148 protein-coding genes and 1 pseudogene are annotated in these 170259 nt (G+C 70.9%); 74 read left to right on the top strand and 75 right to left on the bottom strand.

Annotated features, from left to right (window positions below; genetic code table 11):
• The first annotated feature begins 291 nt into the window (after positions 1-291).
• The 5 genes from chvE to ABZV40_RS12680 all read left to right on the top strand — a co-directional run bounded on the left by chvE (position 292) and on the right by ABZV40_RS12680 (position 4308).
• Complete coding sequence (chvE, locus tag ABZV40_RS12660) at positions 292-1386, top strand: multiple monosaccharide ABC transporter substrate-binding protein (RefSeq protein WP_355439200.1); 1095 nt, start codon at positions 292-294, stop codon at positions 1384-1386.
• A 275-nt stretch (positions 1387-1661) separates the two neighbouring features.
• Positions 1662-2438 (top strand): hypothetical protein, encoded by a 777-nt coding sequence (locus ABZV40_RS12665; RefSeq protein ID WP_355439203.1) that lies wholly within the window; start codon positions 1662-1664, stop codon positions 2436-2438.
• The gene (locus ABZV40_RS12670) at positions 2428-2943 is read left to right on the top strand and encodes a hypothetical protein (RefSeq protein WP_355439206.1); all 516 of its coding nucleotides are present in this window, start codon (positions 2428-2430) and stop codon (positions 2941-2943) included. Before ABZV40_RS12665 ends, ABZV40_RS12670 begins: the two co-directional genes overlap by 11 nt.
• 73 nt (positions 2944-3016) lie before the next feature.
• On the top strand, positions 3017-3913 hold the full coding sequence (locus tag ABZV40_RS12675; RefSeq protein WP_355439209.1) for a fructosamine kinase family protein: 897 nt from the start codon (positions 3017-3019) through the stop codon (positions 3911-3913).
• An 11-nt stretch (positions 3914-3924) separates the two neighbouring features.
• A complete protein-coding gene (locus ABZV40_RS12680; RefSeq protein ID WP_355439212.1) occupies positions 3925-4308 on the top strand; it encodes a hypothetical protein in 384 nt (127 codons plus the stop codon).
• A 141-nt stretch (positions 4309-4449) separates the two neighbouring features.
• Here the strand turns inward: ABZV40_RS12680 and ABZV40_RS12685 are convergent, their stop codons facing one another.
• Together ABZV40_RS12685 and ABZV40_RS12690 are read right to left on the bottom strand one after the other, a co-directional pair.
• Positions 4450-5001 (bottom strand): hypothetical protein, encoded by a 552-nt coding sequence (locus ABZV40_RS12685; protein ID WP_355439215.1) that lies wholly within the window; start codon positions 4999-5001, stop codon positions 4450-4452.
• A 39-nt stretch (positions 5002-5040) separates the two neighbouring features.
• Positions 5041-6354, bottom strand: a complete 1314-nt coding sequence (locus ABZV40_RS12690) for an MATE family efflux transporter (RefSeq protein WP_355439218.1) — start codon at positions 6352-6354, stop codon at positions 5041-5043.
• Positions 6355-6956: 602 nt separating this feature from the next.
• On the opposite strand from ABZV40_RS12690, the gene ABZV40_RS12695 reads away from it, so the two are divergent.
• The 10 genes from ABZV40_RS12695 to ABZV40_RS12740 all read left to right on the top strand — a co-directional run bounded on the left by ABZV40_RS12695 (position 6957) and on the right by ABZV40_RS12740 (position 17010).
• Complete coding sequence (locus ABZV40_RS12695; protein WP_355439221.1) at positions 6957-7664, top strand: iron-containing redox enzyme family protein; 708 nt, start codon at positions 6957-6959, stop codon at positions 7662-7664.
• 86 nt (positions 7665-7750) lie between these two features.
• On the top strand, positions 7751-9004 hold the full coding sequence (locus ABZV40_RS12700) for an ATP-grasp domain-containing protein (protein WP_355439224.1): 1254 nt from the start codon (positions 7751-7753) through the stop codon (positions 9002-9004).
• Entirely contained in the window at positions 8997-10244 is a 1248-nt protein-coding gene (locus ABZV40_RS12705; protein WP_355439227.1) for an ATP-grasp domain-containing protein, read from the top strand. Before ABZV40_RS12700 ends, ABZV40_RS12705 begins: the two co-directional genes overlap by 8 nt.
• Positions 10241-10939 (top strand): guanitoxin biosynthesis heme-dependent pre-guanitoxin N-hydroxylase GntA, encoded by a 699-nt coding sequence (gene gntA, locus ABZV40_RS12710; RefSeq protein ID WP_355439230.1) that lies wholly within the window; start codon positions 10241-10243, stop codon positions 10937-10939. The genes ABZV40_RS12705 and gntA overlap by 4 nt, the downstream gene beginning before the upstream one ends.
• Positions 10936-11691: an SDR family NAD(P)-dependent oxidoreductase gene (locus ABZV40_RS12715; protein ID WP_355439233.1), complete on the top strand. Its 756-nt coding sequence runs from the start codon at positions 10936-10938 to the stop codon at positions 11689-11691. The genes gntA and ABZV40_RS12715 overlap by 4 nt, the downstream gene beginning before the upstream one ends.
• Positions 11688-12716: an amidinotransferase gene (locus ABZV40_RS12720; RefSeq protein WP_355439236.1), complete on the top strand. Its 1029-nt coding sequence runs from the start codon at positions 11688-11690 to the stop codon at positions 12714-12716. The genes ABZV40_RS12715 and ABZV40_RS12720 overlap by 4 nt, the downstream gene beginning before the upstream one ends.
• A gap of 129 nt (positions 12717-12845) precedes the next feature.
• Complete coding sequence (locus ABZV40_RS12725; RefSeq protein ID WP_355439239.1) at positions 12846-13634, top strand: GNAT family N-acetyltransferase; 789 nt, start codon at positions 12846-12848, stop codon at positions 13632-13634.
• Positions 13634-14416, top strand: coding sequence for an MOSC N-terminal beta barrel domain-containing protein (locus ABZV40_RS12730; RefSeq protein ID WP_355439242.1), 783 nt, complete (start codon positions 13634-13636; stop codon positions 14414-14416). The genes ABZV40_RS12725 and ABZV40_RS12730 overlap by 1 nt, the downstream gene beginning before the upstream one ends.
• Positions 14413-15753, top strand: a complete 1341-nt coding sequence (locus tag ABZV40_RS12735; RefSeq protein ID WP_355439245.1) for a hypothetical protein — start codon at positions 14413-14415, stop codon at positions 15751-15753. The genes ABZV40_RS12730 and ABZV40_RS12735 overlap by 4 nt, the downstream gene beginning before the upstream one ends.
• 21 nt (positions 15754-15774) lie before the next feature.
• Positions 15775-17010: an MFS transporter gene (locus ABZV40_RS12740; RefSeq protein ID WP_355439248.1), complete on the top strand. Its 1236-nt coding sequence runs from the start codon at positions 15775-15777 to the stop codon at positions 17008-17010.
• Between the two features lie 39 nt (positions 17011-17049).
• Here the strand turns inward: ABZV40_RS12740 and ABZV40_RS12745 are convergent, their stop codons facing one another.
• The 3 genes from ABZV40_RS12745 to ABZV40_RS12755 form a co-directional block, all read right to left on the bottom strand.
• The gene (locus ABZV40_RS12745) at positions 17050-18543 is read right to left on the bottom strand and encodes a PLP-dependent aminotransferase family protein (RefSeq protein ID WP_355439250.1); all 1494 of its coding nucleotides are present in this window, start codon (positions 18541-18543) and stop codon (positions 17050-17052) included.
• A gap of 201 nt (positions 18544-18744) precedes the next feature.
• A complete protein-coding gene (locus tag ABZV40_RS12750) occupies positions 18745-19617 on the bottom strand; it encodes an LLM class F420-dependent oxidoreductase (RefSeq protein ID WP_355439253.1) in 873 nt (290 codons plus the stop codon).
• Positions 19614-20984: a pyridoxal-dependent decarboxylase gene (locus ABZV40_RS12755; RefSeq protein WP_355439256.1), complete on the bottom strand. Its 1371-nt coding sequence runs from the start codon at positions 20982-20984 to the stop codon at positions 19614-19616. Before ABZV40_RS12755 ends, ABZV40_RS12750 begins: the two co-directional genes overlap by 4 nt.
• Before the next feature lie 60 nt (positions 20985-21044).
• On the opposite strand from ABZV40_RS12755, the gene ABZV40_RS12760 reads away from it, so the two are divergent.
• Complete coding sequence (locus ABZV40_RS12760; protein WP_355439259.1) at positions 21045-22379, top strand: PLP-dependent aminotransferase family protein; 1335 nt, start codon at positions 21045-21047, stop codon at positions 22377-22379.
• 1 nt (position 22380) lies between these two features.
• Here ABZV40_RS12760 and ABZV40_RS12765 read toward each other — a convergent pair whose 3' ends face one another.
• From ABZV40_RS12765 to ABZV40_RS12780, 4 genes are read right to left on the bottom strand one after another with little or no spacing between them, the layout of a single operon-like run.
• Positions 22381-23361 (bottom strand): NlpC/P60 family protein, encoded by a 981-nt coding sequence (locus ABZV40_RS12765; protein ID WP_355439262.1) that lies wholly within the window; start codon positions 23359-23361, stop codon positions 22381-22383.
• A gap of 32 nt (positions 23362-23393) precedes the next feature.
• Positions 23394-24080 carry a M23 family metallopeptidase gene (locus ABZV40_RS12770; protein ID WP_355439265.1) on the bottom strand — a complete coding sequence of 229 codons (687 nt, stop codon included), beginning with the start codon at positions 24078-24080 and terminating at the stop codon, positions 23394-23396.
• Between the two features lie 47 nt (positions 24081-24127).
• Positions 24128-25849: a HAMP domain-containing sensor histidine kinase gene (locus ABZV40_RS12775; protein WP_355439268.1), complete on the bottom strand. Its 1722-nt coding sequence runs from the start codon at positions 25847-25849 to the stop codon at positions 24128-24130.
• Complete coding sequence (locus tag ABZV40_RS12780) at positions 25839-26537, bottom strand: response regulator transcription factor (RefSeq protein WP_355439271.1); 699 nt, start codon at positions 26535-26537, stop codon at positions 25839-25841. Before ABZV40_RS12780 ends, ABZV40_RS12775 begins: the two co-directional genes overlap by 11 nt.
• Before the next feature lie 84 nt (positions 26538-26621).
• Here ABZV40_RS12780 and ABZV40_RS12785 point away from each other — a divergent pair, with 84 nt between their 5' ends.
• The 5 genes from ABZV40_RS12785 to ABZV40_RS12805 all read left to right on the top strand — a co-directional run bounded on the left by ABZV40_RS12785 (position 26622) and on the right by ABZV40_RS12805 (position 30726).
• Positions 26622-27182, top strand: a complete 561-nt coding sequence (locus ABZV40_RS12785; protein ID WP_355439274.1) for an RNA polymerase sigma factor — start codon at positions 26622-26624, stop codon at positions 27180-27182.
• A complete protein-coding gene (locus tag ABZV40_RS12790; RefSeq protein WP_355439277.1) occupies positions 27179-27958 on the top strand; it encodes a zf-HC2 domain-containing protein in 780 nt (259 codons plus the stop codon). The genes ABZV40_RS12785 and ABZV40_RS12790 overlap by 4 nt, the downstream gene beginning before the upstream one ends.
• A 91-nt stretch (positions 27959-28049) precedes the next feature.
• On the top strand, positions 28050-28808 hold the full coding sequence (locus ABZV40_RS12795) for an ABC transporter ATP-binding protein (RefSeq protein WP_355439280.1): 759 nt from the start codon (positions 28050-28052) through the stop codon (positions 28806-28808).
• Positions 28805-30154, top strand: a complete 1350-nt coding sequence (locus tag ABZV40_RS12800) for a hypothetical protein (RefSeq protein WP_355439283.1) — start codon at positions 28805-28807, stop codon at positions 30152-30154. The genes ABZV40_RS12795 and ABZV40_RS12800 overlap by 4 nt, the downstream gene beginning before the upstream one ends.
• Positions 30151-30726 (top strand): hypothetical protein, encoded by a 576-nt coding sequence (locus tag ABZV40_RS12805; protein WP_355439286.1) that lies wholly within the window; start codon positions 30151-30153, stop codon positions 30724-30726. The genes ABZV40_RS12800 and ABZV40_RS12805 overlap by 4 nt, the downstream gene beginning before the upstream one ends.
• Before the next feature lie 71 nt (positions 30727-30797).
• On the opposite strand, the gene ABZV40_RS12810 is transcribed toward ABZV40_RS12805, so the two are convergent.
• From ABZV40_RS12810 to ABZV40_RS12880, 15 genes are all read right to left on the bottom strand, one after another.
• The gene (locus ABZV40_RS12810; RefSeq protein ID WP_355439289.1) at positions 30798-31865 is read right to left on the bottom strand and encodes a hypothetical protein; all 1068 of its coding nucleotides are present in this window, start codon (positions 31863-31865) and stop codon (positions 30798-30800) included.
• 3 nt (positions 31866-31868) lie between these two features.
• Positions 31869-32516, bottom strand: coding sequence for a hypothetical protein (locus ABZV40_RS12815; RefSeq protein ID WP_355439292.1), 648 nt, complete (start codon positions 32514-32516; stop codon positions 31869-31871).
• 170 nt (positions 32517-32686) lie between these two features.
• Positions 32687-35155 (bottom strand): hypothetical protein, encoded by a 2469-nt coding sequence (locus ABZV40_RS12820; protein WP_355439295.1) that lies wholly within the window; start codon positions 35153-35155, stop codon positions 32687-32689.
• A gap of 1 nt (position 35156) precedes the next feature.
• Positions 35157-36701, bottom strand: coding sequence for an Hsp70 family protein (locus ABZV40_RS12825; RefSeq protein WP_355439298.1), 1545 nt, complete (start codon positions 36699-36701; stop codon positions 35157-35159).
• Positions 36688-38229 carry an SPFH domain-containing protein gene (locus ABZV40_RS12830; RefSeq protein ID WP_355439302.1) on the bottom strand — a complete coding sequence of 514 codons (1542 nt, stop codon included), beginning with the start codon at positions 38227-38229 and terminating at the stop codon, positions 36688-36690. The genes ABZV40_RS12825 and ABZV40_RS12830 overlap by 14 nt, the downstream gene beginning before the upstream one ends.
• Positions 38226-39800: a serine/threonine-protein kinase gene (locus ABZV40_RS12835; protein WP_355439306.1), complete on the bottom strand. Its 1575-nt coding sequence runs from the start codon at positions 39798-39800 to the stop codon at positions 38226-38228. Before ABZV40_RS12835 ends, ABZV40_RS12830 begins: the two co-directional genes overlap by 4 nt.
• A 100-nt stretch (positions 39801-39900) precedes the next feature.
• On the bottom strand, positions 39901-42720 hold the full coding sequence (locus ABZV40_RS12840) for an NACHT domain-containing protein (RefSeq protein ID WP_355439309.1): 2820 nt from the start codon (positions 42718-42720) through the stop codon (positions 39901-39903).
• Complete coding sequence (locus tag ABZV40_RS12845; RefSeq protein ID WP_355439312.1) at positions 42717-43298, bottom strand: hypothetical protein; 582 nt, start codon at positions 43296-43298, stop codon at positions 42717-42719. Before ABZV40_RS12845 ends, ABZV40_RS12840 begins: the two co-directional genes overlap by 4 nt.
• A complete protein-coding gene (locus ABZV40_RS12850; protein WP_355439315.1) occupies positions 43298-43786 on the bottom strand; it encodes a hypothetical protein in 489 nt (162 codons plus the stop codon). The genes ABZV40_RS12845 and ABZV40_RS12850 overlap by 1 nt, the downstream gene beginning before the upstream one ends.
• On the bottom strand, positions 43786-44949 hold the full coding sequence (locus ABZV40_RS12855; RefSeq protein WP_355439317.1) for a hypothetical protein: 1164 nt from the start codon (positions 44947-44949) through the stop codon (positions 43786-43788). Before ABZV40_RS12855 ends, ABZV40_RS12850 begins: the two co-directional genes overlap by 1 nt.
• Positions 44949-46871, bottom strand: a complete 1923-nt coding sequence (locus tag ABZV40_RS12860; protein ID WP_355439319.1) for a hypothetical protein — start codon at positions 46869-46871, stop codon at positions 44949-44951. Before ABZV40_RS12860 ends, ABZV40_RS12855 begins: the two co-directional genes overlap by 1 nt.
• Positions 46868-48607: a hypothetical protein gene (locus ABZV40_RS12865; RefSeq protein WP_355439322.1), complete on the bottom strand. Its 1740-nt coding sequence runs from the start codon at positions 48605-48607 to the stop codon at positions 46868-46870. Before ABZV40_RS12865 ends, ABZV40_RS12860 begins: the two co-directional genes overlap by 4 nt.
• A gap of 14 nt (positions 48608-48621) precedes the next feature.
• Entirely contained in the window at positions 48622-48909 is a 288-nt protein-coding gene (locus ABZV40_RS12870; protein WP_355439324.1) for a hypothetical protein, read from the bottom strand.
• Between the two features lie 4 nt (positions 48910-48913).
• On the bottom strand, positions 48914-51007 hold the full coding sequence (locus ABZV40_RS12875; protein ID WP_355439327.1) for a hypothetical protein: 2094 nt from the start codon (positions 51005-51007) through the stop codon (positions 48914-48916).
• Entirely contained in the window at positions 51004-54402 is a 3399-nt protein-coding gene (locus tag ABZV40_RS12880; protein WP_355439330.1) for a penicillin-binding transpeptidase domain-containing protein, read from the bottom strand. Before ABZV40_RS12880 ends, ABZV40_RS12875 begins: the two co-directional genes overlap by 4 nt.
• 614 nt (positions 54403-55016) lie before the next feature.
• Here ABZV40_RS12880 and ABZV40_RS12885 point away from each other — a divergent pair.
• The 3 genes from ABZV40_RS12885 (at position 55017) to ABZV40_RS12895 (ending at position 60023) form a co-directional block, all read left to right on the top strand.
• The gene (locus ABZV40_RS12885; protein WP_355439333.1) at positions 55017-57791 is read left to right on the top strand and encodes an AIR synthase-related protein; all 2775 of its coding nucleotides are present in this window, start codon (positions 55017-55019) and stop codon (positions 57789-57791) included.
• Positions 57788-58459: a phosphoribosylformylglycinamidine synthase subunit PurQ gene (locus tag ABZV40_RS12890; protein ID WP_355439336.1), complete on the top strand. Its 672-nt coding sequence runs from the start codon at positions 57788-57790 to the stop codon at positions 58457-58459. The genes ABZV40_RS12885 and ABZV40_RS12890 overlap by 4 nt, the downstream gene beginning before the upstream one ends.
• Before the next feature lie 190 nt (positions 58460-58649).
• On the top strand, positions 58650-60023 hold the full coding sequence (locus ABZV40_RS12895; protein ID WP_355439339.1) for a toll/interleukin-1 receptor domain-containing protein: 1374 nt from the start codon (positions 58650-58652) through the stop codon (positions 60021-60023).
• A gap of 3 nt (positions 60024-60026) precedes the next feature.
• On the opposite strand, the gene ABZV40_RS12900 is transcribed toward ABZV40_RS12895, so the two are convergent.
• The 6 genes from ABZV40_RS12900 to ABZV40_RS12925 form a co-directional block, all read right to left on the bottom strand.
• Entirely contained in the window at positions 60027-62660 is a 2634-nt protein-coding gene (locus tag ABZV40_RS12900) for a PKD domain-containing protein (RefSeq protein ID WP_355439342.1), read from the bottom strand.
• An 80-nt stretch (positions 62661-62740) separates the two neighbouring features.
• Positions 62741-64969, bottom strand: coding sequence for a DUF3488 and transglutaminase-like domain-containing protein (locus ABZV40_RS12905; protein WP_355439345.1), 2229 nt, complete (start codon positions 64967-64969; stop codon positions 62741-62743).
• Positions 64966-66093, bottom strand: a complete 1128-nt coding sequence (locus ABZV40_RS12910; RefSeq protein ID WP_355439348.1) for a DUF58 domain-containing protein — start codon at positions 66091-66093, stop codon at positions 64966-64968. The genes ABZV40_RS12905 and ABZV40_RS12910 overlap by 4 nt, the downstream gene beginning before the upstream one ends.
• Before the next feature lie 6 nt (positions 66094-66099).
• Entirely contained in the window at positions 66100-67056 is a 957-nt protein-coding gene (locus ABZV40_RS12915; protein ID WP_355439351.1) for a MoxR family ATPase, read from the bottom strand.
• A gap of 28 nt (positions 67057-67084) precedes the next feature.
• Positions 67085-68380, bottom strand: coding sequence for a helix-turn-helix domain-containing protein (locus ABZV40_RS12920; RefSeq protein ID WP_355439354.1), 1296 nt, complete (start codon positions 68378-68380; stop codon positions 67085-67087).
• Positions 68381-68683: 303 nt separating this feature from the next.
• A complete protein-coding gene (locus tag ABZV40_RS12925) occupies positions 68684-69583 on the bottom strand; it encodes a DUF6461 domain-containing protein (RefSeq protein WP_355439357.1) in 900 nt (299 codons plus the stop codon).
• Between the two features lie 528 nt (positions 69584-70111).
• On the opposite strand from ABZV40_RS12925, the gene ABZV40_RS12930 reads away from it, so the two are divergent.
• The 4 genes from ABZV40_RS12930 to ABZV40_RS12945 are packed head-to-tail and all read left to right on the top strand — an operon-like array spanning position 70112 to position 73868.
• Positions 70112-72466: a nitrate- and nitrite sensing domain-containing protein gene (locus ABZV40_RS12930; protein WP_355439360.1), complete on the top strand. Its 2355-nt coding sequence runs from the start codon at positions 70112-70114 to the stop codon at positions 72464-72466.
• Positions 72467-72497: 31 nt separating this feature from the next.
• Positions 72498-72932 carry a roadblock/LC7 domain-containing protein gene (locus tag ABZV40_RS12935; RefSeq protein ID WP_355439363.1) on the top strand — a complete coding sequence of 145 codons (435 nt, stop codon included), beginning with the start codon at positions 72498-72500 and terminating at the stop codon, positions 72930-72932.
• A complete protein-coding gene (locus ABZV40_RS12940; protein ID WP_355439366.1) occupies positions 72929-73303 on the top strand; it encodes a DUF742 domain-containing protein in 375 nt (124 codons plus the stop codon). Before ABZV40_RS12935 ends, ABZV40_RS12940 begins: the two co-directional genes overlap by 4 nt.
• On the top strand, positions 73284-73868 hold the full coding sequence (locus tag ABZV40_RS12945) for an ATP/GTP-binding protein (protein WP_355439369.1): 585 nt from the start codon (positions 73284-73286) through the stop codon (positions 73866-73868). The genes ABZV40_RS12940 and ABZV40_RS12945 overlap by 20 nt, the downstream gene beginning before the upstream one ends.
• Here ABZV40_RS12945 and ABZV40_RS12950 read toward each other — a convergent pair.
• Positions 73865-75265, bottom strand: coding sequence for a tryptophanase (locus ABZV40_RS12950; protein WP_355439372.1), 1401 nt, complete (start codon positions 75263-75265; stop codon positions 73865-73867). The two genes, ABZV40_RS12945 and ABZV40_RS12950, sit on opposite strands and share 4 nt — an antisense overlap.
• Before the next feature lie 13 nt (positions 75266-75278).
• Positions 75279-76388 carry a tryptophan dimethylallyltransferase family protein gene (locus ABZV40_RS12955; protein WP_355439375.1) on the bottom strand — a complete coding sequence of 370 codons (1110 nt, stop codon included), beginning with the start codon at positions 76386-76388 and terminating at the stop codon, positions 75279-75281.
• Between the two features lie 497 nt (positions 76389-76885).
• Here ABZV40_RS12955 and ABZV40_RS12960 point away from each other — a divergent pair, with 497 nt between their 5' ends.
• From ABZV40_RS12960 to ABZV40_RS12970, 3 genes are all read left to right on the top strand, one after another.
• Positions 76886-77800: a hypothetical protein gene (locus ABZV40_RS12960; RefSeq protein WP_355439378.1), complete on the top strand. Its 915-nt coding sequence runs from the start codon at positions 76886-76888 to the stop codon at positions 77798-77800.
• A gap of 200 nt (positions 77801-78000) precedes the next feature.
• On the top strand, positions 78001-79605 hold the full coding sequence (locus ABZV40_RS12965) for an ABC-F family ATP-binding cassette domain-containing protein (protein ID WP_355439383.1): 1605 nt from the start codon (positions 78001-78003) through the stop codon (positions 79603-79605).
• Positions 79606-79703: 98 nt separating this feature from the next.
• Positions 79704-81314 (top strand): ABC-F family ATP-binding cassette domain-containing protein, encoded by a 1611-nt coding sequence (locus tag ABZV40_RS12970; protein ID WP_355439386.1) that lies wholly within the window; start codon positions 79704-79706, stop codon positions 81312-81314.
• Positions 81315-81337: 23 nt separating this feature from the next.
• Here ABZV40_RS12970 and map read toward each other — a convergent pair whose 3' ends face one another.
• Positions 81338-82132, bottom strand: a complete 795-nt coding sequence (map, locus tag ABZV40_RS12975) for a type I methionyl aminopeptidase (protein WP_355439389.1) — start codon at positions 82130-82132, stop codon at positions 81338-81340.
• 126 nt (positions 82133-82258) lie between these two features.
• Here map and ABZV40_RS12980 point away from each other — a divergent pair, with 126 nt between their 5' ends.
• Both ABZV40_RS12980 and ABZV40_RS12985 read left to right on the top strand, forming a co-directional pair.
• Positions 82259-82813: an EF-hand domain-containing protein gene (locus ABZV40_RS12980; RefSeq protein ID WP_355439392.1), complete on the top strand. Its 555-nt coding sequence runs from the start codon at positions 82259-82261 to the stop codon at positions 82811-82813.
• A 65-nt stretch (positions 82814-82878) separates the two neighbouring features.
• A complete protein-coding gene (locus ABZV40_RS12985) occupies positions 82879-84324 on the top strand; it encodes a protein kinase (protein WP_355439395.1) in 1446 nt (481 codons plus the stop codon).
• Here the strand turns inward: ABZV40_RS12985 and ABZV40_RS12990 are convergent, their stop codons facing one another.
• A complete protein-coding gene (locus tag ABZV40_RS12990; protein ID WP_355439398.1) occupies positions 84325-84519 on the bottom strand; it encodes a ferredoxin in 195 nt (64 codons plus the stop codon).
• A gap of 2 nt (positions 84520-84521) precedes the next feature.
• Positions 84522-85724, bottom strand: a complete 1203-nt coding sequence (locus ABZV40_RS12995; RefSeq protein ID WP_355439400.1) for a cytochrome P450 — start codon at positions 85722-85724, stop codon at positions 84522-84524.
• Between the two features lie 116 nt (positions 85725-85840).
• Between ABZV40_RS12995 and ABZV40_RS13000 the strand changes: the two genes are divergently transcribed.
• A complete protein-coding gene (locus ABZV40_RS13000) occupies positions 85841-86440 on the top strand; it encodes a TetR family transcriptional regulator (protein ID WP_355439403.1) in 600 nt (199 codons plus the stop codon).
• Positions 86441-86449: 9 nt separating this feature from the next.
• On the opposite strand, the gene ABZV40_RS13005 is transcribed toward ABZV40_RS13000, so the two are convergent.
• From ABZV40_RS13005 to ABZV40_RS13050, 10 genes and pseudogenes are all read right to left on the bottom strand, one after another.
• Positions 86450-86779, bottom strand: a complete 330-nt coding sequence (locus ABZV40_RS13005; RefSeq protein ID WP_355439406.1) for a hypothetical protein — start codon at positions 86777-86779, stop codon at positions 86450-86452.
• 240 nt (positions 86780-87019) lie between these two features.
• Positions 87020-87376: an HNH endonuclease signature motif containing protein gene (locus ABZV40_RS13010; RefSeq protein ID WP_355439668.1), complete on the bottom strand. Its 357-nt coding sequence runs from the start codon at positions 87374-87376 to the stop codon at positions 87020-87022.
• Positions 87274-88218, bottom strand: a pseudogene (locus ABZV40_RS13015) (DUF222 domain-containing protein); the annotation flags it as partial. The gene ABZV40_RS13010 and the pseudogene ABZV40_RS13015, both read right to left, overlap by 103 nt.
• Positions 88219-88401: 183 nt before the next feature.
• Positions 88402-88854 (bottom strand): SRPBCC domain-containing protein, encoded by a 453-nt coding sequence (locus ABZV40_RS13020; RefSeq protein ID WP_355439409.1) that lies wholly within the window; start codon positions 88852-88854, stop codon positions 88402-88404.
• Positions 88851-89630 (bottom strand): SDR family oxidoreductase, encoded by a 780-nt coding sequence (locus ABZV40_RS13025; RefSeq protein ID WP_355439411.1) that lies wholly within the window; start codon positions 89628-89630, stop codon positions 88851-88853. Before ABZV40_RS13025 ends, ABZV40_RS13020 begins: the two co-directional genes overlap by 4 nt.
• Positions 89630-90778 (bottom strand): sulfotransferase, encoded by a 1149-nt coding sequence (locus ABZV40_RS13030; protein ID WP_355439414.1) that lies wholly within the window; start codon positions 90776-90778, stop codon positions 89630-89632. Before ABZV40_RS13030 ends, ABZV40_RS13025 begins: the two co-directional genes overlap by 1 nt.
• Positions 90775-91827 carry a DUF1214 domain-containing protein gene (locus tag ABZV40_RS13035; RefSeq protein ID WP_355439417.1) on the bottom strand — a complete coding sequence of 351 codons (1053 nt, stop codon included), beginning with the start codon at positions 91825-91827 and terminating at the stop codon, positions 90775-90777. The genes ABZV40_RS13030 and ABZV40_RS13035 overlap by 4 nt, the downstream gene beginning before the upstream one ends.
• Positions 91828-91886: 59 nt before the next feature.
• On the bottom strand, positions 91887-93674 hold the full coding sequence (gene cysC, locus ABZV40_RS13040) for an adenylyl-sulfate kinase (protein WP_355439420.1): 1788 nt from the start codon (positions 93672-93674) through the stop codon (positions 91887-91889).
• Positions 93674-94561: a sulfate adenylyltransferase subunit CysD gene (gene cysD / locus ABZV40_RS13045; protein ID WP_355439423.1), complete on the bottom strand. Its 888-nt coding sequence runs from the start codon at positions 94559-94561 to the stop codon at positions 93674-93676. The genes cysC and cysD overlap by 1 nt, the downstream gene beginning before the upstream one ends.
• A complete protein-coding gene (locus ABZV40_RS13050; protein ID WP_355439425.1) occupies positions 94558-95223 on the bottom strand; it encodes a 3'(2'),5'-bisphosphate nucleotidase CysQ in 666 nt (221 codons plus the stop codon). Before ABZV40_RS13050 ends, cysD begins: the two co-directional genes overlap by 4 nt.
• Before the next feature lie 75 nt (positions 95224-95298).
• Between ABZV40_RS13050 and ABZV40_RS13055 the strand changes: the two genes are divergently transcribed.
• A complete protein-coding gene (locus tag ABZV40_RS13055) occupies positions 95299-95913 on the top strand; it encodes a TetR/AcrR family transcriptional regulator (protein WP_355439428.1) in 615 nt (204 codons plus the stop codon).
• Here the strand turns inward: ABZV40_RS13055 and ABZV40_RS13060 are convergent.
• The 5 genes from ABZV40_RS13060 to ABZV40_RS13080 form a co-directional block, all read right to left on the bottom strand.
• Positions 95900-96538, bottom strand: a complete 639-nt coding sequence (locus tag ABZV40_RS13060) for a hypothetical protein (protein ID WP_355439430.1) — start codon at positions 96536-96538, stop codon at positions 95900-95902. The genes ABZV40_RS13055 and ABZV40_RS13060 overlap by 14 nt on opposite strands.
• Positions 96539-96605: 67 nt before the next feature.
• Entirely contained in the window at positions 96606-97148 is a 543-nt protein-coding gene (locus ABZV40_RS13065; protein WP_355439432.1) for a cysteine dioxygenase family protein, read from the bottom strand.
• A 23-nt stretch (positions 97149-97171) separates the two neighbouring features.
• Positions 97172-98167, bottom strand: a complete 996-nt coding sequence (locus ABZV40_RS13070) for a putative sulfate exporter family transporter (protein ID WP_355439435.1) — start codon at positions 98165-98167, stop codon at positions 97172-97174.
• A gap of 69 nt (positions 98168-98236) precedes the next feature.
• Positions 98237-99139: a LysR family transcriptional regulator gene (locus tag ABZV40_RS13075; protein ID WP_355439438.1), complete on the bottom strand. Its 903-nt coding sequence runs from the start codon at positions 99137-99139 to the stop codon at positions 98237-98239.
• A gap of 117 nt (positions 99140-99256) precedes the next feature.
• Complete coding sequence (locus tag ABZV40_RS13080) at positions 99257-100972, bottom strand: S8 family serine peptidase (protein WP_355439441.1); 1716 nt, start codon at positions 100970-100972, stop codon at positions 99257-99259.
• A 174-nt stretch (positions 100973-101146) separates the two neighbouring features.
• Between ABZV40_RS13080 and ABZV40_RS13085 the strand changes: the two genes are divergently transcribed.
• The 3 genes from ABZV40_RS13085 to ABZV40_RS13095 all read left to right on the top strand — a co-directional run bounded on the left by ABZV40_RS13085 (position 101147) and on the right by ABZV40_RS13095 (position 105758).
• Positions 101147-102436 carry an SEFIR domain-containing protein gene (locus tag ABZV40_RS13085; RefSeq protein ID WP_355439444.1) on the top strand — a complete coding sequence of 430 codons (1290 nt, stop codon included), beginning with the start codon at positions 101147-101149 and terminating at the stop codon, positions 102434-102436.
• Between the two features lie 109 nt (positions 102437-102545).
• Entirely contained in the window at positions 102546-104663 is a 2118-nt protein-coding gene (locus ABZV40_RS13090) for a tetratricopeptide repeat protein (RefSeq protein WP_355439446.1), read from the top strand.
• 126 nt (positions 104664-104789) lie between these two features.
• Positions 104790-105758 carry a hypothetical protein gene (locus tag ABZV40_RS13095; protein ID WP_355439449.1) on the top strand — a complete coding sequence of 323 codons (969 nt, stop codon included), beginning with the start codon at positions 104790-104792 and terminating at the stop codon, positions 105756-105758.
• Here ABZV40_RS13095 and ABZV40_RS13100 read toward each other — a convergent pair.
• The 6 genes from ABZV40_RS13100 to ABZV40_RS13125 all read right to left on the bottom strand — a co-directional run bounded on the left by ABZV40_RS13100 (position 105749) and on the right by ABZV40_RS13125 (position 116593).
• Positions 105749-107893, bottom strand: coding sequence for an ATP-binding cassette domain-containing protein (locus ABZV40_RS13100; protein WP_355439452.1), 2145 nt, complete (start codon positions 107891-107893; stop codon positions 105749-105751). The genes ABZV40_RS13095 and ABZV40_RS13100 overlap by 10 nt on opposite strands.
• 3 nt (positions 107894-107896) lie before the next feature.
• Positions 107897-109720 (bottom strand): protein kinase, encoded by a 1824-nt coding sequence (locus ABZV40_RS13105; RefSeq protein WP_355439455.1) that lies wholly within the window; start codon positions 109718-109720, stop codon positions 107897-107899.
• A gap of 15 nt (positions 109721-109735) precedes the next feature.
• Positions 109736-110002, bottom strand: coding sequence for a hypothetical protein (locus tag ABZV40_RS13110; RefSeq protein ID WP_355439458.1), 267 nt, complete (start codon positions 110000-110002; stop codon positions 109736-109738).
• Positions 110003-110076: 74 nt separating this feature from the next.
• Positions 110077-112242, bottom strand: coding sequence for a helix-turn-helix transcriptional regulator (locus ABZV40_RS13115; RefSeq protein ID WP_355439461.1), 2166 nt, complete (start codon positions 112240-112242; stop codon positions 110077-110079).
• A gap of 305 nt (positions 112243-112547) precedes the next feature.
• Positions 112548-115400, bottom strand: coding sequence for a toll/interleukin-1 receptor domain-containing protein (locus tag ABZV40_RS13120; protein ID WP_355439464.1), 2853 nt, complete (start codon positions 115398-115400; stop codon positions 112548-112550).
• A gap of 227 nt (positions 115401-115627) precedes the next feature.
• Positions 115628-116593, bottom strand: a complete 966-nt coding sequence (locus ABZV40_RS13125; RefSeq protein WP_355439467.1) for a helix-turn-helix transcriptional regulator — start codon at positions 116591-116593, stop codon at positions 115628-115630.
• Positions 116594-116697: 104 nt separating this feature from the next.
• Here ABZV40_RS13125 and ABZV40_RS13130 point away from each other — a divergent pair, with 104 nt between their 5' ends.
• Together ABZV40_RS13130 and ABZV40_RS13135 are read left to right on the top strand one after the other, a co-directional pair.
• The gene (locus ABZV40_RS13130; RefSeq protein WP_355439469.1) at positions 116698-116889 is read left to right on the top strand and encodes a hypothetical protein; all 192 of its coding nucleotides are present in this window, start codon (positions 116698-116700) and stop codon (positions 116887-116889) included.
• A gap of 6 nt (positions 116890-116895) precedes the next feature.
• On the top strand, positions 116896-117231 hold the full coding sequence (locus ABZV40_RS13135; protein ID WP_355439472.1) for a hypothetical protein: 336 nt from the start codon (positions 116896-116898) through the stop codon (positions 117229-117231).
• A gap of 65 nt (positions 117232-117296) precedes the next feature.
• Here ABZV40_RS13135 and ABZV40_RS13140 read toward each other — a convergent pair whose 3' ends face one another.
• From ABZV40_RS13140 to ABZV40_RS13155, 4 genes are all read right to left on the bottom strand, one after another.
• Positions 117297-117875, bottom strand: coding sequence for a TerD family protein (locus ABZV40_RS13140; protein WP_355439475.1), 579 nt, complete (start codon positions 117873-117875; stop codon positions 117297-117299).
• A 27-nt stretch (positions 117876-117902) separates the two neighbouring features.
• Positions 117903-118562 carry a tellurium resistance protein gene (locus tag ABZV40_RS13145; protein ID WP_355439478.1) on the bottom strand — a complete coding sequence of 220 codons (660 nt, stop codon included), beginning with the start codon at positions 118560-118562 and terminating at the stop codon, positions 117903-117905.
• A gap of 8 nt (positions 118563-118570) precedes the next feature.
• Positions 118571-119644, bottom strand: a complete 1074-nt coding sequence (locus ABZV40_RS13150; protein WP_355439481.1) for a DUF475 domain-containing protein — start codon at positions 119642-119644, stop codon at positions 118571-118573.
• An 86-nt stretch (positions 119645-119730) separates the two neighbouring features.
• Positions 119731-120309, bottom strand: a complete 579-nt coding sequence (locus ABZV40_RS13155) for a TerD family protein (RefSeq protein WP_355439484.1) — start codon at positions 120307-120309, stop codon at positions 119731-119733.
• Between the two features lie 990 nt (positions 120310-121299).
• Here ABZV40_RS13155 and ABZV40_RS13160 point away from each other — a divergent pair.
• Positions 121300-121662 carry a hypothetical protein gene (locus ABZV40_RS13160; protein ID WP_355439487.1) on the top strand — a complete coding sequence of 121 codons (363 nt, stop codon included), beginning with the start codon at positions 121300-121302 and terminating at the stop codon, positions 121660-121662.
• Between the two features lie 8 nt (positions 121663-121670).
• Here ABZV40_RS13160 and ABZV40_RS13165 read toward each other — a convergent pair whose 3' ends face one another.
• Together ABZV40_RS13165 and ABZV40_RS13170 are read right to left on the bottom strand one after the other, a co-directional pair.
• Positions 121671-122741, bottom strand: a complete 1071-nt coding sequence (locus ABZV40_RS13165) for an alpha/beta hydrolase family protein (RefSeq protein WP_355439490.1) — start codon at positions 122739-122741, stop codon at positions 121671-121673.
• Positions 122742-122769: 28 nt separating this feature from the next.
• On the bottom strand, positions 122770-124545 hold the full coding sequence (locus tag ABZV40_RS13170) for a BTAD domain-containing putative transcriptional regulator (RefSeq protein WP_355439493.1): 1776 nt from the start codon (positions 124543-124545) through the stop codon (positions 122770-122772).
• A gap of 149 nt (positions 124546-124694) precedes the next feature.
• On the opposite strand from ABZV40_RS13170, the gene ABZV40_RS13175 reads away from it, so the two are divergent.
• The 5 genes from ABZV40_RS13175 to ABZV40_RS13195 all read left to right on the top strand — a co-directional run bounded on the left by ABZV40_RS13175 (position 124695) and on the right by ABZV40_RS13195 (position 128214).
• Positions 124695-124901: a hypothetical protein gene (locus ABZV40_RS13175; protein ID WP_355439496.1), complete on the top strand. Its 207-nt coding sequence runs from the start codon at positions 124695-124697 to the stop codon at positions 124899-124901.
• A gap of 74 nt (positions 124902-124975) precedes the next feature.
• On the top strand, positions 124976-125482 hold the full coding sequence (locus tag ABZV40_RS13180; protein WP_355439499.1) for a hypothetical protein: 507 nt from the start codon (positions 124976-124978) through the stop codon (positions 125480-125482).
• Positions 125479-127305 (top strand): ABC transporter ATP-binding protein, encoded by a 1827-nt coding sequence (locus tag ABZV40_RS13185; RefSeq protein WP_355439502.1) that lies wholly within the window; start codon positions 125479-125481, stop codon positions 127303-127305. Before ABZV40_RS13180 ends, ABZV40_RS13185 begins: the two co-directional genes overlap by 4 nt.
• A complete protein-coding gene (locus ABZV40_RS13190) occupies positions 127302-127718 on the top strand; it encodes a S26 family signal peptidase (protein WP_355439505.1) in 417 nt (138 codons plus the stop codon). Before ABZV40_RS13185 ends, ABZV40_RS13190 begins: the two co-directional genes overlap by 4 nt.
• A gap of 4 nt (positions 127719-127722) precedes the next feature.
• A complete protein-coding gene (locus tag ABZV40_RS13195) occupies positions 127723-128214 on the top strand; it encodes a MauE/DoxX family redox-associated membrane protein (RefSeq protein ID WP_355439508.1) in 492 nt (163 codons plus the stop codon).
• 4 nt (positions 128215-128218) lie between these two features.
• On the opposite strand, the gene ABZV40_RS13200 is transcribed toward ABZV40_RS13195, so the two are convergent.
• From ABZV40_RS13200 to ABZV40_RS13215, 4 genes are all read right to left on the bottom strand, one after another.
• On the bottom strand, positions 128219-129520 hold the full coding sequence (locus ABZV40_RS13200) for a cytochrome P450 (RefSeq protein ID WP_355439511.1): 1302 nt from the start codon (positions 129518-129520) through the stop codon (positions 128219-128221).
• A 4-nt stretch (positions 129521-129524) separates the two neighbouring features.
• Positions 129525-129731, bottom strand: a complete 207-nt coding sequence (locus ABZV40_RS13205) for a hypothetical protein (protein ID WP_355439513.1) — start codon at positions 129729-129731, stop codon at positions 129525-129527.
• 149 nt (positions 129732-129880) lie between these two features.
• Entirely contained in the window at positions 129881-130477 is a 597-nt protein-coding gene (locus tag ABZV40_RS13210) for a phosphoribosylanthranilate isomerase (protein WP_355439516.1), read from the bottom strand.
• A 121-nt stretch (positions 130478-130598) separates the two neighbouring features.
• Positions 130599-131663 (bottom strand): acyltransferase, encoded by a 1065-nt coding sequence (locus ABZV40_RS13215; RefSeq protein WP_355439518.1) that lies wholly within the window; start codon positions 131661-131663, stop codon positions 130599-130601.
• Positions 131664-131759: 96 nt separating this feature from the next.
• Here ABZV40_RS13215 and ABZV40_RS13220 point away from each other — a divergent pair, with 96 nt between their 5' ends.
• Together ABZV40_RS13220 and ABZV40_RS13225 are read left to right on the top strand one after the other, a co-directional pair.
• On the top strand, positions 131760-133007 hold the full coding sequence (locus ABZV40_RS13220; RefSeq protein WP_355439521.1) for a glycosyltransferase 87 family protein: 1248 nt from the start codon (positions 131760-131762) through the stop codon (positions 133005-133007).
• Between the two features lie 168 nt (positions 133008-133175).
• Positions 133176-133733, top strand: a complete 558-nt coding sequence (locus ABZV40_RS13225; protein ID WP_355439524.1) for a TetR/AcrR family transcriptional regulator — start codon at positions 133176-133178, stop codon at positions 133731-133733.
• On the opposite strand, the gene ABZV40_RS13230 is transcribed toward ABZV40_RS13225, so the two are convergent.
• Positions 133687-137421, bottom strand: coding sequence for a beta-ketoacyl synthase N-terminal-like domain-containing protein (locus ABZV40_RS13230; protein WP_355439527.1), 3735 nt, complete (start codon positions 137419-137421; stop codon positions 133687-133689). The two genes, ABZV40_RS13225 and ABZV40_RS13230, sit on opposite strands and share 47 nt — an antisense overlap.
• 238 nt (positions 137422-137659) lie before the next feature.
• On the opposite strand from ABZV40_RS13230, the gene ABZV40_RS13235 reads away from it, so the two are divergent.
• The 11 genes from ABZV40_RS13235 to hemL all read left to right on the top strand — a co-directional run bounded on the left by ABZV40_RS13235 (position 137660) and on the right by hemL (position 149608).
• Entirely contained in the window at positions 137660-138241 is a 582-nt protein-coding gene (locus ABZV40_RS13235) for a LuxR C-terminal-related transcriptional regulator (protein ID WP_355439530.1), read from the top strand.
• A 13-nt stretch (positions 138242-138254) separates the two neighbouring features.
• A complete protein-coding gene (locus tag ABZV40_RS13240) occupies positions 138255-139166 on the top strand; it encodes a TIGR03619 family F420-dependent LLM class oxidoreductase (protein WP_355439533.1) in 912 nt (303 codons plus the stop codon).
• Positions 139166-140101, top strand: a complete 936-nt coding sequence (locus ABZV40_RS13245; protein ID WP_355439536.1) for a LysR family transcriptional regulator — start codon at positions 139166-139168, stop codon at positions 140099-140101. The genes ABZV40_RS13240 and ABZV40_RS13245 overlap by 1 nt, the downstream gene beginning before the upstream one ends.
• Before the next feature lie 98 nt (positions 140102-140199).
• Positions 140200-141135 (top strand): DMT family transporter, encoded by a 936-nt coding sequence (locus ABZV40_RS13250; RefSeq protein WP_355439539.1) that lies wholly within the window; start codon positions 140200-140202, stop codon positions 141133-141135.
• Between the two features lie 197 nt (positions 141136-141332).
• A complete protein-coding gene (locus ABZV40_RS13255; protein WP_355439542.1) occupies positions 141333-142043 on the top strand; it encodes a hypothetical protein in 711 nt (236 codons plus the stop codon).
• Positions 142040-143179 carry an FAD-dependent oxidoreductase gene (locus ABZV40_RS13260; RefSeq protein WP_355439545.1) on the top strand — a complete coding sequence of 380 codons (1140 nt, stop codon included), beginning with the start codon at positions 142040-142042 and terminating at the stop codon, positions 143177-143179. Before ABZV40_RS13255 ends, ABZV40_RS13260 begins: the two co-directional genes overlap by 4 nt.
• Positions 143176-143976 (top strand): aspartate/glutamate racemase family protein, encoded by an 801-nt coding sequence (locus ABZV40_RS13265; RefSeq protein WP_355439548.1) that lies wholly within the window; start codon positions 143176-143178, stop codon positions 143974-143976. The genes ABZV40_RS13260 and ABZV40_RS13265 overlap by 4 nt, the downstream gene beginning before the upstream one ends.
• Entirely contained in the window at positions 143976-144959 is a 984-nt protein-coding gene (gene hemB / locus ABZV40_RS13270; protein WP_355439551.1) for a porphobilinogen synthase, read from the top strand. The genes ABZV40_RS13265 and hemB overlap by 1 nt, the downstream gene beginning before the upstream one ends.
• A gap of 2 nt (positions 144960-144961) precedes the next feature.
• Entirely contained in the window at positions 144962-146245 is a 1284-nt protein-coding gene (gene hemA / locus ABZV40_RS13275) for a glutamyl-tRNA reductase (protein ID WP_355439554.1), read from the top strand.
• Entirely contained in the window at positions 146242-148284 is a 2043-nt protein-coding gene (locus tag ABZV40_RS13280; protein WP_355439557.1) for an acetate--CoA ligase family protein, read from the top strand. The genes hemA and ABZV40_RS13280 overlap by 4 nt, the downstream gene beginning before the upstream one ends.
• A 1-nt stretch (position 148285) precedes the next feature.
• Entirely contained in the window at positions 148286-149608 is a 1323-nt protein-coding gene (hemL, locus tag ABZV40_RS13285; protein ID WP_355439560.1) for a glutamate-1-semialdehyde 2,1-aminomutase, read from the top strand.
• A 58-nt stretch (positions 149609-149666) separates the two neighbouring features.
• Here hemL and ABZV40_RS13290 read toward each other — a convergent pair whose 3' ends face one another.
• The gene (locus tag ABZV40_RS13290; protein ID WP_355439563.1) at positions 149667-150083 is read right to left on the bottom strand and encodes an organic hydroperoxide resistance protein; all 417 of its coding nucleotides are present in this window, start codon (positions 150081-150083) and stop codon (positions 149667-149669) included.
• Between the two features lie 131 nt (positions 150084-150214).
• On the opposite strand from ABZV40_RS13290, the gene ABZV40_RS13295 reads away from it, so the two are divergent.
• Positions 150215-151321 carry a CaiB/BaiF CoA-transferase family protein gene (locus ABZV40_RS13295; RefSeq protein WP_355439566.1) on the top strand — a complete coding sequence of 369 codons (1107 nt, stop codon included), beginning with the start codon at positions 150215-150217 and terminating at the stop codon, positions 151319-151321.
• A complete protein-coding gene (locus tag ABZV40_RS13300) occupies positions 151288-152442 on the top strand; it encodes an MFS transporter (RefSeq protein WP_355439569.1) in 1155 nt (384 codons plus the stop codon). Before ABZV40_RS13295 ends, ABZV40_RS13300 begins: the two co-directional genes overlap by 34 nt.
• Here the strand turns inward: ABZV40_RS13300 and ABZV40_RS13305 are convergent.
• Positions 152429-153019: a DUF4360 domain-containing protein gene (locus tag ABZV40_RS13305; protein ID WP_355439572.1), complete on the bottom strand. Its 591-nt coding sequence runs from the start codon at positions 153017-153019 to the stop codon at positions 152429-152431. The genes ABZV40_RS13300 and ABZV40_RS13305 overlap by 14 nt on opposite strands.
• 91 nt (positions 153020-153110) lie before the next feature.
• Positions 153111-153935: a class II glutamine amidotransferase gene (locus ABZV40_RS13310; protein WP_355439575.1), complete on the bottom strand. Its 825-nt coding sequence runs from the start codon at positions 153933-153935 to the stop codon at positions 153111-153113.
• A gap of 98 nt (positions 153936-154033) precedes the next feature.
• On the opposite strand from ABZV40_RS13310, the gene ABZV40_RS13315 reads away from it, so the two are divergent.
• Positions 154034-154408, top strand: a complete 375-nt coding sequence (locus tag ABZV40_RS13315) for a hypothetical protein (RefSeq protein WP_355439578.1) — start codon at positions 154034-154036, stop codon at positions 154406-154408.
• Positions 154409-154521: 113 nt separating this feature from the next.
• Here the strand turns inward: ABZV40_RS13315 and ABZV40_RS13320 are convergent, their stop codons facing one another.
• Positions 154522-155079: an ester cyclase gene (locus ABZV40_RS13320; RefSeq protein ID WP_355439581.1), complete on the bottom strand. Its 558-nt coding sequence runs from the start codon at positions 155077-155079 to the stop codon at positions 154522-154524.
• Positions 155080-155155: 76 nt separating this feature from the next.
• On the opposite strand from ABZV40_RS13320, the gene ABZV40_RS13325 reads away from it, so the two are divergent.
• From ABZV40_RS13325 to ABZV40_RS13335, 3 genes are all read left to right on the top strand, one after another.
• Positions 155156-155794, top strand: coding sequence for a TetR family transcriptional regulator (locus tag ABZV40_RS13325; protein WP_355439584.1), 639 nt, complete (start codon positions 155156-155158; stop codon positions 155792-155794).
• 64 nt (positions 155795-155858) lie between these two features.
• The gene (gene bla / locus ABZV40_RS13330; RefSeq protein WP_355439587.1) at positions 155859-156740 is read left to right on the top strand and encodes a class A beta-lactamase; all 882 of its coding nucleotides are present in this window, start codon (positions 155859-155861) and stop codon (positions 156738-156740) included.
• 41 nt (positions 156741-156781) lie between these two features.
• Positions 156782-158833, top strand: a complete 2052-nt coding sequence (locus ABZV40_RS13335) for a hypothetical protein (RefSeq protein WP_355439590.1) — start codon at positions 156782-156784, stop codon at positions 158831-158833.
• Here ABZV40_RS13335 and ABZV40_RS13340 read toward each other — a convergent pair.
• Complete coding sequence (locus ABZV40_RS13340) at positions 158826-159230, bottom strand: hypothetical protein (RefSeq protein ID WP_355439592.1); 405 nt, start codon at positions 159228-159230, stop codon at positions 158826-158828. The two genes, ABZV40_RS13335 and ABZV40_RS13340, sit on opposite strands and share 8 nt — an antisense overlap.
• Positions 159231-159322: 92 nt before the next feature.
• Here ABZV40_RS13340 and ABZV40_RS13345 point away from each other — a divergent pair, with 92 nt between their 5' ends.
• On the top strand, positions 159323-161020 hold the full coding sequence (locus ABZV40_RS13345) for a cellulase family glycosylhydrolase (protein WP_355439595.1): 1698 nt from the start codon (positions 159323-159325) through the stop codon (positions 161018-161020).
• A gap of 1 nt (position 161021) precedes the next feature.
• The gene (locus ABZV40_RS13350) at positions 161022-161921 is read left to right on the top strand and encodes an NAD-dependent protein deacetylase (protein WP_355439597.1); all 900 of its coding nucleotides are present in this window, start codon (positions 161022-161024) and stop codon (positions 161919-161921) included.
• Between the two features lie 36 nt (positions 161922-161957).
• On the opposite strand, the gene ABZV40_RS13355 is transcribed toward ABZV40_RS13350, so the two are convergent.
• Positions 161958-162317 (bottom strand): RNA-binding S4 domain-containing protein, encoded by a 360-nt coding sequence (locus ABZV40_RS13355; RefSeq protein WP_355439600.1) that lies wholly within the window; start codon positions 162315-162317, stop codon positions 161958-161960.
• A 9-nt stretch (positions 162318-162326) separates the two neighbouring features.
• Here ABZV40_RS13355 and ABZV40_RS13360 point away from each other — a divergent pair, with 9 nt between their 5' ends.
• On the top strand, positions 162327-162881 hold the full coding sequence (locus ABZV40_RS13360) for a chorismate mutase (RefSeq protein WP_355439603.1): 555 nt from the start codon (positions 162327-162329) through the stop codon (positions 162879-162881).
• A 4-nt stretch (positions 162882-162885) separates the two neighbouring features.
• Here the strand turns inward: ABZV40_RS13360 and ABZV40_RS13365 are convergent, their stop codons facing one another.
• A complete protein-coding gene (locus ABZV40_RS13365) occupies positions 162886-163452 on the bottom strand; it encodes a helix-turn-helix domain-containing protein (protein ID WP_355439606.1) in 567 nt (188 codons plus the stop codon).
• Positions 163453-163536: 84 nt separating this feature from the next.
• Here ABZV40_RS13365 and ABZV40_RS13370 point away from each other — a divergent pair, with 84 nt between their 5' ends.
• Complete coding sequence (locus tag ABZV40_RS13370) at positions 163537-164493, top strand: NADP-dependent oxidoreductase (RefSeq protein WP_355439609.1); 957 nt, start codon at positions 163537-163539, stop codon at positions 164491-164493.
• Here the strand turns inward: ABZV40_RS13370 and ABZV40_RS13375 are convergent.
• A complete protein-coding gene (locus ABZV40_RS13375) occupies positions 164483-164815 on the bottom strand; it encodes an STAS domain-containing protein (protein WP_355439612.1) in 333 nt (110 codons plus the stop codon). The genes ABZV40_RS13370 and ABZV40_RS13375 overlap by 11 nt on opposite strands.
• 112 nt (positions 164816-164927) lie before the next feature.
• Between ABZV40_RS13375 and ABZV40_RS13380 the strand changes: the two genes are divergently transcribed.
• From ABZV40_RS13380 to ABZV40_RS13400, 5 genes are all read left to right on the top strand, one after another.
• A complete protein-coding gene (locus ABZV40_RS13380) occupies positions 164928-165980 on the top strand; it encodes a glycosyltransferase (RefSeq protein WP_355439615.1) in 1053 nt (350 codons plus the stop codon).
• A 121-nt stretch (positions 165981-166101) separates the two neighbouring features.
• Positions 166102-167799 carry a heme peroxidase family protein gene (locus tag ABZV40_RS13385; RefSeq protein ID WP_355439618.1) on the top strand — a complete coding sequence of 566 codons (1698 nt, stop codon included), beginning with the start codon at positions 166102-166104 and terminating at the stop codon, positions 167797-167799.
• Positions 167800-167857: 58 nt separating this feature from the next.
• Positions 167858-168337, top strand: a complete 480-nt coding sequence (locus ABZV40_RS13390; protein WP_355439621.1) for a hypothetical protein — start codon at positions 167858-167860, stop codon at positions 168335-168337.
• A gap of 58 nt (positions 168338-168395) precedes the next feature.
• Entirely contained in the window at positions 168396-169625 is a 1230-nt protein-coding gene (locus ABZV40_RS13395; RefSeq protein WP_355439623.1) for an MFS transporter, read from the top strand.
• A gap of 31 nt (positions 169626-169656) precedes the next feature.
• Complete coding sequence (locus tag ABZV40_RS13400; protein ID WP_355439626.1) at positions 169657-170160, top strand: hypothetical protein; 504 nt, start codon at positions 169657-169659, stop codon at positions 170158-170160.
• Positions 170161-170259 lie beyond the last annotated feature (99 nt).

The raw sequence follows: 170259 nt of genomic DNA on the forward strand, positions 1-170259 counted from the left end.
CCTTCATCCACCTGAGGTCGATGAAGGCGCCCTTCATCCACGACGCAAGTGCTCCTACCGGCCGGTGGCCGGCGGGGTGGTCGTCGTGCCGCGGCGCCGCGGGCGGGCCGTGCTGACCGCACCGGCGGCACTGGAGGAAGTGGCCTGAAAAGTTCTGCTTGATCAGCGTGACTTCGCTTGTTAACGTTCACAGCCGCTCGTGGCGCGGATCACAAGAAGACCGTGCTTTCGGCCCGCCCCGGGAACCGCGGCGGTCGTCAACATCGGTGTTGATCCGCTCTTGGAGCAGGCATGAGATTGTCGAGATCAGTGGTGCCCGTGGTCGTGCTGCTGGTTGCGGCGTGCGGTGCGCGCACGGCTGAGCCACAGGCGAGTTCCGCTGGTGGCGCGTTAGTGGGCGTGACGATGCCGACGACCTCGTCGGAGCGCTGGACCCACGACGGCGAGAACATCAAGCACGACCTGGAAGCGCAGGGATACCGGGTCGATCTGCAGTACGCGGAGAACGACGTCCCCGTCCAGGTGAAGCAGATCGAGGCTCAGATCTCCAAGGGCGCGAAGGTGCTGATCATCGCGTCGGTGGACGGCTCGGCGCTGACCCAGCCGCTGCAGCACGCCGCTGACGCCAGGATTCCGGTGATCGCCTACGACCGGCTGCTGCGCAACAGCCCGTACGTCGACTACTACGCGACCTTCGAGAACTTCCGGGTCGGCATCTACCAGGCCGAGTCGCTGCTGACCGGGCTGGGGCTGCGCACCGCCGACGGCAAGCCCGGTGCCGCGGCGGGTCCGTTCAACGTCGAGCTGTTCGCCGGCTCTCCGGACGACAACAACTCGACGTTCTTCTTCAACGGCGCCATGTCCGTGCTCAAGCCGTACATCGACAGCGGCGCTGTGGTGGTGCGCAGCGGTCAGGTGGACTTCCAGTCCGTGACGACCCTGCGGTGGGACGGCGAGACCGCCCGCAAGCGCATGGAGGAGCTCCTCGCCACGACCTACCGCCGTACCAAGGTGAACGGCGTGCTGTCGCCCTACGACGGGATCTCCCTCGGCATCCTCACCGCGCTGAAGAACAACGGCTACGGGCCTCCGTTCCCGATCGTGACCGGCCAGGACGCCGAGCTCGCCTCCGTGAAGTCCATCCTCGCCGGAGAGCAGTACTCGACGATCTACAAGGACACCCGCGAACTGGCCACCGCGACGGCGAGGATGGCCGACGCGGTGCTGAAGGGCCGGACGCCGCCGCAGGTGAACAACCTCAACGACTACAGCAACGGCGTCAAGGTCGTGCCGGCCTTCCTGCTGAACCCCGTGAGCGTGGACAAGGGCAACTACCACAAGGTCCTGGTGGAGTCCGGGTACTACACCGACGCCCAGCTCCGCTGACGTGTCGAATGTTCGACCAGGTGACGTCGAACGCGTGCGGACGCAATCACAGGGCGTTCTGTGAAGGACGCATCAGCATTCGATTGAACCATTTTGGTTGTTGACCTATCTGTTTTCGGCGATGACACTGCCTCTACCAGGGGAAACGTGGAGATCGTCACGAGCGGATACGGGTTTCGTCATTGTCCAGACCAACCGAGTTGAACATTCACAAGAGGTGCCCGGGGATTGTCCGGCGCTTCTGGTGGCGCACCGACCAGCGGTCGAGACTGGCGATGACGTCCGCCGGCGTCCTCATCGCGGTCGTCGCCACCGGGACGGCCGGCTTCGCCGGCGAGGTGCTGCCGCCCGAACACCCGAGTGCCGGGCCGGAAGCGGCCGTGCACCGCGGTGACTCCTTCGAGGCCGTGGTGCGAGCGGTGTCCGAGGTGGACTCCTTCGACGGTGTGGAGCCCGCCACCGGGCTCTTCTTCCGGGCCCACGTCGCGGGGCTGCTCAGCACCGGCTGCCGGCTGACGCAGTCGCGCGAGGCGGCGCAGAACCTCCTGCTCGGCAAGAACGTGCGGCTCGTGGTCCGCAAGGACGGCGTTTTCGACGGTGACCGGATGACGGTCGACGTGGTGCTGCCGGACGGCACGGACTACGCCCGCACCGTCGTGCACGACGGGTTGGCGCCCGCTGACCCGTCGGCCCGCGGTGATCTCGCCGTCGTCGACGCCGCGGCTCGCCGGGAACACCGAGGTCTGTGGGCGGTCAGCTGCGCCACCGCCGCGGCGACGTCGGCCACCGCCGCGACGACTTCCAACAGCTCCTCCTCACCGGTGCCGGCCACCACGACGACCGCCACGACCACCACGGATCCGGTCGTGCCGACATCGCCCTCGGTTCCGGTCACGACCAGCTCGCCACCTCCGGGCGACGGTTCCTGGATCGACGTTCTGCTGGGCCGGCCGTGTTTCGAGGAAGGCGCGCGGCGAACGTCCGCGAGCGGTGACGAGATGGTGTGCGAGCGCAACGGCCGGAACCGGTTGAGGTGGCGGCGTGTCCACTGAGGACCACGTCGACCTGTTCCGCGAGCAGGTCCCCGCCGCCGACCCGAAGCTCTGCCTCGCGGACGGCAGTCCACCTCGAGGCCTGACCGCCGAGGGCTGGGTGCGCACGACGGGATGGCTGCAGTTCGGTGACCAGCCGGTGAGCTCGGCGCTCATGGCGGCGTTGCTGGGGATGCTGGGGGCGATGGTCGGTGCGGTCTTGCTGCTCACCACGTTTCCAGTGGCCGCCGGTGTGCTGGTGGTCCTGGTTCCCGTGCTGTGCAGTGCCGTCTGGGGGACTGTGATCACCTGGGTGAGGCCCGCGTCCTCGGCCCGCAACATCGGCGCGAAACACGCGGAAGAGCTGGCGCCGGGCGACGTCGTCCGGCTGTACGGGTCGATCGGTCCGGTCGGTCAGGTCGTCGAGGTCACGTTCGAACTGGGCGTGCGCGTGGTTTTCCACGGCGGAGGACATCGCACCTGGGCTCGCCGTGAGGTGGTGCACGTCGCGGAGCTGCTCACGTGACCGTCTGCAAAGGACAGCCGGGGGCTGTGCGGTCGCTGTGGCTTGCCGCATCGGCGAAGTAGCCTGTGTTCTCGTGCGGACCTCCTCGTTGCTCCTGGACCGCCTGCACGCCGCGGGACTGCGCGATGTCACCGCCGTCGACCCGGTCGAGGGCGGCTTCGCGGCGCTCGCCGGTGTGGCGACCCGTCGTGGCGGGCCCGGGTTGTTCGTCAAGTCGTTCGCCGGCGTACCTGCGGACGAGGTGTTCGCCGCCGAGGCGGAAGGACTCGCGGCGCTGCGGGAGCGCGGCGGGCTCACCACGCCCGAGGTCGTGCTCGTGACCCGGGACCTGCTGGTGCTGTCGGTCCTGCGGGAACGGCCGGTGACGGAGGTCTTCTGGGAACAGCTCGCCCACGCGCTCGCACGGCTGCACACCACGACGGTGCACGACAGGTTCGGCTGGGAGCGCGACAACTGGCTCGGTCGTCGCCGGCAGGAGAACGCCTGGACCGCGGACGGGTACGAGTTCTTCGCCCGGCGCCGCCTGCTGCGGTGGCTGCCGGAGCCACGTGTCCGGGCGGCGCTGGACGAGGGTGACCGGCAGGCGCTGGAACGGTTGTGCGAGCGGCTGCCCGAGCTGCTGCCACCCCGGCCGGCCTGCCTGACGCACGGTGATCTGTGGTCGCACAACGTCCTCGCCACCGAGGGCGGTCTGCCCGCCGTGATCGACCCGGCGGTGTCCTTCACCTGGGCCGAGGTCGACCTGGCGCACCTGTGGTGCACTCCGCACCCGCCGGAGGCGAAGGGGTTCTTCGGCCTGTACGCGGAACTCACCGGCCTGGACGACGGCTGGCGGGCTCGGATGCCGTTGATCCAGCTGCGTCAGCACCTGGCCGTGATCGCCCAGTTCGACCACGACTGGGGCGCGGCGGAGGAGGTGCGGGCCGTTCTCCGGCCGTTCCGCCGCCGAGCGCGGTCGGCCGGCGGCTAACCTCTGCGGCTGTGCCGACTTCTCCCAACCGCCCGGGTCTGGCTTCCGCCCTGAGGTTCCTGACCGAGCTGGTCGCGTGGATCGCCACCCCGTGGGCGCTGTGGAGCGTCTCGCGGCCGCTGGCGATCGCCGCGGTGATCATCCTGATCGGACTGCCGACGGTGTTCGCCACGCCGGGGGACAAGCGGCAGGTGATCGTCGCCGTCCCAGGCCACGTCACGGTTGCGCTGGTGGTGCTGCAGATGGTCGCGGCGGTGGTGTCGTCGTGGTTCGCCTGGCACCCCGCGATCGCCGCGTGCGTCTCGCTGCTCGCGGCCGCCTCCGTCGTGACCGAGCTGCCGCGGTGGGCGTGGCTGGTATCAGTTCGCTCCGGCGACAGGACGCAGGAGGTATGACCGGAATGGAACGACGGTCGCGCTGGTCACCGGCGGCCAGACCGCGATCGCCGCGGTCGCGTCCCCGAAGACGACGCCGCGGGAGGTGGATGAAGGGCGCCTTCCTCCACCTGGTGTGGATGAAGGCGCCCTTCATCCACGTCACTGCCCGGCAGGTGAGGTTCCGGCGCCCCACAGGGCGATGATCTCGCTCGCCACCTCGGCGACGCCCTTGCCGTCGGTCGGCACGCGCACCACCCAGTCCGGCGTGTTCGTCTCCAGGTGGCGTGCGGCGGTGGCGCTGCGCGTCACGTGCGCCTCGTACTGGCTGCCCGTTTCACGCAGGCTCAGCCGCTGGTTCGCGATGTCGTCCGCGGCGGTCAGCAGAACCCCGGTCACGTCCACGTTCCCGCCCATCGCGTCGACGACCAGGTCGCGCTCCAGCACGCTCACGGTGTTGGTGTAGACGAGCCGCCGGTAGCCGAGCGCCGCGTAGTTCCCCCAGAGCGACGCCAAGTTCCTCCTGGTCATCTCCGTGCGGTTCGGGTCGTCGCGCGGTGCCGGGTGGGCCTGGTCGAGGAAGTCGCCCTCGATGTAGCAGTGGGAGACCTGCGCCTCCTGCAGCTGAGCCGAGATCTCCCAGGCGACGGTCGACTTGCCGACGCCGGACCGGCCGCCGATCAGCAGCACGGAGAACGGGTCGTCACGGTGCATTCAAACTCCTGCTTCGGTTGACTTGGTGTGTCGAGAATGTCAGTTCACGCGGTCGCTGGGAGCGCTTTCCCTGCGGAACGCGAGCCCCTGGCCCGTCGCCACGAGCAGGTTCGTGACCGCCAGCGCCACCCACAGGCCCGTCAGGCCCGCGTGCTCCGCGATCGGCACCGCTGCCAGGGCCAGTGCGCCGTAGCACGCGGCGAACACCACGAAGCTCGGCGTCGAGCGCTTCAGGCCGGTGAGGCCGAAGCCGAGGATCGCCTGCAGCCCGTCGCCGAGGACCACGAGCACCACCAGTACCAGCAAGGTGGTGACTGCGCTCGCCACCGCCGGGTCGGAGGTGAAGAGCGGCACCACGAACGGTCGGAACGCCATGATGACCGCACAGATCACCGTCAGGGTCGTCATCGCCGTCAGCAGGCCGGCGGAGATGCCGCGTCGCACGCCGCGCGGGTCGCCGCGGCTCGCACGGATGCTCACGATCGGCACGGACGCCTGCCCGATGGCCACCGCGGCGGTGAACATCAGGCTCACCAGCGAGGTCGCGATGTTGTGGACGGCGATGTCGGTTTCGCTCAGGCGTGCCGCCGCGAACGCGAGGACGCCGAGCACGCCGAACTTGACCAGGACCGTGCCGGCCATCGGGAGGCCCACCTCGGCGAGGCGCAGCAGCTGTCCGAAGTGGACTCGGGTGTCGATCGTCCCGGTGAGCCGGACGCCGAGGCGGCGGCGCAGCCCCAGCAGCGCGGTGGTGCTGCTGACGAGGTTCGAGATGAGCAACGCGATGCCCGCGCCGTTGAGGCCCAGGCCCGCCGCGGTGACCAGCAAGGGGGACAGCACCGCGGTGCACGCGGCGCCGGCCAGGCCGGCGTGCAGCACGACCCTGCTGTGTCCGAGGGCGACCAGGCCGGACGTCGCCATCGAGCCGAACCCGTTGATCAGCACACCTCCCGCCATCAGCAGGGGGAACGGGCCGAGCTGCGCGACGGCGGCGCCCGTGGCGTCGGCGAGCAGTGGTACGCAGGCCACGGCGGCAGCGCCCGGCACACCTGCGCACACCGCGAGCCAGGTGCCGTTGCGCACGACGCGCAGCACGCCGGCCGGGTCGGCCTTTTCGGCGGCGATGAACGGCATCACGCCGCGCACGGCACCGGAAACCGCGGCCATCGCCGGGAAGCAGACCGCCGCGGTGAGCCCGAACCCGGCCAGCGCGGCGGTGCCGAAGCGTCCCAGCGCCGCCGTGTTGACCAGCGCGCTCAACGACACCGCGATCATCGAGAGGTACAGCGGCAGGGCGACCTGGACGATCTCCCTGACGTCGGGCCAACGACCGGTGGCGGCATCGCTCGTCATGAGATCGATGATCTCGCAGGGTTCGGTCGGTCGGCCGTGCGCGGCAGCCGGCAGGTCTCGGCCACCGCGCCGGCGCCCTCGGCGGAGTGCGGCCTGGTTGCGTCTGGAGCCGTTCACCCACTCGGACGACACGGGCAACGCGGGAGGGTGCCGTTCTCGCGGGCGGCCGACCACTCGCCTTCGGTTTCCCGAAGTACCTCTCCAGGTCCGGTACCGCACCCGCGGTACCAGGCCCGGGTCGTATTCCAGCGAATTTCCGCTGACGCCCCCACCTGCACCTGTTCTGGCGGCCAGACCATTGCCTGGCCCATTCCTGGCAAATGGCTCGCGGGGTGTGGTAGAGGGCCTCCCCGCGCCCAGTTCCGCTAGGGGCCACGAGTCTCGGATTGGCTCTTTGCACCGCCTGTGTGCCGCATTATCGTCGGATCACGAGGGGCATTGAGACGACCTGGGAGGGGTTGTCACACCCACCCGCGCCGTGCGCGGGTCTTCGGGGGATTCGGTTTCGGCTGGACGCTGCGGTTGTTTCCGGCTGCGCTCTCCGAGGTGTGCACACCTCCCTCCTTGGGCTTGTTCACTGAACACAAACTAAGGAGAAACTCGTGTCAGCAGGAACGGAAAAGCTGGACCGCACGCGTCTGGAGAAGTTGGCTGCGGACCTCATGGAGGAGCAGTTCCAGCGGGTTCCGCAGATGCGTGAGTTCCACGCGGGCGAGTGGATCGACCGCGATTACTACATCCGCCACGTGATCGAGACGGTCCTGCGGATCCGCCTCAACAACGAGGTGGACACCTACGCGCTGTTCAAGGTCGGCTCGAAGGACGACACGCTCGCCGCCAACCTGGCCAAGTACCTGGCGGAGGAGTTCGGCCACGAGACCATGTTCACCCGCGACCTGAAGAAGTTCGGGCTGTCCGCGGAGGAGCTGGAGACCTACGACGTCTTCCCGACCACCAAGCAGCTCATGGGCTACCTGCGGCTGGCCGCCGACGACCGCGGCCCCGCGCCGACCACGGTGTGGGACTGGTTCGTGGAGTGGTACTCCGACCGGTACAACCAGATCATCACGAACAAGGCCACCGAGGTCTTCGGCAAGGAATTCACCCGCGGCAAGCAGGCGCACCTGGACTTCGACGAGTCGCACGACCACGACGAGCTGATGTTCCGCACGGTCTCGCGCGCGGTGGAATCGTTCGGCACGGCCGAGCAGGCGTATTCCGACCTGGTCACCTTCGTCAACCTGATCGGCGACTACTTCGCCGAGCTGTACAAGACGACGGTGGCCGACAAGGAGCTCTCCGCAGTCTGAGTCAGGTGCCCGGAGGTGGTTCGGCGTGCCAGGTGAGCCACCTCCACCGGGCCTGGTTTTCCCACAGCGCAGAAAGTTGAGTGTTCATGGCTGGTGTGCAGCCGGGTCAGGGCCGCCGAATTCTCGTGATCGAGCCCATGGGGGCGGGCCTGGGGCTCGTCCGGGTGGGGCGTGAGCTCGGGTTCGACATTGTCGTGGCCACGTTCAACGGCGACGACAGGGTCATTTCGGCGGACGATCTCGCCCTCGCCGAACTGGTGGTCCAGGTGGACACCAACGACGAGGCCGCGCTGACCGAGATCGCGGTGGACCTGCACGCGCGGCGTCCGTTCACGGCGATCCTGCCGGGGTTCGAGTTCTACGTGGACGTCGTCGCCCGGCTGGCGGACCGGCTCGGGCTGCCCGGCCTGCCCGCGGCGAGCGTGCTCGCGTTGCGGGACAAGGCGGTCATGCGCGAACGGGCGCAGGCCGCGGGACTGCGGGTGCCGCGCCACGTCCGGGCCACCAGCCGTGCCGAGCTGCTCGCGGCGGCGGAGGTGGTCGGGTTCCCCGCGGTGCTGAAGCCGACCGACTCGGCGGGCAGCGTGCACGTCAGCCGGGTGGACGGCACCGAGGAGCTGTTGCAGCGCTACGAGTTCATGACGTCCGATCCGCGCACCGACCTCGGTCGCAGACTGGACGGGAAGGTGCTGCTGGAGGAGCTGGTGGCCGGGCCGGAGGTCAGCGTCGAGGGGTACGTGACCGGCGACGAGGTGGTGATCGTCTCGGTCACGGCCAAGCTGCTCGGGCCCGAACCGTACTTCGTCGAGGTCGGCCACATCGTGCAGGCGGACCTGGACCCGGCGGTCCGCGCCGACGTCGAGTCCTATGTGGACGAACTGTGCCGGGCCCTGCGGCTCACCACGGGCCCGTTCCACTGCGAGCTGCGGCTGCGGCCGGACGGCCCGGTCCTGATCGAGATCGGCGCCCGGCTGCCCGGCGGCCACATCGCCGACCTGGTCGAGCTGGTCACCGGGGTGTCGCTGCCGCGGGTCATGCTCGCCGCCTACACCGGGCTCGACCTGGACCAGGTCGCGGCGCTGGGCACGCCGAAGGTCAAGTGCGCCGGGCTGCTCGGCTTCACGGCGACCGGGGAGCGGTTCAGCGGGGCGCACGGCCTCGACGAGCTCCGCGACTCGCCCGACGTGCTGGAGCTCCAGGTGTACGTGCGACCGGGCGACCCGCTGCCGCGGCCGGACGACTTCCGCGCCCGGCTCGGCCACGTGATCTTCCACGCCGACTCGTACGCGGCCGCTCTGGAGCGCTGGCGAGCGATCGAGAGAGAGGTGCGTTTTGTCTGAACGGCCGATCTACCTGGTGCTGAACAGGTTCGACGACGAGTTCGGCGAGTACCACCGGTTCACCGAAGGCCTGGACTGCGAGCTGGTGTACCTGACGTTGCCGGCCGGACTGGCCGTGCTCGACCAGGACGGTGCGCTGCAGACCGTCGTCGTGGAGAGCCTCGACCTCGACACGGTGCTGCCGATCGCCCGGGACCTGGTTCGGCGGCACGGCGAGTTCGCGGGCGTGGTCGGCATCTCCGAGCGGGACGTGCTCACCGCGGCCCGGCTGCGGATGGAGCTGGACACGCCGGGCTGGACACCGGAGTACGTCACCCGGTTCCTGGACAAGCCGCGGATGAAGGAACTGGTCGGCGGGGCGGGCCTGCGGGTGCCGAGGTACCTGTCGCTCGACCCGGACACCGACGCGCGGGCCGTGGTGGCGCGGCTCGGACTGCCGGTGGTGCTCAAACCGCGGGCCGGCGCGGCATCACGCGGTGTGTCGGTGCACCACGACGTCGCCGGGCTGGCCGCCGCGCTCGCCGAGGTGGACCCGTCCGGCCACGAGTGCGAGGAGTACGTCGAGGGACAGGTCCTGCACGCGGACGGTGTCCGGCGGCACGGGAAGTTCCACTACGTCAGCGTGTCCGAGTACATCGACACCTGTCTCGGCTTCACCGAAGGACGATCGCTGGGCTCGGTGCTGCTCGACGCGAGCGCCGAACGGGACCGGATCGCCGAGTTCGCCGGGCACTGCCTGGACGCGCTCGGTCAGGAGGACGGCGCTTTCCACCTGGAACTGTTCCGCACCGGCACCGGGGAGCTGGTCTTCCTGGAGGTCGGCATGCGGCCGGGCGGCGGCGAGATCGGGTTCATCCACCGCGACGTGCTCGGCATCGACCTGTTCGGCGAGGCGTTCCGCGCCGCGCTCGACCTGCCACCGCTGACCATGGCCGAGGAGTTCGCCGACCCGTCGGGCGGCGGCTTCGTGATGGTGCCCGAACGCGGGCCGCTGCCGAGCCGGGTGGTCTCGCGCAGCTCGATGGCCGGCGTGGTGCCCGAGGTGTACGCGGAGGTGCTGCCCGAGGTCGGGTCCGTCTTCGACGGCAAGGGCGGCTACTACCACATCGGTGGCCGGTTCCGGTTGCGCGGCAGGGGTTACGCGGACGTGCACCGGGCGGCGACCGAGATCATCGAGAACTACGAGCTGGTCGTGGTGCCCGAGGGGCCGGGCGCGGACCGGAGGAGGACTGGGGCATGACCGAACGGGGGGAGGACGCCGGCGCCGTACGCGTCGCGCTGGCGGAGAAGCTGACCGGGGACGAGTTCTCCTGCGTCGCCGGCAAGACCGCGTGGCTCAGAGGAACCGTGGTGCACCAGCACTTCGGTGAGATGAGCGCACCCGCGACGACCCGCGAGCTGCACGAGGCCGTCGTGGACTTCGTCGCCCACAAGGACGAGATCGACCCGCTGATGGCCACGTTCGCGGCGAGCTTCGCCGGGCCGTTCGGGCTCACCGAGCAGGAGTTCGAGACCGCGCTGTGGCAGCAGCTGCAGGACCTGCACGAGCTCGACGCCACCCGGTTCGGCTGGGACCCGGCGGTCGACTCCGACCCGGCGTCACCCCGGTTCGGGTTCAGCCTCGGCGGCCACGCGTTCTTCGTCGTCGGCCTGCACGCCAACGCGTCCAGGACCACCCGCCGGTTCCGCTACCCGACGATGGTGTTCAACTCGCACCTGCAGTTCGAACGGCTGCGGGAACGCGGTGCGTACACCCGGATCCAGTCCCAGGTGCAGGCGCGGGAGATGGCCCTGCAGGGCTCGCTGAACCCGAACCTGGCCGACTTCGGCGAGGCGTCCGAGGCCGCCCAGTACTCCGGCCGCGCGGTGGAGGACGACTGGACCTGCCCGTTCCACCCGAGGATCGCGGCCAACCTGTCCGGGGAGGCGCGGTGACCGGCTGGGTGGTGGTGACCGGGGCGTCGTCGGGCATCGGCCGGGCGATCGCCGAGGGGTTCCTCAAGGAGGGCAGGCGGGTCGTCGCCGTGGCACGGCGGGCGGACCGGTTGACCGAGCTGACCGACGTCCACGGCACGGATCAGCTGCGCGTCGAGGCGGTCGACGTGCGCGACGAGGACGCCGTGCACGGACTGCTCGCCGGTCTCGACGTCGACGTCCTGGTCAACAACGCGGGGCTGTCGCTCGGGCTCGGCCCGCTCTCCGACGGCGACCCCGGCGACTGGCGCACCATGATCGACACCAACATCGCGGGCGTGCTCGCCTGCACCAGGGCGGTGCTGCCGGGCATGCTGGCGGCCGGCTGCGGGCACATCGTCAACCTCGGCTCGCTCGCCGCCGAGCACGAGTACTTCGGCGGCAACGTCTACGCGGCGAGCAAGGCCTTCGTGCACCACCTGTCCGCGAACCTGCGCGTCGACGTCCAGGGCACCGGGATCAGGGTGACCTGCGTCGCGCCGGGCATGGTGCGCACCGAGTTCGCCCAGGTCCGGTTCAAGGGCGACGCCGAACGCGCCGACGCGCTGTACACCGGCATCCAGCCACTGTCCTCTGTGGACGTCGCGAACGCCGTGCTGTGGGCGTGCAACACCCCGCCCCACGTCAACATCAACTACGTCGAGCTGATGTCCGTCGACCAACCGTTCGGGCTGTCGCTGAGCCGCTCGAACACCAGAAGGGAATCGCCGTGAGCGCCGTCCGGTCCTACACCGACTTCGCGCAGTTGGAGGAGATCGTCGTCGGCAGCGCCGCGAACCTGCACGTGCCGCCGGTGGACATCTCGCAACGCCACTTCTTCGGACTGGAGCCCGACCACGTCGACGCGGCCGCGCCCGCCGACCTCGCCCGCGCGGTCGAAGAGGCCGACGAGGACCTGGCGACGCTGGGCCGGACGCTGGAGTCGTTCGGCGTCAAGGTGCGCAGGCCCGAGCCCGCCGACCACTCGCGCCCGCTGTCGCTGCTGGAGTGGCGGACCACAGCCGGGCACGCGCTGATGCCGAGGGACTGCCTGCTGGTGATCGGCGAGACGATCATCGAGGCGCCGATGCCGGTCCGGTCGCGCTACGCCGAGACGTTCCCGTTCCGGTCGTTGCTGCGCGAGTACTTCGAGAGCGGCGCGCTGTGGCTCGCCGCGCCGAAACCGCAGCTGCCCGACAGCACCTACCGGTTCACGCCCGAGGGTGCCGTGCTGGACGAGCTGGAGCCGCTGTTCGACGCCGCCAACATGATCCGCTGCGGGCGGGACGTGTTCGTCAACATCAGCAACACCGCGAACCGCATCGGCGCGCGCTGGCTCGCGCGGGTGCTGGGCCCCGAGTTCCGGGTGCACGAGATCTCGATCTGCGACGACCACGTCGGCACGACGATCCACCTGCTCAAGCCCGGCGTGCTGCTGGCCAACGCGGGCAGGCTCAGCCCCGACGACATCCCGGCGCCGTTGCAGGGCTGGAAGACCCTGTGGTTCGACGAGCCGGAGGACGACGGCTTCGCGCTGGACTGGGCGCGCGCGTCCACGTGGATCGGCATGAACATCCTGTCGGTCAACGAGGAGACCGTGATCGTGCCGGACAGGCAGACCGGTCTCGCGCGGCTGCTGGAGAAGGAGGGCTTCACGGTCGTGCCCGTGCCGTACCGCCACGGCCGCACCTTCGGCGGCGGTTTCCACTGCTGCAGCCTCGACGTGCGGCGCCACGGCGGGCTCGAGTCCTACCTCTGAAGCTCCTGATGCCCGCGCGTTCGCCGTCGATGAAGGGCGCCTTGCTCCACCTGAGGTGGATGAAGGAGCCCTTCATCGAGCACCGGGCACGGCGCGCACCGGGGCGAACTTTGACTAGGGGGAACGGCAGTGAAGGAAAGAGTGGACGTGATCCTCACCCGCACAGGGGGAGGTGAGATCATCGACGCGACGTTCCGCCGCGCCCGCTCGTCGGACGTGGGGGCGATGCACGAGCTGTCCAAGCCGTTCGTCGCCGCGGGCCAGCTGATCGAGCGGGACATCGAGCTCTTCGACGCCTCCGTCGAGGACTTCCACGTCGTGGAGATAGACCACGAGATCGCCGGTTGCGCGGGCATCCGCCGGTTCGGCGGCCTCGCCGAGATCTTCAACGTGGCGGTGGGCGAACGGTGGCAGGGCCTCGGCCTCGGCCGGTTCCTGCTGGCCAGCATGCTGATCGTGCTGGCGGAGGAGGGGTTTTCCGACGCGCTCGTGTTCACCAGGACCACCAGGGACTGGTTCGCGCGGCACGGTTTCGCCGTGCTGGACGCCTCCGCGCTGCCGGCCGAGCGGATCGCCATGATCGACCCCGAGCGCGAGTCGGTGCCCATGACGCGGCCGACCGTGCGCGGGGAGGACGGTGTGGACGTGGTGCCGCAGCTGGCCGGCCTGCGGGTGAAGTTCGCCGCGTCCGGGGTCGAGCTGGACTGGGACGGGCGGATCGACTCGCTGCTGCCGTTCGCGGAGAAGAACGGCATCGAGGTGGACTCGCTGTGCTGGGGCGGGGTGTGCGGCACCTGCAGCACCAAGCTGACCTGCGGCACGGTGAGCTACCACCTGCAGCCCGAAGTCACGCCACCGAACGGTGAGGTGCTGCTGTGCATCGCCCGGCCGGTGACCGACCTGGTGCTGGACCTGTGATGGCGGGCGTCGTGGTGACCGGGTTGTGGCGGTACCCGGTGAAGTCCGTAGGCGGGGAACAGGTCGAGCGGCTGCGCTTCACGGCCGACGGCGTGCAGGGCGACCGGGCGTTCGCCATCGCCACGCGGACCGGCGGCCGCGTGCTCACCGCGCGCCGGTCGCCGGAGCTGCTGGAGGCCACCGCGCGCCGGCTCGGCGACGCGGTGGAGCTGACGTTGCCCGACGGCAGCACGGTGCACAGCGACGACCCGGAGAGCGCCGACCGGCTCAGCGACTGGCTGCACCTCGACGTCGAGCTGCGCCGCCCGTCCGGGCAGGCCGTGCAGGTCGAGGAGTACCTCACGGAGTCGGCCAAGCTCGCCTCGTTCGAGCTGCCGCAGTGGGGGTTCGTCGACGAGTCGCCGGTGCACGTGCTCAGCGAGGACCTGCTGGCACAGGGCCGTGAGTGGCATCCGGACGGCGTGTGGGACGTGCGCCGGTTCCGCCCGAACGTGGTGCTGTCCGCGGGCGAGCTGCCGCAGCGGGGCCCGATCGCGGCCGGACGGGTGCTGCTGGACGTGACCGGGCCGTGCCGCCGCTGCGTGATGATCTCGATGGCGCAGCGGGGACTGGCCAAGGACCGGGAGCTCCTGCGGGCCGTGGTGACGCGGTCGGACAAGACGTTCGGCGTCTACGCGAACGTGTTGCGCACCGGTGTGGTGTGCACCGGAGACCAGGTGGCCACCCCCGAGGCCGAGCCGGGGTTCGTGGCCGTGTCCAGAGGAGAACGGGGGATCCGATGAACGAGGTCACGAGGAAGTACAACGAGTCGTGCCGCGCACCCGGTGGCGGGCTCTCGCGCGTCGTCCGGCGAGTCGAGCGCGACCCGTCGCTGCGGCACGGCGGCCACCGCTGCACGCTGAGCAGGCCGCTGTTCGTCGACTCCGCCGAGATCGCCGGCTTCGGCGCCGACCTGCGCCGGATGCTGGAGCTGCTGACGTCGCTGCCGGAACGAGTCTTCGACGGGGACCTGGACCGGTTCTGCGCCGCGCTGGGCGTCGAACCGAGCCGCGCCGCGCTGATGAGCCGGTTCGGCGGCCGCCCGCCGCAGTTCGTCGGACGGGCCGACGTGCACCGCGACGAGCAGGGCTACAAGATCCTCGAGTTCGGCATCGGCAGCGAGCTCGGCGGGTGGATCTTCGCGGGCGACCTGCCCCGCGCGATGCTGGAGGCCGACGAGTTCGCCGCGTTCGCGGCGGCCAACCGGCTGGACTTCGTGGACACCGGCCAGGAGCTGGCCGCCGCGCTGCGCGAGGCCTCCGGGGTGGCCGAGCCGGTCGTGGCGCTGGTCGAGGCGAGCGGCGCGCTGTCGACGTGGGGCGACACGTGGTTGCTGATGCAGCAGGGCATGCAGAAGCTCGGCGTCGACTTCCACGTCGGCGAGCTGCGCGACATCACCGAGCGCAACGGCCGGATCATGCTCGGGCAGGTGCCGGTGGACGTCGTCTACCGGGTGTTCGAGGCCGCCGACGTCTGCCACGAGGCGGAGGAGATCGCGCGGGTGGAGCTGATCGCCAAGGCCCACGAGGACGGCCGGGTGGTGCTGTGGACTCCGATGGAGGCCAACCTCTACGGTGAGAAAGGTTGCCTCGCACTGCTTTCCGACCCGAGCTGGGGTGGCGCGTTCACCGCGGAGGAGCGCGCGCTGATCGACCGGATGCTGCCGTGGACCAGGTCGCTGAACCGCGGGTCCACTGTGGACGTTCAGCGGCTCGTCGAGGAGTGCCGCAACCGCCGCGAGGAGCTCATCCTGAAGCCGAACTCCATGTACGGCGGCATCGGCGTGGTCGCGGGCTGGGAGGCGACGCCCGACCAGTGGTGGACCGCGCTGCGGCACGGCGTGGCCAACGGTGCCATCGTGCAGGAGCGGGTGACGGCCGTGCCCGACGTGGTGGTCAACCCGGAGACGGGGGAGGAGGAGCGCTGGCGGACGTTGTGGGGGCCGTTCTACACACCTCGCGGCTATGCGGGCGCACGGTGCTGGATGGTCCGTGAGGACGGCCCGGCGGTCATCGGCCTCGCGCAGGGCAAGGAGGTGCTCGCGGCCGGCGTTTTCCACTGCGACAACTCGACTTCCTGACATTCACAGAGGCGGCGTCACGTGACCGATTCCCCACCGGAGACGACCGAACGCCCGCGGCGCGCGGGCGTGGGCCGGGACTTCTCCTTCCAGATCTCCGCAAGCCTGTTCTCGACGCTCGGTGACGGGGCGCTGCTCGCGGCGCTGCCGCTGCTGGCCAAGTCGCTCACGTCGGACGCCCGGCTGATCGCCTGGGTGTCGGCCGCGGCGACGTTGCCGTGGCTGGTGCTGTCGGTGCTCGGCGGTGCGATCGCCGACCGGTTCGACCGCAGGCGCCTCATGATGGGCGCCCAGGTGGCGCAGGCACTCCTGGTCGGTGTGGTGGCCGTGCTCGCCACCCTGCACCTGACCGAGATCTGGATGCTGTACCTGCTCGCGTTCGGGCTCTGCTGCGCGGAGATCCTCTTCACCAACTCCAGCCAGGCGCTGGTGCCGAGCATCGTGCCGCACGAGAAGCTGGAGACCGCGAACGGACGCCTGGTCGCCACGGTCTCGGTGTCGAAGGAGTTCGCCGGTCCGCCGCTGGGCGCCGCGCTGTTCACCTTCGCGATGCCGTTGCCGTTCTGGCTCAACGTGATCACGTTCTCGCTGTCGGTCCTGCTGCTCTCCCGCATCCGGGCCAGGCCCGCGGCGGCGGTGCGGACCGAGCGGTCCTCGTTGTTCGGTGACGTCGTCGACGGCCTGCGGTGGCTGGGCAGGCACCGGTTGCCGCTCACCCTCACGGTGGTGGCCGGGGCCGGCAACTTCTGCGAGACGATGGCGTTGTCCACGCTGGTGCTGTTCGCCCACGACGTGCTGCACGTCGGCGACCGCGGGTACGGCGTCCTGCTGGCCGCCATGGCCATCGGCGGCATCGTCGGCAGCCTCGTCGCCGGCCGGGTGGTCGACCGGTTCGGCGGGCTGCGGGTCGCGGTCGCGGTGCAGATCGTCGGTCCGCTCGTGTGGCTGTCCATCGGGCTGTTCGGCCGGGACGCGATCACGGTCGTGGTGCTGTTCAGCGTGTTCTCGGTCGCGCTGGCGATGTGGAACGTGGTGTCGTACTCCACCCGGCAGCGGGTCGTGCCGGGCGAACTGCTCGGCCGGGTCAGCGGGGCCGGCCGGATGGCGTCCTACGGCGGGCTGCCGCTCGGCGCGCTGGCAGGCGGGTTCCTCGCGCAGCAGTACGGGCTGATCGCGCCGTGGATCGTCGGTGCCCTGCTGAACATGGTGGTGGTCGCGTTCGCGGTGCCGACCCTGATCCGGCACTGGGAGCGGTGACGCGGCCGCCGCGCCGCGTCACCGTCCCCGTGGTGTGACTCAGAGGAACCCGTGCCCGCTGGTCATGGCCAGGCTGCGGTCCGCGGACCGGCGGGGCACGGGTGCCTGGTGGTCCGGGCGCCGGGCGTCGTGGTCGTTCATCACCTGGTCGAACGCGGCCGCCAGCCGCACGACACCTTCGCGCGCGGTCGCCTCGTCGTGCACGAACGGCAGCCGCAGGTAGTTGTCCAGCGTGCTGTCGGCACCGAAGCGCGAGCCGGGCAGCAGCCGCACGCCGTGCTCGGGAGCCACCAGCGCGAGCCGTGAGCTGACTCGGGCGCCGAGGTCGATCCACAGGCTGAGCCCGCCGTCGGGCAGGCGGAACGACCACCGCGGCAGCAGCCTGCGCACCGCGTCGGCGAGGACGTCCCTGCCCTGGCGCAGCGACCTCCTGCGTTCGCGCAGCACGTCCGCGTACGACTCCAGCAGCCGGCAGGCGATGATCTGCGGCACGATCGAGTTGCCCGCGTCGGCGGCCGCGCGCAGCGTGACCAGGCGGGAGATCAACGGCGCGGGCGCGCGCACCCAGCCGAGCCGCAGCCCGGCCCAGACGATCTTGCTGAAGGAACCGATCATGATCACGTGCGGGGACCGGTGGGTGGTGGTCGGGCGCAGCGGACTGTCCTCGTCCAGTGCCAGATCGGACAGCGTCTCGTCGAACACGACGTGGCCGCCGGCCTTCTCGGTGCTCGCGATGACGCGGTTTCTGGTCTCCTCCGGCATGACCAGCCCGGTGGGGTTGTGGAAATCCGCCATGAAATAGCTCAATGCGGGCTTGCGCCGGCTGATGGTTGTTTGTATGAGGTCCGTGTGCCAGTCCGACCCGTCCAGCCCTATCATCAGCGTCTGCCGATTCAGACTGCGCACCGCGTCGACGGCATTCGGATAGGTGGGGCTCTCCATCAGCACCTGGTCGCGTTCTTTGGTGAGCAGCCTGATCAGCAGGCCCCAGGCGTGTTGTGCCCCGGCGGTGACCATGACCTCGCTCGGGCTGGTCGGCAGGCCGAGCGAGGTGTAGCGGTCGGCCAGCAGCCGGCGGAGCTGGGAGATGCCCTGCAGGTCGTAGCCGGCGTCCTCGACGTTGCCGCCGATGTCGTCGTGCAGTGACTGGGTCGCGTCGAAGAAGGACGTCGACGCCTGCGGCGAGGCGATCGTGAAGTCGATGGCGTCGCGGTCCTGGCCCGCCGGTATCCACGACGCGATCCGGTTGGACTGCTGGTGGTCCGCGGGGATGGTGATGAAGCTGCCGTTGCCGCGCAGGCTCTGCAGGTAGCCCTGCTCGCGCAACAGCCGGTACGCCGCGGTCACGGTGTTGCGGCTGATGCCGAGCTGCGGGGCGAGGCTGCGTTCCGCCGGCAGCCGGCTGCCCAGCGGCAGCCGGCCGTCCATTATCAGCGTCCGGAACGCGTTGGCGAGGTCGAGATATGCCGGACCCTGGGATTGCCAGCGTCCGAGCATTCTGTCCAAATGGCTCGCATTCAGAGAGTAGGTCATGGTGACGAGATCTCCCCAGTGTGAGTGCGTTGCGGGCGCATGAGATCAGTTGCGCCTCCCCCCTTGTCGGCCACGCTACCCAGTTTTCGGCTCGATGGCCGCTCTATATGTCCGTTGTTGGACTCCCGGGCCCCCTGAAATTTCCTCGCGACTCGAAATGGTCGTATTCGGACGGATCTGTCGTTCGGTCGATTGCGAAGTTCAACTGATGATTGCTGCGGCCAGTCGGCGGTATTCGGCGACCGGCAGCTCGCGACGGTCCTGGTCGGGCGCGTCGGTGGCCTCGGTGAGCACCTGCAGCGCGACGTGGTCGGCGCCTGCCTGGTGGTGTTCGGCGACCCGCCGCAGCACGGCGTCCTCGTCACCCCAGGCGACCACCGCGTCGACCAGCCGGTCGCTGCCGCCGCCGGCCAGGTCGGCGTCGGTGAAGCCCAGCCGGCGCAGGTTGGCCGCGTACCCGCGCTTGCCGAGGTAGAAGCCGAGCGCCTGCCGGGCGGTGCTCCTGGCACGGGCCGGATCGGTCTCCAGCACGACCTTGAGCTCCGGCGCGAGCAGCGGTCCCGCGCCGAGCACGGCCCTGGCCTGACGCGTGTGCTCGGCGGTGATCAGGAACGGGTGCGCGCCCGCGCTGCGCTGTGCGGCGAGGCGCAGCATGCGCGGCCCGTTCGCGGCGAGCACCCGGCCGGACGGCGGCACGCCCGCGGCGTCGAGCCGGTCGAAGTACTCGATCATCCGGCGGTAGGGCGAGAGCTCCCACTGCGACGCCTCGCGCGGTCCGTTGCCCAGCCCCAGCAGCAGCCGGTCCGGGTGGCGTGCGGTGATCTTCGCGTACGCGTCGGCGACCGCGTCCGCCGGATGCACCCAGATGTTCACGATCCCGGTCGCGACCGGGATGCGCGCGGAGTGGTCGAGCACGGCCGCCGCGGTGTCCAAGATGGACGGTCCGTTGCCCAGCCAGAGGGCGCCGAACCCGAGCGCGTCCAGCTCGGCCGCGGTGTCCGGCAGCCGGTCGCCCTCGCGCGTCCACAGCCACAACGGGGCCCAGAGCCCCACCCGGCCCAGCGGCACGGTCACGTCAGCACCTTCCTGACCGCGGCGAACACCCGGTCCACGTCGGCGTCGGTCGTGCGCCAGTTGCTGAACGCGGCGCGGATCGCCGGGCCGCCCTCGTGCACGGTCGGGGTCAGGAACGCCTCGCCGGTCTCGGCGATGGCGCGCACGACCCGCAACGTGTCACCGGGCACGGTGAAGCAGACCACGTTGAGCCGCACCGGTTCGAAGACCCGCACCCCCTGCAGTGTGGCCAGCTTGCCGGCGAGCGCGCGCGCCGAGGCGATGTTGCGGGTCACGATGTCCCGGTGTCCCTCGACGCCGTACGCGGTGAGCGAGAACCAGGCCGCCAGCGCCCGCAGCCGGCGCGAGTTGTCCGGCGTCAGGTGCAGGAAGTCGGGCTCGCCCTCCGGCACGCCGAGGTAGGCGGCCGAGTTCTGGAACACGGCCACCTGCAGGTCGCGCCGCCGGCTGAACTGCACCGCGGCGTCGTACGGGACGTTGAGCCACTTGTGCAGGTCTACACACACCGAGTCGGCTTCGGCTATCCCGTCCACCAGGTGGGCGTGGCCGGGCGACAGCGCGGCGAACCCGCCGAACGCGGCGTCGACGTGCAGCCAGAACGGGAACTCCGCGCGCATTGCCGCGATGGCCCGCAGGTCGTCGAAGTCGGTGGTGTTCACCGTGCCGGCGTTGGCGACCACGATGGCCGGCCGCCCCTGCTGCTCCTCCAGCGCCGCGCGCAGCGCCCCGAGGTCGACGGCTTCGCGGCCCGGTTGCGCCGGCAGCCGGCGCAACCGGTCGCGGCCCGCGCCCAGCATGGACAGCGCCTTGGGGATGCTGGCGTGCGGAGTGCAGCTCAGCACCTCGAAGTCGCCCAGCGCGGCCACCCCGGACTGCCCGACGCGCACCCCTCGTTGCTCGCCGAGCCATTCCCGCGCGATGGCGAGACCGGTGAAGTTCGAAGCGGTCGCACCGGCGACGAAGGCACCGGTGTGCTCGGGGCTCAGCCCGAGCAGCTCGCGCAGCCAGCCGACGGTCTCCCGTTCGAGGGCGACCGCCGACGTGTCCGCGCCCGAGGTGTTGTTCTGGTCGAACACCCCGGTGAGCCAGTCGCCGGCGAGCGCGGCGGGCGTCGTCCCTCCCGTGACGAAGCCGAGGTAGCGGGGACCGGCGCTGCCGGAGAACCCCGGTTCCCAGCGCTGGGCGAACTTCTCCAGCGCTCCGGCCAGGCCGGCGCCGCCGCCCGGCAGCGGGTCGGGTGCCGGGAACGGCGGATGGGGCGCGACCGGGCGGTCGCCGAGGCCTGCCAGCACCTGTTCTGCGAGTCCTCGGGTGTTCTCCAGCAGCTCGGGCAGCGCTGCCAGGTCGTGAGCGAGTCGTGGATGCACAGTTCGGACGCTAGCTCGCGGACCCGTGCGGGTCCTGGTCCAATCAGGTAAAACTGGACCATGTCCTTTCACTCCGCGCTGGGGGAGTGGCGACTGCGCAGCCGCCCCCTGGCCGAGTCGTTCGCCTCCGCGGTGCGGGACGCGGTGCTGTCCGGCCGCATCCCCGTGGGCAGCGCCATGCCCTCCGAACGCGCGATCGCCAGCGACCTGGCGCTGAGCCGGGGCACCGTGGTCGCCGGGCTCATGCTGCTGCGCGAGACCGGGTGGGTGCACACCCGGCACGGCAGCGGCAGCGTCGTGCGCCTGCCGTCGCACATGACCGCGCGCACCGCGCCGTGGTCGCTCGACCACGGCGGTGACGTCGAGATCGACCTGACCCGCTCGGTGACGTCCGCGCCGCACGAGGCCTACGTCGCCGCGTCCCGCCGGGCCGTCGAACGGCTGCCGGGCCTGCTGGTCGACGCCGGGACCGCCGACGCGGGCCTGCCGAGGCTGCGCGAGCTGATCGCCGACCGGTACACGAGCGAGGGACTGCCGACCACGCCGGACCAGGTCCTGGTCACCACGGGCGCGATGGCGTCGCTGATCCTGCTCGCCGAGCGGCTGCACGACCGGGGCAGACCGGTCGTGGTGGAGAGCCCGACGTTCCCCGGCGCCCTGGCCGCGCTGCACCGCCACCGGTCGCGCCTGGTGTCGCTGCCGGTCAGCGAAACGGGCTGGGACAACGCCGAACACGTGCTGCGCACCAGCGGTGCCGACCTCGCCTACCTCACCCCCGACTTCCACAACCCGACGGGCATGGTGATGTCCGACGAGCAACGCGCCGAGATCGCGCAGGCCGCGGACCGCCACCAGGTGACCGTCGTGGTGGACGAGACGCTGCGCGACCTCGACCTGCGCACGCCGCCGTCGCCCGCCCGGCACCTGAGCGGCCGGGGGATGGTGACCATCGCCTCGACCAGCAAGGTGATCTGGAGCGGGCTGCGGGTCGGCTGGCTGCGCGCCGCTCCGCGCCTGGTGCGCGAGCTGCTGCTCAACCCGTTGCACGCGACCATGTACCCGCCGCCGCTGGAACAGCTGATCGCCGTGGAGCTTCTGTCCGATTTGGACGGTGTGCTGGCCGGGCGCCGCGCCCAGCTGCGCGCCCAGCGCGACCACCTGACGGCGTTGCTCGCGGAGCGGGGCTGGACGTTCGACGTGCCGCCGGGCGGGCTCACGCTGTGGGCGCGGCCGCCGGGCGAGACGGGGCCGGTGGTCGCGAACCGGGCGCGGTCGCGGGGCGTGGCGGTGAGTCCCGGGCCGCAGTTCGCCGTCGACCGGACGCTGGCGGACTACGTGCGGCTGCCGTTCACGGCGCCGCCGGAGGTGCTCACCAAGGCGGTGGAGCGGCTGTGACTCAGTCCGCGATGCGGCGGATCACGCTGATCGGCCCGATCGAGTCGATGTCGGCGATCTTCACCGGCACGCCCTCGGTGGAGGCGTGGACGGCACGCACGTTGTCCACCGCCATCGCCACGTGGGACTGACTGGCGTAGTACACGATGATGTCGCCCGGCTCGACCTCGGCGCGGGACACGGCACGACCGGCCTTCGCCTGGTCGTAGCTGGTGCGGCCGATCCGCACGTTCGCGTGGAGGTACGCGGCCTGGATCAACGACGAGCAGTCCCACGAGTCCGGGCCGTTGGAGCCGTAGACGTACGGTTTGTTGCGCTGGGCCAGCGCGAACTCCAGCGCCTTGCCGGCGGTTCCGGGCGGGACGAGGATCGTCGACAGGTCGCCGGCGTTCTTCAGGCTGCTCTTCGTGGCGGCGCTCAGCGAGTTGTACCGGGCGCGGGCCTCGTCCAGCTGCTTCTGCAGGTCGGCGCCCTTCCGGCCGATCTCGGCCAGCAGGGCCTTCGACGCCTCCGCCGCCTCGTCGGCAGTCCTGGTGGCGGTGTCCGCGGCCGTGACGGCGTCGTCGAGCTTCTTCAGGGTTTCCGCGTTGTCGGTGGCGAGGACGTTGATGGCGGACATGCGGTTGAGGAAGTCCTGCTGCGAGTCGCTCACGAGCAGTGCGGAGAGCTGGTTGAACCGCGCGCCCTGGAACGTGGCCTCGGTGAGGAGATCCACCTGGCCGCGCAGGGACTCCTCGGCCCGCCTGGCGGCGGCGAGGTCACCTTTCGCCCTGTCCAGCTGGGTCTGCTTGGCCGTGAGGTCTTCCCGGGCCTTCAACTCGTCCTGGTTGAGCCGGGAGGCCTTCTCGGACAGCTCGTCGTACTTCGCGAGCGCGTCCGCGGCGGAAGGCTGTGCGGCGACCGGGGTTGCGGGCAGTGCGGCGGCCACGACCGCCGCCAGCAGTGCTCCGCGCACGGTGCTGCGTGAGGAATGCGACACCACGTCGCTGTTCTCCTTGTTGTCGTCGGGGATGGTCAGACGGTGACGCCGCGCTCGTTGAGCCAGGGCAACGGGTTGATCTTCTGGCCGGCCGGGTTCCAGACCTCGAAGTGCAGGTGCGGCCCGGTGGACTGACCGCGGTTGCCCATCCGGGCGATCTGCTCGCCCGCCTTGACCCGCTGGCCCGCGCGGACGCTGTAGGTGTCGACGTGGCCGTAGACGGTGATGGTGCCGTCGGCGTGCTCCACGCAAACCCAGTAACCGAAACCGGAGGCCGGCCCCGCCTCCTTCACGACACCGTCGGCGACGGAGTAGATCGGGGTGCCGATGGGGCCCGCGATGTCGATGCCGAGGTGCACGGCGTTCCAGCGGGCGCCGTAGCCGGAGGTGAACTCCCCGGCGGCGGGGCGGACGAACCTCGGGCGGCGCTTCTCGGCCTCCTGAGCCTCGCGCTGGGTGGTGAGCTGCTGGCTGCGCAGGAGTTTGGCGGCTTCCGCAGGGCCCGCGGCGGTCGTCCTGGAGACCGTGAGGATCTGCGGGACGGACACCGTGTCCCCGCCCTGGCCGGTGAACGCGGCGGCACCGTGCGCGAGCTGGACTTCCTCGCCGCCCTTCTGGCTCGTGGCGGCCGCGGCGAAAGCGCCTGCCGCGACGGCGGCGAGGACGACGCGTCCGCGCAGCGCCGACGGTGGCGGGGGCAGACGGTGGAGCGGGGTGCGCATGCCCGCCAAGATTCGGGCATCGTGTTAAGAACCCGAGTAGATGGTGTTCAGGTTTCTTCGCGGGCCAGCCGGATCGTGAACGTCGTGCCCTTGCCCACCTCGCTCGTCGCGGTGATCGTTCCCCGGTGCGCCTGGACGTAGTGCTTGGCGATCGCCAGGCCGAGGCCACGTCCGCCGGTGGCGCGGGTGCGGGAGCGGTCGGCCCGCCAGAACCGGTCGAACACGTGCGGCAGGTCCTCCGCCGCGATGCCGTGCCCGGTGTCGGAGACGGCGAGCACGACCTCGCCGCCCTGGACCCGGCCGCTGACCACGACCTGTCCGTCCGCCGGGGTGTGCTGCACGGCGTTGACCACGAGGTTGCGCACCGCCTGCCGCAGCCGCACCGGGTCCGCGACCACCCGCAGCTCCTGCCCGGCCGGCACGTCGAGGACGACCTGGTGGGCGGCGGCGACACCGGCCAGCAGGTCCGCGGCGTCCACGGGTTGCGGGCGCAGGGCCAGCTCACCCGCGTCGGCGGCGGCCAGCTCCTGCAGGTCCGCCACGAGCTGTTGCAGCACCAGGGTTTCCTGCTCCAGCAACGCCAGCAGGTCGGCGTCCAGCTCCGCGACACCCTCCTGCGCCGCCACCACCCAGCCGCGCATCGTGCTCAACGGCGTGCGCAGCTCGTGCGACAAATCGTTGACCATGTTCCTGCGCAACGTTTCCGCCCGCGCGAGGTGCTCGGACATGTCGTTGAACGCCGCCGCGACCTCGGCGATCTCCCACCGTGCCGCGACTTCCGCGCGTGCCGACAGGTCACCCGCGCGCATCCTCCTGGCCGCGTCGGTGAGCACGGTCAGCGGCCGCAGGACACGCCCCGCCAGCAGGAAGCTCACGGCGATCGCCAGCACCAGCACCAGGGCCGCGGCCAGCGCGATCTGCGCGACCCCGGCGGCGGGCAGGCCCACCACGGTCTGCCGCACCACCGGTTCGCCGACGAACAGGAACGCCGCCGGTGCCACGTACGACGCGAGAAACGCCCGCCGGGTGGAGTCCAGGCACTTCTCGTGCACCGCCGTGGCCGGGCCCGGCAACAGCCGCAGTGCGCCGTCCGCGCCGCGGAACACCGGGCGGAACGGCACCCCGCTGTCGAGGTGGCACTTCAGCAGGCGATCGTTGAGCTGCTGGAGCGCGCCTTTCTCGGCGTCGGTCTTCCGGCTCCACGCCGTGCACTCCCACACGGAGGGCCACGAGTACGAACGTCCCGCCGCGGTCGTCCTGATCTCCGCCGCGACCCCGTGGCCACGCGCGCAGGCGAGATCTTCCTCCGCCCCCGCCCGCGACGCCCGCTGTTCGTCCGCGCTGAGCTGGAACGGGCCGAGCGCGCGCGGGTCGATGCGGTCCGCCGGGCTGTCCTTCCTCAGGTCCAGGTCCACGTTGAGCGGATCGACCACGGCGGACGGCTGCCCGGCCAGCCTCGGGTCGTCGGCGTCGAACGTGCCGCCGATCAGCGTCCGATCCGTCGTGGTGAGCCGGAGGCGCAGGCCGGTCTCGCGGCTGAGGCCCTCCAGCAACGGCGCGACACCCGACCAGTTCGGGTGGCCGGCCCCGTACCCGAGCACGACGTCGTAGACGCGGGCCAGCCCCGCCTGCTCGCGTCCCTGCTCGGCCCGCAACGTCTCGGTCGTGCGCTGTGCCGACAGCCACGCCGTCGCCGCGATCGAGCACGCCGACACCAGCACCGTGCCCGCCAGCAGGAGGAACAGCAACCGGCGGGGCCTACCGGCCACGGTCGTCCGCGATCTTGTAGCCGATCCCGTAGACGGTGACCAGGTACGCCGGTTCGGCCGGATCGGCCTCGATCTTGCGCCGCAGGTTGCGCACGTGCACGTCGATCGTCCGCTCGGTGATGAACCCGTCCAGCCCGTACGCGCGTTCCAGCAGCTGCGCCCGGCTGAACGCCCGCCCCGGCTCGGCGGCCAGCACCGCGAGGATGCGGAACTCGGCCGGCGTGCAGGCGACCAGCCGGCCGGCGACCCGCACCTCGTGCCGCATCGGCTCCAGCTCCAGGTCACCGACCCGCAGCACCCGCCGCGACGCCGTGCCGTGCGCCCCGGAACGCCGCAACAACGCCCGTACCCGCGCCATCAGCTCACGGGGGTCGTAGGGCTTGGCGAGGTAGTCGTCCGCGCCGAGGTCGAACCCCAGCAGCTTGTCGTCCGCCTCCGCCCGCGCGCTGATCACCAGCACCGGCAGGTCGGCGTCCCCGGCCCGCACCGCCCGGCACACGTCCCACCCGTCCACCCCGGGCAGCATCAGGTCCAGCACCAGCAGGTCCGGGCGGCGGCCCCTGATCTCGTCGAGCGCTTTGCGCCCGTCGTCGACCAGCAGGAACGAGTGGTTCTCCCTGGCCAGAAAGCGCCCGATCAGCTCCGCCTGCCTCGGTTCGTCTTCCGCCACAAGGACATAGGCGCACATGGCGGCCATGATGCCAGGGCCGTTCTGTGTTGCAGGTCACATGATTGGGAGAACCTGGGCCGCGATCCCGGCGTCTTGCGGAGTGTGAGAGCTGTCCGGGGTGAGCCCGCCGAGCTCGACGAGGAACACCTCGTGCGTCGTGTCGCGCGGGGTGACCGCCGTGCGTTCGAGGAGCTCTACCGCCGCACCTCGCCGTGGCTCACGGTGCGGTTGCGCCGGCGGTGCTCCGACGACCAGATCGTCGCCGAGGTGCTGCAGGAGACCTACCTGGCGGTGTGGCGGGCCGCCGGCGCGTTCGCCGGTACCGCCACCGGTGGAAGCGCCGTCGGCTGGCTGTGGACCATCGCGGCCAGACGTCTCGTCGACGCGTTCCGCCGCCGCGCGCACCACGCCCAGCCGCCGGCCGCCGCCGCGCCCGCGCACACCGCACCGGCCGCCGACGAGCCGGTGCTGGACGGGGTGGTCGGGGACGAGGTCGGCGACGCGTTGCGCCGGCTGGCCCCCGAGCTGCGGCAGGTGTTGCTGGCGATGGTGCTCGACGGGCTTTCGGTGCGGGAGACCGCGGTGCTGCTCGGGGTGCCGGAGGGCACGGTCAAGACGCGCGCCCGGCGGGCGCGGATCGCGATGAGGGAGGCCCTGGCATGACCGCGCACCACCCGAGCGAACAGCTGCTGCGCCACTATGAGCGTGGCGACGACCTGGCGGCAGACCAGCTGTGGGCCGTCGAGTCGCACCTGGAGAACTGCGCCCCGTGCCGCGGACGGCTCGCGCCGGACCCGCTCGCCACGGCGGTGTGGGCCGAGCTCGCGCCGATCATCGACCGCGCCCGTCAGCTGCCGCGCACGCACGCGTGGTGGCGGTGGGTGCACGGGTGGGTCTCGCCGGTGGCCGGGCCGTGGCTCGCGATGATCCTGCTCGTGACCGCCGCGGCCGTGGCGCTGGACCGGCTCGGGTCGGTGGCGGGCGGGCGGGTGTCGCTGGTGCTGCTGATCGCGCCGGTGTTGCCGGTGCTCGGGGTGGCCGCGTCGTGGGGGCCGGCGCTCGACCCGGTGCACGAGCTCACCGTGGGCACGCCGCGGGCGGGGCTGGGGCTCGTGTTCCGCCGCACCGCGTCCGTGCTCGCGGTGGTGGTGCCGGCGCTCACGGCCGCGAGCTCGCTGACCGGGCTCGGGCTCTCGCGGTGGTTGTTGCCCTGCCTGGCGTTCACGGCCGGAACGCTCGCTCTCGGCGCGCTGGTGGGTGTCACCCGTGCCGCGATCGCGTTCGTCGCGGCCTGGGTCCTGGCGATCATCGTCCCGACGGTCGCGTTCGGCCGCACGTCCGTGGTGCTGGCGGTGACGCCCTTGTGGGCGGGCGTGTTGCTGCTGGGGATCGCGGTGATCACCTTGCGCCGGAAGGCTTTCACGCGTCTGGGGACGTGAGGTGTGGGCAAGGTCACGGTGATTCGAGAACCTCGGCAGCGCCTTCGCCGTCTAGCCGGTTGTACGTGCGGATGACTTGAGGGAGAACGGGATGCACGCGATCACAGCGGAGAACCTCGTGGTCCGGGTGGGCGGCAGACGCGGCCGCAACGCCGTCGACGGGCTGGACCTGCGCCTCGGTCAGGGCGTGCACGGCCTGCTCGGCCCCAACGGCGCGGGCAAGACGACGCTGATCCGAACCTTGGCGACGGTGCGCAAACCCAGCTCGGGAACGCTGTCGCTGCTCGGCACCGCGGTGAACGACAGCCTGCGGCCGGTGCGCAGGCGGCTGGGGTACCTGCCGCAGCACTTCGGCTACTACAAGCGGTTCAAGGTGCGGGAGTTCGTCGAGTACCTGGCGTGGTTGAAGGAGATGCCGGCGGCCGGGATCCCCGGCGCCGTCGACCGGGCGCTGGAGCGGGTCGGGCTGACCGACCGCGCCGAGGACCGCATGAAGTCGTTGTCCGGCGGCATGATCCGGCGGGTGGGCATCGCGCAGGCCATCGTCAACGAGCCGGAGATCCTGCTGCTGGACGAACCGACCGTGGGCCTGGATCCCGCGCAACGGCTGCGGTTCCGCGAACTGGTCGTCGAACTCGGGCGGCGGTCCTGCGTGCTGATCTCGACGCACCTGGTCGAGGACGTCGCGGCGGCGTGCACGGACGTGGTGCTCGTGTCGGAGGGATCTCTGGTGTTCCAGGGAACTCCGGCGGATCTGGCCACGGCGGGCACCGACGGGCACGTCGGCGACAGCCCGATCGAACGCGGCTACTCGGCGCTCATCAGCCAGAACGCGGGAGGGGCGTGGTGACCGGGCTGCGCATCGAACTGCGGCGCTCGGCCGCGCTCTGGGCCGGGGTGCTGTTCCTGGTCTCGGGCACCGGAATGCTGTGGCTGACCAGCTCCGGCGGCACGAGGTGGAGGGACAACTCGACGTCGGCGGTGCTCGAGCTCCGCGTGCCCCTGGCGTACGTGTGGGCGCTGGTGGTCGGACTGGCGGTGCTGCAGGGCATGCGGGACAGCCGGGCTCACGTGACCGAGCTGTTCTCCTCGGCTCCGCGTCCCGGCCGGGTCAGGCTGGGCGTTCTCGCGTCGGCCGTGGCGGGTGTCGTCGCGGTGGCCGCGGCTCTGCTGTGCGCGGGTCTCGTCGCGCTGGTCGCCGGCGGCGGCGGGTTCGTCTCCGCCGGGTTCGTGCCGCTCATGGCGACCGTGGTGCTCGCGTTCGGGTCGAGCGTCCTGTTCGGACTCGCGATCGGACGGCTGCTGCCGCACCCGCTCACCGTGCCGGTGGCGCTGGTGGCGGCGTTCACGGCCGCGGCCACGGCCGGACAGGCACTGCAGGCGAGCTCCCCGGACGACGAGATCTCCCGCCTGGCCCTGCTCACACCCGCCTTCGACCCGCCCAGCTCCGACCTCGTGACCACCTCGACGTCTGTCGACATAGGACAAATGGTGTGGTTCACCGGCCTTGGGGTGACGGCGTTCCTCCTGCTGGTGGCGCGGACCAACCGCGGACGGCTGGTGGCGCTGGTCCCGGCCGGGCTCGCGGTCGCGCTGGCCGTGTCGATCCTGCCGGCGAGGTTCTCCGACGTGCTGGTGACCGACTCCATCGCGAGCCGGCCGGTGTGCGACGGCCAGGTGTGCCTGAGCCGGGTGCACGAGAACCACCTGCCGGCGGTGGCCGCGGTCGGCAAGGAGGTGCTGGCGAAGCTCGCGGTGCTGCCGGACCCGCCCACCGAGGTCCGCGAGGACACCTCGGCGATGGCTCACCTCACCGCGCCGCTGCGCAACGCCAGGATCGTCTACCTGAGGGCGCAGGACAGCTCCCGGTTGCTGGCCGTGCCCCCCGACCGCCTGCGGCTCGAACTGCTCGCCGGCGCGGGCGTCCCCACCTGCTCCACGCCGAACTCGGTCAGCGCCACGGAATCCGTGGTGCGCTACCTCACCGCCGGCTACTTCAACGGCGGTCTGGCCGAGCTCGCGTCCGACCCCCACCTGTGGCGCGACGACCGGTTGCGTCCCGAACTGGAGACGGCCTGGCGGGCCCTGCGCGGCCACTCCGCGCAGGAGCAGCTGAACCGGATCGCGACGGCACGGCGGATGTTGCTGGCGTGCGAGGACTCCGAGCGCGTGCTCGACGTTCTGGTGGCGACGTGATGAGGCTTCTCACGTTGTACGCGCGGTCGCGTGGAGTTCCCGCGGCACTGGTGCTTCTGCCCGTGGTGGTGCTGGCCGCGTGGTCGGCGCTGCACTCGCCGTGGACACCGTTGAGCGTCACGCTGACGTCACTGGCCGCGGTGCTGGTGATCACGGCCGGGCTCGCGGGCCAGGACCCCGAACTGGACGCGACGACGGCGGTGCCGTGGCCGGTGTGGAGGTTCGGGCACCTGCTGCTCGCGGCCGTGCTCGCCGCGGTCGCGGTCGTGCTCGTGCAGCACCTGGGCCAGGAACGGTTCGACGCCGCGTTCGTCGTGCGGAACACGGCGGGCCTGGTCGGTCTCGCCGGTCTGACGGCGGCCGCCGCCGGAGCCCGGTTCGCCGCGGCCGCACCGGTGCTGTGGTGGGCGGTGGGCGCGATCATGCCTCCCGGACCGCGGTCGGTGGCCGGCCGGATCGTCGCGTGGCCGTTCGGCCCGTTCGACGACCGGGTGGCGACGTGGACGGCGGCCGTGCTGGTGGTCATCGGGATCGCCGCCTACTCGGCGCGCGGCGGTCGTCGCGGTGGATGAAGGGTTCCTTCCTCCACCTGGAGTCGATGAAGGAGCCCTTCATCGACAACGGGCGGGCCGCCACAAGTGCGCTACTGCTGGTCCGTTTCCGCTGGGGCCAGCAGCCAGCGGACGGGCGACAACGGGTCGTCGGCGACGAAGTAGCGGACGCGGGTGAAGTGGTTGTCCGCGGTGTTCACCAGGTCGATGTGGCCGTGGTCGAGCAGCCACTGGCGGCCCGGCGGGTCGATGAGGACGACGGCGAGCGGGATGGCGGTTCCGCACGTTTCGGTGAGGACGTCGATCGCGGAGTCCAGGACGGCTTTCGGGTTCGCGCGGGACCGGTCCACGACGAGGATCAGACCGTCGGCCTGGCCGGCGAACGGCCAGTCCTCCAGGTGGACCTGCTCGTCTGCCAACGGAAAGGCCTGCGCGAACGCCGACCTGTCGCCGATCACCGGGAAGTGCGCGGCGGGGAGGAGTGGCAGCGGGGCGTGGCAGTGACCGCAGAGGGCGGGCAGGGCGCGTTTGCCGGTGCGCAGCAGGGTGGGAAGGCGGTGCCCGCACAGGCAGGTTCGGCGCAGGACGCCCTGGGGGCCCGGGGTCAGGTCGCGGTGGAGCCGGCCGCACGGGCAGCGGAACGCCGGGTGGTGCAGGCGGCGGCACGTGGCGCACTCGACCGGGACGGACTGGGCGGTGTCGAACCAGCGCAGTGCGCGGGCTGCGGCGCGGACGGTCAGGGTGGCCAGAAGTGCGTGCGCGGCCGTGGTGGTGGCGATCAGCAGGGTCGCCGTGGCGAAGCCCAGGGCGTAACCACCGGCCAGGCTCGCGGGGAACACGATCAGAGCGCCGTCGTCGACGACGGTCGACTGGCGGCGCCAGAGGCGGGCGAAGAGCGAGTCGCGCGACGACGGGTCGGGGAGCGCCACGAGCCGGTCGTGGGCCGCGCGCACCGCGGTGCGGCCCCGGTGCCAGGCCGCGCGCGGGGCCGAGCCGGTCAGGTAGGCGGGATCGAGGCCCGGGCCGGGGTGCACCGGCGCCGGACGGGTCAGGGTGCGTGCCGCGGCGGCCAGCCCGATGAGCGTGCTCGCCAGGGACGTCACCGCGAACAGCAGCAAAGCCGGCGGTGCGAGGAAGACGAGGACGAGGAGGGTGGCCACGGGCTAGCTCCCGGCCACGCCGTACGCGCCGAACGTGGTCAGCAGCCACAGCAACGGGTCCGCCACCCGGTAGCCCGCGGACCTGGCCGACAGCGCGAAGCAGCGGTGCCGGGGCGGGAGAGCAGCGCCGCCCCAGCGGGCCAGCCACGCCGTCACCTCGTGGTGCACGTCCAGGCCGTCCGGTTCCACGTAGGCGTGGGCGTGCGGGCTGGGGCGGCGCAGCGGTGAGCCGTGCTCGACCGCGTCCTGCACCAGGTCCAGCTTGCTCAGCGCCACCGCCACCGGAAGGCGGGGTGGCCAGGCCGGGGTGACGGGTGGTGGTTCCGCGCTCCAGCCGAACAGGGTGCGCACGCCGGGCAGGTGGGCCGGGTCGACCAGATGCACCACGCCCGCTGCCGTGGGCGGGAGGTCCTCTGTGGACAGTTCGTGCAGGGCCAGAACCACCGGGGTGGCGTTCGCGCGGCGCAGGCTGATCAGCACCGGGGACGCGTGGTCGCCGAGCAGGCGTGTCGACAGGCCCGGGACGGTGTGGGCGACTTCGCCGGTGGACAGCTGGTGGAGGAGCTCCGCGAGCCACGTGCTCTTGCCGGACCGGGGCGTGCCCGTGACGAGGATCGTGTGGCTGGGGCCCTCGGCGTACTCGCGCGGCACCCTCTGTGCGCAGGCCGGGCAGAGACGCCGGGGCCGCGGGAGACGGCCGTGCGGGCATCTGTTGTGCCGCAGTGCTTTCGCGGGGAAGGGCGGCGGACTCGCCGGGCACAGCGGTCCGCACTGCATCAGCAGGTCGCCGCCGGCGCAGCGCCGGTGGCAGTGCGGGCAGATCACCGCACGACCAGGTCGCGGGGGTCGGGATGGCACACCCACGTCGAGTCGTCCAGCGCGAACGCGCGCAGGTGGACCGGGCCGCGCAGGGTGGCGGGCACGGTGAACTCGGCTCGGCCGGTGTGCTGCCCTCCCGGCAACGTCACCAGCACGATGCCGTCGTCCGGGGTCAGCGGGCGGCGGGCCGACTGCGCGAGGACGACGACGTCGGGCAGGGGTGCCGCGCACTCCACCAGCACCTCGCGGGTGCGTGCCCGTCCGCGCAGGTGGTAGCGGAGCTGGACCGGGCAGGGCGACTCGACTGTCGCAAGTGGACCGAACTGGTCGTCGTCGGCGGTGCAGACCCCGAACCAGTGCTCGCCCGGTTCGGCGGCCGTCACGCGCAGGCCTCTGGTCAGGTAGGCGGTTCTCGTGACGCGCAACCGGTGGGCCGCCGGATCGTCAGGGCCGGTGGGCGGGGTGCCGTGCCGCCAGACGACCTGCACGGCACGGCTCCAGGCCGGCCAGTGCCACGAGAGCTGGACTCCGGCGCCGAGCCGGACCGCCTGCAGACCGGTGACCTGCTCGGGCGGGACCCGCACGACCGCGGGACGGCCGATCGCGGCGAACGCCCCGGACGTCGTCACCGGGACCAAGGTGCGGGCCCCGGCCAGGTCGGCGGCGGCCACCCTCGCCCGCCCGGTCCGGCTGGTGGCGACGAGCGGGCCCGCCGGCTCGGTCTGGTCGAGCCGGACGACGCCCGCGGGTGCCGCCTCGGGACGGGTGAGCACCCGGATGCCGACCTCGTCCCCGGCGGCCGGTGTCCACGACAGGTCGACGACGTCACCGTTGGCCACGGCGTCCAGGTCGGTGACCATCTCGGGTTCGCCGAGGCACACCGCGGCGATCTCGATGCCGTGGCTGCGCGCCTCGGGGTACTCGACCTGGACGCGATAGGTGGCCGTGGCGCCGGGCTCCACCTGTGTGTCGGTGAAGCCCGTCTCGCTCGCGGCGATCTCGGCGTCCGCACCGGCGCGCCGGACCACCGCCCGCACCGCCCCCGCAGGCAGCCGCCACCGGCCCAGCACGACGCCCGGCTCGGTGGCCAGCCGCAGGCCGGTCACCTCCGGCAGCACCGCAATCGCTTGCGCCGCCGTGGTTCCACCTGGTGAGCCCTCGCGCAGCGTCGTGACGCGGTAGACCGAGAGCTGCCCGACCGGGGCCTCCCGGTCGACGAGCGGCGGCGCGGTCGTCTCCTCCGCGAGCACGGTGGTGCCGCGGCAGACGCGGTAGCCGATGCGGCCCGCGGTCGACGCGGACGGCGACCAGCTGACGACGACCTCGGTGCCGTCCACGGCGGCGTCCGCGGTCGCGGGCGCGGCGGCCGGGCACCGCAGCAGGCCCTCGGTGACGGCCGGGTCCGCGAGCTCCCGGCCGATCGCGAGGTAACCGGCCGCGGCTTCTTCCGGTGCGTGCGCCTCGGCAGCGCGGGCGTCCGCCAGCGCGGTCCGCAACCGGTCGGTCTTCGCCCGCAGCTCGTCGCGGACGCGGGTCCACGGCTCGGGCAGCGGGCGCGAGTCCAGCACGGTCAGCGCGTCGGTCAGCCGGTGTTCCGCGAGCGCGGCGAAGTACGCCTCCGCCCACGACGTCTCGTCGCGCGAGACCCACGCCGCGTACGCGATGTCCTCGGGAGCGGCGGTCAGTCCCGCCGCCGCACACCGTTGCGGCTCGGCCACTTCCCGCACGGCCGGGTAGCCGCACACGGCGGCCGCGGTCAGGTCGGTCATCAGCTCGTACGCGAGTGCGGCGGCCAGACCACCCGGCTCGGCCGTCCACGGGCGCACGAGCGCCAGCACACCCCGTTCGGCGTCGGCCGCCTGGTTGCGGGCCACGACCCGCAGCCGTTGCCGCCGCAGCTCCACCTCGGTCGCCGTGGTGTCCACTCCGGACAGTTCGGGCGTCAGCGACAGATACTCCCACAACGAGATCTGCGCGAGGTCGGCCAGATGCTCGCGCATCGTCGCCCACCGCTTGGGCGGGACCGGCCACGGCAGTGCGACGGGCTCGCGCACGGCGGCGCCGACGGCTTCCAGCGCGGCCAGGACGTCCGGTCTGCTCCACCGGTCCCCGGCGGAGCGCACGAGCGCGGCGACCTCCTGCGGCGTCATCGCGGGTGCGCCGTGCAGGCGGTGGCGCACCACCTCGACCAGCACCTCGTGCTCGTGCTCGACCGCCTCGCGGTGCCGGGCGCGGCTCACCGGGTCGCGGAGCACCGCGACGGCCGTGGCGTGGGAGGCGTGCAGGCGTTCGCAGGCCACGGCGTACTGGCGCGACTCGGCCGTGCCCCACCGCGCCGGCTGCCCGTCGAGCGCACTGTCCACTTCGGACTGCGTGGCGTACGGGGAGAGCCGGTACACGCGGAAGTAGTTGCGGTGCGGCGACCACCCGGTCTGCACCGGCACCAGCACGTCGTCGGTGTAGGAGGCCATGTCAGCGGCGGATTCCCGGCAGGGGAGCGCTCATCTCGTCCTCGGTCATCGCCCCGGCCACCTTCGCCTCCAGCCGCAGGCTCGCGTCTCGCGCGCGGACGTGCACGTGCAGGACACCGTCGCCGCCGAGCTCGAACTCGATCTCCACCGGCTCGCCCTTCGGCACGCCGGCGGGCAGCCCGGTGATCTCGCCGTCGACCAGGGCGGTGTGGTCCGCCGGGTCGTCGGCCAGCTCGCCGAGCACGAACCCGGTGGCCGACTCGTACACCCGGATGGCCATGCGGCGCTGGCCGTCCCGGATCGTGCACACCTCGTGGTGCCGCACGACCGGGACGTCGGCGCCGGGCGGGATCAGCCACAGCACCCCGTGACCGAGGGACGGGCGGTCGGCGTCGCGCACCACCGCCACCCCGTACCCCTTCGCGGTCACGGTGTCGACCTCATCGGCGGAGTCCTGTCCCAGCGCACTTCTCGCCAGCCGGGCCGCGCCTTTGGCGACGGTGTGGTCGGCGTCGTGGGCCAGCCGCGCGGCCGGCAGCTCGGGCAGCTGCTCGGCGAGCGTGCGCGCCACGGCCGGACCGCGGGACATGCCACCGGACAGCAGCAGGTCGTCGATCTTCTCGACACCGCCGCGCCTGGCCAGTTCGAGCGCGTCGCGGGTCAGCTCGACGGTCCGGTCGAGCAGGTCCGCCGTGGCCTCCTCGTACTCCTCACGGGTCACCGTCACGGGATGCGTCGCGCCGTCCGGGCCCGGGACCAGCGCGGTGTGCCGGTCGGCGCCGGTGAGCGCGATCTTGAGCTGCTCCACCTGCCGCGTCAGCCCGCCCATCGCCATCGGGTCACCGCGCACCGCGGAGCTCGCCCGCGACAGCACCAGCGCGGTGAGCCGCCGGTCCCAGTCCGCACCGCCCAGCCGGTGGTCGCCCGCGATGGCCACCACCTTGGCGGGCACGCCCTCCTCGACCCGGATGACGGTCACGTCGAACGTGCCGCCGCCGAGGTCGTACACCATCGCCGTGCGTGCGCCGCCGTGGTGCAGCCCGTGCGCGACGGCCGCCGCGACGGGTTCGCTGACCAGGTCGAGCAGGTTGAGCCGGGCCAGCGCGGCGGCCTGGGCGGTGGCCCGGCGCTCGGCCGCGCCGAAGTAGGCGGGGACGGCGACGACCGCGTCGGCCACCGGCCCGCTCTCCGGCACCGGGGAACCGAGGTGCCGCAACGCGTCCTGGACGACCTTGATCAGGATCACCGCCGACACCTGCTGCGGGTGGTAGCGGCGCCCGGCCGCGTCCACGGTGACGTCCGACCTGCCCATCTCGCGTTTGATCAGCGACACGACCCGGCCGGGCTCCCGGTCGCGGCGGGCCGCGGCCGCGCTGCCGACCAGCGCCGTGCCGTCCTCGGCGAAGTAGACCACCGACGGCGTGGTCGGTTCGCCGTCGGCGTTGGGCAGCACGACCGCGCCCTGCCCGCGGATCGTGGCCACGCACGTGTAGGTCGTGCCGAGGTCGATGCCCAGCACCGGCCTGGCCGGCTCAGTTCGCGTCACCGGACTCCGTTCCTCCGTCCGAGGGCGGCAGCACGCCGGGACTGATGTCGAACACCTCGAGCTCCGCCGTGGGGTCGTAGGCGGGCACCGCGATCCGCTCCGCCGGCCGGCGCGGTGCGACGGGAACCGCGCTCGCGGTGCCGCCGTTGACGATCACGGTGGGCTGGTTCGCGCTGCCCAGGATCGCCTGCAGCCGTTCGAGTGCACGGCGGTCCAGCCCGTACAGGTCGGACAGCGCCTGCTCGTGGGCGACGAGCTCCTCCCGGCGCACCTCCAGCTGCTTGCGCTGGATGTCGTTGATCACGTGCTGGTTGACCAGCTCCTGTTCGAGCTGGCGGAACTGCTGCTGGCGCTGCACGTACTTGCGGTACTCCTGGTTGAGCTCGTCGGAGGCGAACCGGATCGCGCCGATCGTCGTCTCGCGGGCGTCGACCCTGAGCTCGGCCAGCGCCTGCGTGATCTGGATCTTCAGCTTGCCGCGCACGTCGGCGAGCTGGTGGATGAACTTGTCGATCTCGCCACCGCTCGTGCGTTCGGTGAAGTAGCCCTTGACCTTCTCGCCGAGCACCCGGCCGACGAACCGCTTGACGGCCGCGGACTTGCGGCCGCCGATGTCGCCCTCCGCCTCCTCGCCGAACCGCTTGACCAGGTACGGCGCGGCCTGCGGTGGGATGGACAGCGTCTGGCTCAGGTCGACCTCCAGCTCGAAGCCCTGGATGGTCACCCGCAGCGGGCCGAGCTCGTTGTCGTAGCGGTCCTCGTTGCCGGACTTCTCGCCCCACGTCAGGGTGAGTTCGCGGACCGGGATGTGCACGACCCTGGCGAACAACGGGTTGATCGCGTACTTCGACCCGCCCGGCAGGATGTCGGTCTGCAGGCCGCTGCGGCCGCCGCCCGCCAGGAACACCCACGGCAGCTGGAAGTTGTCGTGACCCGGCACCGAGGGCGCGGGAACGTTCGGGTCGTCCGGGGCGGGCGCGTCGGTGACGATGACGACCCCGACGTCCTCGCTGTCGACCGGCAGCAGCTCCAGGTCCTTCGCGCACACCGGAAACCCGCTGGGCAGCTTGTCCACTGTGTACACCTCGAACAGCTCGGGGTCGATGGCGTACTCCTCGCCGCCCCGCAGGACCTGCAGCTGCATGCCCTTCTCGCCGCCCTGGAGGAAGGCCGCGACGTTCTGGAAGCTGTCGCACTCGACGTACGCGGCCAGGTCGCGGCTCGCCGGCACGCTGTTGCCCACCCTGGCCTTGACCAGGCCGATGGTGCCGACCGGGATGCTGATGTAGTCGTACTCGATGACGTCGTACAGCCACGGCCACAACGGGAGCATCTGCCCGCCCCGCAGGACGCGCATGGTGCTCAGCACGTACTTCTCCCGCGTCATGTTCGGTTGCGGCAACACCCACTTGCGGGTGACCACGGCGAACCGGTGCAACGAGAGGTGACGCATCCTGCGCAGCACCAGCACGCCCGGGCCGATGAACAGCGCGGCCAGCACGATGAAGATCACTAAGCCTTCGATCATGGGAGTTCGCTCCGGATTCGCCGGTACACCGCGGAAACGGTGACGTTCCAGGTGTCGAACCACGAACCGGTGGCCCGGTCGTGGCGCAGGGTCGGGAAGAACGCGGCCCCGGCGCCCGCGACCCAGCTCGCGTAGTCGGCGGGAATGGCCTGCGGGTCGCCCCAGCCGAACAGCTCCGCGAGGTCGGCCACCTCGGTCCCGGTGCGGTCCGCCAGGAGACCGCGCTGGGCCAGGAAACCGTGCTTGCCGTCCGTGCCGTCGTGCCACACGCGCGCGCAGTCGCGCAACAGTTGCCCGCCGATGGACGCGACCTCGTCCGGCCCCGCCCAGCCGAGGTCCGCGCAACCCGCCGCGGCCAGCAGCGCCGCCGTGGTGCGCCGGTCCGCCAGCACCAGATCGCCGCCGGCGAGGGCGGCGGCGATCCCGGCCACCGCCGGGTCGGTGAAGTCGTTGGTGCTGACGGGTTTCCTGGCCGCGCGTTCGCGCAGCGCCCGCAGCTGCGCAGGGGTCGGCAGGGCGCCGGTGCGGGCGTCGAGGAACGCGCCCGGTTCGGTGCGGGCGCCGACCAGCACCGGGAGCACCTCGACGCCGCGCTGCCGGGCCGCGAGCCGCATGTCCCGCACCGCCGGGTCCGGCCGTTCGGACACGACCGCGACCAGAACCGCCGCGTCCGCCAGGGAATCCGGGTCGGCCGACGTGCGCACGGACAGTCCCGCGTCGACCAGGCAGGCCCGCAGCCGCGCGGTGTACCCGCGCCCGTGTCCGCCGCACAGCACGACTTCCGCGCCGATGGTGGCGAGATCGTCCAGCACGTCCTGCACGGACGGGCGGTGTTCCGGCCGTTTGTCCAGGGCTCGTGCCACCAGCTCGCGGACGGTTCCCGGCACGTCCTCGAGGCTCGGGGCGGGCTGGGTGAGAGTGCTGCCCACGCCGGGGAAGGCGGGACGGCCGGTGGCGGCGTAGTAGATCAGGCAGCCCCACGAGAACACGTCCGACGCGGGCGAGGGCTGTGCTGCCGCGTGCGGGTCCATCAGCTCGGGGGCGAGGTAGGGCAGCGTGCCGACGACGTGGTCGGTGGTGGTCAGCCGGATGAGGTCGGAGAGGTCCGCGGCGATCCCGAAGTCGATCACCATCGCGCGTTCGCCGGTCATCATCACGTTGGAGGGCTTGAGATCCCGGTGCACGATGCCGCGTTCGTGGATGTCCCGCAACGCCAGCGCGGTGTCCTCCGCCAGTGCCGGCAGGAGGTCGCCGGGCAGCCGGTCGACGTCCGCGAGGCTCTTCCCGTCGACCAGCTCGGTCACCACGTACATCTGCTCGGACTCCAGGTCCGCGTCCAGCACCCGCGGGACGTACGGGGACCTGATCGCCGTGGTGGTCCGGAACTCGCGGGTGAACCGTGCGCGGTACTTCGCGATCGCCGAGTACGCGGGGTTGATCACCTTGATCGCGACCACGCGGTCCGTGTCCGGCCACGTGGCCCGGTACACCGCGCCCATGCCACCCGCGCCGAGGCGGCCGAGCACCCGGTACGGCCCCAGCCGGCGCGGATCATCGGGCCCGAGGCTCATCCGTCACCCTCTTCCGGCCGGAGCCGATCGGTGGGGGCAGCGTAGGCCGTACGGCCCCGAACCGGCGGCCGTGCGGAGCTTCTGTCCACCAATTGGCCACTCACGGCCACCACCGGTGCACGTCGGCCAGCGCGTCCCCGATCCGGTCGGTGACGTCCTCGCCGGCCACCTGAGCGAGCCTGCTCAACGCCGCCGCCAGCACCGCCGTGCACGTGGCGCGGCTGATCCCGCCCCGCAGCACCCGCCGCAGCAGCGCGACGAACTCCGCGTCGCCCGCCACCTCGTCGGCCCGCAGCACCAACGCGCACAACAAGTCCCGGTCGCCGTAGGGCGCCGCGTCGAGTGCTTCGTGCAGCTCGGTGGCGGACAGGTGCGGGATCCGGTCGCTCAGCGCGGCCGACCGGGAGCGGGGGTCGTGCGGGTCCCCGGTGCGCAGGCGGGCGGACGTGGTGGCCAGGGTCTCGGACCAGCTGTGGGTTCTCGTGGGGCCGGGCCAGCGCAGTCCCGCCGGCAGATCCCGGTTCTCCGGCGGCACCGCGGTCGCCGCGGCCAGCGCGTCGAGCAGGGCCTGTCGTCGTGGTGCGGCGGGCAGCAGGGGAGCCAGGCGGGTCAACGCCTCCGCGCGGTCGTGCGCGTCGGTGATCTCCCTGGCCGCTTCGTGCGCTCGCCGGAGGGTCCGGCGCGGGTCCGGCAGGCGCTGGGCCAGGGCGGTGAGGCAGCGGGCTCGGGTCTGCGGGCCGGCCGTGCGGAGGGCTTCGGTCAGCTGGGGCTCGGTGAGCAGCGGGGCCAGGGCTTCGGCTCGGCTCGGGTCTTCGGTCACGGCCGCCAGGGCTGGGGCGATCGCATCCGGCAGGTGGCGGGCCAGGGCGGTGTAGACCTCGGCCTGGTGGTCCGGGACGGGGGTGGTGAGGAGGTCTGCCAGGACCTCGTCGCGGTCGGGGAGGCGGGAAGCCAGTGCGGCGATCGCGATGAGGCGGTGGGGGCCGGTGATGGCGTGGGCCACGGTCAGGGCGGCGGGCAGGTCCGGAGTGTGAGATGCCAGCGCGGCCAGGGCTTCTGCCCGTTCCTTCTCGCCGCTGATCGCGCGCACCGCGGCCAACGCGCCCGCGTGATCGCCCAGGGCGGTCAACGCGCGTGCTCGGGCGTGCGGCTGGGTGATGTGCCGCGCCAGCGTCAGCGCGGTGTGGCGTTGGTCGGCGGTCAGCCACGGCGCGAGGTCCGCGAGGGCTCCGGCGCGCTGGTGTTCGCCGGTGATGTCGGCGGTGGCGCGCAACGTCTTCGCCACCAGGTCCGGGCGGCGGCCGGGGTCCAGCGGGATCAGCTTGAGCAGCACCTCGGCGCGGGCGTACGCGGACTCGATCCGAGCGGCTTCGGCGAGGGCCAGGTCCGCTGCGCCGAGCACGGCCAGCACGTGTGCCCGTGCGGTGGCGGTGGGCAACCTCAGTGCGTGCGCGACGGCACGGGCCCGCGTCCACACGCCGCCGGAGACCAGGGCGGCCACCAGTTCGGCGGAGATCGCGTTGGTGCGGCTGACGATCGACGCCACCACCAGGTCGTAGCGCACCTCGTCGCACAGGGTCGGCGCCGGCTGCCGAGCGGCCAGTGCGCGGTCGGTCTCCCGCGCGCACACGGCACGGGCCAGGGCGACGTCGGACAGGTAGTCGTCGATCGTGTCGGCGTGGTCGTGCGCGGCGAACCACGAGGGCTCGCGCAGCAGGCGGTGCAGGTCGTCCTCGCGGCCCGCCGCCACGAGGTGACGTGCCAGGTGCCGCAACGCGTAGCCGTCGGTCCGGGCGGAGGTCAGGTGGTGGGAGCAGATGCGGTCGTGCGCGGCGGTGGCGGCCGAGCTCAGCACGTCCCACCACTTCCAGTCCTGCTCCTGACCGTCCTCGCCGGGGCGCACGCCGGTGAGGAACTCCCGCAGACTGGCGTGGTACCAGGCGAACTGGCGGCCGTCCGGGCCGTCGACGGCGCTGAGGAACGGCCGCAGGGTCCGGTGGCAGTGTTCCCCGGCCGAGTCCACATCGGACAGCACGGCCAGCTGCCGCGCGCTGAGCGGTTCTCCGGCGACCGCGAGCGTCGAGACGAGCGGCAGGATCTCCTCCGGCCACGACTCCAGGACTCCGGTGTAGTAGCGGGACAGGTTGGCGGGCAACGGATCGCTCGCCGCGCGGACGCCCTGGCGGATCTCGTTCAGCACGTACCGCAGGTAGATCCACACGCCTCCACAGCGGGCGACGCCGGCCAGGTCGGGCTGGACGCGGGCCGCGTGCGCCACGACGTCGGCGACGTTGCGCGGGTCCGCGGCCGCCAGCCGCAGCACGACGGCCGACGGCCCAAGAGGGGGCGGACTGCCGGTCCGGTACGTGCCCACCACGAAAACGCCCGCGGGAAGCTCGTTCGGCAGGCCCCACGGCTGCGCGCCCGGCACCCGTTCCGCCTCGTCGGCGCCGTCCACCACCAGCACGACCGGCGGTGTGAGCTGGGCCAGCAGCGTCTCGAACCCCTCCGGCGTGCACCACCGTCCCGGCAGCAACCCGTCCGGCGCGAAACCGTGCGCCACTGCCAGCCGGCCCGCCAGGTTGCGCAGCGCGACCCTGGCCGAGCCGCCGCGGGTCAGCCGCGAGAAGTGCCCCGGCCAGCCGCGTTCCCGCACGAGATGCGCGGCCAGCGCGGTCTTCCCGACGCCCGCGTCGCCCTCGATCCACAGGTAACCGCACGGCCGCGAGGCCAGGAACCCGTCGATCTGCTCGATCAGCCACCGCCGCCCGGTGAACCCGTCGCGCAGCACGTCGGCGCACACCGGGTCGAGCGAGCGCACCGCCTCGCCCACCGGGACGTCACCGGTCGCACCGAAGATCAGCTTGCCCGCCTGCACGACCACGTCCGCGCGTCCCTCGAAGGAGTTCGTCACGCTCATCGGGCACGCAACCGCACGGCGTGGGTGATCGACTCCGGCGGCGGCCAGCACAACCGCGTCTCCTCGCCGAGGTCGGCCACCTGGGCGGTGATGTCGTGCAGCGCCAACGGGTCCAGCGTGGCGAGGTCGTCGCAGAACCGCCGGACCGGCTTGCCGCCGATCGCGCGCGCCGACATCAGCGCCCGCACCTGCCGATCGCGGCAGCGCACCGCGTCGAACGGCGTGGCGTGGCGCGCGAGCTCGCGCTGCCAGCTGGTGCCGAGCAGCAACGCGGCGTTGTTCCCGGCGGTGGCGGCGACCCGCAGCCGGGACCGGTGCGGCACGTGCCACGCCACCACGAACCGCGCCTGATGCCGGTCGCGCAGCGCCGCCACCGCCGAGAGCACGTGGTGGCCGTCGTCCGGCAGCGAGTCGGCGGGCATGAGCAGCACCACGCACGCCCCGGGATGCGCGGTGATGTCCAAAGCGGACCCGGGCACGGCCACCATTCCGTTGCGGCCCAAGGCGGAGCGCACCGCCTCGCCGCGGTGGGCGCCGGACCCGTCCACCACGACCGCGTCCGGGCCGCGCCGCGACATCAGCGGCCTCCGTTGAGCAGGAACAGCTCGACCTTGACGTCGCCGGGCGCGCCGTCGGAACCGAGGTAGGCGCGCATGTCGTTCATGGTCCGCAGCTGCGGCAGGCCCGCGGGTACCACCAGGTCCTTGAGCTGCTGGGACACCACCGTTCCCTGCGTCGGCGCGAACGGGTCGCGCGACCGGCCGAACAGCAGCACCAGCCCGACGCGCCCGTCCGCACCGACCTTCGCGGCCAGGTTGCGCCGGAACTCGTCCACCACGCCCGCACCGGTCGGGTCGACGTGCATGATGAACGACTCGGTGGTCAGCGAAAGTCCTTCGGGGGCAACGGCCGAGGTGGTCGTGGGCGGAGGAGAAGGCGTCACCGGCTCGGCCACCGACGGGCGTTCCTCCGACCCGAGCGCGACGATCATCAGCAGCAGCGCCAGCTCCGCGAAGAGCCAGCCGACGGCGCCGAGCGTGCTGACGGGACGGTGCCTGCGCGCCATCACGCCACCTGGTCCGACCCGACCGGCCGGTCCGGGTGCTCGGCGGGGTGACGCAGTCCGTCGGACACCATCGCGAGCCAGTTCACCTCGCGGATCGTCTCCCGCAGCTTGCCGGTGATCTCCTGCAACGTGGTCGTGGTGGCCTGGAACCTCTCCGCCGCGCCCGCGACCGAGTCGGCCGCCGCGGAGAACGGTTTCTGGGCTTCGTCCAGCAGCTCCCGGTGCGCCGTGTTGCGCGTCGACAGCTCGTTGGCCGCCGACAGCTGCACCGCGGCCTCCCGCACGACGTCGCCGGACCTCGCCGAGGCGTCCCGGGCCAGCGCGCCGGCCGCACCGACGTCCGCCACGACGTTCTCCAACGGCGCCACCGCGCTGATGATCTGCGCCGCCTGTTCACCGAACCGCTGCTGCACGACCGAGAACGCCTGCACCTGGCGCGCCAGGTCGGGCAGTGCCGCCACGAGCTCCTGCGCCACCGCGCCGAGCCGGTCCACGACCGCCGACGCGGCGGCCAGCCGGGACGACGCCTCGCCCAGCCGGTGCGCGGCGTCGGACAGCGTGGCGGCGGCCTGCCGCGTCTGCTCCTCCGGCGACGACCCGACCAGGGCCCGCAGGACGGCCAGCGGTTCCAGCAGGTCCACCTCCAGCTGGTGCGCGACCCGGTCGATCGCGTCGGCACGGCGCTGCGACGACGAGGTGCGGCGGTGGTTGAGCATGATCCACAGCACCGTCACGACGATGACCAGCGACAGCACCACCGGGCCGAGGTACCACGGCTGCGCCAGCCAGTCCGCGAAGAACGACGGGCGCGCGCCGGTGCCGCCCGACCGCACGTACCGCCACTCCGCCACGCCGAGCGCGGACCAGGTGAGCACGACGGGCAGCAGCACCAGCACGGTGTTCGGGTGCGTGACCGGGTGCTCGCAGATCGACCGGAGGTAACCGGGTTCGCGCAACCGCCACAGGTCGGCGTCGGGGTCGGCGGCGGCCGGGTTCAGCTCGATCCGCTCGGCCTGCCGTGCCGCCACCGCCAGCACGCCGCCCAGCTGGGCCAGGTGCGGCGGCCGGCGCGCGGGGGAGACGCGGGCGATTCTGTCCATTGTGGACATGGCGGTGCCGGTCAGCGCGGTGATCCGCCCGGCCGCGGACAGCTGTTCCGCCATCACTGCCCCAACCGGCTGAGGAGGAAGATCACGGGCAGGAGCACCACGACGGCCGCCGCGACCGTGAACAGCACCACCGTCCACGGCGAGGCCGGGGCTTCGGCGTCCTCGGTCTCCGGTTCGGTGGTCGCGGCCGGAACCCGCTCGGGCTCGATCCAGACCGGCGGCCAGGCGACGTCGTGCTGGGACACCGCATCGGACCTGTGCGTCGTCGTGATCGCGGGAGCCGGCGGCTTCAGCCGGGACGCCGCGTCACGCAGCAGCCGCGCGGAAGCCGGATCGTCCTCGCCGTCGCTCCAGTGCTGCAGCACGCACGACAGGAACGCGGCGGGCAGCGGTCCCGCCTGGAACCTGCCGAGGTGGCCGACCCCGGCGGTGACCACCGCCCTCTTGACCCTGCCGGACGTGGCCCGCTGCACGACCTCGGCCAGCCAGGTCGCGGCCCGCTCGTCGCGGTGGCGGTTGTGCTCCAGCACGATCTCGAGCACCTGGCGCATGCCGTCCTCCTCGTCCGGCACCGTCATCAGCACCGCGGCGTGGTCGGCGGTCACCTCGGGCATGCGCTGCACGACCTTCTTCAACGCGCCGATCTGGTCGGGTGCCGCGCGCAGAGTGTCCCGGTGCGCGGCGGAGATCCGGCCGGACCGCGCCAGCGCCGACGCGATCTCCTTGACCGGGACGCCGAAGACGGACGGGTCGCCGGGCGGGACGCCGAGGTGTTCCAGCCACACCCGGTGCTGCAGCACGAGCTCTGGCGTCCCGAGCGGCTTGCCCGGCGCGGTCACGTGTTCGCGCACGAACTGCAGCAGCCCGTCCCGCTCGGGACAGCGGGCGCGGAGGAGGTTCGCGAGCCGCTCGTGCCACCCCCTGGTGGCGTTGGCCGGCGGGAACTTCGCCGGGTTCTGCCCCGGTTCGGCGTGCCGCTGCGCTTCGAGCAGGCCTTCCAGCAGCTCGTCCTCCAGCCAGGACGGGGGAAGCCGGAGCAGTTCGCTGATCGCGGCGTTCGGTTGCTGACCGGCCCACCGGCGCACCAGGTCCGGGTTGAGGCCGTCGCGCAACCGCCGGTCGTGCGCGTGCACCAGCCTGCCGATGTCCGCCTCGGTGATGTCCAGCTCGCTGGCGATGATCGTCTCCAGCAGCACCCGCACCGACGGGTGCGCGCGGTACCCCGCGTCGAGGCGCCTCGTCGTGACGGTCCTCGCGAGCCACCTGATCGCCTCGTCCGCGCGCGGCGGCAGCGGCTCGGGCTCCTCGGCCGGATCGGGTTCCAGCCAGCGCGCGACCTGGCGGGCGTTCAGGTTGTCCGACTGCTCGGCCGGCCACTGCCCCGTGACGCTCGGCCGCTGGTCGAGGATCGGGATGTTCAACGGGAACGTCATCCAGATGTGCTCGGCCACGACCGCGTCCGGCAGCGCGGAGATCAGGTGCAGGATCACCGAGGCGACCTCGGTGGGATCACCGGTCAGCGCGATGCGCCTGCGGCGTTGCGCCAGCGCCGTGAGCGGGCCGACGAGTGACTCCGCGGCCACCGGGGGCAGCGTCACGGGACGGGCGGCGAGCCCGAGCCTGCCGTCCACGCCCACCAGCTTGGCGCCGTACGCCCACACCTCGGCGGGGTTGTCGGCGGCGGGCGCGAACAGGAACTGGCAGCTGCCCGCCCGTCCGAACGCGCCACCCCTGCCCTGCACGGTGAAGCACCACTGCGGACCGTGGTCCTCGACCTCGACCTGTTGCAGCCCCCACACCGGGAACCTGTCGTTGTCGCGCGCGTCGTCGGGCGGCTGGTGCACGACGTCGTCCTGAAGGTCGTGCGCCACCTTCACGAACGCGCGCGGGGGCGGTGCGCCCCGCCGCGGATCGGTGTACGGCACGAAGCCGCCACCCGACTTGTCACCCCACTCGACGACGACATGTTCGGTCACGGCCGCATCCTCCGGAGAAGGCTGAGCAGCAACTGGGACAGTGCCGCTGATCTCTCGTCGACATCGGGGAAGACCGCGCTCGCGTCCCGCGGCTCGATCAGCTCGCTCGTCTCGGCGACCCGGACGGGCGCGTGCTCCAGCGGGGAGCACAGGAAGAACCGGAGGTCGCGCCACTCGTGGCCGAGCATCGACTCGATGCGCTGCCCGAACCCGAGCGCGAACGCGATGCCGCAGCCCAGCGCGGACATCACCAGGTCCCTCGTGCGCAGCACCGCCGACGCGCGCGGGGTGAGCGCGGCCGCGATGTGCGCGTCCAGCGACGGCAGCACGATCCGGCCCGCGGGCAGCACCGACGAGAGCTCGCCCTCGCGCACCGGGATCACCGCGCCACCACCGACGTGCACCAGGTTCCACCACGCGTCGGGGTGGTTGTGGTGATCCACGATCGCCTTGGCGAACTGCCGCACGGTCGCCTCGAACAGCTTCTGCTCGTGCTGGGTGCGGGCGATCGGCTCGATGACCGAGCGCAGCGCCGCCTCCTCGACGAGCCTGCGGTCCGGCCCCGAGAACCGGATCGCGACGTGGGCGAGGTAGCGCGCGGTGCCCTCGACGACCGCGTCCTCCGTGCCGAGCTCGTCGAGCCTCTTGCCCCGCCGCAGCGCCAGGTGGACCAGGTCCATCTTGCTGATGCACACCAGAACGTGCTGCCGTGAACCGACGTTGGCCGCGAGCGCGGCGGTCCTCTGCGCGAGCTTGAGCGCGACCTCGCGTTGCACCGAGTTGCGCTGGTGCAGCACGCCGCGCAGGTCGTTGGTCACGTTCTCGTCCGGGCGCACGCTGGCCGCGATCGTGTCCTCGGCGGTGTCCGCGGGGATGAACGTGGCGAACGGTTTCGCGATCGCCGGGTCGATCACCCAGGTCAGCGTGCCGTAGTTGCGCAGCAGCCGCTGCTGGTGGTCGTCCTCCAGCGCCGTCCTCGCGAACTGCTCGCCCGCGAGGTCGGCGATCGCGACCAGCACCCGCTTGCCGCCGATCGAGTACCGGCACAGGATCGGCTGCCGGATCCGGCGTCCCCACGTCGACCGGTCCAGATGTCCCTGCCCGCCGAGCTTCTCCTGCAGCTCCAGCACGGCGGGCACGAGGTCGGGGGAGACGTTGGCGCTCAGGAAGTGGAACGGCACCGTCGTGCGCAGCACGGTCGGGTCGAGCGGGAGGCCCTTCTCCTCGGTGTTGCGGTAGTCCTGCAGCAGCACCTGCAGCGGGGTGTCCTCCAGCCAGTCCGCGGTGTGGCTGTCGACCTGCATGGGCCGGTCGGCCGTCGTCAGGTTCCGCAGGCCGTTGACCGACAGGTGCTGGTGCAGCGTGCGCAGGATCAGGTAGCTCTTGCCCGCCGCGACTCCGCCGATCGTGGCGGAGGCGTCGAAGTCGTCGACCGTCCACTCCGTGCTGACGCTCTCGCCGGTCATCCTGATGTGGTCGAGGAAGACGTGGCCGTCCCCGCACATGCGGTAGACCCAGCCGGGCCGCGACGCGTGGTAGCCCTTCGAGCTGGCCTCGACGGCGCCGCCGAACGAGCTCAGCCGCCACTCCATCGCGCCGCGGTCGCTGCCGCAGACCTCCAGCAGCAGGCTCGGCCGCCGCCAGCTGCCGTCCTCGGCGAGCGTCGGCGGAACGCCCAGGTCGTCGTCGCACGCCGGACATCGCTTGAGCTGGTTGAGGTTGCGGGACTGGGGCATCCGCTCGTCTCCGTTCACAGCAGGGCCAGCAGGACGAAGAACAGCACCAGCAGCAGCGCGGTGACCGGGAGCAGGACCTTCCGGCTGAACGCCCTGCCGTGCGCGGCACCGGTCGCCGCCGCCCGTTCCAGATAGGTGTGCACGTGCGGTTCGGCCTCCCGGCGCGCCAGGCTCGCGGTCGGTTCCTCCGTGAGCACCCAGTCGCCGATCACGTGCCTGATCGACTCGTCGAAGTCCATCGGCGGGTACACCCGTTCCACGGCACCTCGCAACGCACCGGGCAGCACCTCCTCGTAGCGCACGGCGTCACCTCCCTCCCAGCAGCAGACCGGCGAGCAGGACCAGCGGCACCGCCAGCGGCAGCAGCCCGCGCACGGCGATCTCCCGCCAGTACGCGTTCCTGGCCACCGACAGCTGGTGCCGCCGCAGCGCCGCGGCGACCGCGGGAACCCGCGTCTTGTAACCGAGCACCTCGGCCCTGGCCTCCGCGCGGATCTCGTCGACGTGCCGCGCGTGCCTGCCGACCGGCGGCAGGTCGTCGTCGGGCAACGGACCGTCCGTTGTGGACTTCCGCGGCGGGATGAGCGCGTGCAGCCGGTCGATCCACGCGGTCGCGCTCCAGTCGTCGCCGCCCAGCGCGTTGGGCCGCAGCGGTGCCGCGAGCTCCGCGGCGAACGGGCGCCAGTGCTCCGGCCAGTAGGCGGCGAGCGCGCCCGCCACCACGTCCGGGGAGTCGACCGTGCGCCGGCCGTCGTCGTCCTGGGTGAGCATCGGCGTGACCCGGTCCGCGCCCGCGACGGCGGTGAGGACCACCAGCGCGAAGCCGAACCTGTCGTGCTCGCGCAGGTCGACCTCGGTGCCCTCACGGCCGGGCGCCCGCATGCGGTGCCGTTGGTGGAGCACCTCCGGTGAGGCGTAGGCGGCGCTGAACCGCAGCTCGGGCAGCTGGGCCGTGGCACGGGCCACCGAGTCGCCGTCGATCAGCACGTAGCCGCTGCGGTTGTCGGCGGTGAGGTAGCGGCAGACGTTGGCGGGCTTGATGTCGCAGTGCGCGATGTCGCGTTCGTGGCAGGCGTCCACGCCCACCGCGAGCGTGCGCAGCTCCGCCAGCTGCTCCACGCCCGGCGCGGAGGTGCGCATGTCCGACAGCGGCCAGCCGACCGGGGTCAGCAGCGGTGACACGACGAGCACGAAGCACGCGGGCTGCGGCCGGTCGGCGACGCCGAACCACGCGGACAGCCGGTTCTCCGGGTCCGACACCACGTCCCGTTCCGGGAGGTGCAGGTCCGTCGGCTGCGCGGGACCGGTCAGGCCGGTGCGGCCGGACAGCACCTGCACCGGCGCGATCACCCACGGCGGTGCCTGCGCGGTGCCGCCGACCGAGGAGTTGACCTGCTCGATGAGCACGGCCTGCGTGTTGAGGTACCGGCGCAGCTGCCCGGCGTGCTGCGGTGTCGCGCAGCGGTACATCTTGACGTGCCACCGGTGCCGTGGACTGTCCTTTTCGGACGCTTCGGAGTAGAGCACCTGCGTGACCAGGTGCCGCATCGGCCGGTCCGGACTGCTCGACGGCACCGGGAAGAGCCGTTCCTCCGGCTTGGTCGTGGTGCGCGGCGGCTCGATCAGCAGGATCCGTCCCGACGGGTGCACCGCCTGGTGCGGGGAGCCGTCCAGGTGGTCGGGTTCGCCCGGCACGCTCGGCTGGCCGACGAGCCAGTCCTGCAGCTCGTAGTCGAGCGTGCACTCGTCCCCGGTGTGGACGTCGGCGAAGGTGATCCGGCCCCGGCGGCCGACGGTGAGCGGTTGCTGCTCTACGAGCAGCAACCGGTCGTCGGCGCGCACGGCGATGTGCTCGCCGTGCGGGTACCGGCGCAGCTCCAGCTCCCCGTTGTGGAAGCGGAAGTCCAGCAGCCGGCCGGACGGCACGGCGAGCATCGAGCGGGGCAGCACCACACCCGGTCCGTAGTCGTCCCTGGCGTGCGGGCGGCCGAACGGCAGCCACTTCGGGCTCGCCGAGAGCACGAACTCGAACCGCAGCGCGCCCCAGCTCAGCACCAGCAGCTCGGAGGAGTCGTCGTCGAACTCCGGTGGCGGCTCGGCGAGGTCCTCGTGGTTCGCCTCCACCGCGTCGCAGCGCACCTCGCGGCCGCGCGGCACGGTCGCGTCGACGGTGAAGGTGACCCTGGTGCGGACGTCGCGGTGGTCGGCGCGGACGTCCTGCAGCGACTCGCGGATCTTCGCCTTCACCGGGTCCGACAGCGCCCGCGCCGTGACGATCCTGATCCTGACCAGGGTCAGGCCGCCGGCGGGAGCCTTCAGCCGCGCCAGGAAGTCGTGGAACTTCGTGGTGGCCTCGATCCGCACAGCCTCCTCGAAGCGGGGGTCGATGTCCGCGGTCATCCGCGCACCTCCAGGACCTCGTTGACGGCCTGCTGGGCGAGCAGACGGACCCGTGCGGCGCCCTCCTGCTCGTCGTTGGTCTCGACGGCGACGGCGAACGACACCGGCCCCTTGGGGGTGGTGAACGCGCCGACCAGCCACGCGATCTGCCGCACGAACTCCCCGTCCTGCGGCGCACCGTCCTCGGCCAGCACGTGCGTGCCGGTCTTCACCCACAGCGGGCGGCCGTCCGGTGTGGTCAGCCCGGTCGCGGTGCCCTCGGTGGTGGTGGCGGACAACGCCTGCTGCAGCTGCGCGGCCTGCGCCGGGGTGAGCGGCTGGCGCACCTCGCCGGTGACGGGGTGCCGCTGCCCGCCGTTCGCGCCGGTGACCGAGGTGACGAGGGACGGCTGGATCGCCTTGCCCGCGTTGGCCACCGCCGCCATGACCGTCGCCATCTGCAGCGGCGTGCCCTCGACCTGGCCGCCGCCGAGCGCCTCGTTGGCTAGGTCGGTGGCCGCGAGGTCGTGCGGCACGACGGAGTCGCGGCCCGCGGTGACGCCGGCGAGCCACGCCGTCCCCTCCTCCGGCTGCCGCTGCGCGAAGCCGAACGCCTTCGCGGTGTCCTCGACGGCCTTCCACCCGACGGTCTTCGCCAGCTCGACGAACGCGGTGTTGCACGACACGGCGAGCGCCTGGGTGAGCGTGATCGTCTCCTGAGGTGTCGTGCCGGGGCAGTAACCCCTGTTGTAGTTGAGGATCTGCTTGCCGCCCCCGACCGGCACCGACAGCGGCGCCCTGATCAGATCGGTCGCGGCGGTGTTCGGCCGACGCAGGTACGCCGCCGCGACCACGACCTTGAACGTCGAGCCCAGGCCGTACCGCTTGCCGAACGCCCGGTTGATCCCGGGACTGGGCAGCCGCACGTCCGTGCGCCCGTCCACGTACCCGCTCAGCGCCGTTCTGTCCTGTGTGGACGGTCCGGCGGTCGCGGCGCGCAGGCCCCAGCGAACGCAGTCCGCGCGGTCCTGCGCGGTCACGCCCGCGGGGTCGCACCTGCGGGTCTCGTCCGGTGAACCGTCGGCCTTGCGGTGGTAGTAGTCCTGGTGCGCCTTGAGGAAGTCCTCGGTCTCCTGCGTGAGCGGAGCCGAGGCGGTGGCCCGCGCGGTCTCGGTCGGGGCGCTGGCCGCCGCGAGCACGTGCCCGGAGGCCGCGTCCAGCACGACGAGGCCGCCCGCGAGCTTGCCCGGCCCGTTTCGCACCGCTGCCGCCATCGCCTGCTGGATCTTCGGGTCGACCGACAGCTCGACCGCGCCCGGTGCCGCCTGTGCCGGCGGGCCGAGCCTGCTCGCGAGCGACGTGCCGGCCCCGGTCGACAGCGCGTCGCCGAGCGCGGTGCCGTCGACGATCCCGGCGAGGTCGGCCAGCGCGACCTCGGGCTGCCCCACCGGCGCCCAGGTGGGGTCGGCGCCCTGCCGCAGGTACTGGGCCTTGCCGCCGATGACGAGCTGCACGGAGGTGCGCTGTTGCGCGATCCGGTCCGTCGAGCACTCCGAGGCCCTGACCACGGCGGCGGCCGTGGCGCAGAACGGGCGGTTCTCCGCGAGACCGGTGTAGGGCCAGACCGTCACGCCCCACGCGAGCATCACGCACGTGAGGAACGCCAGCAGCGAACCGGAGAAGGCGGGCCGGGACGCCGGTGCGGCGACCGGCTGAGGTTCGCCGCGGTAGTGCAGCAGCACCGCGACGATCACGCCGATGCCGAGCGCGACCGTGGACTGCACGCCGTAGGACAGGAAGGGTGCCGTGATGCCCGAGTGCGGCACGGCGTTGACCGTGGCGGCCAGCACGAACAGGAACTGCGCGAGGATCATCCCGGCGAGCCCGCCGATGAACAGCCGTTGTGCCGACGCCGGTTTGCCGGTCGTGCGGGACAGTCTCGCGAGCGCCGCCGCCAGCACCGCCAGCAGTGCGCTGAGCAGCACGACGACGAGACCGCCGAGCTTGCTCCAGATCACCGCGAGCACGAGGTCCGAGCTGCCCGCGGGCAACGTGCCGGACGTCGTGTCGGTGAGGCCGCGTCCCCACAGGCCGCCGTCCGCGATCGTCGCGAGCGACTGCGCGATCTGCGAGTGCACGCTGGAGTGCTCGCCGGCCATCGTCTCCTGGCACGCCGTCGTGCCCGCGGGCACCACCGGCGGCTGACTGCCGGCGGTGACGTCGGTGCAGGACTGCGCCCAGTTGTAGACCCACGGGTTGCGCTGGGTCTCCCACCGCGTCGTGATGTACGAGGTGGTCAGCATGACGAGGAAGCCCAGCGCCGCGAGCGCCAGCAGCGGCAGGAGCATCGGACGGGTGAACGTCCACGTGTTGCGCAGGACCGCCGCCGCCCGTGCCGTGCCGCGCTGCCGGCTCACGTCGAGCGCCTGCGCCACCTCCGAGCGCACGACCAGCCACACCATCGTGACCGTGGCCGCGAACACCGGGATCAGCGGACCGATGTCGGACTTGAGCGTGCTCGCGACGCCGACCATCCCGAACAGCACGAACGGGTACAGCAGGTGCCGCCGCGCCCTGATCGCGTGCGCCACGTCGTCGCGCGAGTCCCGCAGCCGCTTGCGCTCGATCCGGAACCCGACCGCGTGGTCGGCCAGCATCATCGCGAGCACCGCGACGTAGACGATCTTGCCGAACTCGGGCGTCGCGATGCCGGCGACCTTCAGCTGCCCGTCGCCCGCGAGCGGCGCGGCGAACAGGGCGAACACCACGAGCAGCCCGGCCGCGTGCCACAGGTCGTGCCGCGGCCGCTCGGGCTTGATCCTGCCGGGCCGCACCTTGAACGCCGGCAGCACCAGCACCAGGGCGAGCGCGGCCGCGGGCAGGATCGCCTTGGTCAGCGCGTCGGTGGGCGCGCTGCCTTCGAGGGCACCGCGAAAACCGACGGCCGGGTCGCGCACGACCTCCAGCCGCACGGTGAGCAACAGTCCGAAGAGGACGAGCACGCCCGTGGTCAGCAGCACCGCCAAAGCGGGTCCGGACACGACCGCGTCCTTCCGGCGGCCGTGCGCGGCCTTGAGCAGGTGCAGGCCGAACCCCACCCCGATCAGCACGAGGACCAGGACCGCGAGCGCCCAGTGCGTGGTCCGCCACCCGGACCCGAACAGGAAACCCAGCCACACCAGGACGAACGGCCACCACAGGCTCGGTGCGCCGCCGCGCAGCAGCACTCCCGGCAGGGCGATGTACGGGGAAGGTTCGGGAGCGTCGTGCGCGCCGATGGCCGCGGACGGGCGGTTCGTCAGGAACCGCAGCGCGTTGCCGATGGCGAGCAACAGCCCGACGAGGATGAACGACCGGCTGAAACCGTCGAATCCGCCGAAAAACATCGACCCGTACGCGGAGAGGCCGTTACTCATCGCCGCCGCAGCCCTCCGATTCCGGTGCAGGGTGAACAAAGGCAATCACGGATGCGAGAAGTCGGCGTCGCACTCCGTGGTGGGGCGTTCTTCGGCCGCATCGAACTGCTGATCGGAGCCGACTGGACACGCGTTACGGTCGTGGCGAATGTTCTTCGTTCACCCGTTTGGAGTCGTAACACCCTGTGCCGAGTGCTCGATAAGCGATGTTCCACCTGCGTTCCTGGTGGCAAAAGTCCTGGTCACGACAATGGGGTTCATAGTCGGTCGATCGATTCCGTCGCAGGGCGAATAAATGGCAAAACTGGTCACGGCCGGAGGTGGCCAGCTTTTGTCCCTCTTTTTCGCCTTTTACGGCGAGGCTGCCCGCGCGCAGTCGATCGCAATGGTGTTCGGCGCCTGCGGTTGTGGAAAACCGGTCCGGCCGACGACCGCGCGGCTCTCGTCGATCTTGGCCGGTCCCTGTGCCGTGCGCGGTGACCGCTGCCGCGGCGGTGGTCACGGTCCGTCGCCGGACGGTTCCTGATCGTGTCCACCGTCGGGGTACTTCCACGAGCCCACACGCCATTGAGGACAATCTCCGGTGACGCCACCGTCGAGGTCCAGGAGGATTGTTGATCCACAAGTTCTCGGTGCGTTCCGCGGGCAGCGCGGAACCCGACATCCGTGAGCTCGGCCGGTCGTGGGAGCTCGACGACCTCGAGGTGTGGCGTGACTACTACGTCGAGTTCGAGGGCGAGCCCGCGCCCGCCGCGCTGACCGAGGTGGCCGCGGTGCTCGGTGACCAGCTCGACGTCGAGGTCACCGTGGACCAGCCGCTGGAGGCGGGCGCCGTGCAGGTCGCCTACAAGCGCGGCGTGGTCGACAACGAGAGTGACTCGATCATCACCGTGTGCGCGCTTCTCGGCGTGAAGGCCCGGGCCGGCAAGGTCGCGACCAGCTACAGGTCCGCCTCGCCGCGGTTGCGCGAGCTGGTCGTCTCGACGCGGTTCAACGCGACGATCGAGGAGCTGCACGACGCCGAGCCCGAGTACGACACGCTCGTGCCGCAGGGGCACTACGAGTCGGCCGTGCGCTACGACCTGCGCGGGCTCGACGACGCCGCGCTCGCCGAGCTGGGCGTGGCGGGCGGTCGCAACCTCTCGCTCGCCCAGATGAAGCACGTGCAGCACATCCAGCGGACGCTCGGCGACGAGTTCGTCACCGACGTGCTGCTGGAGGCCCTGGACGCGCGCTGGAGCGACCACTGCGCGCACACCACGTGGAAGTCGCTGGGCAGCCTGCTCGGCCGGCTCGTCTCGGCCGCCAAGGACGTGGCGAACCCGAACGTGCTGAGCATGTTCCACGACAACGCGGGCGTGTGGGACTTCTACGACGGCCACGCCATCGCGATCAAGGCCGAGACGCACAACGGCCCGTCGGCGATCTCCGGCTACTTCGGCCAGCTGACCAAGCTGGGCGGCGTGCTGCGCGACATCCTCGGCACCGGGCTGAGCGCCGACCCGATCGGCAGCTTCGAGTACACCGCCGTCGGTGAGCCGGAGGCGCCCGCGCCGATCAAGGGCAGGCCGGACGCGCGCAGGCTCGCCGGCGAGACGATCCGGGCGATCAAGGAGTACGGCAACACGTTCGGCGTGCCGATGACGTCGTCGCGCATGACGTTCCACCCGGCCTACCGCGCCAAGCCGTTCGCGCTCGGCGGCAGCATCGGCCTGCTGCCGGTGTCGGCGGCGCAGCGCGGCACCCCGCGGCCCGGCGACCTGGTCGTGCTGATCGGCGGCCTGACCGGCAACGAGGGCATCCACGGCGCCTCCGCGAGCTCCGCGGGCGCGACGATGGACACGGCGTCGGTGCAGATCGGCGCGCCGCTGGAGCAGGTGAAGTTCCGCAAGGCGCTGATCGAGCTGCGCGAGGAGGGCTGCCTGCGCGCGCTGACCGACGTCGGTGGCGCGGGCCTGAACAGCGCCGTCGGTGAGATCGGCGAGGCGTGCGGCGTGTGGATCAACACGGCGCTGGTGCCGTTGAAGACCGCGGCGCTGCCGATGTGGCGGATCCTGCTGTCGGAGTCGCAGGAACGCATGCTGCTGGCCGTGCCGCAGGAGCACCAGGAGCGGGCGAAGAAGATCCTCGACAAGCACATGGTGCGCTCGACCGCCATCGGCCGGTTCGCGGACACGGGTCGCTACCACGTGTTCCACGCCCCGGACCTGACCGAACAGGCCCTGCTCGCCGCGCCGCCGCTCGAGGTGCCCGCGCACCAGGGCGAGATCGGCTTCGACGTGTCGTACGACCTGCTCGACATCGAGGTCGAACGGCAGGAGGTCGGCCCGCCGCCGCGCCCGTCCGGCGTGCCCGAGTGGCCGGCGCTGGCACCCGCGGAGCTCGCCGGGCTGCTGGAGCAGGTCGTCTCCGACGCGGAGGTGGCGTCACAGCACTACGCGGACTCGCAGTACGACTCCACCGTCCAGGGCAACACCTTCTACGGCCCGCACTACGGCACCGAGCACCCGGTCCGCACGGCGTACTGGGCGGGCACGCCGGTCGCCGGCTCGCCCGCCGCGGCCGTGCTGAACACCGCGTTCAACCCGTGGATGTTCGAGGCCGACCCGGTCGCCGCGACGCGGCAGATGTTCTGCTCGCTGCTCGCGGGCCAGGTGCTCGCGGGCGTCGCGGTGCACGACGTCTGCATGTGCGACAACTTCTACACCCCGCACCTGTCGGAGAACTGGCGCGAGTGGCTCGTCGGCATGGTCGACGAGCTGGCCGTGCTGGTCCGCCACTTCGGTGTGCCGCTGATCTCCGGCAAGGACTCCTCGGCCGGTTCGGTGCACACCGACGAGGGCCTGGTGAGCGTGCCGCCCGCGGTGTTCCTGACCGCGCTGGGCAAGGTGCCGCACCGCGACGGCCTGCTGCGCGAGCAGTGGACCGCGACCGACCACGTGCTGGTCCACATCGGACTGTCCACTCCGTCACCGGTCGGCACGGTCGCCGCGCGCAAGCTGGGGCTGCCCGGCGGTGCGCTGGACGAGCTGTCGCTGTCCGATGTGGACGGCTACCTGGCCGCGCTGGCGGCGAGCAGGAACCTGCTGCGCAGCGGTGCCCGCATCGGCGCCGGTGGCGTCGCGGCGGCGCTCGCCCAGGGCGTGCTGGCGAGCGGTACCGGCGTGCGGCTGGAGTCCGGCACCACCGAGTCGCTCTTCGCCGAGCACCGCGTCGGCGCGGTCGTCGAGGTGGCCCCCGCCGACGTCGACCGCCTGCCCGCCGAGCTCAACCCGGTCGTGCTCGGCACGCTCGTGCCCGGTGCCGGCATCCTGCTCGACGGCACTGACCTGTTCACCCCGGCCGCGCGCGACGGCTGGCTCAACTCGTTCACGGCGAGGATCGCATGAAGCCGACCGTCAACGTCCTGTACCTGCCCGGCACCAACTGCCAGGAGGAGACCGTCGCGGCGTTCGCGGCGGTCGGCGCGACCCCGCGGCTGCGGTTCGCCGCCGACCTGCTGGCGGGTGACGAACGGCTCGACGACGCCGACATCCTGTGCATCCCCGGCGGGTTCTCGTTCGGCGACCACCTCGGCGCGGGCGCGGTGGCGGGCGCGTTGCTGCGCAGCCACCTCGCCGAGCAGTTCGAGACGTGCCGCACCCGGCCGTTGATCGGCATCTGCAACGGGTTCCAGATCGCGGTGCGCGGCGGCTGCTTCGGCAGGGTCGGGCTGAAGGTGAACAGCTCCGGCACGTTCCGCAACGAGGAGAACCAGCGGCACGTCGTCGACGAGGACAACGACAGCCCGTGGCTCACCGGCCTCGGCGGTCAGACCCTCGTCTTCCCGTGCGCGCACGGCGAGGGCCGCTTCCACCCCGACAGCACGGCGCCCGCGGAGTACCGCGTGGCGCTGCGCTACGAGAAGGAGTCCAATCCGGACGGTTCGTTCGCGGACATCGCGGGCATCACGAGCCTGGACGGGCTGTCGTTCGGGCTGATGGACCACCCCGAGCGGGCGGTGGACCGCGAGGTGCGGCTCGCGTTCTTCGAGAACGGCGTCCGCGCGGTCCGCTAGCCGGGTGCTCGATGAAGGGCTCCTTCCTCCACTTCAGGTGGAGGAAGGAGCCCTTCATCGACCTCGGGCTTCGGCGCCCACGCGATGAGGTTCGTCAGGGGCGCGCAGCGAGATCACCCAGGTCTGCCCGAGCCGCTGAACGGCGATCAGTAATCTCCAGGCCACAGCTCACCATGAGAGGCTACGAGCGATGCCTGGCGTGTTCGTCAACTACCGCACCGGAGACGGTGAGTGGGCTGCTGCCCTGGTCAAACGGGAGTTGAGCGCGCGCTTCGGTGCCGACCAGGTCTTCTACGCGAGCCAGTCGATCCGCCTCGGCGAGGACTTCTCCCGCGAGATCCTGAGCGGCCTGCGCCGCTGCGAGGTGCTGCTCGCGCTCATCGGTCCCCGCTGGATCGGCGCCGTGGACCGCGAGGGCGCTCGTCGGCTCGACAAGACCGACGACTGGGTGCGCCGTGAGATCACCGAGGCGTTCCAGTGCGGCCTGCGGGTCATCCCCGTGCTGATGGACGGCATCGCCCCGCTCACCGAGGCCGACCTGCCGGACGTGCTGAAACGCCTCGCCCGCTGCCAGTACCTGCGCATCCACCACCGCAGCGACGACCTCGACCTGCCCCGCCTGGTGGACGAGCTGGTCGAGCTGGTCCCGGAGCTCCTGGCCGCGAAACCCTCCGCGCTGCCGCGCGCGGACCGCCCCGCCGAGGGCGAGCTGCGCAGCCCGGTCACCGAGTTCCGGCAGGCGCTGGCCGAACCGGTGGGCCAGACCGTGACCGACCGCGTCCAGGCCGCGGCGTCCGCGGTCCTCGACCTGCTGACCGAGCAGCGCTATCCGGCCACCGGCCACCTGGACGTCGACGAACTGCCCGCCGAGCTGGAAAAACGGCTCACCGGCTACGAACACGACCTGGCCCCGCTGCTGCGCCTGGTCGCCATCGGCGTCCGCTCCGGCGACCGCCGCCACGACGACCTGTGGACGGCCCTGGTCGAACGCTTCCTGCGCCCCGCCCCGCGCGACCGCGCCGCACACGACGTGTGGGTCGACGCCGCGGCCTACCCGGCGTTGCTGCTGGTCTACGTGATCGGCGTGGCCGCCGTGGCCTCGGGACGGGAGGACCTGCTGCACCGCGTGCTCTGCCGAACCTCGGACGAGCGCGCGACCCCGGCACTGCGCGCGCTGGCGTTGCGCAACGTCGTCGACCCACGGCACGCGGCGTCCCTCCCGTCCTGGGCGGGCGCGCCACCGCACCACGCGTTGAGTGTGCAACTGAGGCTGGTGTTGAGCAGGGTGTTCTTCAACGTCGTCGACGGCACCGCGTTCGAGTGGGCGTTCGCGGACTACGAGTTCCTGCGCAGCCTGCTGGAGCTGCACGACGGCGCGTTCTCCTCGCTCGGCGAGTTCGCGGTGCGGCTCGACCGGGTCGACGACGTGATCTACGAACGCAACCTCGCCCGGCTCAACGCCGACTCGGCGCTGTTGCGGGCCGGGGCGTTCGGCGGCGATCCCGACCGGGTCGCGGCGGCCTGGCGGGAGCTGCGCCAGGCCACCCGCACCCGCTACTCGTAGCCGTCACTCGATGTCCTCCATCAGGACCAGGCTGAAGAGCGAACCGGTGGCGACGGCCAGCACGCCGTGGTTGTACTCGGGCGGCACCGTCGCCGCGCCCTCCACGTCGCGCCCCCAGCCCACCGCGGTGCCGTCCGTCTTCACCGCCAGGTTGTGCGTGTACTTGGCGGCGAACGAGATGACGCCGGACTGTGCCGCGGGTGGCACGTCCTGCTCGTGCGAGGGATCGCCGTCCTGCTGGACGGCCACGGCAGGCCATTGGGCCCGGCCCCAGGAGATCACCTTGCCACCCGGCGTCAGCGCCAGGCTGTGGCCTGTGCCGGCGGCGATCGCGGTGACGCCGCCGAGGGCCTCCTGGGGAACGGTCGTCTGACCGGCCCAGTTGGCGCCCCAGGCGATGACGGAGCCGTCCTCCTTCAACGCCAGGCTGTGGCTGACGCCGGCGGCGATCGCGGTGACGCCGCTCAGCGCCTCCTGCGGAACGGGGAACTCCTCGACGCCGCCCCAGGCGATGACGGAGCCGTTCGCCTTCAACGCCAGGCTGTGGACGCCGTTGGCGGCGATGGCGATCACGTCGTGCAAGGCCTGCTGTGGAACGGTCGCCTGGCCGTAACCGTTGTCGCCCCAGGCGATGACGGAGCCGTCCGCCTTCAGCGCCAGGTTGTGGCCATCGCCCGCGGCGATGGCGATCACTCCGCTGGTCGCGGCCACCGGCACGTCCGTCTGTCCCAGTTCGCCGTCGCCCCAGGCGATGACGGAGCCGTCCGCTTTCAAGGCCAGCGAGTGGCCGAGGCCCGCGTCGATCGCGACCACACCGCTCGAGGCCGTGCGCGGAACCTCGGTCTGGCCCGTGTTGTCGAGGCCCCACGCCTTGACCACACCGCGGGAGACCTTGAGCTGGCGGGACGACTGCGCGGTCCGCGTGCCGCCGGTGACGGTGAGCGCGACGGTGTAGACACCCGGTGCGGCGAAGCTGTGGTCGAACTCCGCCGTGTCCGCGGTGACGAGGGGTGCGGTCGCGCCGGGCTTGGTCACGGTCCACCGCCAGCGGTCGGCGTGGCCGGTGACGTCCGCGCTGAAGTGCACCGATTCGCCGATCACCGGCCGTGGTCGCCGGACGTCGATCTGCGTGATGCCCGGTGGCGCCTCCGCCGGAACCACGGTCACCACGGTTTCCGGCTCCGCTTCGCTCCCGTTGCCGAGGGTTGCGGTGGCACGGACGGTGAAGCTGCCCGGTTGTCGCCAGCGGTGGCGAACGGTGGTGCCCACCGCCTCCGTTCCGTCGCCGAACGACCATCGGGTGGTGGCGGTTGCGGCGAGCGGGAGCAGCACGGTCAGTTCGAACTCGTCTCCGACCACACCGCGGTTGCCCGGCCGGACCACGATGGACGCCGTGGTCGCCGGCGCCGGCGGTGGTGGGTTCGCCTGCGGCGTCGAGCCGGTCCGGCGGGGGAGTTCCAGCCCCGGTTGCTGCTTCCGGTGGTCGATCTTCGTCTCCTGCGCCCGCGGATCCGGTGCGGGCGTGGCCTCGTCCGAGGTGGGGCCTTCCGTGTACTTGGTGATCGTCCGGACGTCGCCGGCCAGGTCCAGCACCCCGGCCGTGTTGCCGTCGGGGTCGTTGAAGAACACGATGCCGTCCTTGGCCATCAGCTCGAACCGGGTCGGCCGGTCGAACAGCTGGCGCTGGGCGACCGTCCGGGCGGAGGCGAGATCGACGATCGTGGCCTGCCCGGTGGAGTAGTCGGGCACCACGACGTCGTCGCCGACCTCGACCGGGCTGCCGAGCTCCGCACCCGCGGAACTGACCTGCACGGGCTCGGTGCAGCCGGTGTCGAACGCGCAGGAGACCAGTTCACCCCGGCTTCCGGTCGCGATGAGCACCCTCGCCTGGTCGGCGGACCCCCTGATCACCGTCGTGTCGTCGGTCCGTGCGCCGAGCCGCACGGACCGCGCGACGGCACCGGTCTCGGGGTCGAGCAGCTCGACCGTGCCGTGCTCGGCATCCACCAGCGCCGGTCGGCCCTCGGTGATCGTCAGGTGACCGCTCTTCGCCGCTGTGGGACGGGTTCGTCGTCGTCCCCCGTCCAGCCAGACCAGGTCGCCGGTCGTGTCGTCGATCGCCCACACCCGGTCGTGCTCGTCGACCCCGACGTCGCCCGGTCTGATCACCTCCGCCAGCCGTTGCGGTTCGCCTCGCGGCGCCGGCGTCGCGGGGTCGACCGCGGTGGTCATTCCACTCCGGACATCGACCACGTGCAGCGCGTCCGGACCGGGCAGCACGACCAGCCCGTCGCTCGCGGGGAGCACCGGCACCGGCGGGGTGACCCGCTCGGTGGCGCTGTCGACGCTGCTCAACCGGCCGGTTTTCCGGTTGAGCACAACGGCGGCGTTACCTCGTTGGGCGATGGTCAACGCCGCGCCGGGCTCGGCCACGGGCACGTGGGCCGCCACCTCGGCGGCGGCGCCGTCCACCAGGGTGGCCTCGCCGGTCTGGCTGGACGCCAGCCAGACCGTGCCGGAACGCATGCGCACCTGCGAGGTGTGATAGCCCGGTCCCACCACGAGAACGGCCGCGGCGGTCGTGGCGACGGCGGCGAGCGCCGTCAGGCGCCGGGTACGTCTTGTCAGCGGTTTCATCGGTCAGTCCGTCGCTTCCGAGAGGATCAGGCTGAAGTCGCCGCCCGCCGCGCCGAGCGCGACCCGGGCGTGCCCCCGGTTCACCGGTATCGCCCCGTTTCCAGGTCCTCTCCCGCGTGGCGCCTGCGCCGCGCGACGCTCCACGAGATCCACAGTGGACGGGGGTCCAGCGCGGCGCGCAGGCGTGCCGCGGACAGGCGTCCCGGGTACAGCTCGGCGTTCAGCAGTGTCACCAGTTCCCAGGCCTGGTCGGCATCTTGACGGTCGAGGTGCTCCGGCGCGTAGATCGCCGTGGTCGCCAGTTCCGCGGTCGCGGCGATCGGGTCCGACGCGTCCCCGAGCGTGCCGCGCACGTGCCGAGCCACTTCGTGGAACGTGAGTGAGACCGGTGGCGAGACACCGCGTTCGGTCAGCCGGTCGAGCTGTTCCCGCCACGCGCCGAGAACCCGCGCCGCGTGGTCGGGATCGTTGCGCCGCTTCCTGCGGCGATGAGCCTTGCCGATCACCACCAGTCCGCCCGCGAGCAGCACGAGCAGGATCACCGCCGGCACGAGCAGGACGGTGACGTTCAGGACGTTGTCCCAGCGGAACCCCCGCTCGCCCGGCGCGGCGACGCGCGACGAGTCCAGCCGGGGCGCGGGCACCGGCGCGGTGGTCGACGGGGAGGGCTGCGGCGGAACCACGCGAGGTGCCTCCGGCGGTGGGTTCCGAGTGATCTCGTCATCGGTTCGGGTGGGGTCGTACGCGACCCAGCCGTACCCCTCGAAGTGAACCTCGGACCACGCGTGGGCATCGGCGGTGGTGACCTGGAAGACACCGTCCTTGCCGGAGCGCAGGCGGTAGCCGACCGCGACCCTGGCCGGGTACCCCCACATCCTGGCGACCACCGTGAACGCCGCGGCGTACTGCTCGGCGTACCCGCCGCCCGCGTCCCCGCCCGCCAGCGCACGGGCGATGGCGGCGTAGGAATGCCCCGGTGGCCGGTTCGGCCGCTGATCCATGATCTGCAGAGCGGACTGGAGGGAGCTGAGGCGGTCGCGGGGGAGGGGGCTGTTCCGCTCGGCCGCCGACGCGGCCAGCGCGCGCACGGCTTCCGGAACACCGGGGGGAAGCGGTGGCGACCGGGTCGTCGTCGTGGCGGCCTGTGCCAGGTCCTTGTCCTGCACGTAGATCTCGCCCGTGACGTCGTAGCCGAACCCAGGCGAGGTGGGGACGGTGCTCACCACCACGCCCGAGTCCGGGTCGAACCCGAACCGGCCGCTGGTCTCGCCGGGGGCGTCCAGCCGGGACGGCCAGCCGATCACCGGCAGGTACGGCCCGGCGAGCTCCTGCAGTTCGACGTGCGCGGTCACCGGCTTGCGGTGCCCGAGCGCGGGATCGACGGTGAGGTGGCTCCCCGCCACGCGGTAGGTGCCGGTCGCGGTCCAGGTGGTGCCGTCGAACGTGTCCAGCGCGGCGGTGCGCACCCGGTCGAGGGGCGTGGCGGGATCAGGGGTCGTCCGCACGGTGAACAACGGGCGGGGCGGGGACTCGTTGAGCTGTTTCTTCAGCTGGGACAGCGGCGTGAGGGTGTCGGTGTGCACGACCGGCGGTGCGAGCAGGTCGCGTGGATCGAAGCGGTGATCGCCGTGGGCCAGGGGCAACAGCCGGCCGGCCAGCACGCCGGACAACGCGCTGGCGGCGACCACGCAGGCCACGGTGACGAGGGCGACGACCTGCCTGGACGACTGGCGTTCGAGGCGAACCGCGCCGTCGGCGGTGCCCCGGTGGGTGCGGACCGCGATCAGCGCCAGCGCCGTGACCAGGAACACCGCGGTGGCGAGGGGATGCGCTCCCGCCTGGTTGCCGACGGCGAAGAGGGCGAACAGGAAGCCCGCCAACGGTGGCAGGAGCGGCGCCGGCGCGTTGCGGGTCCGCAGGACGAGCACGACAGAGGAGAACGCCACCGCCCACGCCACCAGCGTCGGCGTGGCCAGCAGCTCGCCCCACGCGTCGGCGGGCGCGGTCACCGTGAGCAGCCGGTTCCAGCTGCCGTGCAGTCTGCCCAGGACGGTGGAAGCGGAGCCGCCGGACACGCCGTAGATCATGATCACGGCCAGTCCCGCGACCGCCGACGGCAGTGCGATCCACGCGCGACGGTGGCCCAGAGCGGCCGTCACGCCACCGGTGAGGCACGCGAGCGAGAGCACGAGGAGGTGGTCGTGGGTGGCGAAGAAACGTTGGTAAACCAGGTTCCCGGCCGCCGACGCCGCCATCGCCAGCGCCACCTCGGCCAGCCGCCCGACCGGGGTGAACCTCCGCCAGGTCATCGCAGCACCAGCCGGTTCCAGTCGGCGGCGAACTGCTCGCTGCCCGGGGCGGCGACCGCGAGCACGCCGCGCGGTCGCGTGCCGGGGTCCGCCGTCACCAGCTGGGCGAGGCTCACCGACAGGAACCTGGAGCGCAACGACATCAGCAGCTGCGCGGCCTCGTCGCCGACCTGGCCGGTGACCACGGTCAGCGCGACGCCCTGGCTGTCCGCGACCACGTCCCGCACCAGGTCTGAGAGCCCGGCCAGGCCGACGCCGGTGCGGTCACCGTCCACAGTGGAGAGGAACTCGAGCGCGGACGGTCCCGGCTGCCGCGCACCGGTCGTGCGCAGCTCGAACGGCAGACCGGCCTTCTCCGCCGCCACGCAGAACGAGGCGGTCACCCGCACGGCGTCCTCGAACAACGTCCCGGGGTAGGACGCGGAGCTCGTGTCGAACACGACCAGCTGACGGGGTTCGTCGGGAACCACCACGTGCCGGGCCATCACCGTGCCGGTCCTCGCCGTCGCGCCCCAGTGGATGTGCCGCCAGTCGTCGCCGGGCACGTACTCCCGCAGGCTGTGGAACGCCACGCCGCCCAGAGGCGCGCTGTTGACCGTCGGGCCTTCCGCGTCGTGCGGTCCACCTGCGGTGATCATGGCGAGCGGGTGCACGCGCGGGTAGACGTGCACGACGAGCTCACCGCCGCGGGCGTGGCCGCGGTGCAGCAGGCGCAGCGGGTCTGAGTGACCCACCTCGACGGCGGGGATCAGGTAACGGCCGCGCCTGGTGATCGGCAGCGGGTACCCGGCCGTGCAGCTGCCACCGGCGGCCAGCGCGGGCACGGGAACGGTGGTGCGGTGCCCGGCGACCGTCTCGGTGACCAGCAACCCGGGGCTGCGGCGGCGGCCGATGTTCGTCACCGTCAGCGTTCCGCGCGCGGTGTTGCCCTCGAACACCCGGTGCGGCTGGACCTCCCGCACGACCGTCAGCCGCGGGGAGACGAAGAGCCACGCCGAGGCCACCAGCAGGGTCGCCGCCGCGCCGAGGCCGAGGACCACGAGCTCGGGGTAGTCGGCCCACCCGCCGAGCGCGACCAGGCCCACGGCGGTGCACGCCATCGCGGCGCCGGTTCTGGTCAGCACCGCACGTCACCGGCCTGCCGGCACCGGCGCGGCGGCGAGGACGTCGGCGAGGACCGACTCGGCGGTGCGGTGCTGGATGCGGGCTTCCGGGGTGAGCAGCAGGCGGTGGTTGAGAACGGGGACGGCGACGGCCTTCACGTCGTCCGCGGTCACGTACGGGCGGCCCGCGGCCAGCGCGTAGGCCTGCGCGGCGGTCACCAGGGCGATGCCACCGCGCGGGCTCACCCCCAGTTCGACGTCGGGGTGGACGCGGGTCGCGCGCACGATGCGGGCCACGTACTCGCGAAGGGTGTCGGCCACGCGCTGCTCGCGGACCGCGCGGATCATCAGGCGGAGGTCGTCGAGCTCCATGACGGACTTCAGCTCGTCCGGGCGGCGGCGGGTGACGCCGTAGGACAGGATGCCGACCTCGTCGGCCAGGTCGTCCGGGTAGCCGATGCTGATGCGCATCATGAACCGGTCGAGCTGCGCTTCCGGCAGGGCGTAGGTGCCCTGGTGCTCCACCGGGTTCTGGGTGGCGATGCACAGGAACGGGTGGGGCACCGGCACCGGGCGGCCGTCCACCGTGACCTGGCCCTCCGCCATGACCTCCAGCAGGGCCGACTGCGTCTTCGGGGAGGCGCGGTTGATCTCGTCGCCGAGCAGGATGTTCGTGAAGACCGGGCCCCGGCGGAACTCGAACCGCGAGCGGCCCTGGTCGTACACCTGCACGCCGGTCACGTCGGACGGCAGCAGGTCGGGGGTGAACTGGATGCGCTTCACCTCGGCGCCCGCGACGGAACGGGCGATGGCCTTGGCCAGCGAGGTCTTCGCGACGCCCGGCACGTCCTCGATCAGCAGGTGGCCCTCGGCGAGCAGGCACACCAGCGCCAGCCTGACCACCTCGGGTTTGCCGCGGATGAAGTCCTCGACGTTCGCGGCCAGCGCCTCGAACCGGCGCTGGAAGATCGCGGCATCGGACACTTCGGTTCCCCCCAGATGATTCGTCCTGCTAGTGGATCGGGCCGCGCAGCGCCGCGTTCAGCCTGGGGTACACCTCGCGCACCGCCGGCTGGTCGCGCTCGCGGCCGAGCAGCCGGGCCAGTCGTTTCAGGTCCTGCCGGACGGTAGCGGAGTCGACCAGGTCGGCCGCGTCGAGCACCTTCGCCGCGAGAGCGCTCGCGTGGTCGATGTCACCGGCCGTGGCGTAGGCGAGGGCGCGGCGGGCGCCGAAACGCGCGTGGGTGCGGTGAGCGGTGCCGGGGACCAGGGCGAGCTGGCGGTCCATGACGTCCGCCGCCTCGCGGGACCGGCCCAGGTCGTGCAGGCACCAGGCCGCGACCAGGCTGTTCAGGTCGGCGCCGCTGACCGAGGCCGAGCCGATCGTCATGCCGCTGGAGGTGTCGGCCTGGTCGAGCAGCGCGGCGGCGCGGTCGAGCGCGCGCCGGCAGTTGTCGTAGTCGCAGGCCAGGGCGTGGCCCTGGGCCTCGCGCAGCGCGGCGAGCCCCCGCACCCGCGGCGACGTGCCGGGGGCGGCCTGCGCCTGCTGGGCCAGGTCGATCGTGCCGACGGCGTCGTCGCGGTACAGCGTGATCAGGGCCTGCCTGATCAGCGAGTACGTGGCGAGCTCGGTGTCGCCGGCCGCGGCGCCCATCTCGACGGCGTTGCGGGTCCACCACATCGCGGCCCGGTCGTCGCCCGCCTCCTGGGCCATCCACCCCGCGTACTCGCTGTAGCGGGCGGCGAGCCCGAGCAGCTGCTCGCGGATCGGGGAGGGCGCGCCGTTCGCCATGCCGCGCAGGGTGTGCGTGTGCACGGTCACCATCGGCAGCACCACGCTCGGGCTCGTCGTCTGCCCCAGCTGCCTGACCTGCGCGAACAGGGAGCGGAACGCGGTCAGCGTGCCGTCGTGCGCCGCGGCGGCCGACGCGCTGCGCGGTGTCCCCAAAGTCAGTCCCAGCAACGAGGCCGCGCCCGTCGCGATCGCCTCACGCCGAGGCATCGGGACCATCCAGCTCGATCCGTCCGGAGCCATGCTCATCACCCACACTTCGCCGTCGGCCTCGACAGCTGCCGGCGGGCTCGCGGGAGCGGGCTGGTCCACGATGCGGGCCAGACGTCCACCGGCTCCGAGAACCGCGTCACAGCGCCGGGCCAGATCAACACCTGGTCGCTTCAGTCCAGTCTCGATCTTGCCCAGATAGCCCTTGCTGTAGTGGACCTGCTGCGCCAGCGCCGCCAGCGACAGGCCCGCCGCGGTCCGCAGGCGACGCAGCTCCACACCAAAGACATCCGACTGCTCAGCCATGGGTCCCCCGTCTGCTCCAGACAGCCTCGCAGACTACTGACCTCCGGCTGCGCGATTCGAGTCTGATCGGCCGTCGTGCCGATGCCCAGTCGTCTCCCGTCGCCTCCGCGAGCGGGAGACGGGAGACCCCTGCCCTTCCCCCTCGGGTGGCGTGATGCTGGTGGCACGACGGCGAGTGGTGACATCGCCGCCGGTTCTGGGGGGCGTGGCGGCAGGCCTGGGCTGGGGGCCAAGTCCTGCCGCCACGAACGAGCTCGGGAGGGGATCGTGCACAGGGACTGGACGGGCGCGCCGTCGTGATGATCAGGCCAGGTCGGGCCGGAACGCGTCCTGCAACGCCAGGGTCAGGTGGCCGAAGCGGTAGCCGTGCCGGCGTTCCGCGTCGGTCATCGCCGACCTGGCGCTGTTGAGCGACCAACTGGCACGGCGCTGCAGGGTGAGCCAGTCCCGCACGTGCCGCCCGAGCTCGCTGTCCGGTGCGACCACGACGCGTTCGCCGCGACGGGCGGCGGCCAGCGCGTCGGCCAGACCGGGCGTGCCGCCGAGGCCCAGCTCCGCGACGAGCGCCTCGGCCTGCCCGAGCGGGTCGGCCCCGGCGCCGGACGGCCGGGTGCGGGCGAACCAGCTGTCGAAGTGCATGCTCGGCAACGGCGCGGTGAGCTGCTCGAAGGTGGGCAGGACACCGGTGATCTGGAAGGCCAGCCGCAGCGCCTTGCCGACCACCGGCCCGTAGTCGCCCTCGTCGTGGTCCGGGTCGAAACCGGCCTTGCGCAGCAACGGCAGCAGCCGGTCGCGATCCGCGCCGCCGCGCAGGTCCGGGTAGTTCAGGTTGAACCGCGTGATCATCTCGCCGTCGACGGCGTACTCGAAGCTCGGCGACGCGTAGTCGTGCCGCAGCAGGGCGAGCGCTTCCGTGCCCCGTGACAACGCGTCGACGAGGTGCACCAGTTCGAAGCTGTTCGGCTGCAGCAGCACCGTCCACTCGCCCAGCGGCAGCGCGGAGACGATCTCCGGGTAGCCGTGCTCGAACTCGTGCAGGTTCCCGATCTCGTCCGGCGTGCGCTCCGCGAGCGTGTCCGGGTGTCCGCCGATGCGTCGCAGGGCGTCGAGCGGCTCGACCCCACGCACGAACGCGAGAGCGAAGATCTCGCTCAGGAACGGCTGGCTGTGGTACGAGTCGGCCCAGGACAGGTCAATCCGCATGCGTCCCCCCAGATGCAGTCCGGGAGAACCCTAGACCTCCCGCGTCGCGAGCCGTCGCGGGCGGGGAGGTCGTGCCGTCCGTCCGCGTTACCCCGCTGTAAATTCATCGAATAGCGAATGGTGACGGAAAGCGACCGTCGGTTGCACTGCGTTTGCTCTTAGAAGACTTCGCGTGGAATGTCAAGTCGGCCGCAATAGCTGCTGTGTTTGTCGAGTTCGGTCGAGAAAGCCCAGTTGGGCATCGGCCGCCCGGAAGAAGCATCGGCGGCCGTTCTACCAGCGGGAGCGCGTTCACGCACCACAACAACGGTCCAGTCGATGAGGCGGAACAGCGCTATGGGGGGTGTTGCGGCGGTCATGTGACTGAGTAGTCTCTACGCGCCCCCAAGATCATCGCTGGTTGATCGTGCTGATCGCGCGGTGCTATCTTTCCGTCGCCAATTCGGGTGCTCGTGGAGCGTTGTGAAGCTGAAGAACGTGCCTGAGACGAATTACAAGACAATTCGTTCGCGGCTCACTGGTGTCGTGGTGGTTCCCAGCATCGTCCTCCTGGCCATGTGGGCGCTGTTCTCGTCCTACACGGTGTTCGAGGGCCTGTACCTGCAGCTGGTGGCTTCCGGGGTGCGAGACGCGTCGATTCCGGCCGTGCAGTCGTTCGCGTCGCTGCAGAAGGAACGCGAGCTCAGCATGACGAGCCTGAGCAAGCCGGGCACGAGCACGTCGGCGCTGGTCAAGCAGCAGCAGGCGACCGACGCGGACCTCGCCAGGATGAAGACGGCGTTCACCGAGCTCGCCTCGAAGGCGCCGCAGGAGGTCGTCGACGGCATCGGCAAGCTCAACGGGCTGCTGGACCAGCTTCCCCAGCAGCGGGCGGCGCTCGAGGGCGGCACGGCGTCCAAGCCGGAGATCTACCGCTACTACAACAGCGTGCTGGACGCCGGTGCCGCGCTGTTCAACACGCAGGCCCGCATCGTGCCGGACGCCCAGACCGTGCAGGGCGCGCTCGCCGCGGTGCAGTACTTCCAGGCCGCCGACGCGATGTCGCGGGCCGGGTCGGTGGCCGCCGGTGCGCTGGCGGCGGGCAGGTTCACGCCGGAGGAGCACCGCGAGTTCGTCTACCTCGTCGGCTCGTACCGGTCCTCGCTCAGCTCGATCGAGCCCTACGCCCTGCCGAACGTGCGCGAGCACTACAAGCAGGTCGTGGACAACCCGCAGTGGCAGCAGCTGGTGACCTACGAGAACCGGTTGCTGCAGAACGCGGAACGGCCCATCGGCGGCTCCGTCGTGGCGTCGGACTGGGAGGCCGCCGACCGCGCGGTGTCCGCCGAGCTCACCAAGCTGGTCGAGGAGCAGTCCACCGGCGCGGTGAACGTGGCCATGGCCAACGGCAAGGACAAGTTCAACACCGTGCTGATCGGCAGCCTCATCGCGCTGATCGCGGTGATCATCGGCATCTTCGTCGCCGTGCGCATCTCCAGCCGCCTGGTCAACAAGGCGTTGATCGTCCGGCTCACCAGCCTGAAGAGCGACTCGCTCAAGCTCGCGCACGAACGGCTGCCGGACATCGTCGAGCGGTTGCGCGACGGCAAGCACGTCGACGTCGCCGCCGAGGTGCCCGCGCTCGACTACGGCAACGACGAGATCGGCCAGGTGGCCGACGCGTTCAACGCCGCGCAGTACACCGCCGTCGCCGCGGCCGTGAAGGAGAGCCAGACCCGTGAGGGCGTGAACCGGGTCTTCCTCGACATCGCGCGCCGCAACCAGGGCCTGGTGCACCGCCAGCTCAAGATCCTCGACAAGCTGGAGCGCGAGGAGGAGAACCCAGACCACCTCGACGCGTTCTTCCAGCTCGACCACCTCGCCACCCGCGCCCGCCGCAACGCCGAGAACCTGATCATCCTCACCGGCGAGCAGCCGGGACGGCAGTGGCGCAAGCCCGTGCGCATGCTCGACGTGGTGCGCGCGGCCGTCGCGGAGACCGAGCAGTACGCGCGGGTCAAGGTGAACCCGGTGCCCGAGGTGGCGCTGGCCGGTGCCGCCGTCGCCGACGTGATCCACCTGATCGCCGAGCTGGTCGACAACGCCACGTCGTTCTCGTCACCGCGCTCGCAGGTCGAGGTGCACAGCAGCGAGGTGCCGCAGGGGCTCGTGATCGAGATCGAGGACCACGGTCTCGGCATCAAGCCGGAGGACCGCGAGCAGCACAACAGGATGCTGACCGCGCCGCCCGACTTCGAGGCCATGCGCCTGCGCGGCGAGTCCCGCCTCGGCCTGTTCGTCGTCGCGCGGCTGGCCGCCCGCCGCGGCATCCACGTCGAGCTGCGCGACTGCCCGACCGGCGGCACGATCGCGCTGGTGCTGGTGCCGTCCGAGCTGATCGTCGGCGAGGCGGGCGCGGCCGACACGTCCGAACCCGTCCAGATGCCCAAGCCGACGTTCCGGCAGCAGACGCTCGCCCAGGCCGCTCTCCCGCACACCGAACGCGCCGAGGACGTCGTGCTCGACGCCCGGCCCAGCTCGGAGCTGAACGAGTTCTGGGCAGGGGGAGGAGTGGGAAACGACCGAAGCTCCCGCGAGGACACCGATCCGGACAGCGGGAGCATCGTCGGCGTGTTGCCCGCACAAGACCACCCGGCGGCCCCTCGGCCGGCCGAGAACGCCCGGGACGGTGACGACACGCGCCAGGACACCCGGCCAGAGCTGCCGCGCCGGAGGCGGCAGCAGCACCTCGTGCCACAGCTCGCGAACAACGACCTCCGGCAGGAGCCCGACTTCACCGAGGTGCACACCGAGGAACGGGCAGAACGCACTCGCGACGGCATGTCGGCCTTCCAGCAGGGCACCCGTGAGGCCCGCAAGGCCGACGACGCCGTCGAACCGTGATCATCCGCACTGAACACGAAAGGCAGTTGCCGTGGACGACGATCTGACCGGCGGGCACCCCGAGCTGAACTGGCTGCTGGACGACCTCGTCGCCAGAGTGGTCGGGGCGCGGCACGCGGTGGTGCTCTCCGCGGACGGTCTGCTGCTCGCGCGCTCTCCCGAACTGTCCAAGGACGACTCCGACCACCTGTCGGCGATGGCGTCGGCGTTCCAGTCGCTCGCCCGCGGCACCGGCCGGCACTTCGGCGGCGGCCAGGTCCGGCAGACCATCGTGGAGATGGAGCGCGCCCACCTGTTCGTCACCGCCGCCGGTCAGGGCGCCTGCCTCGCGGTGGTCGGTGACGAGGACGCGGACATGGGCATGATCGCCTACGAGATGAACATGCTCGTGAAGCGCGTGGGCTCCTACCTGTCGTCGGCCCCCCGAACTCTCGCGGCGCCCCGCCACCCGATGGGGCTGTCATGAGCCCGCGGTCGTCGGACTGGTGGTACGACGAGGCGGCGGGCCCGCTGGTCCGGCCCTACGCGCTCGTGAGCGGGCGCACCAGGCCGACGTGGGGCCGGCTGAACCTCGCGACCCAGGTGCGGGCGATCCGCACCTCGTCCGACACCAGCTCGCTGTCCGTCGAGCACCTCGAGATCATCAGACTGTGCCGCAAACCGTTGTCCGTGGCGGAAGTCGCCGCGTACCTGCACGCGCCGCTCGTCGTGGCGAAGGTGTTGCTGAGCGACCTGATCCAGCGCGGTGACGTCATCACCAGCGACGCGTCGCGGATGGCGGTCGCGCCGGACATGAACCTACTCCAGAAGGTGCTTGATGGCGTCCGTGCAATCTGAAGAGCTGCTCGTCCCGGCCTCGGTCAAGATCGTCGTCGCGGGTGGTTTCGGTGTCGGCAAGACGACGCTGGTCGGCGCCGTCAGCGAGATCACCCCGCTGCGGACCGAGGAGCTGCTCACCGAGGCCGGCACGGAGATCGACGACCTGGCGGGCGTCGAGGGCAAGAACACGACGACCGTGGCGCTCGACTTCGGCCGCATCACGATCAACCCCGAGGTCGTGCTGTACCTGTTCGGCACGCCCGGCCAGGACCGCTTCTGGTTCATGTGGGACGAGCTGGCCTACGGCGCGATCGGCGCGGTCGTCCTGGTCGACACCCGCAGGCTGGACGGCGGGTTCGGGGCGATCGACTTCTTCGAGCGCCGCGGCATCCCGTTCGTGGTGGCGGTGAACTGCTTCGAGAACAGCTACTCCTACACCGAGGACGAGGTGCGGCACGCGCTCGACGTCACGGACAACGTGCCGTTGGTGATGTGCGACGCCCGTGACCGCGAGTCGTGCAAGACGGTGCTGGCGCGCGTGATCGAGCACGCGATGAGCAAGCTCGACCACGCGGTCGCCTAGCGGGGCTGGCGGGGTTCCGTGCGGCGGAATGCTGCCGTGTCGCGGACCTGTTCCAGCCGGCAGCGGAACGGGCGCAGCAGGGCGGGTGCCTCGGTGAGCCGGTAACCGGGCACCTGCTCCGGGTTCTTGGCGATTCCCGCGAGCGTCTCGGCCACGTACTCCAGGTGGCTGCGGGTGTAGACGCGGCGCGGGATCGCCAGGCGCACCAGCTCGAACGGCGCGGGCGTGATCAGCTCGCCGTCCTCGGTGATCTCGCCGAGGTAGAGCGAACCCAGTTCGGCACACCGGATTCCGCCCGCGAGGTACAGCTCGGAGGCGAGCGCGTGCCCGGTGAACCGGTGCGGCGGGATGTGCGGCAGCAGCCTGGCCGCGTTGAGGTAGACCGCGTGCACGCCGGTCGGCTGCACGCTGTCCACACCGGCCTGGCGCGCGCACTCGGCGAGGTACGCGGTGGCCTCCGCCCGCTCGCGCAGGTAGAGCGGGTCGGTGACCTCGATCAGGCCCCGGGCGCACATGTCGAGGTCGCGGCCGGAAAGCCCGCCGTAGGTGCGGAAACCCTCGGTCGCGATGAGCAGCAGCTCGCACTGCTTGGCCAGCGCCGGGTCGTTGAGCGCCAGCAACCCTCCGATGTGGACGATGCCGTCCTTCTTCAGGCTGGCCACGCAGCCGTCGGCCAGCCGGAACGCGAGCTTCGCGACCTCGCGCGGGCTCGTGCCCCGGTACTTCTCCTCCCGTTGCGTCACCAGCCACGCGTTCTCGGCGAACCTGGCCGCGTCGAGGATGAACGGCACGCCGTGCCTGCGGCACAACGCGCTCGCCGCTTCGAGGTTCGCCATCGAGACCGGCTGGCCGCCGCCGCCGTTGTTGGTGATCGTCATGAGCACCAGGCCGACGTCGTCCGGTCCGGCCAGCGCCGCTTCCAGTGCGACGAGGTCGATGTCGCCCTTGAACGGCGCGTCGCTGTCGAGGTCCGCGGCCGCCGGGCAGGGGAGGTCCCGCACGACACCGCCCGCGATCTCGACGTTCGCGCGGGTGGTGTCGAAGTGCGTGTTGCTGATGGAGATCTGGCCGGGCTTGAGCAACGCGCTGAACAGGATCCGTTCCGCGGCACGGCCCTGGTGCACCGGGAAGATGTGCGTGAAGCCGGTGAGCTCCTCGACGACCTCGCGGAACCGGAACCACGACCGCGCTCCCGCGTAGGTCTCGTCGCCGCGCATGCCCGCCGCCTGCTGCTCGGCGGAGATCGCGCCGGTGCCGGAGTCGCTCAGCAGGTCGATCGTCACGTCCTCGGCGGTGAGGTTGAACTGGTTGTAGCCGCCCTCGGCGTACCTGCGTTCCCGGTGTTCACGGGTCGTGATGGGAATCGGTTCGACGACCTTGATGCGGTACGGCTCCACGGTGGTGCCTTTCTCAGTGCGACAGTGCTTCGGTGCGAGGCGTTTCGGTGCGAGGCGGTGTCACGTCGTACGCCTCGGACGACAGGTAGACCGTGACTCCCGGCCGCGGCCTGCCCAGCCGCAGCGACACGTGGGCGATCAGCCCGACGCCCTCGGCGAGCGGCCGGCGGACCATGCTCGCCAGCGCCATCACGAACGGCGCGGTGTCGAGCCCGCACCTGGCCATGATCGCGAGAACGCGCTCACACGCCTCCAGGTCGTCCTGCACGTAGTCCCGCACGGGGATGTAGAGCGAGTAGCCGCTCGGACGGTCCGTGTCGCCGGACATGAAGGTGTAGCTGGACATCAGCGGGCGCAGCGCGAACGGCCCGGTGCTGCCGCAGGCCAGTGCGATCACGTCCGACACCAGTTCGGGATCGGTGTCCGGGGCCGCGGCCGCCGCGGCGATGACGTCCGGGACCTCGGCGGCTTCGTGCGCCACGTAGGTCTTCACCCGCGCGCGGTGCTCGTCCATCAGGTCGAGGGCGAAGAACGAGAACCGGTCCAGCCCGTCGCGCCGCAACGCGTGGCCGGTCACCGTCGAGCAGGCCGCGCCGAGACCGAGCCTGCCGAGTCCCTCCCGGACGAGCGTGGTCGCGCTCTCCCGGCCCTGCACCTCGGGGTTGAGGTAGACCTTGATGTCCGGCGCCGCGCCCGCCTGGAGGATCAGCGAGTACCAGAACGCGAACGCCCCCTGCGGCTCGGCGGGGAGGAAGAGGTCGCGCACGAGGTCGAGGCGGCGGAGGTCCAGCCGGTGCCGCCCGGCCAGCCCGTCGAGCACGTCGAGCGCCGCGGCGAGGTTCGCCCGCAGGCCGGGCTGTTCGGCGAGCGGTTCGACGATCATGCGGACGGCCGGCGGCTCGCGGTGCGCCAGTGCCACCGAGAACTCGACCGGGGTGTGGTCGTCGGCGACGAAGGACGGCCAGCGGGGGGCTGCCGAGAGCGGCTGCCGGCTGCCGGGCCCCAATGCCTGGGCCAGCAGTGCCGTACCTCTTTCCGCGGACTCCGCTAAACCGACGGCGCGCAACAGGATCTGCAGTTGTTCAACGGCGAAATCGCGTATTGAGACATCGGGCGCGCTCAAGACGTTGACTCTCCTGATCGGCGGGGGGAATCAGGCAGGGGTGCAATCCGTACGGGGTGGAATCGCGGGTGAATTGTCTCAACCACCTGCCTGCCCTGGTCAAGAGCCAGAGGGGTTGCATGGGGCACTCTGACCTGTGATCAAGGTTGCACTGCACGGACTATTGACTCCGGCGGAATTCGATGGTGTGTGCGGCATTCCGGGGCTGTGAATGTCGATGCGCTGTGTGAATTGCCCGGACCGCCGCACGTGTGCTATGCGGGGTCGCTTGGATTCGAATGAGCACCGTTTGTGCGGCTATTGCTATTCGTGCTAGGGCGGTCGAAATCGTGTCACCGTTCGTCGCAATTCCCGGCCGCTGTCCCGGTGCTCCAAGGTCGTTTGATAGCGAACGATGCGACTCGAGGGTGCATCGGAAAAATATGAGAATTTCTCGCTAACGTCGGGTTCGCACGGGCGACTAGTGGTCGTACATGATCCGCTCACTAGGAGCCTCAATGCGTTTCCCTGCTGCGGTGGCGGCGGCCTTCGTGCTCGCCGCACTGCCCGCACCGGCCCAGGCCGCCGGTTGCGTCTGGACTGCCACCGGACTGCCCGTCCACCCGAACGTCGAGCACGAACGCGTCACCGGGATGTCCCCGGACGGCACGATCACCGTCGGTGACGCCACCAACATCGACTACGGGGTGCTGAACGGCATCCTGTGGTTCGGCACCACCCCGGTGGGCATGGCCGACCCGAACCGCGGCCCCGGTGTCGACAACTCGCCGTGGGACGTGAACAACTCCGGTGTCGTCGTCGGCTACACCTACGACAACAACACCGGCGCGACCAGTTCGTACCGCTACCACTCCCAGGACGGCACCTACGAGTGGTTGCCGGTGCCGAACGGCAACGGTGCGGCCAACTTCGTCAACGAACGCGGCGACGTCGCGGGCTGGATCGACGACGGCGGGGAGGCCAGGACCGTGGTCTGGCGGGCCGGGTCGGTGCAGCCCGTCGTGATCGGACGCGGGCAGCCCGCCGGGCTCGACGAGGAGGGGCGCGTCGTCACGACCGAGGGCGAGATCTTCTCGCCTGACGCGAAAACCGTGTGGATCCGGGACCGTCGTGGCGCGCATCCACAGCGCTACGCCGACGGCCACGCGGTCGGTGTGAACAACAACGGCGAGATCGTCGAGTGGGGCCTGCACGGCAACGTCACTCGGGTCATCCCTGGCGCGGAGACGGTCGAGGCGGTCAACGCGCGAGGTGTGATCGCCGGGCTGCACGCGGACGGGGCTCGCCGGAGCTGGGCGATCTGGACCGGCGACCAGCCGCAGGACATCGACGGCTACGTCGTGGGCATCACCGACTCCGGCGTCGCGTACGGCCGGCGCGGGTGGGACGCGGTGCTCTACCGCTGCGGCTGATCCGGCGGGAAGTGCTGCCCTGCCGGGGTTTCCGCCCCGGCGGGGCAGTCCGCGGTTGACGGTTCGCCGCCCACCGTGCCACCATCTTCCACGTGATCTACTGACACCCTCACCGACACGCGTCCGCGGCCCGCGCCTCCTGTGCGCTGTGTGCCCGGTGTGTCGTCCGTTTCCGATCTTCCTTCGGCGATGGGTGTCCTATGTCGAACATTCCCTTTCTGCATGCCCGCGACCTGGTGAAGTCCTACGGCGAACGCCGTGTGCTGGACGGGGTTTCGCTGGTCGGATCGCCTGGTCAGCGCATCGGGCTGGTGGGCGAGAACGGCGCCGGCAAGTCGACGTTGCTGCGGATCCTCGCGGGCGTCGACGAACCGGACGACGGTGCGGTCCAGCGGCCCGCGGACTGCGGTTTCCTTTGGCAGGAACTGCCTTTCGCGCCCGGTGCGACCGTTCGCGACGTGCTGGACGACGCGCTGGCCGAGATCCGCGCGACCTCGGTCCGGCTCGACGAGCTGACCGCGGCGCTGGAGCGGCGCCCGGACGACGAGGCCGTGCTGGCCGAGTACGGCGACCTGCTGGAGTGGGCGCAGGACCACGACCTGTGGGACGCGGACCGCAGGGCGAAGCTGGTCCTGACCGGACTCGGACTGTCCGATGTGGACGTCTCGCGCCGGCTGGACGCGTTGTCCGGCGGGCAGCGGTCGCGGATCGGGCTGGCGGCACTGCTGATCCGGCAGCCGCGGGCGATGCTGCTCGACGAGCCGACGAACCACCTCGACGACGAGGCGGTCGGGTTCCTGGAGCGGCAGCTGAGCGGGTTGCCCGGCACCGTCGTGGTGGCGTCGCACGACCGCGTGTTCCTGGACGAGGTGTGCACGGACGTCGTGGACCTCGACCCGGCGCGCGGCGGTGTGACGCGGTACGGCGGCACCTACACGGATTACCTTGCCGCCAAACGGCTTGAGCGCGTCCGGTGGGAGCAGCAGTACGCGCAGGAGCAGGACGAGCTGAAGGAGCTGCGCGTTTCCGTTGAGGTCACGGCACATCAGGTGAACCACCAGCGCGTGATGAAGGACAACAACAAGGTCGCCTACGACCGGCACGGCGGCCGGGTGCAGAAGCAGATCTCGCGGCGGGTGCGCAACGCGCGGCAGCGGCTGGACGAGCTGACGCGCGACCAGGTGCGCCGGCCTCCGGCACCGTTGCGGTTCACCGGCGCGATGACCGGTGAGGTCGGCACGGAGCAGTTCGCGTTGTCGTTGCGGGACGTCCGGCTCTCCGGGCGGCTCGCCATCGGGCAGCTCGACGTGCCGGCGTCGGCGCGGCTGATGGTCACCGGGCCGAACGGTGCGGGGAAGTCCACTCTGCTCGAGGTTCTGGCCGGAAAGCTCCAGCCGGACGCCGGCGACGTGCGCCGGGCGCGCGGGATCCGGGTCGGGTTGCTGGAGCAGGACGTGGTGTTCGCCGACCCGTCGCGGTCGGCCCGGCAGCTGTACGACCGGGTCGCCGGCGCGGTTCCCCTGGCACAGCTCGGTTTGCTGGCTTCCCGCGACCTGGACCGGCCGGTGGGGGAGCTCTCGGTCGGGCAGCGCAGGCGCGTGGCGCTGGCGTTGCTGATCGCCCGGCCGCCCGAGGTGCTGCTGCTGGACGAGCCGACGAACCACCTCTCGCTCAGCCTCGCCGAGGAGCTGGAGGACGCGCTGAGGACGGCACCCGGTGCCGTGGTCGTCGCGTCGCACGACCGCTGGCTGCGGCGCGGCTGGGAGGGGCCCGAACTGGCCCTCACCTCCGGCCGCGTCGCCTGAGAACTCCGACACACCAACGAGAAAGGACGACGGGAGATGTTCCACAACCGCGCGCAAGGTGCCCTGTCCCTTCCCCTCAGCCGCGTTCGGAGGCTTCCATGTCAGGTCAGCTCACTCTTCGGTCGGTCAGCAAGACCTTCGCTCACCGCCGTGTGCTCGACGCCGTCTCCCTGACGGTCCGCGCGGGCGAGAAGCTCGGTGTCGTAGGAGAGAACGGGTCCGGCAAGTCGACGCTGCTGCGGCTGATCGCCGGGCAGGAGACGCCGGACGACGGCGAGATCACCGTGGTCGCGGAAGGCGGCGTCGGCCACCTCGGCCAGGTGCTCGCGCTGCCGGACGACGCGACCGTCGCCGACGCGATCGACGCGGCCCTGGTCGAGATCCGCCTGCTGCAGCAGCGGATCGCGGCGGCGGAGCAGTCGCTCGGCACCGCGTCGGCGGACGGGCTGGCCGCGTACGGCGAGCTGCTCACCGCGTTCGAGCTCCGGGACGGTTACTCGGCGGACGCCCGCGTCGAGGCCGCCATGTCCGCGCTGGGCATCGGCGACCTCAGTGGCCACCGGCGGCTCGGCACGCTGTCCGGCGGCCAGCGCGCCCGGCTGGCGCTGGCCGGCGTGCTGTCGGCCGAGCCGGAGCTGCTGCTGCTCGACGAGCCCACCAACCACCTCGACGGCGAGGCGCTGACCTGGCTGGAGGACCGGCTGCGCGCCCACCGCGGCACGCTCGTCGTGGTGACGCACGACCGGTTGCTGCTGGAACGGGTCGTCACCGCGATCGCCGAGGTCGACGGCGACCGGCGGACGATCACCCGTTACGGCAGCGGTTACGCGGGTTACCTCGCGGAGAAGCGGGCGGCCAGGCAGCGCTGGGAGCAGGCGTACGCGGAGTGGGCCGGCGAGATCGCGCACTGGACCCGGTGGCGCGGCTCGACGGCCTACCGGGTCGCGCCGGGCCGGGCGATCAAGGACCACAACAAGTGCAAGTACAACGGCGACGGGCGGCGCGTGCAGGCGTCGATCTCGACGCGGGTGCGCAGCGCCTCCGAGCGGCTGGAGCGGTTGCGGGCCGAACCGGTGGCCCGGCCGCCGGATCCGTTGCGCCTCAACGCGCCGTTGTACGCGGCGGTGCGGGAAGGAGTAGTGCTGGAGGCCTCAGAGGTGACCGTTGCCGACCGTCTGGCCGTGGACGAGCTCGTCGTCACGGCCGGGCAGCGGCTGCTCGTGACCGGACCGAACGGGGCGGGCAAGTCGACGTTGCTCGACGTGCTGGCGGGGGTGCTCACACCGTCGTCCGGCACCGTGCGGCGGCACGGCGTGGTCGGGTACCTGCCGCAGGAGACCGTCGTGCGGGATCCCCGGCGCCCGGTGCTCGCCGCGTTCGCCGCCGGGCGGCCGGGTGCGCCGGAGGAGCACGCGGAGGAGCTGGCGTCGCTCGGGTTGTTCCGCCGGGAGGACTTCAGCACCCCGGTCGGGATGCTGTCGGTCGGGCAACGGCGGCGGCTGGCGCTGGCCCGGCTGCTCGTGCGGGAGTCGGACGTGCTGCTGCTGGACGAGCCGGCCAACCACCTGTCGCTCGCACTGGTGGAGGAGCTCGAAGGCGCGCTCGCGGACTACCCCGGCGCGGTGGTCCTGGTGTCGCACGACCGGTTGCTGCGGCGGCGGTGGCAAGGGGAGCGGCTGGATCTCAGCCGGTGCGCGGCCGTCCGCTGATCATCGCGAGCCGCGAGCAGTGGTCACGCGACTGGTACGAATGACCGCTCGTTCGGCCGGCGGGTCAGCACCAGCGGTCCGTCCTCGGTGATCGCCACCGTGTGCTCCGAGTGCGCGGTGCGCGACCCGTCGGCGGACCGCAACGTCCAGCCGTCGTCGTCGAAGACGATCCGATCGGTGGTGGCGGCGAGCCACGGCTCGATGGCGATGGTGAGGCCTGGCCGCAGCTTCATGCCGTGGCCGCGCCTGCCGTTGTTCGACACGTGCGGTGCCTCGTGCATGGTCCGCCCGATGCCGTGGCCGCCGAACTCGAGGTTGGGCGTGTACCCGAACCGGGCCGCGACCTCGCCGATCGAGGCCTCGATGTCACCCATGCGGTTGCCCGGCCGGGCGGCCTCGATCGCGGCTTCGAGCGCCACCTCCGTCGCGCGGATCAGGTGCAGGTCCTCCTCGCGCGGCGTGCCGACGATGACGGACACCGCCGAGTCCGCCACCCATCCGTCGATGCCCACGGCGATGTCCATGGTGAGCAGGTCACCGTCCTGCAGCACGTAGCTCTTCGGCAGGCCGTGCAGCACCGCGTCGTTCACCGACAGGCAGATGACGTTGCGGAACGGCCCGCGCCCGAACGACGGCGAGTAGTCCCAGTAGCACGACACGGCGCCGCGCTCCTCGATCATCCGGCGCGCGTGGAGCTCCAGGTCGAGCAGGTTCACGCCGACCGCGGCCACCTTCGACAGCTCGTCGAGCAGCTCACCCACGAAACGGCCGGTGACGTGCATGCGCTCGATCTCCGCGGGCGACTTCAGTTCGATCAAGGTGATCCTCCGGTGCGATGGTCTCCGGTATAACAATACCGGCTTCGCGGAGACGGCTGAACTCCACCACCCAGGAGGGGGACGCGGTTTGCGCTCACCCGGCTCACCTCACCACAGTGCCTGAGCATGAAGCAGGTGCTGCAGCACAGGATCGACTCGACGTTCGCCCACTACGACGTCAACCGCGACGGCGTCATCGAGCTCGCGGACATCTACGCGCTCGCCAACCGCCTGTTGCAGGCGTTCGGGGAGCCTGCGTCGTCGGAGCGCGGCAGCGAGCTGGTCGACGCCTACGACAGGTTCTGGGAGATGCTGGTCGAGCACTGCGACGCCGACCGCGACGGCAGGATCGGGCCGGAGGAGTACCGGGACGCCATGATCGAGGCGTTCGTGGACCAGGGGCCGTTCGACGCCGACTTCCTGGAGGTCGTGCAGTCGTTGCTGGACATCATGGACGTCAACGGGGACGGCCGGGTCGACGCCGCCGAGTTCGCGGTGCTGCTGCGAGCGCGCGGACTGGGCGAGGAGGAGTGCGGCCTGGCGTTCGCGCACCTCGACACGGACGGCGACGGGGCCATCAGCGTGCAGGAGTACGTTGCGGCGGTGCGGGACTACTACACCAACCCCGCCGAGGACACGCCCGGCAGCTGGCTGTACCCGAAGGCGTTGCAGCACAGCTGACGGGAGTCACCGGACCGGGTGACGGGCGCGGGTGATCGGCTGGGAAACTTCCCGCCATGCGCGAGGTGGGCAACAGACGCTACCGGCTGGTCCGCGAGCTGGGCCGGGGCGGCATGGGGGCCGTGTGGCTGGGCCAGGACACCGTGCTCGGCCGCGAGGTCGCGGTCAAGGAGCTGCTGCTGCCCGGCAACGTGCCCGCCGCGGAACGGGTCGTCTACCGGGAACGGGTGCTGCGCGAGGCGCGGATCGCGAGCCAGCTGCAGGACCCCGCCGTCGTCACCGTCTACGACCTCATCTCCGAGGACGACCAGACGTTCATCGTGATGGAGCTGATCAAGGCTCCGACGCTGGAGGAGCTGGTCGAACGCGACGGCCCGCTCGACGTCAAGGCCGCCGTCACCCTGGCCGCGCAGCTGCTGAACGCGCTGGAGGCGGCCCACTCGTCCGGCGTCGTGCACCGGGACGTCAAGCCCGGCAACGTGATGGTGCCCGGCAAGGGCACCGCGAAGCTCACCGACTTCGGCATCGCCCAGTCCCTCGACGACCCCAGGCTGACCGCCACCGGCACGCTGATCGGTTCGCCCGCGTACATGTCGCCGGAACGACTCGCGGGCGGCGAGGCGACGCCCGCGTGGGACCTGTGGGCGTTGGGCGCCACGCTGTTCTACGCCACCGAGGGCCGCGGGGCGTTCGACCGGCCGACCACCTCGGCGACGATCCTCGCGGTGATGAGCGAACGCCCGCGGCCGCGCGTCGCGGGCCCGCTCGGCGAGCTGATCACCGGGCTGCTGGAGCCGGATCCGGCACGCCGGCTGGACGCGGCGGCCGCGCACCGGTTGATCGAACGTGCTTCGGCGCCCGGCAGCGAGCTGACTCAGCAGCTGCAGCCCGCCCCACCGGTGGTGCTTCCTCCGGCTCCGCCGAAGAAGCGGCGTTCGATCGCCCTGGTCCTCTCGGCGACGCTGACCCCGCTGGTCCTGGTCGGCGGGCTGGTGTCGTTGTACCTCACCGTGTTCAAGCCGATGTTCGAGGAGATGGGCCTGACCGGACCCGAGAGCTCGCCCGCCATGCAGCCCGTGCTGACCCTGGGACCGGGCGGAGACCTGCCCTACGACGGGCTGATGGCGTTCAGCAAGGACTGCCTGACCTGGAAGCCGGAGAAGGGCGCGCGGAAGATCGAGTCGAAGGACCGGGTCGGCTGCTACAAGGAGCACGAGACCGAGGTGCTGGACGTCATCCTCGCCAACACCGAGACCGAGAAGGACGTGCCGTACCCCGGCGCCGCCGAGCTGACGAAGATCGGCGGAACCGGGTGCACGCGCACGTTCCAGTCGTCGAAGGTGACCGGTCAGGACAAGGAGAAGACCCTGCGGTACTGGGTGGTCATCCCGACCGAGGAGGCGTGGAAGATGAAGCAGGAGAACGGCTATCGCACGTCGGACCGCATCATCCACTGCTTCGTGGGCAAGGCCGACGGCACCGCACTCGTCGAGCCCCTGATGCGGAGTTAGTCAGTCCTCCACGACGATCGCCGACGCCGGGCACACCGCCGCCGCGTGCCGCACGTCCGCCAGCCGGGAGTCCGGCGGGCTCTCGTCCAGCAGGTCGACCAGCCCGTCCTCGTCGCGCTGGTCGAACACGTCGTCGGCGGCCAGCACGCACTGCCCGGCCCCGACGCACTTCTCGCGATCCACCACTACCTTCACGACTACCTCCAGGTGACGGGCAGCTCGGCGACACCACCGGTGAGGGTGGCGCGCAACGGCAGCTGGTCGAGCTCCTTCGCCAGCCGCAGGTTCGGCAGGCGCTTGGCCAGCGCGGCGAACACCACGCGCAGCTCCGTGCGGGCCAGCGAGGCGCCGATGCAGAAGTGGGCGCCGTGGCCGAAGCCGAGGTGTGTCCTTTCCGGACGGTCCGGGTTGAACGACTCGGCGTCGGAGTACACGGTCGCGTCGCGGTTGGCGGCGTTGATCGACAGAACCAGGGCGTCACCGCGCTGGATGGTCACGCCGGCGATCTCCACGTCCTCGTGCGCGTACCGCAGCAGACCGAGATCACCGGGTGCGCCGAGACGCATGATCTCCTCGACCACCGCGTCGACGCGGCCATCGGGGTCGGCCACCAGGGCTTCCCAGCGGGACCGTTCGGTCAGCAGGAACAGCGTGCCGAGACCGATGCGGTTCACGGTCGTCTCGTGCCCGGCGAACAGCAGCCCGACGCACAGCCGGACCATCTGCTCGTAGTCGAACGACGGGTCCTCCTCCTGGGCGCGGATCAGGTCGGAGATCACGTCCTCGCCGAGCTGCGGACGCTTGGTCTCGACCAGCCCGACCATGTAGCGCATGAACTCCTCGCGCGCGTGGTGGGCCTCCTCGCCGATGGTCAGGTTGGCCATGCGCTCGGACAGCCGGGAGAACAGCTCGTGGTCGGACTCCGGCACGCCGAGCAGGCGGCAGATCATGGCGACGGGCAACGGGTAGGCGAGACCGGAGTGCAGGTCGACGACCTCGTCGGGGGAGGCCGTCAGTGCGTCGATGTAACCGTCGACCAACCGTCCCATGTGGTCGGACAGCATGCGCATCCGCTTGGCGGAGAACGCCGGCGTCAGCAGGCGGCGCATGCGCGCGTGGTCGGCCTCCTCGGTCTCGTACTCGCCGGACGGCCCGTCCAGGACGGCGGCGGACGACAAGCGCGACGCCTTCTCCGGTTCGGGGTGGGAGCGGCCGAACCTCTTGTCGCCCAGCAGGAGACGGACCTCCTCGTACCGGGTCACGAGCCAGGCGGGGTCACCGGCCGGCGTGGTGACCGGCGCGATCGGTGCTTCCCGGCGCAGCACGTCGTAGAGCGGGGCGAGTTCGAGGACGTTCGGCCTGCTCAGGGGTAGCTGCAGGCGCTCTGCGTCAATGCTCATGCACCGACCGTAGCGCTTAATGGCACTCACTGCCATAAAAGTTTTGAGCGTGGGCGTGCTTAAATCGCCCGATGGCGGACGTTGTGACCGAAAAGCCACGCCGAGGCAGGCCTCCGGTGAGCGACGAGCAACGTCAACGGCAGCGCCTCGACATCTCCCGGCACGCGGTCCGGCTCTTCACCGAGCAGGGCGTCGCCGCCACCTCGGGAGAGCAGATCGCCCAGGCCGCCGGCGTCTCCGAACGCACGTTCTGGCGCTACTTCCCGCACAAGGAGAGCTGCGTCGAACCGGTGCTCACCAAGATGGTCGACGCCTTCTGCGTGGTGCTGCGCGCCTGGCCGCCAGAGCTGGAGCTGATCGACCACCTGCGCCAGGCCTACTCGCCGGTGGTCGACTCGGCCTCCGGCGCGGACGTCGACGCCGTGCTCGCCGTCGTCCGCCTGACCCACGGCGAACCGGCGTTGCGCGCCGCCTACCTGGTGCTGCGCGAACGCGCCGAGGACGCACTCGCCGACGTGCTGGCGGAACGGATGGGCCTGCCGCGGGACTCGATCGACGTCAGGCTGCGGGCCGCGGCTGCGAGCGCCGTGCTGAGGGTGGCGACCGATGACGTCGCCAGGGCCAACGCGGCGGGCATCACGGTGGAGGCGCTCAGCGGGCACCGCGAGCAGATCGCCACCGCGGTGAGCCGGGTGCTGGGAGCGGCGACCCCGTAGCCGCGCCGGTCACGGCACGGAGATGCCCCAGTCATTCGTCGCGAGCAACACGAAGAACGTCACTATCAGCACGAGAACGACCAGCACCCCACCGATGCCGCCCACCGCCAGTCCGGCACCGATGGACCGCCATGGAGCGGGTGCGGCGAACTTGATGACCCCGCCGACCACGGTCGAACCGATCGCGATCCACAGGAACGCGTACGCGTACTCGCCACCCTGCCAGCCGAGGTGCGAGAGGGAGTCGTTGAAGTAGGTGCCGACGGTCAGCACGAGCAGGGCCGCCGAGACGGTGAAGCCCAGGAAGGCGGCGCCTCGGTCGCGGTCGAGTTCGGTCATGCTGTCGAGAGTGCTCGTGGCGCGGTTCGGCGGGCATCGGTACAACTACTCACCCTGTGGTTGCTGTTCAGGGCTGCTTTGACGGGGGTTTGTCGCGTCATCGCCGTGCTTCTCGGTCTTCAAAAGCCGGGCATGAGGAGCCCGGCCGATCCGAACACGGTAGCATCTCGCACTCAAAGTCAAGCTCCAATCGCGTGGTTGGGCACGTCATCACCGCTACCCGGGTCGGCATTAGGCCGATCACGCGACCGTGGTGATGACGTTACGTCTCGGTTTTTGATACGGGTCCAGCCAGCTGGGTGCGTAGAACGTCGGGATGCCGTGCACCATTGTCACTTCCCACTCACTCTGGTGAATGAGCGTGTGGTGATGGCGGCACAGCAGAACCGCGTTCTTGGCCGATGTATCGCCACCATTCGCCCAGTGATGGACATGATGCGCGTCGCATTGTTTGGGCGGTCTGCCGCAGATGCGCAGCCCTGGTCGCGGGCGACGAGGACTCTGCGGATTCCGGCGGGGAAGCTGCGGGTCTTGCGGCCGATGTCCATCGGCTGCGACCGCTCCCCCAGCACCAGCGGAATGATCCCCGCATCGCAGGCCAGGCGACGCACCTGCTCGACCGGAACACGCTCACCGTTGTCCAGCATGCCTTCGCCGAGCTGCCCGGCCAGGTCGTCGTAGCGCATCGTCACCGTGAGCGTGACCGGCTCACCGCCGTGCTCGGGAAGCTGGTCGGCGCGCAGCATCAGGTCCACCAGCTCGGCCAGCGCATCGCCCTCACGCTCGGCACGCGAGCGCGGGTCCGGGCCTTCCTCGGCCGTGGTGGGACGGGGCTTGGCCAGCGGGTCGAGCAGCGCCTCGTACTTGGCGCCGGTGACCTTGTCCAGCCTCGCCCGGATCTCCAGGCAATCGTCCTTCCAGCGCATCACATGCTGGTTGACCTGCCGCGCGGGTTCGGCATCGCGTGGTTCCGGGTCGTTCTGAAAGAGCGCGTAGACCAGCTTGCGGCCCAGCGTCCGCACCGCGACCGGATCATGCTCGCGGGCGAGATCGACCACGGTCTGCTCGTACTCGGCAGGCAGCTGCTTCATCACCTCGGCCACCACCGCGACATGCTCCACCGACAGCACACCCTCGGCCGCCGCCGACGCGGTCACCGGAAGAGCAGGCGCGATCTCGCTACCGGTCGGCGTGATCCCCGGCCCCAGTAGCCCGGCATTGGCCACCCACTGCTTGGCGGTATTCCGGCTCCAGCGGAGCGCGTGCTGCAACAGCTGCGGCAAATCCTTATAGCCAAGTTCACTGGCGGCGCCACGCCGATTCAACTCGGCAACCTTGCGCATCACCGCATACTGACGAGCCTGAAGATCCGCCACCTCATCGACGAGGGTGCTCAGCACCTCGCCGGTAGAAAGGAGTGGAAGGTCAGGGTCGATCACGCGTTCTAATCTACCGCAAGATCACGAGACAATAACGGCTAAATCCGTACACAAAAGTGTGAACCGCCCGCCCGGCCGCCCGAAGCGATGGCGAAGCCGAGCCCGAAAAGGCCTGATGCCGACCCGGCAACCGGTGATGACGTGCCCGCCCACGCGATGCGGCGATGACGCAACCAACCCCCGTTACGTCCGCATCAGTTGCGCCACACGTTCAGCCAGCGCACGGGCAACGGCGTCGAAACCCTTCTTGACGTACTCACCCTGCGCCGCGAACACGGCCTCCGCGTACTTGCCGGTGAACGTCTCGAACGTGCGATAGCTGCACCGTTCCACCCCAAGCGGCGTGATCACCTGGTCGCGCACCCCGAGCAGGCCGGGGAACGTGTCACCGGTGTCGTAGCGCAGCAGCCGAGGCGGCTCCACGACGCGGATGTACTCGTGGCTGACCCAGGTCCCCTCGCTGCCGTCGGGCATGGGCAGGGTGAGGTCGATGGGCGAGTCGACGGCCAGAGTCGTCGAAACGGCCAGGGTGTAGGGATTCCACTGTGGATAGTGGGCGTAGTCGATCAGCACGTCCCAGACGAACGAAGCGGGCGCGTCGATCTCCACCACGACGGACTCGATGAGATGGCTCATGCCGGCATGTACTCCCCGCCGTTGACGTCCAGCACCGCGCCGTTGACCTCGGAGGCCAAGCGGGACAACAGGAACAGCACCGCGCCCGCGCAGGCCTCGTCGGGTGGGATGCGGCCGAGCGGGTTGCGGGAGGCGATCTCGTCGTACACGTCCTGTTCGCTCACGCCGCGCGCGTCGGCGGCGAGCTTGAGGTAGTACCGCACGCTCGGCCCGTCGAGCCAGCCCATCACGGCCTGGTTGGCGCGGATGCCGTGCTGGCCCAGCTCGAGCGCGAGGAACTGGGTCGCGGTCGCCATGGCCGACTTCGCCACCGCGTAGCCCGCCTCGCCGCGCATCGGCTTGCGGGTGGTCATGGTGCCGATGTTCACGATCGACCCGCGTCCGGCGGCCTTCATGTGCGGCACGACTTCGCGGGTCACGTTCAACGCGCCGTACAGGATGATGTCCATCGACCGGCGGATCGCCTTCTCCGGTGTGTCGAGCAAGTCGAAGAAGCCGGGGTGGCCGAACGCCGAGTTCACCAGGCCGGTGATGGTGCCGAACCGGTCGACGGCGGTCGACACGAGCTGAGCCACGTCCTCCGGTCGGCGGACGTCGCACTGCACGCCGACGGCCTCGCCACCGGCCGCGCGAACGTCCTTCTCCACCTGGTTCATCACGTCGGCGGACCGCGCGGCCATCACGACCTTCGCGCCTTCCGCGGCGGCGCGCAGGGCCAGTTTCGAACCCAGGCCGGGGCCGACGCCGGTGATCACCACGACCTCGTCTTGCAGCATCACAGGTAGACCTCCGAGTAGAAGGCGAAGTCACGCTGCAGCTGGTCCTCGGACAACCCGAAGTCCTCCGGCGTGTAGGAGTGCGAGCCGTGCCGTTCGGTGCGGTTCTGCGCCAGGTAGGCCTCGAACGCCGCGTCGTCGGCCGGGCCGGGCGGCAGGCCGAGCGCGTCGAGGACCTGGCGGGCGACCGGAAGCGGTTTGCTGACGGTGTCGGCGAACCGCACGTCCACGAACCGGCCGGGGCGTGCCGCGCGGGCGGCGGCGAAGTCCCGCAGCGTGCGGGCGAACCGGCGCGACCAGTACCGTCCAATCCGGACCGGATCGACGTTCTCGCTGTACTGCGAGGACATCGCGCGCACCATCGAGGCGTACGACGGCACGGCGTTGACGGGTGAGCGGTGCGTCATCACGATCTTGCAGTCGGCGAACGTGTCGAGCACCGTGTCGACCGCGGTCAGGTGATGCGGTGACTTGAGCACCCACGGGCGGTCGCGGCCGGGGTTCTGCCACTGCAGCACCTGCAGCCACTCGCGCAGCTCGCGGTAGGCGGGGCCCTGGTCGGCCGAGCGCAGCCAGTCGCCGTACGACGGCACCCAGTAGAACGAGTCGTAGCTCATCGACACGAACGTGCGGTCCAGCAGGATCACGTCCTCCTCCGGCCCGTCCCACACGACCGTGTGCAGGTCGCCGAACTCGGGGGAGAGCTGCGCGAACAGCTGCATGCGTTCCTGGGCGCGGCGTTTGCGGTCCGCGGCGTCCGGTCCCTCGCCGGGGAACGGGATCGGGTACGCGACCTCCCACGACAGCGTGGACGTGACCTGCGGTGACGCGGCCAGCAACCGGTGCAGCAGCGTCGATCCGGTGCGGGGCAGGCCGCAGATCTCGGCCGCCACGCGCACTTCGACGTCGAGCACCGACGGGCTCTCGCGTTGCAGCGCGCGGAGTCGCAGCCGGTCCGCCAGCAGCGCGGTCAACCGGTGTTTGGTGAGCTCGAAGCCCAACGGCGACAGCGCGGCCTCGGTGTTGAGGCTGCGCACGAGCACGTCCAGCGGTTCGCGGAACCAGTCGTCGCCGAAGTCGGAGAGCCCCGTCTTGGCGGACGCCTTCTCCAGCAGCTCCGCGACGTTCAGCTCGGTCGTCACCGTCATCGCAGCTCCTCCAGCGGCACCACGCGGCACTTCGGGATCGGGTGTTCGCTCGCACCGAGCCACCGCAGCAACGCGGTGCCGGAGTTGTGCCCGCAGGTGTCGATCCAGTTGCCCACACCGGGATCGCGCGGCGCCACCACGATCGTCAACCGGCCGTCGGCGCCCAGCACGGCCGTGTGCTTGTTGACCGTGACGCGCCGGCGGTGGTCGAGCGACTCCATCCACCAGTTGTCGAGCTGGAAGTTCCAGTACGGGCAGTCCGGTACGTCGGTCTCGATCACCCACGCCTCGCCGGGCCGCAGCGTCCAGTAGCCGTGCAGGTAGAAGATCTCCGGATCGCCGCCCGCCCGCTGGAACATCTCCTGCCCGAAGTCGGGCAGCTCGTTGGGGCGTGCCATGAACGTCTGCGTCCAGTGCGCGAACGTGGCCGCGGTGCCGTGCACGGACGATGCCGCTCGTTGCAGCGCTTTGGCCAGGAACTCCGGTGTCAGCGCGTCGGGTTCGGCAGGGCCGCCGATCTGCTCGATGTGCCACTCACCGGGCACCTCGGTCGTGCGGTCGAGATACGTCTGGCGCACCACCAGGCCGGTTGAGTCGGGAGCGAGCGGAAGCCAGTTCTCCCCCTGCCGCCCAGCGCTCGCGATGATCTCCACCGTGCCGTCCGCCGCGACCGTCAGGTCCGCGTCGGACAGCTCACCGGTCGAGGCCATCGTGCCGTCCTTGGCGTACCGGTTGGCCTTCGAGCCGATGCTGAAGTACGCGATGGTGCCGCGCGTCCCGGTGATCCGGTACGCGCGGTCGCCGCGGATGTTGGCCGACAGGTAGACGTTGTCGGGGTTGTCGGCGCCGATCTTCACCAGGTCCAGCTGGTGGAACCGCGGGAAGTCCGGATCGGCGTTGTCCAGGCAGGAGTACAGCATCTCGCGGGTCAGCCGGGCGAGGTAGCGGTAGCCCTCCGCCCGGTCCAGCGGGGTGTCCGGCCCGGAGCCGATCACCTCACCGGCCTTCTCCAGCGCCCGGCAGAACTGCGACCACGCCTGATCCGGCACGGGACCCTCCCCGAATTTAGAACGTGTTCTAGCGGAACATACCCGATTCTGGACAACGTTCAACAGACGCCGAGCGTGCGAAGCCGCGCCACCACGGCCTCGGCGGCCGCCTCGGGGCCCAACGCCGTGGTGTCGAGCCGCAGCTCGGGGTTCTCCGGTGGCTCGTAGGGCGAGTCGATGCCGGTGAAGTTCGGCAGCTCACCCCTCCTGGCCCGCGCGTAGAGCCCCTTGGGGTCGCGTTGCTCGGCGACGGCGAGCGGCGTGTCGACGAAGACCTCGCAGAACTCGTTCTCGGCGACCAGCTCCCGCGCCAGCGCCCGCTCGGCCCGGAACGGCGAGATGAACGAGACCAGCACGATCAGCCCGGCGTCGACCATCAGCGCGGCCACCTCGGCGATGCGCCGGATGTTCTCGACCCGGTCTGCGTCGGAGAACCCGAGGTCGGAGTTCAGGCCGTGCCGCACGTTGTCGCCGTCCAGCAGGAACGTGTGCCTGCCCTCGGCGTGCAGGGCCTTCTCGACGAGGTCGGCGATGGTGGACTTGCCCGCGCCGGACAGCCCCGTCAGCCACACCACGCACGGCCGGTGGCCGTTGCGCTCGCTGCGCGCCCGCTTGTCCACGGTCAGCGTCTGCCAGCGCAGGTTCGCCGACCGCAACGCGAAGTCGATCATCCCGGCGCCGACCGTGGCGTTGGTCAGCCGGTCGAGCACGACGAACGAGCCCAGGTCGCGGTTGGTGCGGTAGCTCTCGAACGGCACGGGCGCGTCGAAGTGCACGCGGTCGACGCCGATCTCGTTGAGCTGCAACGGCTTGGTGGCGGTGAACCCGACCGTGCGCGCGCCGATCTTGGCCAGGTACTGCCTGCCGGGCAGCAACCCGGCCTCGTTCAGCCAGACCAGGTGCGCCTGGAACTCCTCGGCGACCCCCGGCGGGTCCTGGGCGGCCGCCAGCACGTCACCGCGGCTCGCGTCCACGTCGTCGGCGAGCACCACGGTGACCGACGATCCGGTTGGTGCCTCGGACAGATCACCGTCCATCGTGACGATTCGATCCACAGTGGAGGTTCGATCGCCGACACGAACTTCGTCGCCGTGGCGCAGAGTTCCGCGCAGCACCCGCCCGGAGAAGCCGCGGAACGACGAGTCCGGCCGGTTGACCCACTGCACGAGGAACCGCCACGGGCCGTCCACCTCAGCGGGAACGTCGACCGTTTCCAGCCACTGCAACAAGGTAGGCCCGTCGTACCACGGCGTGAGCTCGCTGTGACCGACCACGTTGACGCCCTCGGTCGCGGCCATCGGCACGCAGGTGATCTCGGTGAAGTCCAGTTCCGCCGCGAACTCGGTGAACTCCGCGACGACCTCCTCGAACGCCTCCCGCGAATAGCCCAGGAGATCGAGCTTGTTCACCGCGAGCGCGACATGCCGAATGCCCAGCAACGACACAATGCGCGCGTGCCGTCGCGTCTGGCTGAGCACGCCTTTGCGCGCGTCGAGCAGGATCACGGCGGCGTCAGCGGTCGACGCGCCGGTGACCATGTTGCGCGTGTACTGCTCGTGCCCCGGCGTGTCCGCGACGATGAACCGCCGCGCCTCGGTGGCGAAGAACCGGTATGCGACGTCGATCGTGATGCCCTGTTCGCGTTCGGCCGCCAGTCCGTCCACGAGCAGCGCGAAGTCCAGCTCGCCGCCCCGCGTCCCGACCCGGCGGGAGTCGGCCTCCAACGCCGCCAGGTGGTCCGCGTACAACAACTTCGACTCGTACAGCAGCCGGCCGATCAGCGTGCTCTTGCCGTCGTCCACGCTGCCGCAGGTGATGAACCTCAGTGACGACTTCTGGAGCTCCATCAGAAGTAGCCCTCCCGCTTCTTGCGCTCCATCGAGCCGCTCTGGTCGTGGTCGATCAGCCGCCCCTGCCGTTCGGACGTGGTCGCCGCCCGCATCTCCTCGACGATCTCCGCCACCGTCCGGGCCTCGCTGCGCACCGCGCCGGTCAGCGGATAGCAACCGAGCGTGCGGAACCGGACGAGCTCGTGGCGCGGCGGTTCGGTCAACGGCATCCGGTCGTCGTCCACCATGATCAGCATGCCGTCGCGGTCGACCACCGGTCGCCGGGCCGCGAAGTACAGCGGTACCACGGGAATCCGCTCGCGTTCGACGTAGCGCCACACGTCCAGCTCGGTCCAGTTCGACAGCGGGAACACCCTGATGCTCTCGCCGGGCGCGACCCGCGTGTTGTAGAGCCGCCACAGTTCGGGGCGCTGGTTCTTCGGGTCCCACCGGTGCTGCGCGGTCCGGAACGAGAACACCCTTTCCTTGGCGCGGGAGGCTTCCTCGTCGCGCCGCGCGCCACCGAACGCCAGGTCGAACCGGTGCTCGTCCAAGGCCTGCCGCAGTCCCCGGGTCTTCCACAGGTCGGTGTGCCGCGCCGATCCGTGGTCGAACGGGTTGATGCCCAGCGCCACGCACTCCGGGTTGCGGTGCACGATCAGCTCCAGCCCGAGCTCGCGCGCCGTCTCGTCCCGGAACTCGATCATCTCCCGGAACTTCCACGTGGTGTCTATGTGCAGCAACGGAAACGGCGGCTTCGACGGGTAGAAGGCCTTGCGCGCCAGGTGGAGCAGCACCGAGCTGTCCTTGCCGATCGAGTACAGCAGCACCGGCCGCTCGCTCTCCGCGACCGCCTCGCGGAAGATGTCGATGCTGTCGGCTTCGAGCCGGTCGAGGTGGTTCATATGAGCGCTCCCACGAGCTCGGGCCGGCAGATCAGCAGGTCCGGCAGCCACGGGTCGGGCTGGTTGTAGACGAGCGGCCGCCCGTCGACGCGCGAGGCGTGCAGCCCGGCGGCGCGCGCCACGAAGACGGGCGCGGCCGAGTCCCACTCGTACATGCCGCCCGCGTGCAGGTAGGCGTCGGCCTCACCGCGCACCACGGCCATCGTCTTCGCGCCCGCGCTGCCCATCGGCACCAGCACGGCGTTGATCGCGTCGGCGACCCGCTGGGCGAACTCGGGCGGCCGGGTGCGGCTCACCACGATCCTCGGCCGGCGCCGCGGCGCGCGCGGAACCTGTTGCAGCGCGGGCAGAGCGACCGCGCCCGCGACGAGCTCGCCGCGTTCCCAGAGCGCCACGTGCACGGCCCAGTCGGTGCGGCCGGGTTCGGCGTACTCGCGGCTGCCGTCCAGCGGGTCGATGATCCACACCCGGTCGGCGGCCGGCCTGCGCGGGTCGTCGGGCGCCTCCTCGGACAGGACCGCGTCGTCCGGCCGGTGCTCCTCCAGCTGCGCGGCCAGGAAGAGCTGCGCGACCCGGTCGCCGTCACCGGGTCTCACGCTGATCAGCAACCGTCCGGTCTCGGTGGCCAGCCGCAGGGCCAGCTCCGCATCGGTCTCCGCCATGCGACCGAGGGTAGCGAGCAAAACGAACAACGTTCAATATGCTTTTGAACGTTGTTCAACGTAGGATTTCCGGATGTGAGCACCGAGCAGACCGCGTGGGGTGACGCGGAAGGCAGGCGGCGCGACATCCTCGCGTCCGCCGAGCGGATCCTCGAAGAAAGCGGCTACGCGGGTCTGACCATGCGCGCGATCGCGGTGGGGGCGGGCGTCAGTTCCGGCACCGTGTACCAGTACTTCTCCGGCAAGGAGGACGTCTTCGCGGCCCTGATGGAACGCCGCCTGGACGAACTGCAGCGCACGCTCGCACAGGTCGACCGCGGTCTCGGCATCGCGGGCGTGCTCCGCGAGATCGAGCCCCAGATCACCGACCTGTGGCGGCGGTTCGGCAGGTCGGCCGCCCAGTGGGAGGCGAAGGTGCTGTCCGGCGGCCGCAGGGGCAAGGAGGTCGCCGGGTCCGCGCAGGACTACCGCAAGACGATCAAGGCGCTCGGGCAGGCCTTGACCGAGACCGCGGCGGCGTCCGGCCAGACGCTCGTGGACGACCCCGCGCTGCCGCACTGGGTGTGGGACTGCATGATCGGCCTCGCCGACGACCTGCTGCTCCAGGGCGCGCGCACGAACCGGGTCACGCCCGCGCACCTCGTCGAGTTCGCGACCGGTGCGATCGAGCGGGGCGTCATTTCCCGCTGACGAGCGAGTCCACCGTCGCCGAGCCGTTCTCCCCGCAGGCCCGCCGCGACGCGGTGAGCGTGGCCGGGTTGTTCGCCTCGTCCGACCTGCCCGCCTGGCCGAAGAGCCGCTTCAGCAGGTCGATCTGGGCGTCGAGGCCGGCCGACAGGAAGTCGCCGCACGTCGAGTTGGTGCTGAGCCGCTCCTCCGCCTCCCACTCCGCAGGTCCGAACGCGAAGAGCAGCGCGACCACGATCAGCAGGCCGAGCGCGAAGACACCGACGCCGGGTCCTTTCCTGGGGCGCAGCCAGGCCTCGACCTCCTCCGAGAAGGGCGCGAGCGGCGTCTGCTCGGTGTCGACCCAGAACTCGAAGCTGTCGCCGCCGGTCACCTCGACCTGCACGTGACCTGCGACGATCAGGATGCTCGCCACGTGGTCCTTCGGGTACGCGCCCACCCAGAACGGGTCCGGCCGCACCAGCACCAGCCGGTCGGGCAGCAGGAAGACGACGTCGCGCTCGCCTCGCGCGAGCCGCTCCGTCTGGCCCTGCTGGACCACCACGCCGGCCAGCCGTGCCCGCACCTCTGGGCGTTCGTGCTCTTCGAGGGCCTCCGCGGCGATCGCCCACAGATCGGGTTGTTCCACGCCCGTCCTATCGCTGCGGTCCGGCACGCGGGTTAGCCGCAGATGCCGAAATTGCTCCAAATGGCGTTCAAGTCGCAATCTTCGCGCCGACGACGGGAAGGTCGTAGCGTCGGCGGATGCTCGTGCCCAGCACGCCGATGTCGGCACCGTAGACGTGGATCGAGATCGCGACTGAGCCGGAGTTGTTGCACACCTTGTGAATGTCGCCCGGTGGGACCAGATAGGACGCCACCCCTTGCGGAGTGCGATTGAGCCGCAACGGAATGAGGTGATCACCCGCGAGCCGATAGGTGGTCTCTTCTTCTTCGCCGACGTACGTGCCGACCACACACCACGACACGTGGTCGTGGATGCACGTCTCCTGACCAGGCAACCAGACCAGCGCGACGACCGAGAAGCTGCCGTCGGGCTCCACGTGCAGGACGTGCTGGCGGTAGTGGTGGGGGTCGGGCTCGCGGTCTTCCGGGTCCAGCAGCCGCGGGTCGTCGAGGTGGGCGGTCAGGGCACCGGCGACCCGCGCGGCGACGACGGCGTCGTCACCGCCCGCGGTCACGGCGGTGCGGGCCGCGCCGACCAGGCGGGCGGCGGTGGGGGAGAGCAGACGAGGCATGGCGGACTCCTTGCACCTCCTGGTCACATGATCACAAAAGCTCCGATCAGCGCCACGAGTGAGATCAGGACGGTGGAGAGCAGGCCCAGGGTCAGGGCGGGCAGGCCGGAGCGGGCCAGCGAACGCAGCCGCACCGCCGTGCCGAGGGCGAACATCCCGGCGGCGAGCAGCAGGTTGTCCGCGAACGCCGCGGTCGACAGCACCACGTCCGGCAGGACGCCGGTGGCGCGCACGGCGGCCGCGACCAGGAAACCGACGACGAACAACGGCACGAGCGGCGGCCGCGTGCCGGCCTCGGGGAACCTGCGGCGTTCGGCGACGCTCACCGCGGCGAGCATCGGCGCCAGCAGGACGACCCTGGTCAGCTTGACCGCCACGGCGATCGCGAGGGCGCCGCTGACCGGTCCGGCGGCGGCGACCACCTGGGCGACCTCGTGCACGCTCCCGCCCGCCCACACCCCGTACGCGGCGGGGGACAGGCCCGTGAGCGGGTGCAGCGCGGGCAGGCTGAACATCGCGACCGTGCCGAACAGCGTGACCAGGCCCAACGCCTTGGCGACGTCCTGCTCGTCCTGCTCGCGCACCCCGTTCATCGCCGCGACCGCCGACGCGCCGCAGATCGAGAACCCGGTCGCGATCAGCAGCGACAGCCCGTCACCGACCCCGAGCAGCCGGCCGAGCCACCGCGTCACGGCGAACGTCACCACCACGGCGGCGACCGCCAGCGCCAGCACCTCGTAGCCGAGCGCCAGCACGTCCCTGACCACCAGCTTCAGCCCGAGCAGCACGATGCCGAGGCGCAGCAGGCGACGTCCGGCGAGCTTCAGACCGGGGCTGGTCGAGGAGGGCAGCCGCACGACGTTGGCCACGACGGCACCGAGCAGCACCGCCGCGGTCAACGCGCTGACCGACGGCAGCAACCACGTGACGACCATCGCCACCGCGACCCCGGCCGCCACCAGCGTGAGGCCGGGTAGCGGTGAGTCGGTCGCGCGCGTAGTGGTCCCGAGGCTGCCCATGTGAGCAACCATCACGCTCACGAGCTACGCGCAGAAGATGGTCATTGCTTGGGGACATATAAGCCGGCGTTATGCCCCGGCGGCCGCGCTCACCACCGCGTCCACCGCGGCCCGCATCAACGGCAGCCGGATCAGGTCCGGCCAGGTGTAGAGGGCCGTCTCCCGTTCCGCGCGGGAGTCCACCGCGATCGCGGTCAGGCCGGGGTGCTGCAGGAACGACAGCAGCAGCCGCGGCACGAGCGCGACGCCGAGCCCCGCGGTGACGAGGCTCTGGATCGCGAGGTTGTCGTCGGTGGAACAGGTGACGTCCGGGGTGAACCCGGCTTCCGCGCAGGCCTGGTCCAGGGCGCGCCGGCAGCGGGGACAGCCGGCGATCCAGCGCTCACCCTCGGTCTCCCCGAGCGACACGCGGTCACGACCGGCGAGCCGGTGACCGGCGGGCACGAGCAACGCGAGCGGTTCGCGCAGCAACGGCACCCGCAGCATCCCGGCGACGGCGGTCTCGTCCTGCGGCTCACCGCGGTAGCTGAAGCTGATCACCACGTCGACCGTGCCGCGCCGCAGCAGCCCGAACGAGTCCGGCGGCTCCTCCTCGACCAGTTCCAGGCGCAGCTGAGGACGTTCCTTGGCGAGGATGGCGGCCGCCACGGGCACGAGCGAGACGTTGGCGCTGGGGAACGCGCAGATCCGGATGGTGCCGATGTCGTGCGCGGCGATCGCGCTGATCTGCTGGTGGGTCGCGGCCAGCTGGTCGAGCAGCGCCGTGCCGCGCTCGGCGAGGATGCGCCCGGCCTCGGTGAGGGCGAGGCCGCGCCCGGTGCGGACGAACAGCGGGCCGCCGACCTGCCGTTCCAGTGCGCGCATCTGCTGGCTGACCGCCGGCTGGGTGCAGTGCAGCTCCCGCGCGGCCGCGCTGAACGACCCCGTCCTGGCGACGGTCGCGAACACTTCGAGCTGGCGGGTGTCGAGCACCTCCGGACCATAAGCCCGATCAGCGGCCTCGGCGAAGGGCCCGCATTGCCTCGATGAAGGGCGCCTTCATCCACCTCAGGTGGAACAAGGCGCCCTTCATCGACCTCCCAGGCGGAGTTAGAAGGTGAGCTTCCAGGAGTTGATGTAGCCGGTGTCGGCGGCGGCCACGTCCTGGACGCGCAGCTTCCAGACGCCGTTCGCGACCTCGCTCGACGCGTCGACCGTGAACGTCTGCTGGATGTTGTCCGCGCTGCCGCCCGAGCGGTTGCTCAGCGAGTACACCGATCCGTCCGGCGCGATCAGGTCGACGACCAGGTCACCGCGGTAGGTGTGCACGATGTCGACTGCGACCTTGAGCGTGGCCGGGGCGTTGCCGGTGACGCCGGAGACGGTGATCGGGCTGGTGACGGCCGCGGCGTTGTCCGGGATGTCCACGCGAGTGGTGTTCTCGAACGACTTGCCGGGCGTGCCGGTGCCGACCGCTTCGAGCGCGTCGACGCGGCCCTCGCCGAAGAAGTTGTTCTTCGCCGTGGTGCCCGAGCAACGGCTGTCGGTGCAGGCCAGGTCGTCGGCCTGGGTGGCGAGCAGCTGGCGCAGCTGGGCCGGGGTGGCCGCCGGGTTGACCGACTTGAGCAGCGCGGCCACGCCCGCGACGTGCGGAGACGCCATCGACGTGCCCGACTTCGAGCCGTACCCGCCGCCGGGCACCGTCGAGTAGACGGCGTCACCGGGCGCCGCGACGCTGATCTTGTCGGTGCCGTAGTTGGAGAACGACGACTTGCCGTTGGCCGAGGTGATCGACGCGACGGTGACGATGCCGGGAAGCTCCGTCGGCACGCTCAGGCACGCGTTGGTGATGGTGCGCTGCACCGGGGTGGAGTCGTTGGGGCTCTTGGTGTCGCGGGTCTTGTTCGCGAGGTTGTAGTTCTCGTTGCCCGCCGCGGCGACGTTCAGCACGCCCTTGCCCTCGGCGTAGGCCACGGCCCGCTTCACGCCCTCCAGGATGGCGTCCTGGTCGGCGTTGTCCGGGCAGTTGAACAGCCACGGGTCGGTGTAGTAGCTGTTGTTGGTCACCGCGAACCCGTGGTCACCGGCGAACACCATCGCGCAGATGGTGTTCTCGGCGAAGAAGAAACTTTCGGTGTTCGGCTCCGCGACGCGTACCGCGGCGATCTTCACCCCCGGCGCCACGCCGACCACGCCGCGCCCGTTCTTGGCCGCCGCGATCGTGCCCGCGACGTGGGTGCCGTGGGTGTCGATGTCCCGCCACGCGCCGGCACGGGTGTCGAGCTTGCCGTAGGCGCAGGACGCGGAGTCGGCCGCGTCGAAGTTCGCCTTGAGGTCCTCGTGCAGGTCGTCGATCCCGGTGTCCAGGACGCCGACCGTGACGTTGCGCGAACCCTGGTTGACCGCCCACGCCTGGTCGGCCTTGATCTGGGCCATGTCCGGCCGCACCGGCTCGGTGACGGTCGGCGAGTTCTGCGCCGCCGCCGGTGGGATCGCCGGGTTGGCCGCTTCCGCGGGAACGTCCGACGTGCGCGTCGCCCCGACCTTCTGCACACCGCTGACCGTGCGCATCTTGCTCGCGAAGTCAGTGGCGGCGGAGTGCGCGACGATGACACCGATCGCGTCGTAACTGCTGAACACCGTGCCGTTGTTGCTCGCCACGGCCGTCTTGGCACCTGAGGTGTCGCCCGGCGCGGTGATGACCAGGTAAGCGCGCGTACCCGCGGCAGGTGCCGCCGCGGCGGGGGTGGCCGCCGTCAGCACACCGGCGCCCACGGCCGCGGCGATGACCGCGGTGCGCAGGCGTGCTCGTGAACCCAGGAACACGATTCCTCCAACTCCTGGCGGGCGATGCCCGCGCACGGCGCGCGGGTGCAGGGGCCCGTTCCAGGCAGTAAGAGGAGGTCAGGACGGATTCGGGACGCGCGGTTCCAGAAATGCCCCGTTCGGCTCACGTCGAACGTCGCACGTCAGGCGTGCGGAGTCCACACCGGACAGTGCATGACCGTCACGCCCGCCTGGCGATCACCCTGTCGCCCAGGCGGATTAGACTTCGCGGCGATGGTTGGACCGGACCGAGACGCGCCACCACCGAAGGTGTTCGTCGCGTACACCCACGATTCGCTGCAGCACAAGGCCGACGTGCTCACCCTTGCCGCGCTGCTGATGCGCAACGGCGTCGAGACCGAACTCGACCAGTGGGCGGAAGGCCAGCCCCAAGACTGGGGAGTCTGGGCGCACGAGCACATCACAGGCTCGGACTACACGATCATCGTGGCGTCACCGCAGTGCAAGATCGCGGGAGACGGCGGCGGGCTTGCCACGGAGAACCGGGGTGCGCGCGCTGAGATGGCGGTGATCCGAGACCTGGTGCAGAGGGATCGTGCGACGTGGCGCCCGAAACTCCTGACTGTCGTCCTGCCCGGCCGCGGCGTCGAGGAGATCCCGGACTTCCTGCAGCCGTACGCGGTTGATCACTACAAGATCGGCGAGCTGACGACCCAGGGCATCGAGGACCTGCTCAGGGTGATCTTCAAGCAGCCGAGGACCCTTCGCCCCTCTCTCGGGCGCCCGCCGGTGTTCTCCCAGCTGAACCCGTCTTTGCCCGTCGCCGCGCCGTTGGCTGCGGAACCGACTTGGCACGTGCTGCCCGACGAGGCGGAGGTCGTGTGGCGGACGGGCGTCGAGTCCCTGGCGAAGACGTGGAAGCGCCAGTGGCCCGCCACACTCGAAGTCCACCTCGTGCCGGTCGGCGACGCGCGGATTCCGGTGAGCCAGCTGCGGTCCGTCGAGGCGAACTTGCCGGTGTACGCGCACGCGCAGGGCGTTCTCGACGTCAGTTCGGGAGTCGACAAGACCTCGACACCCGACGTCGTCATGGTCTCCTCTCAGGAGCCGTACAGCTCCGGCGGCGGAGGAATGGCGCTGCTGCGCAACGGCCAGCGCTCAGCGTGGATGAGGTTGCGCGAGGCGAGGCTCGGCAGCGTGCTGATTCGCGAGGACGCGGTGAGCAACATCAAGACCATGCTCACCGCGCTCGTGCAACTGAATCCGGCACTTTCTGCGAATGTGGTCCCGGTCGTCGGCATTGATCCTGTGCTGTTCGTGCGGCGCGGTGACCTCTCGGACCTCACGAGCAACAGCGCGTCGATATCGATGTTCAACAGATCGGCGCTCAGGCTCCGCGCCGACGAGTACCTGGCAGCGGCCGAACTGACCGGGATGACGGAGCAGGTGGCGGTGGAGCTGGCGGAGCGGCTGCTCGCCGAGTTCCCCGAGCCCGGCCGTTGACCCGATTCGCGACGAACCGGCATGGCTCGTCCGGCGGTGTGCCAGCTGGGGTGGACTGTGCTCTCGTGATCCACATGGCGTTGGACGGCGGTCGGCGCGGGAGCGGGCGATGACTCACAACGTGGTGAGCGGTACGGCGTCCGGCGTCGTGATGCAGGCGGGAACGATCACCGGCGACGTGCACCTGCACGCGCCGCCGGGTGGGCATTCGGTGGTGCCGCGGCAACTTCCGCCTGTTCCCCGCGGTTTCACCGGCCGTGAGGACGTGCTCGCCGCGCTCGACGCGGCGGTCAACGACGTGGCCGGTGCCCGCCCGGGAACCGCCCCGCTCGTGGTCGTGTCGGGCATGGGCGGAGTGGGGAAGACGACGGTCGCCGTGTGCTGGGCGCACAGGGTCATGGGCGATTTCCCGGACGGACAGCTGTACGTCGACCTGTCCGGCTACGGGGTGGGTGCGCCGGTTGCGCCAGGCGAGGCGCTTGGCGCGTTCCTGCGGGCGCTGGGTGCGCCGGCGGAGACCGTTCCGGCCGAGGTCGCCGAGCGGACCGCGATGTTCCGGTCGATGGTGAGCGGTCGGCGGATGTTGTTGTTGCTGGACAACGCCAGGTCGGAAGACCAGGTTCGGCCGCTGCTGCCCGGCACCGGGTCGTGTGCTGTCGTGATCACGAGCCGGGCGAACCTGACGGGGCTGGTCGTCGATCACGGCGCCGAGCAGCTGAGGCTGGACGTGTTCAGCGAACAGGAAGCGCTGGAAGCGTTGCACACCCTCATCGGCCCGCGGCTGCGGACCGAACAGGAAGCTGCCGTGGACCTGGCGCGGCGGTGCGCGTACCTGCCGCTGGCGTTGCGGATCGCGTCCGGGCTCGTCCTGAACGCGCCGGACGCGTCGGTCGCCGAGCTCGTGGAGGAGCTCTCCGACGAGCACGCGCGGCTGGACGTGCTCGACACCGGTGACGACCCGCGCACCGCGGTCAGGTCCGTGTTCTCGTGGTCCTACCGGCAGCTTCCCGCGGACGCCGCGCGGTTGTTCCGGCTGCTCGGCCTCGTGCCCGGCCGGGAGTTCGACCGGCGAGCCGTGGCCGCGCTGCTCGACGTACCGGTGACGGCGGCGAGCCGGACGATCGGTGTGCTGGCGAGAGCGCGGCTTGTCCGCGAACGGTCGCAAGGCAGGGTCGAGATGCACGACCTGTTGCGCGTGTATGCGGCGGAGCTGGTGCGACAGGAGGACGACGAAGAGGAACGCGGGCCGGCGACGAAGCGCTACTTCGACCACCACCTGCACACCGCCGATCTGGCGGACCGGCTGCTCACGCCACATCGGTTCCGCGTGGACCTGCAGGGAGAACCTCGGCACACCCACAACTTCGGCACTCGCGACGAAGCGCTCGCCTGGCTGAACGCGGGGCGCGACACGTTCCTCGGACTGCTCCGCGCCGACGACCACGAGCTCGACGCACGGCGCTGGCAGCTCGCTTACACGCTGCGCGGCTACTTCTTCCTCACCAAGGACTGGGACGCCTGGGTCGGCACCCACGAACTGGCGCTGACCGCGACCCAACGGCTCGGTGATCGTCGCGCGGAGGCGTTGACGCACAACAACCTCGGCATGGCGTTGCTGGAACGCGGCGACGGCACCGGCGCGGAGTCGCACTACGTCCGGGCTCGTGAGCTGTTCGAGGAGATCGGTGATGTGCGCGGGGTGAGCAACGCTCTCGGCAACGAGGCGTGGGTGCTGTACCACCGAGGCGATCACGCGGGGGCGCTGGACGTGGCCGCACGGGCGCTGGCGAACTACCGGCAGCTGCAGGCGCATGTGAACGTGGGCATCACGTTGCGCGGCATGGCGATCTTCGCCGCGGCACTCGGCCGGTTCGCGGAGTCGCGGGAGCATCTCGCCGAGGCGATGGAGCTGTTCACACGCACGGGCGCCGATCTGGACGTGGTGATGGCGCTCAACTGTCTGGGAGAGGTGCACGAACAGGCCGGTGAACCGCAGCACTCCGCACACGCACACCGGCAGGCGGCGGCGCTGGCGGAAGGGCTGGGAAGCACCTTCGAGCTGGCACGTGCGCACGCCGGTCTCGGCCGGGCGGCGCTGGCAGTGGGCGACATCGTTCTGGCGCGGCAGGAGATGCTGCGGGCGCGCGACCTCTACACCCGCCTCGGCGCACCGGAGGCGGAAGAGGCCGACCGATTCGTCGCGCTGATCCGAGGCGACACCGAGTGACGGTCGGGCGAACTGGACATCACGTCCCGCCGATCGGGTGATCTCGGTTCAGGAGTGGACAACGAGCTGAGGTGGTACGTGCCCGGCACGGCTAAAATCCACGCCCGTTGCCGTGCCGGAGGTGTGATGAGTTTTCCCGCCGATCAGCTGCTGGGGGAGCTGAAGACACTTCGGAAGGGCCTTGGCGTCGAGACCGACGACATCGGAGCGCGAGTGGGACGCGCCCTGCAGCGCGTGTGCGGTGTCGAAGACGGTGACAGCGGCGAGCGCATTCGCCGCAAGGTGCGCGACCAGCTGAACTCGCTGATCAACCAATGTCACCCGGATCAGCAGAAACTGCTGCGCGCAGCGCTCGGGCTCGAGGCCTCGTCCGCGCCGCGGATGTACCAGGAGCGGATCAAGGAGATCGCGGAGTCGACGTTCGTGGACCCGCGCACGGTCCAGCGCAGGATCGACAGCGCCCTCGGGCGCCTCGCCCAACTGGCGCAGGAGTCCCGGCGGCTGGTGGACGTGCGGCGGCGCCCACCCTGGCACACCACTGATCTCCGCGCGGTGGTGAGCTTCGACCTGCGGGTGCCGGAGGTGTACGAAACCCGCCGGATCGTCGCCGAGCAGGACGACGTCAAGGAGATCGAGATCGGCATGACGCTGACCCCGCCGCCGGACTGGTCCGGTTCCGGCAGCATCGAGGACCTCGGCGTCGATCTCCTCCACGGCGGTGAGCTCAGCGATCGGATGATGAAGGCACGCAACCGCATAGGGTTCGTGTTGCGCCTGCCGGATCCGTTGGCACGGGGTGACGAGCACGAGTACGCGGTCCGGGTGAAGCTGCCGCTGGACCGCGGTATCGCGCCGCATTACGTCTGCACCCCGAAGTACCAGTGCGACAGGTTCTCGTTGCACGTCCGCTTCGGTTCGGTGCTCCGTCCCCGGCAGGTGTGGCGGCTTCCCGGTGTTCCGCAGCTGGAGCTGGAGGATCCGGTGTGGACCGGTGACACGGTGGAACCGAACAGGTTCGGCGAGGTGCACACGACCTTCGAGAACCTCGAACCGCAGCTCTCCTACGGAATCGGGTGGAGCACCGGTCAGCCCTGACGGATCCTCGCCACCCTGCGTCCCAGACCGAACAGCGGTACGAGCGTCATGCCGAGCAGCACCGACACGCCGAGCGACCACGATCCGGGACTGTGCTCCCACAAAGGGTCCTTGGTCGCCGTCGGTGTCCGGGCGGTGAGATCGACCACGGACGCTCCGGCGGCATAGCCCCACCGGCTCGGCGCAGACCAGGACACCTGTTCCAGCACCGGTCGGTCGGCGACCGGGATCATTCCGCCGCACAGCACCAGCTGAAGCATCACCGTCACGACGAGGACCGGCATCACCTGTTCCGCGGTGCGGACCACCGCCGAGGCGAACAGCGCGATGGCGGCTGATGCGAAGGCGGTGCACCACAACGCGAGCCCGAGTTCGACCACGGCGTGGTCGAGCGCCACCGGGTTGTCGGGACCGGGTTTGACCTGCACCGTGACGGCGATCAGGACAGCGGCCTGGACCGCGCAGACGATCCCGAAGACCACGGCCTTGCTGACGGTGTACGCCCGCGGGGACAGACCGGCTGCCCGTTCCCGCAGCAGGATCGCCCGTTCCGCCACGACCTCGCGTGCCGCACCGGCTCCACCGGCGAAGGCCGCGCCGACGAAGAGCAGCACCAGGATCTGCCCGGCCTCCTGCGGCTCCGCGGTGTCGAGCGGCCCCAAGCCTCCGGTGCCGGGGACGACGAGCGCGAGCAGGCCCAGCACCACCGGGAGGACGAGCAGGAACAGCGAGTAGCCGGGATCGGCCGCGATGAGCCGGAAGTGCCGCGACACCAACGTTCTGGCCTGGTGCAGCCAAGGCCGTTTGATCGCCCGCACGGGAGTGGCGGGACGGTGCGGTTCTGCCGCGGGCTCGGGCGGTGGCGCCGGATCTGGCAGCGGATGCCGGGCGGCGGCCTCGAACACCTCCGCCCAGTCGTGGGTGCCGAAGTGACCGAAGAGCTCGCCGGGCGGCCCCGAGAACAACGGCACACCGCCGGGTGCGAGCAGCAGGATCCGGTCGCACCGATCGAGGCATGCGAGGTTGTGAGTGACGACCACGACCGCCCTGCCCGCGTCGGCGATCTCCCTCAGCCCGGACATGACCTGCCGGTCCAGGGCGGGATCGAGCCCGGACGTCGGCTCGTCCAACAGCAGCAACGGCGGTTCGGTGATCAGCTCGAGTGCGATCGACACCCGCTTGCGCTGGCCGCCGGACATCCGGCTGAGCCTGGTTCTCCTGTGTGCCAGCATGTCTACTTCGGACAGAGCAGCGCTCACGCGGGAACGCCGTTCCGCGCGTGACGTGTCCACCGGCAGGCGCAGGCGTGCCGCGTAGTGCATGGCCTGCCGGGCGGTGAGCTTGGTGTGCAGCACGTCGTCCTGCGGTACCACGCCGATCCGGCGCCGGACCTCGTCGCCGCCGGCGTGCACGTCGTGGCCGTCGAACGTGACCGTTCCACCGACCGGCACCAGTTGTCCCGTCAGCACTTTCAGCAGGGTGGACTTCCCCGCGCCGGACGGCCCGATGACCGCGACGAGCTCACCCGGTCCGACGTCGAGGTCCACCCCGGACAGCAGACGGCGTCCGCCCGGAAGCTGATGCTCGATCTCTCGCACGACCAGCCTGCGGGCACTCGCGGCCACCGAGAAGCCGTCCGCCGTGACGGCGACGTCCGTTGCGCCGAACGTGAGCACCGCGCCTGGCGGGACCAGCTCGTCGCCGACCGGAACCCCCTGGCGCAGCACGGGGGTGCGGCCGATCTGAGCCAGTCGCCATCCTCCGCTCTCCCTCGTCGCGACGGCGTGGTGCCGTGATGCCAGCGGATCGTCCAGCACCACGTCGTTCCCGGCCCATCGGCCGATGCTGACCGAGTCGCTGCGGCAGTCCCGCAACGAGACCTCGCAGCCGTCACCCAGCCGGAGCCGCACCGCGCCGCGGACGCGTTGCTCGATCACGCGGTGGTTCCCGATCCACGTACCACCGGTGGTGTCGCGGTCGCGGAGCACCCAGCCGGAGTCGTAGTCGACCTGCAGGTGTTCCCGGGACACCTGCGGGTCGTCGAGCACGACGTCACACTGACGCGCACGGCCGATCAGGACGCGGGCGCCCACCGGGAACGTCCACGTGCGACCGCCGGAGCTCACCTCGAGCACGGGTCACCTCGACGTGGTGGTCGTCGTGGTCACCGCGCCACGGGTGGATGTCGGTGGCAGGCCCGAAGTCGGTACTTCACCGGCGATCCCGAGCAGCTTGGCTTCGCCGAGCACCCAGGCGTTCGAGTCGCAGTTGCTCCTGGTTCGGACCGGCTGCCACTGGATCTTCAACCTGAGCACCTTCGTGACGTCGAGGTCGAGGTCCACCACCTCGCCGAGCTTGACCGTGGCGTTCTTGAGAAGCCGGCCTTCGTCGGCGAAGATCTCGAACTGCACCTGCAGGTCCGCGGAGGCGGACTCGTTGCTCATTCCGGCTGTCGCGACGAACCGCCGGTATCCCTGGGAGAGGTTGTACTCCACGCTGTCCTTGCCGGAGCAGGCGCTCACACCGGCGTAAAGAGAGTGCGGATAGGACTTGTCCTTCATGCCGATGATCTCGCCCTGGTAGCCGGACCAACTCCCGTTCGCGGGCTTGAGCATGTCCAGGTAGGTGGTGAAGGCTGGCCGGGCGACGGTGAGAGTGACCTGTTTGCCCACCGGCGCTCCAGGTGCCGGGTCCTGCTTCGTCACCGTGCCGTCCGGCTTGGTGTTGTCGAAGACCTCCTCGACCGCCACGTCGAGGGTCGCCGGCAGTGCGTCCCTCGCCTGTCCCAGCAACTTGCCCACGAGATCGGGCATCTCAGTCAACTGGGTGACGCGGGTGGACGTCACCGTCGAGGTGGTGCTTCTGGTCGAGGTGACGGTGCTGGTCCCGGTGGCGCCTCCGGAATCGCCCGACCCGCCTGCGTTCGCCTCGTCGCTGCCGGCGGATGTGTACAGGTACACGCCGGTGGCTGCGACGGCCGCGACCACCACGAGCGCTCCGGCCACTCGCAACTTGCGCATCGTCGTTCCCCTTGCGGGAGGAGGTGTTGAACGGGGGAAAGCTCCGGGCAGCAGCGTTTCCGCCTCGTTGCCCATCGGCCGTCCGGGAGGCGGCACGGTCAGGTGATCGGCGACCGGAGCGTTGCGCTGGTACAGGGCCGTCGCGAGCTCGTCCAGGCGCCCGGCCACCACCCCCGCGTCGGGGCGCGCGACCGGGTTCTTCGACAGCAGCTGAGCGATCACCGCCCAGAGCTCCTCGGCGACGCCAGGTGGTTTGCCCGGTAACAGCTGCGCGTGCCCCATCAGCGTCTGGGGGATCGAGGGCGACGCGAACGGGGTGACGCCGCAACACAGTTCGTAGAGGACGATGCCGAGCGCGTACATGTCGACGGCGGGCGACGCCGGTCCGCCGGCAGCCGTCTCCGGTGCCATGTACTCCACCGTGCCGACGCGCGACGTGCTGGTCCGGCTGCCCGCGGACGCGACCACCGTCGCGATGCCGAAGTCGGTCAGCTTCGGGACGCGCTCGGCGGTGGTGGAGTCCATCAGGACGTTCTCCGGCTTGACGTCGCCGTGCACGATGCCGCGTGCGTGCGCCGCGGCCAGCGCCCTGGCGATCCCGGCACCGATCCGGGCGACCTCGGACGGCAACAACCGTCCGGTCGCTTCCAGCACCTGGCGGAGGTCACCGCCGGGCACCAGGTCCATGACGAACGCGATGCTCTCGTTCTCGACGACCAGGTCGTGCACCTTGACGAGGTTCGGGCCTTCCAGCTTCTGCAGGATGTCCCACTCCTGCAGAAAGCGCGTGATGATGCCCTTGTCGTCGCTCAGGTCGCTGCGCAGCATCTTGACCGCGAACTCGCGCCCGTCGACGTGCCTGCCCAGGTACACCCGGCCCATGCGGCCGGAACCGAGCTGACCGCCCAGCCGGTAGTTGCTGCCCAGAGGTTGTTCGTCCATGACCGTGGATTCCCGTCATTGCGAGTTGCTTCTGTCGCGTCTGCTCTTGACCACTGCGTAAATCGCGTATCCAACGCCGGCGAACGGGATGATGAAGATCAGCACCGAAAACGTGTACGTGCCCGATGTCTGGCCGGCGACGTACCAGCCGTAACCGGCGAAGAACACTCCCGCCACCACCATCGCGAGGCGGTCTTTCAGCGTTACGCCCGGAATGACGGCGCCGATCAGCAGGACTACGCCGCTGATCACGGAGAAGATTTCGTAGGCGGACCAGTGCACGGTGAACCTCCGGTAGGTCTGCAGTGAAGGACAAATTGTGGACAAATTGTGGGCGGGAAAGAAAAATGTGGTCGTCACTTCGCGGTCAGGTCGGCACGGGCTTTCGCCTCCCAGACGACGACGGGGTTGAGATCCGCGTAGTGCTCGGCGGCGAGCAGCCACCACTGGGCCGCCTCGACGTGGTCACCGGTGCGCTCGGCGACGTTGCCCAGCCCGGTGAGCGCGCGAGCCTGCTCGTAGCCGTTGTCCGCGAGCTCGGCGAGGTCGACGGCCTCGGTGTAGAGCCGGCGTGCGCTCGTGAGCTCGGCTGCGCGGTACTCGACCCAGGCGAGGCAGGTCAGGCCTCTGACCACGTCGATCGGCGCGGAGGCCAGCTCCCGTGCCGCGGTCGCGTGTACACGGGCCTCGTCGAACTGGTCCAGGCAGGCCAGCGCGAACGCCATGCCCCGCTGCGTGATGACGGCGTTGCGGTCCCGCCCGGTCCGCCGGTACTCCGTGAGTGCCGACGCGAAGCCGACCAGCGCCTCGCGCGCCTCACCCCGGTGCATCCGTGCCCAGGCAAGGCTGGCCAGCGCGTCGACCGCTCCGCGCGGGTCGCCGGCTTCGGTGAACCACATGTGCGCGCGTTCGTGGCAGTCGGCCGACTCGGCCACCTGCCCCAGTTCGAGCCTCGCCATGCCGAGCCCGTTGAGAACCCTGCCCTTGGCGGCCGGATCGTCCGCCGCGGAGGTGAGCGCGGCCAGGTGCATGCGGATCCACGCGTCGTACAGCTTCTCCCGGAAGAAGAAACCTCTCACCGCGAGCGCGAGCTGCCAGCAACGCTGATCAAGGACCAGATCGGTCAACCGGACGAGCGTCGGCCACTGCGAACGCATCCATTCCAGCGCGCCGGTCGCGTCCTCGAACGGTGGCTCGGAGTGCAGCGACGCCCTGGCCTCCGGTCGATGGCGGTCGGGTTCGAGCAGTTCGTCGGCAGCGATCGAGGCGGCGAGATGGTGCTCCATCAGCCGGTCGAACGCCTGACGCGCCACCGGCTCGGCAGGCAGCAGGTAGTGAGCCGCATAGGTGTGCACGAGGTCGTGCAGGTGGATCCGCTCGTCTTCGGACCTGGAGACCAGGCAGGCCTCGTGCAGCCGGTCGAGCAGCAGATCGGTCGTGCCGGGGTCGAGGCCCGTGACGGCCTGGACCGACTGCACCGGCAGGCTGGTGCCGGGGTGAAGGGACATGAGCCCCAGCAGTTGGCGCTGGTCAGGGGGTAGAGCGTCGCACGAGTCGGCGAGTGCGGTGGTCATCCCCCGTTCTGACTCCTCGAGGTGAGCGAGCTTCGTCGAGCGGTCGGCCAGTCGCTGGAGGAACTTCCCCGGGCTCCACCCGCCGCGCAGGATCCTGGCGGCGGCGATCCTGATCGCCAGCGGTATGCGGCCGCACTGTTCCACGATGGCGGCCGCATCGGAGTCGTCGACTGCGGTGGTGCCCCGCATCAGCGACTGGAACAGCCGCAACGCCTCCGCGGGCGGCAACGCGCCGACGTCGACGTGCCACGCGTCGTCCAGCGAGGGCAGCCGCCACCGGCTGGTGATGATCACCCGGCTGCGGCCGTCCGCCGGTAGCAGCGGCCGGACCTGGTCGGCGTGCCGCACGTTGTCCAGCACGATCAGCACCTCCCGGTTGCGCAACGTGTCGCGGAGCAGGTTGGCGCGACCGTCGGGGTCCGCCGGGATGAGGTCCTGCGTCGTGTCCAGTGACTGGAGCAGGTGGTAGGCCGTTTCCGCGGGTGTCTGCTCGTGCATGCCGAGGCTGTGCCCGCGCAGGTCGAAGAAGAGGCACCCGTCCGGGAAGTTGTCCGAGGAGGCCCGTGCGGCGGCCACGGCGAGCGCGGTCTTTCCGGCTCCCGCCAGGCCGCTGACGACGCAGACCTTGGTGCTCTGCCGGTCGCTGAGCACCACCTCCAGGTCGTTCAGCTCGGCGGATCGGCCGACGAAGTGAGGAGTGTGCGCGGGCAGACCGATCAGGCCGCGGGGCTTGCGCCTGGCCGGTTGGTCGTCCGCGATGGCGATCAGTTCGCCGTCGGCCTCCAGCACGCGGTCGTAGGCGGCGGCGAGTGCGCGGTTCACCTGGACGCGCCCGTTCTCGGCCTTGCTCAGATAGCCCTTGGTGAAGTGCGCCAGTTTGGCCATCTTGTCCAGCGAGTAGCCGGCCGACTCGCGTCTGCGTCTGAGTTCGGGTCCCAATTCCACCATGCCTGTCGCTCTCGTTTCGGACCGCGGAGGAGAATGCGTCCTGCGGGCGACTGCGCCCGCAGGACCGCGATGGGAGGATCAGCCGAGCAGGGTGCTCAGCACCACGATGATGAAGTGCGTGTGCATGACAGGTCCCTTCAGATGAGTCGGGTTTCATGCCCTCGCGAAGGCGTTTCGACGATCGATCGACGTGTCAATCGTGTGAGGCGCCTGCTCGGAATGAAATCGGTTTCCCGCTGAAACGTCACCGCGGAAACCGTGAAACCCGCTTTCAGCTGCTGTTCCCGGGACCTCCCGGAAACGGGTCAGCCCCCGGTCTTGCGGGTGAGTCCGTCGAGGGTGTTGGCGAAGCGCAGCAGTGGACCCGGCAGCAGGAGGAGCTTCTGGGCGACCTGCGCCATCGATGCCCACTGCTGCCATGGTCCGTGCTGTGCGACCAGCACGGGCGCCGCCTCGTCGATCAACTGCCGCGCCCGGTCCAGCTCGTGCAGCTTGAGCAGGCAGGCGCCGAGCTGGAACCGGGTCAGCTGGCTCTCGGGATGTCGACGTCCGAGGACCGCCACGTGCCGGGGCAGAAGATCCTCGTAGATCTGCCGCGCTCCCGGCCAGTCGCCCTTGTTCGCGGTGGCGAGGCCGATGTAGAGCCGGGCGCGCATGGCCAGTGGATGCCGGGGGCCGAGCGAGGTGCGGATTCGGTTCTCCGCCTCGGTGAGCACCTCGAGTGCCTCACTCGGACGTGAGTTGTTGTGCAGCGTGAGTCCGTGCAGTACCTGGAGCTCCAGCGTCAGCGGGTTGTCCTTTCCGTACCAGTCAACGGATTCCGCGAACGCCCTGGCGACCTTCTTCGTCGCCAGTTGCCATTCCTGAGGTCGTGAGCGGGTCTCCGACCACGCGAGGACGAGCTCTCCCTCCGCCTCGACGGCGATGGCCTCCCGTGCCAGGTGGTGTCGCGGCAGGCCGGCGGCCCCGAGTACGCGGATGACCCCGTCGGCCGTCTTCCTCGACTCGATCACCTTGCCGGTCAGCAGCTGGAGTCTCGCCATTTCGATGGCGACCCGCGGCCAGGCACCGAGATGGGTACCGGTCGGGTGCGCGGCCCGCAGCACCGACCACAGCCCGGTGACCCCTTCGAGCGCCTCCTGGTACCGGCCTCGCCTGCGCAGCGCGGCTGCTCTCGTCAGGCTGACGTGATTGCGCTCCTCTTCCGGCATCCAGACCGGCGCGAACCCGGACTCCGCCACGAGGCTGTGCTCGTAGAAGACTTCATCAGCCTTCGCGTAGTCACCTCGGAGGTCGTGCGCACACGCCGCCAAGAACCGCGCCACGTACTCGGTGTGGCCGTCGGACCCGCTGGTCAGAGCAGCCGTGAGACGTAGAACCTCTTCCGCGTCACCGGTTTCCACAGCGAGCCTGGCTGCGGCGAGCACATCTCGCGACGGTGGACGGTCGCCTCCCGCGCGCACGGCCGCCTGCCGCGCAGCTCGCGCCGCGAGGAGATCACCGTGCTCCTCGTGCACGCCCGCGACCGCGCGCAGCAGGTCCAGCTTGCGGCTCGTGGGCACCGCCGGGTGTTCGGCGACGTGGCTCGCGTGTGCGGACACGTCGGCCGTCTTCGAAAGCAGCCTGGGCAACACCACGTTCGACGCCCGATGTGCCAGCACGTCGAGCAACGAGTGGTCGAGGTCCTGCCGGACGGCCTCGGCGACGAGCGCGTGCAGTTGCCACAGCTGCCGGTGCGTGCCGTCTCCGTGGTGAACGCGGTGCAGCAGGCTGTGCGCGTCGAGTTCGTCCAGGGCGTCGGCCACGAGCACCGGCGTTCGCTCGCCCAGCAGTTCGGAGAGTCCGTCCACGAGCAGGTCACCGCCGAATGGCGCCCTGGCGAGCAGGGAGGCGAAGCCGAGCACCACCCGCGCGTGCTGGGAGCGGGCGCGGACGATCGGCACGAGCGTGCCGGCCACCGAGGCGGAAGGTTCGGCGGTGGCCAGGAACTGGTGCAGCGCACCGGTTCCCTGTCCGCTCCGCAGCGAGCTGACAGCGGGGGTGAGGATCAGCGGATGGCCATGTGCCTTGCGGGTGAGTTCCGCGACAGCCTGCCGTTCGGCGTCGCCGAGGTCGGGCCACTCCGCGGCGAACAGCTCTTCCGCCTCCACCTCGGTCAGGCCGTCCAGCGGGACGGTGGGCACCGGCCAGTCCGGCGTTCCGGTGCGGCTGGTGAGCACGGTCCGGACGAAGGGAGAGGGAATGATCAGCTCGTCGAGCAGGTCGTTGCCCAGCCCTTCCGGCACGTCGTCGATCACCCACAGCACGTCCAGGCCGCGTTCGGTGATCTTCTCGCCCAGCGCGGCGCGGGCCTGGCGGAGCTCCAGTTCGCGCAGACCGATGCCGAACTGCTTGCGCGCCACGCGGTTGAGCTCGGCGGCCCAGTGCGCGCGGATGTCCTCGGGACCGCTTCGGCTCAGGTCGCCGAGACCCGTCCACTCCTCGCCGCCGGGAAAGGCGTCGCGGAAGAGGAACCCGTACTGCTCCGCCAGTGCCGTCTTGCCCATGCCGGGCGGCGCCTTGACCAGAACGACCGAGTCGGACTTCGGCCGTTGCGAGGCGAAGTGGTCGTTGCCGCGCAAGTTGCTGTGCACCGCCCACATCGCGGGGTAGCGGCCGACGAAGCGCCTCGGATGCCGGAGGCGCTCGTGGAACTCACCCGCGGCGGCGTCCGGAACCCCGCCCAGCGGTGCGGTCAGCCGCTTCGCCTTGCCGAGCACGGCCTTCGCCAACGAGTCCACATCGGAGTCGTGCCGCCACGCGAGGTAAGCGGCGTCGGTGAACTCGAGCGGCGCGATGTGCCGGTCATCGCCCTCGGGGTTGACGACGACGATTCTGTCGCGCGGGTCCTCGCCCCGGTGCAGCGCGGACAGGAAGGCCCTGGTGAGCTCCCACTGGCAGGCGTAGCGCGTCGGATAGCGGCGGGAGTAGAAGGCCACGAGCAGATCGGACTCGTCGAGCTCCCGTCGCAGGTTGTCGGTGATCGAGTCGAACAAGTGGATGTCGCGATCCCTGAACACGGACACCCCGCGGGCCTTCAGCCCGTTCTCGATGACGTCGACAGCCGCCTCGTCTGCCCACGTGTAACTGAGGAAGATTCGCGGTGTTGCTGCGGTCATCGTTCGGTGCCTCCGCTCGTCGTCTCACCACCTTGCCTGCGGACGCGCGGCAATCGCCAGGCGAAAAGATGACAGAAGTCGGTCAACTTCGCGGCGTTCCCCTTGGCGGCTTGTCCACAAAATCTCGGGGTGTCAATTCTTCCTCTTCGGGCACGGCCATTGCGTGTGTATTGCTGTTCGCCGAGCTCGCCGGATCCGTTACTGAATCACTCGATCGGATCAGCGCATCAACGTTTCCGATCCCATCCGCCGGTCGCCGTGAAATCCGCGACGGTCAACCGGCCGTGCCGGCGATGTTCCCAGGTGCGCCGCAGGACGACGGACTGCAGTTCGAGCGTCCGGTGCTCGCGCACCAGGAGATCGACGAGTTCGGAGTCGACGGCGCGTCCGGAAGACCTGGCGGGACGCTCGATCGACTCGCGCAGCTGCGGTTCGGTCAGCGCCGGTACGGCGAACGTGGTCGTGCCGGGAACCGGCGAGCGCGAGCCCAGCACGAGGGTCGCGCCTCCTTCGACCAGTGCGTCCAGCGCTGCCCGGAACGTGCCGGCGGTCCCGTCGAACCGCTCGTACTGGTCGATGACGACCACCGCCCGGTCCAGGCCGGCCGTCGCGGCGAGCGCGGCGGGTGCGGTGTGGACAAGACGGTCGGCACCGTCCGCGGTCAGTCCGAAGGCACGGACCAGGAGGTCCGACAGGGCGCGGCACGGGTTGGCGCCAAGGCGCGTCAACACGACCTCGCGGCCGGGGGTGACCGCGGGCAGACCGGCCAGGAGCAACGAGGACTTGCCGATGCCCGCGGCGCCGGTCACCGCGATGCGCCGCCGGTCGGCGATCATCTCGCCCAGCTCGTTCAGCAGGCGGTCGCGCCCTCCGAGGCAGTGCCGATCGTTGACGGGCGCCGCACCGGGATAGGGCGAGGCGGCGTGGTTCGGGCGTCGTCGGAGCCTGGTGAGCGCGCGATGCCATTCACGCACCTGTGTGGCGTCGGTGACCCCGCACAGCCGGAGAATCCCGTTGAGCAGCGACACAGACCGCACCGGCGGAAGTGAGCGGCCGGAGAAGTAGTCGCCAGTGGTGGCCGGCGGCAGTCGGAGTGCTTTCGCGACATCGCGCACCGACAGTCCCGCCGATTCCCTGAGCAGCGTCAGCGCCTCGCCGAAGTCGGCTTTGCTCTCAAAATTGATCTCGTTCATCGTGCACTGTCCGAGGTTGTCCGGGAAAGCTGCGAATTCTTGTTCGAAGTGACGGCCGAAAGTTTCAATTCAGGTGGCAGAACCGCTCATCAGGGGAGAGGGTCATGGAAGACACCCAGCAGAACAGACGGGCGAGGAGGCGTTCGATTGCGTGGGTCTACTACGCGATCCTCGCGGCCGTCGGAGTGTGGGTCGGGTTCAGCACGCACATCGCGGCGCTGTTCCCCGGCCTGCTGTGCGCGTTGTACTCGGTCTACCTCTTCCGAGGTGGGCGCTTCGTCCTGTGGATCTGGTGATGCGCTGTGAAGGCCTTCGCCACGATCGCGACCGCGGCCCTCGTCACCGCACTCGTCCCGGCCTGCTCCCTCGGCCCGACGTCCAAGGAGGAGGTCTGCGAGAGCTTCACCGAGCTCGGCAGGTCCTTCACCAATGCCAACGGAATCTTCGACAACGCGGTCTTCCGCAACGCGGGTGACCTGGCGGACATCGCGGGCCGGTACAACGGCGGCGACATGCTCCAACGCGACGCCAAAGCGCTCAGTGGCATCGCGGATTCCAAGCACACCAACGGCTTGGAGCTGCTCAACGCCACCCAGCAGATCGCGAAGCTGTGCGGGCACCAGCTCATCAGGCTGTAGCTCCGTCCCGCGGATGCGGCCGAGCGGGCCGGGGAACAACGACTCCCGCCCGCTCGGCCGCTGAGTCAGAGCACACCGGCGATCGCGGGCAGCAACTCGTGGAAGGTACGTCCCGAGGTCGGGATGCCGAGCGCGGTCATCGACCAGCCCGAGCCCTCCCTCGACACCTTGGCCATGATCTGCGCTGTGTGCCTGCCCGAGCCGGAGAGGTTGTACTTGGCGATCTCCACGCCTCCGCCCGCCTCGTCCACCAGACGGCAGAACGCGTTCTCGATCTGCGAGAAGTCCTGACCGGTGAACGAGTTCACGGTGAACACCAGCGTGGAGACGGTGGCGGGAACCCTGGTGAGGTCGACGAGGATCGACTCGTCGTCTCCGTCTCCCGCGCCGGTCAGGTTGTCGCCGGTGTGCCGGACGGAGCCGTCCCTGCTCTTGAGCTGGCGGAACCACACCTGGTCGACGAGGGTTCCGCCGGCGTCGAAGAGAAGCGCGGAGGCGTCGAGGTCGATGCTCTGCTCGCGCATGCCGAACAGGCCTCTCTTCTTCACGGCGTCCCAGCCGAGGCCCATGCGCACGCTCGTCAGCGTGCCGCCGTTCTGCTTCTGCAAGGAGACCTTCTGCCCCTTGGTCAACGTGATGGTCATGCCGGACCGCCTTTCGTCGGGTCGTTCCTACTTGCGGCCTGCTGTCCAGCGCAGGCCCCAGCCGTACTCCTCGTCCAGTCGTCGCTGCGCCCCGTCGAGATAGCGGACCTCGCGGCGCACGGTGAGACTTCCGGTCCCCGACTGCTCGATCATGGCGACGGCGCACATGCGCGCGTTGTCGTCGGGTTCGTCGAGGCGAACCTCGATGACGGGCCCCGACACCGGGTGCAGCGTCACGACACCGTCGGCGGCCGCCCAGTTGGGCACGCCCTCGTAGATGTAGCTGAACACGACCATGCGCCGGATGCGGGCGGCGTGGGCGAGGTCCACGTACAGGTTCTCGCCCGCGGAGTTGGAACCGGACCGGTCGTCGCCGTCGAGCCAGATGACCCGGTCGCGCAAGCCGCTCGGGCTGGCGCTGAAGGAGTTCCCGAGTGCCTGCACCACACCTTTGGTGCCGTCGGCGAACTCGTACAGGCAACCCAGGTCCAGGTCGATGTCGGCCGGCGCGAGCCACTGGCGCAGCAAGCCTGCCGCACCCTTCGGTGCCGGGCGGGCATTCCAGTTCAGGTTGACGCGGAGCAGCCCCGACGCCTGCTTGTGCAGCGAAACGCTCGGCTTGGACTTGGTCAGGAGAACGGTACCGGTGGACCCGTCTCCGGTGCGCTTCGTGTAGTCGATTGCCATGACATACCTCAGGTTCTTGCGGTGTCGAAGGAGCCGCCGCCACGGGGGCGAACCGGCGTGGCGCGCCGGTTGTGGACGACGGAGGACGCGAAGGCGAGCAGGATGAAGCCGATCCCGATGAGGCCGGTCACCAGCTCGGGAATCTCGAACTTGATGGTGCACAACAGGAGAACGGCGAGCGCTCCGATCGCCCAGTGGGCACCGTGCTCCAGGTACACGTACTCGTCGAGGGTTCGCCGGCGGACGAGGAAGACGGTCAGCGAGCGCACGAACGTGGCGCCGATCAGACCGAGGCCGACCGCGATGATGATGGGGTCGGACGTGATCGCGAAAGCGCCGACGACACCGTCGAAACTGAACGTCGCGTCGAGAACTTCCAGGTACAGGAACGACATCAGCGCGGCTCTGCCGACTTTCAGCTTGAGCGATCCGCCGTGCTCCTCGGGATCGAACCTGGCGCTCAACGCCTTGACGAGCACGTAGGTGAGCAGTCCGAACACACCGGAGACCACGACCGTGGTCGACCTGCCCTCCGGGGCCAGCTCCAGTGCGGCCACCGCGATGACGAACAGGGACACCGCGATCGAGAGTTGTTCGAGCTGGCCGATGCGGGCGAGCGGCCGCTCCACCCAGCTCATCCAGGTGATCTCCCTGCGCTCGAAGACGAAGTCGCAGAACAACGTCAGCAGGAAGATGCCGCCGAAGGCCGCGATCGCGGGATGTGCTTGGTGCAGCAGGAAGCCGTAAGTGCCCGGCGTGTGCGGGTCACCGCGTTCCATCGCCAGCGAGATCGCCGACGTGGGGGAGAGGCTCGCGGTCACCCCCACGACGAGCAAGGGGAACGCGAGCCGCATGCCGAAGACGGCGATCACGATGCCGGCGGTGAGGAAGAGCTTCTGCCAGAAGGCGTTCATCGCTTTCAGCACCGCCGCGTTCACAACGGCGTTGTCGAACGAGAGCGTCAGCTCCAGCACACCGAGGATCGCGGCGAGGGCCACGCCCGCCGGGCCGGCGTAGAGATAGGCGCCGACGAGTCCGACGGCGGTGACGGCGATCGAGCCGCCGAACGTCCTGAGCCACATGGTTTCTCCGACGGGGTGAGGGTGGACCGGGCCGACCGCTGCGCCGGCGCGGCCCACCGTCTTCTTGCGCGGTGCGGAAAGGGCCGTCAGCCCACGTTCACGCCGTAGTCGCGGGCGATGCCGGCCAGTCCGGAGGCGTAGCCCTGTCCGACCGCGCGGAACTTCCACTCCCCGTTCGCGCGGTACAGCTCGCCGAAGATCATCGCCGTCTCGGTGGAAGCGTCTTCGCTGAGGTCGTACCGCGTGAGCTCCTTGCCGTCGGCCTGGTTCACCACGCGAATGAACGCGTTGCTGACCTGGCCGAACGACTGCGAGCGCTCGATCGCCTCGTGGATGGACACCGCGAACACGATCTTCTCGCAGTCGGCGGGCACGACCGAGAGGTCGACCTTCAGCGACTCGTCGTCGCCGTCGCCCTCGCCGGTCAGGTTGTCACCGGTGTGCACGACCGAGCCCTCGGGGCTCTTGAGGTTGTTGAAGAAGACGAAGTGCGAGTCGGAGATGACCTTGCCGGAGGCGTTGCACATCAGCGCGCTCGCGTCGAGGTCGAAGTCGGTGCCACTGGTCGTCCGGGCGTCCCATCCGAGGCCCACGAGGACGGCGGTGAGGCCGGGCGCCTGTTTCGTGAGCGAGACGTTGCCGCCCTTGGTGAGCATTACGGTCATTGCTTCCTCCTTGTCGTGTCGCCGCTGTCGTGGTGAGCGGCTTCGGCTATTGGCTGCCGAATGTTTCGGATCATTTCTCGCTGACGGTCGAACGCGCTGTGGACATCGGCTCGTGGAAGGCGTCGTTACCGGTTGGCTCAAGTTGGCCGGGACGTTGTCGAGAAAGCGTCGTGTATTTGTCATGTCCGGCCCCGACTGGACAGCCGCGAGGGAAACCGGCAGAAGAAGTGGCTGGTCCAGAAGGTCCTGTGGCTGACTTTGCTCTATTTGTGCAGGTCTTGAGCGTATTCCTGGCCGCGTAGAATTGCGGCAGAGGCGACGCTGGAAGGCTCCGGTCGTTGTCCGCATGGAAGATCGATGAGGTGTTGATGTCCGATCGTGCTGCTGGCGAGCTCGCAATGTCGTTGACAGAGTGCGGCGAGCGTCGGCCGAGAATTGCGTGCGCGCCTGCGAAGGGCTCGATCCGCGTGTCTTCTGCGCAAGAGCGTCACGGCCCAAATGCGGGGTCGCAACTTCGCCTTCGAGTTTCGCAAGATCTGCGGCCAAGGCATCGGCAGGTAGGTCGTGCGGTTCTTCTCGCGGAAGTACCTTGTCGGCCGCTGTCCGAGGGCCCGGTGCAGCACTGCGGCGACCTGGCCGTCCGCCGCTCGTGCCCGGTGGCTGGACTCGGCGGGTCCGGGCCAGGTGATGGACCGGACACCGTCAGTCGTGTGCTGGGCGATGAGGAGGGCTGGGAGGCACGCCCGGCTGCTGTGCCGGCTCTGTTGCCGGTGCGCGAGAAGCGCGCGGAGGTGGCCGACTTCTACGACATCGCGGTGTCCCGTTCATCTCGGCCAGGTACCTGGGCGCAGCCGGCCCGCTCGACATCTTCTCGTCGGCGATGGTCCACGCGAGCGAACGCGATGATCGGTACATCCTCCCGGTGCTCGTGGGCGAGGTCGAGGTGCCGCACGAGCTTGTTGTCGCTGCACATCGGCGTTCTGCGCGCCGATGATCTCACCGCAGAAGGCTCGCCGCACGCATGCGGGTCGTCGTGGACCACTCGGTGAGCACGACACGGCCATGTGCCGTCCGCTGGAGGACTTGCTCAGAGGGCTCGAACAGCTCAGCACGAAGGCGGCGCTGTTGGCAGAAGAGGCGCGGGTGGCGTTCGCCGGCCACGCCGCGGATGCCCCGGATCCCTGGGGCCTGAGCGAGGACGTCGCACGGCGGCACCTCGATCCGGAGGTTCCGCTGACCTTCCACACGTTGGTGTCGAGCCTGGAGACCGTGTTCAGCGGCTTCGGCCTGCCTGAGCACACGGTCTCGGTGGCCGCTGCGTGTCTGCTGGAACCCGCGCTGGGAGCGCCGTGATGATGCGGCTATCGCTGCATGATCAGCCGCACGAAGTGGTTCATGTCCGCCTGCACGCACGGTTCCTCGGCGTGCTTGCCGGTGCAGCCCGGGGCCCAGGCGCTGCCGTCGCCGTAGTCGGAGAGGTGGAACGGGATGCCCTCGGCGGTGAGGTTGGCGGCCGTTACGAGTGCGGTCTCGCGTGCCCGGTTCTCCAGCACCGCCTGGATCGGGTTGACGGTCAGGTCGCCGCCGTTGCCGGTGTAGAGGGCGACGCCCATGCCGCGCAGTGAAGCCACGTGCTGGGCCGGGCTCTGGGCGTTCCAGACGCCGTCGAACGGCCAGATCGGCGGGCCGAAGATCGCGTCGGCGCCGACGGCGGGGGTGCCGGAGGCCGGGTTGAGCTCGGTCGCGACGACGGCGGCGCGCAGTTCGGAGTTCTGCAGGTCGAGGCCGCCGGAGAAGCTCCCGGCGTAGTGGAAGAGGTCGGGGCGGTGCTCGGCGTAGTGCAACGCGCCGAAGCCGCCCATCGAGTGGCCGACGATCGCGCGGCCCGCCCTGGTCGCGATCGTGTTGAGGTTGGCGTCCACGAACGGGATCAGCTGCTCCAGGTGGAACGTCTCCCAGTTCTGCGGTCCGGCGGCGCCGGGGCTGACCCAGTTCGAGTACCAGCCGCGGCCGCTGCCGTTGGGCTGCACGGTGATCAGCGGGACGTCCCTGGTCGCGTTCTCGACGACGCGCTGGTTCCACTGCGCGTCCGGGCGGTCGGGGTGGCCGTGCAGGTAGTACTGCACCGGGTAGCGCGCGCTCGGGTCGTAGCCGGACGGCAGGGTCACGACGATCGTGTGCCTGCCCGGTTCCTGGCCTGCCAGCAGGGTCGGCGCGGGCACCTGGTCCGTGGCGACGCTGAACAGGAACGTGCGGTGGTGCTCGTCGGCCCACCTCGGCTGGCTCGTGACCGTCAGGCCGAAGCCGTCGGTGAACCGCGGTGGCGACGGTTCGGCGGCCCTCGCGTGCGGGCTGGACAACGCCAGGGCGGCGGTCAGTGCGGCGAACAGGCAGGCTCCGCGTTTCCTGGCCGTGCGGAAGCGAATCGACATGAGTTCCCCCTCGGGTCGTGGAACCCGATCATGGTGCCGTCCCGTTCCGGAGGACAGGCCAGCGACCGGCCATCGGTGGCCGGGTGGTGTTCTGGCTGGTCACGAGCTCGGCGGCGAACAGTCGGAGGAGGCCGGGCAGCCGGTAGGTGTCGTCGTCGGCCCACTCGGCGAGACCGAGGTCGACCAGCTGGTCCAGGGCGGCTTCCGCCCCCAGCACGTCCGTGCCCAGCGCGCCGGCCGCGGTGGCGGCGTCGCACACCTCGTACTGGCCGAGGAGCCGGAACGCCGCGGCCGCGAGCGGGTCGTCGACGGCGCTGAACGCGGTGGCGCAGGCGGCGCGGACCGAGTCGCCGCCGAAGCTGAGCTCGGCGAGCCTGCGTCGTTCCGGCGCCAGGCGGCGGGCCAGCCGTGCCGGTGAGCAGGCAGGGCGGTGCGCGAGGATCGCGCCCGCGATGCGCAGCGCCAGCGGGACCCCGTGGCAGAACTCGACGATCTGGGCCGCGGCGGCGGGATCGGTGGCCGCCACCGGTGCCAGTCCCGTCAGCAGCTCCAGACCGTCCACCGAGGACAGCGGACCCAGCGGGAGGTGCTCCGCGCCGTCCAGCAGCAGCGGTGCCCTGCTGGTGATCAGGACCGCGCACGGGCCGGTGGCGGGCACCAGGTCGCGCAGCGGTGCGGGATCGGTCGCGCCGTCGAGCACCACGAGCACCGCGCGGTCGGCGAGCCGCGACCGCAGCAGCGCGGTGGCCTCGTCCGTCGCGTGCGGCACGTCGGAGACGCCGAGATGCCGAAGCAGCCGGTGGGGGACGTGCGTGGCCTGACGGAGGTCGACGTAGAGCTGGCCGTCCGGGAACACCGGTGCCACGCGGTGCGCGGCCTCCAGTGCCAGCGCGCTCTTGCCGGCACCGCACGGGCCGTGGATCACCGCCGTGGTGGGTGAGTCCTGCGTGAACAAAGCCTGCAGCCAGGCGATTTCGGGGCCGCGGCCCGCGAACGGCCGGCACGGCGCCGGCAGCTCCCTCGGGACGGCGGACGACGTGCGCGCCCTGATCACGGTGAGCCCCGGATCGCGGTCGAGCACCGCCTGGTGCAGCTTGGCGAGCTCCGGTGACGGCTCCAGGCCGAGCCGGTCGGTGATCACCCTGCGGTAGTCGGTGTAGACGGCGAGGGCGCCGGCCAGGTCGCCCGACCGGTACAGCGCGGTCACCAGGTGCGCCCGCGGCCGTTCGCGCAACGGGTGCTCGGCCACGAACTCGCGCAACGGCGTGATCAGCTCGCGGTGCTCGCCGAGACCGAGCCGTGCGTCGAAGTGGTCCTCGGTCACCGCCAGCCGCAGCTCCTCGACCGGTGCGATCGACGCGGCCAGCGCGTCGCTGCCCGCGAGGTCCTCCAGCACCGCGCCCCGGCACGTGGAGAGCGCCTCGCCGAGGTACCGCGCGGCCGCGGCGTGGTCACCGCGGCTCAGCGCCGCCCTGCCCGCGTCCGCGCGTTCGGTGAACAGGTGCAGGTCCAGCTCGCCCGGCCGGAGGATGAGCTCGTAGCCCGACTGGCGGCCCGCGATCCGCCGCGCACCGTCCGGCAGCACCTGGCGCAACCGGTTGGCGTACGTGCGCAGGTTCGCCACCGCGGACATCGGCGGCTCGTCGGCCCACAGCGCCCGGACCAGCCTGCGGATCGGCACCGGGCGGCCGGGGTTGAGCAGCAGCGTGGCGAGCAGGAGGCGTTGTTTGAGCGAGCCCAGCGCGACGTTCGTGCCGCGGGCACGCACCTCGATCCTCCCGAGAACCCGGAACTCGACTGACATTCCGGTGATCCTGGCTGTGGTCGCTGACACACCGCCGACACGGCATACACGCGCTCGTGTACGCGCGCTGGGCGTTCCCGTGTAGCCGCTTTTCCTACGTTGGCGCCACCGACGCCACCCGGCGCGGAGGAAGTGAGGGAGCGCGACACATGCGCAAGACGTTGGAGTCGCTCAGCGACAAGCTGCTCGGCGTGTTCGTGGCCAAGGTGGACGTCGGCGCGGCCTGCCCGCCCGACCCGTACTACAAGCACTGCTACTGCCGTGAGCGCAGTGACTTCCGCCAGCGCTGTTCGCAGAACGGCGCGTGCAAGGAGTTCTGCGGTCCCTGCACGGTCTTCCGGACCTGCGGCGCGTGACCAGTGGCCGTGAGCGGCGAGGCGTCTCGCCGCTCACGGCTCCCGTTTCCCCTCTCTAGCCTCGGAGACTTGCCATGTCAGTGCTGACCGCCGCGGTCGTGGTCGTCGGAATCCTGTGCGTGCTGGACCTGTTGCTGAGCTTCGGCATCATCCGCCGGTTGCGTGAGCAGAACGAGACGCTGCGGGACCTGCGCGAGAAGCAGGCGGCGGCCGAGCCGCCGATCATGCTGCCCGCCGGCTCCCGCATCGAACTGTCCGATGTGGACGTCGCCGGTGCGCTGGTCGGGTTCTTCTCCCCGAACTGCGAACCGTGCAAGGAGCGCATGCCGCAGTTCATCGAGTACGCGACGGGCCACCGCGGCAAGGTGATCGCGGTCGCCGCCGGGGCCGCCGACGAGATCGCCGACATGGTCGTGCGCCTCGGTGAGGTGGGCGAGGTCGTCGCGGAGGAGATGGGCGGCCCGCTGCACACCGCGTTCGGCACAGAGGGCTATCCGGCCGTGTGCCTCGTCGGCGACGACAACACCGTGGTGGCGAGCGGCTGGGAGATGTCCGCGCTGCCGGTGCCCGCGGCCAGGTGAACGCCGATCTCGGCGCCCGCCGGGTGCTGTCGTTGCTGGTCAGCGCTTTCGGTCTGACGAGGACGGCCGCGCCCGCGGGCACCCCGGTGTACGTGGTGCTGAGCCTGCTCGGCGGTGTCGTGCCGCTCGCGACGGCGTGGTGCACCAAGGTCCTGCTCGACGGCCTCGCCGCGGGCGGCGGCTGGGCGGCGCTGGTGCCGTGGGCGGTCGCACTGGCGATGACGGGGCTGGTCAGCGGCCTGCTGCCGGTCGCGTCGGAGTACCTCAAGCAACGGCTGGACCGCGCCGTCGCGGTGCTCACGATGGACCGGCTGTACCAGGCGATGGGCCGCCTGACCGGCCTGGCGCGGATGGAGGACCCGCGGTTCCGCGACAGGCTCCAGCTCGCGCAGCAGACCGGCCGCAGTGGTCCGGGCCAGCTCGTCGACGACGGGCTCGGCACGGTGCAGGCGGCCGTGACGGCGGGCGGGTTCCTCGGCACGTTGTTCTTCACGAGCCCCGGCATGGTGGTGGTCGTGCTGCTCGCGGCGGTGCCGGCGTTGGTCGCGCACCTGCGCCTGAGCCGGGCCAGGGCCCGGGTGATGTGGTCGATCACCCCCGCCGAGCGGCGCGAGGTGTTCTACGCCGAGCTGCTGTCGAGCCTCGACGCGGCGAAGGAGCTGCGGTTGCTGGGCCTCGGGGACCTCTTCCGGCGTCGCATGCTCGTCGAGCTGACCGCGGCGCACGCGCTGGTGGAAGGTCAGGACCGCAAGGAAGCGCGGGTGCGCGGACTGCTCGCCGGGCTGACCGCGCTGGTGTCCGCGGCCGGGCTGGTGTGGTCGGTGTGGCTCGCCGCCACCGGTTCGCTGTCGATCGGCGACGTCGCGATGTTCGTGGCCGCCGTCGCCGGGGTGCAGGGCGCCTCGCAGAGCCTGGTGCACAACCTCGCCTCCGCGCACCACTCCGTGCTGTTGTTCCACCACTACCGGGAGATCGAGTCGCAACCACCCGACCTGCCCGTGTCGACTGCTTCGGTTCCCCCGTTGCGGCACGGGATCGAGCTGCGCGACGTGTGGTTCCGCTACGCCGACGACCAGCCGTGGGTGCTGTGCGGGGTGAACCTGACGATCCCGCACGGGCGGTCTTTGGCGCTGGTCGGCCTGAACGGCGCGGGCAAGTCGACGATCGTCAAGCTGCTGTGCCGGTTCTACGACCCCTGCCGCGGTGCGGTCCTGTGGGACGGCGTCGACGTGCGGACGTTCGCCGTCGACGAGCTGCGTGCCCGGATCGGCGCGGTGTTCCAGGACTACATGCGTTACGACCTCACCGCTTCGGAGAACGTCGGTCTCGGCGATGTGTCCGCAATGGACGATCGCGCACGGGTCGTCGCGGCGTCCGAACGCGCCGGGGCACACGGTTTCGTGACCGCGTTGCCCCGCGGCTACGACACGTTGCTGTCGCGCATGTACCTCGACGAGGCCGACCGCGAGAACCCGGAGACCGGCGTGCTGCTCTCCGGCGGCCAGTGGCAACGGCTCGCGCTCGCACGGGCGTTCCTGCGCGACCGCAGGGACCTGATGATCCTCGACGAGCCCAGCTCGGGCCTCGACGCGCAGGCCGAGCACGAGGTCCACACCAGCCTGCGCCGGCACCGCGCGGACGCGACGAGCGTGCTGATCTCGCACCGCCTCGGCGCGGTCCGCGACGCCGGGGTGATCGCCGTGCTCACCGGCGGGCAGGTGACCGAGCTCGGCACGCACGACGAGCTGATGTTCCTCGACGGCGACTACGCGCGGCTGTTCCGGCTGCAGGCTTCCGGCTACGACGAGGTGGTGACCGGGTGATCTGGGGTGTGCTGATCGTGGCCGGTGCGGTGGCGGCCTGGCTGTTCGTGCTGCGCCGGCGGTTGCTCGTCGTCACGGTGCACGGGGTGAGCATGGAACCGACCTACCGCTCGGGCGACCGCCTGCTGGTCCGCCGGGCCCGGTTGGACCGCGTCCGCGCCGGGCAGGTCGTGGTGGTGCGCGTGGACGCCGCGCCGGGCGACCCGACCGGCGGTCGCATGGTGAAGCGAGCGGTGGCCGTGCCGGGTGACCCCGTGCCGCCGCAGATCCCGGTGCCGGGGCCGCGGGTGCCGGCGGACAGCCTGCTCGTGCTCGGTGACAACCCGGCGCGCAGCAACGACTCCCGCCGGTTGGGCTACCTGCCGGCGACTGCGTTGATCGGTGTGGTGCTGCGGCCGATCGGATCGAGGTGAGGCCGTGCTGAGCACGGGTGCTGTTGTCCTTTGTGGACTGGTCCTGCTGGTGTCCGCGGTGAGCAAGGTGCGCGGCAGGGCCGACTACGCCGACTTCGTCGCGTCGGTGCCGGCGTTCGGCGTTCCGGCGCGCTGGACGCGTGTCTTCGCGGTGCTGACGGTCGTGGCGGAGTTCGGCACGGCCGCCCTGCTGCTCGTGTGCCCGCCCGCGGGCCTCGTGCTCGCGGCGGGCCTGTTCGCGGTGCTGACCGCCGCGGTGTGGCGCGCGGTGTCACGGCGGTCCGGCGCGGTGTGCCGGTGCTTCGGGCGTGCTCGCACCACGCTCACGCGCCGGCACGTCGCGCGCAACGTCTTCCTGCTGGCGGTGGCGGTTTTCGGGTTGCTCGCACCGGCCACCGCGGCCGACCCGGTCGCGCTGGGGCTGGCCGCGGTCGTCGGCGCGGTGGGTGCGGCGCTGGTGGTCCGGTTCGACGACCTCGCCGACCTTCTCGCGTGACCGGTCACCCGCGCAGTGCGGTCGGCAGGCGTTCGAAACCCCGCAGGATGCGGGTCGGCCGGCGGTGCGCGCCGGGCAGCGGCCGCAGGTCCGGGAAGCGGTCGAAGATCGAGCGCAGACCGATCTCGCCCTCCATGCGGGCCAGCTGCGCGCCGAGGCAGTAGTGGCGGCCGGCGCCGAACGACACGTGGTCGCGAGCGTTCGGGCGGGTCACGTCGAACGCCAGAGGGTTCTCGAAGACCTCGGGGTCGCGGTTGGCCGCGGCGAGCACGGTGGTCACGAGCCGGCCGCGGCGCACCGGGACGCCGGCGATCGTGGTGTCGCGCAGGCACATCCGGCCCGTCATCAGGACCGGCGGGTCCACGCGGAGGACCTCGTCGACCGCGTTGGCCCACAGTTCAGGCCGGGCGCGCAGGACGGCGAGCTGCTCGGGGTTGCGGGTGAGCAGGGCGATGCCGTTGCCCAGGAGGTTGACGGTGGTCTCGAAGCCCGCGGCGAGCACCAGGCCCGCGGTGGCCTTGAGCTCGCGGTCGGTGAGGCCCTCGCCGTCCTCGCGGGCGGTGATCAGGCGGCTGAGCAGGTTGTCGCCGGGGTTGGCGCGCAACGCGTCGAGGTGGCGGGTCAGCCAGGCGTCGAAGGTGCTCAGCGTGGTCTCCACGGAGCGGAAGACGCGCCACGACAGGCCCAGGTCCAGGCTCGGAGCGGCGGCCGCGCCGAGCGCCAGGACCTCGGCGCGTTCCTGCGGCGGGACACCGAGGATCTCGCTGATGACGGTGACCGGCAGCAGGCCGCAGTAGGTCTCGATGAGGTCGACCGGGTGGTCGGGGTCGAGGCCGTCGAGGAGCTCGTCGGCGATCGCCCGGGTGCGTTCGCGCAGCTGTTCCACGGCGCGGGCGGTGAAGACGCGGGTGACGAGCTTGCGGTAGCGGGTGTGCTGCGGTGGTTCGACGACCAGCAACGACGGCGGTTGCACGGGATGGGTCACGTCCGTGGCCGACCACGCGGCGAGCTTGCCGAGCAGGCCCGCGCCGTACCGCGGACGGGTCGTCACGAGGGCGTCGTCGGTGAGGACCTCCTTGACGACCGCGTGCCGGGCCGTGGTGTGGCCGACCTTGGTCGCGGCCAGCGGTCCGCGCGACCGGATCTCCTCGAACAGCCCGGTGAGGTCGGCGCCCGTGGAGGCCTCGACGGTGATGCGGCCCTGCAGGTCGCCGCGGCGGGCCGCCAGGCGCAGCACCGCCCGTGGCAGCGCGTGGCCGATGCCCCAGCGCACCGCCGGCTTGACGTGGTCCTCCGTCATGCTCATGCGTTCAACGGTATTCTGCGGCGTTCGACGAAACAGCGGTCTCAGGCTTTGACGACCGGCACTTCCAGCGCACGATCGCGTTGTCCGCGTCCGTGACCACCCCGGCGACCTCGCTGAACGGCAGCACCCCGAACCGCAGACCCCGGGCGGCCTGGGCATCACCGTCGCCTGCTTCCGCGACGCCGACGGCCTCGCGCAGTGGCGGAGCCACGCCGAGCACCGCGCGGCACAGCGGCGCGGCCGGGCGGTTACGTGGATGAAGGGCGCCTTCCTCCACCTGGTGTGGATGAAGGCGCCCTTCATCCACCGCACCGGACGGCGAGTGCGAACACGACTTCCGGCTACCTGTCTAGCCGTGCCTCAGCCGCGGGCGGCGGCGACGAACTCGCGCATGCGGCCGTGGTCCTTCACACCCCGGCTCGACTCGATGCCGCTGGACACGTCGACGCCCCACGGCCGGGCCACGCCGATCGCCCCGGCCACGGTCTCCGGCGACAACCCGCCCGCCAGCACCCACGTGCCGGTGGGCGGGTTGTCCTCGAGCCGCGTGATGTCCCACTGCTCACCCGACCCGGCGACCGGCGAGTCGATCAGCAGCAGCTCCTCGCCGAACGCGCCGGTGCGCACGTCCGTGCCCGGTCCCAGCGCGGTCGCCCGGACCAGCCGGAACGGGTGGTGCGCCAGCTCGTCGAACGCGGCCTTCGGGTAGTCGCCGTGCAGCTGCAACGCCCCCACACCGGTCCGCAGCGCCAGCTCACCGGCCTCGGCGGCGCTGATCCCGCGCACCACGGCAACGGTGAGGACGTCGGCGGGCACCTGCGCGACGAGGGAACGCGCCAGATCGGCGTCGACCTGCCGCGGGCTGGCGGTCAGCACGAAACCGACGGCGTCGGCCCCGGCTTCGACCGCCACGGCGACGTCGGACTCGGTGCGCAGGCCGCAGAGCTTCACGAACACGGCACCGATCCTAGGCGCCTGGCCAGAAGCGTTGCCCGCAACCTCCACGCTCGCCCGGTGGGGGCGCTCGCGTCGTGGATGAAGGGCGCCTTCATCGATCTCAGGTGGATGAAGGCGCCCTTCATCCACCTGAGATCGCGCTTGGCCGTGCACACCGGTCAGCCCCCACATTCGCGGTTCGCCGCGGTGACCTGCCCCGCTCGATCATCGGCAGCTCGACGAACCGGTGGCAGAGGTCGGCGAGTCCAATCGCGACGATCGCCGTCGCCACCGCCATGACCAGGCCGGACGCGCCGGACAGCAAGACGACCGAATGCGCGGTCGACTGCACCAGGTAGATCGAGTACGACCGTTCGCCCAGCCACACCATCGGGCGAGCCGAGAGCAGCCGTTGCGGCAACCCCGGCGCCAGCAACGACGGCAGCATCAGTCCAACTGAGACGGCATAGATCGGCACCGCGGCCACGAATCCGGGGATCGGCCCGTCGAGCGCTCCGGAGATGTACGGCACCGCCAGGTGCACGCCGACGAACAGCAGCGCCACCCACGGCGCCATGAGCGGCCTGAGCAACGCGAACCCGCGCCGGTTGTTCATGAGCAGCGCCAGACCGCACCCGACCAGCACGGTGAAGTAGTGCACCGGCCATCCCTTGGGGTCAAATGAAACGGTGAGCGGCACGACGGCCAACGCGAGCGTCATCAGCGCGACCGTCACCCACGGACGCCACCGGGGCAGCAACCCGAACGCCAGCAACGGCCACACGAGGTAGAACTTCTGCTCCACGCCCAGCGACCACGACTGCCCGTACGCGCCGCCGTGCCCGAACTCGTTGAGGAACGTCAGGTACAGCCCGAACTCCCGGCCCAGCGGGTCTGCCGTGAACTGCCCGGCGGCCAGCAGCCCGGCCGCGGTGACGAGCAGGACCACGAAGTACACGGGCAGGATCCGGAACGCCCGCCGCCGGTAGAACCGCGCGAGCGAGATCCGGCCGTTGCGCGCGTGCTCCCGCAACAACAACGTCGTGATCAGAAATCCCGACAGCACGAAGAAGATCTGCACGCCGAGCCAGCCCTGCAGCCACCCCGGACCGCCGTAGTGGAAGAACACCACCATCAGCGCGGCGACGGCGCGAACCCCGTCCAGCGCGGGAAAGCGTTTCAGCGCAAGGAAGTCGGCATGGGTCATGCGCCTACGTGGTCGCAGCGCGCCCGAGCGTTCCGGTGAGGACGATCACATTCCCGAACGTGCAACGCGAAGGTGCGCATCGGTCAAGAAGCAGGTGTGAACGAGACAGTGTTGATCGGACAGCTCGTCGGCGACGTCCCGCCGATGTCGCCCACCGCGTTCGATTCCGGACGACGGCGCATTCTCGCGTTGCACCGGTGGGCCAGGGCGCGCAGGGCGACGCGCGTGCTGTGGCTCCTGGCGCTCGTCGCACTGCCGGTCGTCCTGGCCGCGACGGGCGCCCACTTCACGGACCTGCAGGTGTACCGGACCGGCGGGATCGCCTGGCTGCGGGACCTTCCGCTCTACGTCGGCTTCCCCGGCGCACTGGACGGGCCGCGCCTGCCGTTCACCTACCCGCCGATTGCCGCGGTCCTCTTCAGCGGTCTCGGCTTTCTGCCCGTGTGGGCAGCGAACGCGCTCGTGACGGTCGTCGGCTTCCTGTGCCTGTCGGTGGTCTGCTTCCTGGTCACCGGACGGCTCACGCGGCGGGCGGACGTCGTGTGGACGGTCACCGCGGCCGTCCCGGTCGCCGCGATCGCGCTGGAACCGGTGCGGTCGACGTTCCTCTTCGGTCAGATCAACCTCGTGCTGATGGCGCTCGTGGTCGTGGACTGCTTCGCCGTCACCGGCCGCCGGTGGCGCGGGGCGCTCGTCGGGCTGGCCGCCGCGATCAAGCTCACACCGCTGGTGTTCGTGCTGTACTTCCTGGTGCGCGGCGATCGCAGGGCCGCGCTCACGTCGGTCGCGAGCTTCGCGGGCCTCGCCGGTGCCGGGTTCGTGCTGGCCCCGCGCGACTCCGCCGAGTACTGGTTCCACGCGGTGCTCGACCCGAGCCGCGTCGGCGGCCTCGCCTACATGGCGAACCAGTCCGTGCGAGGTGTCCTGCATCGGTTCAACCCGGGACAACCGGCCGAAACGGTGCTGTGGGTGGTGTTGTCCGCGATCGTCCTGTTGCTCGCCGTCGTGGCCGCGCGCCGGACTCGTCACGATGTCGTGGCACTTGTCGCAATCGCGACGGCCGGTCTGCTCGTTTCGCCGGTTTCGTGGTCCCACCACTGGGTGTGGTGCGTGCCGGCGTTCCTGGCACTGGGTTTCCTGTGGCGCAACGCGGCCCTGCCGCTGCTCGCCGCGGTGTTCTGCCTCGGACCGTTCACCTGGTTGCCCAGCACCGGTGACAAGGAGATGCTGTGGACCTGGTGGCAGCACCTCTACGGCGACATCTACACGTGGTGCGCCATCGGCGGGCTGGTGGTGCTCGCCGTGACCGGACATGACCGGACACGCGTGACTGCAGACAGGTGAAATCCGGAACTCCGCCCCATCGGAAGGTATTTTCGTACCCGGCATGCCGCTAGCCTGTACTCCGGTACACAATTAGACGGGGGTTCACGTATGGCGGGGACGCGACGCGTGGCCGAGCCCGCGGCGCCGACTCAGGCTGTCGGGAGGCGCGAGCGGCACAAGCGGGCGATGTACGAGCGTTTGTACACGGCCTCGATAGAGCTGTTCACCGAGCAGGGCTATGAAGAGACCTCGATCGAGGACATCACCGAACGGGCGGATGTCGCGCGGGGCACCTTCTTCAACTACTTCGACCGGAAGGAGGAGGTCATCGCCGCGTGGGGTGCGCGGCGACGGGACACCCTCAGGGCGGAACTCGGCGCGATCGCAGGTGGGGGCCTGGACGCGCAGACGTGCCTGGAGAACTGCATGCGGGCACTCGCGAGGACCAACAAGCTGGAGTGGCGCACCACACAGGTCATGCTCGCGGCCTGGGTGCGGTGCGGCCACCCCATCTTCGAGGAACCGTATGCGACGTCGTTGTTCGCGGAGATCGTCAACGCCGGCAAGCAGGCCGGCGAGATCGCCGAGCACGTCGACCCGACGCTGGTCGGGAACATCCTGCGGGACGTCTACCTGGGGACGCTGTACCGGTACGTGGGTCGTGGCAAGCAGCCGACGACGCTCGCCAACGAGCTCGTCACGACCCTCCGGCTGGTGCTGGACGGCATTCTGGTGAAGAAGTAGCGGGAAAGGCGGTCCCCCCGGCGAAGCTGTCGGCGAGCGCTCCCACGTTCTCCGGTCCCAGCAGCCGCGCCGGGGGAACCGTTCTCCCGAGCGACTTCTTCAGCCGCGCGGCGAGCTGCGCGGCCATCAGGGAGTCCAGACCCAGGTCCCGCAACGTCCTGCGGGTGTCGAGGCGGTCGCGCGTCGTGCCGAGGACGTCGGCGACGTGGCCCAGCACCACCTCGCACGCGGGTTCGTCCTGCCTGGCGACGGCCACCGGTTCCTTGCGCGGCACCGGGATCGGCTTCGGCGGGCGAGCGGGTCGCAGCAGCTTCGTGACCAGGCCGTTCAGGCTCGCGAACGGGGTCGGCGCCTCGGTGCGGACGGTGATGCCGGTGAGCTCGGCGAAGCAGTCGTGCCGCGCGTCGAACAGGCGGACGTCCACCACGGGCTTGCCGCGCCGCCGCCGTGCCACGGCCCAGAACTCGCCGTGTGCGCGGCCGGTGACCCGCACCCGTTCCGCGCGCAGCGGAACCGCGGCCGAGCCGAGCGCGAGCAGCACGGCCTGCAGACCTGTCTCCAGGACGACAGAGGTGCTCGCACCGGGCGAGTCGAACCGGGCGACCGCCATGTCCTGCCCGCGCCACGCCTGCTTCAGCGCGCGGAACGGGCCTTCGAACTCGTAACCGTGCCGCGCGGCCAGCTCGTGGAACTCGCTGTCCCGCACGTACCCGCGGCAGCGTTCGAGCGCCCAGTCCAGCTCGACCGTGCTGATCGGCCCGCCGCGTTCGAGCTCACCGCTCGCGCAGCGCACACCTTCGTCGGTGTGGACCGTGAACGCTCGCACGCCGCCGCGTTCGGGCCTCAGCGTCACGGTGAGCGTCGGCAACGACTCCGGGTCGACCGTGCTCAGCTCGTGGAACCGGACGTTGCGCAGGGCGTGGTCACCGCGCGCGGCGGTGAGCACCGCCTCGAACACGACCGCGCCGGGCAGCGGTGTGATCCCGCGGAACCGCAGCCCGCGCAGGGCTTCCGCGATGCCGAGGGTCGCCGTGTCGATCTCGCGGGAGATCTCGGTGTCCACGGTGAACGACTCGAACCAGTACTCCTGGTGCTGCCACGGGTAGGAGGGCAGCGCCACGCACCGGCCGCCGCCGAGCCACGTCTCCCAGTCGACCGGCACCCCGGCCACGTGCAGCCGGCCCAGCGCCGCCGTGATCGTGCGGAGCTCGGGTTCGCCGCGCAGCGACGACGGCACGGTCACGGCCCGGCCGATCTCGTCGACCGCGTTCAACAGCACCGGATGCGGGCTGATCTCCAGCACCACGGTGTGCGGGGCATCGGTGAGGACGCGGCGCATGGTGTCGTTGAGCCGCACGGTCTGCCGCACGTTGTCCGCCCAGTAGGCGGCGCCGAGCTCGCGCCTGCCGCACTCCACGGTGGACCGGAAGTCGATCTGGGGCGCGTGCGGGCGCAGTTCGTCGAGCTGCTCGCGCAACGCCTTGGCGACCTTGTCCATCAACGGCGAGTGCGACGCCACGTCGACGTCCTTGACCGGGCGGCACGCGACAGCGAGCGCTTCGAGGTCCCGCGCGACGATCTCCATCAGCTCCACCGGACCCGCCAGCACGCAGGTGCCGGGCGAGTTGTCCGCGGCCACGCACACCTCGCCGCGGTAGCGGTCCAGGAGATCGGCCGCGCGTTCGGCGGACAGCTCGGTCCACAGCATCGCGCCGCTGCCGGCCGTCTCCCGCATGAGCGCGCTGCGGCGGCAGATCACGGCGGCGGCGTCGGTCACCGACAGCGCCCCGCAGACCTGGGCGGCCGCCACCTCGCCCATGCTGTGGCCGATCACGACGTCCGGTTCGACGCCCCACGACCGCCAGTGTGCCGCCAGCGCCACCTGCACCGCCCACAGCAGCGGCTGGATGACGTCGATGGTGTCCTGCCACGGTTGCGCGCCGGTCAGAACGTCCACAACGGACCAGCCCGCCTCCAGGCGGACGGCCGCGTCGCACTCGTCCAGGGCGGCGCGGAACGCGGGGGAGGTCTCGTACAGCTCACGGCCCATGCCACGCCACTGCGAGCCCTGGCCGGGGAACAGGAACACCACAGGTGGCCGGTCGGCCGCCTCGCCCGCCGGGATCGCGCCGCCGAGGAACTCCCGCAACCCGGCCTGCACCTCCGCCCGCGTGGTGCCCGTGACCGCGAGCCGGTGCTCGTGGTGGTCGCGCCGCGCCGCTGCGGTGTAGCAGACGTCCTGCAACGACACGGTTTCGTCGAGGAACGCGGCGTAGGCCTCCGCGCTCGCCCGCAGCGCGGCGGCCGACTTGGCCGACAGCGTTAGAACCCGTGGCCGCTCAACGGGTTCAGCGGCGGCTTCGGCGGCCGGTGGGGCGGTCAGCACGACGTGCACGTTGGTGCCCGAGATGCCGAACGAGCTGACGCCCAGGACCGGCCGCTCCGCCTCCAGCACCCGGTTGCGGGTGACCAGCTGCAACGGTCCGTCGGCCAGGCACTCCGCGAGCTCGTGCGCGTGCAGCGAAGCCGGAACGGTGCGGTGCTCGGCGATGAGCACCGCTTTGATCAGCCCGGCGATGCCCGCCGCCGCCTCCGTGTGGCCGATGTTGCTCTTCACCGAGCCGAGCAGCAGCGGTGCCGACCGGCCCGCCCCGGCGACCTCGCGCAGCGCCTCCAGCTCGACGCGGTCGCCGACGCTCGTGCCGGTGCCGTGCGCCTCGACGTAGTCCACAGTGGACGGATCGAGGCCGGCGTCGCGGTACGCGGCCGAGAGCATCTCGGCCTGACCGCGCACGGCCGGCTGCAGCAGGAACCCGCTGCCGCGGCCGTCGTTGCTGATCGCGCTGCCGAGCAGCACGGCGTGCACGCGGTCGCCGCGGTCGAGCGCGTCCGGCAGGCGTTCCAGCACCACCGCGCCGATGCCCTCGCTGCGCACGAACCCGTCCGCGTGCGCGGAGCCGAACTTGCAGCGCCCGTCGGGGGCGAGCATCGACGCCTGCGAGTAGGCGATCGCGTCGTCGGGCAGCAGGATCACGTTGACCCCGGCCGCGATCGCGAGGTCGCACTCACCGGTCAGCAGCGCCTGACGGGCGTTGTGCACGGCCACGAGCGAGGACGAACAGGCCGTGTCGACCACGATGGACGGACCGCGCAGGTCCAGCGCGTAGGACAGGCGGCCGGACGTGACGGCCCGCAGCTCACCACCGGCCGCGTGCCGGATGTCGTGGTTGCCGGCGTTGCGGCCCGCCTTGCCGTACTCGGCGGTGGCCTGGCCGACGAACACCCCGACGCGGCGCCCGGCGAGCTCGGACGGCCGGATTCCCGCGTCCTCCAACGCTTCCCAGGCGACCTCCAGCAGCAGGCGCTGCTGCGGGTCCATCGCGCGCGCCTCGCGCGGCGAGATGCCGAAGAACTCCGCGTCGAACCCGCGCACGTCGGCGAGGAACCCGCCGTGCCGCGAGATCGTCCTGCCCGGCGCCGGGACCGGCGAGTACCACTCGTCGACGTCGAACCTGTCGCGCGGGATCTCGCCGACGGCGTCGGCGTTGCGCGTCAGCAGGTCCCAGAACGCGGCGAGGGAGCTCGCTGCGGGGAAGCGGCAGGACATCCCCGCGACCGCGACCTGCCGGGAGGTGTCACCGGCGGCCGCGCTGGATCTGTCGGAGATGGAGGCATGGCGGTGTATCACGGTCCCCCCGTGGGTTCAAAGTGGTTTCCAGTACAACTATGTACCCGGAGCCAAGTTTAGCCACCCCGGTTGAGGCCTGGAAGCCAAACGTACGCAATTGCCGGTGTGACCGAGAGAGCCCGGACCACGGTCTCGCAGGGTGGAACGAGAAGCCCTACACTCAAAATCGGTCTTGCGTTCAAGTTTGTACTGGCGTACTCACTACAGCGGTTGACGTCCGGCAGGGGGAGATCCGCACATGGCCCGCTTCGTGGTCGAGATGGTGTTCGAGACACAGGACGAGCGGTTAGACGAGGTCCGGCCCGCTCATCGCAGGTACTGGGAAGAGCTTGCCGCCCGCGGCGTGCTGCTGGGGGGCGGCCTGTACACGGACGAATCGGGCGGATTGATGCTCTGCGAGGCCGCCGACGGTTCGGCGTTGCGCCGTTTGGTCGACGGAGACCCTTATGTGCGAGGGAAATTGGTCCGCAGTGTGAAGATTCGCGAGTGGCACGTTCTCGTCGGCGACCTGACAACGCCGGCCGGCCGCGAGCCTGAACCGCAGCAATTGGGATTCACTATGGGTTCCGGTGCCGGTTCGCTGATTTCCCGCATCGAGAACGGACCGCGCATCACCCGCGCCGCGGTGGCCGCCGGTGCCCGCGCTCTCACCGCGCACGAGCACCGGATCGCCGAGCTGATCGTGCGCGGCAAGACCAACCGGGAGATCGCCGGCCAGTTCCGGGTGTCGGTGCGCGCGGTCGAGCTGCACATCACCAGCATCTACCGCAAGCTCGGCATCAACCGCAGGGCGCAGCTCGCCTCGGCGCTGGCGGCGTGAGGAGGAGGTGGCGATGAGGTTCGGCGTCAACGTCCCCAACTACGGCGACCGCGCGGCGCCCGGCGAGATCCTGCGCTGGGTGAGCAGGATCGAGGAGCTCGGCTACCACCTCGCGATGGTGTCCGACCACGTCGCGCTCACCCCCGACGTGGAGCGGCTCTTCCCCGCGCCGTTCTACGACCCGTTCGCCGCGCTGGCGTGGCTCGCGGGCCAGACCACCCGCATCGAGCTCGGCACCACGGTGATCGTGCTGCCGTACCGGCATCCTCTGCTGATGGCGCGGATGGCCGCGTCGATCGACCAGTTCAGCGGCGGCCGGCTGGTGCTCGGCGTCGCGGCGGGCTGGGCTCCCGCCGAGTTCGCCGCGGTCGGCGCCGACTACCGCTCGCGCGGCCGGGTCGCGGACGAGTCGTTGCGGGCGATGAAGGCGTTGTGGGCGAACGACATAGCGAAATTCGATGGCTCGCACGTCCGGTTCGGACCCGTGGCGACCGGCCCGCGGCCCGCACGGCCGATTCCGGTGTGGGTCGGCGGGCACAGCACCGGCGCGATGCGGCGGGCGGTGCTGCTCGGCGACGCGTGGCACCCGACGTCCGTGCCGCCGGGATACCTGGAGCAGATCGGCCTGCCGCAGCTGCGGCGCGTGGCCGAGCAGCGCGAACGGCCGGTGCCCGCGCTGGCGCCGCGCATCAAGCTGCGCCTCACCACGCGGCCGTTGCCCGACCACGGCCGGTTGCTCGGCGAGGGCACTCTTGACCAGATCCGCGGCGACCTCCACGGGCTGGAGTCGTTGGGCGCCACGCACGTCGTTCTGGACACGACCTATCCGGGGGAGACGGTGCGCAAGCCCGCCGAGCACTACCTGGGGTTGCTGGAACTCGTCGCGTCCGAGATCGTGGAGCTGAGGACGGGGGAGTTGCGCTGATGGGTGATCTGGACGTCCGCAAACTGCGCATGCTGCGCGAGCTCGACGAACGCGGCACCGTCGCCGCGGTGGCGCAGGCGCTGCACCTCACGCCGTCCGCGGTGTCGCAGCAACTCGTGGCGCTGTCGAAGGAAGCGGGCGTCCGGCTGATCGAACCGGTGGGCCGCCGCGTCCGGCTGACCGACGCGGCGCGCGTGCTCCTGCGGCGTGCCAACGAGATCTTCGCCGAGCTGGAGCGCGTCCAGGCCGATCTCCAGGCGTACTCGGAAGGCTCGGTGGCCGAGGTTCGCGTCGCGGGTTTCGCGGCCACCCTGTCCGGCCTGGTGCTGCCCGCCGTGCGCGAGCTGCGCGACAGCCACCCCGGGGTGGGCGTGCGGCTGGTCGAGTCGGATCCGCCGCACTCGTTCGACCAGCTGGTGCGCGGGGACGTGGACGTGGTGCTGAGCCTGGAGTCCAAGGACAGCCCGGCGGCCACCGACCGCCGCTTCCACCGGGTCGCGCTGCTGGCCGAACGGTTCGACGTCGCCCTGCCGGTGCACCACCCGCTCGCGCACGCGCCCGTCGTGCGGCTCGCGGACCTGTCGAACGAGGCGTGGATCTTCTCCAACACCGGGACGTGCCGCGACATCTCGTTCGCCGCGTGCATCGCGGCCGGGTTCACGCCCGAGATCGTGCACCACATCGGTGACTGGGAAGCGACCCTGGGCGCGGTGGCGCTCGGGCTCGGCCTGGCGCTGGTGCCGCGGTTGATCAACGCGGGACCGCGCGAGGACGTGGTGATCAGGGTGCTCGACGCCGAGCAGCCGACCCGGCACGTGTTCGCGGCGGTGCGCAGGGGCAGCGAGGAGGCACCGCACCTCGCGGCGGTGCTGGGCGCGCTGGCGACGGCGGCCGAGGCGAAGGCGGCCGATCGTGAAGTTTCCCTGCACGATTGAGAGCGGAAAATCTCGATGGAACTCTCCTCACGCGCGTGTGAAGCTGGCTGCAGAACTTCTCCGGTCTGGATTACCGACGTGAGGAACAGGGATTTCTGATGTCTGCTGCCGTGTCCAGGATGAGCCTGGTGAGGTTGGTCGCGCTCGGCCTCATCTGGGGCTCGGTCTTCCTCTTCATCAAAATCGCCGGATTCGCGTTCTCGCCCGTTCAGATGGTGTTCGCCCGGCTGGTGCTCGGCGCGGTCGTGCTGCTGCCGTTCGTGTACAGCCGCGGCGGCAAACTGCCGGCTTTCGGATCGATCTGGGGACACCTCGCCATCGCCGCGCTGCTCGGCAACGCGATTCCGTGGGTGCTCTTCGCGTGGGGTGAGCAGCACGGGTCGTCGAGCGTCGCGGGCGTGGTCAACTCGACGACGCCGCTGTGGACGATCGTCGGCGCGTACGTGCTCGGGCAGGACCGCAAGCTGACCGCCACCAAGATCGGCGGCGTGCTGCTCGGCATGGTCGGCACGATCATCATCGCGGCACCGTGGAACGCCGCGTCGACGGGCAGCACGAGCAGCATCGTCGCGTTCGTCGTGGGCACCGTCAGCCTCGGCGCGAGCTTCGCCTACATGGGCAAGTTCCTCGCCGGGCGCGGTATCCCGCCGCTCACCCTGGCGGCCGCGCAGCTGACCGCCGCGAGCGCGTTGTTGCTGCTCGCGATGCCGTTCGCCGGTCTGCAGCCGGTGCACCTGCGCACCGACGCGCTCGTCGCGCTGGCCGTGCTCGGGCCGATCTGCACGGGTCTCGCGTACGTGCTGAACTTCCAGCTGATCACCAAGGACGGGCCGACCGTCGCGTCCACCGTCACCTACCTCTTCCCGATCGTCTCGGTGGCTCTCGGCGCGCTGGTGCTCGGTGAGCCCGCGGGGTGGCCGCTCTACGTCGGTGCGATCGCGTCCGTCGCCGGGGTGATGCTCGTGCGCCGCAAGCCCAAGGCCGCGCAGGCACCGTCGCCCTCGTCCCCGGCCCCCGCGGCGGCGAAGGCCTGACCCCCGCCTTCCCGCCCGGCGAAGGGCCTTCCGGACATCGTCCGGGAGGCCCTTTTCCGCGTGCTGTGGCCAAATACCTTCGGCATCCCGCAAGAATTGATGTATCAAGCACTTCTGCGGACTTCCGTAGTGAACTCCCCAGTCCTCGCTCATAACGTCAGCGACGTTGGATCGCGACTCGAGGAGGAACCGGGGGAATGGTCAACCCAACCGCCCCACGACTGGGTGTCGTGGTGCCGTCCGGAAATGCGGCGGTCGAACCGGAGATCGCCGCGCTGCTGTTCGGTCATGTGAACGTCCACGCCACCCGTTTCCCGTTGTTCACCGAGTTCGAACAACGGGAGCGGATCGCGAAGTACAACGAGGCGCTGGCGCCCGCGATCGCGTCGTTCGGCCGCCTCGGCGCCCGTGCGGTCGTCGCCGAGTGCAGCGGGTCGCACTACCTGCAGGGGCCCGAGCGCGAGCAGGAGTTCTGCGACGACCTGAGCGCGCGGTTCGGCGTGGAGGTCACGACCGTCACGCGCACCGTGCTGGCGGCGCTCGCGAGCATCGACGCCACCGAGGTCACGCTCGTGTCCCCGTACGCCCAGTGGCTCACCGACCTCTCGCGGGGGTACTGGGAGGCCGCCGGGATCAAGGTCCGCGACATCGTGAAGGTCAAGTCCGCCAAGGGTTTCTCGCCTTACGACGTCACCACCGACGAGCTGGTCGAACAGGTCCGGGCGGCCGATCGCCCCCGTGACGAGGTGCTGCTCATGACCGGCACCGGCATGTTCACCCTGGCGGCGCTGAAGGAGCTCAAGGCGGGCACCGAACGCACGATCCTCACCTCGAACCTCGCCACCGCGTGGTGGGCGCTGGACCGGCTCGTGCCGGACGCGGTCGTGGACTGGCGGCTGGCGCCGTGATCGCCGTCGTCGGAGCCGGACCGGTCGGGCTGACGGCGGCCGTGGTGCTGGCGCGGGCGGGTGTCCCGGTCACGGTGCTGGAACGGGGACCCGCGCTCGGCACGGCGTCGCGCGCCTCGACGTTCCACCCGGCCACGCTCGACCTCCTGGCCGGGCTGGGCGTTGCCGAGGAGTTCATCGCTCGTGGCCGCAAGGTGCACGACCTGCAGTGGCGCAGCCGGACCGGCGAGCTCCTGACGCGCATGAGCTACGCCGCCATCGCCGACCGGACCGCGCACCCGTTCCGGCTGCACGCCGAGCAGACCGAGCTGACCCCGTTGCTGCTCGAGCACGTTCCGGACATCCGCTGGAACACCGAGGTCGTCGACGTCCGGCAGGACACCGACGGCGTTGAGCTGATCACGTCCGGCGGCACGATCCGCGCCGAGTACGTGATCGCAGCGGACGGCGCGCACAGCACGGTTCGCACCAAGCTCGGCCTGGGCTTCCCCGGCGTCGAGTACCCGACCTGCGCGTTGCGCGTCATCACGACCACCGAGCTGGACCGGTTGCTGCCCGGCCTCTCGCCGATGACGTACTTCCGGGACCCGGCCGGGTCGTGCAGCGTCCTCGGGCTGCCCGACCACTGGCGGGTGATCCTGCGCCTGCCCCACCAGACCGGCGTCTCGGTGGAAGCGTTGCTGCACAAGGCGTTGCCGACGCTGGCCGACCGGATCGAGGTGCGGGACGCGCACACCTACCGCACCTCGCGCCGCGTGATCGACAACTACAAGGTGGGACGCGTTCTGTTCGCGGGCGACGCGGCTCATCTGACCTCCACCGCCGGTGGCATGAACATGAACTGCGGCATTCACGACGCGGTCGATCTCGCCACCGCCCTGATCCGGGGAAGCGCACTGCTCGACGAGGCCGCGCGACGCCGCCGGAACGTGGTCACCGACCACGTCATCCCGCGCAGCGAAGCACGAGTGTCCGGAGTGGACGGACAAGCGGGCAGCGTCGAGGCCGCGGTGCGTCAGCTCGCCGCCACCGCGAGCGATCCCGCCGAAGCCGCGCAGTACCTCGTCCAGGCATCGATGCTCGACTCGGTGCCCAAGATGATTCAACACAGCCTCGAAGGGTCCGCTGCCTCATGAAGATCTGGTTCCACAAGCACACCGTCGAAGGCCGGCTGCCACTGCTCGACGAGTGGTACCGCAAGCACCTCGCCGAGGTCACCTCGCCCGGCACCGAGATCGTCATCAAGACGCTCCCCGAAGACACCTACGACACCGAGACGCCGTTCGACCTGGTGAAGTTCGGCGCGCTGCAGATCCACTTCAACGCCTACTTCGCCCGTGGCGCGGTGGAAGCCGAACGGCAGGGCTTCGACGCGTGGGTGATCGCCGCCGGGCAGGACCCCGGTCTGCACGACGGCCGTGCCCAGACGTCCATCCCGACCCTGGGCTACGGCGAGACGAGCTTCTTCTACTCGGCGATGCTCGGCTACAAGTTCGGTGTCCTCGGTTTCATGCCCGCGTTGCGGGAGATCATCACCGAGAACATCGAGCGCTACGGCCTGACCAGCCGCCTCGCCGCCTACGAGCTGGTCGACGACGGCCACGAGGCCGTGCGCCAGGCGCTCGACGGCGACTTCGACCGGTTCGTCGAGGTGTTCGACGCCGCCGCGAAGAAGGCCGTCGCCGCCGGTGCCCAGGTGCTGATCCCCGGCGAGGGCATCCCGGCGGAGATCTTCTGGCACCTCGGCATCAAGGAGCTGCACGGCGTTCCGGTGATCGACCCCGCCGGACTCCTGGTGCGGCAGGCGGAACTCGCGGTGAACCTCGGCCGCCTCGGCGTGGTGAACCGCTCCACGGCGGGCTACTGGTTCCGCCGGCCCGGCGACGCGCTCACCGAGCACGTCGAGAACGTCTTCCTCGGAAAGGCCATCTGATGTCTTCTCAGTTCCCCGTCGCCCGGCCCCGCCGACTCCGTCGCACGCCCGCGCTGCGCAGGCTCGCCACGGAGACCCGGCTGCACCCGAGCAACCTCGTCCAGCCGCTGTTCCTGCGCGAGGGCATCGACCAGCCGCGCGAGATCAGCTCGATGCCCGGCGTCTACCAGCACACCCGCGAGTCGCTGCGCAAGGCCGCCGCGGAGGCCGTGAGCGCGGGCGTCGGCGGCCTGCTGCTGTTCGGCATCCCGGTCTCCAAGGACCCGCTGGGCCTCGGCGCGACCGACCCCGACGGCATCCTGCAGGTGGCGTTGCGCGACGTCGTCGAGGAGGTCGGTGACGCGACCGTCGTGATCGGCGACGTGAACCTCGACGAGTACACCGACCACGGCCACACCGGCGTGCTCGGCCCGGACGGCGACGTCGACAACGACGCCAGCATCGAACGCCTCGCGGACATGGCCGTGGTGCAGGCGGAAGCCGGTGCGCACGTGATCGCGCCGAGCGCCATGATGGACGGTCAGGTCGGCCGGATCCGCGCGAAGCTCGACGCCGCCGGCTTCTCCCACGTGCCGATCATGGGTTACTCGGCGAAGTACGCCTCGGCGTTCTACGGCCCGTTCCGCGACGCCGTGGAGTCGTCGCTGAAGGGCAACCGCCGCGCGTACCAGCAGGTGCCCGGCAACATCCGCGAGTCGCTGCGCGAGGTCGACCTCGACCTGGCGGAGGGCGCGGACTTCGTGATGGTCAAGCCCGCCGGGGCCTACCTCGACATCGTGCGCCTGGTCGCCGAGCACGTCGACGTTCCCGTTGCGGCGTACCAGGTCTCCGGCGAGTACTCGATGATCGAGGCCGCCGCCGCGAAGGGCTGGCTCGACCGCGACCAGGTCGTGCTGGAGAGCCTCAACTCCATCCGGCGCGCCGGCGCGTCGATCATCATCAGCTACTGGGCGACCGAGTTCGCCACACGACTGGAGCGGTGAGCGTGGGAGACGTCAAGCTGACCGTGCTGGGCATCAGCCACTCCTCGGCCCCGGTGGACGTGCTGGAGCGCGTCGTGATCTCCGGTGAGGACCTGGACGCGGTGCTCGGCGAGATCAACTCGGAAGACGAGTTCGGGGCCGTCTACGCGTTGTCGACGTGCAACCGGATGGAGTTCTACGTCGAGAAGCAGTCCGAATCGGCCGCCTCCTCGTTGCGCGCCAAGCTGGTCGAGCGCCTCGGTCTGTCCGAAGAGGACGCGTCGAGGTTTCTCTACCAGCACGAGGGCGCGGACGCGGTGCGGCACCTGTACTCGGTGTCGAGCGGCCTGGAGTCGATCGTCATCGGCGAGGACCAGATCCTCGGCCAGGTCAAGGACGCGCTGGACCGCTCGCGCCGCCTCGGCACGGCCGGACCGCTCATCAACCAGCTGGTGCAGTCCGCGATCAGGGTGGGCAAGCGGGTCCGCACCGAGACCGACATCAACCGCGCCGGGCGCTCGCTCGCCACGGTCGGTCTGTCCGCGCTGGAACACGTCGTCGGCGCGATGTCCGGCCGGTCGGCGCTCGTCGTGGGCGCGGGGGCGATGGCCGGCGTGGTCGTGGCGGCGTTGCGCGGCAGCGGGCTGGCGCGCATCGACGTGGCGAACCGCACGCCGGAGAAGGCCGCTCGGCTCGCGGAGACAACGGGTGGCAACGGGTTCGGGCTGGAGCAGATCCCCAGTCTGCTCACAGCGGTGGACCTCGTCGTGACCTGCATCGGTGGCACCGGGGCGTTGATCACCGCTGCGGACGCGGAGGAGGCCGTGCGCCACCGCGCGGGGTCGCCGTTGTTCCTGCTGGACCTGGCGCTGCCGCGCAACATCGACGGTGACGTGGCCAAGGTCGACGGCGTGTCGCTGGTCGACCTGGAGACCTTGGCGGGCAACGGCCCGGACGAGTCGGCACTGTCCAGTGTGGCCTCGGTCCGGGCGTTGATCGACAGCGAGGTCGAGGGCTTTCTCGCGGCGCAACGGGCCGCGAAGGTCGCGCCGGCGCTGGTGAAGCTGCGGACCGTCGCGTCGACGACGGCGGAGGCCGAGCTGGGCCGGTTGTTCCGGAAGGTGCCGACGTTCGACGAGCAGCACCGGTCGGAGATCACGCTGTCGGTGCACCGGATCGTGGAGAAGGTGTTGCACGGGCCCACTGTGCGGGCCCGTGAGCTGGCCGGTGCCCCTGACGGCTCGCAGTACGTGGAAGTGCTGGGGAAGTTGTTCGACCTCCCCGAGGCGAATGAGGTTGTGGCATGAGTGAGTTGTCCCTGTTGTGGAACGCCGAGTCCGTCGCGGTCATCGGCGCGACCGAACGCGAGGGGGCGCTGGGCCGCAAGCCCGTCGCGTACCTGCAGCGCTACGGCTACCCCGGCCGCATCCTGCCGATCAACCCCAAGGGCGGCACGATCCTCGGCTACCAGGCCTACCCCTCGGTGCTGCAGGCGCCCGGCCCGATCGACCTCGCGTTCATCGTGGTGTCGGCCGACCGCGTGCCCGCCGCCGTCGACGACTGCGTGGCCGCCGGGATCAAGGTCGCGATCATCGCGTCGTCCGGGTTCGCCGAGACCGGCGACGAGGGCGCGGCGCTGCAGGCCGAGACCGTGGCACGGGCGCGGGCCGGTGGCCTGCGGCTGATCGGGCCGAACTGCATCGGCGCGGTCGGCTTCGGCAACAAGGTGATGGCGACGTTCAGCCCGTTGTTCTCCGCCGAGGCCGTGGTGTCGCTGGAACCGGGCGGGCTCGGCATCGTCTCGCAGAGCGGTGCGCTGGGCTTCGGCGCGGCGTCGCTGGGCATCGAGCGCGGCATGCGGCCGGGCTGGGTGATCACCACCGGCAACGACGCCGACGTCTCCGCGCTGGAGGTCCTCGCCGAGCTGGCCGCCGAGCCGTCGTGCACCGGGCTGCTGGGCTACCTGGAGAACGTCCCGGACGTCGCGGCGCTGCGGTCACTGGCGTCGTCGGGCAAGCCGGTGGCGCTGCTCAAGTCCGGTCGCAGCGAGGAAGGCGGCCGCGCGGCCGCCTCGCACACCGGTGCGCTGGCCACGGACGACCGGGTGCTGGACGCGGCGCTGCGGCAGTTCGGCATCGTGCGGGCCGGGGACATCGACGAGCTGCTCGACGCCGGTGACGCGTTCACCTCGCCGCGCAGGCCTCGTGGGCCGCGGGTCGCGATCGTCACGACGTCCGGTGGCTCGGGCATCCTCGCCGCCGATGACGTTGTCGCCCAGGGGCTCGAGCTGACGCCGTTGAAGGACGAGACGCGCGCCGCGCTGGCCGAGATCATCCCCAGCTTCGGTTCGGCGAACAACCCGGTCGACATCACGGCCGCGGTGCTGAGCGATCCCTCGCTGTTCGACCGTTCGCTGGACGTGATCGCCGCGGACGACACCGTCGACATGATCATCGGGTGCTTCTGCGTGATGACCGACGGGGACGTCGACAAGGCGGTGCGGGCGCTCGCGAAGGTGGCGGAGAAGTCCGGCAAGCCGGTGCTGGTGTCCCGCACCGGCGCGGACTTCCTCGCACCGAACGCCCGCGCGACGCTGCGGGAGGCCGGTCTGCCGGACTACCCGTCGCCTGCCCGGGCCGTGCGCGCTGCCGCTGCTTTGTGGCACGTGAGCAAGCCGCGTTCCGCGGAAGCGTTGGCGGGCTTGGAAGTTGCGGCTCCTGCGGGTGAGCTGACCGAGCCGGAGCTGAAGGCGCTGTTGTCGCAGGCCGGGCTCTCCGTGCCGGTCGGGCGGGTGGTGGCGTCGGCGTCCGAGGCCAAGGCCGTGGTGGACGAGGTCGGCGGGACCGCGGTGTTCAAGGCGGTCGTGCCGGGCCTGGTGCACAAGACCGACGTCGGCGCGGTGAAGGTCGGTGTGGTGTCGGCGGACGCGGCGGCCGCGTTCGACGAGCTGTCGGCGTTCGGTGGCGCGGTGCTGGTCGAGGAGCTGGTCGGCGAGGGCGTCGAGCTGATCATCGGCGTGCGCACCTCGGACCTCGGCCCGGTGCTGACGCTGGGTCTCGGCGGCATCTTCACCGAGGCGCTCGACGACGCGACCTCGCGGCTGCTGCCTCTCGCGCCTGGAGACGCGGCGCAGATGGTCTCCGAGCTGCGCGGCAAGGCGTTGCTGGACGGCGCGCGCGGCCGTGCCGCGGCCGATGTCCCGTCGCTGGTGCGGACGCTGGAAACCGTGGCAGCGCTGGTGTCCGGTTGGGAGGGCGGGTTCGAGCTCGACCTCAACCCCGTCCGGGTGCTCGCCGAGGGCACGAAGATCCTCGACGCCGCTCACGTGATCGCGAAGGAAGCCTGAGATGACTCTGTCCATTGTGGATATCGGTAAGCCGGCTTCCGCTCCCGAGTCGGAGGCGTTGTTCGAGCGCGCCCAGAAGACCGTGCCGGGCGGGGTGAACTCGCCGGTGCGGGCGTTCCGCGCGGTCGGCGGCACGCCGAGGTTCATGAAGAGCGGCAAGGGCGCGTACATCACCGACGCGGACGGTCGCGAGTACGTCGACCTGATCTGCTCGTGGGGCCCGATGATCCTCGGCCACGCCCACCCGGCCGTGCAGGAGGCCGTGCACGAGGCGATCGGCCAGGGCACGTCGTTCGGCACGCCGACGCTGAACGAGGTCCTGCTGGCCGAGGAGATCGTGGCCCGCGTGGACCCGGTCGAGTCGGTGCGCCTGGTCAGCTCCGGCACCGAGGCGACGATGTCCGCGATCCGCCTGGCGCGCGGTTTCACCGGCCGCACCAAGGTGGTCAAGTTCGCGGGCTGCTACCACGGCCACGTCGACGCGCTGCTGGCCGCGGCGGGTTCCGGTGTCGCGACGTTCGCGCTGCCGGACACGCCGGGCGTCACGGGCGCGCAGGCCGGCGACACGATCGTGCTGCCGTACAACGACCTCGACGCCGTCCGCGCCGTTTTCGCCGAGAACCCGGACGCGATCGCGTGCGTGATCACCGAGGCGTCGCCGGGCAACATGGGCGTCGTCCCGCCCGCCCCCGGTTTCACCGCCGGGCTGCGCGAGCTGACGTCCGCGTTCGGCGCCCTGCTGATCTCCGACGAGGTCATGACCGGGTTCCGGCTCTCGCGCGCCGGGTGGTACGGCCGCGAGGGCGTGGCCGCCGACCTGTTCACGTTCGGCAAGGTCATGGGCGGCGGTTTCCCGGCAGCGGCGTTCGGCGGCCGCGCGGACGTGATGGCCCACCTCGCCCCGGCCGGCCCGGTCTACCAGGCGGGCACGCTGTCGGGCAATCCCGTTGCCACGGCAGCAGGTCTGGCGACCCTGCGGCACTGCACGCCCGACGTGTACACGCACCTGGACGCGACGGCGACGGTGGTCGGCGGGATGATCTCGGACGCGCTGGCCCGCGAAGGCGTCGAACACCAGCTGCAGCACAGCGGCAACATGTTCTCGGTGTTCTTCGCCGCCGAGCCGGTGACGGACTTCGAGTCGGCGAAGGCCAGTGAGACGTTCCGCTACAACGCGTTCTTCCACGCGATGCTGAACCAGGGCGTCTACCTGCCGCCGTCCGCGCTGGAGTCGTGGTTCCTGTCCGCCGCGCACGACGACGCGGCGCTGGACCGGATCGCCTCGGCCCTGCCGCTGGCCGCCAAGGCCGCAGCCTCGGCCTAGGTGCTCGATGAACGGCGCTTTCGTCCACGTGAGGTGGACGAAGCGCCGTTCATCGTTTTCAGACCTTGGCGGTGACCTCGACGTCGATGTTGCCGCGCGTGGCCTTGGAGTACGGGCAGCGCTGGTGCGCCTGCCCGACCAGGTCGTCCGCCTGCTCCTGGGTGAGACCGGGCAGCGTGGCGACGATGTGCGCGCCGAGGTGGTAGCCGTCCTCGCCCTTCACCAGGTCCACCGAGACCGTGACGGTGCTGTCGGTGAGGCCGGCCTTCGCGTTGCGCGCCACCAGTCGCAGCGCCGAGTGGAAGCACGCGCCCCACCCGGCCGCGAAGAGCTGCTCGGGGTTCGTGCCCTCGCCGCTGCCGCCGACCTCCTTGGGACTGGTCAGTTTCAGGTCGAGCACCCCGTCGGCGGACGTCGCCGCGCCCTGCCGGCCGTCCCCGCTCGACGTGACCTCCGCCGTGTAGACCACAGACACTTCTGCTCCTCTCGTTTTGGCGCCGAAGCTAGGTGGGTTCTCCCGCCGCGGTCACTACGGGACCTCGTAGCGACTTCGCGCGCCCGCGCGGGAAGTCTGGGCAGCGTCGTCGTCGAGTGGTTGGAGGGGTTGTGCCTGGTCCGTTGGAAGGCGTGCGGGTGCTGGAGATCGGCGGGTCGGTCGCCGGGGCGTTCGCCGCGACCGTGCTCGCGGACCTCGGTGCGGACGTGCTGCGCATCGACCGGGCGGCCCAGGTGCCCGCCGCTCCCGCCGAGCCGTCACCCGACCCGCTGGGCCGCGGCCGCCGGTCCGTCGCCGTGGACCTGAAGCACCCGGACGGCCCCGCGGTCGTGCTGGACCTCGTCGCGGCCGCCGACGTCGTGGTCGAGGGCGGACGACCCGGCAGCGCGGAGAAGCTCGGCATCGGCCCGGAGGTGTGCCTGCAGCGCAACCCGCGGCTGGTCTACGGTCGCGTCACGGGCTGGGGCCAGGACGGTCCGCTGGCCCGGCGCGCGGGCCACGACATCACGTTCCTCGGTGTCACGGGCGCGCTGTCGGTGCCGGGCCAGGCCCCGGCCACGCCGCCGCCGTACTACCTGTCGAGCTTCGCGGGAGGCGCGCTGCAGCTGGTGATCGGCATCCAGGCGGCGCTGCTGGAACGCGCGCGTTCCGGGCAGGGCCAGGTGATCGACGCGGCGATGGTCGAGGGCACCGCGCTGCTGTCCGTGCTGATCGACCAGTGGCGCCACACCCCCGGCCGCGTCACGGTGGTCGACGCGCCGTTCTACACGACCTACGAGTGCGCCGACGGCCGCTTCCTGTCGGTCGGCGCGGTGGAGCCGCACTTCTACCGCGAGCTGCTGGACAAGCTCGGCCTGGGCGAGGTCGCGTTGCCCGACCAGTACGACGAGTCCGGCTGGCCGCTGCTGACGGTGAAGATCGGCGAGGCGTTCCTGTCCCGCGACAGCACGGAGTGGGAGAAGATCTTCGCCGACTCGGATGCCTGCGTGGCACCGGTGCTGGCGCCCTCCGAGGTCGCCGGGCACCCGCACCTGCAGGCACGCGGCTCGTTCGTCGACGTCGGCGGTCAGCACCAGCCCCGGCCCGCGCCGCGGTTCTCCCGCTCGGGGACCGGGGTGCCGTCGGTGGCGCCGTACGCGGGCCAGCACACCGCGTCCGCCCTGCGGGACTGGGGAGTGGACGGGTGGACGGACAGCGAGGCGGTTCGGGGCGTCTGATGCGCCAGGTCCTCACCCTCCTGCCCGGCATGGTGGCGCTGGGCCTGGACGCGTACGTCGTGGCCGGAGTACTGCCCCAGATCAGCGCCTCCCTGCACCAGCCGGTCCCCGCGGTGGGCCAGCTCGTCACCGTCTTCACCCTGTCCTACGCACTTCTCTCGCCGATCGCCGCAACATTGGTGACCGGCAAGCCGATGCGCGTGGTCCTGCTGTCCGCCCTGGCCGTCTTCACCGTTGGCAACGCCCTGAGCGCCGTGGCCACCTCACTCGCGTTCCTGCTGCTGTCACGGGTGATCGCGGGCTTCGGCGCGGGCCTGTACTCCCCGATGTCGGCGGCCACCGCGGCCGCCCTCGTCGCACCGGAACGCCGCGGCCGCGCCCTCGCGCTGATCACCATCGGTCTGAGCTCCGGCACCGTCGCGGGCGTGCCGCTGGGCCTGCTGCTCGCGTCGCACGTCGGCTGGCGCGGCACGTTCTGGCTCGTCACCGCACTAGGGGTGGTGGCGATGTGCGGGGTGGCGGTGTCGTTGCCCGCCATCCCGCCCGCCGCACCGCCGTCGCTCAAGGCGCGCCTGGGAGTCCTGGCCGACCGGCACGTCCTGTCGATCGTGCTGGTGACCGTCTTCTCCACGCTCACGAGCCTCGGCACCTACACCTACATCGCCCCGATCCTCAACCGCGACAACGTGACCGTCTACCTGGTGATCTGGGGTCTGGGCGGGCTCGTGGGCAACCTGCTGGTGGGCGCGGTGATCGACCGCTGGCGCGACACCCGCGCCCTGATGGGCGTCCTGCTCACCGTGATGGGCGCGAGCCTGGCGCTGCTGCCCGTCGGCCCACCCGCCCTGCTGGTCTTCCTGTGGGGCGCCAGCGCGTGGAGCTGCCCGGCCACGCAGCAGCACCGGGTGATGGCGGCACGACCGCTGGAGGGCCCGGTCGCCGTGTCGCTCAACGCGTCCGCGATCTACCTCGGCTCGTCGCTCGGGGCGGGGCTGGGCGGCACGGTGCTGGCGAGCGGGGGAGCACCGGCGTGGCTCGCGTACGGGTTCGGCGGCCTGGCGGTGTGCGCGGCGGTGCTCAACCAGCTGATCACCGCCAGGCCGGTGCTCAGCAGCGCCTGACCCGCACCACCCCGCGGCTCGACTCCACGATCGCGAAGTTCAGCCGGTCCGGATCCGCCGACCCGAGCATCACGCGCACTTCGCCGTTGACGTTGATGTTGCGCGGCGAACCGCACGGCGACCATTGGATCTCCGTCGAGCTCGGGCGGTAGCTCGTCTGCCAGTCGTCGCTGAACGGCCCGGTGAACGTCTGGGTCACCGCGGCGGTGGGCGACGTGCCCTGGAGGTAGGTGCTGATCCGGCTGAGGCCGGTAGCGCCGTCCTGCAGATGCGCGTAGCCCTCGTAGGTGGTGCGCGCCAGGCCGTAGGTGTAGCCATCCGGCACGGACACCCGGATGTTGACCTGGCAGTTCTTGCGCATGTCGACGGGTGAGGAACCGTCACCTGCCCGTGCCAGGAACGTGTGATAGCTGATGGTGAATGTTCTGTCGGTGGTGGCGACGTCGGCGTCGCCGGCCGGGCAACCCGAGCCGTTGACGGTCACGACCTCGAGGGTGGCCGTGGGTTCTTCTTCCGCCGCGTCGATGGGCGCGAGGGCGGTCAGAGCTACCAGTGCTGCCGCTGCCGTGTTCAGCATGACGAGGAACCTCTCCGAGGAGTCCGGGGCGGCGGGCCGAACCAGACGCTAGTGAGGAAGTTCCCCGGTTATCTGACGATTGCCTGACGATTCAGGGCTTGAACGGCAGCAGCTCCTCCTCGACACCGGGCCGCACGACGACGCACGTCGACTCGGGCACCTCCTGCCAGGCGCCCACCAGGTCGCCCAGCGGTTCGGACACGATCAGCCGCGAGTCGTCGGCCAGGTCGTGCAGCGCCGGGTTGTCGGGGTACTGGCGGCGCAGCGTCGTCACGTCGGTGCTGTGGAACAGCGTTCGCGACTTGCCGCGGCTCGAGTAGCGGAACGCCCAGGTGGTGGAGCCGTCGGTGACCGCGACGGTCATCTGGACCGGGTACTCGACGCCCGCGCGCCTGCCGACGTCCTCGACGAACTCGACCATGCGCGCGACGGCGGCGGGCGGGTCCTGGTCCAGGCCGAAGCTGACCGCGAGGTAGAACATGATCTCTGAGTCCGTCGAGCCCTCGATCAGCGGGAACAGCAGCGGGTCGATCGCCAGCGCCAGCTCGCGGCGCACCAGCGGGAACTTCGCCACGAGCCCGTTGTGCATCCACAACCAGTTCTTCCAGCGGAACGGGTGGCAGTTCGACCGCTGCACCGCGCCGCCGGTGGACGCCCGCACGTGCGCGAACACGCGGTCGACGGTGATCTGCGCGGACAGCTCGCGGAGGTTGCGGTCGTTCCACGCGGGCTCGGTGCTCAGGAACAGCCCCGGCGTGCTCGTGCTGCCGTACCAGCCGATGCCGAACCCGTCCCCGTTCACGGCCGTCGCGCCCAGCCGGGCGTGCTTCGACTGCATGACCAGCGAGTTCTCCGGCGCGTAGAGCAGTTCCTCCAACAGCACCGGCGAACCGGAATACGCGAGCCACCGGCACATGACGGACCTCCCTTTGCCCAGCGGCTACATGGGAACACGGACCGGACGGCGAACGCGAGGTTTGCGGCGGCGCGCCTTCCTCAGGCAGCATGCTGGGTGTGACGGTTCCCCCCGGCGTGCGGCCTCCGGCCTCTCCGCAGCACTTCGAGACGATCGAAACGCGCGCGCCGGTCCAGGTCGTCCAGCCGGTCGAGCAGCCGCGGGAACGTCACGACATGGCCGTCATCGGCCCGATCGCCGCGCTCGTGCTCGCACTGACGATCAGCACGCTGGTCCTGCAGCACCCGGCCGCGCGTGCCGTGGCCGCCGGGCTCGCGACGCTCGGGCTGATCGTCGCCGTGGTGCTGATGCTGATGGCGAAGAAGCCGGACAAGCCGAAGGGCGGCAGGCACGTCGCCCGGCACCGGGTGGAGCCCGAGGAGGGCACCGTGCGGATCACGCCCGGCTGGAACGCCCCCGGCTCCCGTCGCTGACCAAGCGCGATCTTCGTCGTGGATGAAGGGTTCCTTCCTCCACCTGAGGTCGATGAAGGCGCCCTTCATCCACGACGCAAGCGCTCCTGCGGACGTGTCCTCCGGCAGCCTGCTCAGAGGTCCGGGGGAGTGGTGCTGGTCAGCCGCGGATCGGGCTGACCGCCCGACATCGCGAGCACCCCGCGCAGCACCTGCAGCAGCTTGCGCAGCCCGCTCGGCCTGCGCCGGTCGATCCCAGCGACCAGCTGCTTCAGCACGGACAGCTGGTCGAAGTAGATCCGCTCGGTGACCAGGTTCTCGTGCTCGTCGAAGATGAAGTACGCCGTCATCCGCGTGCGATGCGTGCCACCGGTGGCCGGGATCCTGCCCAACGGCCCGAGGTGCGTGCCGAGCAGCCAGAACTCCACGATCACCGCGTCGGCGCTGTGCCGGAACGAGATCAGCTCGTGGTGCTGGTCGGGGAACGCGACGCGCGTGTCGGTGTAGTACTGCCGCACCGCGCTGTCGCCGTCGTGGACGACCATTTGGGCGATGATCTCGTAGTGCGGGTGGGGGAACGTCGACAGCGTGGCGTCCCAGTCGTGGGCCACCTCGTCGCGGAAGTGGTCGAGCACGAGCTTCTCCCTGGCCTCCAGGACCTCCCGCGCGGGCAAGGTGAACCGGTCGGACATCAAATTCCTCCAATACCCACGGTGTGGGTTAAACGCTAAACCCACACCGTGGACATCCGCAAGGCACAATGGCCGGGTGACCGGAACCCGCCGAGGCCGCCCCCGCACGCCGCTGCTGTCCCGCGAGTCGATCGTCGCGGCGACGCTGCAGGTCATCGACGCGGAAGGCACCGCGGCGGTGGGCATGCGCTCGGTCGCGCGGGCGCTCGGGGTCGACGCGAAGAGCCTCTACAACCACGTCGACGGCAAGGACGGCCTGCTCGACGCCGTCACCGAGCACCTGCTGGGCGGCCTGGTCCTGCCCGCACCCACCGGCGACGCCCGCCGCGACCTGCGCGCCATCGCCGACAGCTTCCGCGACCAGGCGCTGAAACACCCGCAGGCCGCTCCGCTCGTGCTGACCCGCCAGCTCGCGTCCCCGCAGGCGCTCGCCCCCGTCAACGCCGTGCTGGCGGTGCTGCGCGACGCGGGCGCGGGCACCGAGGAGGCCGTGCACATGCTGCGGATGCTGCTCGCCACGCTGATCGGCACGCTCCTGCGCGAGGTGTCGGCGGCTCCGGCGTTCGGGAGCAACGACCGCGAGGACACGCTCACCGCGAGCGGGCTGCCCGCGCTGGTCGACGCCGCGGCGCACCTCGCCCGGTTCGACCGCGAGGCCGAGTACGAGTACACAGTGGACCTCGCGATCACGGCCGTGCTGCACCGACTCGGATGACAACCGGTTGATCTCCCGCGCGTCCTGACTGGTGGACAGGTTTCGCAAGAAGGGGGACAGGACGTTGGTTGTTGACCGCCGCTCGGTTCTGGCACTGGGCGCGGGTGCCGCGCTGGCCGTCGCCGTGCCCGCCCAGGCCCAGGCTTCGACGATCACCGGCAAGCTGCGCGAGCTCGAACAGCAGCACGGCGCGCGTCTCGGCGTGTTCGCCACCGACACGGGCACCGGCCGCACGGTGTTGCACCGCGCGGATGAGCTGTTCCCGATGTGCTCGACGTTCAAGACTCTCGCGGCCGCGGCGATCCTGCGTCGCGACCACGACGGTTCGTTGCTGCGCAAGGTGATTCACTACACGCAGGACGACGTGACGAAGTCCGGCTACGGCCCGATCACCGGCAAGCCGGAGAACCTCGCGAACGGCATGACCGTCTCGGCCCTGTGCGAGGCGGCCATCACCCACAGCGACAACTGCGCGGCCAACCTGCTGCTCAAGGAGCTCGGCGGTCCCACCGCCATCAGCCGCTTCTGCCGCTCGATCGGTGACCCGGTCACGCGCCTCGACCGCTGGGAGCCGGACCTGAACTCGGCGGAACCGGGCCGCACCACCGACACCACGTCGCCGCGCGCCATCGGCCAGAGCTACGCGCGCCTCACGCTGGGCCACGCGCTCAACCGCGCCGACGCCGACCAGCTCACGAAGTGGTTGCTGGCCAACACGACCGGCGCCAACCGCATCCGCGCGGGGTTGCCGGCGGCGTGGCGGCTCGGTGACAAGACCGGCACCGGCAAGTACGGCACCACCAACGACGCCGGCATCGCGTTCCCGCCCGGACGGTCGCCGATCGTGATCGCGGTGCTGTCCACCAAGGCCGCGGACCCGAACGCCCCCGCGGACGAACCGCTGCTGGCCAAGACCGCCGAACTGGTGACGGGCTCGTTGGGCTGAATGCCGAGCGCTCGGGCGCCCCGTCTGGTCAGATGGGGCGCATGAGCCTCTGGGGGAGATCATTCCTGCTCACCGTCGCGCTGGTGGCCACCCTTGTGGCGCCGGCGCACGCGAGCAACAGCATCAGCGTGTCCGCGGCCGAGGTGACGCTGCCGCCCGGCCAGAACTCGGCGTCGGTGAACGTCAGCTGGCACACCGACGGCAACCAGGTCGTGCAGATCTGGATCCGCGAGACCGGCAAGGCCGCCAAGCTCTGGCAGCAGACGTACGACGGCAGCGCCACCTGGCCGTACCTCTACGCGGGCACCACCACGACGTTCGAACTGCGCGGCGGGCCGAGCTTCGCGACCCTGCTCGGCACCGCGAGCAGCACCGGGAAGCTGCCGGGAAAGCTCAGCGCCAGCCGCACGCACCTCGCGCTGGCACCCGGCGCCACCGGCACCGTCGACCTGACGTGGACCACTTCGCTCAGCAACGCGCAGGTGTGGGTGTCGCACGACGAAAGCCCGCAGAAGCTGTACGCGCAGGGCCCGTCCGGCACGGGCCGGATCACCTGGATCAGCCGCGGCACCACGGTGTTCACGCTCTGGTCGGGCACCGCGCAGGAACACCTGCTCGACGCCCTCGTCGTCACCGCCGACTCCGGCGCGACCGCGTCCTTCGACCAGTCCGTCGTCAACGCGGGCGACCCCGTCACGGTGCGCTGGACGGGTGGTGAGGCACGGCTGGTCAACGACGACGGCACCGAGACCGTGCTCAGCGGCGGGTCGGCCGCGATCGGCACGCGGGGCGCGGACCGCAAGGTCGTCCGGGTCTACGAAGGCGGCCAGGTCGTCACGCACGCCGGCGTCACGATCCTGCGCGACGGCCGCGGCTGGTCGGGCTTCAACTACCTGCCGGAGCACGACAGCCGCTACCAGGAGTACCTCGGCGACGCGGTGTGGCCGCAGGTCCGCGACCAGGTCGCGCGGGACTTCGACGTGATCGCGTCCACCGGCGGCACCGTCGCGAGGATCCTGCTGTGGCCGGAGAAGAGCACCGACGCGCCGGCGCAGGCCCGCAACCTCGCCGACCTCGCGGGTATCGCGAAGCGACGCGGCGTCCGGCTCGTGATCGCGTTCGCCAACAGCTGGCTCACCAACCCGAACTGGCAGAGCGACCGCACGAAGTGGGCCGAGTTCGCCGTCACCAGCGCCAACTGGATGAACACCTACATCAACGCCCTCGAACCCACCGGCGCGGTGCTCTACTACGACCTGCAGAACGAGACGTCCGGCGTGCGCGGCAACCAGCCGAACCTGCAGAGTGCTTACGTGGCGATGGTTTACGACCGCACGGCCGCGCCGAGGGGCAAGCGCGGCGTGTCCGTCATGCACGCGGCGACCGACGGCCCCGACCTCGCGGAGGCGTTGGTGGGAAAGCAGATGGACTTCGTCGACGTCCACGGCTACAGCACCCTCGACCTGCTCGACGGCGCGGTGCGCGGGCTGCGGCAGAGGTTCCCGGCCGGCACGGTGGTCGTCGGGGAGATCGGCAAGAGCGCCACGGACCAGCAGGCGGAACGCGCACAGGCCGACTACACCCGGCAGACGCTCCAGACGACCGCCGACCTCCGGGTGCCGCTCACCCTGGCCTGGGAGCTCTACGACGACCCGCGCACGCCACCGCACCCGAACAGCATCGCCATGGGCTACCTCGCGAAGGAACGCGCCAAGCCCGCGTTCGGGGTGCTGTGCTCGCGCTGGAGCCTCGTGCCCGACTGCGGCACGCTCCGCGAGGCCTCGGCGCCACAACCGTCCACTTTGGAGGTGAGCGCGAACTTCCCGGTGCGGCCCGGAGTTCTCACGCCCAACGCGGTCCTGCGCGGCAACGGCACCGTCCGGCTCGTGGTCACCGAGCTCGACTCGGCCGGCCGTGAGCTGGCCACGACGCTGACCGAGCCGGTCGCGGTCGGTGCGGCGGGGCTCGACTACCTGCGGCACCAGGGGGCGGACGTCCGGCTGGGCAACGGCACGACGTCCGTGCGGGTCGTGGTGCGGGCGGAGGGGGCGACGCGGCTGCAGGTGGACGCGCTGACCGCGGGCGTCAGGTGATGATCGGCACCCAGAGCTCGATCACGGTGTGCCGGCGGTAGAACTCGACGAGCGGCCGGGAGGAGTCCCAGGGCCCCAGCGCCTTGAGCTCCTCCATGGCCGGTCCGATCCGTTCGTACAGCTCCGGCGGCTCGCCTTCCAGCACCGTGCGCCGGTAACGGCCACCGGGCAGCACGCCGACGGTCAGGTCGTAGGAGTCGCCGGGCAAGCGCGGCGTGCACACGGTGTAGGTGCCCGCCGTCTCGTCGACGCGGGCGAACATCTTGCGGCCCTTGAGCCCCACGAGGTTCTCGAACCAGTCCCACGCCTCGGTCATCGCGGTGACCTCGTCCGCGACGGTGTGTTCGAACACTTCGACGTCGAACGCGTCGAATGCGTTGTGCGTCAACCCGATCATGCGTCCCCCTTGTCAATCAGACCCTAGCCGAGCATGAATTCACCGGCTACCGTGCAACGCGAATCTCGTTCACGTTCCCAAAGGCGGCGGCGATGCGGCGGGCAGTCCTGTTCACGGTCCTCTTCCTGCTGGCACTGGTGATCACACCCGTGCACGCGGAGTCGTTCGACGGCACCGAACTGCGGGTGTCCGGCGGGGTCTTCCGCGACGAGTACGGCCGGGAGGTCGTGCTGCGCGGCTTCAACGTCTCCGGCACCGCGAAGCTCGCCGAGAACCGCGGCCTGCCGTTCGCGAACGTCGCGGACGCGCGCAAGTCCGCGATCGCGATGAAGCAGCTGACCGGCGCGAACGCGGTGCGGTTCCTGCTGACGTGGGCCTGGGTCGAACCGCGGCGCGGCCAGATCGACCACACCTACCTGGACGGCGTCACGCAACAGCTGCGGGCGTTCACCGACCAGGGGATCCGCGTCTACCTCGACTTCCACCAGGACCTGTACTCGCGGTACCTGTTCAACCCCGGCAGCTGGTACACCGGCGACGGCGCGCCGGCGTGGGCGGCCAGCGGGTATCCCAAGGAGTCGTGCGGCATCTGCGTCCACTGGGGCCAGAACATGAAGAGCAACAACGCCGTCACTGCCGCCACCTACGACTTCTGGCACAACCGCGACGGCGTGCAGGACTCGTTCCTCAACGCGGCCGGCGCGGCGCTCGAGCACGTCCGGGAAGCCCTGCCCGCCAACGAGTTCAAGCTCGTCGTCGGGGTCGACCCGTTGAACGAGCCGTACGCGGGCAAGTACGACAACGGCCAGACCTCGCAGCAGTGGGAGCGCGATCTCCTGATGCCGTTCTACCAGCGCTTCCGCACCAAGATGGACGAGGCCGGCTGGACGGCGAAGCCCGCGTTCGTCGAACCGCTGGTGTTCTGGAACCAGAACGTGGACTCGTTCGCGGAGCCCGGCGGTCTCGCGCTGGTGCCGTCGCTGGGCGAGCGGTTCGTGTTCAACGCGCACTTCTACGACGGCAAGGCGCAGTCGGGCGTGCTGATGCCGGGCAAGGCGGGCGACGGCCAGTACACCCAGGCGTTCGGCACGATCCGCGACCGCGCCCGAGCCCTCGGCACCACGGCGATCGTGTCCGAGTTCGGGCACCCCGTCGCGGGCTTCACGTCCGACAAGACGCCCTCGGTGCTCAAGGCGATCTACCAGGGCCTCGACTCCACCGCGCCGGGCGCGCGCTGGTGGTCGGCGCCGCGCGGCACCGTGATCTCGGGCAGCCAGTGGCACTGGGACATCAACTACGGCCGCCACCACGAGCTGATGAACGACAACCCGGACAAGGTCAAGACCGACGGTGACGCCATGAACGACGAGCACTTCTCGGCGGTCGGGCTCGACGCGTCCGGCAACCCCGTGCTGACCGTCGACCGCGGTGTCGTCGACCGCGTCTACCCGCAGGCCGTCGCGGGCACCACGCTCGCGTTCACCTACGAGGACCGGGTTCACCAGTCGTGGCAGCAGATCCCGCTGACCGCGGTGCGCACGCTGGTCGGGTCGGCGCCGTTCGCGGTGCTCGTCTGGGACTCCAACGGCGGGTCCGCGCCGACCGAGGTGCACCTGCCGCAGTCGCTGCGCTCGCCGCTGGTCGTGAGCTCGGCCGCGACGGCGGTGGACGGTGACAAGCTGGTGCTGCGGGCCGGTGCGGGACGGCAGTTCGCGCTGGTCACGGCCCCGTCGGGCGCGAACACGGCGGCGGCGGAGGCAGAACTGCGGCAGTGGTCCGTAAGCTGGTGAGGTGCGTACAAGGCCCACCCTGACCTGGTCTCCTTCGGGTCCGTCGCTGCCGCGCACCACCACCCTCACCGACGTCGTCCCGATCGTCGCGGACGGCGGGGTGCTGGTGCTCAGCGGCGCGGGCCTGTCCACGGAGTCCGGCATCCCGGACTACCGCGGCGAGGGCGGGTCGCTGCGCAAGCACACCCCGATGACCTACGAGGAGTTCACGACGAGCGCGGCGGGCCGGCAGCGCTACTGGGCCCGCAGCCACGTCGGCTGGCGCACCATCGCCCGCGCGCGGCCGAACGCCGGCCATCACGCGGTCGCCAGGCTGGCGCCGGTGCTGGCCGGCGTCATCACCCAGAACGTCGACGGCCTGCACCAGGCCGCGGGCAGCCGGGACGTCGTGGAACTGCACGGCGGCCTGGACCGGGTGATCTGCCTTTCCTGCCGGACCCTCTCGCCGCGCCTCGGGCTGGACCGGCGCCTGCGCGAGGCGAACCCGGACTTCGCCGCCACGACCGACGAGATCAACCCGGACGGCGACGTCAACCTGGCGGAGGAGGCCGTGCGCGGCTTCGAGGTCGTCGGCTGCACCGAGTGCGGCGGCGTCCTCAAACCGGACGTCGTGTTCTTCGGCGAGAACGTGCCGCGCCCGCGCGTCGAGCAGTGCTACGCGCTCGTCGACAACGCCCGCGCGCTGCTCGTCCTCGGCTCCTCGCTGACGGTCATGTCCGGCCTGCGGTTCGTGCGCCGCGCCGCCGCTGCCGGGCTGCCGGTCGTGATCATCAACCGCGGCGAGACCCGCGGCGACCCGTTCGCCTCGCTGCGCGTAGACCTGCCTTTGGGTCAATCCCTCACCGAGCTGGCCGACGCCGTCGATGAAGGGCGCCTTCCTCCACCTCAGGTGGATGAATGAGCCCTTCATCGAGCACCCCGGCAGGATCGCGGGTGCTCAGAACTGCTGGGAACGGAACTGGTCCAGCACCCGCCGCTCCCGCTTCGTGGGCCGCCCGGCACCCCGGTCCCGCCGCGCGATCGGGATGTCCGGCGGTGGCGGGGGAGTGCGGTCGATGAAGCACGTGGCCGCGTCCGCCGCGCCCACCCGCTTCTGGATGACCCGGACCACCTCGACGATCCGCGTCTTGTCACCGACGCGGGCGCGGACCTGGTCGCCGGGCACGACGGTGGTGGACGGCTTCGCGGGCTTGTCGTTGATCCGCACGTGGCCGCCGCGGCACGCCTGGGCGGCGTCCGGGCGGGTCTTGGTCAGCCGGACCGCCCACAGCCAACGGTCGATGCGCGTGGACTCCACTCCGCCATCATGGCACTCTTGGAGATCATGAAGCTTCTGGCGGTCGCTCTGACCCTCGCCGCGTCGCTCACGCCCCTCGGCCCGCTCGGTGAGCTCACCGACCTCGCCGTGCAGCGCGTCCAGGTGGCGGACCTGGTGGCAGCGGCCAAGTTCGGCACACCGCAGCCCATCGACGACCCGGTGCGCGAGAAGCAGGTGCTCGACACCGTGCGCGCCAAGGCCGCGGAACTGGCACTCGACCCCGAGAACGCGGTGACGTTCTTCCGCGCCCAGATCGAGGCGAACAAGCTCGTGCAGCGCGGCCTCTACGCGCGCTGGACCGAGCACCCGGAGGAGGTCCCGCAGCACCGCCCGGACCTCGGCACCGAGGTGCGGCCGGTGCTCGACCGCCTCACCACGAGCATCCTCGCCGAGCTCAAGGACACCGAGCAGCTGCGCCACCCCACGCTGAGGTGCCGGATCGACGCGGTGATCGCGGAACGGTCGGCGGTCGTGCTGCGCGGCCTCGACCGGTTGCACGAGGAGGCGCTCGGCGAGGCGATGGGCCCGGTCTGTTCGAAGTAGACGGTCAGAACGGCGGCAGCGGGCGCGCGCCTTCCGGCCTCAGCCCGTCGAACAGGATCGCGAGATAGCGCTCCCACAGGTCGGGCCGCGCGTCGGGCACGTGCTTGACCACGTCGTTGGGCACACACATCAGCAGCATCACGTCGGTGCCGGTGACGTCGGGCCGCAGCGCGCCCTGCGCGCGGGCCCTGTCGACCAGCGCGGTGATGGCGAGCGACATCCGCAGCTGCGCTTCCCCCACCTCCACGCCGAGGTCCGCCGACAGGAACGAGAGGTCGAGCTGCTGCCGCTGGCGTGCCGCGTACCGCATGAACTCCAGCAGCGCGGCACCGGCGTCGGCGGCGCCGGCCAGTTCCGACGCCAGCTCGGTCAGCCGGGTGACGCGGTCCAGCACGATGGCGGCGATCAGGTCGTCCTTGGTCGGGAAGTGGCGGAACACCGTGCCCTTCCCCAGCCCCGCCCGGTGCGCGATCTCCGCGACCGGCGCGTCCACCCCCTGCTCGGCGAACACCTCGACCGCCGCGGAGAGCAGCGACGAGCGGTTCCTGGCGGCATCGGCACGCGGAGACACGCTGATCAGCCTAACAAGTTGACCGCACGGTCCGTTTCGAGCACTCTAAGGTGACCAGACGGTCATCTTAGTGGGGGTTTACGGGTGAAAGCAGTCATCGCGACCAGTTACGGCCCGCCGGAGAACTACGTCGTGGCGGACATGCCGGTGCCGCGGCCGGGACCCGGGCAGATCCAGGTCCGCATCGCCGCGGCGTCGATCAACCCGGCCGACGTCGTCCTGCCGGGCGGCGTCTACCGGGAGAGGGCGGACCTGGCGTTCCCGCACGTGCCCGGCAACGACTTCGCCGGCACGGTCACCGAGATCGGTCCCGGCGTGACCGCGTTCCGGGAAGGCGACGAGATCTTCGGTCAGGCCGTGCCCCGTGTGCTCAGGCCGCTGGCCGACCCGGTCAGGCCGTCGCTGAGCACCGGGTCGCTGGCCGAGTACGCGGTGTTCGAGGCGGACACGCCGTTGCTGACCCACCGGCCACCGGGCCTGGACGTGGCGGACGCGGCCGCGCTGGCGACCTCGGGCCTCACCGCGCGGGCCCTCATCGCGACGGCACGGCCGCAACGCGGTGAGACCGCGCTCGTCGTGGGCGCGACCGGAGGCGTCGGCACCGCGGTCGTCCCGTTGCTCAGGGCCGCGGGTGTCACCGTGATCGCCACGGCCACCGCCGCCGACGCGTTGTTGCTGCACGACCTCGGCGCCGCGCACACCATCGGCTACACCGACGCCTACCCCGTCGGCGTGGACGCGGCGTTCAACCTGGCGCTGCCGGGCGATCAGCTGACCAGGATCGCCCACGCCGTGCGACCGGGCGGCCGGTTGCTCACGATCACCTACCCGCTGCCCGAACGGGACCGGGACGACATCGACACGAAGTTCGTGATCGACCTCGGCGGAGCTCTCGGTGGCATGCGCGAAGTCGCCGAAGCAGCCGTGCGGGGCGTGCTGCCGGCGACGATCGGCCGTCGCTACACCCTCGACGAGGGCCCGCAGGCGTGCGTGGACTTCGTCCGCGAGCACACCACGGGCAAGCTCGTCGTCACGGTGTGACGTCGTCCACTGTGGACGGCAGGCCGAGCATCCTGGCGAGCCCCGCCAGTTCGAGCACCCGCGTGACCTGAGGTGACGCGGCCGACAACCGCAGTCCACCGGCGGCGGCCGAGGCGCGGGCGTGGCCGCGCACCAGGGCGCTCATCCCGCTGGAGTCGCAGAACGAGACACCGGAGAGATCCAGCACCAGATGCCGGTGACCTCGGTCGAGGAGGCGGTCGAGCCGGGTGAGCAGGCGTTCCGCGCCGGTGGCGTCGAGCTCCCCGGTGACGGTGAGAACGGCGGACGCCGCAGCCGATCCGGTGGCCGTGACAACGAGCATCCCGCAGAGGTACCCACCCGCTCCTGATCAAAACGCGGTCCGCTGACCGGTTTTCGGGTTGTCCGGGCACGCGCGCCGGGAGTTCCCTCGAAGCACGGCGAAAGGGGACCCCGTGCGCGTGCTGCTGACCTCGTTGCCCATCCACTCCCACCTGATGCCCGTGATGGTGCCGCTGGCCAGGGCGTTCCGGGAGCAGGGCCACGAGGCGGTCATCGCGACCGGACCGGCCATGGCGCACCTCGGCCACGTGGCCGTGATGCCGGACATCCCGTCACCGCAGGACTTCGGCCCGCCGCCGCCGTGGGTGCCGGAACGCGACGGCGTGCTGAAGGTGCCGCTGTGGGCGGAGGAGCTGGTGGTCAGGGCGGCCGCGAACGTGCTGGACTTCGCCCGCACCTGGCGCCCGGACGTGATCCTGCGCGAGACCTGCGAGTACGGCGGCCGGATCGCCGCGGAGGTGCTCGGCGTCCCGCACGGGCTGATCGACATCGCCCCGTTCGCGCCGTTGGAGATCGAGCACCTCGACGAGCGCATGGACGCCGTCCGCGCCAGGTTCGGCGTCGCCGCCACCGACCCGGCCTTCACCGCCGGGCTGACCCCGCGGTCGTGGCAGCCCGCGCAGCACCACTTCCGCGTGCCGATCGAGCGGGGCCACCGGGACGGCGCTCCGGAGATCGTCGCGACGTTCGGCACCAACGCCGGACTGCTGATGAGCGGGTCCCGGCTGCCGCACCTCGTGGTGGAGGCGCTCGGGAAGGTCGCGGCGCGGTCGGTCGTCGCGATCGGCCGCGGTGGCTGGACCGGGCCGCGGCCGCCGAACGTCCGGCTCGAACCCGAGGTGCCGCAACAGCGGTTGCTCACCGCCGCGAAGGTGTTCGTGACGCACGCGGGCTACAGCAGCGTGCGGGAGGCGTTGACCGCGGCCGTGCCGATGGTGGCCGTACCGCTTTTCGCCGACCAGCCCCGCAACGCGGCGCGAATTCAAGATCTCGAAGTGGGAGTGCCGGTCGAGGTGAAAGGACTGACCGCCGCCGCGCTGGCCGAACGGATTCAGCACGTGCTCGACACGACGGCATACCACGACGCCGCTGGGACATTGGCGGAAGAGATGGCGGAACTGCCGGTGTTCACCGGGATTCCGGACCGTCTCGTATCCGCCCTGTGACGATGTTTTGGATGTCGCCAAAAGCTTCGACGGTATTTTCGCCCGTCTGGAGACTTGGCCGTGGGGCAGGTGCTTGTTGGGGAGAACAGGTCGCCTGACAGAGGGGATACAGGGGGATTGCATGAAGAGGCACTCGCGCGACAGTTTCTTCGTCGTGGGTGAAGGTGTGCTGGAATTCGACGACAGAGGTGAGGCCGTCACCCGCCGCCCCTCGACAGCGGAGGAGCTGCGCCGGTTCCGGTTCTCACGACTGGGACCGAAAGGCCCGCGCACGGACGAGGCGCTGCGGGAGGCGCTCGCGAACGCGATGACGCCGCCGAAGGAGGTTCCGCAGCCCGACTCGCGGGATCCGGGGGTCCCGGCGGGCTTCACCTACCTCGGCCAGTTCGTCGACCACGACCTGACGATGGACCGCACCGAGTCGCAGCTCGGCCAGGACGTCACCGTGGACGAGCTGCTGCAGGGCCGCTCGCCCGCGCTCGACCTGGACTCGGTCTACGGCCGCGGCCCGCGGGACAAGGACGACCAGGTCTTCTACGCCGAGGACGGGGTGAAGCTCAAGGTCGGCACCACGACACCGGTGCCGTTCCCCGACGAGGGCACCAACGTGCCGTTCGAGGGCTTCGACCTGCCGCGGCGCGGCGGCACCGCGGGCACGGCGGCCGACCGGCGCGCACCGCTCATCCCGGACCCGCGCAACGACGAGAACCTCGTCATCGCGCAGACGCACCTGGCGTTCATCCGCTTCCACAACCGCGTGGTCGACGAGCTCGCGCTCACCGGCCTCACGGGTGAGCGGCTGTTCCGCGCCGCCAAGGAGCTCGTGGTGCGGCACTACCAGTGGATGCTCAGGACCGACTTCCTGCCGCGGATCGTCGACCCGGAGATCGTCGACGACGTCTTCACCAACGGCCGCAGGTTCTTCGAGGTGCCCGGCAGGCACTACGGCCACGGCAACACGCCGACCATGCCGGTCGAGTTCTCGGTCGCGTCCTACCGGCTCGGGCACAGCATGGTCCGCGACGCCTACCAGTGGAACCGCGTGTTCAACCGGACCGGGCCCGGTCCGGAGGGGACGCTGTTCCTGCTGTTCACGTTCACCGGCACCAGCGGCAACTTCGACCCGGGCTCCACTCTGCCCGGCGACCTGGACGACGTGAACCGGGGCACCACGTTCACGTTGCCCAGCAACTGGATCGCGGACTTCCGCCGCCTCTACGACTTCACCGAGGCGGACCGGGACGACCTGGTGCCACCGGCGGACTCCGGTGGCGGCAACCTCACCAAGCGGATCGACACGCTGCTGGTGAACCCGTTGCGGGAGCTGCCGGCCGGCACGTTCGGCGGCCGCGGCACGCAGTTCCCCGAGATCCAGCGCAACCTCGCGTTCCGCAACCTGACCAGGGCCAGCATGATGGAGCTCGCCACCGGTCAGCAGATGGCGGAGCTGTTCGGAGCCGAGCCGCTCACCGCCGAGCAGATCCTCACCGGCAACGGTGGCGCGAACCTGGACGGGCTCACCGACGAGCAGAAGGCGCAGCTCGTCGAGGCGACGCCGTTGTGGTTCTACGTCCTGCGCGAGGCGGAGCTGGGCAACGGCCGGCTGGGTCCCGTGGGCGGACGGCTCACCGCCGAGGTGTTCCACCGGGCCGTCGAGGGCAGCCGGATCTCGATCGTGCGCTCGCCGCACTGGCGGCCCACGCTCGGCCCGGACGCGAGCACGTTCCGGATGGTCGACCTGCTGCTGTTCGCGTTCGAGGGCAAGGCGGACCTGCTGAACCCGCTCGGCGAGAAGCCGGCCCCGCCCGCGGGCGCCTGATCTCCCTCGCCCCTCCTGTCCGGCTGGGTGGTGGCAGCCGGACAGGAGAGGGAGATCGATGTCGCGTCCAGAAATCACGCGCCGCGAAAACGCGGAAGACCGCGTCACCCGTTTCGCGAGTGAGGCGGGAATTCCGCTGCTTCGCATCGGACTGGGGGTCGTGTACCTCTGGTTCGGCGCGCTGAAGCTCTTTCCCGGTGGCAGCCCTGCCCAGGATCTCGTCGAACGCACGGTTTCCGCGCTGACGTCCGGGATCGTCCACGGGGATCTGGCGAGGTTGAGCGCCGCGATCACCGAGATCGGGATCGCACTGGTTCTGCTGAGCTTCCGCGCTCCGCGACTGGTCGCGGTGCTGCTGATCGGTCACGTGCTGCTGATCGGTCACGTGCTGCTGGTGTCGACACCGCTGGTGTTGTTCCCCGGCGAGATGTGGGCCGGTCCGCTGCAGGCGTCCTTCGAAGCCCAGTACATCCTGAAGAACCTGGTGACCGTCGCCGCCGCGGTGGTCATCGCCTCATCGCACCCTCGCGTGCGATGACGCGGGAGCCGCTCGATCGTCCTGATCGGGCGGCTCCCGCTGCTGTACGTTCCGATTCATGGGGGAATCGTTCGCGCCTTTGGCGCATCCAGCTTTCCGTTGGCTGCTCACGGCCCGTGTCACGACGGTGGCGGGCAACGCGATGGCGCAGATCGCGCTCGCGTTCGCCGTACGGGACGTAACGTCGTCGGTCACCACCCTCGGCATCGTGGTGGCGACGCGCTCGATCACCAACCTGGTCTTCCTGCTGTGGGGCGGGGTCGTCGCCGACCGGCTGCCCCGGCAGTACGTGCTCGTGGGGTCGTGCACGGTGTCCGCGCTGAGCCAGGGCCTGCTCGCCGCACTGGTGCTGACCGGGTCGGTGTCCGTCCCGGCGTTCGTCGTGCTGGCGGCGGTGAACGGCATGTCGAGCGCTTTCTCGTTCCCCGCCTCGGCCGCCCTGGCACCGCAGACGGTGCCGTCCGAGCTGCGGCAGCGCGCCAACGCCCTGCAGCGCCTCGGGCAGAACTCCTCGATGATCGCGGGCGCCTCCCTGGGCGGCCTGCTGATCGCGTTCGCCGGGCCGGGCTGGGGCCTCGCGGTGGACGCGCTGTCGTTCGCGCTGGCCGGCCTCGCCTTCTCCCGCGTGCGCGTGCCGGCCGCGCGGGTCGCCGCCGAGCACCGGCCGGGCGTGCTGTCCGAGATGCGCGCCGGGTGGACGGAGTTCTCGTCGCGGACGTGGGTGTGGCTCGTGGTGGTGGCCTTCGTGTTCGTCAACGCGGCCTACGCGGGCGGCACGATGGTGCTCGGCCCGGTCATCGCCGACACCGTGATCGGCCGCGAGACGTGGGGCCTCGTGCTGGCCGCGCAGACCGCGGGCATGGTCGCCGGCGCCTTCCTCGCGATGCGGCTGCGCGTGCGGCGCCTGCTGCTGCTCGGTGTGATCTGCATGGTGGCGTTCCCGGGCCTGCCGCTCGCGCTGGCACTGCACCCGGCGCCGTGGTTGCTCATGGCAGCCTCGTTCGTCTGCGGCGTGTGCATGGAACAGTTCGGCGTGGCGTGGGAAACCTCGCTGCAGCACCACGTCCCGGCGGACCGGCTGGCCAGGGTCTACTCCTACGACATGCTCGGCTCGATGGCGGCCGTCCCGCTGGCCCAGCTCGTCGTCGGCCCGGTGTCGGACGCCGCCGGCATCACCGCCACCCTGCTCGGCTGCGTGGTGATCCAGGTGGCCGCGACGCTGTTCCTGGTGGGGTCGCGGTCGGTGCGGTCGCTGGAGAACGTTCCCTCGGTCCAGCCGGTCCGCTGACTTCCGGGTGCTCCTGTGCCAGAGTGCTGGCATGGGGAGAGTGGTGGGGGCACTGGCCGTGGCGTTGCTGTGGTGCACGGGCTGCGGTGGAACCGAGCCGGCCACCCAGCCCTCGGTCACTGGCAGGCCCACCGTGTCACTGCACGCCGAGCTCGTGCGGCCGACCGCGCCGACGAGCCTCGCGCCGAGGTCCTGCACCCCGAACCCGGCCACCACCGTGCAGGCGATGCCCGCTCCGCTGATCCCCCCGGTGGCACGCGAACCGCTGTCGCCCGAGGGAAACCGCGCGGGGTGGCAGGTCGTCGCCGGGATCCGGCCCGCGGTGGAGCATGTGTGCGCGTCCGGCGACTTCTCGCTCGACGCCACCCGGAAAGCGCTTGCGGGGCTGGACGCGCGGGTGTTCCGCCCCGACGAGTCCGTGACCGGGGTGGCGTTCGTGATCACGCTGCCGCAGGCGTGCGTGCTCGGCGAGCTGAGGTCCGGCGCCGTGCGGATTTCCGTGGAGGGGCCCGCGAAGAGCGCGCGCTGTGAGTGATGCACTGCGGCTTTGTTGTCGATGGTGGGGGGCGGAAAACACCCCAGGGGGGTGGTTGGTGCCAGCGAACTACGAGGGGGGGGGGGGGGCTAACGGCGC

The sequence above is a fragment of the Lentzea sp. NPDC004782 genome, from assembly GCF_040609115.1.
Lineage (GTDB): Bacteria > Actinomycetota > Actinomycetes > Mycobacteriales > Pseudonocardiaceae > Lentzea.

Coding starts and splice junctions, on each gene's coding strand:
- chvE (WP_355439200.1), top strand. CDS start 292: ATGAGATTGTCGAGATCAGTGGTGCCCGTGGTCGTGCTGCTGGTTGCG.
- ABZV40_RS12665 (WP_355439203.1), top strand. CDS start 1,662: ATGACGTCCGCCGGCGTCCTCATCGCGGTCGTCGCCACCGGGACGGCC.
- ABZV40_RS12685 (WP_355439215.1), bottom strand. CDS start 5,001: ATGCACCGTGACGACCCGTTCTCCGTGCTGCTGATCGGCGGCCGGTCC.
- ABZV40_RS12690 (WP_355439218.1), bottom strand. CDS start 6,354: ATGACGAGCGATGCCGCCACCGGTCGTTGGCCCGACGTCAGGGAGATC.
- ABZV40_RS12700 (WP_355439224.1), top strand. CDS start 7,751: ATGGCTGGTGTGCAGCCGGGTCAGGGCCGCCGAATTCTCGTGATCGAG.
- gntA (WP_355439230.1), top strand. CDS start 10,241: ATGACCGAACGGGGGGAGGACGCCGGCGCCGTACGCGTCGCGCTGGCG.
- ABZV40_RS12730 (WP_355439242.1), top strand. CDS start 13,634: ATGGCGGGCGTCGTGGTGACCGGGTTGTGGCGGTACCCGGTGAAGTCC.
- ABZV40_RS12735 (WP_355439245.1), top strand. CDS start 14,413: ATGAACGAGGTCACGAGGAAGTACAACGAGTCGTGCCGCGCACCCGGT.
- ABZV40_RS12745 (WP_355439250.1), bottom strand. CDS start 18,543: ATGACCTACTCTCTGAATGCGAGCCATTTGGACAGAATGCTCGGACGC.
- ABZV40_RS12760 (WP_355439259.1), top strand. CDS start 21,045: ATGTCCTTTCACTCCGCGCTGGGGGAGTGGCGACTGCGCAGCCGCCCC.
- ABZV40_RS12770 (WP_355439265.1), bottom strand. CDS start 24,080: ATGCGCACCCCGCTCCACCGTCTGCCCCCGCCACCGTCGGCGCTGCGC.
- ABZV40_RS12780 (WP_355439271.1), bottom strand. CDS start 26,537: ATGTGCGCCTATGTCCTTGTGGCGGAAGACGAACCGAGGCAGGCGGAG.
- ABZV40_RS12790 (WP_355439277.1), top strand. CDS start 27,179: ATGACCGCGCACCACCCGAGCGAACAGCTGCTGCGCCACTATGAGCGT.
- ABZV40_RS12795 (WP_355439280.1), top strand. CDS start 28,050: ATGCACGCGATCACAGCGGAGAACCTCGTGGTCCGGGTGGGCGGCAGA.
- ABZV40_RS12820 (WP_355439295.1), bottom strand. CDS start 35,155: ATGGCCTCCTACACCGACGACGTGCTGGTGCCGGTGCAGACCGGGTGG.
- ABZV40_RS12830 (WP_355439302.1), bottom strand. CDS start 38,229: ATGATCGAAGGCTTAGTGATCTTCATCGTGCTGGCCGCGCTGTTCATC.
- ABZV40_RS12835 (WP_355439306.1), bottom strand. CDS start 39,800: ATGAGCCTCGGGCCCGATGATCCGCGCCGGCTGGGGCCGTACCGGGTG.
- ABZV40_RS12840 (WP_355439309.1), bottom strand. CDS start 42,720: ATGAGCGTGACGAACTCCTTCGAGGGACGCGCGGACGTGGTCGTGCAG.
- ABZV40_RS12845 (WP_355439312.1), bottom strand. CDS start 43,298: ATGTCGCGGCGCGGCCCGGACGCGGTCGTGGTGGACGGGTCCGGCGCC.
- ABZV40_RS12850 (WP_355439315.1), bottom strand. CDS start 43,786: ATGGCGCGCAGGCACCGTCCCGTCAGCACGCTCGGCGCCGTCGGCTGG.
- ABZV40_RS12855 (WP_355439317.1), bottom strand. CDS start 44,949: ATGGCGGAACAGCTGTCCGCGGCCGGGCGGATCACCGCGCTGACCGGC.
- ABZV40_RS12865 (WP_355439322.1), bottom strand. CDS start 48,607: ATGCCCCAGTCCCGCAACCTCAACCAGCTCAAGCGATGTCCGGCGTGC.
- ABZV40_RS12875 (WP_355439327.1), bottom strand. CDS start 51,007: ATGACCGCGGACATCGACCCCCGCTTCGAGGAGGCTGTGCGGATCGAG.
- ABZV40_RS12880 (WP_355439330.1), bottom strand. CDS start 54,402: ATGAGTAACGGCCTCTCCGCGTACGGGTCGATGTTTTTCGGCGGATTC.
- ABZV40_RS12890 (WP_355439336.1), top strand. CDS start 57,788: ATGAAGCCGACCGTCAACGTCCTGTACCTGCCCGGCACCAACTGCCAG.
- ABZV40_RS12895 (WP_355439339.1), top strand. CDS start 58,650: ATGCCTGGCGTGTTCGTCAACTACCGCACCGGAGACGGTGAGTGGGCT.
- ABZV40_RS12900 (WP_355439342.1), bottom strand. CDS start 62,660: ATGAAACCGCTGACAAGACGTACCCGGCGCCTGACGGCGCTCGCCGCC.
- ABZV40_RS12905 (WP_355439345.1), bottom strand. CDS start 64,969: ATGACCTGGCGGAGGTTCACCCCGGTCGGGCGGCTGGCCGAGGTGGCG.
- ABZV40_RS12920 (WP_355439354.1), bottom strand. CDS start 68,380: ATGGCTGAGCAGTCGGATGTCTTTGGTGTGGAGCTGCGTCGCCTGCGG.
- ABZV40_RS12925 (WP_355439357.1), bottom strand. CDS start 69,583: ATGCGGATTGACCTGTCCTGGGCCGACTCGTACCACAGCCAGCCGTTC.
- ABZV40_RS12940 (WP_355439366.1), top strand. CDS start 72,929: ATGAGCCCGCGGTCGTCGGACTGGTGGTACGACGAGGCGGCGGGCCCG.
- ABZV40_RS12945 (WP_355439369.1), top strand. CDS start 73,284: ATGGCGTCCGTGCAATCTGAAGAGCTGCTCGTCCCGGCCTCGGTCAAG.
- ABZV40_RS12960 (WP_355439378.1), top strand. CDS start 76,886: ATGCGTTTCCCTGCTGCGGTGGCGGCGGCCTTCGTGCTCGCCGCACTG.
- ABZV40_RS12965 (WP_355439383.1), top strand. CDS start 78,001: ATGTCGAACATTCCCTTTCTGCATGCCCGCGACCTGGTGAAGTCCTAC.
- ABZV40_RS12970 (WP_355439386.1), top strand. CDS start 79,704: ATGTCAGGTCAGCTCACTCTTCGGTCGGTCAGCAAGACCTTCGCTCAC.
- ABZV40_RS12980 (WP_355439392.1), top strand. CDS start 82,259: ATGAAGCAGGTGCTGCAGCACAGGATCGACTCGACGTTCGCCCACTAC.
- ABZV40_RS12995 (WP_355439400.1), bottom strand. CDS start 85,724: ATGAGCATTGACGCAGAGCGCCTGCAGCTACCCCTGAGCAGGCCGAAC.
- ABZV40_RS13005 (WP_355439406.1), bottom strand. CDS start 86,779: ATGACCGAACTCGACCGCGACCGAGGCGCCGCCTTCCTGGGCTTCACC.
- ABZV40_RS13020 (WP_355439409.1), bottom strand. CDS start 88,854: ATGAGCCATCTCATCGAGTCCGTCGTGGTGGAGATCGACGCGCCCGCT.
- ABZV40_RS13025 (WP_355439411.1), bottom strand. CDS start 89,630: ATGCTGCAAGACGAGGTCGTGGTGATCACCGGCGTCGGCCCCGGCCTG.
- ABZV40_RS13030 (WP_355439414.1), bottom strand. CDS start 90,778: ATGACGGTGACGACCGAGCTGAACGTCGCGGAGCTGCTGGAGAAGGCG.
- cysC (WP_355439420.1), bottom strand. CDS start 93,674: ATGGAGCTCCAGAAGTCGTCACTGAGGTTCATCACCTGCGGCAGCGTG.
- cysD (WP_355439423.1), bottom strand. CDS start 94,561: ATGAACCACCTCGACCGGCTCGAAGCCGACAGCATCGACATCTTCCGC.
- ABZV40_RS13050 (WP_355439425.1), bottom strand. CDS start 95,223: ATGGCGGAGACCGATGCGGAGCTGGCCCTGCGGCTGGCCACCGAGACC.
- ABZV40_RS13065 (WP_355439432.1), bottom strand. CDS start 97,148: ATGCCTCGTCTGCTCTCCCCCACCGCCGCCCGCCTGGTCGGCGCGGCC.
- ABZV40_RS13070 (WP_355439435.1), bottom strand. CDS start 98,167: ATGGGCAGCCTCGGGACCACTACGCGCGCGACCGACTCACCGCTACCC.
- ABZV40_RS13085 (WP_355439444.1), top strand. CDS start 101,147: ATGACCGTCACGCCCGCCTGGCGATCACCCTGTCGCCCAGGCGGATTA.
- ABZV40_RS13090 (WP_355439446.1), top strand. CDS start 102,546: ATGACTCACAACGTGGTGAGCGGTACGGCGTCCGGCGTCGTGATGCAG.
- ABZV40_RS13095 (WP_355439449.1), top strand. CDS start 104,790: ATGAGTTTTCCCGCCGATCAGCTGCTGGGGGAGCTGAAGACACTTCGG.
- ABZV40_RS13105 (WP_355439455.1), bottom strand. CDS start 109,720: ATGGACGAACAACCTCTGGGCAGCAACTACCGGCTGGGCGGTCAGCTC.
- ABZV40_RS13115 (WP_355439461.1), bottom strand. CDS start 112,242: ATGGTGGAATTGGGACCCGAACTCAGACGCAGACGCGAGTCGGCCGGC.
- ABZV40_RS13120 (WP_355439464.1), bottom strand. CDS start 115,400: ATGACCGCAGCAACACCGCGAATCTTCCTCAGTTACACGTGGGCAGAC.
- ABZV40_RS13125 (WP_355439467.1), bottom strand. CDS start 116,593: ATGAACGAGATCAATTTTGAGAGCAAAGCCGACTTCGGCGAGGCGCTG.
- ABZV40_RS13130 (WP_355439469.1), top strand. CDS start 116,698: ATGGAAGACACCCAGCAGAACAGACGGGCGAGGAGGCGTTCGATTGCG.
- ABZV40_RS13140 (WP_355439475.1), bottom strand. CDS start 117,875: ATGACCATCACGTTGACCAAGGGGCAGAAGGTCTCCTTGCAGAAGCAG.
- ABZV40_RS13145 (WP_355439478.1), bottom strand. CDS start 118,562: ATGGCAATCGACTACACGAAGCGCACCGGAGACGGGTCCACCGGTACC.
- ABZV40_RS13150 (WP_355439481.1), bottom strand. CDS start 119,644: ATGTGGCTCAGGACGTTCGGCGGCTCGATCGCCGTCACCGCCGTCGGA.
- ABZV40_RS13155 (WP_355439484.1), bottom strand. CDS start 120,309: ATGACCGTAATGCTCACCAAGGGCGGCAACGTCTCGCTCACGAAACAG.
- ABZV40_RS13160 (WP_355439487.1), top strand. CDS start 121,300: ATGATCTCACCGCAGAAGGCTCGCCGCACGCATGCGGGTCGTCGTGGA.
- ABZV40_RS13165 (WP_355439490.1), bottom strand. CDS start 122,741: ATGTCGATTCGCTTCCGCACGGCCAGGAAACGCGGAGCCTGCCTGTTC.
- ABZV40_RS13170 (WP_355439493.1), bottom strand. CDS start 124,545: ATGTCAGTCGAGTTCCGGGTTCTCGGGAGGATCGAGGTGCGTGCCCGC.
- ABZV40_RS13175 (WP_355439496.1), top strand. CDS start 124,695: ATGCGCAAGACGTTGGAGTCGCTCAGCGACAAGCTGCTCGGCGTGTTC.
- ABZV40_RS13180 (WP_355439499.1), top strand. CDS start 124,976: ATGTCAGTGCTGACCGCCGCGGTCGTGGTCGTCGGAATCCTGTGCGTG.
- ABZV40_RS13200 (WP_355439511.1), bottom strand. CDS start 129,520: ATGAGCATGACGGAGGACCACGTCAAGCCGGCGGTGCGCTGGGGCATC.
- ABZV40_RS13215 (WP_355439518.1), bottom strand. CDS start 131,663: ATGACCCATGCCGACTTCCTTGCGCTGAAACGCTTTCCCGCGCTGGAC.
- ABZV40_RS13225 (WP_355439524.1), top strand. CDS start 133,176: ATGTACGAGCGTTTGTACACGGCCTCGATAGAGCTGTTCACCGAGCAG.
- ABZV40_RS13235 (WP_355439530.1), top strand. CDS start 137,660: ATGGCCCGCTTCGTGGTCGAGATGGTGTTCGAGACACAGGACGAGCGG.
- ABZV40_RS13240 (WP_355439533.1), top strand. CDS start 138,255: ATGAGGTTCGGCGTCAACGTCCCCAACTACGGCGACCGCGCGGCGCCC.
- ABZV40_RS13245 (WP_355439536.1), top strand. CDS start 139,166: ATGGGTGATCTGGACGTCCGCAAACTGCGCATGCTGCGCGAGCTCGAC.
- ABZV40_RS13250 (WP_355439539.1), top strand. CDS start 140,200: ATGTCTGCTGCCGTGTCCAGGATGAGCCTGGTGAGGTTGGTCGCGCTC.
- ABZV40_RS13255 (WP_355439542.1), top strand. CDS start 141,333: ATGGTCAACCCAACCGCCCCACGACTGGGTGTCGTGGTGCCGTCCGGA.
- ABZV40_RS13265 (WP_355439548.1), top strand. CDS start 143,176: ATGAAGATCTGGTTCCACAAGCACACCGTCGAAGGCCGGCTGCCACTG.
- hemB (WP_355439551.1), top strand. CDS start 143,976: ATGTCTTCTCAGTTCCCCGTCGCCCGGCCCCGCCGACTCCGTCGCACG.
- ABZV40_RS13280 (WP_355439557.1), top strand. CDS start 146,242: ATGAGTGAGTTGTCCCTGTTGTGGAACGCCGAGTCCGTCGCGGTCATC.
- hemL (WP_355439560.1), top strand. CDS start 148,286: ATGACTCTGTCCATTGTGGATATCGGTAAGCCGGCTTCCGCTCCCGAG.
- ABZV40_RS13305 (WP_355439572.1), bottom strand. CDS start 153,019: ATGCTGAACACGGCAGCGGCAGCACTGGTAGCTCTGACCGCCCTCGCG.
- ABZV40_RS13310 (WP_355439575.1), bottom strand. CDS start 153,935: ATGTGCCGGTGGCTCGCGTATTCCGGTTCGCCGGTGCTGTTGGAGGAA.
- ABZV40_RS13320 (WP_355439581.1), bottom strand. CDS start 155,079: ATGTCCGACCGGTTCACCTTGCCCGCGCGGGAGGTCCTGGAGGCCAGG.
- ABZV40_RS13335 (WP_355439590.1), top strand. CDS start 156,782: ATGAGCCTCTGGGGGAGATCATTCCTGCTCACCGTCGCGCTGGTGGCC.
- ABZV40_RS13340 (WP_355439592.1), bottom strand. CDS start 159,230: ATGATCGGGTTGACGCACAACGCATTCGACGCGTTCGACGTCGAAGTG.
- ABZV40_RS13345 (WP_355439595.1), top strand. CDS start 159,323: ATGCGGCGGGCAGTCCTGTTCACGGTCCTCTTCCTGCTGGCACTGGTG.
- ABZV40_RS13360 (WP_355439603.1), top strand. CDS start 162,327: ATGGCACTCTTGGAGATCATGAAGCTTCTGGCGGTCGCTCTGACCCTC.
- ABZV40_RS13375 (WP_355439612.1), bottom strand. CDS start 164,815: ATGCTCGTTGTCACGGCCACCGGATCGGCTGCGGCGTCCGCCGTTCTC.
- ABZV40_RS13385 (WP_355439618.1), top strand. CDS start 166,102: ATGAAGAGGCACTCGCGCGACAGTTTCTTCGTCGTGGGTGAAGGTGTG.
- ABZV40_RS13390 (WP_355439621.1), top strand. CDS start 167,858: ATGTCGCGTCCAGAAATCACGCGCCGCGAAAACGCGGAAGACCGCGTC.
- ABZV40_RS13395 (WP_355439623.1), top strand. CDS start 168,396: ATGGGGGAATCGTTCGCGCCTTTGGCGCATCCAGCTTTCCGTTGGCTG.
- ABZV40_RS13400 (WP_355439626.1), top strand. CDS start 169,657: ATGGGGAGAGTGGTGGGGGCACTGGCCGTGGCGTTGCTGTGGTGCACG.